This window comes from Streptomyces sp. NPDC093111, from assembly GCF_040683955.1.
Taxonomy (GTDB): domain Bacteria; phylum Actinomycetota; class Actinomycetes; order Streptomycetales; family Streptomycetaceae; genus Streptomyces.
The window spans coordinates 1-226,058 of record NZ_JBFBNW010000001.1; the positions used below are offsets into that span (position 1 = coordinate 1).

Genomic DNA, 226,058 nt, shown 5'->3' on the forward strand with positions numbered 1-226,058 from the left:
CGGATGTGGAAGCCCAGTAATGGGTGGAGCTGACCGGTACTAATAGGCCGAGGGCTTGTCCTCAGTTGCTCGCGTCCACTGTGTTAGTTCTGAAGTAACGAACTCGCCCCCTGAGGGGTGCGGCTTGAGTTCAACTTCATAGTGTTTCGGTGGTCATAGCGTTAGGGAAACGCCCGGTTACATTCCGAACCCGGAAGCTAAGCCTTTCAGCGCCGATGGTACTGCAGGGGGGACCCTGTGGGAGAGTAGGACGCCGCCGAACAATCATTGTGGGAAAGCCCCGCACCTTATGGTGCGGGGCTTTTCTGCGTTTACGGGCTTTTACTGCACCGCTGGTACTGCTGGGCCACGGCCGTGAAGGCGGCCTTGGGTTCCCATTCCATGTCCGGGTAGGTCAGGCCCCGGCGGCCCTCCAGGAGCTTGACGATGCCCAGGCCGGCCCGGTCCAGGTCGTCCCTGGGGTCGCCGTCCGGGCGGTGCGGGTAGCCGGCCAGGGCGAACAGGAACACGAACGCGCTGTCCACGCCCTCCGTCTCGAAGACCTCCAGGAGTTCGCTCAGATACGCGGCCTGGCCGGCCTCGTCGCGCTCGTACACCCCGTCCAGCCGTACGGGCGCCTTGGTCTCCTCGTCGTACTCGACCACCTCCAGGACCCGCCCGCCGCGGGCCCCCGCGCCGCGGTAGGCCGCGGTGCCGAAGCCGGTGACAGCGAGCGGCTTCGGGCCCCTGGCCAGGGTGCGGACCGCTTCCCGGAACACGTCGGCGACCTCGGCCGAGCGGATCAGCTCGTACGTCGTGAAGTCGAAGGGAGTCCAGTCGACCTGCTCGAACTGGATGGCCGCGTACGTGAGGCTGCCCCGGAAGCGTGCGCGGACCGCGGCCGCGGCCTCGCGGAGGAAGGCGTTGATCCGGGTGCCCAGCTCGCGCAGTGCCTCCGCCCGCGGTTCGGGGCGGCCCAACAGCTGCTCGACCCGTTCCTCCGGGCTCCCGCCGGGCAGGAAGCCGCGGTTCATCACGCTCAGCTCGACCCCCGCGACGAACACGACCACGGCGCCCTGCCGCCGCAGCCGTTCCGCCCGCTCGGCGCAGTCGCGGAAGAGCGCGAGGATCCCCTCGGGATCCAGCTCCAGCGGATAGGGCGAGAACCAGACCTCCAGGCCGAGCTCCGCGGCGATGCCGGCGGCCAGCTCCAGCCGGTCCGGGTCGCCGCCGATGATCTGGACCGCGTCGCAGTGCAGGTCGTCGCGGATGACGGTGAGCTCGCGCCGCACCACCGCCGGTTCGAGGCGGGTGCGGGACGGTTGCCCGTGCACGACGAAGCCGGTGTCGTAGGTCATTCCTCTGGCGCGCATGGTGGTGGCCGCCTCTCTGTCGGTCTCGGCCGGTCGGCACCGAGGCTGACAGGAAAAGTGCGTGCGCGCAAGTTTGGGGAGGCAGTAAGTTTGCGTGCGCGCAGTCCTGTGTGGAAGGGTGGCAGCGTGACGACACCACCACCGGGGCTGCGGGAACGGAAGAAGCAGGCCACGCGCGACGCGCTGCGTGAGGCGGCCCTGCGCCTGGCCTTGGAGCGCGGGCCGGACCAGGTGCGCGTCGAGGACATCGCCGAGGCGGCCGGGGTCTCGCCCCGCACCTACAACAACTACTTCGCCAGCCGTGAGCAGGCGATCGTGTCCGCCGTCACCGCCGACCGGGAAGCACGGATCGCGGCGGCGGTTGCGGACCGGCCCGCAGGCGTGCGGCTGGCGGACGCCGTCTTCGACGCGGTCGTCGAGCAGTACACGAACACCGGAGAGCGCGACAGCCGGGCGCTGCTGCTGATCACCACCTCGACCGCACTGCGCGACGCGTTCCTCGACGCCGCCGGCGGCATCGAGCCGCCGCTCGCCGCCGTGCTGGCCGAACGCCTGGGGGAGTCCGGTGGGTACACGGCCCGGGTTCTCGCGGCGAGCGTGGCCGCGGCGGTGCGCATCGCGCTGGAGGGCTGGCTGAGGCCGGCGGACGGGGACACCGGGAGCCCTGGGGGCGCCGCTGGGCTCGTCGTGCCCTCCGGGGGGCTGGACGAGCGGCTTCGAGCCGTGCTGGCGCCGCTCGCGCCCGCGTTCGACGCCGTCGGGTGACGTGGTGGCTCGGGTGACGTGGTCGGGCGGGGGTCGTCAGGCGGGCTTCACCAGGCCCGTGTCGTAGGCCAGGATGACGGCCTGGACGCGGTCGCGGGAGTTCGTCTTCGACAGGATCCGGGTCACGTGGGTCTTCACCGTCGACTCGGAGAGATGCAGACGGGCCGCGATCTCCGTGTTCGTCCAGCCCTGGCCGACGACCGTGAGGACCTCGCGTTCCCGGGCGGTCAGCGCGGCCAGCCGCGGGTCCAACTCCGGCCGCTTGGGCGTCGCCGACGCGGGCAGGTGGTGCAGGTACGCGTCCAGGAGCCGGCGGGTCAGCGACGGGGCCACCACCGCGTCGCCGCTCGCCACCGCACGGACACCGGCGAGGAGTTCCTCGGGCTCGGCGTCCTTCACCAGGAAGCCGCTCGCCCCCGCGCGCAGGCCGTCGTACGCGTACGCGTCCTGATCGAAGGTGGTGACGATCAGGACGCGGCTCCGGGCGCCCGCCGCGATGATGCGGCGGGTGGCCTCGATGCCGTCCAGGCCGGGCATGCGGACGTCCATCAGGACCACGTCCGGGCGGTACCGGTCGGCGAGGCGGACGGCCTCGGTGCCGTTCGTGGCCTCGCCGACCACGGTCATGTCGTCCTGGCTCTCCAGGAGCATCCGGAAGCCGAAGCGCTGCATCGCCTGGTCGTCCGCGATGAGAACGGTCGTCACGACGGGGAGCCCTCCAAGGGAAGTCGAAGCCGAACGTGCCAGCCACCGCCGGTCGGTGGCGGGCCGCATTCGAGTGTGCAGTCGTACAGGGCCGCGCGCTCGCGCATTCCGGTCAGGCCCTGGCCGGTGTGGGTGCGCGTATGGAGGGTGGGGGGTGCGGCTGTTCCGGTGTCCGTCACCGTCGCCACCAGGGCGTCCGGCGTGTAGGTCAGTTCCACCGTCGCCTTCGCCCCCTCGCCCGCGTGCTTGAGCGTGTTGGTCAGGGCCTCCTGCACCACCCGATAGACCGTCAGTTGGGCGCCGGGGGAGAGCGGATGAGGTGCGGGGGGCAGGTCGGCGACGACCGGGAGACCTGCTTCGCGTACGCCTGCGATCAGGGGCTCCAGGTCGGCCAGTGTCGGCTGGGGGTCCCGTACCGGCTCCGGAGGCTTCTCCTCCGTCCGCTGCCCCCTCTCCTGCCTCGTGTCCTGCCTCGTCTCGTCCTCGCGCAGGACGCCCAGGAGGCGACGGAGGTCCGCCAGGGCCTCGCGGCTCGTGGTGCCGATCGCGTCCAGGGCCTGCGCCGCCCGCTCCGGGCGCTTCGCCGCCGCGTACCGGCCGCCGTCCGCCAGGCCCGTGATGACCGTCAGGCTGTGGCCGATGATGTCGTGCATCTCCCGCGCGATCCGGGCCCGTTCGGACGCCGCCGCGAGACGCACCTCGTGGTCGCGGGCGTCCCTGCGGGAGCGGACTGTGAGGCCGAGCAGGGCGACCAGGGCGTAGAACAGGAGGGTCGGGACGATGTGCTGGTCCCAGGAGACCCGGGGGAAGCGGACCGCGCCCACCACCAGCGGCGGGACGAGGAGGGCGGCCGACAGGAACAGGGTGCGCGCCGGGCGGGTGAGGGCGATCAGGAACAGGGGGATCCCCTGGAGGTAGGCGACCTGGAGGAACGCTCCCGTCGCCGCGCCGGCCAGGGCCGCGCCCGCCATCACGGCGAGGACCGCGACGGGGCGACGCCGGCGCCAGAAGAGAGGGAGCGTCGAGGCCAGGGTCATGCCGACCACCAGTCCTGCCGGGACGGTCGGGTCGGCGGCCGTGTTCCGCCAGCCGCCCGACGCGTCCACCAGCGCCGCGCCCGTCCAGAACAGGGTCAGGACCGTGTCCCACACCCGCGGCCGGGCCGCGTCGAAGGCCCGTACCCGGGACGTCAGCCGGTGCAGGGCGCCGCTCAGGTCCGTGGTCATCAGGACATCCTCATACGTCCCGGCGGCGGAGCGACAGCGCCGGGACGACCAGTGCTGCGCCCGCCCACAGCAGCAGGGCGAGCAGCGCCGCGCCGGGCGTCGCCGCGCCGGGCAGCGGGGTGGCCGTGCCGAGGGCGCCGGCCGCCTGGGTGGGGAAGTAGCGCAGGACCGTCTCGACCCAGCCGTACGGGAGCATCCCGATCACCTCCGGCAGGACCATCACCCCGCCGATGAACGCGCCCAGCGCACCCGGCACCGAGCGGAGTGCCGCGCCCAGGCCGAGGGCCAACACGCCCAGCAGGGTGACGCCCGCCGCGTTGCCCGCGAGGGCGCCGAGGACGCCGTCGTCGGTGAGGGAGGCGGCCTGGTCGGTGTCGTCGAGGAAGACCTGCGCCACCTCGAAGGTCAGCAGCGCGGTCGCGAGGGAGACCGTGAAGACGGTCGCCGTGAAGACCGCCGCCTTCGCCCACAGCACGGGCAGGCGGCGCGGGACGGCGGTCAGCGTCGCCCGGACCAGGCCGGTCGCGTACTCGCCCGCCGTGAGCAGGACACCGAGGACCGCGAGGGCGATCGCGCCCAGCTGGGAGCCGTACAAGGTGAGGAGCACCGTGTCCACGTCGGAGTCGCCGCCGTCCGAGGTGTACGTGGCGCCCATCAGGATGCCGACGCCCAGGACCAGGGCCACGGCGGCGAGGAGGGTCGCCCAGGTCGAGCGGACCGTCCACAGCTTGTGCCACTCGGCGTGGAGCACGCGGAGTCCGGTGAGGTGGGGAGGGCGGGTGGTGGCGGTGGCAGTGGCGGTGGTGGGGGGTGCTGTGGTCATGCTGCTGCTCCCTCGTACTCGACCGAGTCCTGGGTCAGGTCCATGAACGCCTGCTCCAGCGAGGCGGTCTGCGGGGTGAGTTCGTACAGCGGTACGCCATGTGCCGCGGCGGCCCGGCCGATCTCCGGGGCGTCGAGGCCCGCCACCTGGAGCGTGTCGGGCGCGGGGGTCGTGATGCCGGCCGCGGCGGGGAGCAGGCCGCGCAGGCGGTCCGCCTCGGGCGTCACGACCTTGACCGTCGTGTCGCCGGCCTGGCGGACGAGGTCCGCGACCGTCGTGTCGGCGAGGAGCCGGCCCTTGCCGATGACGATCAGATGGTCCGCGGTCAGGGCCATCTCGCTCATCAGGTGCGAGGAGACCAGGACCGTGCGGCCCTCCGCCGCCAGCGACGTGAGCAGGGTGCGGATCCAGCGCACGCCCTCCGGGTCGAGGCCGTTGACCGGCTCGTCCAGGATGACGGCGGCCGGGTCGCCGAGGAGCGCGGCGGCGATGCCGAGGCGCTGGCCCATGCCGAGGGAGAAGCCCTTCACCCGGCGGTCGGCGACCTCCGTGAGGCCGGTCACGGCCAGGACGTGGGTGACGCGGGAGCGCGGGATGCCGTGCGTCAGGGCCAGCGCCGTGAGGTGGTGGCGGGCCGAGCGGCCCGGGTGCAGGGAGCGGGCTTCGAGGAGCGCGCCTGCCTGGGTGAGCGGGGCGGGGTGATCGGCGTACGGGCGGCCCCCGATGGTCGCGTGGCCGTGGGTGGGGGCGTCGAGGCCGAGGAGCATGCGGAGCGTCGTCGACTTTCCGGCGCCGTTGGGGCCGAGGAAGCCGGTGACGGAGCCGGGGCGGACCGTGAAGGAGAGGTCCTGGACCACTGTTCTGGCGCCGTAGCGCTTGGTGAGGTTCTCTGCGCGGATCATGCTTCGACGGTAGGGAGCGGGGGGTGGTGGGGCGTCGGACCGTGGGTGGGAGGGCGGGGCGGGGGCGTCGTACCTGGGTACGACGGGGTGGTGGGTGGGGGGGTGTGTTGGTGGTGGGGGGGGCGTTGGTTGGTGGGTGGGTGGGTGGGTTGGTGGGTGGGTGGTGCTTGGTGGCAAAAGGCGTTGTCAGGGGGTGTGTCGGTCGTCAGGATCTTTCGTATGGACTTTTTGATACGTGAGATCCGCGGCGACGAGTGGGAGCGGGCGAGAGAGATCCGGCTCGCCGCCCTCCAGGACCCGGCGGCCCCCATCGCCTTCCTCGACACCTACGAGGCCGCCGTCGAGCGGCCCGACTCCTTCTGGCGGGAGCGCGCGGAGGGCGCTTCGGGTAGCGGGGGCGGCTCGGTGCGCCAGTTCGTGGCCGAGGCGCCGGACGGGCACTGGCTGGGCACCGTGACCGTGCTCGTGGAACGGCCCTCGGACGAGGTGCGGTTCGGCGAGGCCGCGACCGTCGACCAGACGCACATCGTGGGCGTGTACGTGCGGCCCGAGGCGCGCGGGGCCGGTGTGATCGACGGGCTGTTCCGGGCGGCCGTCGAGTGGTCCTGGACGCTGCCCGAGCCGGCCGTCGTCCGCGTACGGCTGTACGTCCACGAGGACAACGCGCGGGCCGCGGCCTTCTACTCGCGCTTCGGGTTCGCCCCGACCGGCGCGAAGGTGCCTGTGCCGGGGGACGGCGGCGCGCAGGAGCTGGAGTACGAGCTCCCGCGTCCGTAGTCAGGCGGTCGGGAGGGGTTCGGGCCAGCGGGCCCGGGCCTGTTCCCGCGAGCGCATCAGGGCGAGCGTCGGGAGGCCCTGCGCGGCGCCGTCGGCGAGGAGCCCGGGCAGGGCCGGGAGCGGGGCCACGGCCGCGATGTCGTCGAGGACCAGGCTCATTGGTGGGTCGAGCCGACCGTCGGATGACCGTGCGGCCATGCGGCGGCCGTGCTCGACCACGCTTGCGACGAGCGCGGTGAGCAAGGGCATCGCGCCCGGGTGGGTGCGCGGGTCCTCGATCGGTTCACCCACCACGTAGAGGGTGCCCTGTTCGGCGACGAAAGATGCGAGCGTCAGGGAGTCCGTCCGGTTCGGGGTGCACGCCTCCCTGATGTGGATCGAGGAGAGGGCCGAGAGGGTACGGGCCGTCAGTTCCTGTGCGGCCTGGCGGCGTTCGGGGTGGGCGGTGAGGGCCGATTCGAGGAGGCCGGCCTGGCCGGAGGTCGCCTTGGGGTGGGTGCGGAGGATCCGGACCGGGTCGTGGGCGTCGGCGCCCTGCGCCCAGCGGTGCACCTTCTTGAACGGGCGCCCGTCGATGGCGGCGGCGTGCAGCCAGCAGCGCAGGAGCGTTTCCGCGGTGTCGGCGAGGGCCTCGTCCAGGCGGGACTGGGGGCGTACGGGGGCGAGCAGCGCGGCGGCCCGTTCCTGGGCCACGGCCGGGTCCTCGCAGCCCTCGGCCGGGTTCCAGTGGAGGCGGGCCGGGGTGTCGCAGAGGTGGCCGGGGTCGTAGACGAGGACGGGGCCCAGCTTGCCCCGGGCGTCCTTCGTCTCCGCCCAGAGGGTGGGGTCGGAGGTGACGACGAGGACGGCGCCTTCCGCGTCGCGTACGGCTTGGGCGGCGGTGGGGCGGCGGGTGGGGGCGGGGGCGTAGACGAGGCGGGTGTCCGTGCGGTGCGGCTCCGCCGGGGTCTCGGGCTCCGGTTCGGGGGTCGGGGGTCGGCGCGGGGGTGGGGGTGTCCGGACTGCGACCTCCACTTCGCTGCGCTCGTTCCGGGCGCCGCCACGTCCGGACACCCCCACCCCCGCGCCGACCCCCTTCTCGCCGTCGCCGTGTGCGGCTGCCGGGGGCTTCCCGTATCCGCCCGCCCTGCGGGTCGCGCGGACCGCCTTCCAGCGGGCCAGGGTGCCGAGGGTGAAGACCGTGAGGACGGCCAGGATCATGGCCTGGCCGATGGTCAGGCCCCAGAAGAGGCCGTAGCCGGGGAGGGCGGTGGGGGGCGTTTCCGGCCAGGCGGCGGGGAGGTCGGTGGGGGCCGTCATGAGGGAGCGGAGGGCCTGGGGGGTGCGGGTGAAGGTGACGCCCGGGGGCCAGCTGCCGTGGGCGAACAGGGCGGAGAGGCCGGTGGCCGTCCAGACGAGGACGGCCAGGCCGAGGAGCAGGGCCAGGAGGCCTACCACCAGGCCGTCGGGGATGCCGCCGGCGGCCTGGTGTCGTTCTCTCTGCATGTCTTCACGCCACCGTCGACTGTGGGTCGTTCATCTGCTGCTCGATGAGGATCGCGCGTTGCTCGGTCTCCCATTCGAGTTCCGGGTCGTTGACGGACGACTCGGTCATCGCGCGGTCCGTGTAGACCAGGGGGCGTTCTCGTTCGGTGATCAGGTGCTTGACCACTTGGACGTTGCCGTTGACGTCCCAGACCGCGATGCCGGGGGTGAGGGTCGGGATGATTTCGACTGCCCAGCGGGGGAGGCCCAGGACGCGGCCGGTGTTGCGGGCCTCGTCCGCCTTTTGGGCGTAGATGGTGCGGGTCGAGGCCATTTTGAGGATGGCTGCTGCTTCTTTCGCCGCTGCTCCGTCCACTACGTCGGAGAGGTGGTGGACGACTGCCACGAAGGACAGGCCGAGGCGGCGGCCGAACTTCAGGAGGCGCTGGAACAGCTGGGCCACGAAGGGGCTGTTGATGATGTGCCAGGCCTCCTCGACGAGGAAGATGCGCTTCTTCCGGTCGGGGCGGATCCAGGTGTGTTCCAGCCACACTCCGACGATCGCCATGAGGATGGGCATGGCGATGGAGTTGCGGTCGATGTGGGAGAGGTCGAAGACGATGAGGGGGGCGTCCAGGTCGATGCCGACCGTCGTGGGGCCGTCGAACATGCCGCGCAGGTCGCCGTCGACCAGGCGGTCGAGGACGAGGGCGACGTCCAGGCCCCAGGCCCGTACATCGTCTATGTCGACGTTCATGGCCTCGGCGGACTCCGCCTCGGGGTGGCGCAGTTGCTCGACGATGTCCGTGAGGAGCGGCTGGCGGTCGGTGATGTGCTCGTTGACGTACGCGTGGGCCACCTTGAGCGCGAAGCCGCTGCGCTCGTCGAGGCCGTGGCCCATCGCCACCTCGATGATGGTGCGGAGCAGGGCGAGCTGACCCGTGGTGGTGATGGACGGGTCGAGCGGGTTGAGGCGGATGCCGTCGTCGTTGGCGACCGTCGGATCCAGGCGGATGGGGGTTATCCCCAGCTCCTGGGCGATGAGGTTCCATTCGCCGACGCCGTCCTCGCCCTGGGCGTCCAGGACCACGACCTGGCGGTCGCGGAAGCGGAGCTGGCGCAGGACGTAGGTCTTCTCCAGGGCCGACTTGCCGTTTCCGGATTCGCCCAGGACGAGCCAGTGGGGGGCCGGGAGCTGCTGGCCGTACAGCTGGAAGGGGTCGTAGATGTACCCCTTGCCGCTGTAGACCTCGCGGCCGATGATCACGCCTGAGTCGCCGAGGCCGGGGGCCGCGGTCGGCAGGTAGACGGCCTGGGCCTGGCCCGTGGAGGTGCGTACGGGCAGGCGGGTCGTCTCGACCTTGCCGAAGAGGAAGGAGGTGAAGGCTTCGGTGAGGACGGACAGCGGATCTCGCATCGGTCTGTGCCCCTTCGGCCCTAGCGGCGGATGCCGGTCGCGAACGGCAAGGTGTTCACAAAGGCCCGGTGGTGCTCGCGGTCGCACCACTCCAGCTTCAGGTACGACTTGCCGGCGGAGGCCCTGATCGTGCGCTTGTCCCGGGCCAGGGCCTCGGGGGAGCGCGACGATACGGTGATGTACCCGACGAGGTTGACGCCCGCCGCGCCACTGGCGAGATCTTCACCCCGCTGGTCGAGCCGGCCGTGGGCGGCGATGTCGCGGGGGTCGACGGTGCGGTTCATCTTGGCCTGCCGGGAGGCCTCCGCCTCGTCGTTGGTCTTCTCGGTGAGCATGCGCTCGATGGCGACCTCGGTGGGTTCCAGGTCCATGGTGACGGCGACCGTGCGGATGACGTCGGGGGTGTGGACCAGGAGCGGGGCGAGGAAGTTGACGCCGACGGGGGTCATCGGCCACTCCTTGACCCAGGCGGTGGCGTGGCACCAGGGGGCGCGGGTGGCGGACTCGCGGGTCTTGGCCTGGAGGTAGGTGGCCTCCATGGCGTCCAGCTCGGCCGGCCAAGCGTTTCGTTTCGTCATGGCCTGGATGTGGTCGATCGGGTGGTCCGGGTCGTACATGGAGTGCACGAGGGACGCGAGGCGGGACTGGCCGAGGGGCTGGCGGACGCGGATGTCGGCCTCGGCGAGGCGGGCGCAGATGTCGGTGAGCTCGCGGGCCATGACGACGGCGAGGCCGGCGTCGCGGTCCAGCTTGCGGGCGCCGGAGGCGTGCCGGGAGGCGCGGGCCATGGCGTTGGCCTCGGCGGCGAGTTCGCGCGTGTAGTGCATGCAGGCCACGAGGTAGGCGCGGTGCTGCTCGCTGGAGGTGGAGACCATCGACTGGAGCTGCTCGTACGACTCCTGGAGCCAGCCGGGGGCCTGGTGGTCGCCGCGCTGGGCGACGTCCTTGGCGTGGGCGTCGGGGTCGGCGGGGAGGGTGCGGGCGAGCATCTGGAGGCGGGTGACGAAGCCGTCCCCGTTGGCGACGTGCTTGAGCAGGGTGCCGAAGCGGTCGACGAGGGCTTCCTGGTCCTCCGAGTCGCGCAGGCCGACGCCGGGGCCCTCGATCTCGATGGCGGCGGTGACGGTGCGCCGGTCGGCGTGCAGCAGGACGGCGATCTCGTCCGGGCCGAAGGGGGCGGCGAGCCAGCCGATGCGGCCGATGCCGGGGGGCGGGCCGATCTCCACCTCGCGGCCGTCGATGCGGGTGCCCGCCTCGACGGTGGCGGAGCGGTAGGCGGTGCCGCGCTTGAGCATCCGCTTGTAGCTGCGGTTGATCTCGAACCACTTGTAGAAGGTGCGGTGCTTGTACGGGACGTAGACCGCGGCCAGCGCGATCATCGGGAAGCCCGTGAGGAGCGCGATCCGCAGGGGCAGGACGGGGACGATCAGTCCGCTCATCATGCCGAGGAAGGCCCCGGCGATGATCAGCGCGATCTCGCCGGTCTCGCGGTTCTTGCCGACGATCGCGTTCGGCCGGGCGCGGCCGATGAGATACGTGCGGCGGGGCGAGACCGGCTGGGACTGGGTCGTCAACGCCCTCCACCTCCTGAGTTCTTGCTGTTGCTGCTACGGCTGGTGTGCGGGGTGCCCGCGGTGGGGCTGCCGCTCCGGGGCGGGGGCGGCGGCGTGGCGGAGCCGCCCGAGGAGCTGCCGCGGCTGCTGTGGGCGGCGACGCCGCCGGAGAGCGGGTTGGCGGGGCGGGCGCCGCCCTGGCCGCCGCCCTGCCCGCCGCCGGCGTCGCGGGTGCTGTGGGTCTTGATGCCCTGGGAGACGAGGGAGGCGGGGGAGGAGATGACGGCGGCGGCCGTGTTCTCGCCGGCGCGGTGGAGGCGGTTGTCGCGGGAGGCGACGATCTCGTCGCCGAAGCCGGGGACGAAGCGGTAGATCATGGCCGAGGCGAAGATCGCCAGCAGGATGATCGCGAGGCCGGACACGACCGCCGAGAAGGCGTTCGGGCCGGTGCCCGAGGACAGGGCGCCGGCGAGTCCGAGGACGATGACGATGACCGGCTTGACCAGGATCACCGCGATCATGATCCCGGCCCAGCGGCGGACGTGGCCCCACATGTTCTTGTCGACGAGCCCGGCGTAGACGACGACGCCGAGCAGGGCGCCGACGTAGAGCAGCACGGCGCGCAGGACGAGTTCGAGGTAGAGCACGCCGGCGGCGAGGACGGTCACCAGCGAGACGATGATCAGCATGATCGGGCCGCCGCCGATGCTGTCGCCCTTCTCCAGGGCCTGTTTGAAGCTGCCGAAGAAGACGTCGGTCTGCTGGCCGGTGCCGGAGGCGATGACCTCGGTGATGGCGTCGGTGGCGTTGACGACCGTGTAGAGGATGAGCGGGGTGAAGGCGGACGCGAGGACGGTCAGCCAGAGGAACCCGATGGCCTCGGAGAGCGCCGTGGTCAGCGGCACGCCGCGGATGGCGCGCTTGGCGACGGCGAGCAGCCAGATGAGCAGCGTGAGGAAGGTGGCCGCGGCGAAGACGACGGCGTAGCGGCCGAGGAACTGGGGGTTGGTGAAGTCGACCTGGGCGGTCTCCTTCACGGCGGTGGAGAGGGTTTCGACTACCCAGGCGGCGGCGCTGGCGCAGCCGCGGGCGAGGGAGCTCAGGGGGTCGAGCGCGGAGGTGGGGTCCGTGACGGAGGGGGAGCCGGTGCCGCCCGGGTTCTGGCCCTTCTCGCACAGGTCGCGGGCCTGACCCACGATGAGCCCGCACGGATTGTTGCTCGCCCCCGGCGAAGGCGTCCCGCTCGGTGTGCCCGTCGGCGTCGGGGTCGGCGTCGGTGCCGCGTACGCGCGGGCGCTGAGGAGGACGAGGGTGGCGGGGACGGTGGCCGCGGCAGCGCCCAGTGCGCGGAGCGTGAAGCGTCGGCTAGCGGGCATAGGTGAAGCCTCCGTAACCCTCGACGGCCTTGGCGATGTCGTCCGCGAGCGAGGCGCGGTTGTCGCCGTTGACGGGTGTGGGGCCCTCGGCCTGCTCCGAGCCGGTGATCTTCCAGTCGTCGCCGACCCAGCGGAGCTTCTCGGTGAGGGTGAACCACGTCGATGTGACCGGCTTGGTGGAGCCCTCGCCGGCGAGTCCCACGAGCCCGGTGGACCAGACCTCGACGGTGGCGGTGTCGCCCGTGAAGTCCTTGACCTTCGTGCCGACCGGGATGGTGCGGGAGACGAACGTCAGCCCGCTGGGGGCGGAGCCGTTGGCGTCGAGGCCGATCTCGGCCAGGAACGCGGTGGAGTACGAGGTGTCGAGGTCGCGCACCAGGGCGTCGGCCACGGCCGGGTCGTGGGTGGCCCGGACGATGCTCTCGCGGGGCCCGCGCTGGAACATGTCGACGGAGCCCAGGGCGACGGCGTAGTTCGCCGCCGCGCTCTGCGCGCCCTGTTCGTCGCGCGCGAAGCCGCCCGGGATGTCGCCGTTGCGGCCGGTCACCGGGCGGACGCCGGTGGCCGCGGTGGGGGCGCCGGAGCGGGCGGGGGCTTCGGGGGAGCCGGACTTGGTGTCCGCCGGGTCGCCGTCGCCGCGGTTGGCGAGGGCGATGGCGGCGATCAGGAGGACCACGACGCCGACGACCGCGACGAGCGAGCGGGAGCTGCGGGCGGGCGGGCGGGGGGCGCCGGTCTCGGGGAGGTGGGTACGGGTCTGGCCGTCGTGTTCGTCGCCGAGGCTCATGCGGGGGACACCCCTTCAGCCGTTCGCGGGTACGACAAGGGCCGGGCTGGCTGCCGCTCGGGCGCGGCGTGGTGACTGGACATCAGGGAACGCGACCTCGGTGGTGAGAAACGGGTTAGACGGCCATCCCGTACACGATGGTGAAGAGCGTCCCCAGAGACCCGATGATGAAGACGCCGGTCAGACCGGCCACGATCAGGCCCTTGCCCTGTTCCGCGCTGAAGGTGTCGCGCAGCGCCGTCGCACCGATGCGCTGCTTGGCGGCTCCCCAGATGGCGATGCCGAGGCAGAGCAGGATGGCCACGGCCATCACGACCTCGATCATCACCTTGGCCTCGGCGCCCAGGCTCCCGAAAGGCCCCCAGTTCGGGGCGATTCCACCGATGATGGTGTTGATGTCGCCCTTCTCGGCCGCCAGGTACATGTAACTCACCGCCCCTGTTGGGTAGTTCGTCGCCCGTGCCGAACGGCAGGGGTCGTCGACCTATCTTCGCTGATGAAACCGCTCGCGTGTGACGGCTTGGCGGCTCTCTTTACCCGATCACCGCACACTTGACCGATCTGACCGTCTTGACCTGCGACGGTGCGGCCGGTTTGTATGCGAAGACGCGTATGGTCACTCTGTGTATCACGGAGGGTGACTCCGGGCAATGATTGTCGTTGTGGCACCTTTGGGGCCGCGTCGGAAGGCTCCGGGGCCGCAGGAGGGGCCGGAGTGAGGGGGTCGCGCCTAGACTGGCGCGGCGGGGCGTACTGCCAGGATCCGAGGGGTGGTTGACGGTGCGTAAGGCGCGCGGAGCGTGGCTGGTGGCCGGGGGGGCGTTCGGTGTCTGCCTCAGCTTTGTCGCCCTGATCGTCGTCGGGACGTACTCGGCCGCCGCCGGGCTCGTCGGCGGCGCGGGGAACGGCAGGAACGGGACCGTCGCCCTCGCCAAGGGGGCCGTGCCGGCCGCGTACCAGGGGCTGGTGCAGAAGTGGGGCAACCTCTGCCCCGCCATCAACCCCGCGCTGCTCGCCGCGCAGCTCTACCAGGAGAGCGGCTGGAATCCGACCATCGTCTCGCCCGCGAACGCCCGGGGCATCGCCCAGTTCATCCCCGGCACGTGGGCCGGTCACGGCATCGACGGGGACGGGGACGGGGACCGGGACGTGTGGGACCCGGCGGACGCGATCCCGTCGGCCGCCTCGTACGACTGCGAGCTCGCCGGGTACGTGAAGGACGTGCCGGGGGACCCCACGAACAACATGCTGGCCGCGTACAACGCCGGCGCCTACCGGGTCATCAGGTCCGGTGGGGTGCCGCGGATCAGCGAGACGCAGAACTACGTGCGGATCATCCGCTCGCTGGAGAAGAGCTTCGCCCGCCCGGTGGGCCGGGTCGACCCCTCGCGGCAGGCGGCCGGGGCGATCTACTACGCGCAGCAGAAGCTGGGCACGCCGTATCTGTGGGGCGGTACGGGCACGGCGGCGCAGAATGGCCGGTTCGACTGCTCGGGGCTGACCCAGGCCGCGTACCAGGAGGTCGGGATCGAGCTGCCGCGGGTGGCGAACGACCAGTACAACGCCGGGCCGCACCCCGGCCGTGACGAACTGCTGCCGGGGGACCTGGTCTTCTTCTCCGACGACCTGACCAATTCGCGTGCCATCAGGCACGTCGGCATCTACGTGGGCGGCGGCTACATGATCGACGCCCCGCGGACCGGGGCGGTGATCCGCTTCGACCGGATCGACACGCCCGACTACTTCGGGGCGACCCGGGTGACGAAGGACGGGGCGGCCGCGCTGCCCACCGGACTTCCGCAGTAGCGCGGGGTGGCCGGGCCTGGCCGGAACTCTCCGTCGGGACGGGGCCCCGGGCTGCGACGACCCGTCACCTTTCGATAACGTCCACGTGATCTTGGGTGGAGAGCGGAACGCTGCCTTCGGGCGGATCGTTCACCGATCCGACCACTCCGATCACGGGGGTTTGGACACCACCCACACACAGCAAGGGGCAGCAGCAGATGGCTGGACTCGCATCGGACGGTTCGAACCCCGATGTCAGCCTGCTCTACGACATCAACGGGCTGGCGAAGGCCGCTCCGCCGTGGTTCGACCGCGTCATGGGCTTCGTGGGCGAGTACGGCATCATGCTCGGCCTCGTCCTCGTCGCGCTCGGCTGCTGGTGGAGCGTCCGCCGCCGGGGCACCCCGGCCGACTCGGTCGCCGGGCTCGCCGCGCTGATCTGGGCCCCGCTCGCGGCCGGCGTCGCGCTGCTGGTGAACATCCCGATCCGCGGGTTCGTCGAACGGCCCCGGCCGTTCAACGACCACCAGGGGCTCGAGGTCCTCGTCGACGGCAAGACCGACTACTCCTTCGTCAGCGACCACGCCACCATGGCGATGGCCGTCGCCGTCGGGATCTTCGTCGCCCACCGCAGGTTCGGCCTCGTCGCCATCGGCCTCGCGCTCACCGAGGCGTTCTGCCGCGTCTACATGGGCGTGCACTACCCGACCGACGTCGTCGGCGGCCTCGCCCTCGGCACCGCCGCCGCGCTGCTCCTCGCGCCGCCCGCGCTCGCCCTGCTCACCCCGGTCGTCTCGGCCGTCGCCCGCTCCCCGCGCGGTGCCCGCCTGGTCCGCTCGCGGCGCGCCGCCGACCGCCTGGCGGTGGCCGAAACGGTGGGTATGCCGGAGTCCCGGCTCGGCTCCGGGGAACGGGACCTCGCCGCCTAGGAGGGTCTCGGGGCCCGTAGGGGGCCTCCAGGGATCCGTGGGGAGGTCTCTTCAGGGCCCGTAGGGAGAAGCCCCTCCGGACCCGTGGGCGAGCCCCTCAGGATTCTGCGGACGCCTGATGTTCCGTCGCGTCCGTACGGGCCCGCTCGCGTGATCTGCGGGCCGGGCCCGTCCATCCGCAACTGCACCGGGCCGTCGCGAACGAGCCGCGTTCCGTGGTCTCCGTGTGATGCACGCTCTCCACCGTACTGCGCGTGACGGGCCGCCCCGACCGTCGTTATCCGGACGGGTGGGACCCGGACGGACAACGGTACGGCGTTGGGGGTTGGCAGGCGATGGTGGTGCGGAACGGACACGCGGGCGGCGCATGGGCCGTCGCCGCGGCCCTGCTCGGAACGGTGGCCGCCGGCGGCTGCGCGGCCCCCCGGGACGACGCCGAGCCGGGCGGCGATCCGGCGCGGGCCGTCCGGGGCGCGGCCGAGGCGCTCGCCCGTGCCGGATCGTCCCGGACCAGCACCTCCATGGAGATGGCCTCCGGCGGCACCCGCGTCACCATCCGCGGCGAGGGCGGCTACGACTTCCGCCGCCGCACCGGCACGCTCCAGGTGATCCTCCCCAAGGACGCCGCGGGCGAGAGCGAGCACCGGCCCATCACGGAGCTCCTGGCGCCCGGCGCGCTCTACATGAAGAACCGGGGCGCGGGCGTCCCCGCCGACAAGTGGGTACGGGTCGACACCACCACCCTCGACGACGGCAACCTCGTCACCGGCGGCGCCACCGACCCGGCCGCCGCCGCCGAGCTGCTGCGCGGCGCCCGCACGGTGGCGTACCTGGGCGAGGTGGATCTCGCGGGGGTGAAGGTGCGCCACTACCGGGGCGTCGCCGACATCGCGGTGGCGGCCCGGCACGCCTCCCCGCAGGTCCGCGGGGCGCTGGCCGCCGCGGCGAAAGGGTTCACCACGGACGCGGTGCCCTTCGACGCGTATCTGGACGGGGAGGGGCTGCTGCGGAAGGTGCGCCACCAGTTCAGTTTCAGCAACCAGGGGCGCACGGTCGCGGTCGCGTCGACCACGCTGCTGTACGGGTTCGGGGCGCGGGTGACGGTGACGCTGCCGGACCACGAGGACATCTACGCCGGGAAGATCAAGGTCTGACCGGCCCCCGGGCCGGGTCCCGCCCTGGCCATCGGCAAATGGTCCGGACGTGTCATGTGCGGTCCGTAGGGCGCTCCCTACGCTGGGAGACCGACGCCGGCAGGAAGAGGTGAATGCGCATGGCTCCGCCGCCCGCCACCGCGACCACGCTCAGCGATCCCGAGCGCATCGCCCTGGCCGAGATCGAACTGTGCGGTGAGCTGATCATCGCGGCCTCGGCCGCCGTCGAGGAGCGGCTGAGCGCCGACCGCATCGACGAGGTGCTCCGGGTCGGCGCCGGGCGGGCGCACTAGCCCGCGTCCGGGTCGGCATGGGGCGGGCGCACTGGCCCGCGCGGCCGGGCGCCCGCGTCGCGGTGCGCCCCGCGCGCGGGTCTCAGGTGCGCATCATGCGGGCGATGGCCTTGGTGGCCTCCTCGACCTTCGCCTCGATCTCGTCGCCGCCCTTGGTGGCCGCGTCCGCGACGCAGTGGCGCAGGTGCTCCTCCAGGAGCTGGAGCGCGAAGGACTGGAGGGCCTTCGTGGAGGCCGAGACCTGGGTGAGGATGTCGATGCAGTAGACGTCCTCGTCGACCATGCGCTGGAGCCCGCGGATCTGCCCCTCGATGCGGCGCAGCCGCTTGAGGTGCTCGTCCTTCTGCTTGTGGTAGCCGTGCACGCCGTGGTCGTGGTCCGTGCCGGCGGCGGCGCCGACCGAGGGGTCGCCCGCCGGGTCGGTGGTGGCGGCCTCGGGGGTGAGCTGGTCCGCCTCGGTGGTCGTCATCGCGTCCTCCCGTTGTCCAGAAAGGGTGGGTATACCCCTCGTGGGTATATGGTACCGATCCCCGCGGAAACCGTGCGGGCCCCGTGCAGATCACTCTGCCTGATGGAGGACACTGAAGGGACGCCGGTTAGCCGTGGCCGGATGATGCGCCTAGCATCAGCCTGACCGAAACCCAGCACCCCGAGGACCCCACGTGCGATTTCGTCTGACCCCCAGGGAGACGAGCTTCTATGACATGTTCGCCGCGTCCGCGGACAACATCGTCACGGGCGCCAAGCTCCTGATGGAACTGCTCGGAGCGGACACCTCCGCCCGGGCCGAGATCGCGGAACGGATGCGGGCAGCGGAGCACGCCGGCGACGACGCGACCCACGCCATCTTCCACCAGCTGAACTCCTCGTTCATCACGCCGTTCGACCGCGAGGACATCTACTCCCTCGCGTCCTCCCTCGACGACATCATGGACTTCATGGAGGAGGCCGTCGACCTGGTCGTCCTCTACAACGTGGAGGAGCTCCCGAAGGGCGTCGAGCAGCAGATCGAGGTGCTGGCCCGGGCCGCCGAGCTCACCGCCGAGGCCATGCCGAACCTGCGGACCATGGCGAACCTCACGGAGTACTGGATCGAGGTCAACCGGCTGGAGAACCAGGCCGACCAGATCCACCGCAAGCTGCTCGCGCACCTCTTCAACGGCAAGTACGACGCCATCGAGGTGCTGAAGCTCAAGCAGATCGTGGATGTGCTGGAAGAGGCGGCCGACGCCTTCGAGCACGTGGCCAACACCGTGGAGACCATCGCGGTCAAGGAGTCCTGAGCTTCGTGGACACCTTCGCTCTGATCGTGACCATCGGTGTCGCGCTCGGCTTCACGTATACGAACGGCTTCCACGACTCCGCCAACGCCATCGCCACCTCGGTGTCGACCCGGGCGCTGACGCCCCGGGCGGCGCTCGCGATGGCCGCGGTCATGAACCTGGCGGGCGCGTTCCTCGGCAGCGGGGTCGCCAAGACCGTCAGCGAGGGCCTGATCGAGACGCCGCACGGCGACAAGGGGATGGGCATCCTCTTCGCCGCGCTGGTCGGCGCGATCATCTGGAACCTCGTCACCTGGTACTTCGGTCTGCCGTCCTCCTCCTCGCACGCCCTGTTCGGCGGCATGGTGGGCGCGGCGCTCGCGGGCGGCACGGAGGTGATCTGGTCGGGCGTGCTCGACAAGGTCGTCATCCCGATGTTCGTCTCGCCGGTGATCGGTCTCCTCGCCGGTTACCTGGTCATGTGCGTGATCCTGTGGCTCTTCCGCAAGGCCAACCCGCACAAGGCCAAGCGTGGCTTCCGCATCGCGCAGACCGTCTCGGCGGCCGGCATGGCCCTCGGCCACGGTCTGCAGGACGCGCAGAAGACCATGGGCATCGTGGTGATGGCGCTGGTCATCGCCGATGTGCAGCAGCAGGGCGACGACATCCCGGTCTGGGTGAAGATCGTCTGCGCCATGATGCTCTCGCTCGGCACCTACGCCGGCGGCTGGCGGATCATGCGGACCCTCGGCCGCAAGATCATCGAGCTGGACCCGCCGCAGGGCTTCGCCGCGGAGACCACCGGCGCCTCGATCATGTTCGGCTCGGCGTTCCTGTTCCACGCGCCGATCTCCACCACCCATGTCATCACCTCGGCGATCATGGGTGTGGGCGCCACCAAGCGCGTCAACGCGGTCCGCTGGGGCGTCGCCAAGAACATCGTCCTCGGCTGGTTCATCACCATGCCGGCCGCGGGTCTGGTGGCCGCGCTGAGCTACTACGTCGTGGCGCTGTTCTTCGGCTAGGAACCGCGCACCACGTGGTTGGGCCCGGCTCCCCTGTGGGGGAGCCGGGCCCTTGTGCGTCATACGGCGGCACCGCCATGCAGCGCCGTACGACGGTCCTTGGGGGGCCGGACGAGTCGTCCGGGCCCGTTCCCGAGGGCTTATCCGAAGCGGCCGGAGATGTAGTCCTCGGTCGCCTGGACGCTCGGGTTGGAGAAGATCCGCTCGGTGTCGTCGAGCTCGATCAGCTTGCCGGGCTGGCCGACGGCCGCCAGGTTGAAGAAGGCCGTGCGGTCCGAGACGCGGGCGGCCTGCTGCATGTTGTGCGTCACGATGACGATCGTGAAGCGCTCCTTGAGCTCGCCGATGAGGTCCTCGATCGCCAGCGTCGAGATCGGGTCGAGCGCCGAGCAGGGCTCGTCCATCAGCAGGACGTCGGGCTCGACGGCGATGGCGCGGGCGATGCACAGGCGCTGCTGCTGGCCGCCGGAGAGGCCGGAGCCCGGCTTGTTGAGGCGGTCCTTGACCTCGTTCCACAGGTTGGCGCCCTTGAGGGAGCGCTCGACGATGTCGGCGAGCTCGGACTTCTTGTAGCTGCCGTTGAGGCGCAGGCCCGCCGCCACGTTGTCGAAGATCGACATGGTGGGGAAGGGGTTGGGGCGCTGGAAGACCATGCCGACCGTGCGGCGCACCGCGACGGGGTCGACGTTGGCGCCGTACAGGTTCTCGTCGTCCAGCATCACCTTGCCCTCGACGCGGCCGCCGGGGGTGACCTCGTGCATGCGGTTCAGGGTGCGCAGGAAGGTGGACTTGCCGCAGCCGGACGGGCCGATGAAGGCCGTCACGGAGCGGGGCTCGACGGTCATGGAGATGTCGTCGATCGCCTTGTGGTTGCCGTAGTAGGCGGAGAGGCCGCTGACGTCGATTCGCTTGGCCATATCAGTTCACTTCCAGGGTGACCGCGTCAGCGGCCGGTCTTGGGGGCCTTCCAGCGGGCGATGCCGCGGGCCACCATGTTGAGGATCATGACGAAGGCGATCAGGACGAGCGCGGCGGCCCAGGCGCGGGCCACGGCGGCGTCGGTGCCGACCGCGTACTGCTCGTACACGTAGAGCGGCAGGGAGGACTGGGCGCCTTCGAAGGGGTTCGGGTTGATGAGCTTCGTACCGAACACGAGGAGCAGCACGGGGGCCGTCTCACCGGTGATGCGGGCGACCGCGAGCATGACGCCCGTGGTGATGCCGCCGATCGCGGTGGGCAGGACCACCTTGAGGATCGTGCGCCACTTGGGGACGCCGAGGGCGAGGGAGGCCTCGCGCAGCTCGTTGGGGACGAGCTTCAGCATCTCTTCGGTGGAGCGGACGACGACCGGCATCATCAGGATCGCGAGGGCCATCGCGCCGGCGAACCCGGAGGGCCCGAAGCCCAGCATCAGGTTCCAGGTGGCGAGGATGAACAGACCCGCGACGATCGAGGGGATGCCCGTCATGACGTCGACGAAGAAGGTGACGGCCTGGGCCAGCTTCCCGCCGCCGTACTCGACGAGGTAGACCGCGGTCAGCAGTCCGATGGGGGCGGCGATCAGCGTCGCGATGGCGACCTGCTCGATGGTGCCGAGCAGGGCGTGGTAGAGACCGCCGCCCGCCTCGGCGTCGAGGACGCCGTTCATCGAGTGGCTGAGGAAGTACGGGTCGAGGACTTCCAGGCCCTTGCTGAGGGTGACCCAGCCGAGGGAGAGCAGCGGGACCACGGCGAGGACGAAGCAGACCCAGACGAGGCTGGTCGCGACGCGGTCCCTGGCCTGGCGGGAGCCCTCGACCTTGGTGGTGATCGCGTAGGTGGCGAGGACGAAGAGCAGTCCGGCGATCAGGCCCCACTGGACCTTGCTGTGCCAGCCGGCGGCGAGGCCGATGCCGCAGCCCGCGGCGATCGAGCCGACGGCGACGGCGGCGGGGGTCCAGCGCGGGAGCCGGGCGTGGGAGAGGGAGCGGCGCGGGCCGACCGAGGCGACCGGACGTTCCTGTATGGCGTGGCTCATGCGTTCGCCCCCGAGTACTCCTTGCGGCGCGCGATGATCATGCGAGCGGCGCCGTTGACCAGCAGGGTGATGACGAAGAGGACGAGGCCCGAGGCGATCAGGGCGTCCCGGCCGAACTCGTTGGCCTCGTTGAACTTCGCGGCGATGTTCTGCGCGAAGGTGCCGCCGCCCGGGTCGAGGAGGTGGCCCGAGAGGACGAAGCTGGGGGAGAGGACGACGGCGACGGCCATCGTCTCGCCGAGGGCGCGGCCGAGGCCGAGCATGGAGGCGGAGATGATGCCGGAGCGGCCGAAGGGCAGCACCGACATGCGGATGACCTCCCAGCGCGTGGCGCCGAGGGCGAGCGCGGCTTCCTCGTGCATGCGCGGGACCTGGAGGAAGACCTCGCGGGTCACGTTGGTGATGATCGGGAGGATCATGATCGCCAGCAGGATGCCGACGGTGAACAGGTTGCGGGCGACGCCGTCGCTGGACTTGTCGAAGATGTACGTCCAGCCCAGGTACTGGTCGAGCCACTGGTTCAGGCCGTCCAGGTACGGGACGAGGAAGATCGCGCCCCAGAGGCCGTAGATGATGCTGGGGACGGCGGCGAGCAGGTCGACCACGTACGCGAGCGGCTTGGCCAGCTTGCGCGGGGCGTAGTGCGAGATGAAGAGCGCGATGCCGATCGCGACGGGCACGGCGATCGCCATGGCGATCACCGAGGACACGACCGTGCCGAAGGCGAGGACCGCGATGCCGAAGACCGGCGGGTTCGCGGCGGGGTTCCACTCGAAGGTCGTGAAGAAGTTGGTGCTGTCCTGCGAGATCGCGAGGACGGCGCGGTACGTGAGGAAGACCGCGATCGCGGCCATGATCACGAGGAGGGTGATGCCGGAGCCGCGGGACAGACCGCTGAAGACGCGGTCCGCGGCGCGGCCCACGCTCTTGGCGCGGCGGCTGCTCCGTATGTCAGGTGTGTCGGGTGATGTCGTAGCCATCTGCTTCTCCGGTCTGCGGGGCCGGTACGGGGGGGCGTACGGGCTCCTGGCGGCGGTGCACCGGATGCCGGGGCCGGCCCCTCCACGGGAGGTGAGGGGCCGGCCCCGGCCGGGGGTCAGGACAGGGTGGGGACGATCTCGCGGACCTTGGCCGCGATCTCGGCCGGAAGCGGGGCGTAGCCGGCGTCGGAGAGGACCTTCTGGCCCTCCTCGCTGGCGGTGTAGTTCAGGAAGGCCTTCAGGGTCGGCAGGGTCTCCGCCTTGTTGCCCTTGTCGCAGGCGATCTCGTACGTGACCAGGGTGATCGGGTAGGCGCCCTCGGCCTTGGTCGTGTAGTCGAGGGAGAGGGCCAGGTCGCTGCCGGTGCCCTTGACCTTGGCGGCGGCGATGGCCTTGGAGGCGTTCTCCGTGGTGGCGGCGACCGGGGCGGCGGCACCGGTGTTGATGCTGACCGTGGAGATCTTGTTGGCGGTGGCGTAGGAGAGCTCGAAGTAGCCGATGGAGCCCTCGGCGTCCTTGACCGCGGTGGCGACACCGGAGGAGCCGTTGGCGGCCTGGCCGCCCGGGGCGGGCCACGACTTCGTCTTCGGGTCGTACTTCCAGTCGGCCTTCGCGGTGGCCGAGAGGTACTTGCCCAGGTTCTGGGTGGTGCCCGACTCGTCCGAGCGGTGGAAGGCCTGGATGGTGGAGTCCGGCAGCTTGGCGCTCGGGTTCAGCTTGGCGATCGCCGGGTCGTTCCACTTGGTGATCTTCGTGTCGAAGATCTTGGCCAGGGTGGGGGCGTCCAGGACGAGGTTGTCCACGCCGTCCAGCTTGTAGCCGATGGCGATGGGGCCGCCGACCATCGGCAGGTTGATGCCCTTGCCGCCCTTGCAGATCTTCTGCGACTCGGCGACCTCTTCGTCCTTGAGGGCGGAGTCGGAGCCGGCGAAGGTGACCTGGCCCTGGTTGAACTTGGTGATGCCACCACCCGAGCCGATGGCCTGGTAGTTGACCTCGACGCCGGAGCAGGCGGCCTGGAAGTTCTTGACCCACAGGTCCATCGCGTTCTTCTGCGCGCTGGAGCCGGCGGCCAGGAGCTGGCCCTTCGCGCCGTCGCACTTGACGTTCGACGCGGCGGCGGAGGTCTTGCCACCGTCCTTGGTGGGCTCGTTGTTGTTGTCCGAACCACACGCCGAGAGGACGAGCGCGCCGGAGACGACGAGGGCACCGATCGCGGAGGCGCGAAGCCCGTTTCGCGAAAGCTTCACTTTCGGGTGTTCCTTCCAGAAGCCGCCTGCCGTGGACCTTGCTGTCCTGGACGTTGTACGGCGGCGCGTGTCGGAGTGGTGGGGTGCGGCACTGTGCTGTGCACCTTGTACGGCCGAAATTAGGCAGAACAGGTGAAGCGGTCGACGGGGGAGGGTGAACGGGAAGTGAACCGTGCCGGAAGGTGAGGTGCGGACCGTTACCTGGTCGTTGTAGCGAGGAGCGCGTCGAGGAGTTCGCGGTCCCGGGGCTGGGTGAGCCGGGCCCGGGCGGCGGCGGGGGCGAGCCAGACGAGGACGTCGACCTCGCGGGAGGGCGCGAAGGCTCCGTCGAGGGCGCGCGCGGCCCAGTAGCTGACCTCCTTGGGCTCCCCGTTCACGGGGTAGCGGAGGGTGGGGAGGCGGGCGCCCAGCTCGCAGGCGTGGCCCGTCTCCTCCCGTACCTCGCGCAGCGCGCAGGCGCGTATCGACTCGCCGCGCTTCAGCTTCCCCTTCGGGTGCGACCAGTCGCCGTATTTCGGGCGGTGGACCAGGGCGATCTCGACCCCCCGCCCCGACGCCGCCGGGCGCCAGAGGACGCAGCCCGCGGCGAGGATCACGGGACGCCCGCCGTGGTGCGGGACCAGGCGCGCTGGAAGGCGAAGCGGGAGGCTTCGACGTCGTGGCGCTGGTCGGCGTGGAGGACGCCGAGGGCGTAGGCGGTGGCCGGGGCGATGCGGGGGGTGCGGGCGGCGGTGGCGGCGGCCGCGGCGGCTTCGGCGGCGTCGCGGTGGCGGTCGAGGGCCCGGCCGGCCTCGTAGAGGACCGGGTCGGGTTCGGCGCCGGCGTGCAGGACCTCGCCGGCGTAGCGGTGCAGGCGGAGCAGGGCGCGGGTGTGGTGCCAGGGCGCGTCCTGGTTCTCGCCGGCGGCGAGGGCGAGGGCCTCGGCGTTGTACGGGTGGGCCGCGCGGGTCAGCGGGAGGGCGGCGACCGCGTCGAGGAGGCGGTGTTCCAGGCCGGCGGCGGGGGCGTCCAGGACGTCGAGGGCGGGGGCGGCGCCGGCCGGGCCGAGGGGGACCTCGGAGGCGAGCAGGGCGACGGAGTCCGCGACGGCGTGGAAGCGGGAGGAGCCGAGGGCCTGGAGGGCGGCGGAGTGGGCCCGGGTGCGGGCGAGGGTGAGCTGGCGTTCGAGGAGGGCGCCGGCCCGGGCGGCGCCGACGGTGAGGCCGGGGCCGGTGCTCTCGGTGCGGCGGGCGGCGGGGACCGTCAGGCCGGGGCCGCCGTTCGACAGGCGGGACAGGGCGTCCACCAGCCGGACCAGGCGGGAGGTGCAGGCGTGCTCCAGGGCGAGGGTGCCGGAGAGCCAGGCGAGCTCGGTGCGGAGCTGGTCGGCCCAGGGGGCGTCGAGGAGCGGCCGGAAGGTGTGGAGGGTCCCGCTGATGCGGCGGGCGGCGGCCCGCAGCGTACGGGTGGCCTCTTCGGCGCCGGCGGTGTCGGCGCCGCTGTCGCCGTGCAGGCGCAGGCCGCGGAGGAAGTCCGCGGCCCGCGCGTGCAGATAGGGGGTGAGCACCTCGCCGGCCGAGACCTCGGAGGTGATGTCAGGGTTGTGCACGCCGGCGCCTCCGCGCGTCGATGAGCATCTCCTGGACGTGCCGCAGCGGCTGGCCTTCGGGGTCGGTCGCGTGGCGCGTCCAGATCCCGTCCGGGCCGAGGTGCCAGGAGGAGGTGGTGTCGGACATCCCGGTCTCCATGAGCCGGGTCAGGGCGGCCCGGTGGGCGGGGTCGGAGACCCGTACGAGGGCCTCGATCCGCCGGTCCAGGTTGCGGTGCATCATGTCGGCGCTGCCGAGCCAGACCTCGGGTTCGCCGCCGTTGGCGAAGGCGAAGACCCGGGAGTGCTCCAGGAAGCGCCCGAGGATCGAGCGGACCCGGATGTTGTCGGAGAGTCCTTCGACGCCGGGGCGTACGGCGCAGATGCCGCGGACCCAGATGTCGACGGGGACGCCGGCCTGGGAGGCCCGGTAGCAGGCGTCGATGATCGCCTCGTCGACGAGCGAGTTGACCTTGATCTTGACGTAGGCGGGCCGCCCGGCGCGGTGGTGGGCGACCTCCTTGTTGATGCGGGAGACCAGGCCGTCGCGGAGCGACTTGGGGGCGGTGAGCAGGCGGCGGTAGGTCTCGCGGCGGGAGTAGCCGGAGAGCCGGTTGAACAGGTCGGAGAGGTCGGCGCCGACCTGCGGGTCCGCGGTGAGCAGGCCGAGGTCCTCGTAGAGCCGGGCGGTCTTGGGGTGGTAGTTGCCGGTGCCGACGTGCGAGTAGCGGCGCAGGACCTCGCCCTCCTGGCGTACCACCAGGGACAGCTTGCAGTGGGTCTTGAGGCCGACCAGGCCGTAGACGACGTGGCAGCCGGCCTCTTCCAGCTTGCGGGCCCACTTGATGTTGGCCTGCTCGTCGAAGCGGGCCTTGATCTCGACGAGGACGAGGACCTGCTTGCCGGATTCGGCGGCGTCTATGAGGGCGTCGACGATCGGGGAGTCGCCGGAGGTGCGGTACAGCGTCTGCTTGATCGCGAGGACGTCGGGGTCGCCCGCCGCCTGCTCCAGGAAGGCCTGGACGGAGGTGGAGAAGGAGTCGTACGGGTGGTGCAGGAGCACGTCCCGTTCGCGGACCGCGGCGAAGATGTCGGGCGCGGAGGCGGACTCGACCTCGGCGAGGTCGCGGTGGGTGCCGGCGACGAACTTGGGGTACTTCAGCTCGGGCCGGTCGAGGGAGGCGATGCCGAAGAGGCCGGTGAGGTCGAGCGGGCCGGGCAGCGGGTAGACCTCGGCGTCGGAGATCTTCAGCTCGCGGACGAGGAGGTCGAGGACGTAGGGGTCGATGGACTCCTCGACCTCCAGGCGCACCGGCGGCCCGAAGCGGCGGCGCATGAGTTCCTTCTCCAGGGCCTGGAGCAGGTTCTCGGCGTCGTCCTCCTCGACCTCCAGGTCCTCGTTGCGGGTCACCCGGAACATGTGGTGCGCGAGCACCTCCATGCCGGGGAAGAGCTCCTCCAGGTGCGCGGCGATGACGTCCTCCAGCGGGACGTACCGCTCGGGGGAGGCCTCCAGGAAGCGGGAGAGCAGCGGCGGGACCTTGACGCGCGCGAAGTGGCGGTGGCCGCTGACGGGGTTGCGGACGACGACCGCGAGGTTGAGGGAGAGCCCGGAGATGTACGGGAAGGGGTGCGCGGGGTCCACGGCCAGCGGGGTGAGGACCGGGAAGATCTGCTGGCGGAACAGGGTGAAGAGGCGGGCCTGCTCCTTCTCGGTGAGCTCGGGCCAGCGGATGAGGTGGATGCCTTCGTCGGCGAGGGCCGGGGCGACGTCCTGCTGGTAGCAGGCGGCGTGCCGGGCCATGAGCTCGCGCGAGCGGGTCCAGATGAGGTCGAGCACCTCGCGGGGCTGGAGGCCGGAGGCGGAGCGGGTGGCGACGCCGGTGGCGATGCGGCGCTTGAGGCCGGCGACGCGGACCATGAAGAACTCGTCGAGGTTCGACGCGAAGATCGCGAGGAAGTTCGCCCGTTCGAGGAGGGGTGTCTGGGGGTCCTCGGCGAGTTCGAGCACCCGCTCGTTGAAGGCGAGCCAGCTGCGCTCCCGGTCGAGGAAGCGGCCCTGGGGGAGTTCCCCTGCGCTGTCGTCGTCCTCGTACGCGTCGAGGTCGGCGTCCAGATCGGGTTCGAGGTCGCTGGTGGCCGCGCCGTTGACGGCGTGCGGCCGGTGAGCGGCTATGGATCCCAGGGACGGCTGGGGGGACTTCGTGGACGCCTTCGCGGACGGCTGGACCGGGACCTCGGCGGGCTGCTGGCTCATGGTCCCATTCTTCCGCGCGAAGGGCTGGTGGGGCGCGTCGGAGCGGGCCGTGGGGGAGGGAAGTCTCCCCTTGGGAAGGGCGGACACGGAGCGCTTCATTGCGTGAGCGTCGCAAGCGCGTCTGAATGGCCGGTAACGGGGACGTGTCGTTCGGGAATCGGGGGCGGGGCCGCATGGACCCCGCCACCTGCGTCTCCGCCGCCGCCGGGGCGCCGGCCGGGGGGCGCGCTACGGGTGCCGGGCGCGCAGGACGCGGAAGGCCGCGAGGAGGGCGAGGGCGGCGAGGGCGAGGAGGATGCCGGTCTCGGCGAGCTGGGTGGGCCAGAAGTGGGACTGCGGGTGGTAGTCGAGGTACTGGCCGGTGACGTTCTTGGAGGCCCAGCAGGCCGGGGGGTTGTTCCCTTCGAGGCAGGACCATTCCGCGATGCGGTGCCCGTCGCGGGTGAGCAGGCCGGTGTCCATCATGAGGCCGCCGTCCGGTACGAGCAGGGGGCCCCGCACCACGTCGACGGGTCCGGTGATCGTCTCGACGCCGAGGAAGCTCCAGCGCAGGCCGCCGAGGACGAACAGGACCAGGCCGGTGACGAGGCCGGTGACCGCCATCGCGAGGAGGGTGCGCCGGACCAGCAGGCCGACGAGGGTGCCGACGGCGACGGCGGCGAGGACGTAGCCGACGAGCACGATCCCGGTGCCCTCGTACGGGCCGCGGTCGCTCCAGGCGAGCTGGTACGTGCCCGCGACGCGGCCCCAGCCGAGCCGGTAGACGCCGATGAGGGCGAGGGTGGCCGCGAGGGCGGTGACCGCGGTGGTGACGACCTTGGCGCGGAGCCAGGCCGTCGGGGTGACCGACTGGGTGAGGCCGAGCCGGTAGGTGCCGGACTCGAACTCGCGGGCGATCAGGGGGCCGGCCACGAAGGCGCCGACGAGCAGCGGCAGGAGGAGCAGGCCGGTGCCCGCGTACTCCATGGCGATGCGCAGGGTCTCGTACCCGCGGCTCTCGTCGGCGGGCGCCCAGGTGCCGTCGGGGAGGCGCACGTCGGGGGTCCGGCCGTCCCAGACGCGCAGGCCGCCGATCACGGCGAGGGACAGCAGGACCAGGCCGGCGGTGGTCCACAGGGTGCGCCGGTACTGGCGGACCGTCACCCAGGACGGGCCCTTGAGGGCGAGGGCGCTCACGCGGCGACTCCTTCGGTGGTGCGGAGGTGGGCGAGGAGGAGGTCCTCCAGGGTGGGGTCGGCGGCTTCCCACGGGCCTTCGACGGGGCCCTCGCGGCGGACCAGGGCGGTGAGCTGACGGCCCGTCGTGCGGGTGTCGACCACGGTGTGCGGGGCGAGGTCGGCGACGGGGCCGGTGAGCAGGGTGTGCGCCGCGAGCAGCTCGTCGACGGAGCCGGCGAGGCGGATCCGGCCGTCGGCGAGGAGCAGGAGGTGGTCGCAGGTGCCCTCCAGCTCGGTGAGGATGTGCGAGGACATGACGACGGTGGTGCCGCGTTCGGCGGCGTCGGCCATGAGCAGGCCCATCAGCTGTCGGCGGGCCAGCGGGTCGAGGTCGGCCATCGGCTCGTCCAGGAGCAGGAGCTCGGGGCGCTTGCCGAGGGCGAGGGCGAGCGCGAGGCGGGTGCGCAGGCCGCCGGAGAGTTCGCGGACCAGGGCGCGCGGGTCGAGCGCGTCGGCGAGGACGGCGCGGGCGGCGGCCTCGTCCCAGCGGCCGGGGTTGAGCTCGCGGCCCATGCGCAGGGTGTCGGCGACGGTGAGTCTGGGGTGCAGCGGCTTGTCCTGGGCGACGTACGCCAGGCGGTCGCGCGGCGGCGCGGTGATCGTGCCCTCGGTCGGCCGGAGCAGGCCCGCGGCGAGGCCCAGGAGGCTGGACTTGCCGGCTCCGTTGGGGCCGACGAGGGCGCAGACGCGGCCGGCGGGGAGGGCGAGGGAGCAGTCGCGCAGGGCCCAGGGCCGGGCGCGTCCCCCGTACCGTATGCCGAGGCCGGCGGCCTCCAGCGCCGTCGTGGTGCTCATGCGTCGTCCCCCTTGTAGAACGTGTCCAGTACGGATGTGAAGAGCGCGGCGACGTCCTCGCGGCCGAGGCCCTCGGCGCGGGCCCGGCGGGTCCAGTCGGCGAGTTCGCCGCGCAGGGGCGAGTCGGCGGGGCCGGTGCCGAGGGTGGCGCGGACGAAGGTGCCGAGGCCGCGGCGGGCCTCGACGAGGCCCTCGCGTTCGAGCTCGCGGTAGGCCTTGAGGACCGTGTTGGGGTTGATGGCCGTGGCCTCGACGACCTCGCGCGCGGTGGGCAGGCGGTCGCCGGGCTCCAGCAGGCCCATGCGCAGGGCCTGCTTGGTCTGCTGGACGATCTGGAGGTACGTGGCGACGCCGCTGCGCCGGTCGATGCGGTAGGCGAGCACGGGCTCTTCCACCACCCTTTCACTAATCAAGTAGTGAAAGGGTGGTGGAAAGAAGGGGGCGGTGTCAACCGCCCCCTTGCCGGGAGGAGTTCAGGACCTCGTGGGTTCAGGACTCCGTGCGGTACATCAGGTCCACCTCGTGGGTCCGGAAGCCGAGGCGCTCGTAGACCGTGACCGCCGCCGTGTTGTCGGCGTCCACGTACAGCATCGCCGTGGGCAGGGTCTGGGCCGCGAGGTGCCGCAGGCCGGTCGCGGTGAGGGCCTTGCCGAGGCCGCCGCCCTGCGCGTCGGGCAGCACGCCGACGACGTACACCTCGCCCAGCTGCTCCTCGGCGTGGACCTTGGTCCAGTGGAAGCCGACCAGTCGCCCGTCCTTCTCCGCGAGGAAGAAGCCCTTCGGGTCGAACCAGGTCTCCGCCATCCGGTCGTCCAGGTCCCGCTGGGTCAGCGAGCCCTGTTCGGGGTGGTGGGCGAAGGCGGCCGCGTTGACCGCGAGCCAGGCCGTGTCGTCCTGGCCGGGCACGAAGGTGCGGACGGTGACGCCCTCGGGCAGCACCGGCTCGGGGATGTCCAGCGGGACCAGCGGGCGGCGCAGTTGGCGCAGTTCGCGGAACAGGGTCAGGCCGAGGACCTGCGCGAGGTGGCGGGCCGCCGACTTGCCGCCGTGCGCCCACACCCGCAGCCGCTTGCCGGAGGCGTCGAGCAGGGCGCTGCCCAGGGCCCGGCCGTGGCCGCGGCCGCGGTGCGAGGGGTGCACGACCAGCTCGGCCGCGGGGGCCTCGACCGGGTCGGTCTCCTCCAGCTGGGCGTACCCGTAGAGGTTCGGACCGACAGTGAGGAGGAGGTGGCGGACGCCTTCGCGGCGCCCGTGGCGCAGATAGAGCCGGCCCTGTTCGGACACGGCGTGCATGCCGTCGGCGCGGTCGGCGGCCTCCAGGAGGTCGAGGACCGCCGTGACCTGCTCGGGGTTCAGTTCTTCGTAACTGGTGATCTGCCGTCCCGGTTCAAGGGCCGGCGCCGCGTCGGAAGTCATGGTGACGAGCCTACGGCGGGTGGGTGCCGGCTCGGGGCAGATCAATGGCAACCAGCTCGTAACCAGCCGACCCCTGTTGCGCTACGCGCGTTGACTCTAGGCTGCCGCTCGCAGGACAGATCGGGATTCAAGGGGAGCGGATGGCAGCGAAGCGGTCGAAGCAGAACAGGGCGGGGCGGCGGATACTCGTCGCCGGGGCGGGACTGGCCACCATCGGTGCGCTCGTCGCCGCGATGCCCGCCGGTGCGTCGCAGGACGACGTGAGCGCCTCGGGCGCGTCGTACGGCACCAACGGCAAGGGCTGGGGGCGGATGGTCGACGTCCAGCTGCTGTCCTTCAACGACCTCCACGGCAACCTGGAGCCCCCGGCCGGTTCCTCCGGCCAGGTCACGCAGACCAACCCGGACGGCACGACCACGAAGATCGACGCAGGTGGTGTCGAGTACCTGGCCACGCACCTGCGCCAGGCCCGTCAGGGGAATCGTTACTCCATCACGGCCGCGGCCGGTGACCTGATCGGCGCCTCGCCGCTGCTCTCGGGCCTCTTCCACGACGAGCCCACCATCGGCGCGCTCAACAAGCTGGACCTGGACGTCACCTCGGTCGGCAACCACGAGTTCGACGAGGGCGCGCGCGAGCTGGCCCGCATGCAGGACGGCGGCTGTCACCCGACCGCCGGCTGTTTCGTCCAGGGCAAGAAGTTCAAGGGCGCCGACTTCCCGTACCTCGCGGCCAACGTGACGAACGAGAAGACCGGCAAGCCGCTGCTCGACCCGTACTTCATCTGGGAGAAGGACGGTGTCCGGATCGGCTTCATCGGCGTGACCCTGGAGGGCACCCCGAACGTCGTCACCGCCGAGGGCGTCAAGGGCCTGAAGTTCGGCGACGAGGTCGAGACGATCAACAAGTACACGAAGATCCTGGAGCGCAAGGGCGTCAAGTCCATCGTCGCCCTGGTCCACGAGGGCGGCATGCCGGCCTCGTCCTCGTACAACTACAACTGCGACGGGGACGGCGACGGTGACGGCGAGGGCGTCTCCGGCGCGATCGTCGACATCGCGAAGAACGTCTCGCCGCAGGTCGACGCGCTGGTCACCGGCCACACCCACCAGGCGTACGTGTGCAGCATCCCCGACCCGTCGGGCAAGCCGCGCCTGGTCACCTCGGCGTCCTCGTTCGGCAAGCTGTACACCGACACGACGCTGACCTACGACCGCCGCACCAAGGACATCGTCCGCACCGCGGTCGCCTCGGCCAACCACGTCGTCTCGCGTGACGTCCCGAAGGCCGCGGACATCACCAAGCTGATCGAGGACTGGAGGACGCTCGCCGCTCCGGTCGCCAACCGCCCGCAGGGCTACATCGCCGCCGACATCAACGGCCGCGGTTCCACGGCGTACGAGAAGCCGCTCGGCGACCTGATCGCCGACGCGCAGCTGGCGGGCCTGGCCCCGGCGGACAAGGGCGGCGCCCAGGTCGCGCTGATGAACCCGGGCGGCATCCGCTCCGACCTCGTCTTCAAGGCGTCCGGCGCCGAGGGCGACGGCGTGGTGACCTACGGCGAGTCGTTCACCGTGCAGCCGTTCACCAACATGATGAACGTGGTCGACCTCTCCGGCGCGAACCTGATCGCCGCGCTGAAGCAGCAGGTCAGCGGTTCGAACCTGAACTCGGTGAAGATCCTCCAGGTCTCCAGGGGCCTGACGTACACGCTCGACATGACCAAGACGGGCGCGGACCGCGTCGTCGACGGCACGATCAAGCTGAACGGTGCGGAGATCGACCCCGCGAAGACCTACCGCGTCGCGATGAACGAGTTCCTCACCGGCGGCGGCGACGGCTTCCCGGCGCTCGCGACCGGCACCAACAAGCTGGTCGGCGCCTCCGACCTGGACGTCTTCAACGCCTACCTGGCGGCGAACTCCTCGGCCTCCGCCCCGCTGGCGGTGCCGGCGGCGGACCGGATCACGGTCGTGAAGTAACCCTCACCGCGAGGGAGTCGTACGGGAGGGGCGGGTCCGCTGCGGCGGGCACCGCCCCTTTCCGATTCCCCCTGAACGCGTTCGAACCCCCTGTTACGCTCGTTCGATTCGAAACTTCTGGGGAGGGGTTCGGACCATGGGAACAGGGTGGGGAGAACGGCGGAGGGGCGCGCTCGCGCTCGCCGCGGCGACGGCGGCGCTGCTCGCGCTGACGCCGGTGGGGGCGGGGGCCGCGTACGCCGCGGACGGTGACGTCCCGGCCGAACTGGTGATCCCGGCGGAGGAGCAGGCCGATCCGCACGCGTCGAGCGTGCGGCCGGGCACGACGGGCTTCCTCCAGGGCGACTCGGCCGGCGGGTTCCGCTGGTACGCCTACGCCGACGGCGCCTCCACGGCCTTCGAGGACGACGGCGCCCAGATCCACGGCAACGGCACGGACACCTTCGCCCGGGTGTACGAGCAGAGGGGCGAGGTCGTCCTCCAGGACGCCGCCGGCGGCGCGGCGGAGACCCTCGCCATCGGGACCGGCCGGCGCGTCCTCGGCCTGGCCGGCCGTACGGTCGTCGCCGTGTCGGCGGCCCCCGGCGGCACGCCGCACGCCTTCTCGCTGGTGAACGGCGTCCCCGTCGACCGCCCGGTCACCGGACTGCCGCCCGGCGCGGGGGAGTTCGTGGTGCAGGGGGCCGCCCCGAGCGGCTTCCTCCTCTCGTACCGGGCAGGCGAGGCGAGCGCCCTCGTGTGGGTCGACCTCACCGGCGACGCCCCGCGGCTGCGCGAGCTCGGCGACGACCCGCGGTCCGCCTTCGTGCGGGGCGACGACCTGCTCACGGTCACCGCCACCGGGAAGCTGCGCGTGCGCGACCTCACGGGCGACTGGTCCGCACCCGTGCGCGAGACCGGCTGGACCGGCGACGACTCGCCCGTGGCCGTCCAGGGCGACCGGGTCCTGAGTGCGCGGAGCGAGGCCGACGGGCGGCTGACGCTGCTCTCCCGCCCCTTCGAGGGCGGCGCCGCGACGACGGTGCTCGCCGGCCTGACCCTCATGCCGAGGAGCGGCGGCGGCCCCCTGCTCGCCGTCGTCGACGACCCGCCTGCCCTCTCGCGCCCGGTCTACCGCGTCGCGCCGGGCGCCGACGGCGAGTTCGCGGCCACGAAGGTGGCCGTCGTCCCCGCCGGGCGCACCCTCACGCACGGCGTCTCCGCCGCCCAGGGCGTCCTGAACGCCGTCGACGAGGTGCCGCGGGGCGGCGGGCTCCGGCTGCGCTCCCTCGCGCTGACGACCGGCGGGCCGCTCGCCGCGGGGGACCGGGCCGACCGGGGGACGGACCCCGAGCGCGACCGGTACTTCGGGACGCCCACGGGCGACGGGCGGACCGTCTTCGGCAGCGGCTTCGGCCTGTACGCCCTGGAGGCCGGGGCGCAGCTGCCGCCCGCCTACACGGGCGCCTGGGACCTGGGCGGCGGCCCCGTCGGCGCCTCCGGCCGCTACGCCTCCTACACCGACGTGGCCGCCGCCCCGCGGGTCTTCGACCTGGACGCCAGGAAGGACGCGACCCCGCGCGGCCTCGTCAAGGGCGCCCCGACCTTCCTGGACGGCGGCACCCTGTGGGCCGCCGGCGCCACCCCCGGCGCGCTCTCCGCGATCGAGGTCCGCACCGGGGCCACCACCCGGAAGCTCACCGTCGCCGACTGCGTCCTGAAGGACGTCCAGGCGGTCGGCGCCGACGTCTACTGGAAGTGCGACGCGAAGTCCGGCGTCCTGAACACCGTGACGCGGGTGAACACCGCCCTGCCCGCGCACACGGCTGCCCGCCTCGGCGACGGCTACGTCACCCACGAGAAGGACGGGCTGCTCTCCCTGACGCCGCTGCGCGGCGGCGGCCCGACCCGCGAGCTCGGCCGGCCGGCCGACGCGCGGCCCGAGCGGGGCTGGAGCGTCGACCGGTTCGGCGGCCACACCGTCTTCGCCGACACCCGGCAGCGCCTGCACGTCGTGCCGAGCGGTGTCCCGGCCGCGGACCTGGCGGTGCTCGACTCCGAGCTGCCCGGCGAGGTCTTCGACGTCGAGGACACCGCCCCCTGGACCGCGAAGTGGTGGCTGTCCAAGCCCGCCGCCTCCTGGACGCTGAGCGTCAAGGACCGGGCCGGGAAGGTCGTCAGGACCCTGCGCGGCGGAGAGACCCGGGGCCTGGTCAGGGCCGTCTGGGACGGGAAGGACGACTCCGGGGCGGGAGCGGTCGACGGGCGGTACGCGTACGAGCTCGCCGTCGTGCCCGCCGACGGGGTCGGGGGCGAGCTGCGCCGCGGCGGCGGGACGCTCCTGACGCACGGCGGGCTCGGGGCGTACGAGCCGGTGACGCCGACCCGGATCCTGGACACCCGCGGCGGGCTCGGCGCGCCGAAGCGCCCGGTGTACGGCGGGGGCACGCTGACCCTCCAGGTCGCGGGCCGGGCCGGGGTCCCGGCGAGCGGGGTCTCGGCCGTCGTGCTGAACGTGACGGCGGTGAACGCCTCGGCGTCGACGTACGTGTCGGTCCACCCGTACGGCACGCAGCGCTCCGACGCGTCGAACCTGAACGTGACGGCCGGCCGGACCGTGTCCAACCTGGTGACCGTGCCCGTCAAGGACGGCAAGGTGACGCTGTACAACTTCCGGGGCTCGGTCGACCTGCTCGCGGACGTGGCCGGCTCGTACACGATGAGCGGCCCGGGCGACCGGTTCGCGCCGGTGACCCCGGCACGGGTCCTCGACACCCGGAGCGGGCTCGGCGCGCCGAAGGCCGCGGTGGGTCCGGCGCGGACGGTGAGCGTGCGGGTCGCGGGCCGCGGCGGGGTGCCGGCGGCCGGGGTGTCGGCGGTCGTCCTGAACGTGACGGCGACCGGGCCGACGGCGGCGGGCTTCGTGTCGGTGTACCCGTACGGCACGGCGCGGACCGGCGCGTCCAGCCTGAACACGGCGCCGGGGCGGACCGTCGCCAACGCGGTGGTCGTCCCCGTGAAGGACGGCAAGGTCACGCTGTACAACCACGCGGGCTCGGTCGACCTGCTGGCCGACGTGTCCGGCTACTTCACCGCCGGTGACCGGGGCGCGCTGTTCCGCCCGCTGGCCCCGGCCCGGCTCGTCGACACCCGGCGGGCCCTGGGCGGCCGGACGCTCGGTCCCGCGCAGAGCCTGACGCTGCCGGTCGCGGGCATCGGCGGGGTGCCGGCGAGCGGGGCCTCGGCGGTGGTCCTGAACGTGACGGGGACGAACGCGACGAAGTCGACGTACCTGGCGGCCACGACGGCGCCGGGGACCCCGAAGGTCTCGCACGTCAACCTGCTGCCGGGGCTGACCGTGCCGAATCTGGTGGTCGTGCCGGTCGTGGACGGGAAGCTGTACCTGTACAACCACGCGGGGTCGACGGACGTGATCGTGGACGTCTTCGGGTACTTCACGGGCTGAGCGGGGGCCGGGGGACCGGGGGCCGGGGGACTGGCTGACCGGAGGACCGGAGGACCGGAGGACCGGGGGACTGGGCGCCGGGCCACCCGGACGCCCGGACGCCCGGCCACCCGGCCACCCGGACATCGGACACGAACGGACTATGGCAGGGGCACGTCAACCCCTGTCATAGTGCCGCCCATGGACCGACGACGCTTTCTCGCGGGCACCGCCGCAGCCTCCGGCGCCCTGCTCCTGGGTGCCCCCTCCGCCCGGGCGGCCACCGCCCTAGGGACGCAGGACTGGATGGCTGCCCACGGCGACCCCACCCCGCTCCAGAGGCTCACGATCCCCGGCACCCACGACTCGGGCGCCCGCTACGGCGGACCGTGGACCGAGTGCCAGGACACCACCATCGCGCGGCAACTGGACAGCGGCATCCGCTTCCTGGACGTACGGTGCCGGGTGACCGGTGGATCGTTCGCGATCCACCACGGGGCCTCCTACCAGGACCTCATGTTCGGCGACGTCCTCGGCGCCTGCTGGGACTTCCTCGCCGCGCACCCCACCGAGACCGTCCTGATGCGGGTCAAGCAGGAGTACTCGTCCGAATCCGACGCCACCTTCCGCGCGGTCTTCGACGACTACCTCGACCACCGCGGCTGGCGGCCCCTCTTCCGGATCGGCGACGGCGTCCCCACCCTCGGCGAGGCCCGCGGCCGGGTCGTGCTCCTCGCCGACAACGGCGGACTGCCCGGCCTGCGGTGGGCCGACGGCACGTACTTCGACGTGCAGGACGACTACCAGGCCGAACCGTTCGGCAAGTGGCCCAAGGTCAGGGACCAGTTCCGCGAGGCCGCCGGACAGCCCGGCCGGTTCTACGTCAACTTCGTCTCCACCGCCGCGGGCCTCCCGCCCCGGTGGAACGCCGACCGGCTCAACCCGCAGGTGCACGCCCTCCTCGACGGCGAGGGCGCGGGCTGGAAGGGGCTCGGGATCGTCCCCCTGGACTTCCCCGACACCCGTTCAGGACTCGTCGAGTCCCTCATCCGGCACAACTGACCCCGCCACCGCGGTGGGCGACGGCGGCGGTGTCGGGGCCCCCGGCAGCCGCACCGTCGCCACCGTGCCGCCGCCCTCCGCCGGGGTGAGCGCGACCGTGCCGCCCGCCTGCCCGACCGTACGGGCCACGATCGACAGGCCGAGACCCGAACCCGGCAGGCTGCGCGCCGACGGCGAGCGCCAGAAGCGGTCGAAGACGTGCGGCAGCTCCTCCGCCGGGATGCCGGGGCCGTGGTCCCGGACCGTCAGCTCGCCCCGCATCAGGGTCACCTCGATGGTCCCGCGCGGCGGCGAGAACTTCACCGCGTTGTCCAGGACGTTCACCAGCGCCCGCTCCAGGGCAGCCTGCTCCGCCCGTACGTACCAGGGCGCCAGGTCCGTCACGAAGGTCAGCTCCGGGCCCCGCAGCCGCGCCCGGTCCAGCGCCGCGCGCAGGATCGTGTGCAGCGCCACCACCTCCAGCGGGCCGCGGGCCGCCGCGTCCGGCCGGGACAGCTCCTGGAGGTCGCCGATCAGCGCCGCCAGCTCCGTCATCTGCGCCTTCACCGAGGCCATCAGGGCCCGCCGGTCCTCCGGCGGCAGCGCCCGGCCGGTCTGCTCGCTGCGGGCCAGCAGCTCGACGTTGGTCCGCAGCGAGGTCAGCGGCGTGCGCAGCTCGTGGCCCGCGTCCGCGATCAGCTGCGCCTGCCGGTCGCGGGAGGTCGCCAGCGCCGCCGTCATCGCGTTGAAGGAGCGGGAGAGCCGGGCGATCTCGTCCTCGCCCTCGACCGGGATGCGGACCGTCAGGTCCTCGGTCGCCGCGACGTGCTCGACCGCCCCGGTCAGCCGGTGCACCGGCTCCAGACCGGTCCGCGCCACCCACAGGCCGGCCGCCCCGGCGCCGACCACCCCGATGCCGGAGACCAGCAGCAGCACCCAGGCCAGCGTGGACATCGAGTTGTCGATCTCGTACGTGGGGCGGGCGACGGAGACCGCGACCGGCTGCGAGATCGGCTGCCGGACGAGGTTCATCGGGTACGTGTAGACCCGCATCTCCGTGCCGTCCTCGGCGTTCGTCGTGTGCAGCGCGGAGGAGACGCGGCCCTGGGCCACCGCCGTGTCCGAGGTCTGCGCCGGGATCACCGAGCGGCCCGTGGAGCAGAGCACCTCGCCGTCCGTCGACACGATCTGCAGGGTCTGCGCGCCGCGCGGCGCCGGCAGCGGCCGGTTCTGCGTGGTCGTCCCGCAGGAGCTCAGCAGCTTCTGGGCGTCCTGCGCGGTGAGCTGCGCCGAGCGCAGCGAGTCGTCCAGTTCCGCCTCCAGCTGGGCCCGGGTCACGAACCAGCAGGCCACCGAGACCGCCGCGACCGCGACCGCCACCGCGAGCGCGGTGAGGAGCGCGAGCCGGGAGCGCAGCGGCCGTGAGCGGAACCAGGTCACCGGGCTGGTCACTCCGCGCCTCCGCCGCGCAGCACGTAGCCGACCCCGCGCACGGTGTGCACCAGGCGCGGCTCGCCGCCCGCCTCGGTCTTGCGGCGCAGGTACATCACGTACACGTCCAGCGAGTTGGAGCTGGGCTCGAAGTCGAAGCCCCACACGGCCTTCAGGATCTGCTCGCGGGTCAGCACCTGCCGGGGGTGCGCGAGGAACAGCTCCAGGAGCGTGAACTCGGTACGGGTCAGCTCCACCGGCCGCCCGCCCCGGCTCACCTCGCGGGTGGCCAGGTCCATCCGCAGGTCCTCGAAGGACAGCACGTCGCCCTCGGACCGCGGCCCGGCCGGCGGCGCCGCGTACGAGCTGCGGCGCAGCAGGGCGCGGATCCGGGCGAACAGCTCGTCCAGCTCGAAGGGCTTCACCAGGTAGTCGTCCGCGCCCGCGTCGAGGCCGGTGACCCGGTCGCCGACGGTGTCGCGGGCGGTGAGCATCAGGATCGGCACGGTCGAGCCGGACGCCCGGATGCGGCGGGCGGCGGTCAGGCCGTCCATGCGGGGCATCTGGACGTCGAGGACGACGAGATCGGGGGCGTACGTCTCCATCCTGGCGAGCGCGTCGAGCCCGTCGACGGCGTCCTCGGTCGCGTACCCCTCGAAGGCGAGGCTGCGGCGCAGCGCCTCCCGCACGGCGGGCTCGTCGTCCACGATGAGGATGCGCTCGGCGCGTTCGGCTTCGTTCTGCTGGCCAGTCATGGACTCAGCGTCCCATGTGTTCAGGCGGCACCGCCCGAGCGCAGGCTGTCCAGGTCGGCCTTGAGGGTGTCGACCGGGATCGCGAATCCGAGGCCGACGCTGCCGGCCGTGGAACCGCCCGAGGAACTGGGCGAATACATGGCCGAATTGATTCCGATGATCTCGCCGTTCATATTGATCAGCGCGCCGCCGGAATTACCGGGATTGAGCGAGGCGTCGGTCTGGAGCGCCTTGTACGTGGTCTTCGAGGAGCCGGTGTCGCCGTTGAACTGCTGCCCGCCGAACTCGAACGGCCACCCCTGGCGCGGGTCCCACTGCCGGCCCTGGCCGCCCTGGTCCTGCCCCTGGCCCTGGTCCTGGCCCTGCCCCTGGCCGCCCTCCTTGGCGACGGTCACGTCGCGGTCGAGGGCGGAGATGATGCCGCTGGTGACGGTGCCGGTCAGGCCCTCGGGGGAGCCGATCGCGACGACCTCGTCGCCGACCCGCACCTTGGACGAGTCGCCGAGCGTCGCCGTCTTCAGGCCGGACGCGCCCTCCAGCTTGATCAGCGCCAGGTCCTTGTCCGGGTCCGTGCCGACGACCTTGGCGTCGTAGCTCTTGCCGTCGGAGGTCTGCACCTTGATGGCGGAGGCGCCGGAGACGACGTGGTTGTTGGTGACGATCTCGCCGTCGCCGGTGATGATCACGCCGGAGCCGGTGGACTTGCCGGAGCCGGAGCTCGCGGAGATCTCCACGATGGACGGGGAGACGGCGGCGGCCACTCCGGCGACCGTGCCCTTGTTGCTCGCCGACACGTTCGTGCCGCTGACCGAGCCGCTCGCGGTGGTGGCGCCGTCGGAGGTCCAGCGCTCGACGAGGGTGGCGGTGCCGCCGCCGACGGCCGCGGCGGCGATGGCCACGGCCGCCAGGAGGCCCACCCCGCGCTTGGCCCGGCGGTGCGGGCCGGGGCCGGGCGCCGGGGCGGCGAACGCCGGCTGCTGCGGGGGCGGCGGCGGGCCGTACCCGCCGGCCGGGGTCTGCCCGCCGGACGGCCAGACGGTGGTGCCCGGCTCGGTGCTGATGGGCTCCGCCGGGTCGTACGGCGGCCGCGGCGGGTGGTACGGCTGCTGGGGCTGCTGGTTGTCCGTCATGGCTACGACTCTCGGATCCGTTCATGAGAACGGCCTGAGGGCGGGCTGAGAAGCCCGACAGAAGTACGTATGCCCGATATAAAGACCCGGCGGGGTGGGGTGAGGACCCGGGGGTCGGGATGAGTTCCCGGGGGTCGGGGTGAGGACCCGGGGGGGCGGGATGAGTTCCCGGGGGTCGGGGTGAGGCCCCCGGGGGGGGCAGGCTGAGGCCCCTGGGGGGTCAGGCCGAGGCCCCGGCGGCGCGGCTGAGGGACCCGGTGGGTCCCGTCGCTACGCCGCGGCTCAGGAGCAGCCGCAGGAGCGGCGCACGATCAGCGCCGACGGGAACTGCTTCACCCGCTCGCGGCGCGAGCCCGAGACCCGGACGGAGTCGTCGAGCACCAGGTCCACCGCGGCCCGGGCCATCGCCGGCCGGTCCGAGTAGACCGTGGTGAGCGGCGGGTCGCTCAGCGCCGCCTCCTTGACGTCGTCGAAGCCCGCCACGGCGAGCTCGCCCGGCACGTCGATGCGCAGCTCGCGGGCGGCCCGCAGCACGCCGAAGGCCTGGTCGTCGGTGGAGCAGAAGATGGCCGGCGGCCGGTCGGGGCCGGCGAGCAGCTTCAGCGCCACCTGGTAGGCGTCGTAGCGGTTGTACGGCGCCTGGAAGAGCCGGCCCTCGACGGAGAGCCCGGCCTCCTGCATGGCGCGCCGCCAGCCCTCCTCGTGGTCGGCGACCGGGTCGCCGACGGCGGGGGTGTTCGGGACGCCGCCCATGCAGGCCACGTACGGGTGCCCGTGCTCCAGGAGGTGCCGGGTGGCGAGCTGGGCGCCGCCGATGTCGTCGGTGACGACGGCGACGTCGTCGATCGCCTCGGGCCGCTCGTGCAGCAGCACCACGCGCGCGTCCCACGCCTCGATCTCGCTCGCGGCCTGCTCGCTCATGCCCTGGCTGACCAGGATCAGACCGGAGACCCGCATGCCGAGGAAGGCCCGCAGGTAGTGGATCTCGCGCTCGGTGCGGTAGTCGGAGTTGCCGACCAGCACCATCTTCCCGCGCTCGGCGGCGGCCTGCTCGACCGCGTGCGCCATCTCCGCGAAGAAGGGCTGGCGGGCGTCCGGGACGACCATGCCTATGAGGTCGGTCCGCCGGGACGCCATCGCCTGGGCCACCCGGTCGGGGCGGTAGCCCAGCTCCTTGATGGCGGCGAGGACACGCTCGCGCGTGGCCGGGGCGACCGGCCGGGGTCCGTTGTTGATGACGTAACTCACGACCGCGGTCGAAGTACCCGCCAGTCGCGCTACGTCATCCCGCGTCACCTTGGCCACGCGCGGCAGTCTACGCGGGGTGACCTACCTACCGGCAGGTCGCGTTGTGGCATACGCCACGTTAACGGTCCTCCACCGGAGTGAGTTCCCGTGCCGCCTCCTTGACGCGGCCCCCGGAACGGGCCGCGCTCCGGGTGTCCTGCCGGCCCCGGGGGTCCTCGGCGGGGCGCTCCGGCTTCTCGGGGGTGACGAAGCGGTAGCCGACGTTGCGGACGGTGCCGATCAGCGACTCGTGCTCGGGGCCGAGCTTCGCCCGCAGACGCCGTACGTGGACGTCCACCGTCCGGGTGCCGCCGAAGTAGTCGTAGCCCCAGACCTCCTGGAGGAGCTGGGCGCGGGTGAAGACCCGGCCCGGGTGCTGGGCCAGGTACTTGAGGAGCTCGAACTCCTTGAAGGTCAGGTCCAGGACCCGGCCCTTCAGCTTGGCGCTGTACGTCGCCTCGTCCACCGACAGGTCGCCGTTGCGGATCTCCATGGGGGAGTCGTCCGCGACGATCTGCCGGCGGCCCGTCGCGAGCCGCAGCCGGGCCTCGACCTCGGCCGGGCCGGCGGTGTCCAGGAGCACGTCGTCGATGCCCCAGTCGGCGGTGACGGCCGCGAGACCGCCCTCGGTCACGACCAGGATCAGCGGACAGCCGAGGCCCGTGGAGCGCAGCAGCTGACACAGGGAGCGGATCTGCGGGAGGTCGCGGCGCCCGTCGACGAGGATCACGTCGGCGCCGGGGGTGTCCACGAGGGCCGGGCCCTCGGCGGGGGCCACGCGCACGTTGTGCAGCAGCAGGCCGAGGGCGGGCAGCACCTCGGTCGACGGCTGGAGGGCATTGGTCAGGAGCAGCAGTGAGCTCATTCCGCCCCACCTGCCCGGGTCGTCGTCTTCCGGTCGTGCTGGCTTAGCTCGTCCATGACGTCGGTTCCTCCTCGGTCCCTGCGAGGACGTCTGCGGCACTGCTTTCTGTTCTCACCGGTGGCTCTCGCGCCCTGAGAGCTTTCGGTAATCCATCCGTAACAACGGTCGGAAAACGCAAAAGGACCCGGGGGCTGCGTTGCCCGGATCCTCTGGCAAGCAGAATAGCCCACATGAGTTCCGAGGCAGAGGGCCGATTTCACATGGTGGATGTTTCCTCGCTCACTTCCGTCCATGACCGTGCCGCCCGCCGCGTGATGCTGCGTACCGATGACGGTGTCCGGATCGAGGCGATTTACGAACCGGCCACGGCAAGTGTCACCGATACGGCCGTCGTCGTCGCGCACGGGTTCACCGGGTCGGTCGACCGTCCCGCGCTCCGGCGCGCCGCCCTCGCCCTGCGGGAGCACGCGAACGTCGTCACGTTCTCCTTCCGAGGCCACGGCGGCTCCGGCGGCCGCTCGACCGTCGGCGACCGCGAGGTCCTCGACCTGGCGGCGGCCGTCCGCTGGGCCCGTGAGCTCGGGCACACCCGGGTGGCGACGCTCGGCTTCTCCATGGGCGGCTCGGTCGTCCTGCGGCACGCCGCCCTGGAGCGCGGCACCGGCGCGCGCACCGACGCCGTCGCCGCCGTCAGCGCCCCGGCCCGCTGGTACTACCGGGGGACGCCCTCGATGCGGCGGGTGCACTGGGTGGTGACCCGGCCGGTGGGCCGGCTGGTCGGGCGCTACGGCCTCGGCACCCGTATCGACAGCCGGGACTGGGACCCCGTCCCGCTCTCCCCGGTCGAGGCCGTGCCGCTGATCGCGCCGACCCCGCTGCTGATCGTGCACGGCGACCGCGACGCGTACTTCCCGCTCGACCACCCCCGCAGCCTCGCCGCCGCGGCCCCCGAGGGCGCGGCCGAACTGTGGCTGGAGCGGGGCATGGGCCACGCGGAGAACGCGGCGGACGAGGAACTGCTCGCCCGGCTCGGCGGCTGGCTCGCCCGGCCATAGCCCATCATGGGGGGCGGCGCGCACACGAACGAAGGGAGTGCCGCTATGGCAGCGGGAACCATCCGCTACTGGGCCGCGGCGAAGGCGGCCGCCGGTGTGGCCGAGGAGCCGTACGCCGCGCAGACCCTGGCCGAGGCGCTCGACGCGGCCCGCGGGAGGCACCCCGGCGAGCTGGTCCGGGTCCTCCAGCGCTGCTCGTTCCTCATCGACGGCGACCCCGTCGGGACTCGCGCCCACGAGACGGTACGGCTGGCGGAGGGCGGCACGGTCGAGGTGCTCCCCCCGTTCGCAGGAGGGTGAACCGCACACCATGAGCAGTGACCAGCACTATCCGTACGAGCCGCAGCCCCAGCCGCAGGGCGGCCAGGGCGGTCAGCCGTACGACCCGCACGTCACCCAGACGTGGGAGGGCCAGACCTGGGACACCCAGTACCAGCCGACGGTCCGGCCGCAGGAGCCCCAGCAGCCCCAGGGCTCCGGCTCCCTCCCGTACGAGTCGCAGTACCCGCCGCCGCAGGGGCAGGCACAGGGCCCGTCGTACGGGTACGAGTACGCGTACGGCACGGGCGGGCACCCGCTGCCGCCCGAGAGCCCGACGGGGTACCAGCCCGGGTACGAGGCGCAGGTGCCGGCGTACGGGGCGCCCGTGCCCGCGTACGCGGCCGCCCCGGTACCGGACGTGGCTCCCGTACCGGGCGTCAACCCCGCCCCCGTTCCCATCCCCACCCCCGTTCCCGTCCCGGACGCGGTGGCCGGCGGGCCGGAGGGTCCCGCCTACTCCACGCCCACGATGGGCGGCAACGCCCGGGTCACCGACGCCCAGCGGGCCCGTGCCGAGGGCCGTTCGCCGGTCATCGAGCCCGGGATGCAGCCCGCCGCGCTGACCGCCGTCCTCGGCGTCCTGCTCGCCGTCGGCGCCTCCGTCGGCTCGTACGCGCTGCTCGTCCCGCTGCTCCTGCTCCAGGCGGTCACGGCGGCCGGCTGGTTCCGGCTCAACGGCATGTGGCCGGCCCGGCAGGGCATCGCCCTCGCCTTCCTCGGCGGTGTCACCGCCGACGTCGCGCTGCTCGCCGCCGGCCGGGAGAACGCCCCCGCCGCGATGCTGGGCACGCTCGGCGTCTGGGTGCTGCTCACGCTCGTGCTCCAGCTGCGCAGCCACGCCGATCCCGACGAGCGGATGTACGGCCTGATGGCGACGGTCGTCTCGGCGGCCCTCGCGGTCCTGGCCACCGGACACCTCGGCGCCGAGCCGGACGCGGTGGTCGTCGGCGGGGTCGCGGTCGCCGCCGCGGTCCTCGCCCGGGCGGTGCCGCTGCCCGGACCGGTCTCCCTGGTCGTGGCGCTGCTCGCGTCGGCCGGCGCCGGCATCGCCGCGGGCGGGCTCACCGACCTCGGCACCTCCGGCGCGCTGCTCGGCCTGGCGGCCGGGGCGAGCGCGCTGATCGGGCTGCGGGTGGCCAGCTACGACTACCCCTCGCGGTTCGTGCACATGACGGCCGGTGTCGCGCTGCCGCTGACCGCCGCCGCGCCCGCCGTCTACCTGCTGGGACGCGCCCTGGCGTAACCGCCGCCACAGCCCCGTGGGGGAACCGCTCGGCCCCTCGACACGTCGATCTTCGTGTCGGGGGGCCGAAGTCGTCCCGGAACGCCTCAGGGGAAGGAACACCATGCGAGCACTGCGGATTGTGCTGATCCTGGCCGTCGTGCTCGGAGGCGTCCTGGTCGGAGTGGACCGCCTGGCCGTGGCGTACGCGGAGTCGGAGGCGGCCGACCGGGTGCGGCTCGGGGCCGTACGGGCGGAGTCCACCGACGTCGACATCAAGGGCTTCCCCTTCCTGACCCAGGCCGCCGACAAGCGCCTCGACGAGGTCGAGGTGCGGCTCACGGGCGTCCGGGCGACCGCCGGGGGCCGTTCGGTGCGCATCGGCGAGCTGACCGCCGACCTGTACGACGTCACGCTGGGCGAGGGCTACACGAGCGCCCGCGCGGCCACAGCCAGCGGCACCGCGCTGATCTCCTACGCGGACCTGGGCGCCGCCTCCGGCCGGGACGTCAAGGTCGCCTACGGCGGCGACGGCAAGCTGAAGGTCACCGGCGGGGTGCACATCCTCGGCCGCACGCTCACCCGCAGCGTGCTGTCCACGGTGACCCTGCTGGACGGCGACACCCTCCGGGTACGGGCCGACGCGGTGCCCGGCGAGGGTATCCCCGGCCTGGAGGACCTGGTGCGCGCCCGGACGGACTTCGACCGCCGGATCGAGGGCCTGCCGCAGGGCATGAAGCTGACGAAGGTGGAGGCCCGGGCGGACGGCCTCGCGGTCTCGGTGACGGGCAAGGACGTCGTCCTGGCGGGCTGAGCCCCCGGGCCACGACCGTCTTGCCGGCCGGGCTGAGCGCCTGGGCTGCTGCCTCCCGCTCGCCGGGCTGAGCCCGAGCCGCCACCACCTTGCGCGTCCTTGCGCGTCGGCCCGATCCGCCCGGCGGCCACCCGAATTGCCCCTGTTTTCCCCGGAATTCTCCCCAATCTCCCCTCGGATCCAGCCCGCCCCCACCCCCGTGATCACATACTGAGACAGCGTTGTCCGATCCGCAGATGATCAACCAGGACACGTCACCCCACACGCGCCCGGGTGTCCCGCCACCCTCTCCCCATCCCACATCCCGGACGATCGTGTCTCAAAATACGACACACCGGTGACACGGCCGCCTGTCCGTCCCTACGATCGAGGGCATGAAGCGACAGGCGGATCTCACGAAGCGGCGGGCAGTAGACCTGTGCCGCGTCGCCGCCATGCTCTGTCGCTCAGTCTGAGCGGGACGCACTGCTCCCGTATTCCTCAGGCCCTACGACGTGACGTCGGGGCCACCCCTGCGCAGCAGCACCACCATCGCCCGCATGCGATGGCGCGTACCCGCACAAACTGCACGAACCGCCGCACACTGCCCCGGAGGAGAACAGCATGGCTCGCAGCGACGTCCTGGTCGACGCCGACTGGGTCGAGGCCCGCCTCGACGACCCGCAGGTCGCTCTCGTGGAGGTCGACGAGGACACCTCGGCCTACGAGAAGAACCACATCCGCAACGCCATCCGGATCGACTGGACGAAGGACCTCCAGGACCCGGTCCGCCGTGACTTCATCGACCAGGAGGGCTTCGAGAAGCTCCTCTCGGCCAAGGGCATCGGCAACGACACCACGGTCGTCCTCTACGGCGGCAACAACAACTGGTTCGCCTCGTACGCCTACTGGTACTTCAAGCTCTACGGCCACCAGGACGTGAAGCTCCTCGACGGCGGCCGCAAGAAGTGGGAGCTCGACTCCCGCGACCTGGTCGACGGCTCCGAGGTCCCGAACCGCCCGGCCACCGAGTACAAGGCCAAGGCCCAGGACTCCTCGATCCGCGCCTTCCGCGACGACGTCGTGGCCGCGATCGGCACCCAGAACCTCGTCGACGTGCGTTCGCCCGACGAGTTCTCCGGCAAGCTGCTCGCCCCGGCCCACCTCCCGCAGGAGCAGTCGCAGCGCCCGGGCCACGTCCCGTCCGCCCGCAACATCCCGTGGTCGAAGAACGCCAACGACGACGGCACCTTCAAGTCGGACGACGACCTGAAGGCCCTGTACGAGGCCGAGCAGGTCGACCTGGCGAAGGACACCGTCGCCTACTGCCGCATCGGCGAGCGCTCCGCGCTCACCTGGTTCGTCCTGCACGAGCTGCTCGAGGTCCCGAACGTCAAGAACTACGACGGCTCGTGGACCGAGTACGGCTCCCTCGTCGGCGTGCCGATCGAGCTCGGCGCCAACAAGTAACCCTCCCCGGTACCCCGGACCCCTCGACCGTAAGGATTCCCACCATGTGTGGAGCGCAGCCCGGCGGCCCCGACGCCTCGACGATCAAGCCCGGTGAGACCACCATCCAGGGCTTCGTGACCAAGGACGGCCAGCCCGTCACCGGTTACGTCCGCCTCCTGGACTCGACCGGCGAGTTCACGGCCGAGGTCCCGACCTCCGCCACCGGCCAGTTCCGCTTCTACGCGGCCGAGGGCACCTGGACCGTCCGCGCCCTGGTCCCCGGCGGCACCGCCGACCGCCAGGTCGTGGCCCAGAAGGGCGGCCTCGCGGAGGTCGCCATCGCGGTCTGATCTTCCGACGCGCCCCTCGCACCGCTCGGCGCCGGGGGCGCCTCTCGGGCTTCGCGCCGCTGCGCCGGCCTCCGGCCACCGGAGTCGGCGCGGCGCGAAGCCCACGCATACCGGCCGGAGGGCCGTGCCTCCTGGGGGGTTGGACGCCATCACCAGGACCTGAGGCACGGCCCTCCGGTCTTTCCCCGGCCTGTGCGGGGGCCGGGCGCGGACGTACGCTGAAGTTGTGTACGCACGGCGTCGGCGCGTCTATTTCTGGATGATGGGTGCCTGCCTGGTCCTGTTCGTGGGCGCCTGGGCAGTCGTGCGCCTGTTCTCGATCCCCGTGGCCATCGGCATGTGCGTGGTCGCGATGCTCATCCCCCCGGTCGCCGCCATGACGGCGAACCGGAGAGGCCCCGAGGACCGCTGGTGGGACGATCCCTCCGGGGACAAGCAGTCCGACGAGTGGTGGGACGAGCTGGACGGGAAGAAGAAGAGGAAGGACCCGGACTAGGGCCTTCTAGGGGCCCTTCTAGTAGACGAGCGCCTGTGTCTCGTCCGCCATCGCTTCCTGGACGAAGACCTGGGCGCCGGCGATGCGGATGCCCTTCAGGACGTCCTCCTCCGTGATGTCGCGGCGGGTCGCGCACTGGGTGCACAGGGTGATGCGGCCGGCCGCCAGGATCGAGTCGATCAGGTCCGGCAGGGGCGCGGCGTGCGGGAGTTCGAACTCGGCCGCGCGGCCCGGCAGGGCGAACCACGAGGACTCGCCGGTCAGCCAGAGCGAGACCTCCACTCCGCTGGCGACGGCGACGGCCGCCACGGTGAAGGCCTGGGAGCAGCGTTCCGGGGCGTCGGCCCCGGCGGTCACCTTGATCACGAGCTTCTTCGCCATATGCCGAACTGTAATGGGAGCTCCTCGGCTGATCGCGGCCACCCGGAAGCCCGAGACCCACCTCACCGAGAGGGCCGGGCCCCCGCCCACTAAGCTGGGGTTCGGCCCGTTCCGCCTTCACCGCTCATTCGAGGAGCACCAAAGTGATCGTTTTCTTCGAAGTCCTGCTGGCGCTCGTCTGCGTTGCGGTCCTCGCCTTCGCCGGGCTGACCGTGAAGAAGCTGTACCAGGGCCAGCGCTAACCACTCCTTCACAGATCGCCTGAGCTGCTCATGATCGAGATTCCGTCCGACCTCAATCCGGACCTCGTCCCCCTCGCGTTCCTCCTCGGCACGTGGGAAGGCGCGGGTGTCTCCGACTTCCCCGGCGCCGAGAAGTGCAACTTCGGTCAGTCCGTGACGTTCAGCCACGACGGCCGTGACTTCCTCGAATACCACTCGCACTCCTGGGTCCTGGACGCGGACGGCAACAAGGTCCGCCCGCTGGAGAGCGAGAGCGGTTACTGGCGCATCGACAAGGACCGCAAGGTCGAGATCGTCATGGTCCGCGACCAGGGCATCGTCGAGGTCTGGTACGGCGAGCTCGCCGACCAGAAGCCGCAGATCGACCTCGCGACCGACGCCGTCGCGCGGACCGCCGCCTCCGGCCCGTACAGCGGTGGCAAGCGGCTGTACGGCTACGTGAAGAGCGACCTCATGTGGGTGGGCGAGAAGGCCACCCCCGAGGTCCCGCTGCGGCCGTACATGTCCGCGCACCTGAAGAAGGTCGTCACCCCCGAGGAGGTCGCCGAGATGGCGCGCAACCTCCCCGACATGCCCGAGGACGGCATCGCCTTCTTCAAGTAGGACGCAAGTCGACCCGACGGGGCCGTGCCGTGGTGCGCCGCGCCCTCCTACACTGGGGGGCGTGGTGAGCACCGACTGGAAGAGCGACCTGAGGCAGCGCGGCTACCGGCTGACGCCTCAGCGCCAGCTTGTCCTGGAGGCCGTGGACGTGCTGGAGCACGCGACCCCGGACGACATCCTCGTCGAGGTCCGCAGGACGGCCTCCGGCGTCAACATCTCCACCGTCTACCGGACCCTGGAGCTCCTGGAGGAGCTCGGGCTGGTCAGCCACGCCCATCTGGGGCACGGCGCGCCGACGTACCACCTCGCCGACCGGCACCACCATCTGCACCTGGTCTGCCGGGACTGCACCGAGGTCATCGAGGCCGACGTCGAGGTGGCCGCCGACTTCACCGCGAAGCTGCGCGACACCTTCGGCTTCAGCACCGACATGAAGCACTTCGCGATCTTCGGGCGGTGCCGGGACTGCACCCGTAAGGCCGCCGACGCCGAGTCGTAGTCTTGGGGGCATGAAGAGCCCCCTGCTGTCCCTGCCCGGCGCCGTCCCCGCCGAGGGCCGTGACGAAGGTGTCGCCGCGCACTACGGCGACCTGTTCCGCGAGCAGCGCACCCTCGCCGACGGCACCGGATTCGTCGACCTCTCCCACCACGGCGTCATCACCGTCACCGGCGACGACCGGCTGAGCTGGCTGCACCTGCTGCTCACCCAGCACGTCAGCGACCTGCCGCCGGGGCAGGCCACCGAGGCGCTGATCCTCTCCGCGAACGGGCACATCGAGCACGCGCTGTACCTCGTCGACGACGGCGAGACGGTCTGGGCGCACGTCGAGCCCGGCACCCGCGCCGAGCTCGTCGCCTACCTGGAGTCGATGAAGTTCTTCTACCGGGTCGAGGTCGCCGACCGCACCGAGGACTTCGCCGTCGTCCACCTCCCGGCCGGCTCCATCGCCCCGCTGCCCGAGGGCGTGGCCGTGCGCGAGACCGCGTACGGGCGGGACGTGTTCCTGCCCCGCGCCGACCTGGAGGGCTTCGCCGGCTCCCACGGCCCGGCCGCCGGCATCCTCGCGTACGAGGCGCTGCGGGTCGAGGCGCACCGGCCTCGGCTCGGCTTCGAGACCGACCACCGGACCATCCCGCACGAGCTGGGCCTGATCGGCAGCGCCGTCCACCTCCAGAAGGGCTGCTACCGAGGCCAGGAGACCGTCGCCCGCGTGCAGAACCTGGGCAAGCCGCCGCGCCGCCTGGTCTTCCTGCACCTGGACGGCAGCGAGGTGCTGCTGCCCGGGCACGGCACCCCGGTCCGGCTCGCCGCGGACGGTGAGGAGGGCCGCCAGCTCGGCTTCGTCACCAGCTCGGCGCGCCACCACGAGCTGGGGCCGATCGCGCTGGCCCTGGTGAAGCGGAACGTGCCGGTGGACGCCGACCTCGTGGTCGGGACGACCGCCGCCGCGCAGGAGACGGTCGTCGAGCCGTAGGCGGGGAAGCCCACGGGGGGCGTCAGACCTCGATCAGCACCGTGAACGGGCCCTGGTTCGTGAGCGACACGCGCATGTCCGCTCCGAACCTGCCCGTCTCCACGTGGGCGCCGAGCTCCCGCAGCCGGGCCACCACCTCGTCGACGAGGGGCTCGGCGACCGGGCCGGGTGCCGCCGCGTTCCAGGTGGGGCGGCGGCCCTTGCGGGCGTCTCCGTACAGGGTGAACTGGGAGATGACGAGCAGCGGCGCGTTCACGTCGGAGCAGGACTTCTCGTCCTCCAGTACCCGGACGGACCAGAGCTTTCTGGCCAATTGCGCCGCCTTCTCGGGGGTGTCGTCATGGGTCACCCCGACCAGGACGCACAGCCCCTCGCCGACGATCTCTCCGACGGTCTCCCCTGCGACGACGACGTTCGCGCCGTCCACCCTCTGCACCACTGCTCGCATGCGTACCAACCTACCGATCGGCTGGGCGGCTGAAGGATCGAGGGCCGAACGGGTGCAGACCGCCTGCGTCGGCCGGGCCCCGAGTGGCACCATGCCTGTCAGGCGGTGCGCTTCCGCACCGGTCGAGGGGACGAATCTCATGAGTGCACCTGGCACCGGGCACACGCCGTCCGGTCCCGTTCCGCTGTTCCGAACCGGCGGCGCCGTCGGGCGACCGCCCGTGCAGCGGAGCGCCGAGCCCGATCTGCCGGAGCGGCCGGACAGCGATCTCGGCGCGCTGCGGCTGCCCGAGCTGCGGGCGCTGCGCCGCGACGCGCAGGGCGACGAGGCCGATCTGAGCTACGTACGGCGGATGCTGCAGGGCCGGATCGACATCCTGCGGGCCGAGCTGGCGCGGCGCAGCGACCCCGAGGCGCCGGTCCTGGACCGGCTCTCGGAGATCCTGGCCGACGCGCCGCCGCGGCGCGGGGCGGTCGCCCGGTCGGCGCGGCACGTGACGCTGTCGACGCCGCGCGGCGAGGAGTACCGGCGGCTCGCGGCGGAGATGCTGTCCGAGGTCGAGCTGTCCGACCTGTCCGCCCGTACGGACGCCGAGCTGCACACCGCGATGGGGCGGCTCGCCGGGCACGAGCAGCAGGTGTCGCGACGCCGGCACGAGCTCCAGCGGACCGCCGACGACTGCAGCGCGGAGATCGCCCGCCGCTACCGCGAGGGCGAGGCGCAGGTCGACGACCTGCTGGCCTGAGCGCGGGAGCGGCGCGGTCCACCGTGCCTTCGAGACCTTCCGGAGGAGGTCGGGGGCCGTAGGGGGCTGTCGGGGGCTTTCGGGGCCGTGGGAAACCCGGGTGCGGGGCGGGCCGGGCGGCGCCTACGTTGTCGGGATGAGTCTTGAGGTGCGCGCGATCGACGAGTCCGAATTCGCCCAGTGGCTGCGGACCCTCCGCACCGGCTTCCTGCGGACGCCCGTCCTGGTGGACGGCGAGGTCGCGGACCGGGTTCCGCACACCGACTTCTCCCGGACCTTCGGCGCCTTCGACCGGGGCCGGATGGTCGCCACCTTCCACTCCTTCGACCAGGAGCTGAGCACCGTCGGCGGGGCGAACCTGGCGGCGGACGCCGTCAGCGCGGTCACCGTCTCCCCGACCCACCGCAGGCGCGGGCTCCTCAGCCGCATGATGAAGGACGACCTGGCGGCGGCGAAGGAGCGCGGCGACGCGTGCGCGACGCTGATCGCCGCCGAGTACCCGATCTACGGACGGTTCGGCTTCGGCCCCGCGTCCTGGACGACCGAGTGGTCCGTCGACGTGACCCGGGCCGGGTTCGACCTGCGGCGGCCCGCCACCGAGGGCGACGGCGGGCGGGTCGATCTGACCGACGGCGCCGAGATCCGCGCGGAGGGCCCCGCCCTGCACCGCCGGCTGGCGGCCGGGCGGGCCGGCGTCACCGCGCGCACGCCCCGCAACTGGGATGTTGGCACCGGCAACAGCGTCCCCCAGCGGCCGTGGACCGAGCCGTTCTACGCGATGTACCGGGCGGAGTCGGGCGAGGTCGAGGGGTACGTGGCGTACACCGCCGACGACAAGTGGACCGACGGCAACCAGCCGGTCCAGACGGCGACCGTGCGGGACCTGGTCGCGGTCACCCCGGCCGCCGAGCGGGCGCTGTGGCGGTTCGTGTGCTCGATCGACTGGATCACCACCGTGCGCTCGGGCAGCCGCGCCCCCGACGACCTGCTGCCGCTGCTGCTGCCCGATCCGCGCGCGGCGGGGGTGGTGACGCACACCGACATGCTGTGGCTGCGGATCCTGGACGTGCCGAAGGTGCTGGAGCCGCGTACGTACGCGGCCGAGGGCACCCTCGTCCTCGACGTGCGGGACGCGGCGGGCCTCGCGGCCGGGCGCTTCCGGCTCGACACCTCGCCGGAGCCGGGCGGTTCGTCCTGTGTGCCGACCGACGCCTCGCCGGACCTGGTCCTGGACGTGGCGGAGCTGGCCCGGCTGGCGCTCGGTGACGAGTCGGTGCAGCGGCTCGTGGCGCTCGGCCGGGTCGAGGAGGCCGCGGCGGGGGCGGCGGTCCGGGCGGACCTGCTGCTGCGGGCCGCGCGGCGGCCGTGGACGATGGACATCTTCTGAGTCGGCCTTCTGGGTCGGCCTTCTGAGTCGGTGTTCGTGACGTCCGTGGGTCGTGTGGGTGAGAGGTGGCGGGTGGCGTGAGTGGGCTGCGTGAGCGGAAGAAGGAGCGGACGCGGCAGGCGCTCTCGGACATCGCCGTCGCGCTCTTCCTGGAGAAGGGCTTCGACGCGGTGTCCGTCGCCGAGATCGCCGCGGCGGCCGAGGTCTCCAAACCGACGCTGTTCCGCTACTTCCCGGCCAAGGAGGACCTGGTCCTGCACCGGTTCGCGGACCACGAGGACGAGCCGGCCCGGGTCGTCGCCGCCGCCCGCGAGGCCGGTGCGGCGCCGCTCGACGCGCTGCGCGACCACGTCCTGGCGGGCCTGGAGCGGCGCGACCCGGTGACCGGCCTCAACGACGACCCGCGGGTCCTCGCCTTCCTGCGCCTCCTGTACGGCACGCCCGCGCTGGTGGCCCGGATGCACGCGTACCAGGGGCGTTCGGAGGAGTTGCTGGCCGGGGCGCTGGGCGGGGACGACCCGCTGGCGGCGCGGCTGGCGGCGGCGCAGGTGGTGGCGGTGCTGCGGGTGCTCGCGGAGGAGAACGTGCGGCGGATCACGGCGGGGGAGCCGGTCGGGGAGGTGCTGCCGGCGGCGGTGGCGGCGACGCGGCTGGCGTTCGGGAGGCTGGCGGCGGGGCTGCCGTATTGACCGGATAAAAAATGTAACCGAGTAACGTTTCTGGGTATCCTGGACCCATGAAGCCGCTCGACCGTGAACTCCTGAACGAACGCGGCCACCACGAGACCTGCCGCGCCGCCCTCGCCCGGATGACCGAGGACGTCGAGGAACAGGTCGTCACCGGTGAGGACACCGCCGCCTCCGGGGCCGACGCCGAAGCCCTCGGCCGCCACCTGCGCAGCCGCGCCAAGGTCTTCCGCCAGCAGCCGCCCGGCCCCCTCTTCTTCGGCCGCCTCGACCGCGAGGACGGCCAGGTGCACCACATCGGCCGCCGCCGCGTCGCCGAGCACCCGGCCGCCCCGCCGCTCGTCGTCGACTGGCGGGCGCCCGTCTCCCGCGCCTACTACCAGGCCGGGCCCCAGGACCCGCAGGGCGTCGTCCGGCGGCGCCGGTTCGGCTGGACGCCGAACAGCCGGGGCGCCTCCGAGGACCTGACCGCCCTGGAGGACGAGCGGCTGACCGCCGGCGAGTCCGGCACCGGCGCGCTCCTCACCGGCGAGATCGAACGCCCCCGCGTCGGCCCCATGCGGGACATCGCCGCCACCCTCCAGCCCGAGCAGGACGACCTCGTACGGTCCGGGCCCGGCGACTCGGTCTGCGTGCAGGGCGCCCCCGGCACCGGCAAGACCGCCGTCGGCCTGCACCGCGCCGCCTACCTCCTCTACAGCCACCCGCAGCGCCTCAAGCGCTCCGGACTCCTCGTCCTCGGCCCCAACCGCACCTTCCTCTCCTACATCTCCGAGGTGCTGCCCGCGCTCGGCGAGACCGGGGTGCGCCAGTCCACCGTCGGCGAGGAGCTCGCCCGCCACGAGGTCCGCGCCGAGGACGGCGGGGCCGCGGCCCGGGTCAAGCACGACGCCCGCATGGCCGAGGTGCTGCGCGCGGCGCTGTACGCGCGCGTCGACCCGGCCGCCGCCGTGGAGCTCGCGGTGCCGGACGGCTCGTACCACTGGCGGCTGCCGGCCGCCGAGACCGCCGCGATCGTCACGGCGGTACGGGAGGAGGCGCCGCCCTACGCCACGGGCCGCGAACGGGTCCGCGCCCGGATCGTCCGGGCCCTCCAGCTGCGGGCGGAACGCCGGGCCGGGGTGCTCGGCGCCGCCTGGGCCCGCCGGATGGAGCGGGCCCGGCCGGTGACCGCGCTCCTCGACGCGTGCTGGCCGAAGGCGAACCCGGAGGAGGTCCTGGCGGCCTTCCTCACGGACCCGGCCGCCGTTCCCGTACCGGTGCCGCTCACGGAGGCGGAACAGGACGCGATTCGCTGGGCGAAGCCCCCGCGTTCGTACCGCAGCGCCCGCTGGAGCGCCGCCGACCTCGTCCTCCTCGACGAGCTGGCCGGCCTGATCGAACGGCCCGAGGGCTACGCGCACATCGTCGTCGACGAGGCGCAGGACCTCTCGCCCATGGAGTGCCGGGCCGTCGGGCGCCGCGCGGACTTCGGCTCCCTCACCGTCCTCGGCGACCTGGCGCAGGGCACCACGCCGTGGGCGGCGCGCGACTGGCGCGAGCAACTGGCCCACCTGGGCAAGCCGGACGCCGAGGTGGTGCCGCTCACCACCGGCTACCGCGTCCCGGCGGCCGTCGTCGAGCTCGCCAACCGGCTCCTGCCGGACCTGGACACGGACGTCCCGCCGGGGCGTTCGCTGCGCGCGGGCGGCACGGTGACGGTCCGTCGGGTGACGGACCTCGGGGAGGGCGTGGCCGAGGCCGTCCGGCTGGCGCTGAAGGAGGAGGGCTCGGTGGGCGTCATCGCGTCGGACGCGCTGGTGGGCGCCTTGCGGGAGTACGCGATGGGGGCGGGGGCGGCGGCTGGGGCTGGGGATGGGATAGAGACAGGGACTGGGACCGGGACGGCGGCTGGGGCTGAGGATGGGACGGGGACCGGGATCTGGTCCGGTGACCGGGTCTCCCTCGTGCCCGCGACGCTCGCCAAGGGCCTGGAGTACGACCATGTCGTGGTCGCCGAGCCCGCCGCGATCGTGGCGGCCGAACCGCGCGGGCTGCACCGGCTGTACGTGGTCCTCACGCGGGCGGTGTCCCGGCTGGACCTGGTGCACCGGGAGCCGCTGCCGGAGTCGCTGGGCCGTAGCGGGCGGTGAGTTCGGCGCCGATGCGGGCGAGGGCGGCGCGGGCCTCGGGGGGTGCGAGGAGTTCGACGCGGGCGCCGAGGCCGGCGAGCTGCGCGGCGACGATCTCGGGCGACGGGCCGTCGACCTCGATGGCGGTCCAGCCGCCGTCCGCCTCGCGCGCCCCGTACCGTATCCGCCCGCCGAAGAGGCCCTCCAGGACGCCCTCGGTGCCGGGGGCCGCGCGGCCCCGTACGGTCGCGGCCAGCATCCGGTCCTCCATGCGGGCGGCGAGGGCGCGCCAGGCGGTGGCGAGGTCGAAGTCCGGTGGGCGTACGGCGGGTTCGCCGGTGGGGGTGGCGGAGGTGATCCGGCTGACCCGGAAGGTGCGCAGCCCGTCCGGGGTGTCGGCGACCAGGTAGGGCACGCCGGCCTTGGCGGCGATGCCGAGCGGGTGGACCAGGCGTTCGCGCGGGGGGCGGCCGGGGCGGGCGTGGGCGATGCGGAGCCGGACGGCGTCGACGACGGCCTGCCGGAGGGTGCCGAGGAGGGCGGGTTCGGCTCCGGCGCCGGTCCAGTCGGTGGTGTCGGTGACGCCGGCGCGGGCGGCGGCCTCGGCGCCGGGGCGGAGCGGGGCGGGCAGGGCGCGGACCAGTTTGCGCAGGGCGGCCCGGGTGCGGGGGCTGGTCGCGGACTCGGGGCCGGTGAGGAGGAAGAGCTCGCGGATCTCGGGGGCGGTGAGGCCGCTCAGGTCGGTACGGGCGCCGCCGACCAGACGCCAGCCGCCGCCCTTGCCCGCCGTCGAGTAGACGGGGACTCCGGCGGCGGCGAGGGCTTCGAGGTCGCGGCGGGCGGTGCGTTCCGAGACCTCCAGTTCGGCGGCGAGCTGGGCGGCGGTGACGAGGTCCCTCGTCTGGAGGTAGAGCAGGGCGGCGACGAGTCGGTCGGCTCTCATGCCGCCATTGTCAGCTCGTTCCGGGCGGACTTGGGCGTACGGAGGAGGGTGAAGGCGAGGGCGAACGCGGCGACGAGCAGTCCGGCGCCGACGGCGAAGGCGAGGTGGTAGCCGCCGGTGAGGGCCTCGGCGGTGGTGCGGCCGGCGGCGGTGAGGGACTCGGTGCGGGCGGCGGCGAGGGTGGAGAGGACGGCGACGCCGAGGGCCATGCCGATCTGCTGGGTGGTGTTGAAGAGGCCGGAGGCGAGGCCGGCGTCGGCCTCCTTGGCCCCGGACATGCCGAGCGCGGTCAGGGCGGGCATGGCGAGCCCGAAGCCGGCGCCGAGGAGCATCACGGGGAGCAGGTCGACGGGGTACGAGGCGTGGACGGGGAGGCGGGCGAGGAGGCCGAGCATCGCGATGAGCAGGACGATGCCGGTGAGCAGGATGGTGCGCTCGCCGAAGCGGGTGATGAGGCGGGCGGAGAGGCCGAGGGAGACGGTGCCGATGACGACGGCGGCGGGGAGCATGCCGAGGCCGGTCTCGGCGGCGCTGTAGCCGAGCACCTTCTGCATGTGGAGGGCGACCAGGACCTGGAAGGAGAAGAGGGCGGCGACCATCAGCATCTGGACGAGGTTGGCGCCGGCGACGCTGCGGGAGCGCAGGACGCGCAGCGGCATCAGGGGGTCGGCGGCGGTGGCCTGGCGGACGAGGAAGCCGGCGAGGAGGGCGAGGGCGAGGGCGCCGAGGCCGAGGGTGTGGGCGGAGCCGGCCCCGTACTCCTCGATCTTGACGACCGCGTAGATGCCGGTCATGAGGCCGGAGGTGACGAGGAGGGCGCCGAGGAGGTCGGCGCGGCCGCGGGTGGCGGCGGGGCGGTCGGCGGGCAGGGCGGGGAGGGCGGCGAGGAGGGCGGCGAGGCCGATGGGGAGGTTGATGAAGAAGATCCAGTTCCAGGCGAGGGCGTCGGTGAGGACGCCGCCGAGGACCTGGCCGATGGAGGCGCCGGCCGCGCCGGTGAAGCTGAACACGGCGAAGGCCTTGGCGCGTTCGCGGGGTTCGGTGAAGAGGGTGACGAGGATGCCGAGGCTGACGGCGGAGGCCATCGCGCTGCCGACGCCCTGGAGGAAGCGGGCGGCGATCAGGACGCCGGGGGAGGCGGCGAAGCCGGCGAGCACGGAGGCGGCGGTGAAGAGGGCGGTTCCGGCGAGGAACATGCGCTTGCGGCCGAGGAGGTCGCCGAGGCGTCCGGCGAGCAGGAGCAGGGCGCCGAAGGCGATCAGGTAGGCGTTGACGATCCAGCTGAGGCCGGCGGGGGAGAAGCCGAGGTCGTTCTGGATGGCGGGCATGGCGACGGTGACGATGCTGCCGTCGAGGATCGTCATCAGCATGCTCGTGGCGAGGATGCCGAGGGCGGTCCAGCGTGAGGTGGGCATGGCGGTGTCTCCCATTTCGGGGCGGTGGGGCGGTGGGGTGGGGCGGCGACAGAAAGAACGCTAGCAGATAGTTCCGTTGCGGACTATCTATCTCGGTCTCGCTCCTGGGTACCCTGGACGCATGACCTCCATGGCGCCCACCCGCACCGAGCCGGACCTCTCCTACCTCCTCGACCACACCAGCCATGTCCTGCGCACACGGATGGCCGCACGGCTCGGCGAGATCGGGCTGACCGCGCGCATGCACTGCGTGCTGGTCCACGCGCTGGAGGAGGAGCGCACCCAGGCCCAGCTCGCCGAGATCGGCGACATGGACAAGACGACGATGGTGGTCACCGTCGACGCCCTGGAGAAGGCCGGCCTCGCCGAACGCCGCCCCTCCAGCACGGACCGGCGCGCCCGCATCATCGCGGTCACCGAGAAGGGCGCGAAGGTCGCCCGCGCGAGCCAGAAGATCGTCGACTCGGTCCACGAGGACGCCCTGACCTCCCTCCCCGCCCAGTCCCGGGAAGCCCTCCTCCACGCCCTGCACCTCCTGGCCACCGACCACCTCGCAACCCCGTCCGAGGGCCCCCACAACGCACGGCGGGCGCGGCAGGCGAAGTGACGGGTGCGGTCGCGGCGGCCCCGCTTCGCTGTGACGGAACTATTGCAAGCGCCTGCTTGCAATAGTTAGCGCGGGCTGGCAGGGTCGGAGCATGGCATCGCTCAACGTCGGCAATCTTGGTGAGTACCTCCGTGAACAGCGGCGCACCGCGCAGCTGTCGCTGCGGCAGCTCGCCGAGGCCGCGGGCGTGTCGAATCCGTATCTGAGTCAGATCGAGCGAGGGCTGCGCAAGCCGAGCGCCGAGGTGTTGCAGCAGGTCGCCAAGGCGCTGCGGATCTCGGCCGAGACGCTGTACGTGCGGGCCGGGATCCTCGACGAGAAGGAGCGGGACGACCTGGAGACGCGCGCCGTCGTCCTGGCCGATCCCTCGATCAACGAGCGGCAGAAGCAGGTGCTGCTGCAGATCTACGACTCCTTCCGCAAGGAGAACGCCGCCGAGGCCGCGCAGGCCGCCGAGCAGCAGGCGCACCGGCCGCCGCAGCCCACCGAGACGTAAACCTCCGGGAGGACCACGACCATGGCCATCATCGACGAACTCCGTACCCCCCTCTACTTCGCCGCCGGCACCGCCGACCTCGCCGTCCAGCAGGCCAGGAAGGTGCCCGGCCTCATCGAGCAGATCGCCGCCGAGGCCCCCTCGCGGATCGAGGCCGTCAAGAAGACGGACCCGAAGGCGGTGCAGGAGAAGGCGCAGGCGAGGTTCGCCGAGTTCGTGGGCGGGTTCGACACCGACCTGAAGAAGCTGGGCGAGCAGGCCCAGGACCTGGCCCTGCGCGGGGTCGGCGTCGCCGCCGAGTACGCGGTCAAGGCGCGCGAGAAGTACGAGGAGCTCGCCGCGCACGGCGAGGAGACCGTGAAGGCCTGGCGCGGTGAGGCCGCCGAGGAGATCGTCGAGATCGCCGTGGTCGTCGAGCCCGACCCCGAGCCGGCGAAGGCGGAGGCGGAGGCCGAGGCCGTCGAGGAGCCCGCCGCGCCCAAGCCCGCCCGCAAGACCACGGCCCGCAAGGCCCCCGCGAAGAAGGCCGTGGCCACCGAAGGGGCCGAGTAGCGGCGGGGGCGGGCACCAATCCCGGTGTCCCGCGCGTTGTAGCGGGTACCTTGGCCGCGAGGCGCTCTTTCCACTCACCTAGGCGGTGCACAGCATGTTGCGCGACGGATTCGACTCGATCCTGTGGCTGGTGGTGGGGCTGGTCTTCCTCGGCTTCGCCGTCGCCGCCTTCGTGTTCGCCGCCATGGCGCGCGAGGACGCCTACCGCGCGGCGGAGAAGCAGACCAAGAAGTTCTGGCTGATCCTGCTGGGCATCAACCTCGTCGTGAACCTGCTGCTGCCGATGCTCTTCCTGCAGATCGCCGGGCTCATCGCCGCCATCGTCTTCATGGTCGACGTACGCCCCGCGCTCCGCGCGATCTCCGGCGGCGGTGGCGGTGGCAGGCGTGGCGGCGGTTCCAGCAGCGACGGGCCGTACGGGCCCTACAACGGCGGGCGCTGATCCCCCCCCAGCGGGTCCCGAGCGGGTCCTCAGCGGGTCCCGAGCGAGCCCCCAGTGGGTCCCGAGCGGGTCCTCAGCGGGTCCCGAGCGGGTCCCGAGCGAGCCCCCAGTGGGTCCCGAGCAGGTCCTCAGCGGGTCCCGAGCGGGTCCCGAGCGGGTCCCCAGCGGGTCCTCAGCGGGTCCCGAGCGGGCCCCCAGTGGGTCCCGAGCGGGTCCCCAGCGGGTCCGCCGCGGGTCCCGAGCGGGTCCCCAGCGGGATCGGCTAAGCGATCCGCGGCGGAATCCCCCGCGGGATCCGCTACGCGATCCGCCGGGGGACGCAAGAAACCCGCGCCCCCCGCCCCACGTCCGAGACAGCAGGCCCCGGGCTCAGCCCCGGGGCCTGTCCCGTTCCAGGGCCAGGACGGCCACGTCGTCCGTCAGCTCGCCGCCGTTCAGCGTGCGCACCTCCGTGACGGCCGCCGCCAGCAGTTCCTCGCCCCGCAGGCCCGCCGCCAGCTGCCGGTTGATCATCTCGACCATCCCGTCCTGGCCGAGCCGTGGCGAACCGGGCCCCGCCGAGCGGCCCTCGATCAGCCCGTCGGTGTACATGAGCAGGCTCCACGACGCGCCCAGCTCGACCTGCCGGCGCGGCCAGCGGGCGCGCGGCAGCAGGCCGAGGGCCGGGCCGCCGTCCTCGTACGGCAGCAGTCGCGCCATGCTCCCGTGCCGGGCGATCAGCGGCGCGGGGTGGCCGGCCAGGCACAGGCCGGCCCGGCGCCCGTCGGGCGCGATGTCGACGGTGCACAGGGTCGCGAAGATCTCCTCGCTCTCCCGCTCGTGCTCCAGGACCTGCTGCATCGTGGAGAGCAGCTCGTCCCCGCACAGCCCGGCGAAGGTCAGCGCCCGCCAGGCGATCCGCAGCTCCACGCCGAGCGCCGCCTCGTCGGGGCCGTGCCCGCAGACGTCGCCGATCATCGCGTGGACGGTCCCGTCGGGCGTGCGCACGGTGTCGTAGAAGTCGCCGCCGAGCAGCGCCCGGGACCGGCCGGGCCGGTAGCGCGCGGCGAACCGCAGGTCGGAGCCCTCCAGGAGCGGCGTCGGGAGCAGCCCGCGCTCCAGCCGGGCGTTCTCCTGGGCGCGCAGCCGCGACTCGGCGAGCTTCACCTGGACGGCGTCGGCCCGCTTGCGCTCGACGGCGTAGCGGATGGCGCGGCTCAGCAGCCGCCCGTCCAGCTCCTCGCGGAAGAGGTGGTCCTGGGCCCCGACCCGTACCGCCTCGGCCGCGAGCCCGGCGTCCGCGGAGGCGGCGAGGGCGAGGACGGCGTGGCGCGGGGCGAGCCGCAGGATGTGCCGGAGCGGCGCGAGCGGGTCGTCTTCGGCCGTGCGCGGGACGGGCAGCGCGAGGTCGACGAGCACGCAGTGCACGTCGTCGGTGAGGAGCCGCTCGGCCTCGGTGAGGTTGCGGGCGGTCCGGATCCGCAGCCGGGTGCCGGTCGCGTCGAGCAGTTCGGGTACGGCGAGGGCGCCCGCCGGGTCGTCCTCGACGACCAGCAGCGTGAGATCGGTGGCGGTGCCGGGTGCCGGGAGAGAATCGATTCTCTGCCGCGGTACGGGTACGGGCATCGGTCTGGTTTTCCTTCCCTCCCCCCGAGGGCCGGGGACCGACCATAGCGGTACCTCCGGGCGTCGCGGAACGGCGATCACGCGGTGGATCGGAGATCAGCGCTGGCATATGCCGCGGATGGGGAGGTAGCCGCCTGCGGGCCGATGAGAGCCGATGAGAAACGTCACTCGGGGGCTGGGGAGGGCCCGGGGGACGGGCGGTGGCGCCCGTCACTCCCGGCGTACGCTCCCGGCGGCACGGTTACGGGCGGACCACGCCCAGGATCTCCATGGAGCCGGCGCCCGTGATCGTCACGTTCCGCCCGGGGCGCGGCGCGTGCACGATCGCCCCGTTCCCGACGTACATGCCGATGTGGCTCGCGTCCTTGAAGTAGACGATCAGGTCGCCGGGCCGCATGTCCTTGATGTCTACGTGCGGCAGCAGCCGCCACTGCTCCTGCGAGGTGCGCGGGATCGGGCGGCCCGCGCTGCCCCAGGCGCTCTGGGTGAGTCCCGAGCAGTCGTACGAGCGCGGGCCCTCGGCCCCCCACACGTACGGCTTGCCGATCTGGGCCGTCGCGAACTCCACCGCCCGCTTGCCCTCGGGCGTGGTCGCGTCGCTCAGGCCCTTGAGGACGCCGGTGCCGACCCAGGCGGTCTGCGCCCGGTACTGCTCCTGCTGCTCCAGGCGCAGCAGCCGCTCCCGCTCCTCGGCGGCGAGGTCGGACTCCAGCTTCTTGGCGGCGGCGATCTTGTCGTTGATCTCCTTCTTCGCCTTGGCCTGCTTGACCCGGTTGGCTTCCAGCTTGGTCCAGTTGACGCTGGCGTCCTTGGCGTACGTGGTGAGTTCGCCCTGCGTCCTGGTCATCTCGCCGAGCAGGTCCCGGGTGGCCTTCTGGCCCTCCTTGAGACGGCCCGCGGTGTCGAGGAAGAGCTGGGGGTCGTCGGTCAGCACGAACTGCGCGCCGTCCGGGAGCCCGCCGTTGCGGTACTGGGCGCGGGCCGCGGCGCCCGCCCTCGCCTTGAGGTCGTCGATCTTCTCGTTGCCGGCGACGATCATGCGGGCCAGCTTCACGATCTCGTCGGACTGCTCGTCCGCCTTCTCCTCGGCCAGGTTGTAGGCGTCGGTGGCGGCGGCGGCCTGGCGGTAGAGACCGTCGATCTCCTTGCGGACCTCTTCGAGCGTCTTCTTCGGCTGGCTCGGCGCCGGCGGGGCCGGGGCCGCTGCGGCCTGCAGGGTGAGGACGGGTGAGGCCAGCACCGTCAGGGCGCAGACCACGGTGACCGTGGTGATGGCGTGGCGGCGTCGGTTCACAGGCTCCCCCTCAAGTGACCCATTTCAAGCTGTCTGGTCTGGCTGAATCTGATTTACCGTCAGTAACTTGGTCGTGACCTTGGTGATGGTGCCACGCGAAACCCGAAAGCGACAGGGGAAAGCGGGGCCTGTCGGGTCACTTCCCCCCAGGAGGGACGAGTGTTCCGCCCGGTGCGTTCCTCGCGCGGGGGAAATTCAGGGGGAGTTCGGCGGACGTTCGGCGGGAGCGTCGCTCGGCCGCGCGGTGCCGGCGTCGCTCGGCCGCGCGGTGCCGGCGTCGCTCAGCCGCGCGGCGCCAGCGCCTCCCACCGCACCGTCACCTCGCCCTGCCGCCACCGGCGCGGACCGTCCGTCAGCGGCCAGTCCGCCGCCAGGTCGCGGACCGAGCGGATCCAGCGCTGCCGCGCCCCGAGCGAGGCGTACGGGGCCGCCGCCGCCCACGCCCGGTCGAAGTCCCGCAGGAAGGCGTGCACCGGCTCACCCGGCACGTTCCGGTGGATCAGCGCCTTCGGCAGCCGCTCCGCCAGGTCGGAGGGCCGGTCCAGCGAACCGAGCCGGGTCGCGAAGGTCACCGTCCGCGGCCCGCCCCGGCCCAGCGCCACCCACACGTGCCGCCGCCCGATCTCGTCGCAGGTCCCCTCGACCAGCAGCCCCTCGGGCCCGAGCCGCGCGCACAGGCGCTGCCAGACCGCCGCGACCTCGGCCTCGTCGTACTGGCGCAGCACGTTCGCCGCCCGGATCAGCGACACCTCGCCGGCCACCGGCACCTCGAAGCCGCCGTGCCGGAAGGCGAGCCCCTCCCGCTCGTACGGCTTCGCGGCGGCGACCCGCGCGGGCTCGATCTCGACCCCGACGACGGTGACGCGCGGGTCGGCGGTGCGCAGCCGGTCCAGCAGCTCGACGGGCGTCCACGGCGCGGCGCCGTAGCCGAGGTCGACGGCGACGGGGGGCGGGCCGGAGCGGCGCAGGGCCGGTCCGTGCGTGGCGGCGATCCAGCGGTCCTGGCGGCGCAGCCGGTTGGGGTTGGTGGTCCCGCGGGTGATCGTGCCGACGGGTCGGGTGGTGCGGGGGGCCATGGAACGAGCGTACGGGGTGGTGGGGGCCCTCCCCGTCGGGTGCGGGCCCCGGGGAGGGCGCCCGGTGGCCCGCCCGGTGCGGGCCCGGGAGCCGGCCCCCGGAGGCCGGCTCGGACGGGTGTTCCCGTCGCCGTGCCCGTAATGAATTGGCAAAGCGGGTGGCGCGGCGGAAATGAAACCCCGCATTCCGGTGTTGTCGCGGTGCGGAGGGTGCCCCACGCCTCCCTCAGAACCATGCCCGATGCCATGCCCCACAGCGGAAGGACCGCCGACGTGAGCCAGTACGTGTCCCGGTTCGCCGGCACCCTGGCGGCGCCGCCCCGGCTCCGGCTTCCCGGCCGGCACCGGACCCCGCGCCGCGTGGCCATGCTCAGTGTCCACACCTCCCCCCTGCATCAGCCGGGCACCGGCGACGCGGGCGGCATGAACGTCTACATCGTGGAGCTCGCCAAGCGGCTGGCCGCGATCAACATCGAGGTCGAGATCTTCACCCGCGCCACCACCGGCGGCCTCGCCCCGGTCGTCGAGCTCGCCCCCGGCGTGCTCGTCCGGCACGTGGACGCGGGACCGTACGAGGGGCTGGCCAAGGAAGAGCTGCCGGCCCAGCTGTGCGCCTTCACGCACGGCGTCATGCAGGCCTGGGCGGGCCACCGGCCCGGCCACTACGACCTCGTCCACTCCCACTACTGGCTCTCCGGCCACGTCGGCTGGCTCGCCGCCGAACGCTGGGGCGTCCCGCTCGTCCACGCCATGCACACCATGGCCAAGGTCAAGAACGCGGCGCTCGCCGAGGGCGACACCCCCGAGCCCGCGGCCCGCGTGATCGGCGAGACCCAGATCGTCGAGGCGGCCGACCGGCTGATCGCCAACACGGCCGAGGAGGCGGACGAGCTCGCCCGCTTCTACGAGGCCGACCCGGCCAAGATCGCCGTCGTCCACCCGGGCGTGAACCTGGACCGCTTCCGGCCCGCCGACGGGCGCGCCGCCGCCCGCGCGCGGCTCGGGCTGCCCGCCGACGCCTTCATCCCCGTCTTCGCCGGCCGCATCCAGCCGCTGAAGGCCCCGGACATCCTGCTGCGCGCCGCGGCCCTGCTCCTGGAGCGGGACCCGTCGCTGCGCTCGCGCATGGTGGTGCCGGTCGTCGGCGGCCCGAGCGGCAGCGGTCTGGCCAAGCCCGAGGGGCTGCAGAAGCTGGCCGCCAAGCTGGGCATCGGCGACGTCGTCCGCTTCCACCCGCCGGTCGGCCAGGAGCGGCTCGCGGACTGGTTCCGTGCGGCCAGCGTGCTGGTGATGCCCTCGTACAGCGAGTCCTTCGGCCTGGTCGCCATCGAGGCGCAGGCGGCCGGCACCCCGGTCGTCGCGGCCGCCGTCGGCGGTCTGCCCGTGGCCGTACGGGACGACGTGACCGGATTCCTCGTGCCGGGGCACGACCCGGCCGACTACGCCCGCGCGCTCGGGCGGTTCGCCGACGACCCGGCGCTGACCGCCACGATGGGCGCGGCGGCGGCCCGGCACGCCGGCTCGTTCGGCTGGGACACGGCGGCCTCCGGGACGGCGGACGTCTACACGGCCGCCATGCACGACCACCGGCTCCGGGAGCAGCGGCGTCGCGTACGCTCGCACCATGGCTGAGGCTCAGGCGGCGGAAGTCCGGCGGATCGCCGAGATCATGGTGGACACGTTCAAGGACGCGGAACTGGAGTGGGAGTCCCCCGAGGAGGGCTCCTACGTCGTCAAGCTGCCCGGCACCAAGAAGCTGTTCACGACCCTGTCGCTGCGGATCGGCCGCCACTCCCTCTCGCTCAACGCCTTCGTCGTCCGGCACCCGGACGAGAACGAGGCGGGCGTCCACCGCTGGCTCCTGGAGCGCAACCTCAAGCTGTACGGGGTGGGGTACGCGATCGACGCCCTCGGCGACATCTACCTGGCCGGCAAACTGCCGCTGGCCGCCGTCACGCCCCAGGAGCTGGACCGACTGCTCGGTTCGGTCCTGGAGGCGGCGGACGGCGACTTCAACACGCTGCTGGAGCTGGGCTTCGCGACGGCGATCCGGCGGGAGTACGCGTGGCGGGTGTCGCGCGGCGAGTCGACGCGCAACCTCGACGCGTTCAGGAACCTGACACGGAAGCCGGCGAACTGACCTTCTCCGGCGCGGGGTTCCCGGCTTCCGGGGCGGGGATCCGGGTCTCCGGAGCGGGCTTCCGGGCCTCCGGGGCGGACCCTGCGACGACGGACTTCTCGGCCGGGGGAGCCGCGTCGGCCTCGGCGTCGGCGAGGGCCGACCGCAGCCGGGTCTGGTAGCCGAGCGCGGCGGCGGCGCCGATCACGGCGCAGGCGATCCACAGCACGTTCGGACCGGGCCCGTCGACGATCGCGCCGGCCATGATCGGCGCGACGAAACCGGCGACCGCCCAGGACATGCCCATCACGCCCTGGTAGCGGCCACGGGCGTGCTCCGGGGCGAGCCGGGCGGTGGCGGCGGCGTTGGTGGGGACGTGGATCATCTCGCCGATCGTCCAGACGACGACCGTGGCGGCGAAGGCGACGGACGAGCCGGCGAGCGCGGTGGCGCCGGTGCCGAGCGCGAAGAGCAGCGAGGAGACCGACAGCAGCATCGCGGGGGAGCGCTTGTCCGTCAGCTTGTTGACGAGGAGCTGGAAGGCCACGATGACGACGCCGTTGACGGCGATGACCACACCGTAGGCGGACGGGGCGAGGCCCTCGCCGGCCATGGTCAGCGGCAGACCGATCCACGGCGCCGTGAAGACCAGGCAGACGAACAGGTTGAGCAGCACCAGGGTGCGGAACGGCGCGTCGCGCAGGACGGTGAGGACGCCGACCTTCTGCTCGGCGACGGCCTCGCCGGTCACCGCGTCGAGCTCGGCCTCGGGCCGGGTCTCGGGCAGCCGCAGGAAGACGATCAGGGCGCACAGCGCGGTGGCGGCGGCGTCGACCACGAACAGGGTGCGGTAGCCGAGGACGATCGCGGCACCGCCGCCGATGGCGGCGATGGCGAAGCCGAGGTTGAGGGCCCAGTAGTTGAGGGCGTAGGCGCGGCGGACCTCGTGGGCGGGCACCATGTCGGCGATGGTCGCGTTGATGGAGGGCCGCACGCCCTGCATGGCGATGCCCATCAGGAGGACGACGGTGGCGATGCCCCAGGTGCTGGTGACGAACGCGAGCAGCAGGGCGCAGGAGGCGGCCGCCAGGTGCATGGTCACCATGGTGGGGCGGCGGCCCCAGCGGTCGGTGAGGAAGCCGCCGAGCGGGGAGCCGGCGACGCCGCCGAGGCCGTGGAGGGCGACGACGAGTCCGGCGAACCAGGCGGAGTACCCGAGCTCCTGGGTGAGATAGAGGGAGAGGAAAGTCAGGACGAAAGCCCCGGTCCTGTTGACCAAGGTCGACAGCCAGAGCCACCAGAAGCCCCCCGGAAGTCCCGAGACCGTGGCGCGCGCCGATCGTCTGAGCGAATCGATGGACATGTGAGGCCGCCCCCTGGTGCTGTGTAAGTCCCGCTTTCCGGTAGCGAAACTTACGCATCTCATACGCCGGACGCCACTGAATTGACGGTGCGCGTCAATCGTCGGGCGTCGTTTAGGCTCGGAGACATGGCCGACGCACCGTACAAGTTGATCCTCCTCCGCCACGGCGAGAGCGAGTGGAACGAGAAGAACCTGTTCACCGGCTGGGTGGACGTGAACCTCACCGCGAAGGGCGAGAAGGAGGCGGCGCGCGGCGGAGAGCTGCTGCAGTTCGCCGGCCTGCTGCCCGACGTGCTCCACACCTCCCTCCAGAAGCGCGCCATCCGCACCGCCCAGCTCGCCCTGGAGTCCGCGGACCGCCACTGGATCCCGGTCCACCGCTCGTGGCGCCTGAACGAGCGCCACTACGGCGCCCTTCAGGGCAAGGACAAGGCGCAGACGCTCGCCGAGTACGGCGAGGAGCAGTTCATGCTGTGGCGCCGCTCGTACGACACCCCGCCGCCGCCGCTCGCGATCGACGACGACTACTCGCAGGCCCACGACGCCCGTTACGCGTCGATCCCGCCGGAGCTGCGCCCGCAGACCGAGTGCCTGAAGGACGTCGTGGAGCGCATGCTCCCGTACTGGTACGACAACATCGTCCCGGACCTGCTGGCCGGCCGCACGGTCCTGATCGCCGCGCACGGCAACAGCCTGCGCGCCCTGGTCAAGCACCTCGACGGCATCTCGGACGCCGACATCGCGGGCCTGAACATCCCGACCGGCATCCCGCTGGCCTACGAGCTGGACGAGAACTTCAAGCCGGTGAAGCCGGGCGGCACCTACCTCGACCCCGAGGCCGCCGCCGCGGCGATCGAGGCCGTGAAGAACCAGGGCAAGAAGTAACCCTGACCGACGAAAGAGCCCCCTGCCTGCGGTTTCTCCGCGAGCGGGGGGCTTCTTCGTGCCCGGGGGCCGGCTGCGGGCCGTACGGGTGAGGGGGAAACCTTTCGGCTGTGGGGGCGCGTATGCGGGGCGGACGAGGCGCGCAAGGGTGCAGAGGGCCTCGGTCGACCGCCCGAGGCCCTCTCCCCCTCACGAAAGAGAACCCCTGTGCGTCTCCGGCACTCCCTCGCCGCCGCTTGCGGTGCCCTCGCCCTGACCGCTGTCCTCGCCACGCCCGCCCACGCCGCCACGGGCGACTTCGGCTACAAGGTCGTCGGCCAGAACGGGGCGCCGATCCTCGTCACGCTGCACGACCCGGAGAGCGGGGAGTGCATCACCCTGCCCGAGGTCGCGGACCCGAACTCCTCCGAGCCGGCCTTCGCCCCGCACAACGACACCGACGCCTGGGCGCTCGTCTTCACCGGACCCGAGTGCACCGGCGACGAGTGGCGGCTCCGCCCGCACGGCCGTCCCGCCTCGGACCGACTGAAGCTGCGCTCGGTGGTCTTCCTACCCGGCGACTGACCGTGCGCCAGGGCCCCCGCCCGCGGGGGCCCTTATTCGTTTGCCTCGGGGGCGGGCGGTTCGGTTAGCGTCCGGGCCATGAGCACGTCACTCCGCCTTGAGCCGATCACCCCCGCCAACGTCGACGCCGCCCTTGAGCTGCGGGTCCACCCCCATCAGGTCAAGAACGTCGCCCCCGTCGAGCGCTCGCTCGCCGAGGCGTACGCGCACGGGGAGACGGCCTGGCCGCGGCTGGTGTTCGACGGGGAGGAGCTCGTCGGGTTCCTGATGGCCTTCGTCGACATCCAGTGGAACCCGGAGAAGGACCCGGCCGACCGGCGCAGCGGCCTGTGGCGGCTGAACATCGGGGCCGGGCACCAGGGCAAGGGGTACGGGCGGTTCGCCGTCGACGCGGTGCGCGAGGAGCTCGTGCGGCGCGGGGCGCGGGAGCTGTACGTGTGCTGGGAGCCGGGCGAGCACGGGCCGGCGGAGTTCTACCGGCGGCTCGGGTTCCGGGAGACCGGGGAGCGCTCCGGGGGGCAGACCGTCGGCGTGCTGGAGATCGGCGCCGAGGAGCGGTGAGCCGTGTGAGGGAGCCCCGCCGGGGCGGGGCCCCCTCACACGGTCAGCCGGAACAGCCCCCGCACTGGCACGGTCCGCCGGACTGGCAGCCGCAGCCGCAGCCCGAGCCGCAGCCGCAGGCGCCGAGGACGGGCAGGAACTCCGCGGCGCGCGGGGTCTCCTGCTGGGGGTCGGTGGTCGGAGCGGATTCGGCCATGGGGTCCCTCCCTGGAAGGCGTACCTCGCCTCCTCCCATTGGATGCCCACCCACCAGGGCGCATCAACGGCGCACTGTTGTGCGAGCTCCCGCTCCGCAGGGCTTACGCGCCCTCGACCGGCGCCTCCGACTGCTGGAGCTCGTCCGCGTGCTCACCCGTCACCAGGTACACCACGCGCTTCGCCACCGACACCGCGTGGTCCGCGAACCGCTCGTAGTAGCGGCCCAGCAGCGTCACGTCGACGGCCGTCTCGATGCCGTGGCTCCAGCGGTCGTCCATCAGGTGCTGGAACAGCGTCCGGTGCAGCAGGTCCATCTCGTCGTCGTCCTGCTCCAGCTGGAGCGCCAGGTCGACGTCCTTGGTGATGATGACCTCCGCCGCCTTCGCCATCAGGCGCTGCGCCAGCTGCCCCATCTGCAGGATCGTCGCGTGCAGGTCGTTCGGCACCGCGCGGTCGGGGAAGCGCAGCCGGGCCAGCTTCGCCACGTGCTGGGCCAGGTCGCCGGAGCGCTCCAGGTCCGCGCTCATGCGCAGCGAGGTGACCACGATCCGCAGATCGGTCGCCACCGGCTGCTGCCGGGCGAGCAGCGCTATCGCGCGCGCCTCCAGGTCGTGCTGGAGGTCGTCGACCCGCTGGTCCGCGGCGATCACGTTCTCCGCCAGCTTCAGATCCGCGTCCAGCATCGCCGTCGTGGCGCGCCCGATCGCCGACCCGACGAGTCGGGCCATCTCGACCAGGCCCTCGCCGATCGAGTCAAGTTCCTCGTGGTACGCGTCACGCATGGGATGTCCCTCTCTACCTCTACGACCGGAATCGGGTGGGCTCGGACTCCCACGTTTCCACGTTCGGCCCTGTACGCGTCCGGATCCACCCCCTCACATGAATCAGCCCTTGCTCTCAGGTGAACTCTGGGCGACGTACGGCGCAGTGTCCCCCGGATCAAATGAACCAGCACCGTCCCCGTGGTGAACTCTGGGCGACGACTGTTCGAGCAGCCACTCGGACGGCTGGGAGAGTGTCGGCGGACCCGCATAACCTTGTTGCCATGGACGTGAACGCGGCGGTTGCCGCATTGGCCGCGATCGCCGGAGTGTGCACCGGCGTGATCGCCATGCTGGCGTTCCGCTGGAGCGAGCGCGACCAGGCGAGACCCACCCGTACCTCTCTGCACACCGACGCCGTGCTCCCGCCCGGCGTCGACACCGTGCTGTCCGTGCTGCGCTCCTCCGCGGTCGTCCTCGACGAGAGCGACTCGGTGGTCAAGGCCAGCTCGGCGGCGTACGCCCTCGGCCTGGTCCGGGGCGGGAAGCTGGCCGTCGAGCCCATGCTCAACATGGCCCGCGACACCCGCAGGGACGGCGAGATACGCCAGGTCGAGCTCGATCTGCCGCGGCGCGGTACGGGACGCGGCGAGGCCCTCGCGGTCTCCGCCCGGGTCGCTCCGCTGGGGTCCCGCCTGGTCCTGCTGCTGGTCGAGGACCTGACCGAGGCACGCCGCATCGAAGCGGTGCGGCGCGACTTCGTCGCCAACGTGAGCCATGAGCTCAAGACTCCCGTGGGTGCGCTCTCCCTGCTCTCCGAGGCCGTCATGGACGCCTCGGACGACCCCGAGGCGGTCACCCGCTTCGCCGGCCGGATGCAGATCGAGGCCACCCGCCTCACCAACCTCGTACAGGAGCTCATCGACCTGTCCAGGGTGCAGAACGACGACCCGCTGGAGGACTCCGAGCCGGTGCGGGTGGACGAGCTGGTCGCGGAGGCGATCGACCGTTCCCGCCACACCGCGTCCACCAAGCAGATCACCATGGCCTCCGGCGGCACCGCCGACCTGCACGTCTGGGGCAGCCGCGGCCAGCTCGCCGCCGCCCTGGGCAACCTCGTCGAGAACGCCGTCAACTACTCGCCGGCCCGTACGCGGGTCGGGATCGCCGCCCGCCGCGTCGCGGCACCCGGCGGCGACCTGATCGAGATAGCCGTGACCGACCAGGGCATCGGCATCTCGGAGAAGGACCGCGAGCGCGTCTTCGAGCGCTTCTACCGCGTCGACCCGGCCCGCTCCCGTGCCACGGGAGGTACGGGGCTGGGGCTGGCCATCGTCAAGCACGTGGCCGCCTCGCACGGCGGGGAGGTCACCGTCTGGAGCACCGAGGGCCAGGGTTCCACCTTCACCCTGCGGCTGCCCGAGGCGGGCGCCGCGCGGCGGAACCGGGGGTCGGGCGCCGAGACCGGGCTCGACCCCGACTTCGACCTCGACCCCGGCATGGACTCCGATTTCGACCCGGACTTCGACTCGGAGTTCGGCGGGGAGTTCGACGCCGCGCCCGGCACCGCCGCCTCCGCCTCTCCCACACCCCCGATCTCATGACCGAACCGCTCCCCGCCCCGGAGGTCCTTCCGTGACCCGAGTGCTTGTCGTCGAGGATGAGGAATCCTTCAGCGACGCCCTGTCCTACATGCTCCGCAAGGAGGGTTTCGAGGTCGCCGTGGCGGCGACCGGGCCCGACGGCCTCGACGAGTTCGAGCGCAACGGGGCGGACCTCGTCCTGCTCGACCTGATGCTGCCGGGGCTGCCCGGCACCGAGGTCTGCCGCCAGCTGCGCGGCCGCTCGAACGTCCCGGTCATCATGGTGACCGCCAAGGACAGCGAGATCGACAAGGTCGTCGGCCTGGAAATAGGAGCCGACGACTACGTCACCAAGCCCTTCTCCTCGCGGGAGCTGGTCGCCCGCATCCGCGCGGTCCTGCGCCGCCGCGGCGAGCCGGAGGAGGTCACCCCGGCGGCCCTGGAGGCCGGCCCGGTCCGCATGGACGTCGACCGCCACGTGGTCACCGTCGGCGGCGGCAAGGTCGACCTGCCGCTGAAGGAGTTCGACCTCCTGGAGATGCTGCTGCGCAACGCGGGCCGCGTGCTGACCCGCATGCAGCTCATCGACCGGGTCTGGGGCGCCGACTACGTGGGCGACACCAAGACCCTCGACGTCCACGTGAAGCGCCTCCGCGCCAAGATCGAGCCCGACCCGGGCGCGCCGCGGTATCTGGTGACGGTGCGCGGCCTGGGCTACAAGTTCGAGCCGTAGAGGGACCGGCGGTCCCGCACCGCACACGAAAGGGGCGCCCCCTCCGGTGAGGAGGGGGCGCCCCTTTTCGTACAGCCGGACGGTCAGTGACCGGCCGCGTGGCTCGCCTCGCCCGTCGGCGTGGCGGTGCCCGTCGGGCTCGTGGTGGCGGTGCCCGTCGGCGCGGTGGCAGGCGGGGCCGGGACCTCGGACGGGCCGAAGTCCTTGAAGTAGCTGTGGGCCGGGACGACGAAGGCGCTCAGGCCGACGTCACCGGTCTTGCTCAGCTTGAAGACGACCTTCTGGGCGTCGCCGTTCTTGGCTTCGCGCAGACCGCCCTCGATGACGGCGGAGGCGTTGCCCTTGCCGCCGATGACGACGGAGCCGCCGGCGGGGACGACGATCGGGCCGTCGCCCTCGGCCGCCTTGAGCTTCACGGTGCCGAGGGCGCCCGGCAGGGTGATGGAGTCGAGGGTCTGGCGGGTGAGGCCGTTGTTGAAGACCGTCGCGGAGACGACGGCGGGACCGATCGCACCCGGGTCGGGCTGGGTGATCACGAGCGCGTTCTGGACCTTGACGTCGTCCACCGTGACGGCGGCGTTGTCCGGCCGGACGCCGAGCGTCTGGGCGTCGTTGCCCGCGCCACAGGCGGACAGCGCGGCGATCGAGATCACGATGGCGGTGGCGGCGAGGGCGCCGCGTCGAAGGCTGCGGCTCACGGCGGCGGCATCTCCTAAGGCGAACGGACAGGCTAAGGACGAGCTAAAGGTGTGTCAGCGGGCTTAGGTTACCGAGCCGCACTCTCCGTCCCGCACCCGACCCGCCCCCTATGCGTCGGCGGGCTGTCCGAGCCGGGCGCGTCACCGCGCGGACACGCCCCGTTCCGCATGGTCATGAACACGCCGACATGGCTGGATCACGCCCCATTGACCTGGCGTTCACATAACCATGGTGATCAATTCGGCCGCCGCCCCCGCATTCCGTCCGCCCGCTCTCGGAAACCCGCTCCCCGTAAAACCCGACCGCGTCCCGGTGATCAATTCGGGATTCGGTCGGTTGGGTACGCTGGATGCATCCGTACGGGTGGTCGATCCTCGAACGGAGTATGTGAAGAGGGCCACGCCGAACCGGGCAAACCGGGGCAACGGCCCTCTGTCGAGGCCCCCCGGACGGGTGTAGCGTGCCCCTTTCTCTCCGTCCGCGCAGCCGCTCCGACCTGCGAATACCGCCTTCCGGAAGCCCGTCGCAGCACGATCGCCGCGCTGTTGTCAAGCCCCGAGATATGCCCTGACCTGCGAAAACGCCATTCAGAAGAAGCCGTATCCGTGTTACCCTGGATAGCCACGGAAGGGGTACCTGTCACATGACGTTCAAGGTTGGCGACACCGTGGTCTATCCCCATCACGGGGCCGCGCTGATCGAGGCCATCGAAACTCGCCAGATCAAAGGCGTGGACAAGACCTACTTGGTGCTCAAGGTCGCGCAGGGCGACCTGACGGTTCGTGTCCCGGCTGACAATGCGGAGTTCGTCGGAGTTCGCGACGTGGTCGGTCAGGATGGGCTGGACCGGGTCTTCGAGGTGCTGCGCGCGCCGTACGCCGAGGAGCCGACGAACTGGTCTCGTCGTTACAAGGCAAATCTGGAGAAGCTCGCCTCCGGCGACGTCATCAAGGTCGCCGAAGTGGTGCGCGACCTGTGGCGCCGCGAGCGGGAGCGGGGCCTCTCCGCAGGTGAGAAGCGGATGCTCGCCAAGGCTCGCCAGATCCTGGTGAGCGAGCTCGCTCTCGCCGAGAACACCAACGAGGACAAGGCTGAGGCACTCCTCGACGAGGTGCTCGCGTCCTGACGCCTGAGCACTGACGCTTGGCGTCCAGCCATGCTCATCACCCATGCCGCGGTGCCTGTCGGCGCGCTGTGAATCCCATCGATGAACCCATCGGTGCCACAGTGCCGTCGCCGGGCACCGCGGCATGTTCGTCTCTCTTCTCCCGACCCCCCGCGCCTACCGCACCTAGCCGTGCACCTGCACCTGTCCGTGCCGCTTTCGCAAGGCGACGCCCCGACCGTCGTCACGGAAAGGGCCCGGTCGAGGCGTCGCAACAAGCTCGTTGACGCCATACCCACGTCGCCCGCGGAAACAAACCTGCCGGAGTGCAACCGATGTCAGACGAAGCGCGTCCCACACGTACCGCCGTGGTGATTCCGGCGGCCGGCCGGGGCGTACGCCTCGGCCCGGGCGCCCCCAAAGCGCTCCGCGCGCTGAACGGCACCCCCATGCTCATCCACGCCGTCCGGGCCATGGCCGCCTCCCGCGCCGTCTCCCTCGTCGTGGTCGTGGCCCCCTCCGACGGGGCCGCCGAAGTGAAGAACCTCCTCGACACCCACGCCCTGCCCGAGCGGACCGACTACGTCGTCGTCCCCGGCGGCGACACCCGCCAGGAGTCGGTGCGCCTCGGCCTGGACGCCGTCCCCGAAGAGGTCACCACCGTCCTCGTGCACGACGCCGCCCGCCCGCTGGTCCCCGTCGACACCGTCGACACCGTGATCGAGGCGGTACGGGACGGGGCCGTGGCCGTCGTCCCCGCGCTGCCCGTCGCCGACACCGTCAAGGAGGTCGAGCCGGCCGAGCGCCCCGGCGGCCCCGAGCAGGTCGTCGCCACCCCGGTCCGCGCCCGCCTGCGCGCCGTACAGACCCCGCAGGGCTTCGACCGGGCCACGCTCGTCGACGCCCACGCCACCGTCGCCCTCAGCGGCGAGGGCGCCACCGACGACGCCGGCATGGTCGAGAAGCTGGGCGCGCCCGTCGTCGTCGTGCCCGGCCACGAAGAGGCCTTCAAGGTGACCCGTCCGCTCGACCTCGTCCTCGCCGAGGCCGTACTCGCCCGCAGGAGGGCCAACGATGGCTTCTGACCCCAGCACCTCCCACCCTTCTCACGCCTCCCTCCCGTCCCGCCCGCTGCCCCGCACGGGCATCGGCACCGACGTGCACGCCTTCGAGAAGGGCCGCGAGCTGTGGTGCGCCGGTCTGCTCTGGGACGAGGCCGCGAGCGACGGCTACGGGCTCGCCGGGCACTCCGACGGTGACGTCGCCGCCCACGCCGCCTGCGACGCGCTGTTCTCCGCCGCCGGCGTCGGCGACCTCGGCGCCCACTTCGGCACCTCCCGCCCCGAGTGGTCCGGCGCCTCCGGGGTCACCCTGCTCGCCGAGGCCGCCCGGATCGTCCGCGCCGCCGGATTCGAGATCGGCAACATCGCCGTGCAGGTCGTCGGCGTCCGCCCCAAGGTCGGCAAGCGCCGCGACGAGGCACAGAAGGCGCTGAGCGCGGCGGCGGGCGCGCCCGTCTCCGTCTCGGGCACCACCACCGACGGTCTCGGCCTCACCGGGCGGGCCGAGGGCCTGGCCGCCCTCGCGACCGCCCTCGTCTATCCCGTATCGCCCGCACCGGCCCCGTAAACGGCCCCACAGGCGGAAAAAAGGCGCCCCGCGACCGGGAAACGGGCGCGGGGCACTACCGCCTGCCCACTACCCTGGGGTGGTGACCATTCGCCTGTACGACACCAGCGCCCGGCAGATCCGTGACTTCACCCCGCTCACGCCGGGCTGCGTCTCGATCTACCTCTGTGGCGCGACGGTGCAGGCCGCTCCGCACATCGGGCACATCCGCTCGGGGCTGAACTTCGACATCATGCGCCGCTGGTTCGCGTACCGCGGCTACGACGTCACGTTCATCCGCAACGTCACCGACATCGACGACAAGATCATCAACAAGGGTGCCGAACAGGGCCGCCCCTGGTGGTCCATCGGCTACGAGAACGAGCGCGCGTTCAACTCCGGCTACGAGGCGCTCGGCTGCCTCCCGCCGAGCTACGAGCCCCGCGCCACCGGCCACGTGCCCGAGATGATCGAGATGATGCGCGGCCTGATCGAGCGCGGTCACGCCTACGAGGCCGACGGCAGCGTCTACTTCGACGTGCGCTCCTTCCCCGGCTACCTGTCGCTGTCCAACCAGGACATCGACGACCTGCGCCAGCCCTCCGAGGACGGCATCACGGGCAAGCGCGACCCGCGCGACTTCGCCATGTGGAAGGCGACCAAGCCGGGCGAGCCCGACTGGGAGACCCCGTGGGGCCGCGGGCGTCCCGGCTGGCACCTGGAGTGCTCGGCCATGGCCCACAAGTACCTGGGCGCCGCCTTCGACATCCACGGCGGCGGCCTCGACCTGATCTTCCCGCACCACGAGAACGAGATCGCCCAGGCCAAGGCCTTCGGCGACGAGTTCGCGCGGTACTGGGTGCACAACGCCTGGGTCACCATGAGCGGCGAGAAGATGTCGAAGTCGCTCGGCAACTCGGTGCTCGTCTCCGAGATGGTGAAGAACTGGCGCCCGATCGTCCTGCGCTACTACCTGGGCACCCCGCACTACCGCTCGATGATCGAGTACAGCGAGGAGTCCCTGCGCGAGGCCGAGGCGGCGTTCGCCCGCATCGAGGGCTTCGTCCAGCGCGCCACCGAGAAGGCCGGGGCGCCCGTCGCCCCCGCCGCCGAGGTGCCGCCCGCCTTCGCCGAGGCGATGGACGACGACCTGGGCGTGCCGCACGCGCTGGCGATCATCCACACCACCGTCCGCCAGGGCAACAGCGCGCTGGCCGCCGACGACAAGGAAGAGGCGGTCGCCCGCCTCGCCGAGGTGCGCGCCATGCTGGGCGTCCTGGGCCTCGACCCGCTCGACCCGCACTGGGCCGAGGAGTCCGGTGGCGGCGAGGAACTCCACGGCGTCGTCGACACCCTCGTACGCCTCGTGCTCCAGCAGCGCGAGTCGGCGCGGGAGCGCAAGGACTGGGCGACCGCGGACGCCATCCGCGACCAGCTGGGCCAGTCCGGCCTCGCCATCGAGGACGGGGCCGACGGCCCCCGCTGGACGCTCGGGAACCGCTAGTACGCCGATGATGTGCCGTCCGGGCCCCCGGGCGGCACACTTCAGTTAGCGGACACGTCTTCATACGGATCACGAAGACGCGCGCCGCACACCGAGACTCACGTCTCACCCAGAGACCCACGTCTCACACCGAGACCCACGTCTTGCACAGAGACCCACGTCTTACCCACAGAGACTTACGCACAGAGTTACGCGCAGACTTCACGCACGTACGCAGCAGGCAGAGGAAACAGGTAGTCATGGCCGGGAACAGCCAGCGCAGGAACCGTCGCACGTCCAACAAGAAGGGCGCGACGGTCGGCAGCGGTGGCCAGCGGCGCAAGGGCCTGGAGGGCAAGGGCCCGACGCCCAAGGCCGAGGACCGCAAGGGCCACAAGGCCTTCCGCGTCTCCAACGCGATGGCCCGCCAGGCCGCCAAGCGCCGCCCCGCCCCCCGCCGCGGCGGCCCCAAGGGCGCCAGCGAGATGGTCGTCGGCCGCAACCCGGTCTTCGAGGCGCTGCGCGACGGCGTGCCCGCCACCACCCTGTACGTGCAGCAGTTCATCGACAACGACGAGCGGGTGCGCGAGGCGCTCCAGCTCGCCGGCGCGCGCGGCAACATCAACCTGATGGAAGCCCCGCGCCCCGAGCTCGACCGCATGACCAACGGGCTGAACCACCAGGGTCTCGTCCTCCAGGTCCCGCCGTACGAGTACGCGCACCCCGAGGACCTCACCGCCGCCGCCTACGACGACGGCGAGGACCCGCTGATCGTCGCCCTCGACGGCGTCACCGACCCGCGCAACCTCGGTGCGATCGTCCGCTCCGTCTCCGCCTTCGGCGGCCACGGCGTGGTCATCCCCGAGCGCCGCGCCGCCGGCATGACCGCCGGTGCCTGGAAGACCTCCGCCGGTACCGCCGCGCGCACCCCGGTCGCCCGGGTCACCAACCTGACCCGCGCCCTCCAGGAGTACAAGAAGGCCGGCATCGCGATCGTCGGCCTCGCCGCCGAGGGCACGCACGAGGTGCAGGACCTGGAGGCGCTGGCCGGCCCGGTCGTCATCGTCGTCGGCTCCGAGGGCAAGGGCCTCGGCCGCCTCGTCGGCGAGAACTGCGACTACCTCGTCCGCATCCCGATGCCGGGCGGCGCCGAGTCGCTGAACGCCGGTGTCGCCGCGGGCGTCGTGCTGTACGAGGCGGCCCGCCGCCGCACGCGCTGAACCGTCTCCACCGGGTCGGCTCCGGCCTGACCCGCGTCCCCCGTACGGGCTGACCCGAACGGGGGACGCACCCCGGCCGTGATCTTGACGGGCCTCGGACATTTGCGAGCCGTCAAGGCAGTGTCCTAACCGCACATCACTCGGTTAGATGAGTGTGGACACCAGAACGCCCCGGCCGGGGTTCGACGATCAGCCCGCACTGAGCATGGTCAAAGTGGCCTCCGATCCCGCCCAGGTGATCGTGAACCACGCCAGCTTCCGTGTGCGGCTCGCGCCGGCCCACCCGCCGAGGTTCGCCGCGAACCCGCGCATCGCCGCCCTCGCGGGAGCGGCAGTCGCCGGAGCCGCTGTCGGAGCCGGGGCGGGCGCCGCGCGCCGCCGGCCCGTCGTGTGGACCGGGAAGTCCGCGCCCGGCGCGACCGGCCTCCTGCAGGCCGTGCGCGAGTCGTCCGCGGCCTCGGTCTCCACCCTGGAGCCGTCGACGCAGAGCATCCCGCGCATCGACGACACGATGCCCACCCCCGTGGTCCCCGCCGGACCCGCCGCCCCGCTGCTGCCTCCGATGCGGCGCGCCGAGGGGGCGTACGACGGGGGCGCGTACGACGGGGGCGCGTACGACGGGGGCGCGTACGACGACGTCTACGCGATCGAACCCGACGCCTACGACCAGGACGCGGGACCCGACACCCGGGCCGCGCACCGGCACGGCGCGGACGCGGTGCGGCACGCCTACTACCCGGGCCGCCGGATGAACCTCGGCGTGGTGCTGCTGCCGCTGCGGGTCTTCCTCGGCTTCATCTCCATCTACGCCGGCATGGGCAAGCTGTGCGACCCCGTCTACTTCGACGGCGGCGAGCGCGGCTCCATGGTCAAGTGGCTCAACTCGCTGCACCCGTGGGCCCTCGCCGAGCCGCTGCGCGCCTTCGCCCTGGAGCACCCGGTGGGCGCCGGGCTCACCGTCGCGTTCCTCCAGGTCGTCGTCGGCGTCCTGACCGTCCTCGGCCTCTGGCAGCGGGTCGCCGCCGTGGTCGGCGCGCTGCTGTCGGCGGCGCTGATCCTGACGGTCAGCTGGAAGACGGTCCCCGTCTACGACGCGCCCGACATCATCTTCCTGGCCGCCTGGTCGCCGCTGATCATCGCGGGCGCCCCGGTCTACTCGATCGACGGACGCCTCGCCGGCGAGGCCTGGCGCACCCTCGGGCCGCGCTCCGAGCTGTGGGACCTGCGCCACCGGGTGCTGCGCCGCGGCACGGTCGTCGCGGCCGTCGTCGTCGGACTCACGCTGCTGGTCGGCTCGATGCTGGGCGGGGCCGTGCGGTCCACCCAGATGGTCACGGTGCCGGGTCCGAACGACGACCCGATCAACCACCTGCCCGGCGAGCCGCTCCCGAAGGAGCCCGGCGCCACCGGCCCGTCCCGCAAGCAGCCGAAGAGCCCCGAGCCCTCGGCGACGACCGGGGCGAGCGGCGAGCGGGAGAAGGACGAGAAGACGGCCGAGCCGTCCCGGACCAAGGAGCCCCGCCGCGGCGAGCGCACCAGCCCGGCGGCCTCGCAGGGCGGCGGCACCCGCACCCCGAGCCAGTCCCGCACGGCCGCCCCGCCGACCTCCACGGGCTCCGGCTCGGGCTCCGGCGGCTCGGGCGGCACCAGCGGCACGCCGAGCAGCGGCAGCAGCGGCGGAAGCGGCGGCGGCTCCTCGGACGGCGGCGCGTCGACGTCGGGCCCGCAGAACCCGATCGGCGGACTGCTGGGGTGAGGTAGGGGGCCCCGTACGGGACCCGCGAGCAGGTACGCGAAGGGCCGCGCCACTGTCTGGTGGCGCGGCCTTCGCGTACCCGCTCGCGGGTCCGTGCGTCCGTGCGTCCGCCTGCGTCCTCGCGGCTAGGGCTGTGCGGCCAGCTCCTTCGCGGCCTCGGTGAGGTCCTTGGCGGTGTCGATGGCGCGCCAGTAGGCCCCCTGGGGCAGCGGGAAGCCCGCCAGGCGCCGCTCGCGGGCCAGGCGGGGGAAGGTGGTGCGCTCGTGGTCGCCGAGGTCCGGCAGCAGGTCGGTGAAGGCGGCGGAGAAGACGTACACGCCGGCGTTGATGAGGTACGGGGACGGCGGCGACTCGATGAAGTCGGTGATGTGGCCGAACGCGTCGGTCTCGACGGCGCCCCAGGGGATGCGGGGGCGGGCCAGGGCGAGGGTCGCGGTGGCGTCGCGCTCCTGGTGGAAGTCGGCCATCTCGCGCAGCGAGAAGCGGGTCCAGATGTCGCCGTTGGTGGCGTACCAGGGCTTGTCGGGGTCGGGCAGGTGGGCGGCGGCGTACTTCAGGCCGCCGCCGCGGCCCAGCGGCTCCGACTCGACGACCGTCGTCACCTTCAGCGGCAGGACGGCGCTGCTCAGCCACTCCTGGAGCACCTCGGCGAGGTGTCCGCAGGAGACGACGACGTCCGTCACTCCCTCGGCGGCGAGCCAGGAAAGCTGATGGCCGATGATCGGGGTCCCGGTGCCCGGGATCTCGACCATCGGCTTGGGGCGGTCGTCGGTGTACGGGCGCAGCCGCGAGCCCTGGCCGCCCGCCAGGACCACCGCCTGCGTCGGGGAGGTATGCATACCGGGAACGATAGGCGTACCGGCGATCCCGGGCCGCCTTCAGCTCGCGTGCATGACGCCGGTCGCGAAGGAGGTGTCGCAGACCGGGCGGGAGAACGACTGGGCGCGGGTCGGGCCGTAGTGGCGGACGGCGGCGGCGCCGAGGGAGCGGGCGATGGACATGCAGTGCTTGGCGAGCGACGGGCGGTCCTCCACCTCGCGCTGGAGGTGGGTGAGGGCCGTTCCGGGGTCCTTCTCCTGAAGCTCTGCGAGCAGCTGGTCGCGCAGAATATCCTGCGGGGCACGGGCCTTGGCCCGGGTCGAGACGTCCGTGGACGACGCCAGCAGCTGGGTCCCGGAGCCGTGGCCGGCCCACGGAACGGCGGACACCGCGAGCGTTCCGGAGAGCACCAGGACGACGGGCAGGACGAGGGCGAGAGAGCGGCCGATTCGGCGGGCAGTGTGCGTCACGCAGGCGAGCGTAGCGGCCGGTAGTGATATGGCGACATTTAGTCACCCTTGCGGGGGATGGTTCGAGGCGACTTTTCGAATCCGGTGTTGACGTCGGGGGGTCGGCGGGGACCTGGTTGCCCAGTTCTGCCGGGGTTTTCGCCGAGTCGGGAATTCATGCCTCCCGTACGCGAACGGCCCCGCCCCCGCAAGCGGGGACGAGGCCGTGAGGGCCGCGTGAGGCGTCGCGCTGGGCGAGCCGGGCGCCGGGTCAGGCGCGCTGGGCGTCGCGCGGGGCGCGCACCGGGCGCGCTGGGCGAAGCACCGGGCGAGCCGGGCGACGCGTCAGGCGCGCTTGGGGGCGTCGCGTCAGTCGGAGAGGCGCTCGCCGGTCGACGTCGAGAAGACGTGCAGCTCGGCGGAGCGGGGCACGACCTGGAGGGTGGAGCCCTTCGACGGGACGTCACGGCCGCCGACGCGGACCACCACGTCCTTGTCCTCGCCGCCGACGCGGGTGGAGCCGTAGACGAAGCCGTCGGAGCCGAGCTCCTCGACCACGTTCACGGTCACGGCCAGGCCGTCCTTGCTGGTCGCGCTCTGCACGTCGAAGTGCTCGGGGCGGACGCCGACGGTGACCGTGGTGTCGCCCTTGGCGGAGGCGGCGGCGATGGCGTCACGGGAGACCGGGACGACGCTGTTGCCGAACTTCACACCGCCGTCGGCGATCGGGACCTCGATCAGGTTCATGGCGGGGGAGCCGATGAAGCCGGCGACGAAGAGGTTGGAGGGCTTGTCGTACATGTTGCGCGGGGTGTCGACCTGCTGGAGCAGCCCGTCCTTGAGGACCGCGACGCGGTCGCCCATGGTGAGCGCCTCGGTCTGGTCGTGCGTCACGTACACGGTGGTGATGCCGAGGCGGCGCTGCAGGCTGGCGATCTGCGTACGGGTCGAGACGCGCAGCTTGGCGTCGAGGTTCGACAGCGGCTCGTCCATGAGGAAGACCTGCGGCTCACGCACGATGGCGCGCCCCATGGCCACACGCTGGCGCTGACCGCCGGAGAGCGCCTTCGGCTTGCGGTCGAGGTACTCGGTGAGGTCGAGGATCTTCGCGGCCTCTTCGACCTTGGTGCGGATCTCGCTCTTGTTGACGCCGGCGATCTTCAGGGCGAAGCCCATGTTGTCGGCGACGGTCATGTGCGGGTAGAGCGCGTAGTTCTGGAACACCATGGCGATGTCCCGGTCCTTCGGCGGCAGGTGCGTGACGTCGCGGTCACCGATGCGGATGGCACCGGTGGTGACGTCCTCCAGGCCGGCCAGCATGCGCAGCGAGGTCGACTTGCCACAGCCGGAGGGGCCGACGAGAACGAGGAACTCGCCGTCGGCGATCTCGATCTCCAGCTCGTTGACGGAGGGCTTTTCGGCGCCGGGGTAGACCAGGGTCGCCTTGTCGTAGGTGACGGAAGCCATGGTGATGTGTCCCTTCACCGGCAGGAACGTGCCGGACGATCCGTGTAAAGGAAGGATTGAGGTCTAGTCCACCTGGGTGAACCGCAAGTGACGCTACCCGCCCCCACCGGATCTGTCAGCCCTCCAAGCCCGTGAGATTCCCGCCCCCACCCCGGCGACCGTTCGTTACACTGCTCAGACTGCCTCCTTAGCTCAGCTGGCCAGAGCACCGCTCTTGTAAAGCGGGGGTCGTCGGTTCGAACCCGACAGGGGGCTCGTCGGCGGAGGGCCGGCCCGGGAGAGTGTCTCCCCGGTGCCGGCCCTTGCGCATGATCAGGGGCGAGTCATCGGCGTGCCACTCGTCCAGCGCCCGAAGCACGTAGGGGCTTCCGATGCAGAGACCTCCGAGCTCTCGGCCAATCCCCGAAGAGGTCTGCTCTAGGACGGATCGCTCTCTGGGCGCGGCGCGGTAAGACTTTCTCTACTTCATCAAGGCACCCGCCGCGCACAGCGCGGCGCGCGCGGCCCGTCGCCCGGGCCTGCGCTCCTGTCTACGCCCCGTTCCAGCCCGGCCGCCGTCCGCCCGCCTGACAGTCCGGGTTGATGGATGGTGAACCCCTCTGTGGCTGGGGCGGTCGGCTCCGCGGCTTTAGGCAGCCACTTTGGGGCGAGCCTCTAAGATCATGGCCCCAACGTCGTGCTTTACCGGGCAGGTCCACAGACTGCCCGACGCGCCATCAGCTTACGGGGCCATGATCACTCGCCCCAAAGCAGCTCCAGCCCAAAGCCGCTCCACCGGCCTCGTTGCATTCGGTCGGGACGTCCCCCGCTCTCGCTTCTCTGAGCTAACCGGGTTGGAACGCTCACGCCAGTAGGCAAGCCGAAGCTAGACTGCGAGGGATCATGCTAGGGGGGCGGTAGCTTGCTAGACGACGCGGCACGAGCGCGCCAACGAGAGTCAAAGCTTCTGCAAGACCACAACCACATGTGTGGCGCTGTCTACTTGGTTGGATACGTGGTCGAATGCAAACTAAAGACACTGCTGAATAGAATGGGCAAGCCGTTTCCTCGGTCAGGGGCTTCCGGGCATGACCTCCGAGGCTTGTGGGATACCGCAGGGCTACGAAGTCAGGATCTGAGCGGCCACAAGAAGGCATTTATGGATACCTGGACGACAAGCCTTCGATATAGTGCCGAATTGCCTGAAGGGGCCACGGCAGAGGAGCTCCTAACGGGAGCACAGCAGCTCGCTTCTTACGTGACCACTCGAATTAGGCATGCTCGCCCGCACAAGGGAGGAAGGCGATGACTGGCGAAGCTCCAACTAGCCAAACGATCCGTATGCAGCTCGAGGAAAACGTTCGCTCCGCAGGTTTGGACGGCGCCCGTATCCACGTAGCTGAAGACGGGTTCGGTTCATACCTAGTTCGCATCGTTCACGAGTCACTCGAAGAGCTCAGTGAGTCTGAACGGCGAAGCTTGCTCCTAACGGGCACGGCGGACGCTATCTCAACTGCAGAACTGATCACCCCCAGCGAGGAAGCCTGGTATGGAGCTCCGTTCACGGACTCAGCTGGTCAGATGCCGCTTTGGCATGAAGTCCTCGCCCGTCCGAATGCAATTGACGAACTGACCTTCGCAACGGATCTCGATCAAGATATCGAACTTCCTGCCGTCATCACATTCTATTCCCTTCGAGGAGGTGTAGGTCGGACAACAGCTTTGGCTGCAGCGGCGCGAATCCTGTCGGAGCGAGGCCGAAGGATTCTATGTATCGACATGGACCTCGAAGCGCCCGGCCTAGCGACCGTTCTGGGCTGTCCTGAGCCGCAGGATGATCAGGGGGTGCTTCCACTCCTCCTCGCATTGGAACGAGGGAATGAGGAGGTGGACATTCGCGATCACGTTCTACGCGTTTCGGAAGGAGAGGAGCTCTACTGTCTGCCGGCTGGACGATTGAGCAGCGACTATGCGGATCGCCTGCGCTTGCTTGATCCAGAAATTTGGTATCGGGAGGCAGACAATCCCCTGCATAAACTCCTTAAGCTCGCCAAGGACTCCCCCCTTAACCCGGACCTGATTCTTCTAGATTCACGGACGGGGATTTCTCCCGTTGCCGCTCCACTGCTGTTCGATGTATCGGACCTGGCTGTCATTTGCTTCTATCCTCATCCGCAGGCAGAAAGAGGTACTGAGCTTCTGGTAAAGGCACTGATGTCCGCGAAATCGCGCCGCGCTACACCAGATGCTGTGTTGACTCCTGAGCCGCGCTTCGTAATTTCTCCAGTTCCTCCCGGCCCGTCTGCAGATGCTGTCCGTGAACGAGCAATCGGCTGGGTGGACGGTTGGATCAGCGAAGCACAGAGGCGCCGACCGGCGGGGTTCGATGCGCTTCGAGCCGAAGAGATCACGCACACTATCCACTATTCTCCCGAGACAGCCTTTCGAGACAAGGTGGCTACGGGAGCAGCCGCGCGCGAGGCATACGGAGCAGTCGCCGATTGGTTGGAGCATCTGTTGCCTCAGCCGGAATCCCTTACTGAATTTAGCAGGAGCCGGAAGGGCGACGTCCTCGATCAGCTCGACTTCTCCACTGGCACAGCTGAGAGCCAGGCCAGCCTACTTGACGACTTCGTGCACACTCGGGTAGCCCAGCAGGCATTGGGAACGCGAGCCCCTCTAGTCATCGGACGAAAGGGTACGGGGAAAACCGCCGTATTTAGGTGGCTTCTGGAGAGTCACCCCGAGAACCAGACGCCGGTGACCGTTTTCTCGCCTCACGCATTCCGACATAAGTTCAAATGGAGCCTTGGCTCAGAGGCAATGGAGCAGATCGAGTCGGACGCTCCTGGAGACACGGCATGGTCTAGTTTCTGGCCTTGCTATACGGCTCTCGCCGCATACTTCACACTCTCCCCAAGCGAGCGCGTAGAGCCGCCAGAGCGGTTCGAGCTCGATCTGGGCGCCCTTGACGAAGTTTACGATGAGCTGTCCACACTCGACGTCGTTAAGCAAATGGTGAGCCGCCCTATGGCCGGCCTCCTTGGCGCGCGCTGGCTGAGAGATATCAATGCCAGCGTCAAGAATCCGCACATTCTACTCTTCGATGGCCTGGATACTGGGTTTGGAAATGATGCGGAGAGCAGGAAGCGTAGAATTCGTGCCGTCACGGGCCTTATGACGTTCTTGACGGAATCCGAGGCGCAACTTCCGTCGCTTCCGTTCAAGGTAATGCTCCGAGTGGACATTTGGCAGCAATTGCGTTTCGAAAATAAGAGTCATTTGTACGGGCGTTCTGTGCAACTTATGTGGCGCGACCAAAACGACTACTTCAAGACCGTCTTGAAGCAGGCGATTCGCAGCGAGGCCTATCGGGAGATGCTGACGGACATTCGGGTGGGTCACTCGGTTGACGATTGGCGTGACGATGAGGTGCGGCGCGCATGGAACCTTCTCGTGGGCGAGCGGATGAAGGGCGGCAAGACGACTTTCACTCGCAACTGGGTATGGAATCGCCTGGCTGATGGTCAGGGAGATCACGGACCCCGCTCCTTGTCGCAACTTTTCCATGAAGCCGTTCAATGGGAGAAGCGTGAGGAAGTGCGCAGTAGCTACGACCGAAGCGTTATGAGGCCGCGCGCTCTTGTCCCAAGCCTGGATAAAGTCAGCGCAGAAGCATTGCAAGCCCTACAGGAGGAATTTCCCGAACTGGATGGAGTGGTTGAGGCGCTGAGGAGCCTCCGGCGGACTCCTATCGAGCCCGGGGAGATTGCTGATGTCGATGCCCAGGCAGCCGAGCGAGTTGATTTGGCTCTGGAAGTGGGTCTCCTGGAGATTTACGAAGGCACTCAAGATGATGTGAGGCGATACAGAGTCCCAGACCTGTACCGGCTGGCATTGGGTTTGACTCGTCGAGGGCAAGCCTAGATTTCGGGAGCGCACCAAGGCCGGAATACTGCCCAAATGCTGAGCATGTCCGCGGAGCGCATCTGCGTGGCAGCCACCGGTCGTCGGTATGACCGTAGTGGTGGCTGGTACGGGTGAGAGGGGCGCCGCTGCACAGTAGCGTCCCCTCAATCTGGGCCGAGCACCCACGGTCGAGGTTCGGGACGTGGCCTATTCGTGGACTGGGCCCTTGCTAGACCGGTGGTGGGCTGTCTGACCTGCAGCGATTCTCGGAGCTCACAGGGCCTCCGGAGCCGTGTGAGGAGAAGCCCCGGGCGTTGACCCGGGGCTTCGTGTCGTTTGGTGCGTGGCTGCTATCCGAAGGCCGCCGCCGGAAGGTGTGGACCCTCGTCCTCTCTGGGAACGGAGGGATCGGGCGTCGGCAAGCGGTGACCTCGGCTCATCGCGACGCGGAGCACGTGCCGCAACGTGTCCGTGAGGTCCGCGGCCAGGAGGCGGAGGTCGTCGGGTTCCGTTTGGTCGTCGGTGAGAACCTCCGTGGCGTGCTCCAGGAGGTCGGCGCCGGCGTCGAGTTGGGCGGCTTCGGCGCGGTCGGCGAGGCGGGATAGGGGACCGCCGTTTTCGTCGGTGCTCAGGAAGCAGGGTTTGCCGTCGGGGGTTGACCAGGGGAGGAGGCGGAGCTCGTTCAGGCGTCATCCTTCCTGTCTCCTCTCTGTGGTTGTGTGCTCGGTGGTGAAGACGGCTTCGGCGCGGTCGCCGGGGAGGGCAAGGAGGGCCACCTCGACGACGCGGCCGGTGATGTCCGTCGCCACGCGGGTGATCGCGAGAACTGCGAGGGTCGAGCTGATTCGGAGGGTTGCCGCTTCTGAAGGAGTCGGGAGGCGGACGTGGACGTTCTCCTGGACCTTGGTCAGCTGGGGGAGCGGACCCGCTAGCAGGCTGGCGACCTCCTGGGGCCAAGGCGAGGCGTCGGGTGCGGCGGCCGGCGCCAGGTCTCGGGGGACGTAGATGCGGGCCAGGCTGTGGGGCGACTTCCCGTCGTGGCTGACGCAGAAGAACTCGGTCACGGGGCTGCCAGGCGGCACCCCCAGCAGGGCGTTCAGGTGGCCGCGGGCCCGGAGCCAGGTGGTGCGGATGCTGACGGGCAGAGGTGTCCGGGCCGGGGTACGTCCGCCGCCGACATACGTGGTTCTGCGGAGCGGCTGGCGGGCGAAGTTGCCCTTGCCGTGGATCTTCTCCACGAGACCTTCGGCCTGGAGCAGGGCGAGGGCGTTGCGGAGCGGTGGTGTGCTCACCGCGTAGTGGGCGGCGAGTTGGGCTTCCGAGGGGAGGCGCCCGCCGGGCTTGATGCGGCCGTCTGCGATCCGGCTGCGGAGGTCATCGGCGATGGCGTGACGCCGAGAAGCCACGGTGTCGATCACCCACTCTCCGCATGCGCAGAGCGATGAGTCTGGTGCGGGTGTGCATGGTCAGCAGTTCGCCCGTCTCGAAGCGGAGCTGCTTCGCCCCGCCGGGGAGTTGGGAGAGGTCGACCACGCGGTGAGGCAGGCCGCCGATCAGGATGACGTCGCCGATCTGGACGTTGGTCGAGGTGATCTCGATGTTGGAAGTCACCGAGCTGCCGGGGGTGGTGATCCTCATCGGGGCACCTTCCGCGACGGACTCTTGCCGATCGGTGGGTGGCAGGGGCAGCTGCATGCCTCGTAGACGACGGGCACGCCGACCGGGGCCGACGCGGGGGAGGAGTGCGCGCACTCGTCGTGCGTGCCGATGCCGCACGCGCTCGATCGGTACGGGGCGGCGGCTGCGTGTGCCGCGCGGGGCTGCGGGCGGGGACTCATCAGTGCGCCTCCGCGGCCATGCGCCAGGTGGAAGCGGCAGGCACCCGCCATGACGCACGTTCCTCGGCGGTCAGTACGTACGGGCGGACCAAGGCCGTTTCCTCACCGGCGAGGAGGCACTCGTGGATGCGTCGACCACGAGGCGCAGGGGACCGCCGATCGAGCGTCCAGGGGTGGCAGGAGACAGGCTTCGGGGCGTGACGCTCTCTGGTGCGCGTGATGGCGCGACGGATACGGTTGAGCACGCTGATCAGCTCCTATCGCTGATGGCCGGGTCCCCGGACATCGCCCGTCGCGGGGACCACCTTGCGTACGGCGGCCCATAGGGTGCGGCCGCCAAGGCTGGTGGCGAGGAGCCCGAACCGGTCTGCCTGCGCCACCACTTCCAGGACCTCCCGCCATGTCTCTGCGGGGAGGGCTTCCGGCACCTCCGCTTCGATCGACGTGTGTCTGGCGTGCTGCTCCACGCGTGTGGTGAGTCCGATGGCGGACAGCCGGGCGGCGATGGCTGCCGCGCCTACTTCTGGAGCAGGCGCAGGGCAGCCTCCGTCACCGGAGATCACTTTCAGTGAAGCTAATTAACTAGATTAGAGCTAGTGGACTAGATTTTCCATATGCCTGAGCAGCCGCCTTACCTGCGCATCGCCGACGAACTCCGCAGGCGGATCGCGGAGCGCGAGTGGACGCCGGGAGACCGGCTTCCATCTCGTGCTCAGATCGCCCAGGAGTACGGGGTTGGCGAGAATGTTGTCCGCCGCGCGCAGGAGCTCTTGATCTCCCAAGGCGTGCTGGAGGGGCGGGCCGGGTCGGGGACGTACGTGGCCGAGCCGCGGCAGCGGGTGCGGATGGTTCGGTCGGCGGCTCGCGAGCAGCCCGACGGGTCGCCGTTCCGGGCGGACATGAAGGCCCTGGGTAAGCGGAGTGGCTGGGAGAGTCGGACCGACGCCAAGGTGCCCGCGCCGGCTGAGATCGCCGCGCGGCTCGGGATCGGCGAGGGTGACTTGTGCGTCCGGACCGCTTACGAGTTCCTTGCCGACGGGCGGCCGGTTCAGCTGTCGACGAGCTGGGAGCCGTACGACCTGACTGCCGGCACCCTGATCGTGCTTCCCGAGGGTGGGCCGCACGCGGGGGCTGGCGTCGTGAACCGGATGGCCGCGATTGGTGTCACGATCAGCCACGCCGTCGAGCAGCCGGAGCCCCGGCAGGCGACCGCCGAGGAGGCATCGCTGCTCGGGATCCAGAAGGCTGCTCTCGTCACGCACATCCGGCGGACCTACTACAGCGACGAGGGTCGGCCTGTGGAGACGGCCGACATCGTCGTGCCGGCAGCGTTGTGCGAGATCGTTTACGAGGTCCCTGTCGGCCGGTAGAGGACCTGTGTGAGGGGGAGCGATGGAGTCTCTAGGGGATGCAGTCAGCGCTGTGATGTGGGGTGCACCGGTGGTTGTGCTGCTGGTGGGAACGCTCATCGCGGTGGCGGTCGTTCGGTGGCGACGGAGGGCGATCGAGGCTCTGGAGCGAGCCGAGCGGGAAAGCTGATCAAGGGACGAAGAGGGGGCGTGTCATGGCGATCTGCTTCGAGCTGGTTGTGAACTTCGGCGACGACATAGAGGCCGCGCGGGCGGCCGTTCTTGCGGATCCTCGGCCGCGGGTCCTGCGGGCAGGTGATCACCGCATCCCGCTCCATCGGCCGCTGTTGACGACCAACGGCTCGTACGTCGAGCTTTCCGTCCTGCCGGTGGCTGTCGGCTGGGGCGTCGCCCTGGACGGCACGCTTCCCGCGATCCGACTCACGGCAGCCGAGCTCACTGAGCTGGGGCACCAGCTGTACGAGTTGCTCGCCACGCTCGACGGGTACGTCACCGCACGCGTCGGATGGGACCCCGAGGCCCTGCTGGATCCCGTCGAGCTCAAGGCCGAGTGGTTGGCGGAACTGGCCGACGGCAGCCTCCATGGGCTCGTGCTCAGCGAGAGTCTCCATGGTGAGCTCGGCCTCGGTGACGAGTACGTCTCCTTCCGGCCCGGATACCGATGGATGCCGTACCGGGGCGAAGAGCCGAGCGGCCTGACCGCCGACTAGCGCGGCCGACACGGAAGGCGTGCCACGCCTGTGCCACATCTGTGCCAGATCGGGCGGGGACTCGCGGGGAACGAGAGGTATCGGCGGGGTTCGCGCCCAAGCTCAGCGACCTATGCTGGTGCGCAGGTTGGCCCCGTTGTAGGCCTCCCGCTCTTGTAAAGCGGGGGTCGTCGGTTCGAACCCGACAGGGGGCTCGTCGGCGGAGGGCCGGCCCGGGGAGCACTCGGACCGGCCCTTTCGCGGATCAGTACGTCCCGTCGGCGGTTACTCCACCTGAATTCCGAAGTCGCCCACCAGCTCCTCGAGGCCGCCCCGGTAGCCCTTGCCGCCGAGGACGAAGTCCCAGTTGCCGCTGGTGCGGCGTCGGAAGGAGCCGAGGACGAGGGCGGTCTCGCCGGGCTGTCCGTCGGAGACTTCGAGGCGGTCGAGTTCGTTGCCGGCGTCGTCGCGGAGGCGGATGCCCGCGTCGGTGAAGCCGCCTAGGTCCGCGTGCGGGTTCACCTCGGGGTCCACCGCGGCCACGAGGACGAGCCGGTCGGCGTGGGTGGGCAGGGCGTCGAAGCCGACTCGGACGGCGGCGCGGTCGCCGGGGGCGGCGGCGACCATGACGACGGAACCGTCGGGCGTGGAGTGGTTGTTGAAGAAGACGAACCACTCGTCGCCGAGGACCTGGCTGCCCGAGCAGACGAGCGCGCAGACGTCGAGGGCGACCGAGCCGGACCAGACCATGCCGAGCAGGTTGAAGTCCTCGGCTGCCTCGGGCGGCGCGGTCACGGCGGCCTCGACGGGGGCGGGGGTCGTCCCGAGGCCCAGGCGCCCGCGCAGGCCGTGCTGGTGGAGGAGGTCGACGAGCTCGGTCCCCGAGATCAGGGTGAGGGGCTTGCCGTTGGCGAAGGCGTAGGAGCCGGGACCGAACTTCGAGGTGGTGACGAGCACGCCCTTGTTGGCGCCGGCGTCCTGCACGGTGCCGTACAGGTCGCGGACGGCGGTCGGCGGCACGGTGTTCCGGTAGCGCTTCACCTGGACGACGATCGACCCGCCGCTGATCGGGTCGGAGTCGAGCGCCTCGACGTCGACCCCGCCGTCGTTGGAACGGCGCGTGGTCACGGCCTGGAGCCCACGGGCCCGGAACAGCTCCGCCACCAGGCCCTCGAACGCGATCGGATCCATGGCGAGCAGATCGGGCTCCTCGCCGTCGCCCTGCACGACGACCTCGGAACCCACCTGGTCGGGCGTGCGGAGCGGCGCCACGGCGACGCGCTCCTCGGGCTTGGCCGACAGCCGGCCGGCGAGGGCCCCGGTCAGGCACTCCACCGCCCCGACGAGCTCCAGGTTCAAGCGGTCGAAGTCCCGCCGCCCGACGACCACGGACGCGACGCACACCCGCCCGACGAGCCCGGTGGTGGGATCGACCCCGCCCACGTACCCGTTGAGGGCGACGCTCTCCAGGGTGCCGGCGCGGTCCGCGGCGAACAGCTCCCGCACGGCGAGGAGCACGCTCTGGGAGAGGACGTCCCGGTAGAGGGCCCGCCGCTGTGTGACGGGCCGCGGGACCTCCTTGTCCTGGTCGGTGCTGGGCAGGTACTTGACGCCCTTGGCGGCGGGGACGACCTCGTACGGGGGCAGGTCCCAGTCGAGGACGAACGTCCGGCCGGCGCGGTCGTAGGCGGCGGCGACCTCCCGGGGGAAGCCCTCGGGCCAGGCGGTTGAGGCGAAGAGCACGGCCGAGAAGTAGTCGACGACGGTGTCCGGCTCGCCCGACCGCAGGGCGTCGGCGGTCCCGGCGAGCCCGTCGTTGTGGCGTCGTATCTCGGCGAGCCGGGCCGAGGCCCACGCGTCGTACTCACGCCGGTACGCGGCCAGCTGCTCAAGGCGCCGGGCGTCTGCGGCCTGCGCCGCGTACCAGTCCCGCTCGAACCGCGCCCGCCCTCCGTGCTCCTGGTAGTGCCGTTGGTCGGGCATGGCCACGGGAACCGCCAGGGGCCCGGGCGCGAACGGCTCGACCTGCTCGGTCTGCCGCAGGGCCTCGATGTCGAAGGCCGGTGCCCGGCATCCCGCGACGAGCAGTCCTTCGAGCGCGGCGACCCGCGCGTCCAGCTCCCGGGTCCGCCGCAAGGCGTCCTCGTCCCGGTGCCGCCGATAGGCGGCCTTCTGTTCCTTCTGCATGCGGGCGACATCCCGCTCGTACGCGCGCTGCGCCCCCTCGGCGTCCCGCTGCTGCCGCAGAACCGCTTGTTGCTGCCCCTCCCGCTGCCGCTGCGCGACCCGCTGCTGCTCGGCCCAGATCCCGATCAGCCCACCGGAACGCCGCCCCATCCGCACACCCCTCCCCGAACACCACCTGTACGCCCCCGCGACCCCCAAGTGTCCCGGACAAACCCCCTCCAGGACACCTGATCGCAAGACCGAGCACGGTACGCACGGCAGGACTCACTCCGCCGCGTCACGCCTCTGTGTCGGGGTGGGTCTCGATGTGGGTGACCAGGTCCGTGAGGGTGGCGGTGAAGAGGTCCATCACCGTCAGGGGGGTGCCGAAGCGGGATTTCAGGCGGGCTGCGGTCTTCATGGCCTGGAGGGAGTCGCCGCCCAGGTCGAAGAAGTTCTCGTCCAGGTCCGGGGCGTCGATGTTCAGGAGGGTGGCGACTACTTCTGATACTTCCGCCGCTACCTGGGAGGTGTGGGTGGTGTGGGTGGTGGGGGTGTGGGTGGGGGGAGTGGGGAGGGCTGGTTTGTCGATTTTTCCGCTGGGGGTGCGGGGGAGGGACTTCAGGGGGGCCCAGCGGGTGGGGATCAGGTGGGTGGGGAGGTGGGTGGTCAGGGTGGCGCGGATTGCCGTGACGTTGGTGTGGGGTGGGGTGATGTAGGCCGTCAGGTGCTCGTCGCGGACCACCACCACCGCCTCGTCCACGTCCGGGTGCGCCACGATCGCCGCCTCCACCTCGTGCGGTTCGATGCGGTAGCCGTGGAGCTTCAGCTGGCTGTCCGAGCGGCCCGCGTACTCCAGGATGCCGTCGGTGCGGAAGCGGGCCACGTCGCCGGTGCGGTACATGCGGGCGCCCGGCTCCGACGCGTACGGGTCGGGGAGGAAGCGTTCCGCCGTCTGGCGCGGCGCGGCGCGGTAGCCGCGGGTCACCTGGGTGCCGCCGATCCACAGGTCGCCGAACACGCCGACCGGGACCGGGGTCAGGGTCGCGTCCAGGACGCGCGCGGTCGTGTTCGCCACGGGGGTGCCGACGGGGATCACCTCGTCGGGGACGTCGCCGGCCCGGACGGCGTGCCAGGTGCAGCCCACGGTCGTCTCCGTCGGGCCGTACTCGTTGATGACCTGCGTCGACGGGGCGTGGTTCCTCCAGCGGGTGAGCATGTGGCCGTGGAGTTGTTCGCCGCCGATCACCAGGTTGTCCGTCGACTCGGTGATCTCCCGCGGGGTCAGCGTCTGGTCCAGGAGGGCCAGGTGGGACGGGGTCAGTTTGACGAGGCCGAAGCCGCCTTCCGCCGTCATCGTCACCAGGTTCTCCGCGCCGCGTTCCTTCGCCCCGCACGTCACCGGCTCGCCCGCCGCCCACACCGGGAACACCGACGTCACCGGCAGGTCGAACGCCATCGCCGAGTACAGCGGTGCGCCCCGGCCGCGCGTCGAGCGGTAGGTGTCCCGCGCCCACGTCACGTAGTTGACGATGTTGCGGTGCTCCACCTGCACGCCCTTCGGCGCACCCGTCGAGCCCGAGGTGAAGATGACGTAGGCCAGGGCGGTGGGCGGGAGGGGCAGGCTTGGGTTGGTGGAGGGGAGTTCTGCCAGGGCCTCTGTGGGTGGGGGCGGGGGGAGTGTGGGGGTGGTCGGGAGGGGGTGGTCGGCGATGGCCAGCTTCGCTCCTGCTGCCTTCAGCAGGGCCTCGTGGCGGGCCGTCGGGTCCGCCGGGTCCAGGGGGAGGTAGGCCGCGCCCGCCTTCAGGATCCCCAGGAGGGTGGTCAGCAGGGGCGGGCCGCTGCGGAGGGCCACGCCGACCACGTCCTCCGGGCGGACGCCCTGGGTGATCAGGTGGTGGGCCAGGCGGTTCGCGTCGGCGTTGAGTTCGGTGAAGGTGAGGGTGTCGCCGTCCGCGTCCACCACCGCCGTTGCGTCCGGGCGGGTACGGGCCACTCGTTCGATCAGCTCGTGGAGCAGCTTGTCCTCGGGGGGCGTGGTCGTCCGGCCCGTCGCGTACGCCGCCAGGTCCTTCCGCTCCGTGGCGGGGAGGAGGGGGAGGGCCGGTAGGGGGGTTCCGGGGGTGCGGGCCGCCGCGGTCAGGAGGGTGCGGAAGCGGGTGGTGAGGCGGGTCGCCGTCGCCCGGTCGTACAGCGCCGTCGCGTACTCCAGCTCGCCCGTCACCGTCCCGTCCGGCCGGCGCACCAGGTCCAGCGTCAGGTCGAACTTCGCGGTACGGCGCGGTACGGGGAAGGGTTCGGCCGTCGCCCCCGCGACCCGGAACGGCGTGCGCGGTGCCGGGGTGTACGTGAACGAGGTGTCGAACAGGGGGGTTTCCGTCAGCGAGCGGGTGGGGGACAGGCGGTCCACCACGCGGTCGAACGGCACGTCCTGGTGGTCCATCGCGTCGAGGACGGCCGCCCGGGTCCGCGCCAGGAACTCCGTGAAGGGGGGATTCCCCACCGTGCTCGTACGGATGGGGAGTTGGTTCGCGAAGTAGCCGATCGTGTCCGCCAGGGCGGGGGACGGGCGGGCCGCCGCCGGTGTGCCCACGACGACGTCGGCGCCGGGCGCGTGGCGTGACAACAGGGCCTGGAACGCCGCCAGGTAGATCGTGAACGGCGTCGCGCCCTGCGCCGCGCCCAGCTCCTCCAGGCTCGTCACCAGGTCGGCGGGGAGGGTGAAGGGGACGGCGTCGCCGTCGGTGCTTCGGGTTCTCGGGCGCGGGCGGTCCGTGGGGAGGCGGGAGCGGTCCAGGCCGGTCAGTGTCCGCTGCCAGTGGTCCAGCTGGGCCCCGCCCTCGGGGGAGGCCAGCCACGTGTGCTGCCACGAGGTGAACGCGCTGTAGGGGGTGGGGAGTTCGGTGGGCGGGGTCGGGGCCGCCAGTTCGCTCGCCAGGATGTCCAGGGACAGGCCGTCGCACGCCAGGTGGTGGATGGATATCACCAGGGCGTGGTCGTCCTCCGCCAGGCGGACGAGCCGCGCACGGAAGGGGGGCTCGTCCGCCAGCGCGAACGGGCGCTTCGGTTCCGCCGCCAGCAGCTCCGCGAGCGCTTCGGGCGAGTCCGCCGTGGACCTCGTGAACGGGGCGTCCGGGACCGGGTCCAGGACCGGGGACGGTGCGCCGTCGACCGTGGGGAAGCGGGTCCGCAGCGGTTCGTGGCGGTCCAGGACGGCGCGCAGCCGGTCCCGCAGCGCCGCCACGTCGAGCGGGCCGCGCAGGCGGACCGCCCACGGTTCCACGTACGCGTCCTGTTCCGGCGCCAGTTGGTGCAGGAACCACAGGGCCCGCTGGCCGAAGGTCGGGGGAGGGGGAGTCGAGGGGGAGGGGGCGGGAGGAGAGGGAGGTGTGGCGGTGTGGCGGGGGAGGGCCGCCACCGCCGCCACCGTACGGGCGCGCAGCACGTCCGCCGTGGACGGGGCCGCCCCCGTCGCCTCCCGCAGCGCCGACACCAGCCGGGCCGCGGTCAGCGAGTCCACTCCCAGGGCCACCAGGTCGTCGCCGGTGCCCAGGTCGCGCAGGCCGAGGGCCTCCTCGCAGACGCGGACCAGGAGGGCCTCGTCCTCCGTCGCCGGGGCCACGTAGCGGGCCCGGGTGGTGGTGGACGGGGCCGGGAGCGCGGCGCGGTCCACCTTGCCGTTGCTGTTGAGCGGGAACGTGTCCAGGAGGACGTAGTCCGACGGCAGCATGTAGTCGGGGAGGGCCGTGCGCAGGTGGGCGGTCAGGGTGGCGGCCGGGGTCGCCTCGCCCGTCAGGTACGCGACCAGGTGGGTGCCGCCCGCGGGGGTCGTCCGGGGGTGCACGACCGCCGCACGGACCCGGGGGTGCGCCGCGAGCCGCGCCTCGATCTCGCCCAGCTCCACCCGGTGTCCGTTGATCTTCACCTGGTGGTCGGCCCGGCCCAGGATCTCCACCCGGCCGTCCGGCAGCACCCGGCCCAGGTCCCCGGTGCGGTAGCGGCGCGCGCCGCCCGGGGCCGGGACGAACGCGGCCGCCGTGAGGGCGGCCCGGCCCACGTACCCGTCCGCGAGGCCGCCGCCCTCGATGTACACCTCCCCGGCCTGGCCCGGCGCGGCCGGCGCCGCCGTGGCGTCGAGGACGGTCACGCGCTCGCCCGCGAGCGGGGCCCAGTCGGTCAGCCGCCCGTCCGGGCCGAGCCGCGACACCGCCGACCAGATGGCCGTCTCCGTCGGGCCGTACAGGTCCCACACGGGTACGCCCGTACGGGCCAGCCGTGCGGCCAGGTCCGGCGGCAGGCCCTCGCCGCCGCACCAGACACGGAAGCCGGCGGGCGGCGCCCAGCCCGAGTCGAGGAGCAGGCGCCAGGTCGCCGGGGTCGCCTGCATGAGCGTGGCGCCCTCGGCGAGGAGCGCGGCGAGGCGGCCGGGGTCGCGCACGTCGGCGCGGCCGGCGACCACGACCGTGCCGCCGGCGAGCAGCGGCAGGAACAGTTCGACCACCGAGATGTCGAACGCCGCCGTCGTCACCGCCACCAGCACGTCGTCCGCGCCGAGTCCGGGCCGGGCGGCCAGCGCCGTGAGGGTCGCCGCGACCGCCGCGTGGCGGACGGCGACGCCCTTGGGGCGGCCCGTCGAGCCGGACGTGTACATCAGGTAGGCCAGGCCGGAGGCCGAGGCCCGCGAGGGGGCCGGGGGTGGGGCCGGGACCGGGGTGGGGGCCGCCAGTGTGGCGAGGGGCGCGGTGGTGGTCCCGGACGGGGCCGTGGCCGCCTCGCCCGTCGCGTCGGTCACCACGAGGGCGGCGCCGGAGTCGGCGAGGACGTACGCGATGCGGTCCGCCGGGTGGGCCGGGTCCAGCGGCAGGTAGCCGGCGCCCGTCCGCCACACCGCCAGCAGCGCGACGACCAGGTCCGCCCCGCGTTCGACGCACACGCCGACCACGTCGCCGGGGCCGACCCCGCGCGCCGCCAGGCCCGCGGCGACCCGGGCCACCCGCTCGTCCAGCGCGGCGTACGTCAGCGCCCGCGCGTGGTCGCGTACGGCGACGGCGTCCGGGCGCCGGGCGGCCATGGCGGCGATCCGGTCGGGTACGGGGCGGGTGTCGGTGTCGCTGTCGCTGTCGCTGTCGCGCCGGACCTCGCGGGCGCCCGTCCCGCCGTCCCCCGGGACCTCGTGGCTGTCCGTCCCGCCGTCCCGCCCTCCCGTCGCGGCGTGTGTGCCGTGGGCGTTCATGTCGTCCTCCCGCCGTGCCGCGTGGGCGTCCATGCCGTCTCCTCGGCTCACGTCACTGCGCGGGCGTCGTCGTGGCGGGGGTCCAGGTGGGTGGTTCGACGACTTCGAGTACGGCGCAGCCGTAGCTGAAGCCGACGCCGCTGCCGCACAGGGCGATCAGGTCGCCGGGGCGGACCGCGCCGGTCTCCAGGAGGTGGGTCAGGCCGCCGAACTGGTTCGTCGTGCCCATGTGGCCGACCGTGCGGCCCCAGTCCCAGGTGGTCCGCTCGGTGCCGATGCCCAGGCTCTTGCGGAACTCCTGGTCGACCATGTTGGCGCCGATGTTGGGGAACACCCAGCGGGTCACGTCGTCGGCTGTGGCGCCCGCGTCGGCGAGGGCCTGGGTGAGGGTGTCCCGTTCGGTCTCCGCCATCGAGCGGAGCATCGGGAGCAGGCGTTTGCGGTGCGCCATCAGGAAGGCGCGCCGGTCGGGGAAGTCCTTCGGGTCGGGCGGGGGCGTCGCGGTGAAGCGGCCGTCGCCCTGGACGGCCGTCGCCAGGAGGCGCAGCGGGCCGGGGCCGTGGTGCAGGACGAGCGCCGAGGCGCCGTCGGCGTCCACGCTGCCGGGGTCGAGGCGGTAGCGGTTCACGCCGGGGCCGCCGTGCCGGTCGGCGGTGGTGAGGAGCGCGGCCGTGCCGGGGCCGGCCGCGGTCAGGTAGGCGGCGGACAGTTGCAGGGCGGCGAGGGCGCCGTTGCAGGACTGGCGCACGTCGACGGTGAACGCGCCGCGGGCGAGGGTCCTGCCCTGTACGTAGGAGGCGGGGACCACGTCGTCGGGGCCCTGCGGGGTGCTGCCCGCGTGGGCGTGCAGCACGATGGCCGCCTCGTCGACGGCGGCCCGGTCCAGGGCGGCGGTCCCGGCCCGTGCGGCCAGGTCGACGGGGTCCGTGTCCTCGGCGGAGGAGACCGACACGTAGTCGTGCGCCTCGGCGAGTTCGGGGTCGTAGCGTCCGTCGGCGATCGCCGTCGTGACGTCCTCGGTGCGGCCTGTCGCGAGCGCGCAGGACAGCACATGGATACCGGTCCACCGCATGCTCAACCCCCAGTCTTGGCACCACGGTTGTGGACAGCGGCGCCGACTATAACCCGGCCTCCGGTGGTCGGGGGAAGAGTGTCGATCTTCGGGGAGGTGAGTGAGTGTGTGGTCAACTGGGGCTCTGATATGGCCATTTGGATGCAATGAGGGTCGATCGACGGCTGAAATACAGGGGAGTTGACCTGTTGCCTGCCGTGAGCGGGCGTCGTTACGATCTTCAGCGCTGTGCTCATGACATCTTGCAGGGGAAGGGCGCGCGTGTGCGCTGGGACGAACCGTTCAAGGGGAGCATGTGATGGATGACCAGTCGAAGGACCGGTCCGGAGCACGGCAGACCCTGAGGCAGTCGTTCGCGCCACTCTCGTTGCGCCCGTTCCGGATCCTGTGGACCGGCAACGCGATCTCCGCCATCGGCAGCAGCATGACCCGCATCGCGCTGGTCTTCTCGGTCCTGTCGATCGGCGGCTCCGCCACCGACATCGGCATGGTGATGGCCGGGCAGGTGGGCGCGCAGGTCGTCTTCACCCTCGCGGGCGGCGTGTGGGCGGACCGCCTCCAGCGCCAGTTCGTGATGCTGACCTCCGACCTGATCCGCGCCGGGGCGCAGGCCGTGCTCGCGGTGCTCCTGTTCAGCGGGAACGCGCAGGTCTGGCACCTGGTCGTCGGCGGTGTCGTCTTCGGCTCCGCCCAGGCCTTCTTCGGGCCGGCCTCCAGCGGACTGATCGCCGAGATCGTCCCGCCGCAGCAGCTCCAGCGCGCCAACGCGCTGATGACCTCCTGCTTCAGCTTCTTCAGCGTCGTCAGCCCGGCCCTCGCCGGTGTCGCCATCGCGCTGGTCGGCCCGGGGCTCGTCCTCGCGATCGACGCCGTCACCTTCGTCGTGAACGCGGTCTCGCTCGCGATGCTGAAGCTGGCCCCGCGCAAGGTCGAGGTGTCCGGCTCCTTCTGGGCCGACCTGGGGGAGGGCTGGAAGGAGCTCATCTCCCGCCGCTGGCTCTTCCTCAACATGATCGCGCACGGCTTCCAGAACCTGGCCATCGTCGCGTACTTCGTGCTCGGACCGACCATCGCCGACACGTCGCTGGGCGGCGCCTCCTCCTGGGGTCTGATCGCCGCCGCGTACGCCGCGGGCTCCATCTCCGGCGGGGTCGTGGCGCTGCGCCTCGACCCGAAGCGCCCGCTGATCGCCGGCAACCTGGCGTTCGCGCTGACCGCGCTGCCGCTGCTCGCGCTCGCCGTGCCGATGCCGGTGTGGGCCGTGATGGGCGCCGCGTTCGTCGGCGGCACCGGCGGCATGTTCCTCGACGCCGTCTGGCGCGCCTCGCTCCAGCAGCTGATCCCCGACGAGGTGCTGTCCCGGGTCGACTCGTACGACTGGATGATCTCCACGGTGGCGGCGCCGGTCGGCCTCGCGCTCGTCGGCCCGCTGGCCGCCACCACCAGCAACACCTCGACCCTGCTGATCGCCGCCGTGGCGATCGTCCTCCCGCTCTCCGCCACCGTGCTGATCCCGGGTGTCCGCGCGGTGCGCCGGCTGCCCGACGGCCGGACCGTCGGCCCGCGGCCGCGGGGCGCGGTGCCCGAGCCGCGTACCGAGCCCGCGCCCGAGCCCGCGGCGGACCGACCGTAAGGAACGAGGAACCATGGCCGACGCGCCGAGCAGATGGATTCGCCGTTACCGGACCGCGCCCGACGCGCCGGTGCAGCTGGTGTGCCTCCCGCACGCTGGCGGGGCCGCGAGCTACTACCGGCCGCTGGCCCTGCCGCTGTTCCCCGAGGTCGAGGTGCTCGCGGTGCAGTACCCGGGCCGCCAGGACCGCTACAACGACCCGTGCATCGACGACTTCGAGGAGCTGACCGAGCGCACCCTCGACGCGATACGGCCCGCGATCGACCGGCCGGTGGCGCTGTTCGGGCACAGCATGGGCTCGCTGCTGGCCTTCGAGGTGGCCCGGCGGCTCGAAGCCGAGGGGACCGAGCCGCTCGCGCTGTTCGCCTCGGCCAAGCGGCCGCCGTCCCGGCACCACATCGAGCTGCCGCGGCAGGCGACCGACGAGGAGCTGATCTCGGAGATCGCCGCGCTGGACGGCACGGAGGAGCGGCTGCTCGTCAGCGAGGACATGCGGCTGCTGTTCCTGCCGGCGCTGCGCGCGGACTACACGGCGCTCGCCGTCTACCGGCCCACCGACGCCCGGCTCGCCTGCCCGGTCGTGGCCCTGGTCGGCGACGACGACGAGCGGGTCTCGGTGGACGACGCCGCCGCCTGGGAGCACCACACCACGGGCCCGTTCGACCTGAACGTCTTCTCCGGCGGGCACTTCTACCTCAACGACCAGTGGGAGGACGTCGCCGCCGTCATCAAGCGGCGCGCGGCCGACCTGGTGCCGCAGAAGGGCTGAGCGGGGCGGGTACGGGAGCGATCACCGTACGGGCAGGGGGCGCGGGCCCGAGTGGTCGCCGCGCCCCCTCCCCGTACCGCCCGCTCAGTCCGCCCGGCCGAGCACCACCCGTACCGACTCCTCCAGGATTCCCAGGCCCTCGGCCAGTTCCGCGTCGGTGACGGTCAGCGGGGGCAGCAGCTTCACGACCTCGTCGTACGGGCCCGCGGTCTCCACCAGGAGGCCGCGCGCGCTCGCCTCGTCGGAGACCGCGTCGGCGAGGCCCGCGCCGAGGACGAGGCCGTGGATGAGGCCGCGGCCCCGGGTGGCGAGGCCCGCGCCGGGGTGGGCGGCGACGATGGCGCCGAGGGCGTGCGCGACCCACTCGCCCTTGGCGCGGGTGGACTTCTCCAGGACGTCGTCGCGCCAGTAGACCCGCAGCGCCTCGGTCGCGGTGACGAAGGCCGGGTTCACGCCGCGGAAGGTGCCGCTGTGCGCGCCGGGCCGCCACACGTCGAGCTCGGGGCGGAGCAGGAGGAGGGTGAGGGGGAGCCCGTACCCGCCGATGGACTTCGACAGGCAGACCAGGTCGGGGACGACGCCCGCGTCCTCGAAGCTGAAGAAGGCGCCGGTGCGGCCGCAGCCGGCCTGGATGTCGTCGACGATCAGCAGGACGCCGTGCTCCCGGCACAGCTCCGCGAGGGCCCGCAGCCACTCGGCGCTCGCCACGTTCACGCCGCCCTCGGCCTGCACGGTCTCGACGACGACCGCGGCCGGCCGGTCGAGGCCGCTGGCGGGGCCGGCGAGCATGCGGGCCAGGTGCTCGGGGCGCGGGTGTCCGTCGTAGCCGTCGAAGGGCACCGCGGTGGTGCCGGTGAGGGGCAGTCCGGCGGAGCGGCGGTGCAGGGGGTTGCCGGTGACGGTGAGCGCGCCGAGCGTGGCGCCGTGGAAGGAGTTGGTGAAGTGCACGATCTCGGTGCGGCCGGTGACCGTGCGGGCCAGTTTCATGGCGGCCTCGACGGCGTTGGCGCCGCCCGGGCCCGGGAAGAGGACCTTGTGGTCCAGGCCGCGGGGGCGCAGCACCAGTTCGTGGAGGGTCTCCAGGAGCTCGCGCCGGGCGCTGGTGAACATGTCGAGGGCCTGGGTGACGCCGTCGTGCTCGATGTAGTCGAGCAACGCCCGCTTCAGGACGGGGTTGTTGTGGCCGTAGTTGAGGGAGCCGGCGCCGGCGAAGAAGTCGAGCCAGCCGCGCCCGTCCTCGTCGTACAGGCGGCTTCCGGTGGCGCGGGAGAAGACGACCGGCCAGCGCCTGCTGTAGGACCGCACGCCGGATTCGCGCTGCTCGAAGATGTTCAAGGAAGTCCTTCCCCCGTGAAGAGAGTTCCCCGTGACGCGGGTTCTTCCCCGTGGGCGGGGACCCTCGCTAGGAGATGTACGAGTAGTACGAGCGCAGTCCCGGCATCACCAGGCCGCGCGGCAGGCCGGCGACGACGCCGAGCGCGAACAGCAGGTTGTAGCGGAGGTTGGTGAGCGGCATGCCGTCGCGGACCGCCGTGATGCCGCGCAGGGCGCTGGCCCGGTCGTGCCAGTCGATGTTGAAGGAGATCGACGCGCTGGACGAGGTGACCTTGTGGAGGGTGCCGGGCGGCATGTAGAACATGTCGCCCGCCTCGACGTCGCAGGTCAGCACGGTCGCGTCGCGGAAGCGCGGGTGCTTGTCCAGGTCGGGGGCCTCCGGGTCGACGGCGGCCCAGCGCCAGTTGTACGGGTAGCACTTGTCGCGCTCGGCGTCGGCGACCATGACGAAGCGCTTCGACCCCTGGATCTGGAAGAACAGGTTGTGCGTGAGCAGGGTGTCGAAGTGTAGCGGGGTCTGCGCGCGCGAGGGGCCGACGAAGAACTGGGTGAACTGCCACCACCGGTCGCGGAAGAACGGCGGGAAGAACCCGACGGGGAACGGCCCCAGGTCGCGGCGGAGCGCCGGGATCATCGAGAGCAGCGGCACGTCGTGCAGATAGCCGGGCGGCTCGGCGTCGAGGGTGGGGTCCTCGGCGAGCCGGGCCTCCCACTCGGCGAGCTCCTTGGCGTAGTCGGCGAGCCGGACGACCGAGGTGCGGCCGGCGGAGACGGTGCCGACCTTGAGCTGCACCCGCTGGTCGGGCGCGATCCCGGCGAGGTGGTCGGCGGACCAGGTGGAGACCGCGGGCATGCCGGCGACCGCGCCGCGGACCACCACCGGCCTGCGGCCCTGGTACTCGGCGCGGAACTCGGCGGGACTCAGCGTGGTCCGCACGTCGACGGAGACGGGTCGGGCCGTTGTCGTCACTGACATCTCCTACTCGTCTGACGCGGGGCGCGGGCGTACGCGGGCAGGGACGACCGGAGGGCGGCCGCGCGCGTGTCGTGGTCGTGACGGGTGCTCACCGGGCGGGCGCGGTGTCCGGCGGAGGCGGGTCGCGGCGGGCCGGTCGGCGTCGTGGTCGCGTGCCCCCTCGCTCCACTCCGGCACCGTCGGACACTACCCGGTGATCGGCGGGTTGGCGAGAGGTGATCATCGGGAACAGGCTCGGGTGGGGGCTCGGGAAGGGGCTTTGCGGAGGTCGTCCAACAGAGCCTGTATATAGGGGAGTTCGGTGGCTTTCGGAGATGGCCGTTTGTTCGTGGAACGGTCAAGATCCAGCAGGGTTGGGCCTGTTGCTCCGGATCCGCATGCTGGTGCGCTGACCTGCGCCGATGGTGGAGTCGTCAAGTCCCTTGAACTGCTTGCGTGTTGGGTCCGTGAGGGCTCGAAAGTCTTGACAGTGTCAGAAGCAGCGATCTAGCTTGAGGCCCGTTGAGCTGCGGGGGAGGCGGTTCGCCGGGGAGTCCCCGGGGACGTGTCCGAATGGCTCCCGCGGCGAGACGCGTCAGTGGCGCATCCTGCACCGCTCCGGTCGGCAACGACTGTATGGGGGATTTCAGATCTGATGTTCGACGACGAGAACGCCGAATACCTGGTCGTGATCAACGAAGAGGAGCAGTACTCGATCTGGCCCGCGGCCCGCGAACTGCCGGCCGGCTGGGCGGCGGAGGGCGGACCCCGCTCCCGTACCGAGTGCCTCGATCACATCGAACTGGTCTGGACCGACATGCGCCCGAAGAGCGTGCGCGAGGCCCTGGAAAATGCCGGATCTCTTAGCGGACAGGGGAGTCGAATGGTTCTCTCACAGCTTGTGGACGCCGATGAACTGAAGGCCATGTCGCCGGAGGAGCTGCGCGAGATGCTGGCCAGCCTCGACGACGACGTGATCTACGGCGAGGACGGCGACGTCATCGAGCCCAACCCCGGTGGCGAAACGGTCTAGCGCATCGTGCGGGACCGGGCGGGCCACCCGTCCGGTCCACCCGCCCGGTCCGCTCGCCCTGCTCGGTTGACCTGAACGAAACGCCATTTGTCGCCCCCCAGGTGCGGCACTACGGGGAGTGGCAATGACGTCTGGTGCCCTGAGTTCTGTTTCCGCTGTCGTCGATCACGTCTTCGACCGCTATCCGCAGGTCGCCAGACGGGCGGGCCGGCACGACTTCGACGGCCGGCTGCCCGAGGTCGTACCCGACTCGCCCGCCGTCCTCGACGGCCTGCTGGCCACCGTGACCGGGCACCTCGACGCCCTGCCCCGGGACGCCGACCCGGAGCTCCGGGCCGACCTCGGCACGGCGGCGCGGGTGCTCACCGACGAGCGGTTCCGGATCACCGGCGCGGGCCGGGCCCACCGCGGGCCGGAAGGCTGGCTGGCCGAGACCGACCTCCACGTCTACCTGCGCGGCGACTACGCGCCGCTCGACGAGCGGATCGGCGCGCTCTCCCGCCACCTCGGCGCGCTGCCGGACTTCCTCGCGGCCGCCGCGGGGACGCTCGGCCGCACCCTGCCGGCCGGCGAGCGCGTCGGCGGCGTCGAGAACGCCCGCGCCCGGGCGGTGTCGGTACGGAACCTGGTCGACCGACTCGTCACCGCACGGCCCGAGTGGGCGGACGGGCCGCTGCGAGAGCAGGCCGGCCGGGCGAGCGCGGCGTTCACCGGCTTCGCGGACGCCGTCGCGGCCACCCGGCCGGTCCGGGCGGTCCTCGGGCCCGAGCTGCTCGCCGCCTACCTGGAGGCCGCCGAAGGCGTCGACACCCCGGTGGACGAGCTGCTCGCCGAGGCGGCGGCCGAGGTCCGCAACCTCACCGCCCGCCTCGACGCGCTCGCCGCCCGCCTGGGGGCGAGCAGCCGCCAGGAGCTGTACGGCCTGCTGAGCGCCCGTCTCCCGGAGGGCTCGGTGACCGGCACGCTGGCGCGGATCATCGACCGGCTCCACGGGTTCTGGGCCGAGCAGGACGTCGTGACCCTGACCGGCACCCAGCGGCTCGACATCCGCCCCGTACGCGATCTGTCGACCTCCGCCGTGGTCGTCTTCGACCCGGGCGGCCCGCTGGAGAAGGTGCCGCAGCCGCACGTGCTGCACGTCCCGGAGCCGCGCGATCCCGCCGCGCTCCGCGACTACCTGAACGAGCCGATGCTCGAGATCATCGCGGTGCACGAGGTCCTGCCCGGCCACTTCCTGCACCACGAGGCGACCCCCGGGCGCGCGGGCCTCATCCGCCGCTGCGTGCCCTGGTTCCCCGGGGCCACCGAGGGCTGGGCGCACTACACCGAGGAGCTGGCGATCGAGCGCGGCCTCGCCGAGGACCGTCCGCTCGTCGAGGTGGCCGCGCTGCGGTTCGCCCTGGAGGCCGCCACCCGCCTGCTCGTCTTCCTCTCCGTCCACGCCGGGCGGAGCAAGTTCGGTGCCGCCGCCGCCGAGGCCGCCACGCTCTGCGCGTGGTCGCCGGAGCGCGCCGGCCGCGAGGTGCTGGCCACGGCGGCGCAGCCGGCCCGCGCCATGTACACGCTCGGAAAACTGCACATCAGGCGGTGGCGGGAGCTCTCCGGCGCGACGGCCCCGGCCGCCGGTCCGAAGGGCTTCCACGACCGCCTGGTACGGGCCGGCAGCGCGCCGCTCTCCGTCGTCCGGCAGTACTGCCTCGACGACCGGGCCGCCGGGCCCGACGGGAGCGACCCCCGCTCCGGCCGCGACAGCAACGACAGCAGCGTCTCTCACGCAACCGCATCCTGACCTACTGAAGGAGAACCTGTGACCGAGGTGACGGCCGAAGTCATGCCCGCCGAGGCATTCCCCGCGGACTACTGGGTCACCATCCCCGGCGGACCCTTCATCATGGGTTCCGACGAGCTCAGGGAGGACGGCAAGCCCCGCGCCGCCGCGCCCGAACACCGCGTCGACGTACCGGAGTTCCGGATCGCCAAGCGCCCGGTGACGGTCGCGGACTTCCGGCGGTTCGTCGAGGCGACCGGCCATGTGACCGACGCCGAGAAGGCCGGCAAGAGCTGGGTGTGGATCGGCGACCCGGCCGTCATCATCCCGGACCAGGACTACCTGTGGAAGGCGATCGACGGCGCGACCTGGCGCACCCCGCGCGGCGAGGGCTCCACCGTGGAGGGCAAGGACGACCACCCCGTCACCCACGTCAGCTACGCGGACTGCGTCGCGTACACGGAGTGGACCGGCACCCGGCTGCCCAACGAGGCCGAGTGGGAGAAGTGCGCGCGCGGCACCGACGGGCGCCGCTTCCCGTGGGGCGACGAGGAGCCGACCGCCGAGCACTGCAACCACACGATGGTCGTCGCCGACACCAGCCCCGTCGGCGCGTTCCCGAAGGCGGCCGGCCCGTACGGCGTCGAGGACATCACGGGCAACGTGTGGGAGATCATGTCCAACGGTTTCCACCACTACCCGTTCGACGAGAACAAGCCCCGCCGGGTCATCAAGACGCGGGCCGGCACCATCCCGCTGGGCGTGATCCGCGGCGGCTCCTTCTACAACAACCACGACCCGCGCGGCTGCCTGGCCTGGGTGCGTATCTACAACCTGCCGGACTACAGCTGCTACGACATGGGGTTCCGTGTCGCCGCCCGCTGAGTCCGGCGGCCCGGGACACCCGGGGCACCCGGGCGCCCCGCGGCGGGCGGCCCGGGTCGACCGGCCGCTGCTCGACCGGGTGGACGCGCTGCTGCGGGACCTGCCGAGGACCCGGGTGGTGCGGCTGCCGCACCCCGGGATCCGGCTCTACGCCAAGATGGAGTCGGAGAACCGCACCGGCAGCGCCAAGGACCGGGCCGCGATCTGGATCCTGCGCGAGGCGGTACGGCGCGGGGACATCACCCGGGACACCACGGTGGTCGAGTCCTCCTCCGGCAACTTCGCGCTCTCCCTGGCCTCGTTCCTGAACGAGCTGGACGTGCCGTTCGTGCCGGTCCTCGACCCGAACGTCAACGCGGCCACCGAGCGGACCCTGCGCCGCCAGTGCGCGCGGGTCGAGAAGGTCACCGAACCGGACGGCACGGGCGGCTACCTCCTCAGCCGGCTCGGCCGGGTGGCGCAGCTGCGCGCCGAACTGCCCGACGTGTACTGGCCCGACCAGTACGCCAACCCGGACGGGGCGCGCGGCCACTACGAGCTGACCGCCGGCGAACTCCTCGCCGACCTCGGCCCGATCGACTACCTGTTCGTGGGCGTCGGCACCGGCGCGACGGTCAACGGCCTGTCGCACCGGCTCGGCAAGGAGCAGCCGGACGCCCTGGTGATCGCCGTCGACGTCGAGGGCTCGGCGATCTTCGGCGCCCCGCCGGCCCGCCGGCTCATCCCGGGCATCGGATCCAGCATCCGCCCGCCGCTGGTCGACGCGGCGTGGATCGGGAAGGTCGTCGTGCTGTCCGAGCGGGACGAGGTGGCCGGCTGCCGGGCGCTGCTGCACGACCACGGCATCTACGCGGGCGGCTCGACCGGCTGCGTGTACGCCGCGATCACCCGCCACTTCGAGGGGTACGGCGGCCCGGAGCCCGTGGTGGCGTTCCTGTGCGCCGACAACGGCGAGCCGTACGCCGACACGGTCTACGCGGACGACTGGGTCGCCGAACACCTGACACCGGTCGCAACCAAGGGAGCATGAGCGTGACGACGAGCGTCTGGACGCCCCCGCCCGCCGACGAGGCGGCACTGGCCGACTGGCTGCGGGCCCGCGAGCCGGTCGAGCAGGCCCCCGGCGGCGGGGGCTGGCACGTCTTCGGCCACCAGGAGGTCAAGGACGTCCTCGCCGACCACGGCGCGTTCTCCAACGCCGTGGTGCGGCCGGTGTCCGACGACTCGCCGATGCGCCTGTACCGCAAGGGCAACCTGACCTGGATGGACCCGCCCCGGCACCGCAACCTGCGGGCCCTGGTCAGCCAGGCCTTCACCCCGCGGTACGTCGCCGAGCTGGAGCCGATGGTCCACGAGACCGTCGACACCATCCTGGACGGCCTGCGGGGCCGGGAAGAGGTGTCGTTCGTCCGGGAGTTCGCCTCGCCGGTCGTGGCCACCGTCATCGCCCGGATGCTCGGCATCCCCGGCAACGGGCTGCGGCTCTTCCAGGAGTGGTCGCAGGCGCTGCTCGCGCTCGCCGACCCGGGCGCCGAGCAGAACGGTCTGCAGACGGTCCTCACCAAGACGCAGATCGCCGAGGCGTTCCTGCACCGCTTCGTCGCCCGGCGGCGGGCCGCCCCGGCCGACGACCTGACCAGCGCACTCATCGCGGCGGAGGTGGACGGCGAGCGGCTCGGCGACGAGGAGATCGCCGGACTGATCGCCCTGCTCATGTCCACCGGGCAGGCCGCCACCCTCACCCTCGTCAACTCGATGATCGTGCTGGCCCGGCACCCGGAGGCGCAGGCCCTGCTGCGGACCCGGCCCGACCTGCTGCACCGGACCATCGACGAGGTCATGCGCTACCGCTCCGAGACCACCCGGGTCGATCGCAAGACCACCCGGGCCGTGGTGGTCGGCGGGCACGAGATCCCGGCCGGGCAGACGGTGTCGGTGTGGATCGCGGCGGCCAACCGCGACCCGCGGGTCTTCGACCGGCCCGCCGTCTTCGACATCGAACGCACGCCCAACCCGCACATCGCCTTCGGCCACGGCATCCACTACTGCCTGGGCGCGCCGCTCGCGCGGGTGGAGATCCGGATCGCGCTGGCGAAGCTGCTCGACGCCACCACCGGGTTCACGATCGACCCGGCGGGCACCCGGCTGCTCGACCCCCGGCTCATGTTCGGGGCGAGCGAGGCGGCCGTACGGTTCGACTGGAAGGAAGCGCGATGACCGGGGCGAGCGGGTCGAGCGGGTGGACGGGGTTCGGTCCCGGCGGGCTGGTGGCCCGGCTCGCCGAGCACGCCCTGAGCACCCCCGACAAGGTGGCGCTGTCGGTCGCGCCGGTCGGCGGCGGAGACCGGGTCGACCTGTCGTACGCGGAGCTCACGGCACGGTCCCGCGCCGTCGCCCGCGCGCTGCTGGCGAAGGTGCGGCCCGGCGCGCGGGTGCTGCTGCTGTTCCCGACGGCGCCGGAGTTCGCGCCCGCGTTCCTCGGCTGCCTCGCCGCCGGTGTGGTCGCCGTGCCGGTGCCGCTGCCGCTGGACGGGGCGGCGCAGCGGCGCGTCCTGAACGTGGCGCGGGACTGCGAGGTCTCGCTGGTCGTGTCGCTGTCCTTCGTACGGGACTTCGTCCTGGCCGGCGAGGACCCGGAGCTGCGCGCCTTCGCGCAGGCGCACGACTGGCTGCTCGCCGACCGGGTCGGCGCGGACGCCGGGGCCGCGGGGGCCGCGGTGGACCACGGGTTCGACGACGGGGCCGGGCTGCCCGTCGCGGGCGCCGACGACCTCGCCTTCCTCCAGTACACGTCCGGCTCGACCAGCACCCCGCGCGGGGTCGTCGTGACGCACGGCGCGCTCATGCACAACGAGGCCGCCATCCAGCGCTCGTTCGGCGTGCGGCAGGACTCCACGATCGTCAGCTGGCTGCCGCTCCACCACGACATGGGCCTCATCGGCGCGATGCTCCAGCCGCTGTACGCCGGGGCCCGGGGCGTCGTCCTCGACCCGCTGTCGTTCCTGCGGAGCCCCGCGAGCTGGCTGCGGACCATCAGCGAGGAGGGCGCCGACATCAGCGGCGGGCCCAACTTCGCGTACGAGCTGTGCGTCCGCAAGGTCACCGAGGAGGAGAAGGCCGGGCTCGACCTGTCCCGCTGGCGGGTGGCGTTCAACGGCGCCGCCCAGGTCTACCCGCGCACCCTGCGGGCCTTCTCGGCGGCCTTCCGCGACACCGGCTTCCGCTCCGGGGCGCACCTGCCCTGCTACGGCCTCGCCGAGTCCACGCTGCTCGTGACCACCGTCGCCCCCACCGTCTCCCGCACCTTCGACGACGGCCGGGAGCTCACCGCGTACCGGCTGCCCGACCACGCCGACGTACGGGTCGTCGACCGCGCGTCCGGCGCCGAGCTGGCCGCCGGGCAGGTCGGCGAGATCACCGTCGCGGGCGGCAGCAACGGCACCGGCTACTGGGGACAGGAGCCCTTCGGGGAGTTCCTGCGCACCGGCGACCTCGGCTTCCGCGACGGCGACGAACTGTTCGTCGTGGGGCGCGGCAAGGACCTGATCGTCCAGCGCGGGCGCAACATCTACCCCGAGGACCTGGAGGCCGACGCGGGCGTCTGCGACCCCGACGTCCGGCCGGGCCGCACCGCCGTCTTCGGCGTGGCGAACGCGCCCACCGAGGACGCCCCGGGCCCGGACGGCTTCGACGGGGACGAGTCGGTCGTCGTCTGCCAGGAGGTGCAGCCGCGGACCGCGCCCGCCCGGTACGGCGAGATCGCCGCCCGGGTACGGGCCACGCTGTCCCGGATCCACGGCGTCACCGCGCGCACGGTCCTGCTCGTGCCGCCCGGCACCATCACCAAGACGTCCAGCGGCAAGGTCCAGCGGTACGCGGCACGGGAGCGGCACCTCGCCGGCGACCTGCCCGTGCTGCTGGCCGACACCCTGACCGGCCGCGGCTCCTCGCTCACCGAGCGGCTGGCCGGCGCCCCGCTGACGGCCGCGCTCTGCGCCCACATCGGCGAACTGCTGGGCCTGCCCGAGGCCCCGGCGCCCGAGACGTCCCTCGCCGACCTGGGCGCCGACTCGCTGACCGCCGTGCGGATCCGGCAGGACCTCGCGGACGCGCTCGGCGTCGAACTGGCGCCGACCGTCGCGCTGCGCGCCGGCTCGATCGGCGAACTCGCCGCGCTCGCCGAAGCGGCCGGCCCGGGCACCTCGCCCGCCGCCACGGAGCAGCCGGGCGGCTACGAACTCAACGCCTCCCAGCGCGCGTTGTGGTTCCTGCACCGCGCCGCGCCCGGCGGCGACTACAACGTGACCCGCGCGTTCCGCGTCACCGGCACCGTCGAACCCGCGGCCTTCCGCGCCGCGCTCGCCGCTGTCGCCGACCGACACCCGAGCCTGCGCCTGGCACTCACCACCCGCGACGGCGCGCCGCACGCCGAGGTCCGCGAACGGTCCGGGGCCGGGGCGGGGACCTCCGAGGCGGAGACCCCCAAGTCGGGGACCCCCCAGCCCGGGACCGTCCCCGTGGAGACCGTCGACGCCCGTGCCTGGGACGCGGTCCAAGAAGGCGACTGGTATCGGGAGTTCGCGACCCGGCCGTTCGACCTGGCCGCCGGCGTCCCGTTGCGGGCCGCGCTGCTGCGCCGCGACGGCGACTGGCTGTTCGCGCTGTCGCTGCACCACCTCGTGTGCGACGTGTCGTCCTTCGCGCTGGTCGTCGCCGACCTGGCCGCCGCGCTCGACGGGGAGACCCTGGCCCCCGCCGCGGTGCCCGCGCCGGCGCCGGAGCCCGACCACGGCGCCTTCTGGCGCGCCGAGCTCGACGGCGAACTCCCCACCCTGACCCTGCCGAACCTCGGCACCCCCGCGCCCGGCGCGGCCCGCGAGTCGCTCGCGTTCTCCGTGCCCGCCGCGCCGCTCGCCGCGTACGCCCGCGCGCACGGCCTGACCCTGCACAACCTGCTGCTCGCCGCCTACCAGGTGCTGCTGCACCGCCTGTCCGGCCAGGCCGACCTGCTCGTGGGCGTCCCGTACGCGGGGCGCACCGACCGGGCCCGCGCCGACTGGGTGGGGTACCTGGTCAACGTGGTGCCGGTCCGCTCGGCGTACCGCGCGCTGACGCCGTTCGACGCGTTCGCCGCCGCCACCCACCGGCACGTCCTCGATGTCCTCGACCACGCGGACCAGCCGCTGTCGGAGATCGTGCGGGCGGTCAACCCCGACCGCGACTCGGCGACGGCCACCGTCTTCCAGGCCATGTTCACCTGCTACACCGGCTCCCTGCCCGGCGCGGCGGCCGTGGTGACGGGCGACGAGCGGGCCGCGCTGCCCGCCGGCGCCGCGACCCTGCACGGTCACCGGGTCCCCGACCACACCACGCAGTCCGACCTCGGGCTCAACGTGGCGGTCCGCGAGGACGTGCTGGACTTCCAGCTCCAGTACGACGACGCCCGGGTCAGCCGCGAACAGGCCGAGCTGGTCGCCCGTACCCTGCCGACGCTGCTCGCCGGGATCGGCGCGGACGGCGACGGGCAGCTGCCGCTGCTCACCCCGGACGAGGCCGCGGTGCTCCTCGCGCGGGCCGTCGGCCCCGACGTACCGAGGCCCGAGAACTACCTCGACTCCTTCGAGCGCTGGGCCGACCGCACCCCGGACGCCGTCGCCGTCGACGACGGCACGGTCACGCTGACCTACGCCGAGCTCGACGCCCGCGCCAACCACGCGGCCGAGCGGCTGAGGGCGGCCGGGGTGGCCACCGACCGTACCGTCGTGATGAGCGCGGACCGCTCCGCGGACTACCTGGTCGCGCTGGTCGCCCTGCACAAGGCCGACGGCGCCTACGTGCCGATCAGCCCGCGCGAGGCGCCGCTGCGCGCCGAGGCGATGGTCGAGGCGGTCCGCCCGGCCGCGATCATCGCCACCCCGTCCGGACGTCATCTCTTCGGCGACCGGCCGGTGTTCGACCTGGCCGAGCTGGCCTCCGGCCACAGCACCACGCGCCCGCCGCGGCTCTGCCACGAGCACGCCACCTCGACGATCATCCACACCTCCGGCTCCACCGGGGTGCCGAAGGCGGCCGTCTCCACGAACTACGGCGTCACCAACCACATGTGGCAGATGGCGGAGCACTTCGCGCTCACCGAGCACGACTGCGTCGCCCAGACCGCCCCGGTGTCCTTCGACATCTCGGTGTGGCAGCTGCTCACCCCGATCATGATCGGCGGCCGGGTGCGGATCGTGCCCGAGCCGGACTCGCAGTCGCCCGCGAGCCTGCTGGAGGCCGTCGTGGACGGCGGCGTCACCATGCTGGAACTGGTGCCGTCCAACATCGTGGCCCTCCTCGACGCCGGGCTCGCCGCCCGCCCGGGCGCGCTGCGCGTGATGCTGTCCACGGGCGAGTCGCTGACCCAGGACGTGCTGCGGCGCTGGGTGCGCGAGCTGCCCGCGATCCCCGTGCACAACGCGTACGGGCCGGCCGAGTGCACCGACGACGTCACCGCCGGGCTGTGCGGCTCCGGCCCGGACGGGCCGCTGACCACCGCCGTCGGCCTGCCGCTCGCCAACACCACCGTGCACGTCCTCGACGAGCACCTGCGGCCCGTGCCGGCCGGTGTGGTCGGACTGCTGTACGTCGGCGGCGGGGCGGTCGGGCGCGGCTACCGAGGCAACCCGCGGCGCACCGCCGAGATGTTCGTGCCCGACCCGTACGCGGCAGGGCCCGGCGGGCGCCTGTACCGGACCGGTGACCTGGGGCGGGTCGACGCCGACGGGAACCTGGAGTTCCTGGGCCGGGCCGACACCCAGATCAAGATCCGCGGCCAGCGGATCGAGGTCGGCGAGGTCGAGTCCGCGCTGCGCCGCTGCCCCGGCGTCGTCGAGGCCGCGGTGAAGGTGCACACCGGACCGGCGGGCGCCTCGCTCGTCGGCTACGTGTCCCGGCCCGGCGGCCCCGAGGGCCCGGCGGCCGTCCTCGGCGTCGACGAGGACGAGCGGTTCCGCGCCGTGCTCGCCGAACGCCTGCCCCGGCACATGATCCCCACGATCATCGCCGAGCTCGGCCGGCTGCCCCGCTCCAAGAACGGCAAGGTCGACTACCGGTCGCTGGAGTTCACGGCGCCGGAGACGAGCCGGACCGGGGCCGGCCTCGACGACCCGCTCGCCGCGACCGTCCGCTCCCTGTGGGCGGAGCTCCTCGAACGGGACGAGGTCGGCTGGGACGACAGCTTCTTCCAGCTCGGCGGCCACTCGCTGCTCGCGCTCACGATGATCGACCGGGTCGCCGCCCTGCTCGGCGTGCGGCTCCAGGTCGACGCCGTGTTCGCCCGGCCGCGGCTGCGGGACTTCGTCGCCGCCGTCCGCGAGGCCGACCCGGCGACCGCCCGGCACACCGCCGGGCGGGCCCCCGCCGACCCGGCCGCGCCGGTGCCGGCGAGCGCCGCGCAGCAGCGCTTCTGGTTCCTGCGCGAGATGGACCCCGACTCGCCGACGTACAACATGCCCGGCGTGCTGCGGCTGCGCGGCGACCTGGACGAGGACGCGCTGGAGACGGCGCTGCGCGACACGCTGGCCGCGCACCCCGTGCTGCTCGCCCGGTTCGCCACCGACGGCGGCGAGCTGACCTGGACGGCGCGCCCGGCGGAGGAGTTCGCGCTCGACCGCCTGGACCTGCGCGGCCCGGTCGCCGAACTCGGCGACGAGGTCTTCGACCGGCTCGTCGCCGACGAGGCGGCGGTCGTCGCGGACCTGCGGCGCGAGCCGCCGTTCCGGGCGCTGCTCGCGCGGCTCGGCGAGCGCGACTGGGGCCTCTTCGTGAACATCGACCACATCGCCTGCGACGGCTGGTCCCTCACCGTGTTCCTGAACGGTCTCGCCGACCGCTACAACGGGCTGGAGCCGCCGGCGGCGGGGTACGGCTTCGCGGACTACTGCCACGACGAACGCTCCTGGTGGGAGACCCGCGACCGGGCCGGACTCGCCGCGCTCTGGCAGGACGTGACGGGCCGTCGGGCCGTCCTCGCGCCGCTGCCGGACCGGGCGGCGCCGCCCGCCCCGGACGAGGAGGAGGCCGGCGGGCACGCCGACGTCCTCGACGCCGGGCTCGGCGCGGCCGTGCGCGAACTCGCCGGACGCGCCGGGGTCACCCCGTACATGGTGTTCGCGACCGCGCTGGCCGCGCTCGCCCACAGCGGGTCGGACGAGCGGGAGCTGGTCGTGCTGGGCACGCTCATCGCCCAGCGCGACCGGGCCGAGTGGCGGCAGGTCGTCGGCCCGCTCCTCAACGTGTCGGTGCTGGCCGTGGAGCTGTCCCCGGCCGACCCGGCGGCCGACGCCCTCGCCGCCGTGCGCGCCGGGGCGCTGCGGGCCTACCGGTGCGCCCACGTGCCCTTCCAGGAACTGGTGCCGCTGCTGACCCCGGCACCCGACGGGGACGGCTCCCCGTTCGACGTGATGCTCGTGATGCAGCCGCCCGGCACCCCCGTCGAGCTGGCCGGCCTGGAGGTCGAGCCGACCGACCTGGACGCCGCGTCGGCCCCGTACCCGCTGCTCGTCGACATCGAGGAGCGGGACGGCGGCTACCGGGTGTCCTACCGCTACCGGACGAGCCGGTTCGACGCGGCCGGCGTCGCCGCGTTCGCCGACCGGCTGCGCGCCACGGTCCAGGCGCTGGTCACGGCCGGTGCCGCCCCCCTCGCCGAACTGGTTCCCGCGGGCACCGCGGCCGAAAGGAGCTGAACATGACCGAGCCGGTCGTGCGTCCCCTGCTGTCGCGGTTCGCCGCCGCCCTCGAACGGGACCCCGGCGCGCCCGCCGTGGTGGCCGACGGGGTCACCACCAGTTACGCCGCGCTCGACGCCACCGCCCGCGGTCACGCGGCGGCGCTGCGGGCCGCCGGTGCCGGGCCCGAGACGATGGTCGCGCTGGTCGCCGACCGGGGGCCCGGCTATGTCGCGATGATGCTCGGCACGCTGCTCGCCGGTGCCGCGTTCGTCCCCGTGGAACCGAGCGTCCCGATCGGGCGCGCCCACCAGATGTGCGCCGGCGCCGACGTACGGATCCTGCTCGCCGCCCCGGGACACGAGGAGTTCGCCGCGGCGATCGCCGAGGGCCTCGATCCGGCACCGGCGGTGCTGGTTGCGGGGGAGCCGGGGGAGCTCGGGGTGCCGGGAGTGCCTGGGGTGCCGGGGGTGCCTGGCGCCCGGGAGCCGGTCGCCGGACAGCCGGGCGGCGCGGCGGACGCGGCGGGTGCGGCCGGCTCGGCCGGTGTCGTGGCCGGGCGGGCGCGGGACGGGCTCGCGTACGTGATCTTCACGTCCGGGTCGACCGGTACGCCCAAGGGCGCGATGGTCCAGGACGGCGGCATGGACAACCACATCGCCGCCAAGATCGTCGACCTGGACCTGGGCCCGGCCGACTCCATCGGCCTCACCGCCCCGCTCTCCTTCGACATCTCGGTCTGGCAGACGCTCACCTCGCTCACCGTCGGCGCCCGCGTCGCCGTCGCCTCGCCGCGGAACATCGCCGAACCCGCCGAGCTCGTCGCCTGGGTGCGGCGGCACGGCGTCACCGTCCTGGAGATCGTCCCGTCCTTCCTCGCCGTGCTCACCGCGCAGCTCGACGACGAGACGCGCGCCGGACTCTCCTCGCTGCGCTACCTCGTCGCCACCGGCGAGGCGCTGCCCGGCGCCGTCGCCACCCGCTGGTACGAGCACTGCCCGGACATCCCGATCGTCAACGCCTACGGCCCCACCGAGTGCTCCGACGACGTCACCCACCACCTCGTGACCGCCGAGGAGAGCGCCGCCCGCGCCTGGCCGTCGATCGGCCGCGAGGTCCTCAACACGCGCCTGTACGTGGTCGACGCCGAGGGCCACGAGCTGCCCGGCGACGCCGAGGGCGAGCTCCTCGTCGGCGGCGACGGCGTCGGCCGCGGCTACATCGGCGACCCGGTGCGCACCGCGCTCACCTTCGTCCCCGACCACCTGTCCGGCACGCCCGGCGCCCGCCTGTACCGCACCGCCGACCGCGCGAGCCGCGCCGCCGACGGCACGATCGACTTCCACGGGCGCCGCGACCGCCAGGTGAAGATCCGCGGCCACCGGGTCGAACTCGGCGATGTGGAAGCCCAGTTGCTCCGCGTTCCCGAGGTGCAGTCCGCCGCCTGCGTGTACACCGGCGGACGGCTGCGGGCCTTCGTGACGCTGAACGCCGCCGCCGACGTCCTCACCGCCGTGCGCGCCGTCGCCCCCGCCTACCTCGTCCCGCACGAGGTGACCGTCCTCGACCGGCTCCCGGTCAACACCTCCGGGAAGATCGCCTACCGGGCGTTGGAGGACCTGCCGTCCGCCGAGGCCGGGACCGAGGCCGGGGCCGAGGCCGGGGCAGGGGCAGGGACCGCCACGGCCGCCGGGCCGGGCACGCCCGTGGCCGCCACCCTGGACACCGTGTCCGCCCTGATCGCCGAGACCCTGCGCGTCCCGGCCGTCGGCCCGGACGACGACTTCTTCATCTCCGGCGGCGACTCGCTGACGGCGATGACCCTCGTCTCCACCGCCCGCACCCGCTTCGACGCCGAGGGCACCTCCCTGCGCGCCTTCCTGTCCCGGCCGACCGCCCGCGGCCTGCTCGCGGCGGTCGAGGCGGCGGAACCCGTCGCCCCGCACGAGGACACCGGCCCGGCCGGCACCCTCTCCTCCGGGCAGGAACGCCTCTGGTTCTTCGAGCAGCTGCACCGCAAGAAGGCGCCCAACCTGCTGATCCTCTCGCTCGACCTGCGCGGACGGCTCGACCGCGACGCGCTGCGGCACGCGCTCGCCGCGCTCGTCGCCCGGCACGAGCCGCTGCGGACCGTCTTCACCCAGGAACGCGGCATCCCCAAGGCCGTCGTGCGTCCCACCGCCGAGATCGTCCTGGAGGAGGGCACGACAGGCGACTTCGCGATCTCCGCCCGCACGCCCGAACCGCCCCTGGCCACCGCCCGCCTCGAACGGGTCACGGACGCCCACCACGTGCTCACCTTCGCGATGCACCACCTCGTCGCCGACGGCTGGTCCCTCGACGTGCTCAAGCGGGACATCGCCGAGTACTACGAGCGCCACCTCGCCGGCGACACCGAAGTGCCCCTGCCCCGCACCTCGTTCTCCCGCTACGTGGAGGCCGAACGGAGCTGGCTGGCCGGCCCCGAGGCCGAGGAGTGCACCCGGTACTGGACCGGGCAGCTCGCCGGCGCGCCGCCCGCGATCGACCTGCCGCTGGACCGCCCGCGCCCCGCCAAGCCGGCCTTCGTCACCGACCACGTCGTCACCCACCTCACGGCCGAGGAGACCGCCGCGCTCGCCGCGACGGCCCGCGCCCACGGCGCCACCCCGTTCATGGCGGTGCTGGCCGCCTCGTACGTCGTGCTCCGGGACGCCACCGCCGCCACCGACCTGGTCCTCGGCATCGACGCGGTCAACCGCTCGTGGCCCGGCAGCGAGGAGCTCATGGGCACCTTCGTGAACCAGCTCCCGGTCCGCTTCTCGCCCGGCACCGCCCCCACCTTCGGCGAACTCCTCGACCTGGCGCGGACGCGGGTGCTCGGCGCGCAGGAGAACGACCGGCTGCCCTTCCACAAGCTCGTCGCGGCCGTGAACCCGCCGCGGCAGGCGGGCCGCTTCCCGCTGTTCCAGGTGAAGGTCACCCACCAGGGCGCCTGGCGCACCGGGCTGGCCCTGAAGGACCTGGAGGTCGTGCCGCGCGAACTGGCCGACCCCGTCATGGACCTGGACCTGATGATCGACGTCTCCGGCGAGAACGACCGGCTGCGCCTGGAGGTCCTGTTCTGGCCGGAGGTGCTCGACGCGCCCACGGTCGGCGGCTGGACGACGGCGCTGGCCGAGGTGCTGCGGACCGGCGCGGCCAACCCCCACGCGGTACCGGCACTCGGTGAGAGGTGAGGACGATGTCCACTCAGGATCAGGTCGCCGCGGTCTGGCGTGAAGTGCTGGAGCTGGAGACGGTCCCCGTCGACGAGGACTTCTTCGAGCTGGGCGGCCACTCCATGCTCGCCGTGCAGGCGCTGTACCGGCTCTCCGAACTCACCGGCGTGGAGCTGGAGCTGGCGGACTTCTTCGAGCTCGGCACGATCGAGGAGATCGCCGTCGAGCTGGACCGGCTGATCGCCGAACGGCCCGCCGCCGAACCGGTCTTCGAGGGAGAGCTGTGACCGCACGGGACCTGCTGCGCCGCCTGGACGACCTCGGCGTGACGCTCACCCTCGCCGACGACCGGCTGCGCTACCGGGGCCGGGGCGAGACGCCGCCGCCCGAGCTGCTCGCCGAGATGAAGCGGCACCGGGACGAACTGGCCGAGCTGGTCGGCCGCCGCGAGCGGCTGACCTGGCCCCCGGTGTCCGCGGGGGACACCGGGCCGCTGACCGCCGCCCAGCGTTCGCTCTGGGCCACCACCTACTTCGCCGAGGACGGCACGTACAACCTGTGCGCGGCCCTGCGGCTGCGCGGCCCCCTCGACCGCGAGGCGTTCACCGCCGCGCTCCGCGACCTCCACGACCGGCACCCCTCGCTGCGCACCCGCTTCCCGGTCACCGGCGGCGAGCCCCGGCAGCAGGTCCTGCCCTCCGTGGAACCCCCGCTCCTGGTCACCGACGCACCCGACCTCGACGCCTGCGCGGCCGAATGCGCCCGACTGGCCGACGAGCCACTCGCCCTGGACACGGCACCGCCGGTGGTGATGCGACTGTTCCGGATCGGGGGGACGGGTGCCGGGCCGGATCCCGTTCGTGGCACCGGGAGCGCTCCTGTTCGCGGCACCGGACCCGATCCCTTTCGTGGCACCGGGCCGGATCCCGTCAGCGGCGCCGGGCCCGACACCGCTCGCGGCGCCGGGCCCGATCCCGTGCACCGCGCCGACGACCACGTCTTCTTCTTCGTCCTCCACCACGTCATCGCCGACGGCTCCTCCTTCGACCCGCTCCTCGACGACCTGGCGCGCTGCTACGCGAGCCGGGTCGTGGGCGAGGAGCCGCCGCCCGCCGCCGCCTCCGTCGGGATGGTCGACTACGCCCGCTGGGAGGCCGACCGGCTCGCCTACGCCGACCTGGCCGACGCCCGCAGGTACTGGCGCGAGCGGCTCGACGACGCCTCGCTGGGCGCGCTGCCGCTGCCGCCGCCGCGCGACGGGGCCGCGCCGGAGCGCGGGCGGGCGCACCGGGCCGTCGTCCCGGCCGACACCACCGCCGCGCTGCGGCGGCTCGCCGAGCGGAGCAGGGCGAGCCTGTTCACCGTCGTCTCCACCGGCGTGGCCGTCGCACTGTCCCGGTCCACCGGCCGCGAGGACCTCGTGGTCGGCATGCCGACCTCCCGCCGCGACCGCACCGGCCTGGAGCGGGTCGTGGGCCTGCTGCTCGACATGGTGCCGGTGCGCCTGGACGCGACCGCCACCGCGCCGTTCACCGAGCTCGTCCGCCGCACCAGGACCGCCGTCCTCGGGGCCGTACGCCACGCGCCCGTGCCGGACGGCGTGGCGGGCTCGGGCGCCACGTTCAACGTCATCGTCACCGACCTCGGCGCCGCCCCGCCCGCGCCCGTCTTCCCCGGGCTCGCGATCGAGGCCGTCGAGGTCGAGCAGGTCGGCGCCAAGTACGACCTGAACTTCCTGGTCCGCGACGACGGCGACACCCTCACCGTCGAGATCGAGGCGGACCGGCGGGCCGTCGCCGACGCGGACGCCGCCGCGATCGGCGCGACCGTCGTCGCCGTGCTCACCGCCGCCGTGGCCGACCCGTCCGCCCCGGCGGCGACGCTGGCCGCCGGCGCCTTCGGGGTGGCCGCGCCCGGGGCCGTCGCCGCGCCCGACCGGGTGCCGGGCGCCGACGAGTCGCTGACCGGGCGCCTCGTGGAGCAGGCCCGTGCGCGCGGGGAGGCGATCGCCGTCACCGCGCCCGAGGGCGCCCTGTCGTACGCGGAGCTCCTGGCCCGGGTCGAGGCGACGGCGGGCGGGCTGCGGGCCCGGGGCGTCGGCGCCGGGCAGGTCGTCGCGGTCGCGCTGCCGCGCGGCCTGGACCTGGTGGTCGCGATCCTCGGGGTGATGGCCTCCGGCGCCGCCTCGCTCGTCCTCCACGAGTCCTGGCCCACCGCCCGGGTGGCCGACGTCCTCGACGACTCGGGCGCCCGCCTCACGATCACCGAGGACGCCACCGTCCCGGGCGTCCGCGCCACCCTCGCCGAACTGGCCCGCGAACAGGCCCCGTTGGCTCCGGTGCCGGCGCACGCCGCCGCGTACGTGATCTACACCTCCGGGTCCACCGGCCGCCCCAAGGGCGTCCGGGTCACCCATCGCAACGTGCTCAGCCTCCTCGACGCCACCGCCGGCGGCTACGGCCTCGGCCCGGACGACGTGTGGACCCTCTTCCACGCCTGCTCGTTCGACGTGTCGATGTACGAGCTGTTCGGCTGCCTGCTGCACGGCGGGCGGCTCGTCGTGGTGCCGCGCCTGACGACCTGGGAGCCGGAGGAGTTCGCCGAACTCTGCGCCCGCGAGCGGGTGACGGTGCTCAGCCAGACGCCGTCCGCGCTCACCGTGATGCTCCCCGCGCTCGCCGCCCGCCCCGACTCCACCGCGCACCTCCGCTACGTGCTGTTCGCCGGCGAGGCCCTCGACCGGCGGCTCGTCGAGCGCTGGTACGAGGAGGTCGGCGACCGGACCCAGCTCGTCAACATGTACGGGATCACCGAGACGACCGTGCACGCCTCCTGGCGCCTGCTGCGCCCCGAGGACGTACGGACCGCCGAGTCGGACATCGGCACCCCGCTGCCCGGCACCGCGCTGCACGTCCTGCACGACGACGGCGTGCCGGTCGCGGACCGCTGCGTCGGCGAGATCTACGTCGGCGGCCCGCAGGTCAGCGACGGCTATCTCGGCCGGCCCCGGGAGACCGCCCTGCGGTTCCTGCCGGACCCCTTCACCGACGTGCCCGGCGCCCGCATGTACCGCTCCGGCGACCTCGCCCGGCGCGACGGCGCCACCCTCGCCTACCTCGGCCGCCGCGACCGGCAGGTGCAGGTCAACGGCTTCAGGGTGGAGCTCGCCGAGATCGAGGCGGCGCTCTCCGCCCGGCCCGGCGTCGACGCCGCCGGAGCGGCCGTCACCACCGACGACAGCGGCGCCCACCTGGTGGCCGTCGTCGTCCCCGCCGCCGGTGCCGCGCCCGAACCGGCGGAACTCCTCGCCGCCGTGCGTACCACACTGCCCCGCTACATGGTGCCGCGCACCGTCGCCGTCGTGGCCGCGCTGCCGCTGACCACCAACGGCAAGCTGGACCGCGCGGCCGTGGTCGCCGCCGCCTCCGCCGCCCCGTCCGGTACGCCGACGGCCCCCGGGCCCGGCGCCCGGCCCGTCGGGGCCCGCGAGACCGTGCTGCTCGACCTGTTCCGCGAGGTCCTCGGCGACCCCTCCGTGGGCACCGGGACCGACTTCTTCGACGCGGGCGGCGACTCCATGCGCGCCATCCGCCTGGTCGGCCTCGCGAAGGACCGGGGACTCGGCCTGACCGTCCAGGACGTGTACGCCGCGCCGACCGTCGCCGCCCTCGCGCCACTGGCCACCGAGGACGCCGAACCACCCGCCGTACGCGAGCCGTTCGCCTTGCTTCCGACGCCTGCCGAGGTCCCGTCGGCGGCTCCGGCGGCCTTCCCGCCCGACGTCGTCGACGCGTTCCCGATGACCGCCCTTCAGTCCGGGATGATCTACCACCAGGAGATGGCGCCCGGCGCCCGCGTCTACCACATCATGCTCAGCTACCGGGTGCGCGGAACGATGGACCCGGCCGCCTTCCGCGCCGCCGCGCAGGCCGTCACCGACGCGCACCCGATCCTGCGCACCGGCTTCGACCTGGCCCACCCGCTCGGCCCCGTGCAGCGCGTGCACACCGGCGTCACCGTGCCGGTCGACTTCGAGGACCTGACCCGGCTCGACGACGAAGCGCAGCGGGAACGGATCCGGCAGGTCGTGGCGCGCGAGACCGCCACCGACTTCGACCTGTCCGCGCCGCCGCTGCTCCGGCTCGTCGTGCTCACCACCTCGCCCGACGCCTACCAGCTGATCTTCACCCACCACCACGCCATCCTCGACGGCTGGTCGGTGAACATCTTCTTCGAGGACCTCCAGGCCCAGTACCAGGCCCTGCTCGCCACCGGCACGGCCCCGCCGCTGCCCCGCCCGCGCACCGCGTTCGGCGACTACGTGGCCCTGGAACAGCGGGCCGTGGCCGACGCCGGGCACCGGGAGTTCTGGGCCGGCCGCACCGCCGGCAGGACCCGGCTGGTCGCCCCGGACCGGGCGGGCGCGCCCGTCATGCGCCAGCACCACGCGCACTTCACCGGACAGCTCGACGCGCTGCGCGCCACCGCGGCGCGGCTCGGCGTGCCGCTCAAGGCGCTGCTCGCCGCCTCGCACCTGCGGGTCGTGTCCTGGCTGACCGGCGCCGACTCCGTGGGCACCAGCATGGTCGTCGCCTGCCGCCCCGAGACCCAGGACGCCGACCGGGTCCTCGGCCTCTTCCTCAACCAGCTCCCGCTGCGGGTCGCGCTCGCGGGACAGACCTGGGCGGAACTCGCGGCCCGCGCGCACGAGGAGGAGCAGGAGGTCATCCGGCACCGCTGGTACCCGAACGCCGCGATCCAGAGCGCGTACGGGCCGGAGCCGATGTTCGACTCCAGCTTCAACTTCACCGACTACCACAACACCCGGCGGATGGTCCGGGACGGCGCCCTCCAGCTGCTCGACGCGGACGAGCTGGAGTCCACCCACTACGCGTACAGCTCGGCCTTCACCGTCGACGTCCGCACCCAGGAGCTGCGGCTCCTGATGGAGTACGACGCGGCGGCCCTGCCCGAGAGCACCCTGGTCCTCGCGGCCGAGGTGCACCGCCGGGCGCTCGCCGCGATCGTCGCCGACCCCGACCGCCCCTTCCGCGACACGGAGCTGCCGGGAATCGCGGACCTGGCACGGCTGATGACCTCGGGAACGGCACCGGTGCCGGCCACGACGCCGGTCACGGCACCCGGCGCCGCCGTGGCTCCCGTCGCCGCCGTGGCCCCCGGCGCCCCGGCCGCGACGGCACCCGTGACGCCGACGGCCCCGACCGGCTCCGCCCTGGAGGCGGACGTCCGGGCCGTCTGGACCGAGGTCCTGGGCGTCCGGGAGCTCGACGCCACGACCTCGTTCTTCGACGCGGGCGGCGACTCGCTCGCCGCGATGCAGGTGGTCAGCAGGCTCCGTGCCCGCCACGGCGCCTTGTCCATGCGGGCGTTCATGGCGGCGCCCACCGTGGCGGGCGTCGCCGCCGCCCTCGCCTCGGGCCCGGAACCGAAGCAGACCCCGACCCCGACCCCGGCCACGACCCCGGCCCCGGCCCCGGGCTCCGCCCCCGCCGGGCCGCCCGCCGTCCGCCACCCGCTCTCCCTCGCGCAACGCCAGATGTGGGAGATCGCGGGTCAGTTGCCCGGCGTCGGCCTGTTCGGGATGGCGGGCGCGCTGAGCGCCGACGGGCCGCTCGAACTCCCGCTCCTGGAGCGCACCTTCGCCGAGCTCGCCGCCCGGCACGAGGCGCTGCGCACCCGGATCGAGGACACTCACGACGGTCCGGTGCAGGTGGTCGAGGAGAAGGTCGCGGTCGCCGTCGAGGTGACCGACCTGAGCGGCGAGGCGCACCCGGCGCGGGCCTGCGAGAAGCTGATGGCCGCCGCCGCGCGCGAGCCGCTGCCGCTGGACCGGGCGCCGCTCATGCGGGTGGCCGTGCACCGGCTGGCCGCCGACCGGCACGTGGTCTTCCTGAACATCCACCACATCGTCTGCGACGGCTGGTCGCTCACCCTGCTGTTGTCGGACGCGGCCCGGATCTACCGCGAGCTGGCCACCGACGGCACGCTCACGCCCCGGCCGGTCCCGCGCGGCAGCGGCGGGCTGGCCCGGGACCGGGCCGACTGGCTCGGCACCGAGGAGGCGGCGCGCCAGCGCGCGTTCTGGCGGGACCGGCTGGCCCCGCCGTGGGGCGCGCTCGCCGACGGACCCGGCAGCCGCTTCGCCGAGCTGGGAACGGCCTCGTTCGTGCAGCGCCTGCGGTCGGCGACGGCCCGGGCGACCCTGTCGGCCGAGGACATGACCGCCGTGCGGGCCGCCGCGCGCCGGCACGGCCTGACCGACTTCATGCTCGTGCTCGGCGCGTACGCGGCGACGCTGCGGGCGTGGAGCGGTCAGCGGGACGTCCGGATCGCCACCATGCTCGCCAACCGGGTCGAGCCCGGTCTGGACGAGGTGGTGGGTCTGGTCGCCAACACGGTGGTGCTGCGCCTGCTGCTCGACGACCCCGATCCGGTGGCGGTCGGCCGGCAGGCCCGCGAGGTCTGCGTCGCCGCGCTCGACCACCAGGAGCTGCCGTTCGAGGAGGTGCTCGCCGGGATCCGCGAGCGGCACCCGGAGCCGGGCCCGGTCTTCGAGGCGATGCTCGTCGCGCAGGAGGAGACCCGGTCCGCCGCGCCCGGCGAGGGCCTGGTCTTCGCCCCGTACCGCTCCGAGCGCGATGTGCTCGGCGCCCGGGTGGTGGCCACCGCCTCGGACTTCGTGCTGGGGATCGCGCCGATCGGCGGCGAGCTGCTGTTCGAGCTGCGCTACAAGCCGGCGACCACGCCGGACGCGCTGGCCGCCGAGCTGCTGACCGCGATCACGACGGCCGTACGGGACACGGCGGCGGCCCTCCTGGCGGCCCCCGCCGGGACTCCCGCCGAGGCGGCCCCCGCCGCGGAGGCCCCGTGACGGCGTGCCCCGCCCACCGTCCGCGCCTGCGCCGCCTGTGGCTGCTGCCCACGGCGCGGGTGGCGGGGGCCGGGGGAGCGGCGGGCCTGGTGCTCGCCGCGGCGCTGCTCGCCGTGCCGTGGGCGTCGGCGGGCGTGCTGGTGGCGGCCGTCGCGGCCGTCGCCGGGTACGCGTACCGCAACCGGGCCCGGCTCGCGGTCGAGCGGCGGCTGCTGCGGGCCCTGCGCGAGTCGGCGCCGTGCTGCCCCGGGGACGTCGAACTGCCGGGTCTGGAGGGCCCGGTGGAGGCGGAGAGCGGCGGTGACGGCGTCACCCGGATCACGGCGGGGAGCGAGCACGACGCGGTCCGCGCCCTCGGGTACGCGATGGGCCGGGACCGGGGTTTCCAGCTGGACCTGATCCGGCGCAGCGGCGCGGGGCGGCTCGCGGAGGTGTGGGGGCGGGCCGCGGTGCCCGCCGACACCGCGTACCGCGGGCTCGGGCTCGCGGGGGCCGCGCGGGCCGCGACCGAGCGGCTCGACGGGCCCGAGCGGGAGCTGCTCGAAGCGTTCGCCGAGGGGGTCAACGCCGCCTACGCGGCGCACACCCCGTTCGAGTGCCGCTTCCTCGCCTACCGGCCGCGGCCGTGGCGGGTGGAGGACAGCGTGCTCACCTCGCTCGTGCTGTTCCACGCGCTGTCCTTCAACGAGCAGGCCAAGCGGGCCGAGGCGGTCGTGCGCCGGGCGCTGCCGGGGCCGGTCGCCGACTTCCTGCTGGCCGACGCCGAGGACCCGGACCTGCCCGAGGGCCTGGCCCGGCACCGCGCCGACGCGGGCGAGGCCGACCTGGTCGCCCTCGACCGGGCCGTGGCGGGCTCCAACTGCTGGATCGCCCCGGGCGACGGGCAGCCGCTGCTCGCCTGCGACCTGCACCTGGCGCTGGGTCTGCCGAACGTGCTCTACGAGGTCGACCTGGCCTGGCCGGGCACCCGGCTGCGCGGGCTCGCGAGCCCCGGGCTGCCGGTCGTCCTCACGGGCACCAACGGGCGGATCGCCTGGGGCGTCACCAACCTCACCGCCGACGTGCTCGACCTCGTCCCGGCCGGACAGGACCTGCGGACCCGGACGGAACGTATCCGGGTGCGGGGCGGGAAGCCGGTCGACGTGGACGTCACCACCGACGGCACCATGCCCGTGTCCCGGACGCCGCTGCTGGGCGGGAAGGTCGCCGTCCGGTGGACCGGCCACGACCCGCGGGCCGCCGACCTCCGCTTCGCGCGCCTCGCCCGCGCGCGGGACCTGGACGAGGCCGTCGCCGTCCTCGACGGCGCCCACGGCGTCGCCCTCAACGTCCTCGTCACCGACCGGCGGCGCGGCGCGCACCTGGCGACCGGCCTGCTGCCGCGCCGCCCGGCCGGCACCCCGCGCACCGACCCGGCCGAGGGACACCTCACCGGTCCCGAACGCCCCAGGATCACGGACCCCGCCGACGGCGTCCTGGTGTCCGCGAACGACGCCGGGCTGCCCGAGGACGCCTTCCGGATCGGCCTCGACCTGGACCCCGGCCACCGGGCCCGCCGCATCCGTACGGTCCTGGGCGCGTCGCCCCGGCACGACGCGGCCGGGATGCGCGCCCTCCAGCACGACGTCGCCGCCGGGCTGTACGCGGCCTACCGGGACCTCGCGGTGGCGGCGCTGCCGTCCGGGGACCCGCTGCGCGCGCTGCTCGCCGGGTGGGACGGCACCGCGTCGACCGGGTCCCGCGCCTTCGGGGTGCTGGTGCGGCTGCGCGAGACCCTCGCGGGGCGGGTGCTTGCGCCGTACCTCGCCGTCTGCCGGGAGCACGATCCCGCGTTCCGTTTCCCGTTCCGCACGCTCGACCGGCCGCTGCTCGCGATCCTGCGGGCCCGCGACCCGGCGCTGCTGCCCGCCGGGACGCGCGACGCCGACGGCTTCCTCGCCGCCTGCGCACGGGCGGCGGCGGGGGAGCGCCCGCAGCGGTGGGGCCGGCTCAACCGGGTCGGTCTGGGGCATCCGTTCGCCTCGCTGGTGCCGTGGGCGAACCCGGTGCTCGGCATCCGTCCGCGCCCGCAGGCGGGGATGCTGCACACCGTCCGTACGGCCGTCCCGGGCTTCGGCGCGGCCGGCCGGGTGGTGGTGACCCCGGACGGAGCGCTCTCCGTGGAGCTGCCCGCCGGGCAGTCCGGGCATCCGCTCAGCCCGCACTACGCGGACCGGCACGGGCGCTGGGCGGACCTGCCCCCGTCCCGGTCGCGGGCGGGGCGTCCCGGCTGCGGGTACGCGCTCCGCCCGCCGGGGACGTGAGGGCGCGCCCGCGGCCGCCGGGGGCGGCCGCCCGGGCGCTACGCCGGGGGTTCGGGCAGGTCGCCGAAGTCGCGGCGGATCTCGGCGAGCAGGGCCTCCGGTGCGGAGAGGAACTCGAAGTGTCCGCCGGGGAGTTCGACGAACCGGTGGTCCGCCGTGGTGTCCGGCCAGCCGCCCATGAGCTTCGGGGGGATCTCGGGGTCCTCGGTCCAGCCGATCGAGGTGATCCCGGCCGGGAGGGTGAACAGGCCCGGCGCGTACTGCTTGTTGGCGTCGATGTCGTTCACGAGGACTTCGAGGCCGGTCTCCAGGAGCGGTCCGCTGGGCTCGCCGCCGAGGTTCACGATGATGTGCTCGAGTTCGGTGCGCAGTCCGTCCCGGTCGAGCTCCAGCAGGCGCCCGTACGGGCCGTCCTGCGGGGCGACCTGCGAGGAGACGAAGATCCGGGTGGGCAGCGGGAGGCCGGCGGCGGCGAGCTGCCGGGTCACCTCGATGCCGGGGAGCGCCCCGCCGCAGTGCCCGAAGAACGCGAACGGGCGGTCCAGGTGGGGCGTCAGGTACTCGATCAGCCCCTCCGCCATGGTCTCGTACGTGCCGTAGTGCGGTTCGGCGATCCGGTTCTGCCGCGCGGGCGGCTGGATCAGGCAGACGTCGATGGCGCCGATCCGGCGCGGCCAGGCCTGGTACATCGAGGCGCCGCAGCCCGAGTAGGGGAACAGGAAGAGGCGGGCCGCGGCCTCCGGGTCCGGGCGGCGCAGCAGCCAGCGCGGCGGCTTCTTGGGGCGGGGCGCTCTCTCAGTCATGCGGACGACCGTAAGCGAAGTCGGCTGGACGCTTCAAGGACTCAACTGCCGTGCCCTGTACGGAGATTGACCGAGAAAGGACGAATGTCATGCAGGATCCGAACACCCCGCTGCGCTACCTCGACGGGGCGACCGTCGCCGAACTGTGCGAGCGGATCGACCCGCTCGAAGTCGTCACCGAGGCATTCCTCGGCGTGCGCGCGGGACGCTCCGGGGTGGCCCCCGAGGCGGCGCTGCGCTGGACCGCCCCGGATGGGACCGCGGCCCGCAGCCTCATCCTGCCCGCCCGGCACGAGGGCCACTACGGCAGCAAGATCATCAACGCCTGCATCGGCAACCTGGACCGCGGTCTGCCCCGCGCGGCCGGCCTGATCGTGCTGTACGACCCGGAGACCGCCGCCCCGGTCTGCCTCATGGAGGGCGCCCGGATCAGCGCCCTGCGCACCGCCGCGGTCTCCCTGGCCGCGCTGCGGGCCGTCCGCCCGCTGTCCACGGTGGACCGGGTGGCCCTGCTCGGCTGCGGACGCCAGGGGCGCACCCACCTCGACCTGCTGGCCGCCCGCGGCGCGGTGAAGTCGGTGGTCGCCTACGACCTGGCGCCCGGCCGCGCCGAGGCGTTCGCCGAGGAGCTGCGGGCGGAGCTGCCCCAGATCGAGGTCGAGACCGTCACCGACCCGGAGGCGGCCGTCCGCTCCGCGCCGGTCACCGTCGCCGCCACGACGACCACCACCTCGTACGTGCCCCTCGCCTGGCTGCCGGAGGGCTCGGTCTTCGTCAACGTGTCCCTGGACGACGCCGCCGAGGACGTCCTGCTCGGCGCGGAGCACCTGTTCGTCGACGACTGGCACCTGGTGAGCGAGGACGACACCAGGCTGCTGGGGCGCCTCGCGCAGGCCGGCCGCGTCACGGCCCCCGGCGTCACGGCCCCGGGCGCCCGTCGGGTCGACGCGGATCTCGCCACCCTGCTGTCCGGCGGCTACTCCCGGCCGATCGGCGCCGCCGACCGCACGGTGATCAACCCGTTCGGCATGGGCGTCCACGACGTGGCCCTCGCGGCGCGGGTCCACGCGGCGGCCCGCGAGGCGGGCACCGGAGTGCTCCTGCCCCGCTGAGCGGGGCCGCCGCGGCCGGTCGGGGCGCTCACCGGAAGATCGGTGAATGTCCCGTAAAACCAAGACAGTTGGGGCTCCGACCGGCCTCGGCGACGGCCACGTGACGATTGACGGGGTCGTGCCCTTCGCGCCATGATCCGTTGGTCGGCAGGTGAGCGCGCACCGTTCCCGCCTGCCGCGGCCGGGGGGTCCGCCGCACGACTTCGAGGTGAGACACCGCGTCCCGAACAGGCCGGTGACCGACCGACGCAAGGTGAGGTGGGGACGATGGACAACGAGACGCCGACCGGGCCGCGCGCCGTGCGCGAGGTGGCCGACGCGTACGTCGACGGGCTCGCCCGCCTGGACCCGGACACCGCCGCCTTCCTCGGCGTCCCGGCCGGCCGCGGCGAGATGCCCGACCTGTCGCCGGACGGGCGCGCCGCGCTGGACGGGCTGTCCCGCACGACCCTCCGCGAGCTCGACCGGGCCGAGCGCTCCGCCGGCCCCCTCAGCGACGTGGAACGCCGCTGCGGGCGCCTGCTGCGCGAGCGCCTCGAAGCCGACCTGGCCCTCGGCGCCGACGACGAGTACCTGCGCGAGGTCGTCAACGTCTACGGCCTCCAGCAGCGCGTCCAGGGCATCTTCCAGATGATGCCGACCGACGGCGCGGACGACTGGGCCCACGTCGCCGAGCGCATGGACCGGGTGCCCGACACGCTCGCCGGCTTCCGCGAGTCCCTCACCAGGAACCTGGAGAAGGACCGTTTCGTCGCCGCCCCGGCCCAGGTCCACGTGGTCGCCGACCAGCTCGACGCCTGGGTCCGCGACGCCGACGGCCGCGGCTGGTACGCCGGCTTCTGCGCCGACGCCCCCGCCCCGGTGCGCTCCGCCCTGGACGGCGCGGCGACCCGGGCCGTCGCCGCCACCGCCGAGCTGCGCGACTGGCTCCGGGACGGCTACCTCCCCCGGACCGAGGGCCGCCCGGACGGCGTCGGCGCCGACCGCTACCGCACCTGGGCCCGCTTCTGGACCGGCGCCGAACTCGACCTGGACGAGACCTACGCCTGGGGCTGGGCCGAGTACCTCAGGATCCGCGAGGAGATGCGCGCCGAGGCCGAGCGGGTACGCCCCGGGGCCGGGGTGCGCGAGGCGATGCGCCACCTCGACGCGCACGGCGAGGCCGAGGAGGGCACCGAGGCGATCCGGCTGCGGCTCCAGGGCTGGATGGACCAGGCCCTCGCCGACCTCGACGGCACCCACTTCGACCTGGCGCCGCCGGTCCGGGTGGTGGAGGCCGCCCTCGCCCCGGCCGGCAGCGGCTCCGCCGCCTACTACACCGCGCCCAGCGTCGACTTCTCCCGCCCCGGCCGGACCTGGCTGCCGACCCAGGGGCGCACCCGCTTCCCGCTGTGGAGCCTGCGCAGCGTCTGGTACCACGAGGGCGTCCCCGGCCACCATCTCCAGCTCGCCCAGTGGCGGTACCTCGCCGACGGCCTCTCGACGTACCAGACCACCGTCGGCGGCATCGACGCCTGCACCGAGGGCTGGGCTATGTACGCGGAGCGCCTGATGGACGAGCTCGGCCACCTGCCCACCGCGGGCGACCGGCTCGGCTTCCTCGACTGGCAGATGCTGCGCGCGATCCGCGTCGTCCTCGACATCGGCGCGCACCTCGCGCTCCGCGTCCCCGAGGACTCCCCGGTCGGCGCCGGCCGGACCTGGACCCCCGCGCTGGCCAGGGAGTTCCTGGCCCTGCACAGCGGGCAGACGCCCGGTTTCGTGGACAGCGAGATCGCGCGCTACCTCGGCCTGCCCGGACAGGCCGTCTCGTACAAGCTGGGCGAGCGGGCCTGGCTGGACGGCCGGGCCGCGGCCGAGGCCGCCCACGCGGCGCGCGGGGAGCGGCTCGACCTGAAGACCTGGCACATGTCCGCGCTGTCGCTGGGCCCGCTGGGCCTCCGGGACCTCCAGGAGGAACTGGCCGGTCTGTGAGGGTGTGAGTCGGTGTGAGTCGGGGTCCGGCGGTGTCCGGGGGTGTCCCGAACGGTTCGTGGAAAGGACGTACGCATGCGCACGGGGGCGATTCATGCGGAAGGCAGAGCACGGTGAGGACGGGGGCGTGTGCCACGGCTCCCGTCGTCCGCGGGGACTATGATCACCCGGCATCGCTCTCCACGGCGAAGGAGTCCCATGGCTGACATGACCTCGTTCCGTGAGGCGGTCACGGCCTGGGCGGGCGGTGGCCCCGGCGACGAGCGGGCGCGCGACCTCGCGGCCGAGCTGGCCGAGGAGCTGCCGGTCAGGACCGCGGTCCTGCTCGAAGGCCCGAGCGACGTCAACGCCGTCAACACGCTGGCCGAGAAGCTGGGCCGGGACCTGGTGGGCGAGGGGATCTGCGTCCTGCCGATGGGCGGGGCGATGGGCGTGGGCCAGTACGCCCGCTTCCTCGGCCCCTCCGGGCTGCGGCTGCACCTGACCGGACTCTGCGACGAGCGGGAGCGCGACTTCTACGAGCGCGGCTGGGCGCGGGCCGGGGCCGACCCCCGGGACTACTTCGTGTGCGCGGCGGACCTGGAGGACGAGCTGATCCGCGCGCTCGGCGTGGACCTGGTCAAGGAGCTCATCCGGGAGCAGGGCGACCAGCGCCCCCTGGAGACCTTCCTCCAGCAGCCCGCGCAGCGGGACCGCACCGCGCAGCAGCAGTTGCGGCGCTTCTTCGGCACGAAGAAGGGACGCAAGATCCACTACGGCCGTGTGCTCGTCCAGGCCCTCACCCCCGACCGCGTACCTGCTCCACTCGCCGGCCTCTTCGACATCCTCTGAGCGCCGGGCGACGCCCCTCACCGGACCGGCGGCGGCCGTCTCGACGGAACGCCCCGGATCTCCGGCGGATTTGTCACGGTCCCGCGCGGGACCGCGGGCCGGTGCTCACAGGCGCCCGGCCCCAGGACCACTGAGAAAGTGCGCGCGCAGTTGCCCGCAGTTGCCCGCAGAGAGACTTCCAGAGGACGGACAATGAGCAACCTGACCGAAGAGCAGGACGTCACGTACCGCGTGGTCGTCAACGCCGAGAACCAGCACGCGCTGTGGCCCGGGTTCGCCGAGGTGCCGGACGGCTGGGACGCCACGTTCGGCCCCGCGGGACGCGCCGAGTGCCTGGACCACGTCGAGGGCAACTGGGCGGACATCAGGCCGAGTTCACTGTCCGCGCAGATGGAGCGGGTGGGCGCGGAAGCGGCCGTCGCGGTCGCGGCCGACGCGGCGGCGCGGGACTTCGGCACGGTCACCGAGCGCTTCGCGGACCAGGTCAGGCTCCGCCCCGGCGCGGTCGCCCTCCGCTTCCTCGGCGAGGACCTCACGTACGCCGAACTCGACGCCAGGGCAGATGAGTTGGCGCGGCGGCTGCGGAGCGTCGGGGTCGGCGAGGAGAGCGTCGTCGGCGTCTGCTTCGAGCGCTCCTTCGAGATGGTGATCGCGCTCGTCGGCATCCTCAAGGCCGGCGGCGCCTATCTGCCGGTGCACCCGGACGAGCCGCAGGAGCGTTTCGCCTACATGCTGGACCGGGCCGGCGCCCGCGTCCTGCTCACCCACGGCCCGCTGGCCGGCCGGATACCCGAGCTCGACGCCACGGTGGTGCGCGTGGACGAACCCGCCGAGCCCGCCGAGCCGGGCGCCTCCGCCGCGCCGGGCGCCTCCGCCGCGCCGGGCGCCTCCGCCACGCCGGGTGCCTCAGTCTCCGCCCCGTCCGGCGACGTCGAGCCGCCCGCCGCGCGCAACGCGCCCGACAGCCTCGCGTACGTCTGCTACACCTCCGGCTCGACCGGGCAGCCCAAGGGCGTCAGCGTCACCCACCAGGGCGTCTCCCGGCTCGTCCGGGACGGCGACTACGCCGACTTCGGCCCCGGCGAGACCTTCCTGCAGCTGTGCGCGCTCACCTTCGACCCGGCCGCCTTCGAGATCTGGGGCGCGCTCCTCAACGGCGGCCGGCTCGTCATCCACGAGCCCGGCACGCTGTCCCTGCCCGACCTCGCCGCGTGCGTCAAGCGCGAGGGCGTCACCACCCTCTGGCTCACCACCGGCCTCTTCCACCGCATGGTCGACGGACACCTCGACGACCTCGCCGGAGTGCGCCAGCTGCTGGCCGGCGGCGACGTCCTGTCGCCCGCCCACATCAACCGGGTCCGCGCCACCCACCCGCACATCCGCCTGGTCAACGGCTACGGACCCACCGAGAACACCTGCTTCACCACCTGCCACATCGTGAAGGAGCCGGTCGGCGAGACCGTCCCGATCGGCCGCGCCGTCGCCGGCACCGGCGTCCTCGTCCTCGACGAGCGGCTGCGGCCCGTCCCCGAAGGCGAGTGGGGGCAGCTCTACACCACCGGCGAGGGCCTCGCCCGCGGCTACCTCGGCGACGTCCGCAAGACCGCCGAGACCTTCCTGCCCGACCCGAACGGCTCCGGCGAGCGTATGTACAGCATCGGCGACGTCGTCCGCGTCGGCCCCGACGGCGCCCTGGAGTTCCGCGGCCGCTCCGACGACCAGGTCAAGGTCGGCGGCTACCGGGTCGAACTCGGCGAGATCGTCGCCGCCCTGTCCGGACAGCCCGGCGTCAAGGAAGCCGTCGTGATCGTCCGCGAGGACGGCCCGCAGGGCGGCAAGACCCTCGTCGCCTACGTCGTCCCCGAGGGCGACGACGAGACCCTGGTGCTCGACCTGCGGGTCGCCCTCCGGGCGCGGCTGCCCCGCCACATGAACCCGACCTCGATCGTGGTCATGGGCCGCCTCCCGCTCACCCGCAACGGCAAGATCGACCGCCGCTCGCTGCCCGCGCCCGACCTCAACCCGCGCGAGGTCGAGGACGAGTACGAGCCGCCCCGCACCCCCGTCGAGGGCCTGCTCGCCGACCTCGTCGCCGACGTCCTCGGCGTCGAACTCGTCGGCGTCCACGACGACTTCTTCGAGCTCGGCGGCAACTCGCTGATCGCCACCGACCTGCTCAGCCAGATCCGCAAGGCGCTCTCCGTCGACGTCCCGGCGACCCGCCTCTTCTACGAGAACCCCACCGTGGCCGGACTCGCCGAGCTCGTCGAGTCCGCCCCGTCGACGGCGCCCGCCGACGCCGGACCGGCGGCCGGATGAGCCCCGCGGCCACCCCTGTCATCGCACGGCACCGCACGCCCGACGCAGGACCCCGTTCAGGAAGGGAAGACCGATGAAACTGACCCGGCCGGCCGAACAGAAGCCCGTCGACCTGAAGGACTTCGACCTCGTCGACCCCCACGAGCACGGCGTGGGCGACCCGCACGCCATCTGGCACGCCATGCGCGAGCGCGAGCCCGTGTGCTGGCAGCAGGTCGACGAACGCCTGGGCTACTGGTCGGCGACCACCTTCGAGGACGTCACGAAGGTCCTGAAGGACCACCGCGTCTTCACCTCCGAGCACGGCACCCTGCTCAACCTGCTCGGCAAGAAGGACCCCGCGAGCCGCAAGCAGCTCCCGGCGACCGACCCGCCACGCCACACCAAGATGCGCTCCCCGGTCCAGCGCGCCCTCAACAGCAAGGTCCTGGAGCGCCACCGCGCCCAGATCCGCGAAGAGGCGAACCGCCTCCTCGCCGGCATCCCGGAGGGCGAGGAGTTCGACTTCGCCGAGGTCGTCGGACAGCTCCCGATGGCGGTCACCGGCACCCTCATGGGCCTCGACCGCGAGGACTGGCCGCAGCTGACCTTCCTCACCAGCCAGGCCATCGCCCCCGACGACCCCGAGTTCGTCATGCCCGAGGGCGGCGAGGTCACTCTCCAGCGCGCCCACCGCGAACTCTTCGCCGCCTTCGAGCAGTCGATGAGCCGGCGCAAGGGCGAGGGCAACGGCGACCTCATCGACGTGCTGCGCACCATGGAGATGGAGGACGGCCGCAAGCTGCGCCCCGGCGAGATCGTCTCCAACTGCTACAGCCTGCTCCTCGGCGCCAACGTCACCACCCCGCACGTCCCGAACGCCGCCATGGTCGAGCTCGCCAAGGACGGCAAGTACGCCGACTGGGCCGCCCACCCCGAGCTCTTCGACAGCGGCATCAACGAGGCGCTGCGCTGGTCCTCCCCGGCCAGCCACTTCATCCGCTACGCCAAGACGGACGTCGAACTGAGCGGGGTCACCATCCGCCAGGGCGAGCCCGTCGCCGCCTGGATCGGCTCGGCCAACCGGGACGCGGACGTCTTCCCCGACCCGTACGCCTTCGACATCCGCCGCGACCCCCGCAACCACCTGGCCTTCGGCGTCGGCCCGCACTACTGCGTCGGCCACGCCGTCGCCCGGATCGCGCTGCACGAGCTGTTCGAGGAACTCCTCGACCAGTTCGCCGGGTTCGAGGTCGTCGGCGAGCCGCAGCACCTGCACTCCAACTTCATCGCGGGCATGAAGCACCTCCCGCTCGTGGCGACCCGGCGCGCGGAGAGGCTGTCGGCGATATGACCCAGCTGACCGTCGCAGGATCGGCCTCGCCCGCCGAAGCCGCCGGCCCGGCCTTCGACCGGATCCCGCACCCCGCCCCGGCCACCCCCGAACGGGTCGCCGAGATCCTCGCCGACCCGGGCTTCGGCAAGCACGTCACCGACCACATGGTGACCATCGAGCACACCCCGGAACGAGGCTGGCACCACGCCGCCCTCCGCCCCTACGAAGCCCTCTCCCTCGCCCCGACCGCCTCCGTCCTGCACTACGGGCAGGCCGTCTTCGAGGGCCTCAAGGTGTACCGGCAGCCCGACGGCTCCGTGGCGGCCTTCCGCCCGGACGCCAACGCGCGCCGCTTCCAGGCGTCCGCCCGGCGCCTGGCGATGCCGGAACTGCCCGAGGAGCTGTTCCTGGAGTCGCTGCGGGAGCTGCTCGCCCGGGACGCGCGCTGGGTGCCCGACGGCACCGGACGCTCGCTCTACCTGCGCCCGCTGATGATCGCCACCTCCACCGAGCTGACCGTGGCGGCGGCCACCGCGTACCTCTACGTCCTCATGGCGATGCCCGCCGGCTCGTACTTCACCGGCGGCGTCAAGCCGGTCAGCGTCTGGCTGTCCGAGGACCACGTCCGCGCCGCCGCCGGCGGCACCGGTGCGGTGAAGGCCGCCGCCAACTACGCCGGGACGCTCGCCCCGCAGCGCCTGGCCGCCGAGCACGGCTGCGACCAGGTCGTCTGGCTGGACGCGGTGGAGCGGCGCTGGGTGGAGGAGATGGGGGCGATGAACCTCTTCTTCGTCTTCGGCTCCGGCCCCACCGCCCGCCTGGTGACCCCGCGGCTCAGCGGCTCCCTGCTGCCCGGCGTCACCCGCGACTCGATCCTCACGCTCGCCCGGGACCTCGGGTACGGGGTGGAGGAGCGGCGGGTCTCCGTCGAGGAGTGGGAGAAGGCGGCCGAGTCCGGCGAACTCACCGAGGTCTTCGCCTGCGGCACCGCCGCGACGATCACCCCGGTGGGCACGGTCCGACACGCGGCCGGCGAGTTCCTCGTCAACGGCGGCGCGCCCGGCCCGGTCGCCCAGCGGCTGCGCGAGCACCTGGTGGCGCTCCACGAGGGCGCGGTGGAGGACCGGCACGGCTGGCTGTACCCGCTGACCTGAGGGAACGCGCGTCCTCAGCGCCCGCTGACCCGGTTGGCGAAGGTGGCCACCGGGTCGGTGGCGGCGCTGCGCCCGACGGCCTCGCGCCGGTCGGCGCCCCGGAAGGCCGCGTACATCGTCTGCACGCCGAGCCAGCGCAGCGGCTCGGGCTCCCACTTGCGCACCTTGTGGTTCACCCAGGGCAGCTCGGTCAGCTCGGTGGGGCCCGACTGGCCGGAGTCCTGCTGGATGAGGTCGCGCAGGGTGCGGGCGGCGAGGTTGGTGGTGGCGACGCCGGAGCCGACGTAGCCGCCGGCCCAGCCCAGGCCGGTGGAACGGTCGAGGGTGACGGTGGCGCACCAGTCGCGCGGGACGCCGAGGACGCCGGACCAGGCGTGCTCGATCCCGAGCCCGGCGAGCTGCGGGAAGAAGCGCACCAGGATCTCGCGCAGCGCCTCGATCGTCTGCGGCTGGGTGCGCCCGTCGTTGTCGGTCCGCGACCCGAAGCGGTACGGGACGCCCCGGCCGCCGAGCGCGATCCGCCCGTCGGCGGTGCGCTGCGCGTACATGTAGGCGTGCGCCATGTCGCCGAGGGTCTCCAGGCCGTCCCAGCCGATGGACTCCCACTGGGCGTCGCTCAGCGGCTCGGTGGCGATCATGGAGGAGTTCATCGGGAGCCAGGTGCGGCGCTGCCCGGCGAGGGAGGCGGTGAAGCCCTCGGTACAGCGCAGCACGTACGGGGCGCGGACCGTGCCGTACGGGGTGACGGCGTGCTTCGGGCGGATCTCGGTGACCGGGGTGGACTCGTGGATCGTGACGCCCAGCGCCGCCACGGCGTCGGCGAGCCCCTTGACCAGCTTGACCGGGTGGAGCCGGGCGCCGTGCGGCGTCCAGCTGGACCCGACGGCCCCGGCGATCCGGATCCGCTCGGCGGTCTCGCGCGCCCCGTACAGCTCCCGGTCCTTCTCGCCGAAGGCGAGCTCACCGGTGTGGAAGTCCTTGAGGCGGGCGAGCTGGGCGGGGGAGTGGGCGACCTCCAGGACGCCGCCGCGGTGCAGGTCGGCGTCGATGCCCTCGGCGGCGCAGACGTCGATGACCTCGGTGACGGTGGCGTTCATGGCGTGCTGCAGGCGGACGGCGGCGTCGTGGCCGTGCAGCTTGGCGTAGCGGTCGCGGCCGGCGATCCCGTTGTAGAGCCAGCCGCCGTTGCGGCCGGAGGCGCCGTAGCCGCAGAACTTGGCCTCCAGGACCGTGATGTTCAGGAAGGGGACGGCCTTCTTGAGGTAGTACGCGGTCCACAGGCCGGTGTATCCGCCGCCGACGATGCAGACGTCGGCGGTGGCGTCGCCGGGCAGCGGCTCACGGGGCGCGGGGGCGCCCTCCTGGGCGTACCAGAACGAGATCCCGCCGTTGATCGTGCTCATTGTCCATCCCTGCTTCCGGGTCCGTGCGCGGGAGGCTACAGGGCCTTTGGTCCCGTGAACACGGGCCTTTCGCGGCGGCTCGGCCACCGGGGCGGCGCCTACGTTCGAGGGTACGGATTTCGTCGCCCGAAGCCCTTCACGGAAGGACCTTGCCATGCGTGTACGCGGGACCCGGCGGGCGGTGGCGGCGGTGCTGGCGGTCGCCGCCATCGGCCTTGCGGGAACGGCCTGTTCGCAGGGGTCGGACGAGGCGCCGGCCGCCATGGCGGTGAAGTCGCCGGAACGGACGGAGGCCATGTCGGCGCTCCCGTCGTCCGTCGAGGGCCCCCGCATCGTCGTCGGACAGCCGAAGGCGCCCCACACCGTGACGGTTTTCGTCGATCCGCGCTGCAGCTACTGCGCGAAGTTCGAGGAGGCCGCCGGGACGGTCCTCGCGGACAGGGCGGCGGCGGGGAAGGTGCGTGTCGAGTACGTGCTCGCGTCGTTCCTCGACGCGCGGACGGGCGGGACGGCGTCGGCACGGGCGGCGAACGCGCTGCGGGCGGCGGCGGAGGCGGGCCCGGGCAAGTTCGCCACCTACCAGGCGGCCCTGTTCGCGAACCAGCCCTCGGAGACCTCGAAGGACGCCTACTCCACCGACCACCTCCTCAAGATCGCCGACCAGGTGCCGGGGCTGCGGGGCGCGGCCTTCGACAAGGCGGTCCGGGAGAACACGTACAAGGACTGGGTGGCCTCCGCGGAGCGGGCCTTCGAGGACGCGGGCGTCGGCGGCACCCCCACCGTCCTGGTCGACGGCACGCCGCTCGCCGCGGGCAACGGCCTCTACGACGCCCACCGGTTCGCGGAGGCGCTGCGCGACGCCGGTGTCTAGGGCCGTGTCTAGGGCTGGTGTCTAGGGCCGGTGTCCGGGGCCGGTGTGACGTCGGCGCGAGCGTGCGTGCCGGGCGCCGCGAGCCCGGCAAGATCCGGAAGAGACGGTCTAGGCTCGGAGCGTGATCCACGTACCCGAGGAACTGGCCGCGTCGCAGGCGAAGTACAACGGGGCGGCGGGCCGGGCGTTCGTCGCCGCGCTGCCGGCCCTGACGGAGACCTTCCTGGACCGCTGGGACCTGCGCGTGACGGGCGAGCCGATGCACGGCGTGGCGTCCCTCGTCCTCCCCGTCCGGCAGGCCGACGCGCACGCCGTCCTCAAGCTCCAGATCCTGGACGAGGAGAGCGAGGGCGAGCCGGCGGCCCTGCGGGTGTGGAACGGCGACGGCTCGGTCCGCCTCCTGGACCACGACCCGGAGACGGGCACGATGCTCCTGGAACGCGCGGGCCCGCCGACCGCCCCGCCCACCCACCTGTCGACCCACCCGGACCCCCGGGAAGCGGTCCGGGTCCTGGCCGAGCTCCTGGCCACCCTCACCTCCCCCCAGGCCCCACCGGGCCTCCGCACCCTCTCCTCGGTGGCGACCCGCATGCTGGCGGACACGCCCGGCGCGGCGGCGCGGCTGCCCGCCGCCGACGCGGCCCTCCTCACCACCTGCGCGGCGGCCGTACGCGAAGTCCTCCCGGAACCGGGCGACCGCCTCCTCCACTGGGACCTGCACTACGACAACATCCTGGCCGCCGAACGCACCCCCTGGCTGTCCATCGACCCGAAGCCCCTCGCCGGCGACCCCGGCTTCGACCTGCTCCCCGCCCTCACGGACCTGTGGAACCCGGACCCGTCGGAAACCCTGTGGCGCTTCGACCTGCTCACCGAGCGCCTCGACCTGGACCGGTCGAGAGCCCGCGCCTGGACCCTCGGCCGGGTCCTGCAGAACGGCCTGTGGGACGTGGAGGACGGCGAACCGGCCCTCGACCGGAACCAGGTGTCCATCGCCCGGACGCTCCTGTCGCGCACCCCCTGACCCGGTGCACCCTGGACCCATGATCCGCACCGCGACCCCCGCCGACGTCCCCGTCATCCACCGCCTGATCCGCGAGCTCGCGGAGTACGAGAAGGCCCTCGACGAAGCCCGCGCCACCGAGGCCCAACTCCACGAGGCCCTCTTCGGCGACCGCCCCGCCGCCTACGCCCACATCGCCGAGACCGACGAGGGCGAAACCGCCGGCTTCGCCATCTGGTTCCTCAACTTCTCCACCTGGCGCGGCGTCCACGGCATCTACCTGGAAGACCTCTACGTCCGCCCCGACCTGAGAGGCGGCGGCCACGGCAAGGCCCTCCTCACCGAACTGGCCCGCATCTGCGTGGAACGCGGCTACGAACGCCTCGAATGGTCCGTCCTGAACTGGAACGCCCCGTCCATCGCCTTCTACGAGTCCCTCGGCGCCCGCCCCCAGGACGAATGGACCGTCTACCGCCTGACCGACGCGGCGCTGGCGGAACTGGGCACGAACGCCTGAGACCGGCCGACGGCGGGCACGGGGAGGGGGCGGTCCGGGGTGTCGAGCCACGCCCGGGTCACCCCGTCGGCTCCCACACTGAGCCCGAACCGCCCGAACCCCGGTCGGTCCTGCCCTCGCCACCAGAGGAACGCGCCCCGGACCTCGTCCCACAGCCTCCTGGGACCCGACTGCCGGACCTCGAACGTCCGCGCACCGGGCTCGTGGTCGACGGTGGCCCAGGAGGTCACCTCGGTGTCCCGCAGCCACAGGGTGTACGACCCGTCGCCGTACTCCTCCGCCCAGGGAAACACCCCGGTGGTCCGAAGCCCGACGGCGAACATGGCGAGCCAGCCGCCCAGCTCCTCCGGAGAGATCGTCGTGGCCGACCTGACCCCGTCCGCCGGCCACGCCCTCCCGCCCAGGTACTCCCGGACATGTACCCGGCTGCTCCGCTGCTGCCGCAGCCGCATGAAGGCGGAGGAACCGACGAACGGTCCGCAGGCGGACCCGTCCTCCCCGACGGTCAGGCGGACCACGCCCTCCCCGCCGTACTCGGTCGCGTACGGGGCGACGACGACCCCGCCGGGCCGGGTCTGCCGCACGATGTCCGCCGGGATCTCCCGGAGGGAGGCCGTGATCAGAACCCGGTCGTAAGGGGCGCCCGCGGGCCAGCCCTCGGAGCCGTCCCCGACGACGGCGACCGGGTCGTAGCCGGCGGCGTCCAGGCGGGCTCGGGCCGTGGACGCGTTCTCGGCGTCGAACTCGACGGTGGTCACGTTCTCCGAACCGACCCGTTCGGACAGCAGCGCCGCGTTCCAGCCGGTGCCGGTGCCTACTTCCAGGACCTTGGAGCCCGGCTGGACGTCCAAGGCCGCCAGCATGGAGAACACCATGACGGGCTGGGAGTTGCTGCACGTCGGGATGTTGCCCCGGTCGGGTCCGGTGTGGTCGCCGTCGTCCCACTGCGTGGTCAGGGAGGTATCCGAGTAGACCGCGCGGAACCATCCCTCCGGGTCGGTCCGGCGGTCGATGCTCGCCACCGGTCCGCCGTCGGCCGGTCCGACGCCGGGCCAGATCACATCCGGGACGAACGACTCCCGAAGCACGGCCTGATAGGCGGGGAGCCAGTCGGAGGTCAGGGCCCCGGATTCCATGAGCCGGGAGGCCAACCCCTGGGGGCCAGCCTCCGTCGTGGCGCGTTCGGTCACTTGGTGCCGCTGCCCTTCGTGTCGCTGTGACCGGAGTCCTGGCCCTCCGAGCCGCTTCCGCCGTGACCGGCGCCCGACTGGCCGTCGTCCTGCTGGCTTCCGCCTTGGCCCGAGCCGCTGCCTCCGCCGTGCTGTCCGCCCATGAACGTGCTCCTTCTCGTGAGGATGAAGTGGTGCGGTGGGCCGCCCCGTCGGCCGGGGACTGCCGTTCGACGCAGGGCCGCCCGGCGTCCTGAACTCGACAACTCGACGCTAGGAGCGGAGGAGTGCTCAGCGATACGTTGTTTTCTCGAATGTGCTCGGGAGGCCGCACGAATTGCTCGTGTTTTCTCCTGGAACCCGGCCGAACGTGTGGGGCGACGCCGGGCCACCGACCAAGCTGTGGGATCGACATCCCTGGAAGGGAGAGCACCCATGGCCCGTCAGTTGCGCTTCACCGGTACCGACAGCAAGATCGACGGTTGTCCCGCCCTGCACATGGACGAGGTGACCGGCGAGATCATCGTTCAGGGCACACCGGTCACCGATCCGGAAGACCTCGCGCAGCTCCGGCACTTGGGGCCGGACGAGGCGGCGGTCGCGGTGCCGCGCGAACTGCTCGTGAACTGGGGACCGAAAGGGAGGGAACGAGTGCCGGAGCTGGTCGACCGGGCTACCTTCCGGCGTCTCTTCGAGACCTTCGAGCACACCGCCTGGCGCCTGGAGACACGGCGCGGCTACGCGTCGGACCGGCAGGACCCCGACTATCAGGCGTTCCTGGCCACCGGATCGGCGCCGTGCGACCTCGACGATCCTTGGTTCGTGAACATCCGCGCGCAGGTGGACGCGGGCAAGACGGTGGGCCGGGTGCGCATCGCCGACCGGCCGCCGACCACGGGGCAGCTGTTCCTGCTCGACTACGCCCGGCACAACGCGGCGACCGGCGAGGACATCCGCTACGTGTGGCGCGAGGACGCGACCGGGCTGCCCGCGGAGGACTTCTGGATCTTCGACTCGCGGATCGTCGCCCTGCTCCGCTTCGACGGTGAGGACAACCTGCTCGACATCGAGCTGATCACCGAACCGGCGGAGGTCGTGCGCTACTGCGCCGCCCGTGACGCCGCGATGCACGGCGCCCTCCCGTACGACCGGTTCGCCGCGCAGGTGGCTGCGGCACGGTGACGGGTCACCGGTGAGCACGGACTACCAGCAGGCACGGGAGGCACTGGGGGCGCGGCTTCGCGAGCTTCGCTCCACCTGTCCTGCCGGCCGGCTCACGGGTCAACAGCTCGCCCGGCTGCTCGGCTGGCCGGGGTCCAAGGTCAGCAAACTGGAGAACGGGAGACAGACGGCCTCGCCCGAGGACCTGCGGGCGTGGGCCGAAGCGACCGGACAGCCGGACGTGTACCCCGAGCTGGCTGCCCGCCTGGCCGGGTTCGAGTCCCACATCAGGTCGTGGCGCAGGTCGCTGGCTAACGGTTTCAAGCCGATGAACGAGGGCCTGACCGCCGAGATCGAACGCAGTTCGGAGATCTGGGTGTGGGAGGAGGCGGTGGTCCCCGGGCTGATGCAGACGCCCGAGTACGCGCGCCACGTCATCCAGCGGTACGCGGAGCTGCTGGGTGTGACCAAGGGCGTCGAGGACGCCGTACGGACTCGGGCCCGGCGTCAGGAATGGCTGTACCGGCCCGGCCGGAAGGCGCGTGTGCTGGTGTGGGAGGCCGCGCTGCGTTCGCTGATCTGCCCGCCCTCCGTACTGGACGCCCAGCTCGACCGACTCACCGGCATGCTCGGCATGGACACGGTCGACCTGGGCATCGTGCCGTTCGCGGCGCCGGTGAAGATCGTGCCCGCCAACGGCTTCTGGGTCCTGGGGGACCGCCTGGTCGTCGCGGAGGACTGGCACGCCGAGCTGTGGCTGGACGACGCCGACAACATCGCCCTGTACAAGAAGGTCTGGAAGACCCTCCGGGAGTCGGCGGTCCACGGGTCCGACGCCCACCACGTCATCAACTCGGCGCGCCGCGCACTCGGAACGCGCTGACCGGCCGGGCGGGGGCCGGGGCGGTGGCCGGGTCGGAGGCGGGCGCGGTGTAGGAAAGGGGCATGGACACGGATATGGACATGGGTATTCAGCAGCGGTTCGCGCGGATCACCGGATTCATCGAGGCGCGGCTCACCCCGCTCTTCGACCCCGCGAACGGGAGCGATCACGGGTTCGGGATGGACGACACCTCGCGTGCGCTGCGGGCGCTGCGGTACAGCGTGCAGGCGGCTTCGGCCGTGAACGGGCTGGTGGAGAAGCGGGAGGCGGAGCCGGAGTTGCGGCAGGTGGTGGACCAGGCGCTGGAGCACAACTGGGACGTGCTGCGCTCCATCGCCCGGATGTGGGAGGACCACCCCGACTTCCTGAAGGAGTTCAAGGGGCACTCCTGGGACGTGATCGGGGTCTGATCCGGGTCTGGGTCTGGGCGGGGTCTGTGTGATCCCGGGCCGGCAGGGCTAGGGGATCAGGACCACCTTGCCCGTGGTGCCCCGGGTCTCCAGGGCGTGGTGTGCACGCGCCGCCTCCGCGAGGGGGAAGCGGTGGACGGCGGGGCGCAGGGTGCCGGTCGTGGCGGCTCGGAGGGCGGCGAGTTCGAGGTTGCGGATGTCGCCGCCCGCCTTCTGGAGCATGACCGGGCCCAGGACGCTCTCGGACGTGATGCCGCGGGCCGCGAGCTCCTCGGCCGTGAACGTGAGGGGCTCCCCGTCGTGGACGCCCTGCCCGGACCAGCCGAAGACCACGTGCCGGCCGCCCTTGCCCAGCAGGTCCACCGCCGCGCGGCCGGTGGCGCCGCCGACCGAGTCGTAGACGACCGTCGCGGGGCGTCCGTCCAGGTACGCGCGGACCTTCTCCGGCCAGTCCGCCCGCTTGTAGTCGACCGCCAGGTCCGCCCCGTTCGCCCGGACCAGCGCCACCTTCTCCGGGCCGCCCGCGAGCCCGACGACGGTCGCGCCCGCGTTCTTCGCGTACTGCACGAGCAGCGTGCCGATGCCGCCCGCCGCGGCCGGGACGATCGCCACGGACTCGGGGCCGAGCTCCGTGAACTGCAGGATCCCCAGCGCCGTACGACCCGTGCCGATCATGGCCACGGCCTCCGCCTCGCCCAGGTGGTCGGCGAGTTCGTGCAGCCGGGTCGCCTCGGTGACGGTCAGTTCGGCGTATCCGCCGGGCGCCATCCCGATGTGGGCCACGACCCGCTTGCCCAGCCAGGCCGGGTCCGTGCCCTCGCCGAGCGCGTCCACGGTGCCGGCCACCTCGCGGCCGGGGACCGTGGGGAGTGCGACGGGCGCGGGGAACGGGCCCGGCATGCCCTCGCGCAGGGCCGTGTCGAGGAGGTGCACGCCGGCCGCCGCGACCTTGATCCGGACCTGGCCGGGGCCGGGGACGGGGTCGGGGGTCTGCTCGTACGTCAGGTTCTCGGCGGGGCCGTAGGCGTGGAGGCGGATGGCGTGCATGGGGGCTCCCCTGGTGGCGGGCGGACGGTGGAGGGTGGAGACGGGTGGAGACGGGTGGAGACGGGCGTGCTGCCGAGGGGGGCGCGGGACGTCGTACGTGTACGGCGGCCCGCGTTTCCCCGGCAGCCCCCACCCTCCGACCTCAACCGCGCTTGAGGTCAAGTGTCCGTGTCCCACGTGATGCCCGCAGCGCCAGCGACACCGCCTCGACCGCGCTCGTGAACGACACCTCCGCCAGCACCCCCGGCGCCGCCACCTGGTCGCCCGCCAGGTACACGCCGTCGCCCCGGTCGATCGCCGGCCGGTCGCGCCAGGTGGTTCCGGGGCGGTCGACGGCGCCCGTACGTCCGTGGGAGACGGCCTCGCGGCGCCATACCGTCCGCTCGCGCCAGCCGGCGAAGCCCAGGTCGAGGAGGCGCTCCGCGTGCGCGACGCCGGCCGCCTTCGGCTCGTCGGGGGCGATCGGCAGCTGGGCCTGGATCAGCTGCTCGCCGGCCGGGGCGAGGGTCGGGTCCTGGGTGGTGAAGCGTTCCAGCCAGCCGGGCGCGTCCAGGTCGGAGATCGCGAACGGGTCGCCCCGGCGGGTGCGCAGCGCCAGGTCGCACAGGACCGTGCGTCCCGATTCCCAGGTCAGCGTCGGGTCGTCCAGGAGGCGGGCGGCGGAGGTGAGGGCGGTCGCGACGACGACCGGGCCGTCGTCCGTCGGCGGGGTGTCGACGCGGGACGAGGTCTCGATCCGTACGCCGAGTTCGCGGGCGCGGTCCGCCATCCGGTCGATCAGCCGCCCCCAGCCGCCCTTGACGAAGTGGGCCTCCGGCGGCAGCGCCGCCGCCCGGTGCAGCCGCTCCTGCACGAAGCGGGCGGACAGGGCGCCCGGGTCGTGGTGGAAGAGCGCGACCCCGCTGTACGAGGCGGCGGCGCGGGCGGCCGGTTCGCCGACGAGCCCGGTCGCCCAGGTGAGGAAGTCGACGTCCACGGGCGCCCGCTCGCCCTTGCGGAAGGACTGGCGCAGGAGCCCGAACGGCGGTGTCCGGCGCAGTCCGCCCCGGTGGTGGAAGCGGATCCTCGCGGCGTCGAGCGCCGGCAGCGGGGCGAGTTCGCCGATCAGTCCGCGCTGCTTCAGCCAGGTCCAGTGCGGGCCGCCGTCGTAGAGGGCGTGCGGGCCTTCGTTGGTGCGGTACGGGCCGTCCGCGGTGCGGGCCCGGCCGCCGAGGGTGTGGTGCGCCTCGTGCAGGGTGACCTCGGCGCCCGCCTCCGCGGCCGTGACGGCCGCGGTGAGTCCGGCGAAGCCTCCGCCGATGATGGTGATCTTCCGAGTCCGTCGCATCGCTCGCTCCCTGTGTCGCCTGTGTCGCCTGTGTCGCCCGGGTCGTCCGGGCCGCCGGTGGGTCCGTGGCGCCCGTGTCCTTACGGCCCGGTGCCGGGTCTCACGGAGGGGACGGGTGGCGGGGGCGCGTCCGTGACATCGGCGGCGGGGCGTTGTCAGTGGCGTGCGTCACGATGGGTCCATGAAGCGGAAGACGGTGCCGAAGGTGGCGAAGGCGAGGCGGCCGGAGCTGCGGCTGCCTCCCCTGGAGGAGTTCCGGGAGGACGGCCTGGAGCCGGACGGGGACTACGACGGGGTGGCGTTCGAGGGCCTGGACCTGACGGGGCAGGACGGCGCGGGGGCGCGGTTCCTGGACAGCGCGCTGCGCGGCTGCGTGCTCGACGAGGCGCGGCTGACCTCGGCCCGCTTCCTCGACTCGGTCCTCGAAGGGATACGGGGTGTGGGCACCGACCTCGCCGGGGCGCAGCTGCGGGACGTGGAGCTGGTGGACGCCCGGCTCGGCGGCACGCAGTTGCACGGGGCGGTCCTGGAGCGGGTGTGGGTGCGGGGCGGCAAGGCCGACTATCTGAACCTGCGGTCGGCGAAGCTGAAGGACGTCGTCTTCGAGGGGTGCGTGCTCAGCGAGCCCGACTTCGGGGGCGCGGTCCTGGAGCGGGTCGAGTTCGTCGACTGCGTCCTGCTGGGGGCGGACTTCGGCGGGGCGCGGATGAAGGACGTCGACCTGCGGGCGGTGCAGCGCCTGGAGATCGCCCGCGGGGTGGAGGCCCTGTCGGGTGCGGTGATCTCCCCGGTGCAGCTCCTCGACCTGGCGCCGGTGTTCGCGGCGCACCTGGGGGTGCGGGTGGTGGAGTGAGCCGGGCGGGGCGGGCCCGGGCGGGCCCGGCGCGGCTAGCCGACCCGCGGGAAGCGGGCCTGGAGGGCCCACACCGCCGGGTTGTCGGCCAGGCCCTCGTGCATGTCCGTGAGGTCGGCGATCAGGTCGTGGAGGAAGTCGCGGGCCTCGCGGCGCAGGTCCGTGTGGTTGAAGGTGAGCGGCGGTTCGTCGCCCGGCATCCAGTCGGCTTCGACGTCCACCCAGCCGAAGCGGCGCTCGAACAGCATCCGCTCCGAGGACTCGGTGAAGTCGAGCTCCGCGTACTGCGGCTGGGCGGCGCGGCTGCCGCGCGGGTCCTGGTCGATCTGCTCGACGATGTCGCACAGCGCCCACGCGAAGTCGAGCACCGGCACCCATCCCCAGGCTGTGGACACCTCCTGATCCTTCACCGTGTCCGCGAGGTAGACGTCACCGCAGAACAGGTCGTGCCGCAGCGCGTGGACGTCCGCGTGGCGGTAGTCCGTCTGCGGCGGGTCGGGGAAGCGACGGGAGAGCGAGTAGCCGATGTCGAGCACGGGGAGATGGTGTCATGCCCGCGCGGACCGGTGCACCGCCCGTGCCACCCGGGGGCCCAGCCAGCGCTTGAGGCGGCGCAGCGGCTCCAGCTGTTCGGCGGCGCGGTCGAGGCGGTAGTAGAGCTGCGGCGGGACGTGCGGCAGCAGCGGGGAGTGCCGCTGGCCGAGCAGGGCGAACATCCGGGCCGGCTCCAGCCGCATGTAGCGCGGCAGGTTCTCGTACCACTGCGCGCTGTAGCGGGCCGCGCTCTGCGCCGAGACGAGCTCCGCGCGGCGCCGCTTGCCGTACGTGGTGAGGGCGGCGTCCAGGTCGCCCGCCGGGCGCAGGGCGTCGGCGAGCGCGAGGGCGTCCTCCAGGGCCAGGGTGGTGCCCGCGCCGATCGAGTAGTGGGTGGTGTGGGCCGCGTCGCCGAGCAGGACCAGCCTGTCGTGGTGCCAGGTCCGGGTGGTCAGCGTGCGGAAGGTCAGCCACTGGGCGCTGCCGTCCGCGTGCTCGCGCCCGATCAGGGGTTCGCCGTCGAGGAGGTCGGCGAACAGCTTCTCCAGCAGGTTCAGGCTGTCCGCCTCGTTCATCCGGTCCAGCGCGAGGCCGCGCCAGGTGGCGGGGGAGCACTCGACGACGCAGGTGGACCGCTCACCGCTGAAGCCGTACGCGTAGCACCAGATCCAGCCGTGCTCGGTCTCCTTGAAGGCGAAGCTGAACGAGTCGAAGACCTTGGTCGTGCCGAGCCAGATGTACTGGTTCCGGCCGCTGGTCAGCTCGGCGCCGAAGCGGTCGGCGTGCGCCTCGCGGAGCGCGCTGTGCACGCCGTCGGCGGCGACGACCAGGTCGGAGCCGACGAGCTCGGGGGCGTCCGGGCCGCCGACGCCGTGCTCGAACTCGACGCGCACGCCGAGCTCCCGGGCCCGGTCGGCGAGGAGCGTCAGCATCCGGCGGCGCCCGATGCCGAAGCCGGCGTCGCCGTGGTGCGTGGTCCGCTCGTCGCGGACGATCGCGACGCCGTCGGTCCAGGTGACCGAGGCGGCGGAGATCGCCTCGGCGGAGGCCGGGTCGCCCGCCCGCAGCTTGTCGAGCAGCCCCGCCCAGTAGGTGACGCCCCAGCCGTACGTGGAGCCGGCCGGGTTCCGCTCGTACACGGTGATCTCGTGGGACGGGTCCTGGCGCTTCATCAGGATCGAGAAGTACAGACCGGCGGGCCCGCCGCCGACGACGGTGATCTTCACGTGCTCTCCCACGAGGACATGACGCTCTGCGCTGGAATGGCAACGCAGGGTAGCAGTGCGACACCGGGAGGACGCCGAAAGCCGCGCGAGGGACACGCCTCGCACGTACCCGCCCGCCCCGCCCCCCACGTACCCGCCCCTACGGCAGCAGCCGCTGTTCCTTCGCCACCGCCACCGCGCCCGCGCGCGTGTCGACGCCGAGCTTCGCGTAGATGCGGCCCAGGTGGGTCTTGACCGTCGCCTCGCTGATGAACAGCGCCCGCGCGATCTCGCGGTTGCCCAGGCCGTGCGCCAGCTGCCCGAGGATGTCGCGCTCCCGGTCGGTGAGCGTGGGGCCCGCCGCGCCCCGCATCCGGTCCATCACCCGGCTGGCGACCGGCGGCGACAGCGTCGTGCGGCCCTGGGCGGCGGAGTGGATCGCCGCGAACAGCTCCTCGGGGCGCTCGGCCTTCAGGAGGTAGCCGGTGGCGCCCGCCTCGATCGCCCGGGTGATGTCGGCGTCCGTGTCGTACGTGGTGAGCACCAGGACGTGGGCGCCGGAGCCCGAGCCGGCGATCCGCCGGGTCGCCTCGACGCCGTCGATGCCGGGCCCGAGCTGGAGGTCCATCAGGACGACGTCCGGCCGCAGGTGGCCGGCCATCGCGACGGCCTCCTCGCCGCTGCCGGCCTCCCCGACGACCTCGATGTCGGGGGTGCTGCCCAGCAGGGCCAGCAGTCCGGCGCGGACGACGGCGTGGTCGTCGCAGAGCAGGATGCGTACGGTCACTCGCCTGCCTCCAGGGAGAGGGGGATCGCGGCGGAGAGCACGGTGCCCTCGCCGGGGGCGGACTCGATCGTCAGGGTGCCGCCCAGCTGCCGCGCCCGCACCCGCATCGCGGGCAGGCCGTGGCCGCGCACGCCCCCGTCGGGGCGGTCGAGCGACGGGTCGAAGCCGCGGCCGTCGTCGGCGACGTCCAGGACCACCTGGTCGTCCAGGTACGTGAGGGTCAGCGCCGCCGAGGCGGCCGACGCGTGCTCGCGGATGTTGGCGAGCGCGCCCTGCGCGATCCGCAGCAGCGCCGACTGCACCCGGTCGGGCAGCGCGACCGCCGTCCCGTCCACCCGGAACGCGGCCGACTCGCGCGTCGCGAGCCCGCGCAGCGCCTCCTCCAGGCCGCCGCCCTCGGCGAGGTCGGCGGGGGCCAGGTCGTGCACGAAGCGGCGGGCCTCGGCGAGGTTGCGCTCGGCGATCGACTCGGCCGTACGGACGTGCCGGCGGGCGGTCGACGGGTCGCTGTCCCAGGTGCGGTCGGCGGCCTGGAGCAGCATCTGCTGGCTCGACAGGCCCTGCGCGAGCGTGTCGTGGATCTCCATGGAGAGCCGCTGCCGCTCCGCGAGGGTGCCCTCGCGGCGCTCGGTCGCGGCCAGCTCCCTGCGGGTGCGGATCAGGTCGTCGATCAGGGCCCGCTGCCGGTCCGCCTGCCGTTCGGCGTGCACGAACACGGCGGTCGCGATGGCGGCGACGGCCGGCGGGGCGATCACCAGGTTGGGGTCGAAGCCGCCGGACGAGAGTTCCACCTGCGCCGTCACCACGAACACGGTGAGCAGCGTGACCAGGCCGAACGCGGCCCGCGACGGCAGGGTCCGCAGGCCCGTGTAGAAGAGGGGCACCGCGCACCAGGCGAAGCTGGGCGCCAGCACCACCAGGACCATCCACACGGCGACGACCGTGCCGAGCCAGGCGATCCGCCGGGGCGTGGCGCGGGTCCCGAGGACGGGCCCGAGGAGGTACAGGGAGGCGAGCGCGCCGGACAGGGCGATGATCCAGGGGCTGCGCTCCTCCCAGGGGTGGCGCAGCAGGAAGCGGGCGAGCGAGGCGCCGAGGAGGAGGAAGAAGGCGACGTGCATGACCCGTGCCAGCCAGCGTGCGTCCGGGTCGCGCTCCATCGTCCACCTCTCGCCGCGTCGCCGGGTCGCCCGGCCGCTCCGTCGATCGAGCCCATGCCCGGGCCCAGACCCAAGCCCATGCCCAAGCCCAGACCCCTGTCCAGACCCATGTCCAGGCCCCTGTCCAGGCCCCTGCCCAGGCCGTTGACCTGGGAATACGTATACATCCTGGCCCAGGAGGACCAGAGCGGCATCAACCGATCGGCTGACACCCCCGTCATCCACTATGCGCGCCGGGGCGAGCCGGAACGTGGACCGGACGGCCCGGATTCCGGGCGGAGGATCGATACCAGAGCGAACGGAACACCGACACCGGCCGCCGTACCCGACTCCCAGGAGCCCGCCATGAAGAAGAAGATCCTCCTCGGCACCACCGCCGCCGCCGTTCTCGCCGCCGGCACCTTCGGCGCCGTCGCCGCCAACGCCTCCGCCCCGCAGGCCGCGCCCGCCGCCGTCACCGCGAAGAAGGCCGACGCCGACCGCGACAACCTGCGCCAGGACACCCACCTGACGATCGAGGCCGCCACCAAGGCCGCGCAGGCCACGCTGAAGGCCGCCGAGAAGGAGAACCAGCGGGTCTCCGTCGCGGTCGTCGACCGCAACGGCAACACCATCGTCACCCTCCGCGGCGACGGCGCCGGCCCGCAGTCCTACGAGTCGGCCGAGCGCAAGGCGTACACCGCGGTCTCCTGGAACGCCCCGACCTCCGTCCTCGCGGGCCGCCTGGCCCAGGCCCCGAACCTGAAGGACATCCCGGGCACCCTCTTCCTCGCCGGTGGCGCCCCGGTCGCCGCGAACGGTGCCCCGATCGCCGGCATCGGCGTGGCCGGCGCCCCCTCGGGCGACCTGGACGAGAAGTTCGCCCAGGCGGGCGTCGCCTCCCTGAACGACTGACCCCCTCCCCGGAGGGCCACCTGACCGGCCCTCCCCGTGGGACACCCCCGCACGTCAGCGGCGCCCGGACCCCCCGCCGGGCGCCGCTGACCCGTGTCCGGGGGCGGCCGGTCCCCGCCCGCGCGGCGGCCGGTTCGTACCCCGGTGCATTCGTACGTCTGTTTAGGATCGGTTCGTGAACGCGCGCAGCCGAACCGGAGCCCTGGCCCTCACCGCCGCCCTCGCCCTGCTCGCCGCCGGCTGCACCGGCGGTTCCGGCGGGGTCACCGGCACGCCCGGCGCCGCGGGGCTGCGCGACCCGTACTTCCCCCGGCTCGGCAACGGCGGCTACGACGTCGGCCACTACGCCCTCACCCTCGCCTACGACCCGGCCACCGGCCGCCTCGACGGGCGCGCCGAGATCACCGCGAAGGCCACCCAGGACCTCAGCGCCTTCAACCTGGACCTCGCCGGACTCACCGTCCGCGACGCCACCGTCGACGGGGCGCCCGCCGCCGTCAGCCGCGCCGGGAACGAGCTGACGCTGCGTCCGCGCGAGGACATCGACGACGGCGCGGAGTTCCGTACCGTCGTCACGTACGACGGCGTCCCGGAGACCATCACGGACTCGGACGGCTCCGAGGAGGGCTGGCTGAAGACCGCGGACGGGGCCCTCGCGGTCGGCGAACCGACCGGCTCGATGGCCTGGTTCCCCGGCAACCACCACCCCTCCGACAAGGCCGCCTACGACGTCACCGTCACCGTCCCCGCCGGGCTGAAGGCCATCTCCAACGGCGTCATGACCTCCGCGAGGACGACCGCCGACGGGCACACCACCTCCGTCTGGCACTCTCCCGAACCCATGGCGAGCTATCTGGCGACCCTCGCGATCGGGAAGTACGACACGACGACCGCGACCGCCCTCGGCAAGGTCCCCGTCCTCACCGCCGCCGACCCGGTGGTCGCCGCCAAGAGCGCCGCGCTGCGGGCCAGGGTGCCGGAGATCCTGAAGTGGCAGACGGAGAACTTCGGCCCCTACCCCTTCGCCGCGGCCGGGGCGATCGTCGAGCGGGACGGCGACGTCGGCTACGCCCTGGAGACCCAGAGCCGCCCGGTCTTCCCGCTCGGCTCCTTCGACACCTCGACCCTCGTCCACGAGCTGGCCCACCAGTGGTACGGCGACTCCGTCACGCCCGCGTCCTGGAAGGACATCTGGCTGAACGAGAGCTTCGCGACCTACTCGGAGTGGCTGTACGCGGAGGACTTCGGGAACACGCCCGCGCAGAAGAGCTTCGAGCGGGCCTTCGCCGACGAGGACGCCTGGGCCTTCCCACCGGCCGAACCGCCCACCGCCGAGGACCTGTTCGGCGCGCCGGTGTACCAGCGGGGCGCCATGGTGCTGCACAAGATCCGGCAGGCGGTCGGCGACGACGCGTTCTTCGAGATCCTGGCGGGCTGGCCGGCGAAGTACCGGCACTCCACCGCCACCACCGAGGACTTCACGCGGTACGTGGAGTCGGTGGCCGGCCGTGACCTGGGGGACCTGTGGGACGTGTGGCTGTACGGCGACGGGAAGCCGGCCAAGCCGTAGGGCCCGCGGGGCGTTCGGCGCGGCCGGTCCTAGAGCTGCTTGCGCAGGACCAGGCACGGGCGGCCGTGCGCCAGGTCCGGGCGGCGGGCGATCTCCTCGTAGCCGAGGGAGGTCCAGAAGGCGAGCGCCCGGGGGTTGTTCTCCAGGACGGCGAGCCGCAGGCCCGTACGGCCCCGGGAGCGGAAGCCCTCCTCGACGTGCCCGGCGAGGCGGCGGCCGAAGCCCGCGCGGTGCGCGTCGGCGTGGACCATCAGCAGGCCGAGCCACGGATCGGGGTCGGCCGGGTCGGGGTGGCGGCCGAGGGTGACGGCGATCGCGACCAGGCGCCCCTCCGAACGGGCGAGCAGCACCTCGGCGGTCGGCTGGGCCAGTTCGTCGGCGAGGGCGGCGGCGACCTGCTCGGGCAGGATCCGGCCCGGGTCCGGGAAGTCACCGCTGAGCTGCTGGAACTCCTCGTTCGAGGCGTACAGCCCGGTGAGTTCGGTGAGCAGCGGCCCGGGGAGGCCGTACGGGTCCCCGGCGGTCAGCGGTTCGACGATCACCGGGCAAGCGTAGAGCCCCGGCGCTCGGGCGCCGGGGCTCCGGGTCACGCGGGGCGCTCGGGTCAGATGTTGACGCCGAAGTCGCGGGCGATGCCCTCCAGGCCGGAGGCGTAGCCCTGGCCGACCGCGCGGAACTTCCACTCGGCACCGTTGCGGTACAGCTCGCCGAAGACCATGGCGGTCTCGACGGCGGCGTCCTCCGACAGGTCGTAGCGGGCGATCTCGGCGCCGCCGGCCTGGTTCACGATGCGGATGTACGCGTTGCGGACCTGGCCGAAGTTCTGCGAGCGGTTGACCGCGTCGTAGATGGAGACCGGGAAGACGATCTTGTCGACGTCGGCCGGGAGACCCGCCAGGTTGACGTTGATCTGCTCGTCGTCGCCGCCGCCCTCGCCGGTGCGGTTGTCACCGGTGTGGACGATGGTCTGGTCCGGGGTGGACTTGTTGTTGAAGAAGACGAAGTGCCCGTCGGAGACGACCTTGCCGGTGCCGTTGACACCGATCGCGGAGGCGTCGAGGTCGAAGTCCGTGCCGGTGGTGGTGCGGACGTCCCAGCCGAGGCCCACGGTGACGGCGGTGAGGCCGGGGGCCTCCTTGGTCAGGGAGACGTTGCCGCCCTTGGAGAGGCTTACAGCCATGGGAAGTCCCTTTCATCGCGGTGTGTTCACAGCGGATAACGCGCGACGGGTCGCGGCGGTTCCAGCGGGCGGGAGTCCACCCGTACGGCCCACCGTGAAATCGGGGTGACGCCGGGGGCCCCGGGCGGGGAACATGGAGGACATGTCCGGTCCGTATGTCATCCGCGGCTCCGTCTCGCTCCCCGAGGCCGAGCTCCAGTGGCGTTTCTCGCGGTCGTCCGGTCCGGGCGGGCAGCACGTCAACACCAGCGACTCGCAGGTGGAGCTGCGCTTCGACCTGGCGGCGACGGAAGCGCTCCCCGAGGTCTGGAAGGCCCGCGCCCTCGAACGGCTCGCGAGCCGCCTGGTGAACGGGGTCGTCACGGTCCGCGCCTCGGAGCACCGCTCCCAGTGGCGCAACCGGGAGACCGCCGCCGTCCGCCTCGCCGCGCTCCTGGCCGAGGCGACCGCCCCGCCGCCGAAGCCGCGCCGCGCGACGAAGATCCCGCGCGGCATCAACGAGCGCCGGCTGCGGGAGAAGAAGCAGCGCTCCGACACCAAGCGCGGCCGGCAGGGGCACGGCTGGTAGGGCCGCGGCGGGTGGGTCCGGTGGGCCCGGTGGAGCCTGCGGTTCTAGCCCAGCGTCCGGTACTTCCCCCGGAAGTACGTCAGCGGGCCGCCCTCCGCGGACGGCAGGGTCGTCGCCAGCACGCGTCCGACGACCAGGGTGTGGTCACCGGCGACGACGCGGCTCTCCGTACGGCACTCCAGGGTCGCGAGCGCGCCGCCGATCAGCGGGGCGCCGCTGTGCGGGCCGCGGGTCCAGGGGAGGTCGGCGAAGAGCAGCCGGTCGCTCACCCGGCCCTTCATCGCGAACCGGCCGGCCACGTGCCGCTGGCTCTCGGCGAGCAGCGACACCCCCCAGACGGGCACCTCGGCGAGCAGGTCGTCCATGCGGGAGTCGTTGCGCAGGCTGACCAGCACCAGCGGCGGGTCGAGCGAGACCGACAGGAAGGCGGTCGCCGTCATGCCGACGTCCTCGCCGGACGGACCGTCGTCGGGGTCGTGCGCCGTCACCAGGACCACGCCCGCCGCGAGGCGGGCCATCGCCGCCTTGAACTCCTCGTTGCTCACCCCCTCAGCATGAGGGATGCCCAGGTCGCGGACCGGGGCGGCATCCGGAGCGGCGGCCGGGTCGGCGACGGGGGACGGGACGCGGGGCGGGGCGGGGGTCTTCTGCAGCACCCTCGCACGCTAGTCCGGGTCGCGGTCCCCTTACATCGGGCCGTGGGACCAGTCCGGCTTCCCCCGCCGGTCCTAGGACCCCTTTCGCCCACCCGCCGTACCCCGTTCACCGCCCCTTCGGAACACCACCGGGCACCTTGTGACTTGAGTCACAGAGTGCAGTATTTGTTGACCCTGTGTACCGGGTGCACAGCTCGCTGTGATTCAGTGGCTGGGACAGTGCAGTACGAAGCCGATGAGAACCCTGGAGTTAGCTGTCGAGGTCTCGGGGAGAGCGAGCAATGGAGACCGAGTCGGAGCCGTACGTCCGTCTTGCGACCCTGCGGCAGCTGCATCAGGTCGTGGCGGACCTCAACACCGCCCGCAGCCTGGCGGACACCCTGCAGGCCGTCGCCGACGGCATCGTCGCCGGGCTCAACTATGAACTGGCCTGCGTCAATCTCGTACGCCCCGACGGCGACCTGGTCGTCGCCGCCTTCGCCGGCAGCCCCGCCGCCGAAGCGCTGATCACCGGCCGGGTCGGCTCCCGCGCCTCCTGGGACCGCCGCCTCACCATGGGCGAGTCCTGGGGCGACCTGCGGTTCATCCCGCACACCGAGGGCTGGGTGCTCATCGAGGACGACGTCCCGCAGTGGCACACCGAGGGCCCCGCCCCCCGCTTCGAGGACGAGTGGCACCCCCACGACCGCCTCTACGCCCCCATGTACGCCTCCGGCTCCGGCCGCGAACTGCTCGGCGTGATCTCCGTCGACCGCCCGCGCAACGGACGCCACCCCGGCCCCTGGGGCCGCGAAGCCCTCCAGATGTACGCCTCCCAGTCCGGCATCGCGATCAGCAACGCCCGGCTGCGCTCCAACATGCAGCGCGCCCTCGTCCGCCTGGAACGCGAACAGCAGGCCCTGCGCGCCAGCGAGGAGTCCTTCCGGCAGGCCTTCGAATACGCCCCCTCCGGCATGGCCATCGCCGAGATGGGCGGCGACCAGCACGGACGCCTGCTGCGCACCAACGACGCCCTGTGCCGGCTGCTCGGCCGCCCCGCCTCCGTCATGCGCCGCTACTCCTTCGCCGACCTCGTCCACCCCGAGGACATAGGCACCCTGCTGCGCACCTCCGCCGAAGGCGGCCGCGCGGAGCTGCGCCTCGGCCGCCGGGACGGCACCTACGTCTGGGTCTCCCTGCGCAACTCCGTCGTCGCCGACACCGCCGACGGCCCCCGCTTCCTCCTCACCCACGTCGAGGACATCGAGGAGCGCAAGCGGCACGAGCTCCAGCTCGCCCACCGCGCCTCGCACGACGCCCTCACCGGCCTGCCGAACAGCGCCGAACTGCGCTCCCGGCTCTCCGCCCGCCTCTGCGAGCGCCCCTTCGCCGGCTCCGGCGCCCCCGCCGACGCGTACGAGCCGCCGTACGAGTACGACCACGGGCACGGACACGGCTTCGACTTCTCCCCGGTCGGCGCCGTCGCCGGCGCGTACGACGGGCACGTGCACTCCGTCGCCCCCACCGGCGGCGAGGTCGACGACGGGACGAAGGGGCTCGCCGTCCTCTTCTGCGACCTCGACGGCTTCAAGTCGATCAACGACCGCTTCGGGCACCACACCGGCGACGCCGTCCTCATAGAGGTCGCCCGCCGGCTCACCACGGGCGTACGGGACGGGGACACGGTCGCCCGGCTCGGCGGCGACGAGTTCGTGGTCCTCGCCGACGGCCTGGGCTCGGCCGACGCCGCCGACCTCGCGGTGCGGCTGCGGAACGCGATCATTCCGCCGATCCGGGTCGACGGGCGGGCGGTCCGCGTCGGGGCCAGCTTCGGCATCGGCTGGGCCGAGTGCGGCATGACCGTGGAAGAGGTCCTGAACAGCGCGGACCAGCGGATGTACATCGAGAAGCGGTCCCGTTCGAAGATGCACCGCCGCGCCGGATAGGCGCCGGAGGCGGGTTCCCGTTCACGGGACGTACACGGAGCGCGGAATTCCCCGCAGGGCCGTTCGAGGTAGGCTCGGCCGGTCGGCGACGGCTGGCGAGCAGGGAAAGGGAGTGACCCGGATGGCTGCGGGCAACGACGGTGCGAAGACGCCCGAGGACGACGATCCGTTCGGCTACCTGTACGAGGACGGCCAGGCGGCAGGCGCCCAGCCACCCCAGGGCGGCGGCTACGGATACCCCGGCCCCTCGTCCCAGCCGGGCGTCCCCCGCACCTCGTACAACCAGGTCCGCACGGTCGGCGAGCGCCAGTACGGCGGCCGCCCCCCGGCCCAGGTCCCGCAGCAGCAGGCGTACGGCCAGCCGCACCCGCAGTACGCGGCCCCCGAGACCTACCCGGGCGGCCCCCAGACCCGCCCGATCCAGCAGCAGCCCCCCGCCGGGCGCGGCGGCGGCCCCAACACCAAGGGCCTCCTGATGGGCGCCGTCGCGGTCGTCGCGGTCGTCGTCGTCGGCATCGCGGTCGCCGTGATCACCAACAGCGGCGGCGAGTCCGACAACGCGGGCAGCGCGGGCGGCAAGACCAACGCCCCCACCCAGGTCGAGGAGTCCCCCTCCACCGACTCCAGCCCCTCCTCCGAGCCCCCGGCCGAACTGCCCCAGCAGGACGCGGCGACGCTGAAGCTGGGCGGGTCGGCGGTGCTGGCGAAGGACATCAAGGGCGCGGAGGGCGCGGACGGCGCCTACGTGACCGGGTTCAACGCGGTCGGCTCGTCGGTGACCTGGCAGGCGGACGTGCCGCAGGCCGGCAAGTACTACCTGTACGTGCGGTACGCGATCCCGGCGACGGACGCGAACGCGACGCTGACCGTCAACGACAAGGCGAACAGCAACCCGATAGGCCTGAAGAACTTCGTCGGCTCCTCGGACCCGAACCTGGAGAAGAACTGGCAGACCACCTGGGCGCCGGTCACCCTGAAGCAGGGCCAGAACTCGATCAAGCTCTCCTGCGAGCAGGGCAACCAGTGCGACGCGCTCTTCGACTGGCTGAAGATCAGCAAGACCAAGCTGAAGGGCTGAGTGGTTCGGCGGCCGGGTGACGGCCGCCACGGCGGGGCTCCTTCGGGGGCCCCTTCGTCGTTCCGGGCGCAGGCCGCAGGTCACCCGGTCCGGGGCAGGCGGCCGTCGGTCGGTGTCAGGCCGCCGTGGCCGGGACGCGGACCGTGATGCGGGGGAGCATCGTCTCGTACGCCGTCTCGTCGAACTCGCCGGCCACCGGGGACAGGACGGTCGCCGCGGAGAGGGCGACGGCGTGGGCGAGGCGGGTGGGCCAGTCGGTGCCGTCGACCAGGCCGGCGAGGAGGGCGGCGACGGCCGAGTCGCCGGCTCCGGTCGGGTTGCCCTGGACGGGGGCGGGCGGGGTCGCCTGCCACAGGCCCTCCGGGGTGGCGGCGAGCAGGCCCTCGGGGCCGAGCGAGGTGACGACCGCGTGGGCGCCGCGGCGGCGGGCGTCGCGGGTGGCGCGGTGGGGTTCGCGGGAGCCGGTGAGCATCGCCAGCTCGTCGGCGTTGGGCTTGACGAGGTCGGGGCGGGCGGCGATGCCGCGGCGCAGCGGTTCGCCGCTGGTGTCGAGGAGGACCGGGACGCCGGCGCCCCGGGCGAGCCGGACGAGTTCGGCGTACGCGCCGACGTGGATGCCCGGCGGGAGGCTGCCGCAGAGCGCCACCGCCCGTGCCCCGTCGAGGAGTTCGGTGTAGCGGGCGGTGAACGCGGCCCATTCGGCGGGGGCGATGGCCGGGCCGGGCTCGTTGAGCTGGGTGGTGTCGCCGCTGGCGGCGTCGACGACGGCGACCGTGCGCCGGGTGGCGCCCTCGACGGGGACCAGCGCGTCGTGGACCCGCTGTCCCCGCGTGGTCCGGGCGAGGAGTTCGCGCAGGGTCGCGCCGGTGGCGCCGCCGGCGAAGCCGGTGACGACGGCCTCGTGGCCGAGGGCGCCGAGCACCCGGGCGACGTTGAGGCCCTTGCCGCCGGGGCGTTCGATGACCTGGGTGACGCGGTGCGAGGCGTGCGGGACGAGGGCGGGCACCCGATAGGTCAGGTCCACGGCCGTGTTGAGGGTGACCGTGAGGATCACCGGCGCCACCCCTGTCGTCTCGTGTCAGCGCTGCTGGCGCCCTGATCATGCCAAACAGTTGGCGGTTGGCCCAGACCCTGGACCAACCGCCGTGACGTGATTTCAGGTACGTCGTCGGTGCTCAGCCCAGCTGGGGCTCGACCACCCAGGCGCCCTTGCGCATGACGCCCTTGAGTTCGAAGTCCGCGTCGAGGACGACGAGGTCGGCGTCCTTGCCGGGCTCCAGGGAGCCGACGCGGTCGTAGACGCCGAGCAGCTTGGCCGGGTTGGCGGAGATGGCCTGGACGACCGACTCCACCGGCAGCCGGTCGATGGTGGCCGCCCGCTTGAACGCGCGGTCCAGCGTCAGCGTCGACCCGGCGATGGAGCCGCCCTCGACGAGCCGCGCCACGCTGTCCTTCACCTCGACCTCCAGCGGGCCGAGCATGTAGCGCCCGTCGCCGAAGCCGGCGGCGTCCATCGCGTCGGTGATGAACGCGACCCGGTCGGCCCCGGCGTGGTGGAAGGCGAGCTCCAGGGCGGCCGGGTGCAGGTGGGTGCCGTCGTTGATGAGCTCGACGGTGATCCGCTCGTCCTCCAGGAGGGCGGCGATCGGGCCGGGCGCGCGGTGCCCGAGGCCGGGCATCGCGTTGAAGAGGTGGGTGGCGACGGTGGCGCCCGCGTCGATCGCGGCCTGCGTCTGCTCGTACGAGGCGTCCGTGTGCCCGATCGCGGCGATCACGCCGTGCTCGGCGAGCAGCCGTACGGAGTCGATGCCGCCGGGCAGCTCGGTGGCGAGGGTGACCATGCGGGCCTGACCGCGGCCCGCGTCGATCAGCTTGCGCACGTCGGCCGGGTCGGGGTCGCGCAGCAGGGTCTCGTCGTGGGCGCCCTTGCGGCACGGGGAGATGAACGGGCCCTCGAAGTGGAGCCCGGCGATCTCGCCCTGCTCGGCCAGCTCGGAGAGCAGGCCGGCGCGCTCGGTGAGGAAGTCCATCTCGCCGGTGACGAAGGAGGCGACGACGGTGGTGGTGCCGTGCAGCCGGTGGGTGTGGACGCCGGTGAGCACCTCGTCCACGGTGCCGGAGGTGAAGGAGGCGCCGCCGCCGCCGTGGTTGTGCATGTCCACGAACCCGGGCACGAGCCAGTGGCCGGTGAGGTCGAGGGCCGGTGCGTCCTCCCGGGTGGCGCCCGCGATGCGGCCGTCCTCGACGATCACTCGTCCGTTCTCGACGATCCCGGTCGGCAGCACCACGCGGGCCCCGGTGAGAACTGTGGAAACGGCCATCAGGCGGATACCTCCGAGTCGGTGGGGTGCTGGTCGGCGAGCAGGTCCCAGGCGAGGAGGCCCGCGCCGAGGCATCCGGCGGTGTCCCCGAGGGCCGCCGGGACGATGGCGGGCAGCTTCTGGAAGGTGACGCGCTCCTCCACCGCGGCCCGTAGGGGTGTGAACAAGGTTTCCCCGGCCTCGGCCAGACCGCCACCGATGATGAGCGTGCGGGGGTCCAGCAGGGTGAGTGCGGTGACCAGACCGTCGGCCAGGGCGTCGACGGCGTCCTGCCAGACCCGTACGGCGTCGGGGTCGCCGGACTCGACGGCCTTGGCGCAGTCGGCGGCGTCGGCGTCGGGGTCGCCGGAGGCGGTGGCCCAGGCCTGCGAGACGGCGGCGGCGGAGGCGTACCGCTCCAGGCAGCCGCGCTGGCCGCAGGCGCACTCGCCGCCGCCGGGGCGGACCACGATGTGGCCGATCTCGCCCGCGTAGCCGTGGGCGCCGGCCTCGATCCCGCCGCCGATGCCGATGGCCCCGGCGATGCCGGTGCCCAGCGGCACGAAGAGGAAGCGGTCGGCGCCGTTCCCGGCGCCGATGCGGCCCTCGGCGAGGCCGCCGGTGCGCACGTCGTGGCCGAGGGCGACGGGGATGGCGCCCAGGCGCTCGCTGAGCAGGGCGCGCAGGGGGACGTCGCGCCAGCCGAGGTTGGCGGCGTAGACGGCGATGCCGTTCTCGGCGTCGATGATGCCGGGGACGGCGACCCCGGCGGCCGCGGCGGGCTCTCCGTACCGCTCCTGGCCCAGGGCGCGCAGCTCCTCGGCGAAGCCGAGGATCGTCTCGACGACGGCCTCCGGTCCGCGCTCGCGGCCGGTCGCGCGACGGGCCTCGTGGAGCAGGGTGCCGTCGGTCCCGACCAGGGCGGCCTTCATGCCTGTGCCGCCCACATCGAGGGCGATGACGTGTCTCACGAGGACAGTCTCGCGCGTAAGGACCCGAAAGGTCTAGTCCACTGTGGAGGATTGTTGCGCACGGATACAAATTCGACAGGGTGACGGGCCGCGATGCGTTGCAGAAGCGATATGCGAGTGGTGTAGACCTCCCTTGCCCCAGCGGGGGAAACTTGCCGCTCACGGCGGTTCGACGGCGAGCAGACGATGAGCAGAGGGCGGGTTACAGCTGTGCAGCGGCGACGATTTCTTGGACTGGCCGCGGCGGCCTCCGCACTCGGCCTGACCGGCGCGCTCTCCGGCTGCGGCACCCTGAGCGGCGAGACCGGCGACGTCACCCTCAAGCTGGTGGCGGCCGACTACGACCTCGCCGGCGGCGACTCCACCAAGAAGTACTGGGCCGGTGTCGTCTCCGCCTTCGAGGCGAAGAACCCCGGTGTGAAGGTCCAGGTCCAGATCGAGTCCTGGAACGACGTCGACCGCAAGGTCGCCGAGCTGGTCAAGGCGGGCCAGGCCCCCGACATCGCCCAGATCGGCGCCTACGCCGACTACGCGGCCGCCGGGCAGCTCTACTCCGCCGACGAGCTCCTCTCCATCCGGGTCCAGGCCAACTTCCTCGCCCCGCTCGTCGCGGCCGGCGAGAACAAGCGCACCCAGTTCGGGCTGCCCTTCGTCGCCTCCACCCGGCTGCTCTTCTTCAACGAGGGCCTCTTCGAGGAGGCCGGCGTCACCGCCCCGCCCACCACCTGGGACGAGCTCGCCGCCGCCGCGCGCAAGCTGGAGAAGAAGGGCGTGAAGTACCCCTTCGCGCTGCCGCTCGGGCCCGAGGAGGCCCAGGCCGAGACGATGATGTGGCTGCTCAGCGGTGGCGACGGCTACACCGACGCCACCGACCACTACAAGATCGACTCGGACGCGAACATCCGCACCTTCGAGTGGCTGCGCACCCACCTCGTCGCCGAGGGCCTCACCGGCCCCGTCGCCCCCGGCAAGCTCAACCGCAAGGAGGCCTTCGCGGCCTTCGCCCGCGGCGAGGTCGGCATGCTCAACGGGCACCCGTCCCTGATGCAGGAGGCCGCGAAGAAGGGCGTCCGGGTCGGCAAGGTCGCCCTGCCCGGCGCGTCCGGCAAGGCCAGGGCCACCATGGGCGTCGCCGACTGGATCATGGGCTTCAAGGAGAACGGGCACCGCAAGGAGATCGGCGCCTTCCTCGACTTCGCCTTCAACGACGAGAACGTCCTGAAGTTCGCCGGCGACAACGGCCTCCTGCCCGCCACCATCACGGCCTCCGCGAGCATGGAGTCCGACCCGGCCCACGCCGACCTCCGCGAGTTCCTCCAGGCCCTCCCCGACTCCCAGCTGCCCCCGGTCGGCAAGACCTCCTGGGCCCGGGTCAGCGGCGCCGTCAAGGAGAACATCGGCAAGGCCGTCGCCCCCGACGCCAAGCCGGCCGAGGTCCTGGGCCGGATCGCCCGCGAGGCGACGGCGGCGGAGAACGCGGAGTGAGCACGCGGGGCGCGTACGCGGAGTGAGCACGCGGAGTGAGCACGCGGAGTGAGCCGCGGAGTGCGTACGCCATGAGCCCCGCCGTCACCGTGAACGGCTAGGTTGACCCGTATGACCACCGAACAGCCCGGCGGGCTGGGCGAGCGGGAACAGGCGGTCCTCGCCATGGAACGGCGCTCCTGGCCCGGCCCCGGCGCCAAGGAACGGGCGGTGCGCGAACGGCTCGGCCTCTCCGCGACCCGCTACTACCAGCTGCTCAACGCCCTCCTCGACGACCCGCGCGCCCTCGCCCACGACCCGGTCACGGTCAACCGGCTGCGCCGGGTCCGCGAAGAGCGGGAATCGCGCCGCTGACGGGACGCCCCCGCGTGGGTAGGGTCGTGAGCATGGTCAGCAGCCTTCCGCACCCGACCACCGCCGCCGGCCGCGACGGCCTCGCCGCGCTCCTCGCGCGCCCCGAGAAGGCCGTCGTCGCCCTCGACTTCGACGGGACGCTCGCCGAGATCGTCCCCGACCCCGAGCGGGCCCGCGCCCACCCCGGCGCCGTCACCGCCCTGGCCGCCCTGGCCCCCAGGGTCGCCGCCGTCGCCGTGGTCACCGGCCGCCCCGCGGGCGTCGCCGTCCGCTACGGCGGCTTCGCCGGCGTCCCGGGCCTGGAGCGCCTCGTCGTCCTCGGCCACTACGGCGCCGAACGCTGGGACGCCGTCACCGGCACCGTCCACGCCGCCGCCCCGCACCCGGGCGTCGCCTCGGTCCGCGCCGAGCTCCCCGGCTTCCTCGACCGGATCGGCGCCTGGCCCGGCACCTGGATCGAGGAGAAGGGCCGCGCGGTCGCCGTCCACACCCGCCGCGCCGAAGACCCGCAGGGCGCCTTCGAGGCCCTCAAGGGCCCCCTGGGCGACCTGGCCACCCACCACGGCCTGGTCCTCGAACCCGGCCGCATGGTCCTGGAGCTCCGCCCCCCGGGCATGGACAAGGGCGTCGCCCTCGCCGACTACGTCCACGAGCTGGGCGCCGAGTCCGTCCTGTACGCGGGCGACGACCTGGGCGACCTCCCGGCGTACACGGCCGTCGAGAAGCTCCGCTCCGAGGGCACCCACGGCCTCCTCGTCTGCTCCGCCTCGGCCTCCGAGTCCGTCCCCGACCTCGCCGAACGCGCGGACCTCACGGTCCGCGGGCCGGCGGGGGTGGTGGAGCTGCTCGCGGGGCTGGCGGCGGCGATCCGGCAGGCGTGACGGCAGCACCGGCCCCAACTCGCTTTCGGCCAGGGCTGGTTGCTTTCGGCCTTCTTCGCCGCCCGGTGGTCCGGGTGAGAAGGGCCGGTGGCACCCTCGGACGGGACGGCAGTGATGCGACGGGGTGGGGGTTGCCTTGGCTGACGAATGGCTCGATCTGGCCGACGCCGTAGGGCTGCTACGGGAACAACTCGCGGCGGCACAGCGCGCCGCCGACGGTTCGGACGTGCGGTTCCGGGTCGGCGAGGTGACCATCGAGCTGGCCGTCCAGCTGACCCGCACCACCGGGGGCGGCGGCTCGCTGCGGTTCGGGGTCCTCGGCGCCGACGGCAAGCGCGAGCACGCCGACGCCACCACCCACCGCCTGAACATCACCCTCCACCCGCGCGGCCGCACCGGGGGAGACCTGGAGATCGGCGACTTCGGCTAGCGCCCGGCGGGGGGAGCGGAGTGAGGCTGGAACGGGTCGTACGTCTCCGGATACGGGACCCCGACGGGTACACCGGCGTCGGCACCGGGTGCCTCGTCGCGCCCGGGCTCGTGCTCACCGCCGCGCATCTCCTCCGTACCCGCGACGGACGCGCGCGCACCGCCACCGTCGACCGGCACCCGGCCACGGTGCGCTGGCTGCGCCACGACGAGACCGTCGACGCCGCCCTCCTGCACGTCCCCGCGCTCGCCGACGCGCCCGGGGCGGGCCCGCAGCGCTGGGGCGACCTCGTCACCTCCCGCCCCGGGCATCCCGTCGAGGCCTACGGCTTCCCCCGCTTCCAGCTCCCTCCCGACGGCAGTGAGCGGGCGGACGAGCACCTGGCCGGCCGGATCAGCCCCGGCACCGGCGCGTTCGCGCGCCGCTGGGAAGTACTCAGCGGCGACCCGCTGCCCGCGCCCGACCCGGACGAGGACAGCGGCTGGGCCGGGATGTCCGGCGCCCCCGTCTTCAGCGGCGAGCTCCTGCTCGGCGTGGTCAGCCGCGACCGGCGCGCCGTCGGCGGCAGCCGGCTCGCCGTGACCCGGGCGAGCGAACTCCTCGCCGACGACGCCTTCCGGGCCGCGCTGCACGAGCGGCAGGGCGGGCACCGGCCCGTCGCCGAACCCGCCGACCTGGCCGCCCTGCTCGAACCCGCCGGCCCCGAACGGGACCTGCGCTCCCCCGCGATGCTGCTGCGCGCCGACGTCGCCGCCACCCCCTTCCGGGGCCGGGCCGCGGAGTGGCGGCAGCTCTCCGACTGGTGCCTGGGCGAGCGGCGCGGCGGCCTCTCCGCGCGGCCCCCGGCCGAGCCGGGCGGCCTCTCCGTACGGGTGCTGACCGGGCCCGGCGGGCAGGGCAAGAGCCGGCTGGCGCGCGAGCTCGTGGACACGGTGGCGCTGACTCCCGGCTGGGTGAGCGGGCTGCTGCGCTCCGACCTCGCCGCCGACGGCTGGCAGGGCGGCGGACCGTCCGGCGCTGCCGAGGCGCTCGAAGGGCTCGCGGACTGCGCCCGCGACCTGCTGCTCGTCGTCGACTACGCCGAGTCCCGGCCCCACTGGATCCGCCGGCTCGTCGAACGGCTGCGCCCGGCCGCCGCCGCGGGCCGCACCGTGCGCCTGCTGCTCGTCGCCCGGTCCTCCGGCGGCTGGCAGCTCGACCCGTACGACGTGTCGGCGGCCACCCACGAGATCCTGGCCTCCGCGCTCACCTCCGAACTCGGGCCGCTCGACGTCACCGCGGCGGACCGGCGCGACGCCTTCCGGGACGCCCTGCGCGGGCTCGCGGAACTGCTGGGCCGCACCGTCGGGGCCGAGGGCTACGACTGGGTCGCCCTCGCCGACCGCCTCACCCCGCCCGCCGACCTGACCGGCCGCCGCTACGCCACCGCGCTCAACGTGCAGATGGAGGCGCTCGCCACCCTCCTCCAGGCCGGCCCCGAGCCGATTGACGCGGTCCCCGGCGAGGCCGTCGAGGCCACCCTGCTGCTCCACGAGGAGCGCTACTGGGCGCGCGCCCTCGCCGGGTCCGGGCCGCCGCTGCCGATGCCGCTGGTCCGCCGGATGGTCGCCGCCGCCACCCTGTGCGGGGCGGCCGACGAGGACGAGGCGGTCGCCGTCCTCGCCCGCGTCCCGGGCCTCGGCGGCCCGACGGCCCGGGCGCACGCCTGGGAGTACGCCGAGGCGCTGCGCCGGCTCTACCCGGGCGCCCACGAGGCGTACTGGGGCACCCTCCAGCCCGACCGGGTGGCCGAGTTCCAGGCATCCCGCCAGGTCACCGAGGTGCCGGGACTGCTGACCGCACTCGTCGGCCCGGCCACCCCGGCCCAGCAGATCCAGGCCATGACCGTGCTGACCCGCTCGGTGGTCGCCCACGCCAACGGCGGGCGCACCGACCGGCGCGACGCGGTCCTCGCCCGGCTCGACGCCCTCGTCGACGGCTCCGACCTGGGCACGGAGGTGCTGCGCTCCAGCGCGGCGGCCCTGCCGCCGTCCTCGGACGCCCTCACTCGCTTCACCGGCCGTCTCACCGGCCGACTCGTCGAGCGGTACCGCGAGGAGGGCGGGGACCGGGCGGCGCTGGCCTGGGCACTGGAGCAGTCGGCCGGGGCCGCGAGCAGGTTGGGCGACTGGCGTACCGCCCTCGCGGCGAGTGAGGAGTCGGTCGCGATCCGCCGTGCCCTGCCCCGTACCCCGCCCACGGAGTACGAACGGCGGCTCGCCGCAGGGGTCATGCAACTCGCCAACCTGCGCCGGTGGGCGGGCCGCGAACAGGAGGCCCTGCCGCTGGCCGAGGAGGCGGTGGCGCTGTGTCGGAGCGTCGTCCGCACCGAACCGGACACGGGGCGCCCGGCGCTGGGCAAGGCGCTGACGGCGCTCGTGTGGGTGTACGAGGGCCTTGCCCGGGCGGTCGACGCCAGGCCGGTGGCCGAGGAGGCGGTGGCGATCCGACGAGCCCTCGCGGACGAGGATCCGGTGTACGAGGCGGCCTGGGTGGTGTCGCTGAGTGCCCTCGCCGTCTGTCAGACGAAGGACGGGGCGCTGGAGGAAGGGGCCAGGACGGCGGAGGCCGCGCTCGCCGTCCAGCGCAGGCTGACCCGGGAGAACCCGGACGCGCACGTCCAGGGCCTCGTCAGCTCGTTGAAGGACGTCTCCTGGCACTACTGGCAGACCGGTGGCGACGCGAGCAGGAGCCATGACGCCTCGGCGGAGGCGGTCGTCCTGCTTCGTCGGCTCGCCGTCGCCAACCCGGACTCGTACGACGACAGCCTGGCACACGCCCTGGTCAACCTGGCCGCTTCCCAGCGGGGTGAGCAGGCACTGGCCACGCTCGACGAGGCACTCGCCATCGACAAGGCCCTGTTCCGGCGCCTGCCGTGGCATGACGGGAATCGGAGGCTGCTGCACTCCAACCGTTCCGTCGAATTGTGGGAGCTGTCCCGTGCGGCCGAGGCGATCGAGGCGTTGACCCTCGCGGTGGGCATCTCCCGGAAGCTCTGCGCAGACAACGCCGTGAAGTACGGGATACCGCACGCCCTGAGCCTGGAACGGCTGGCCGGCTACCGCCAGGACGCGTTCGAGCACACCGCGGAGGCGCTCGCCGAGGTCGAGGAGGCCGCAGACGTCCGCCGCTTCCTTGCCGGGCACCATCCCGACCCTCTCCCGTACGAGAGGGGCCGCGCCTTCTCCTGCTACCTGGTCTCCTGGTACCTGTGGGCGAGCGGCCGCTCCGACGAGGCCGAACGGGCATCCGCGGAGGGGATCGCGCTGTACGACCGGCTGTCGGCGAACGGGAACGAAGTCGACCCGCTCGACCTCGCCATCTGCCTCGACCACGCCGCGACGCTCAAGAGCGAGGCGGGACAGGTCGCGGAGGCGCTCGCCGATCGGTTCAAGATCGTCAGAACGGTTCGCCCGCTCGCCGCAGTGGGGTCCGAGGGCAGGCGGCAGCTCGCCACCCACCTGCGGCGGACCGCCTCCCTCGCCGAGCGGACCGGCGGCTTCCGCGACTGGCTGGCGGTGCTGCCCCTGATTCGGGAGGCCGCCGAGCTCCACATCGGCCTGCGCACCAAGTGGGCGGGTGAATGGGACCCGGACCTGGCGGACGCCGTCGCGATCTGGATCCGGCTGCTGGAACGGACCGGGCGGCTCGCCGAGGCGGATGGCTTACGCCATAGATACGGACTTCACGACGTCCACTGACCAAGAGGAGCGCCTCAGAGATGACCGATCCGCAGCAGACGCCGGACGAGGAGAACGACGGGCTCGTCTTCGACTCCCTCGAACGGTTCGTGGCCGAGTACGTGACGGAGATCGTCCGGCGCCCGGTGGACGGGCGGTACCTCGCCTGGTGCGACGAGTGGTGGCGGCACCCCGAGGCGATCGTCCGGTTCTCCGGGATGTGGCGTGCCTTCGAGTACCTGAGGCGGGACCCCGCCCTGGGGATGTCCAACTGGTGGCTGCACCATGCCGATCCGCATCTCGCGATGCTCATGGACACGGTCAAGGGGCCGTTCGCGCTGTGCACGGGCCCGGACGGTCACAGCGAGTTCCTGGGGCCGCTGCCCCATCAGCCCGCCGAACCGGGAATGCTGGACCATCCGGCCTTCTCCGTGGCGGCGGAGGACGCCCCCGCCGCCGCTCAGGACTGACGCAACGCCCCCAGCTGCGCCAGGAACCACTCCCGCGGCGGCAGCGCCGTCGCCGCCGTGGCGAGGCGCTCGGTGCGTTCGGCGCGTTCGGGGGCGGTCATCGCGAGGGCGGTGTGGAGGGCCTCGGCGGTGGCCGTCACGTCGTACGGGTTGACCGTGAGGGCGTCCTCGTGGAGCTCCTCGTACGCGCCGGCCTCGCGGGACAGGACCAGGGCGCAGCCCTCGTCGGAGACGACCGGGATCTCCTTGGCGACCAGGTTCATGCCGTCGCGGACCGGGTTGACCAGGGCCACGTCGGCCAGCCGGTAGGCGGCGAGGGAGCGGGTGAAGTCGTCCTGGACGGAGAGCAGGACGGGCTGCCAGGCGTCGGTGCCGTACTCGGCGTTGATCGCCTCGGCGAGCTCGGTCACCGAGGCCGTGTACGCGCGGTAGACCTCCAGGTCCTGCCGGGAGGGGTACGCGGAGGCCAGGTGGACGATCCGGCCGCGCCACTCGGGGCGGGTGGCGAGGAGCTCGCGGTAGGCGAGCAGGCCGCGCGGGATGTTCTTGGAGAGTTCCGTGCGGTCGACGCGGACGATCGTCCGCAGGCCGCCGGTCTCGGCGCGCAGCTCGGCGAGTCGGGCGTCGACCTCGGGGCGGTGGGCGAGGGCGCGCAGGTCGTCGCCGTCGACGCCCAGCGGGTACGCGGCGACCCGGGTGCCGTCGTCGACGAGCGGGTCGGCCAGGAAGGCGGCGGCCCAGGCGCGGGTGTGGAAGCCGCGCTCGTCGGCGCCGAGCATGCCCTCGATCAGCTCGCGGTGGATGTCGTCGGGCAGCATCGCCAGGTAGCCGGGCGCCGCCCACGGGGTGTGCGTGAAGTGCCCGATCCGCAGGTCCGGGCGGAGCGCGCGGAGCATGCCGGGGACGAGCGCCAGGTGGTAGTCCTGCACGAGGACCGCCGCGCCGGGGTCCGCGGCCTCGGCGAGCGCCTCGGCGAAGGCCCGGTTGTAGGCGCGGTAGGAGCCCCAGCGGCGCCGGAAGTCCGCGTCGAAGACGGGCTCGCGCGGGATGTCGTACAGGTGGTGGTGGAGGAACCAGAGCACCGAGTTCGCGATGCCGTTGTACGCGTCGGCGTACACCTCCGGGTCGATGTCCAGCATGCGCACGCCCGGCTCGGCGACCCCGCGGCGCACGGCCTCGCGGTCGCCGTCGCCGAGGGCGGCGCAGACCCACAGGCCGCCCTCGGAGGCGACGGCGCCGAGGCCGGAGACGAGTCCGCCGCCGCCGCGCCGGGTGTCCAGGGAGCCGTCGTCACGCACGGTGTACGAGACCGGGCCGCGGTTCGATGCCACGAGGACGGTAGCCATGTGGCGAACCTAGCCCGTCCGGTACACGCTCAAACGTGCGGATATCAGACAGGTGGGTGTGCGGTGTCAGGCCACGCGGCGCCGCGCGTACTCCGCGATCTCCGCCATCGGCGGGCGCTCCTCCGTGTCCACCGGGTACGTGTGCGGCTCGAAGCCCCGCTCGCCCCGCTCGAACTGGGTCAGCCACGGGCGCACCAGATGCCCCCGGGACAGGCGCAGCTGCGCCGTCCGGTAGATCGCGGCGGCCATCCGGCCCAGCGCCCGCCCGTCCTGGTGCCGGTGCTTGCGCACGCCCACGTCCACCTGCGCGAGGGCGTCCAGGCCCACCGTGTGCAGGGCGTCGACGAGCAGGCCCAGCTCCACTCCGTAACCGACCGGGAACGGCAGGCGTTCGAGCAGCGAGCGGCGGGCCGCGTACTCGCCGCCCAGCGGCTGGACGAAACCGGCCAGCTGCGGCCAGTGCAGGTTGAGCAGCGGGCGGGCCACCAGCTCTGTCACGCGACCGCCCTGACCTGGGGTGTCGCCGAGCGGGCGGTCGTACATCGCCTTCACGAAGTCGACGTCCGGATCGGTGAGCAGCGGGCCCACGATGCCGGTGACGAAGTCCGCGGAGAAGTCCCTGAGGTCCGCGTCCACGAAGCAGACCACGTCCCCGGTCGTCACCATCAGTGACCGCCAGAGGACCTCGCCCTTGCCGGGCACCGCCGGTATCCGGGGCAGGATCGCGTCCCGCGCCACCACCCGCGCGCCGGCCGCCGCGGCCACCTCCGCCGTACGGTCCGTGGAGCCCGAGTCGATCACCACGAGCTCGTCCACCAGCGGGACCGCGTCGGTCATCAGCTCGCGGCGGATCACGGAGACGATCGTGCCGACCGTCGCCTCCTCGTTCAGCGCGGGCAGCACCACGCTGACCCGCGTCCCCCGCTTGGCGGCGAGGACGCGCTCCAGCGGGCGGTCGGCAACGGACCAGGACCGCCGGGCCAGCCAGCGCTCCACCTCTTCCAGCAACGTGATCTCCATCTCGCGGATCGGACGACCGTCTCCACCTTCGTAGCCTTCGGTTACAGTCTTGAACAACGCGGATCCCCGATGCATGTCGGGGTGCCGACCGCGTCTCACAATCGAATACCGCTCATCCAGAGGGGCAGAGGGAAACGGCCCGTTGAAGCCCCGGCAACCCTCCAGTCGGTTACTCGTCCTCCAGCGAGGCTCCCGACTAGGGAAGGTGCCAAATCCGTCTCATGGCGAAAAATTCGTCATGGGAAAGATGAGGAGAAAGGGCCTCGCCTCCATGGCTGTACAGACCGTCGCATCCGGAACCACCGTCGACCTCGGTCCCGCTTCCGGACTCTCCTGCCGCGAATGCGGCGAATCCTTCCCGCTCGGCCCGATCTTCGCCTGCGAGCTCTGTTTCGGCCCGCTCGAAGTCGCGTACGACCTGCCCTTCGGTGACCCGGAGGAGCTGCGCAAGCGCATCGAGGCCGGCCCCGCGAACATCTGGCGCTACGCCCCGCTGCTGCCCGTCCCGGCCGACGTCGCCGAGAAGCCGAACCTGAACCCCGGCTGGACCCCGCTCGTCAAGGCCGACAACCTGGCCCGCGAACTGGGCGTCGAGCCCGGCAGGCTGTTCGTCAAGGACGACTCCGGCAACCCGACCCACTCCTTCAAGGACCGGGTCGTCGCCCAGGCCATCGAGGCCGCCCGCGCCTTCGGCTTCACCACCCTCTCCTGCTCCTCCACCGGCAACCTGGCCGGCGCCGTCGGCGCCGCCGCCGCCCGGGCCGGCTTCCGCTCCTGCGTGTTCATCCCGCACGACCTGGAGCAGGGCAAGGTCGTCATGGCCGGCGTCTACGGCGGTGACCTCGTCGCCATCGAGGGCAACTACGACGACGTCAACCGCTTCTGCTCGGAGCTCATCGGCGACCCGCTCGGCGAGGGCTGGGGCTTCGTCAACGTCAACCTGCGCCCGTACTACGGCGAGGGCTCCAAGACGCTCGCGTACGAGATCTGCGAGCAGCTCGGCTGGGTCATCCCCGACCAGCTGGTCATCCCGATCGCCTCCGGCTCGCAGCTCACCAAGATCGACAAGGGCCTCCAGGAGCTCATCAAGCTGGGCCTGGTCGAGGACAAGCCGTACAAGATCTTCGGCGCCCAGGCCGAGGGCTGCTCCCCGGTCTCGGTCGCCTTCAAGGCCGGCCACGACGTGGTGAAGCCCCAGAAGCCGAACACCATCGCCAAGTCCCTCGCCATCGGCAACCCGGCGGACGGCCCGTACGTGCTCGACATCGCCCGCCGCACCGGCGGCGCCGTGGAGGACGTGAACGACGAGCAGGTCGTCGACGCGATCAAGCTGCTCGCCCGTACCGAGGGCATCTTCGCCGAGACCGCGGGCGGCGTGACCGTCGGCGTGACGCGCAAGCTGGTCGAGGCCGGTCTCATCGACCCGACGCTGACGACGGTGGTCCTCAACACCGGCGACGGACTCAAGACCCTGGACGCCGTTGCCGACAGCTCTCAGGCGACCGCCACCATCCGCCCGAGCCTGGACGCGTTCCGCGACGCGGGCCTGGCCCACTGAAAGGTACGTGAACCCCATGGCCGTCAACGTCCGCATCCCCACCATCCTCCGCACCTACACGGGCGGCCAGTCCGAGGTGAAGGCCGAGGGCGGGACCCTCGCCGAGGTCATCGCCGACCTGGAGAAGAACCACGCGGGCATCGCCGCCCGCGTCCTGGACGACCAGGGCAAGCTGCGCCGCTTCGTCAACGTGTACGTCAACGACGACGACGTGCGCTTCGAGCAGGGCCTGGAGACCGTGACGCCGGACGGCGCCGGCGTCTCCATCATCCCGGCCGTCGCCGGCGGCTGCTGAACCGTCCGGATCGGCCGGTCTTACCCGCGCTTACCCGCGGTACCCGTCTTACCTGAATTGCCCCTTCCGCGAGAAGAAGCGGAGGGGGCAATTCTGCATGGTTGAGCGGGGTAGAGTTGGGGAAGTCCCCTCCGCTGCCCATGCCAGGCGCATATGAGAATGCGCCCGTGCACGACAAGAAGCAGCCAAAGCGCCCGTGTCTTGTGCACCTTCTGCGCGCTTTGCCCGGCCCGACTTGACCCGGAATTCAAGGGAATCTCCCCAATTCGCCTTTCACGGCTGCCCAGAATTCTCGTCCGATTGACCTGTTGCAGAGGGCAGTTGGGCAGATACATTCAGCGGCGGTCGACGCGTTCCGGCGCAGGGTCTGACCCGGGTCCGCGAAGTGCGGCCCCGCGCAAGGGCCAGTAATAGGGGAGTTAGGCATGGCTCAGGGCACCGTCAAGTGGTTCAACGCGGAGAAGGGCTACGGCTTCATCGCGGTCGACGGTGGTGCGGATGTTTTCGTCCACTACAGCGCGATCCAGATGGACGGCTACCGCACCCTTGAAGAAGGACAGCGGGTCGAGTTCGAGATCTCGCAGGGTCAGAAGGGCCCGCAGGCGGACATGGTCAAGCTCGCCGCCTCTGCCTGAGCGCGGCGCGATCGGCCACCGACGCACTTCCGTCGAGGGGCCCGCATCCAGACCGGATGCGGGCCCCTCGTCATGTCCGGCGCCCTGTCGGGCGCGGTGCGCGGCGCCGGTCGGGGCGCCGTGGGGCGTCATGTGCGCCCGGCGTGTGCGCCCGGCTCGTGCTCCCAGGGGTGACCGATCCTCGGTAGTCGCTTGCACTCGCATGGGGCGAGTGCTAATCATTGGCGTTAGCACTCTGAAGGTGAGAGTGCTTAATCGAGGATCGGGCAGACGAGGCCCGCGGCCAGGTGGGGCAAGGAACCACAGGGCTCGCAGGCCGTCCGTCGCGGGCGTCGGCGCGGTCCAGGAGCGTTATCCACCCCATGTCCGGGAGGACCACTTCACATGGCCAAGATCATCGCGTTCGACGAGGAGGCCCGGCGCGGTCTCGAGCGCGGCATGAACCAGCTCGCTGACGCCGTCAAGGTCACCCTCGGCCCCAAGGGCCGCAACGTCGTCCTCGAGAAGAAGTGGGGCGCCCCCACGATCACCAACGATGGTGTCTCCATCGCCAAGGAGATCGAGCTCGAGGACCCGTACGAGAAGATCGGCGCCGAGCTGGTCAAGGAAGTCGCCAAGAAGACGGACGACGTCGCCGGCGACGGTACGACCACCGCCACCGTCCTCGCCCAGGCGCTCGTCCGCGAGGGCCTGCGCAACGTGGCCGCCGGTGCCAACCCGATGGCCCTCAAGCGCGGCATCGAGAAGGCCGTCGAGGCCGTCTCCGGCGCCCTCCTCGAGCAGGCGAAGGATGTCGAGACCAAGGAGCAGATCGCTTCCACGGCCTCCATCTCCGCCGCCGACACCCAGATCGGCGAGCTCATCGCCGAGGCGATGGACAAGGTCGGCAAGGAAGGCGTCATCACCGTCGAGGAGTCGCAGACCTTCGGGCTCGAGCTCGAGCTCACCGAGGGCATGCGCTTCGACAAGGGCTACATCTCGGCGTACTTCGCGACCGACATGGAGCGCATGGAGGCGGCCCTGGATGACCCGTACATCCTGATCGTCAACTCCAAGATCTCCTCCGTGAAGGACCTGCTCCCGCTCCTGGAGAAGGTCATGCAGTCGGGCAAGCCGCTGCTGATCATCGCCGAGGACGTCGAGGGCGAGGCCCTGTCGACGCTGGTCGTCAACAAGATCCGCGGCACCTTCAAGTCCGTCGCCGTCAAGGCCCCGGGCTTCGGCGACCGTCGCAAGGCCATGCTGAACGACATCGCCATCCTCACCGGCGGCACGGTCATCTCCGAGGAGGTCGGCCTCAAGCTGGAGAACGCGGGCCTCGACCTGCTGGGCCGCGCCCGCAAGGTCGTCATCACCAAGGACGAGACCACCATCGTCGACGGTGCCGGTGACAGCGAGCAGGTCGCCGGTCGCGTGAACCAGATCCGCGCCGAGATCGAGAACAGCGACTCGGACTACGACCGCGAGAAGCTCCAGGAGCGCCTCGCGAAGCTGGCCGGCGGCGTGGCCGTCATCAAGGCCGGTGCCGCGACCGAGGTCGAGCTCAAGGAGCGCAAGCACCGCATCGAGGACGCCGTTCGCAACGCGAAGGCGGCCGTCGAGGAGGGCATCGTCGCCGGTGGCGGCGTCGCCCTGCTGCAGGCCTCCGCGGTCTTCGAGAAGCTGGAGCTGGACGGCGACGAGGCCACCGGTGCCAACGCCGTCAAGCTGGCCCTGGAGGCCCCGCTCAAGCAGATCGCCGTCAACGGTGGTCTCGAGGGTGGCGTCGTCGTCGAGAAGGTGCGCAACCTCCCCGTCGGCCACGGCCTGAACGCCGCGACCGGTGAGTACGTCGACATGATCGCCGAGGGCATCATCGACCCGGCGAAGGTCACCCGCTCCGCGCTGCAGAACGCGGCGTCCATCGCGGCCCTGTTCCTCACCACCGAGGCCGTCATCGCCGACAAGCCGGAGAAGTCGTCCGCGCCGGCCGGCGGCGGCATGCCGGGCGGTGACATGGACTTCTGAGTCTGATCCTCTCGACGCGCCCCTCGCACTGACCGGCCGCAGGCGGCCGGTCAGGCTTCGGGACGCTGCACCGGACTCCGTCCGGTGATCGGGATCGACCTCAGTTCCACGCCGAAGGGCGGCACCCCCCAGGGGGTGCCGCCCTTCAGTCGTGTCCGGTTCCGCCGGTCAGCGGACGTCGACGAAGTCGCCCTTGCCGGCCGAGTCGAAGTGCGAGGCGTCACCGACGTAGACGAGGGTGTACGTGCCGTCCACCGAGGTCCGCGCCTTCAGGGCCGTCTGGCCCGCGGCGTTGGTGCGGCCCCAGGCGACGGTCTTCCACGTCTTCGAGCCCCACGCGGCGAACCGCAGCTGCACCGGCTGGTTGGCCAGCGGCTTCCAGCCGCCCTGGTCGTGCTGCACCGTGCCGCGCACCGTGACCACGCCGCCCTTGCGGATCGGCTCCGGCGTCGCGTCCACCGCCAGGACGCGGGTGGAGGTGCGGGTCACGTGGAAGGTGCGGCTGACGGACTCGGCGTGCTCCTGCGTGCCGACGGAGCGGAGCCGGAACCAGCCGCCCCTGGTGGCGACGCCGATGCCGAAGGACTTGCGGACCTCGGCGGTGAAGGCGGTCGAGGCGACCTTCTTCCACCCGGTCTGCCCGTTCGGGGACTGCTCCAGGAGCACCGTCTGCGTCGTGTACGTCGTCATGGTCTGGTACGGGACACGGAACTGGCCGTACGCGGTGAGCCGTCCGTCGCCGCCGAGCCGGTAGGCCGTGAGCGTCGTGCGGGTGTCCGCCGGCATGGCGAGCGGGCCGTTCGCGTACAGGCCGGTCTGGAACAGGCTCGTACCGGAGACGGTCCAGCCGGCGGAGCCCCAGCCCGAGTCCGTGGGGGCGCCGGGGGCGGCGACGAGCCGTACGGTGAACCGGCCGTCGGCGTCGGAGCGAACGGTCTTGTGGAAACCGCCGTTCAGGAACGCCTCCAGCGGCTCGTCGGCGACCGGCGTGCCGTCCACCGGGTCGGTGACCCGGCCGGTGAGGGTGACGGTCTCGCCGTTCACCGCGCGCGTCTTGTCGGCGGTGACGGAGAGCGCCATCGTCCGGACCCGCACGTCGGAGGAGTCGATGCTCGACGTGGAGCCGTGCACCTCGTCGCTGTTCTCGCTGAACTCGGCCGCGTACCAGGTGGTGCGCACGGCGGGGACCGGGTCGGCGGCGAAGGCGCCGGAGGAGTCCGTGACGGCGGATCCGGTCGGGGTGCCGACGCTCCAGCCGGGGCCGAAGGAGACCGTGCGGCGGGGCAGCGGGACCCGGTCGCCGGAGCCGGGCTGGACGCCGAGCAGGGTGCCCTTGGCGTGGATGTTCGGGTCGGCCCAGGTGGAGACGCCGACGTCGAAGCCGGTCAGCAGCGGGCGCAGGGTGAAGTCGAGCGTGCCCGCGCCGGTCCGGGTGACGGTGTTGCCGAGCGAGTCGGTGGCCGTCACGTCGATCGCGTACCTGCCGAGCGCCGGGAGGGTGCCGCCGTCCTCGGTGAGCTTGAGCGTGGACTCCACGGGCAGCGCGAACACGTTCGTGTCCGAGGGGTCCCGGACGAGCGAGGGCAGTTCGGCGAGGACGGTGTCGCCCTGCCGGATCCTCGCGGACACCGCGGTGACGGTGGCCTGCGGCGCGTCGGTCCAGGTGGTCACCCGGAAGGTGCCGCGCTGGGCGTCGACGGTCGTGGCGCGGCCGACGCCCACGGTGGCGGGGGCGGGCTCGTCGGCGAGGGCGGGGGCCGCCCCGGCGCCCAGGGCGAGCGCCGTGACGAGGGAGACGGCGGAGAGCCGGCGGAGGTCAGCGCGCATCGACATAGAAGTTCCTCGACTCGCTGTAGAAGTAGCCGGCCTTGGACTGGAGTCCCAGGCCCCAGGTGCCGTCGCCGTAGGTGGTGGTGGTGACGGTGAACGCGCCGGTGGAGCTGGTGGCGATGTTCTTGGTCGCCCAGTACCAGTTCGGGTCGCCCTTCGGCTTGACGTACAGGGTCAGCCGCGCGCCGGGCATGGCCTTCCAGACGCCGTTGACCTGCTGCTGCACGACACCCTTGACCGTGAGCTTGCCGTTGACCGTGGGCCGGGTGGGGCCGTAGGTGACGTTGACGATCCGGGTGGGGATGCGGGACAGGCGGACGTTCAGGGTGTTCTTGGGGACGTAGCGGTCGCTCTCCGGGTGGTAGATCCGGTAGACCGCGTTGACGTAGCCCCAGGTGCCGAAGTCGTACCAGCAACCGGTGTCGACGTAGCCGGACTTCAGGGTGCGGAAGGTGCGTCCGTTGTCCAGGGAGACCTGGAGGGCGACCCAGTCGGGCTTGATGTCGCAGTACCCGGATCCGGAGCCGAGCCGTCCGCGGGCCTTCACCCAGCCGTACTCGTCCAGCGTCATGGTGGCGTTGGTGTACGTGAACTGCTGCGGCACCGCGATGTCGGCGGTGTCGTACAGGTAGGTGGTCTGCGTGGCGTAGTACACCGACGGCTTCGGCATCGTGTACAGCCGGGGGCCGGTCGAGTACTGGGCGCGCAGGGAGTACGAGAAGGAGCCGTCGGCGGTCGTGGTGCCGCTGCCGAGCGCGGTGACCGGCTTGGTGTACGGGTACGGCTCGGAGCCGCCGGTGACCACCGGGATGCCGCCGAAGCTCTTCCAGCCGCCCTCGGTCAGGCGCTCCACCCGGCCCGTGACCTTGACGTCCGTGCCGGCGGCGACGCGGAACCGGTCGGTGTCCGAGGTGACCCGGTACTTCAGCTTGTCCACGCCCACGGCGGGCAGCCTGCTCGCCTCCACCGGGTCGACGTCGCCGGACGCGGCCACGACCTCGGCCGTGCCGCCGGCGATCTCCTCGTCCGCGACGAAGGGCATCGTGAAGGTGCCGTCCGCCGTGGTGGTGACCGTGACGCTCTTGGACAGGGGCCGGGAGTAGGCGTCCCGCAGGTTCAGCGTGACCTTGACCGGGGTGCCCTCGGCGGCCGGGCCGGTGGTGTCCGTGGCCGGGTTCCAGGTGGTGGCCTTGCCGGACAGGACGACGTTCCGGCTGTCGAAGCTGGTGGTCGCGCGGTCGAAGGAGGCGGTCGAGACGCCGGTGTGCAGCCGGTAGCCGAAGGAGCCGCCGGTCCAGCGCTGCACGGTGCCGCCGGGCAGCCGGTACTCGACGGCGAGCGGGTAGTCCCCGAAGGCGGTGCCCTCGGGGAGCCGGATCGGCGCGTCGGTGGTCCAGGAGTAGTAGGTCCTCGGCGAGAGCTCGTCCGTCGAGGCGAGGACGGCGGCGTCCGGGGCGCCGGAGGCGAGCACGCTCACCTTGATCCAGAGCGCGTTGTTCGGCAGACCGCCGATGGTCAGCCGGCCGTCGTCCAGGGTCGTCGTCTGGCTGACGGTCTCCGCGTACGCGGCCGGGGCCGTGACGACGGCGGGCAGTGCCACCCCCGCCGACAGGGCGAAAACGGTCGCCGCACGCACCAGGGCATGCGGCAGGGTGCGCTTCGAGCGCATGAAAGACCCCCCACAGGTCAGAAAAGACGCGGCGCTTGCTCACGCGTGACCATCGTGATGACGGTGATGATCGCGGGCCGCGTGCAAGCACCATAGCGCCTGCCCGTTGAACGCGTTCACCGGATTACCTGTTCGCCGCCGGAGTCCGGCCGGGGCATCCTGAGAGGAGAGCCCGGCGCCCTCAGGCAGTGGCCCCCGGGCGCGGTCGGACGGGAGAGCGCGATGATCACGCTGCTGACGACACCGGCGGAACGCGAGCTGGTCATCACCCGCACCTTCGAGGCGCCCGTGAGCCGGGTGTGGGAGGCCTGGACGCGGACCGAGCACGTACGGGCCTGGTACGGGGTGGCGGGGCTGACCATGTCCGTCTGCGACATCGACCTGCGGCCGGGCGGCGCGTGGCGCTGGGGCCAGCGGACCCCGGACGGCCAGGAGATCGTCTTCTCGGGCGCGTACGAGGAGATCGTCCCGGCCGAGCGGCTCGTCTACTCGGAGCGTTTCGAGCAGATGCCGGACGCCGAGCCGGTCCGCGTCGTCCTCGCCTTCGACGCCACCCCCGACGGCGGCACCGCGCTGACCAGTACGTCCTTCTGGCCGTCCACGGAGATCAGGGACCAGGCGCTGGCCGCGGGCATGGAGGCGGGGGTGAGGGAGCAGTACGACCGGCTCGCCGACCACCTCCGCAGGATGTGACCGCCCTGGAGGTCCCGAGGCTGACGGCGGACGGGCTGCTGCTGCGCCCCTGGGAGCTCGCGGACCTGCCGCTGGTCCGCGAGGCGTCGGACGACCCGTACATCCCGCTGATCACGACCGTCCCGCCGGTCTGGTCGCGCGCGGCGGGCGAGTCCTTCGTGCGCCGCCAGTGGGCCCGCGCGCACACCGGCGCCGGCTACCCCTTCGTCATCGTCCGCACCGCCGACGCCCGCCCCCTCGGCACCATCGGCCTCTGGCTCCGCGACCTCCCCGAAGGCCGCGCGACCCTCGGCTACTGGCTGGCCCCCCACGCCCGGGGCAACGGCACCGCCACCCACGCCCTCACCACCCTCACCACCTGGGCCACCACCGAACTCCACGTCCCCCGCCTCCAACTCCTCGTCGAACCCTGGAACACCCCCTCGGCCCGCACGGCCGAACGGGCCGGGTTCGTACGGGAGGGCGTGCTGCGCGGGTGGCAGGAGGTGGGCGGGGTGCGGCGGGACATGGTGATGTACGGGCGGGTGGCCGGGGGGCGGGCGGGTGGCGGCGCGGGGCCTCAGGGCGCGGGCAGCTCGTAACGCAGCAGGGCACGGGCCATGGGCTCACCGGTGCGCCGGGCGTACCCGGCGCGCGCCTTCACCTCGCGAAGCGTGCGGGGGCGCCAACCGGGGCCGCCGCAGCAGCTCTTGTGGAAACCGATGCCCGCGTTGAGCAGGACCGACAGCACCCGCCACGCCGCCGCGTCATGCCGCCGGGGCGGCGCGAACGCGGAGCCGGCGTGGATCATCACCCGCGCGCAGCGCGGACAGAGCCGCTCCCGGGTGATGTCGAGGTACGCCTGCTTGTACGACGCCCGGCACGGCAGACAGACGAACGAGGTCTTGGCATGGCCCATGGGCGCAGCGTAGGAGGCGCCGCGACCGGCCCGCCATCGGATTAGACCGCCCTTAGCCCGCCTCAGCCCGCCTCCGGGCCCGCCAGCAGCCCCGTGTCCTGGCCCGCGCGCTTCAGGGACGCCGTCACGAAGCCGTTCGTCTTCAGTTCCTCGACGGTGGCGCGGAGGAACGCGACCGTCTCGGCGGAGCGGGTGACCGGGGTGCCCACGGCCTGGCGGATCCGCATGAAGCGGGGGTCGAGGAGGCGGACCTCGGGGTGGGCCGCCGCGTACGCGGTCATCGGCTGGCGGATGCCCGCGCCCGCTTCCAGGCCCTGCGCCGCGAAGGTGTCGACGCCCTCCTCGCCGCGCACCAGTTCCGCGTGGCGCAGGGTGCGGGTGAGGTAGAGGTCGTACGCGGAGCCCGTTTTCACGCCGATGCGGACGCCCGGGGCGTCCACCTCCTCGGGGCTCGTCAGGGCGGAGTCGCGCGGCACCGCGTACACGCCCTCGATGACGACGTACGGGGCCGTGAACGCGACCTCCGCCTCCCGCGCCGGCTCGACGGCGAGGAAGCAGAGGTCGGCGCGGCCGGTCGCCATCGCCTCGTACGACTTGCGCGCCGCGTCGAAGCAGAGCAGCTCCACCGGTACGCCGAGCCGGGCGCCGATCTCGCGGGCCAGGTCCACGGTGATGCCGGCGGGGGCGTCCGGGGTGCCCTGGGCCAGGACCGGGTTGCCGAGGTTGATGGAGGCGCGCAGGGTGCCGGTCGGTGCCAGGTCGGAGACGAGGGCGGGCGTGGTCGTCGCAGAGGTCATGGGGCCGGAGTGTAGGGCCCGGGGGGTGGGTTTCGGCCGGTCAGGGGGTGGGGGGCGGGGAGGCGTACGGGTACGGGGGCGCCGTCACGGGCCGGTCGGGGCGTGCGCCTTCGCCAGGCGGGTCAGGTCCTCGTCCGTCAGCCGCAGCGCGCCCGCCGCCACGTTGGCCGTCAGGTGGCCGAGGTCGCCGGTGCCGGGGATGGCGAGCAGGTGGGGGCCCTGGTGGAGGGTCCAGGCGAGGCGGATCTGGGCCGGGGTCGCGTCGTGCTCGCGGGCCACGGCGAGGATCTCCGCCGGCTCCGGCGCGGCCGTCGTGCCGCCTTCGCGGCCGGCCGCGGCGATCGAGTAGAACGGCACGAACGCGATGCCCTGCTCGCCGCAGTGGCGCACGAACTCCGCGTACTCCGGGCGTACCCCGATCCCGTACATGTTCTGCACGCACACCACGGGCGCTATCCCCCGCGCCTCTTCGAGCTGCTCGGGCGTGACGTTCGAGACGCCGAGGTGGCGGATGAGGCCGGCCTCGCGCAGGTCGGCGAGGGCGCCGAAGCGTTCGGCGACGGAGTCGGTGCCGAGGACCCGGAGGTTGACCACGTCGAGGTGGTCGCGGCCGAGCTGGCGCAGGTTCTCCTCGACCTGGGCGCGCAGGGCCGCCGGGGTGCGGGCGGGCTCGGTCCAGGCGCCGGACGCGTCGCGCGCGGGGCCGACCTTCGTCGCGATGACGAGGTCGTCGGGGTAGCGGCCGGACGGCCCGGCGAGCGCCCTGTTGAGGAGCTCGTTCGCGGAGCGCAGGCGCGAGAAGTAGAACGCGGCGGTATCCATGTGGTTGACCCCGAGGTCGACCGCCTTGCGCAGCACCGCGATCGCCTGCGCCCGGTCACGGGGCACGGTGTCCTCGACGAGCGCGGCACCGGTCTGCGGCAGCCGCATGGTGCCGAAGCCGATGCGGCGGACGGGCAGGTCACCGAGCGTCCACGTGCCCGAGGCGGCGGCGTCGACGGACGGGGTGGGGGAAGGAGTGGGGGCGGTGGCGGTGGTGGTGGTCCGGTCTGAGGTCATGGCGGGGATGATCTCCCGCCGGACCCGTCCTGGCCACCCGCTTTCCCCCTGCGGACCTCCCGCCTCCCGCCCCCCGTGGGCCGGGGGCTACCCCCACCCCGCACCCGCGTGCCTGCCGGATGGGGAGCTGACGCGTGGTCAACGAAGCTTCCTGCATGACCACTTCCGCAGGAATCGCCCTCGCTCTCGCCCTCGCCTCCGCCGCCCTCACCGCCCCCGCGGCGGGTGCGGCCGGCTCCTCCGCCCCTGCTCTCGACTGGCAGAAGTGCGGCCCCGCCGGTCTCCGGCAGGAGTGCGCCACGCTGTCCGTACCGCTCGACTACGCCGAGCCCGACGGGCGCCGGGTCCCGCTCGCCGTGTCCCGGATCCTCAGCGACCGGCCCGAGGCGCGCCGCGGCGTCCTGCTGGTGGTGCCCGGCGGGCCCGGCGGGTCGGGGGTGCAGCGCCTGTCGGCGAAGGGGGAGGCGCTCGGGAAGGAGCTGGGCGGCGCGTACGACCTGGTGGCGTTCGACCCGCGCGGGGTCGGCGGCAGCATGAAGGCGGACTGCGGGCTCGCGGACGACGACCGGCGGCTGGTGAACCTGCGCAGCTGGCCCGCCGCCGACGGCTCCATCGACGCGTCGGTCGAGCGCTCCCGCCGTACCGCGGAGGCATGCGCCCGCAACGGCGGCGCCGAGCTGCGCAGCCTCACCACCGCCAACCAGGTGCGGGACCTGGACCGGCTGCGGGCGGCGCTCGGCGAGGAGAAGGTGTCGGTGTGGGGGGTCTCGTACGGCACGTACGTCACCGCGCAGTACGCGCAGAAGTTCCCGCACCGCACCGACCGGCTGGTCCTCGACAGCAGCGCCGACCCGAACCCGCGCACCGTCGCCCAGGGCTGGCTGCGGGGGATGGCGCGCGGCGCCGAGGACCGGTTCCCCGACTTCGCCGCGTGGGCCGCGCACCCGGACCGGGCGAAGGACGGGCTGCGGCTCGCCGACCGCGCCGAGGACGTCCGCCCGCTGGTCCTGGATCTCGCGGCCCGGCTGGACCGGGAGCCGAAGCCGTCGACGACGGCGGGCGTGCCGCTCACGGGCAACCTGCTGCGGCAGGCGCTCCAGATGGCGCTGTACTCGGACTCCCAGTTCGAGGGCCTGGCCCGACTGATCCAGCAGGCCGCCGCACCGGCCGGGACGCCGGCCGGGACGCCGGTGCTCCCGCCCGCCCTGTCCGGCCCGATGCCCGGCTCCGACGCGGCCGTCACGGTCGGCGTGATCTGCAACGACGTGAAGTGGCGGGGTTCCGTCCGCTCGTACGAGCGGGCCGTCGTCGCCGACCGGGCCGCGTACCCCCTGACGGCGGGCATGCCGGCCAACATCACGCCCTGCTCCTTCTGGAAGGGCGGCCCCGTCGAGAAGCCCACCCGCATCACCGACGAGGGCCCCTCCAACATCCTCATGATCCAGAGCCTGCGCGACCCGGCCACCCCGCACTCGGCCGGCCTCAAGATGCGCGAGGCACTGGGCGCGAAGGCCCGGCTGGTCTCCGTCGACCACGGCGGCCACGGCATGTACCTCGGCAACGGCAACGCCTGCGGCGACCGCACGGTGACCCGCTTCCTGCTGACGGGCGAGCGACCGGCGACGGACGTCGACTGCTGACGCGCCGCTGTTAGAGTCGGGCCACTTGTCGAGGGGATCAAGGACGAGGGGCGGGGCCGGGGGGCCCGGTACCGAAGAGCGTCCGCCCCTCGTGCTCATCTTCCGGGGAGGGCCCTTCGTGGCGCGTCTTGTCTCATCGTGGTTCGGGCCGCCCAGGGCCGCCGTCGCCTTCGGGCTCGCGGCGGCCCTGGGCGTCTCGGGCGTGCTGTCCGGCGGGCGGGCGGCGGCGGCCGAACCGCCACCACCGCCCGCTTCGGCAGCCCAGGCCGCTCCGGCCGCTCCGGCCGCGTCCGTGGTCGCCGAGGAGCTGACCATCCCGGCGTCCCCGCACGTGACGCCGCCCGACACCAAGGTGCTCGGCGCGGGTACGGGCGTGCAGTGGTGGTCCGAGCGCGGCGGCCGGCAGTGGTGGAACCCCGCGTCCGGCACCTCGGTCGCCGCCCCCGACTGCCCGTGGGCGACCGCTCCGTTCGCCAACGGCGACAGTGACGGCTGCGGCGCCGCGTCGCTGTACGTGATCCGCGACCTGGCCACCGGTGCGGTGCGCGAACGGGATCTCCCCGAGGGGCACACGACGTTCGGCGCGCACACCGCGGACCGGGTTCTGACCGCCGTACCGGACGCCGACGGTTCGGCGGTGCGCCTGCACCTCCTCGGGGTCGGCGCCGGAGCCCCGGCCGACACCGAGGTCGCCGTGCCGGTCCGGATGGTCCGGCAGCCCGCCCTGCTCGGGCAGGACGCGAACAGCGCCTTCCTGCGGTACTGGGACGGCACCCGGTACGCCTACGGTCTGGTCGACTTCGCCGCGTCCGCGTTCCGCCCCACGGCCGGTCCCGCCACCGAGCCGTCCTATCCGCTGCACGCGCTGACACCGGACTGGCTCGTCCACTTCGAGGCGGACTGGCGCAGTCCGGTCCGTCTCGTGTCCCGCGCGGACGGCACGACCATCCGCGAGGTGCCCACCTCGTGCTCGGAGAACCCGCGGGCGGTCCAGACGCTCGGCGACTGGCTGGTCGTCGCGTGCGCCGGAATCCGCGCCGTGCACCTGACGAGCGGTGAGACGACGCCCGTGCTGCCGCGCGCGGCGGCGACCCTGGCCACCGGGACCGACGGCGGCGTCTACGCGACCGGCGGCGCCGACTCCGCGCACTGGGGCCTCCAGCGGATCGAGCTCGGCCCGGACGGCCGGCCGCGCGCGCGGCTCGTCCACGGCATCGCGCCGGTTCCGGCGAAGCGGAGCCACGTGGCGATCCACCAGCGGGAGGTGGCGTACGTGGAGAACGCCGGCACCGGCGGCACGTCCATCGCGCGCCGGCTCTCGCCGACGGCACCGCTCACGATGGACGAGGAGCCGCTGTGGTCCTGCAAGGTGCCGGACGGCTCCACTCGGTGCCCGGAGGGCGGTCACTACCTCGGCGACGACCGGAGGGTCACGGTCGAGACCGAGGACTCCGTGGGCTGCCGCGGCTGCGTCATGGTGGTCCGGGTGGCGGACCCGCGCACCGGCGCCGCCCCGAAGGTGTGGCGGCTCGGCCCGAGGGACCTGCGGCCGGACGAGTGGCTGGGCAGCTCGGGCCGTTACCTCCTCGCCAAGACGAAGGGGGGCACCCGCTTCGTCTTCGACTTCGAGACGGGCCGGACGGTGTGGACGTGGGCGGATTCCGGGCTCACCGCGGCCGCCTTGCGGGGTGACACGCTGTGGATGCTGAAGGGCTCCCGGATCACGTCGCTCGACCTGGTCTCGGGCGCGGTGTCCGAGCCGGTGGACACGGGAACCACCTGCACCGTCGAACGGTTCCAGGTGGCCGACGGCTGGGCGATGGTCCACTGCCGCTACGGCATGCCCGGGAGCGTCGTCGTCGACCTCGCGACCAAGCGGCGAGTCTCCCTGACCGGGCTGATCGGAGCGAACGCGTACAGCACCTACCTGGGCCGGGGGTTCGTCGTCGTGGACGTCGACACCGCCGCGTGGGAGGCGAGCGAGCTGCGCGTCGTCGACGTGCGCTCCGGCACCGCCGTCGTCGAGACCCTGAGCACACGGCTCGCGGCGCTCTCGCCGTTGGCCCTGGACATCGACGAGTCGTCCGACTCCCTCGCCTACCTCGACACCGGGCAGAACCTCCACGTCGTCGCCCTGCGGGGCCCGGCGGACCGCGCGCCGGAGATCATCGACCGGTTCACGGAGCCGGGCTGGCACAGCGACCGGCGCACGCCCTGGCAAGGTGCCTGGTGGGTGTCCGCGCCCGCCGTGTCGTGGCGGGTCGAGCTGGCCGAGAAGGCGACGGGGAAGGCCGTCCGGGTGCTCACGGGCGACGACGCCCGGGGCAGCGTCGCCGTCGGGTGGGACGGCCGGGACGAGGCCGGGGTGCGCGTGCCGAACGGCACCTACACCTGGACCTTCACTGCCACGCCCGTCGGCGCCGGGGGCCCGGCGGCGCGGGAGTCCGGCGAGCTGGAGGTGACGGGCGCGGCCGGCGCGTACCGGCCGCTGACGCCGGCCCGGGTGATGGACACCCGGTCGGGGCTCGGCGTCCCGAAGGCGCGGGTCGGGCCGGACGGAACGGTGACGTTGCAGGTCGCGGGGCAGGGCGGGGTGCCCGCGACCGGGGTGTCCGCGGTCGTGCTCAACGTGACGGCGGTCAACGCGACCAGGTCGACCTTCGTGTCCGTGCACCCGGCCACCGCGGCCCGCACCAGCGCCTCGAACCTGAACGTCGTGCCCGGCCGGGCCGTCTCCAACCTGGTGGTGGTGCCGGTCGGCGCCGGGCGGATCGGCTTCTACAACAAGGGCGGTGACGTCGATCTGCTCGCCGACGTGGCCGGCTACTACACCGACGACGCCGAGGGCGCCCGCTACAAGCCGCTGGCACCCGCGCGGGCGATGGACACCCGGAGCGGGACCGGTGTCCGCAAGGCCAAGGTCGGCGCGGCGGGCACGGTGACGCTCCAGGTCACCGGGCGCAACGGGGTGCCCGCGTCCGGGGTCGCGGCGGTCGTGATGAACGTGACGGCGACCAACGTGACGGCCTCGACGTTCGTCTCGGCCTACCCGTCGGGGACGGTCCGGACCAGCGCGTCCAACCTGAACGCGACGGCCGGCCGGACGGTGCCCAACCTGGTGACGGTGCCCGTCGTCGACGGCAAGGTGACGTTCTACAACCACGCGGGCACGGTCGACCTGCTGGCCGACGTGGCCGGCTACTACTCGACCGCCGGGGACGGGGCGCTGTTCCAGCCGCTGACGCCGACGCGCCTGTTCGACACCCGGGCCGGTACGGTCGGCGACCCGCCGAGGCGGTTGGGGCCGGGCGAGCAGTTCGGGCTGGGCGTCACGGGCCACGCGGGGGTCCCGGCGGGAGCGTCGGCCGTCGTCGTGAACCTGACGGCGACGAACGCGTCGGCCGCCACCTTCGTGTCCGCGTATCCGAACGGCACGGCCCGCCCCGACGTGTCGAACGTGAACGTGGTGCCCGGGCAGACGGTGCCGAACCTCGCGGTCGTCCCGACGGGCTCGTCCGGTGCCGTGACGCTGTACAACCGGGCGGGGTACGTGGACGTGGTGGCCGACGTCGCCGGGTACTTCGTCGGCTGACCTCCGGTGCGCGAACCGCATACGGAAGGGCTCCCGGTACGCACGTACCGGGAGCCCTTCCGCGTATGCCGTCGGGCGGGTGTCAGACCTTCGCCGGTTCCGGCGCAGGGCCCTCGGTGGTGGCCGCGGCTCCGGCGGGGGTGGTGGTGGCGGCCGGTGCCGCGGCGGCCGGGGTCTCCTCCGTGTCCACGTTGAACTCCTCGATCAGCTCCTTGCTGAAGCCGAAGAAGTACGTGGCCAGGAAGCCCACGACGTAGCCGACGAGCAGGCCGCCCGCGTAGATCGCGATCGTTCCGCCGAGGCCCTTGTTGCCGTCGAGGAGGGGGAAGAGGGCCCAGCCCGAGGGGCCGATGGCGGTGGAGCCGACCTGGTCGCCCAGCATGTTGAAGAGGCCGATGAAGCCGCCGCCGAAGGCGCCGCCGATGGAGGCGGTGATGAAGGGGCGGCCGAGGGGCAGCGAGACGCCGTAGATCAGGGGCTCGCCGACGCCGAGGAAGCCGGCCGGGAGGGCGGACTTGATGGTGCGGCGGATCGAGGTGTTGCGGGGCAGCTTGCGGTAGACGGCCATGGCCGCGCCGACCTGGCCCGCGCCCGCCATCGCCAGGATCGGCAGCAGGACGGTGAAGCCCTGCTGTTCGATCAGGGTGGTGTGGATGGGGATGAGCGCCTGGTGCAGGCCGAGCATCACCAGCGGGAGGAAGAGGCCGCCGAGGAGGAAGCCCGCGCCGGCGCCCGCGTGGGCGAGCAGCCAGGTGGCGAAGTCGCCGATGCCCTGCGAGATCTCACCGGCGACGTACATCAGGCCGAAGATCGTGACCAGGCCGGAGACGAGGACCGTGAGGGTCGGGGTGACCAGGACGTCCAGGGCTTCGGGCACCCAGCGGCGGCACCACTTCTCCACGTACACGGCGAGGACCGCCGCGCCGAGCGCGCCGAGGACGCCGCCCTGGCCGGGGGAGAGGGCCTGGCCGAAGACCTCGATCTTGGCGACGCCCGCGAAGACGATGATGGAGGCGACCGCGCCGCCGAGGATGGGCGTGCCGCCGAACTCCTTGGCCGTGTTGTAGCCGACGAAGACCGCGATCAGGGCCATGAAGCCGCTCGCGATGGCGGCGAGCGCCGGGGTGACGCCGGGCAGCCAGCCGAGGTTGATGAGCAGACCGTTGAGACCGGCGATGATGCCGCAGCCGATGAGCGCGGGGATCAGCGGGACGAAGATGTTCGCGATCTTGCGCAGGAAGAGCTTGAACGGGGTGGAGTTCTTCGCCTTCTGCGCCGCCTTGATCGCGGCGCCCTGCGCGGCCAGGTCGTCCGCCGAGTGGGCGGGCGCGGGGGCCTCGGCGATCAGGGCCTCGAGCTCGGGGGTCACGCGGGCGACCGTGCCCGGGCCGAGGACGATCTGGTACGTGTCGTCCTCCACCACGCCCATCACGGACGGCAGGGCCTTGAGGGCGTCGTCCTGGACGAGCGAGCGGTCCCGCAGACCCAGCCGCAGGCGGGTCATGCAGTGGGCCACGGAGCTGATGTTCCCGGCGCCGCCGACGAGGGGGAGGATCGCGGCGGCGATGGCGCGGTTCTTGTCGTCTGTGCTCATGGTGCGGTCGTGCCTTGCTGTGAGGGGGTGCCCGGCGGGGCGTTACGGGGTGGTGGCGGGGTCCGACGCGTGCAGCGCTGCGCGCAGGTGGCCCCGGGAATCGTGCAGGCGCTGGTCGGCGGCCTTGGCGTCGATGTCGGCGAGGAGCATCAGGATCGCGGTCTTCACCTCCCCGTCGGCGGCGGCGAGGGCGGTCTCGATCTGCTCGTCCGGCGCGCCGGTGGCGAGGGCCACGATGCGGCGCGAGCGGGCCTGCAGCTTCTCGTTGGAGGCGCGGACGTCGACCATGAGGTTCCCGTACGTCTTGCCCAGCCGGATCATGGTGATCGTCGAGATCATGTTGAGCACCAGCTTCTGCGCGGTGCCCGCCTTCAGCCGGGTGGAGCCGGTGAGGAGCTCGGGGCCGGTGACGACCTCGATGCCGTGCTCGGCGGCGGCGGCGAGCGCGCTGTCCGCGTTGCAGGACAGGCCGATGGTCAGCGCGCCCTGGGCGCGGGCGTACTCGACGGCGCCGATGGCGTACGGGGTGCGGCCGGAGGCGGAGATGCCGATCACGGTGTCGTCGGGGGTGAGCCCGAGCGCGTTGAGGTCCTGGACCGCCAGCTCCTTGGAGTCCTCGGCGCCCTCGACGGCCTTCACCATGGCGGAGGGGCCGCCCGCGATGAGGCCGACGACCTCGGAGGGGTCGGTGTTGAAGGTGGGCGGGCACTCGCTGGCGTCGAGGACGCCGAGCCGGCCGGCCGTGCCGGCGCCCAGGTAGAGGAGCCGGCCGCCGCGCGCCATGCGGGCGGCGGTGGCGTCGATGGCGGCGGCGATGACGGGCAGCTGCTTGGCGACGGCGGTGGGGACGGACTGGTCCTCGCCGTTCATCAGCGCGGCGAGCTCGGCGGTCGGCAGCTGGTCGATCTCGGCGAGCTCGGGCCGGAACGCCTCGGTGGTGAGGGCGGCGAGCTGGGCGCGCAGTGCGGAGTACGTGGATGCGGTGGGTGCGGTGGACACGGGGCGGCTCTCTCGTGATTCAGCGGGTACGGGGGGCGTGGCGGTGGGCGAGGGCTTCGTACGAGGCCGCGAGGGCAGGGGCCGCCGTCTCGTACGTACGTTGGGTGACACAGGTGAACAGACAGTCCACGACCAGCAGTTGGCTGGTGCGGGACGACATGGCCGCGGGGCGCAGTTCGCTCTCGCGGGCGGTGGAGGTGGTCAGCACGTGGTCGGCGTACTGCGTGACCGGGCCGTCCGGGCGGCCGGTGATCGCGACCGTGGTGGCGCCGTGGTCGAAGGCGACCCGCAGCGGTTCTATGACGTCGCCGGTCGAGCCGGAGTGCGTGATGGCGATGGCGACGTCGCCGGAGCGGAGCTGGACGGCGTTGGTGACGGCGAGGTGCGGGTCGCTGTGGGCGTGCGCGATCAGGCCGATGCGCAGCAGCTTCTGCCCGAGGTCCTGGGCGACGAGGCCGGAGGCGCCGACGCCGTAGATGTCGACGCGGCGGGCGGTGGCGAGGGCGGCGACGGAGGCGCCGAGCTGGACGGTGTCGAGTCCGGCGGCGGTGTCGGCGAGGGTCTGCTGCTCGTCGTAGGCCAGCTTCGCGACGACGTCGGCGACCGGGTCGTCGACGGCGATGTCGGCGGTGACCGCGGGGGCCCGGCCGGACTGCTGCTGGGCGGCGAGACCGGCCAGCGCGAGGCGCAGGTCGCGGTAGCCGGGGTAGCCGAGCAGGCGGGCGGTGCGCACGACGGTCGCCTCGCTGGTGCCGGTGAGCTCGGCGAGGCCGGTGACGGTGAGGGCGGCGCAGCCGGCGGGGTCCCCGGCGACGGCCTCGGCGACGCGCTGCATGGAGCGGGTCATGGAGGGGGCGAGGGTGCGCACCTTCGCCGCGAGGGCGGCGGGGGCGGGCGGGGCCGCGAGGGCGGGCCCGGCGGGCGGCCCGGAGAGGGGCCCGGCGGGTGTCCCGGCGGGCGTCCCGGAGGCGCCGGTGAAACTTTCCTTCACGTCATTGGTCACGTAATGAAAGATATTTTCGGACCCTGGGGACCGTCAATACCCCGTTGGACCCGTATCCGGGCAGGACGTTGGTCCCATGTGTCCGGGTTTCGTCGGTCCGCGGCATGGGTGCGTCACGGCATTGGTCCGGCGAGGGCCCTTGGGGCGAGAATGTGAGCATGGACGACATCGACCCCGTGGAACAGGCACTCCATGCCGCCCGCGCCCTGGTTCTCGCCGACCTGGTGGCCCGCGAGGTCGCCATGGCCGAAGTCGTCTCGATGGTCGAGGACGCCGTCGCCCACCGCCGCTGGTGGGTCGAGCAGTGGCCCGAGGGCGCGCCCTTCGTGGCCGGACTCGTCGCCCAGGACGTCCAGGACGCCCTGCTCGAACGGTACGGCCGCTGGCCGCTCTGCCCGGTCTGCTCCTCGGGCGACCCGCACGCCCTCGACGTCGAACCCGAGATGGGCCCCGACCCGCACTGGGTCTGCGGCAAGCAGGGTGTCGTGGTCGCCCCCGTGGGCGGCCTGACGTGACCCTGTACATCGACCCGCCGTCGTGGCCGGGCCATGGCCGCATGTGGTCCCACCTGGTCAGCGACGTCTCCTTCGAGGAGCTCCACGCCTTCGCCGCCTCGATCGGCGCGCCCGCCCGCGGCTTCGACGGCGACCACTACGACATCCCCTCCGACTACTACGCGGGCGCGGTGGCGGCGGGCGCGGTCGAGGTCGGCTCGAAGGAGCTCCTCCACCGCCTCACGGACGCGGGCCTGCGCCGGCCGAAGGGACGCCCGGCGCAGGGTGAGGCGTGAGGCCACGCCCGGCGTGAGGCCGCGCCCGGAGTGAGGGCACGGCCGGGGCGGGCGGCGCCTCACACGCTGTAGCTGATCCCGGCGCCGTGGGTGGCCGCGACGGTGCCGGAGGCGTAGCCGTCGTGGATCTTGACGGGGTTGCCGTCGACGTTGCGCACCTTCAGGGTCGTACGGACCTGGGCGCAGCCGCCGAGCTGGGCGCGGGTGAGGTGGAGGGTGTTGGCGGCCGTCTGGTGGTGCTTGGCGTCGGTGATGTTCCAGCGCGAGACGGGGCCGGTGAGGGCGGGGCCGCACAGGGAGCCGTCGGCGTTGCGGGGCTGGGCCTCGACCCAGGTCTCGACGGTCGTGCCCCGATGGGCGGTGGTGCCGCCGGAGCAGATGGGGGAGCCGGCGGCGCAGGTGGACAGGGCGGCGTCCTGGTAGAGGACGAGGTCCGTGTCGCTCGCGGACGGGGTGTACGTGTAGCCGAGCGTGGTCGCGGTGGTGGCGCGGGCGACGGTGGTGCCGCTGCCCGCGAGGAGCGTCCAGCGGGCGGTGGCCGGGTAGGTCTTGCGGGCCAGTTCGGCGCCGGCCGGGACGCGCATGGTGACGGTGCGGCCGTTCACGATGACCGAGGAGTACGAGACGACGGACAGGCCGCAGGTGTAGCTGCCGTCGGCGGGGGCGACGAACACCCAGCGCAGGGCGCCGGTCAGCGAGGTCTCGCCCGGGGGGACCAGGTTGGCGGCCCAGTAGGAGCCCGCCTCGGTGCCGGCGGGCAGGGCGGTGTCGTCGGCGTTCCGGCAGCGGATGGCGAGGGTGTTGCCTATGTTGTCACCGGCGGCGAGGGCGTCGACCGGCTCGGTGGCGAAGTACCGGGACCAGAGGAACGAGCGCTCGCCGGCCACCGCGTCGAACGTGACGGCGGTGCCGGGCACGTCGAGGTAGGTGCCGGCGTTCCGCGTCACCTCGTACGGGAAGTCGGCCGAGACGGCGCTCGCGGGCGCGGCGGTGGACACCGCGCCCGCGAGGGCGAGTACGAGCGCACCGGCCGTGGCGGCGGCGGTCCGGAAGGTCGTGCTGAGACGCACTGGAGGTCCTGCTCTCTCGTCGGAGGCGGATCGGGATCCCTCCGGCGGGAGGGTCAGCGGGACGATACGACCTTCCGCTCCCGCGGCGCACCCGAGGCCACGACCCGGGAGGCGCCCTGGTGGAGCCGGAGCGAGACGGTGACGGTGGCGAGTGCGAGGAGGGTCATGGCGGCGCCGGCCCAGGCGGGGGAGGCGTAGCCGTACCCGGCGTCGATGACGGTGCCGCCGAGCCAGGGGCCGCCGGTGTTGCCGAGGTTGAAGGCGGCGGTGGTGGTGGCGCCGGCCAGGGTGGGGGCGGCGCCGGCGACGTTGAACATCCGGGCGTTGAGCGCGGGCGCCGTGTAGAAGCAGGAGACGCCGAGCAGGAAGGTCAGCGCGATGGTGGCGACCGGGCTGGAGGCGAACAGGGCGAGCGCGGTGAGGAAGACGGTGGAGGCGGTGACGCCGCTGAGCAGCACGCCGAAGAGGTGGGCGTCGGCGACCCGGCCGCCGATGTACGTACCGATGAGGGCGCCGATGCCGAAGAGGCCGAGGACGCCGGAGACCCAGCCGGCGTCGAGGCCGGAGACGTCGGTGAGCAGCGGGGCCAGGTAGGAGAAGGCGCAGAAGACGCCGCCGGCGGCGAGGGCGGTGAGCAGGACGGAGAGGAGCACCTGCCGGTCGCGGTAGATGACGAGCTCGGCGCGGAGCCGGGGCCGGGTCTCCGGCAGCGGAATGTTCGGGATCTTGGTCAGCACGCCCACCAGGGCGATGGCGGAGGCGGCGCCGACGGCCCAGAAGGCGGACCGCCAGCCGAGGTGCTCGCCGAGGAACGCCCCGGCGGGGACGCCCAGCACGTTGGCGATGGACAGCCCGCCGATCATGACGGCCATGGCCCGGGCCCGCACCCCCACGGGCACCATGGCGATGGCGACGGCGGCCCCCACCGCCCAGAACCCGGCACAGGCCAGCGCGCTCACGACCCGCGAGGCGAACAGCACCGCGTAGTTCGGCGCGAGCGCCCCGGCGACCTGCCCGAGCCCGAAGACGCTGATCAGCGCGACGAGCGTGGTCTTCCGCGGCAGCCGCAGGGTGGCGACGGCGAGCAGCGGGGCACCGACGACCATCCCGATGGCGAAGGCCGAGATGAGCAGCCCGGCGGTCGGTATGGAGACGTCCATGTCCTCCGCGATGGGCGGCAGCAGCCCGGACAGCATGAACTCGCTCGTACCGAGCGCGAAGACGGAGAGACCGAGGATGTAGACGGCGAGGGGCATGCGGGCGGGGGCGGCCGCGGGGGCAGCCGCGGGGGCTTCGGGCGGCGTGGGGGCGTCGGCGGCGGACCCGGACGAGGAAGACGGCATGACATGCGCAACCTGGGGTTGATTCCTGTCATTCCTCCCCCGGGGACCGTCTCGGGATACGGGACGGGGTCGCCCTCAGCCCCGCAGTTCCCTCAGCTCCCGCTCCAGGTTGGCCCGTGCCCGCTCCTCCCAGACCGCCGCCCCGTAGGGGGTGCGGAAGAGGCGGGGGAGGGAGAGGAGGTGGGTGAGGATGGTGGCGCGGCCTTCGCGGAAGGCGGGGTCGGGGACGAAGGCGTATTCCTCGCGGACCGCGCTCGTATACCCCGTATAGGTATCCGGGCCGCTGGCCAGGATCGCCAGGTCCGCGTCGCACAGGGTCTCGCCGTTGAGGTCGCCGGGGGCCGGGTCGTGGGTGGTGGTGAGGCGGACCAGGCGGGCCACTTCGGCGACCTCGTGGGCGGTGAGGCCCGCTTCGGGGAGGGCTCTTTCGGCCAGGTTCGCCGAGCGCTCCTCGTTCTCCGAGCGGTCCGGCCGGTAGACCGCGTCGTGGAACCAGGCGGCCAGTCGTACGAGCTCCAACTCGCCGCCCTCGCCGCCCTGATCGGCCAGTTCGTCGATGCGGTCGAGGACCGCCGCCAGGTGGTCGACGGTGTGGTACCTGCGCTGCGGCTCGGCCCAGCGGGACAGCAGGTTCCGGCCGTACGGCAGGGGGTCCGGGCCTCCGCGGCCGGCGCGGGCGGCGAGCAGGGTCGAGGTCCAGCGGCGGAGCAGTTCGCGCTCCCGGTCTGTCTCCTGATCCGTGGTCATGGGGGCATTCTGCCGTGCCCGGGGGCGGGTTCGCGGGTGCCGTAGGCGCGTCGGGCGGGGGCCGGGGGCGCCTCGGGCAGGGGTCGGATTCCCGTGCTCCGCGCGGAGGGGGGCCCTCCTTTTCGTGGCCTGACTTGCCTTCACCTCACTCTTACATACCCCCCATGGGTATGCTACGGTGCAGCGCACAGGTACCCCCCAGGGGTATGTCTCGGATGGTCTCGGACCGTTTCCGGGCTCCCCCGGGGGTCGGAACGCGAGCGAAGGGTCAGGGCAATGTCAACCGTCAATCCCCGGCGCTGGTGGGCACTTGTCGTGCTCGCCGCCGCACAGTTCATGGTCATCATGGACACCTCGATCATCGGGGTGGCGCTCCCCGAGATGCAGAAGGACCTGGGCTTCTCCCAGGGTGAGCTCCAGTGGGTGTTCAACGCCTACGTGATCGTCTTCGGCGGGCTGCTGCTGCTCGGCGGCCGGCTCTCCGACCTCATCGGCGCCCGCAAGATCTTCGTCGCCGGCTGGGTCGTCATGATCGCCGGATCCGTCCTCGCGGCCGTCGCGCAGACCGCCTGGGTCGAGATCCTCGGCCGCGCCGTCCAGGGTGTCGGCGGCGCGCTCATCGCGCCCTCCGCCATGACCCTGCTCATGATGCTCTTCATGCACGACCCGAGGGAGCTCGGCAAGGCGATGGCCCTCTACGGTGCCGCCGCCCCCGCCGGCGGTACCGCGGGCGTCTTCCTCGGCGGTGTCTTCACCGAGTGGGCCGCCTGGCAGTGGTGCTTCATCATCTACGTGCCCATCGGCATCGCGACCCTCGCCGCGACCAAGATCCTCCCGAGCGTCGAGTCCCGCCGCGGCTCCGTCGACGTCCTCGGCGCCGTCGCCGTCACCGCCGGTCTCGCGCTCGCCGTCTTCGCGGTCGTCCGCGCCCCCGAGGTCGGCTGGGGCTCCACCGGCACGATCCTCCAGCTGGCCGGCGCCGTCGTCCTGCTGATCCTCTTCTTCGTGATCCAGAAGGCCATCCGCGAGCCCCTGATGCCGCTCAGCGTGTGGCGGGTGCCGCGCCTCGGCTCGGCCAACCTGGCGATGACGCTGCTCGGCGCCGCCTGGATCCCGATGTGGTACTTCCTCAACCTCTACCTCCAGCAGGTCCTCGGCTACGGCGCCTTCGCCTCCGGTGCCGCGCTGCTCCCGATGACCGTGCTGCTGATGATCTTCATGACGGCCATCACCGCCCGCCTGATGGCGAAGTTCGGCGCCAAGCCGCTCATCGGTATCGGTCTGCTCGTCCTCGCCGCCGGCCTGGTCTGGCTGGCCGCCGTCGAGCCCACCGGCACCTTCCTCGTCGACGTCCTGCCGGCCTCGCTGGTCGCCGCGCTCGGCATGTCCCTCGCCTACATCCCGGCCATGATCGCCGCGATGTCCGGCGCCCCGCAGGAGCAGGCCGGTCTCGCCTCCGGCATCGTCAACACCACCTACAACGTCGGCTCCGCGCTCGGCCTCGCCGCCCTCACCGCGGTCGCCATGTCCCAGGGCGCCGACCAGCTCGGCAACCTGCCGAAGCTGACGGACGGCTTCTCGTCCGCCTTCATCGGCGCCGCGATCATCGCCGCGGTCGGCGGTGTGATCACCCTCCTCGTCATGAAGGGCGACAAGGCGCTGGCCGCCGAGGCCGCCGTCCCCGCGCAGCAGAGCGGCGACAAGGTCTCCGCCTGACGCAGCCCCGCCCCACAGGGGGCCGCCCGATGTCCGTCACAGCGGCGGATGTCGGGCGGCCCTCTTTTTCGCGCCCCAGCCCGCATCGCGATTCCCGTTCCCGTACTCCGTTTCCCGCTTCCCGCACCCCGTTCCCGTACCCCATACCCGAGCATCCTGAGAGGTCTGTCGTGGATCTGAACACCCGGGCCGTTCACGTCGTCAATCAGCCATTCTCGCAAGGAAGTTGGCCGCTCTCCGTCCCTCTCGTCCAGTCCTCCGCCTTCGCCTTCTCCTCCGCCGACGAGCTCGCCGGGGCCATGGCCGGGCCCGACGGGCAGTACGTCTACAGCCGGCGCGGCAACCCGACCGTACGGGCCCTGGAGCAGACGCTCGCCGGGCTCGAAGGGGGTGCCGGGGCCATCGCCTTCGCCTCCGGGATGGGGGCGATCAGCGGGGTGCTGCTCGCGCTGCTCAAGCCGGGGGACCGGGTGGTGGCGCAGCGGTGCCTGTACGGGGGGACCTTCGCCGTCCTGTCGGACCTGGCGCGGCGGTACGGGATCGAGGTCGTGTACGTCTCAGGGGACGAGGTCGCCGAGTTCGAGGAGGCGGCCGTGCACCCGGCCACCCGGCTGCTCGTCCTGGAGACCGTCGCGAACCCCACCGGCCAGGTCGCCGACCTGCCGGGGCTGCTGGCGGCGGCCCGGCGGGCGGGGGTGACCAGCGTCGTCGACAACTCGCTCGCCTCGCCGGTGCTGTGCCGCCCGATCGAGCTGGGCGCGGACGTGGTCGTGCACTCCACCACCAAGTACCTCTCCGGGCACTCGGACGTGCTGGGCGGCGCCGCCGTCTTCGCCGACGACGGGCTGCGCCGGAAGGTGTGGCCGCGCACGGTCGAACTGGGCGCCTGCGCCGACCCGTTCGCGGCCTGGCTGACGCTGCGCGGGATACCGACGCTGCCGCTGCGGATGCGCGAGCACTGCGCCAACGCGGCGATCCTCGCCGAGCGGCTCGCGGGCCGCCGTGACGTGACCGCGGTGCACTATCCGTGGCTGGCCGGCCATCCCTCGTACGACACGGCCCGCAAGGTGCTGTCCGGTGGCGGCGGGCTGCTCTCCTTCGAGCTGGCCGGCGGCCGGGAGGCGGGGCGGGCCTTCATCGAGCGCGTGCGGGTGGCGAAGCTGGCGCTGTCGCTGGGCGGGGTGGAGAGCCTGGTGACCCATCCGGCCTCCACCTCGCACCGCGAACTGGACGCCGAGGCCCTCGCCGCGGCCGGGATCGCGCCCGGTCTGGTGCGCATGTCGGTCGGCATCGAGGGGGTCGAGGACCTGTGGAGCGACATCGAGCGGGCGCTCGCCCGTGAGGGCGGTGAAGACCCGGGCGGATGGGGCCATTTGAGCCTTCTTTTGGGTTGACAAAATAAATGAGGAATTCGTAGATTGGGTAGTGCCAAGGAACAAAGGAACGAACGACCACTCCTAGGTCAGGGGGGCGCGTGATGCGCTACTTCGAGGACTTCCGGCCCGGCGACATCCACGAGCTGGGCACCGTCACCGTCACGGCGGAGGAGGTGCTGGAGTTCGGCAGGCGCTTCGATCCGCAGCCCTTCCACACAAGCCCCGAGCTCGCCGCGGAATCGCAGTTCGGCGGCCTGATCGCCAGCGGCTTCCACACCCAGTCGATGTTCATGCGGCGCTACGTCGACGGCCTGCTCGCCTACAGCTTCTGTATGGGCTCGCCCGGGATCGACGAGGTCCGCTACCTGCGGCCCGTCCGCCCGGGGGACGTCCTCACGGCCCGGATGGAGGTCCTCGCCGCCACTCCGTCGCCGTTCAACCCCACCAGCGGCACCGTCAAGCCGCGCTGCACGCTGGTGGCCGCCGACGGGACGGCCGTGTTCAGCATGATCCTGCACAGCATCTTCCGGCGCCGCCCCGCCGGGACCGAGGTCGGACATCTGTCGTCGATGCCCGCGGCCCAGGACCCGATCGGGTGCTGCGCGCGCCCGCGCACGCACGCGCGCGCCGAGGAGACCGCCCCCGCAGTGGCCATGAGCGCCTGACCTGAACAGGTACGCGACTGAGCACGGCCGTCCGTTCATCCGCAACCCAACGTGAAGGGGGACCTCCTGTGGAGGCCGTATCCCGCACCGCCCAGTGGACCGCCGCGGCGCGCGCCCTGGAGACCGAGCGCGAGGACCGGCTGTTCGCCGATCCGTACGCGCGCACCGTCGCCGACCAGATCGGCTTCGAACTGCTCGAGCGCTACGACGGGGGCGGCATCGTGCCGTTCCTCGCCATCCGCACCACCTACCTGGACCGCGCCATCGTCGCGGCGGTGCAGGAGCGCGGCATCCGCCAGGTGGTCTTCCTCGCCGCCGGCATGGACACCCGGTTCTTCCGGCTGCCCTGGCCCGACGGCGTCACCGTCTACGAGCTGGACCGCCCGGCCCTCCTGGAGGCCAAGGCCGGGATGCTGAAGGACGAGCCGCAGCCGGCCGGCCGCACCCGCGTCCCGATCCCGGTCGACCTCACCGAGGACTGGACCGGCCCCCTGAAGGAGGCCGGATGGAAGAGCGACGAGCCCGTGCTGTGGGTCGTCGAGGGCCTGCTCTTCTTCCTGCCGGAGGAGGCCGTACGGACCCTCATCTCGACGCTCTCCGCGCACGCGGCGCCCGGCTCCGTGCTGCTCGGCGACGTCATCTCCAGGGCCGCCCTGGAGAACCCGCTCGCCCGCACCTTCATGAACGCGCTGAAGGAGGACGGCAACCCGTGGCTCTTCGGCACCGAGGAGCCCGAGGCGCTGCTCGACGCCTGCGGCTGGGCCGTGCGCGAGGTCAGGCAGCCGGGTGAGCCCGGCGCCGACTTCGACCGCTGGCCCTACCCGGTCCCGGCCCGCAACGTGCCCCGCGTGCCCCGCTCCTTCCTGTTCACCTGCGACCTGCCCGGATACGAGGAGGAGACGGCCGCATGAGCGCACACGACTTCCACCAGAGAGTCATCAGCGACGCCGGCGCGGCCGTGCGCGGCCTCACCGTCGCCCTCGGCGAGCGGCTCGGCCTGTACAAGGCGCTCGCCGAGCACGGCCCGCTGACCGCCGGCGAGCTCGCCGGCAAGACCGGCACCGACGAGCGGTACATCGAGGAGTGGCTGCACGCCCAGCTCTCCGCCGGGTACGTCGAACGGCACCCCAGCTCGCTCACGTACACGCTGCCCGCCGACCACGTCGAGGTGCTGGCCGACCCCACCGCCGTCACCTTCGCCGCCGGCTTCTTCACCGCCCTCAAGGCGCTGTACGCCACCGAGGACCTGCTCGCCGAGGCGTACCGGACCGGCGACGGCGTCGGCTGGGCCGAGCACGACGCGGCCCTCGACACCGGCATGGGCTCCTTCTTCCAGCCGACCTACGAGCACAAGCTGGTCCCGGACTGGCTGCCCGCCCTGCACGAGGTCACCGGCAAGCTGGACGCCGGCGGCACCGTCGTGGACGTCGGCTGCGGCGTCGGCCACACCACGCTGCTCATCGCCAGGGCCTTCCCGAACGCCACCGTGCACGGCTTCGACTACTCCGAAGAGGCCATCAGCATCGCCCGGCAGCTCGCCGAGGAGGCCGGCCTGTCCGACCGCGTCGTCTTCGAGGTCGCCTCCGCCGACGACTACCCGGGCACCGGCTACGACCTGGTCTGCTTCTTCAACGCCCTGCACGACATGGGCGACCCGGTCGCCGCCGCCCAGCACGTGCTCAAGTCGCTGGACGCGGACGGCACCTGGATGCTCGTCGAGTCGAACGTGTCGCCCGCCGACATCGACACCCAGACCCCCGCCGCCCGCATGTTCATGGCCCTGTCCGCCGTGATGTGCCTGCCCGTCGCCGTCGCCCAGCGCGGCCCGCACGCGCTCGGCAACCACTCCGGCGAGAAGGCCTTCCGCGCCATCGCCGAGGAGGCGGGCTTCACCCGCTGGCGGCGCGCCACCGAGACCCCGGTCAACGCGGTCTACGAGGTCCGTCCCTGAGGGACCCCACCGACAGTCCGGCCCTGAGGGTTTCCACCCCGACAGTCCGGCCCTGTGGCTCCCCGGGTCCCGTCCGGCCCCCCGAGCCCATCGCCCCACGAGTCCCGAGGAGTCACACCATGGGCGTCACCGCCCCGCTGCCCGTCACCGACCGGTTCATGGAGGTCCTCGAACGCCTCAGCGAGCGTTCCGTCGAGGACTACTACAACCCGTACCAGACCTTCCAGTGGCCCGAGACGCTGGAGGAGAACCGCTACTGGATGACGCCGGAGCTGCTCACCGTCTACGGCACCGAGCACTTCGACACCCTCGGTGAGGAAACGCTTCAGCGCCTGTCGAAGTGGGAGTCCATCAACTTCTACAGCCTCAACGTGCACGGCATCCGCGAGCTCCTCATCGAGGTCGTCGGCCGGATCCACATGCCGGGCTTCGAGGTCCCCTCGGACTTCTTCCACCACTTCATCGGTGAGGAGAACGAACACATGTGGTTCTTCTCCGAGTTCTGCCGCCGCTACGGCAACAAGATCTACGGCTCCACCGGCATGCGCGCCGACGCCGCCTGGGAGCCCGAGGTCGAGAACTTCCTGGTCTTCACCCGCATCCTGTTCTTCGAGGAGCTGGTCGACCACTACAACTCCCGGATGGCCAAGGACGCCTCCCTGTGCCACACCATCCGCGAGGTCAACCGCATCCACCACCAGGACGAGTCCCGGCACATCGCCTTCGGCCGCGAGCTGGTCTCGCTGCTGTTCCAGCGCATGTGCCAGGCCGTGAGCGCGGACCGGGTCCGCGAGGTGGAGGCGTACCTCAAGCGGTACGTCGTCTACAGCATCAACTCGCTCTACAACCCCCACGTGTACCGGGACGCCGGCATCCCCGACCCGCTCGCGCTGCGCAACTCGCTCGTCGCCGACGAGCGCCGCCGCGCGCACGAGCGCAAGTCGGTCCGCAAGCCGCTGTCCTTCTTCCTGAAGACCGGGATCTTCACCGACGACACGCTGCCCGTCGTCTGAACCCGCCCAGGAGACCTCCCCGGAGACCCGGAGCTCCCCGGAGTCCCGGCCTTCCCGGAGGCCTCCCACCCGAGAGGTGACGAGACCATGACCTTGACGAGCCCCGAGACCGTCGGGGAGACCAGGGGCCTGCCCACGATGGGCCCCGAGGGGACCCGCCTGCTGCGGCTCCTCGACGACACCTTCGAAGGCTGGGGAGTGGCCGCGGGCGCCCGCCCGATGACGATGCCCCCGCTGCTGCCGGCCGCCGAGCTGGCGAAGCTCGACTACTACGACAACTTCCCCCACCAGGCGGTCGTCGCCACCTCGCTCGACCTGGAGCGACGTGCGAGCGACCCCCTCTCCGCCGACACCGGCCGCTTTCCGACCGCCGCGCTCGAACCGGCCGCGCTCGGACTGCCCTCGGCGTCCTGCTACGCCGTCTACCTGACGCACCAGGGCCACCGGGTCGCCGACGACACCCTCGTCACGATCTGCTCCTGGTGCTACCGCAAGGAGACGCATTACGAGGGCATGCGGCGCCAACTCGGCTTCCGCATGCGGGAGATCGTGGCGATCGGCGCGCAGCAGCACGCCGAGCACCACCTGGCCGACTTCACCGCCCGTATCCACGCCTTCGCCGCGGCGCTCGACCTGCCGCTGCGCAAGGAGGCCGCCTGCGACCCCTTCTTCGACAAGGGGACGTCGAAGGCCGTGCTCCAGCGGCTCACGCCGGTGAAGTACGAGTTCCTGTACGAGGACCTGGCCATCGCCTCGGTCAACACGCACCGGAACTTCTTCGGCGACCGCTGCGACATCACCCTGGAGTCGACCGGGGGGCCGGCCTTCACCAGCTGCGTCGCCTTCGGTCTGGAGCGCTGGCTGTCGGCCTTGACCCGGCGCCACGGCAGCTGGGAGTCCGCCACCCAGGCGGTGCTCGACGCGAACGCCCGTCTGCGGGCCGATGCGAGTCTCGCGGCCGGGCCGGTGATCTGACGTGACGGCCCGTCCCGTGGCACCGCCGGCGGGCGGCCTGGGCTGGGCGAACCTCGGCATGGACATCGTGTCCGTCAACCGTGTCCGCAGGCTTCTCTCGCAGTACGGGGAGAAGTTCTTCGAGCGGATGCTCACCCCCGGTGAACTCGACGACTGCCGCACCTCCGGCGGGCTCGACGTGCTGAGCCTGTGCGGGCGGATCGCGGCCAAGGAAGCGGCGTTCAAGACGTTACGGGTCCGCGGCAGGTTCCTGCCCTGGCCGGACATCGTCGTACGCCGCTCCGAGGGCGGCTGGCCGCTGGTGGAGCTGTACGGGCCCGCGGCCGACATGGCCGCCGAGTCCGGCATCTCCGAGATCACCGTGTCCATCAGCCACGACGTGGACTACGCGGTCGCGGTCGCCGCGCCGATCATCGCCCCCACTCCTTCCGCCCCCATCCCTTCCGTAATCAGCAGTAGCTAAAAGGAGAGCAATCATGGCCGACGGCCTGCAGACGGTGAAGAGCTGGATCCTCGAGCGCCACCCCGAGCGCGAGGACATCGCGTCCGACCTCGACCTGATCGAGAACCGGCTCATCGACTCGCTGTCCTTCGTCGAGTTCGTCTTCCTGCTGGAGCAGGAGAGCGGCACCGCGATCCAGATGGAGACCCTGGAGGTCGACTCCATCCGGACCCTCGCCGCCATCGAGCAGCACTTCTTCAAGACCCCGGCGGAGGTCCAGGCATGAGCCGCCGCCTGTTCACCTCGGAGTCCGTCACCGAGGGCCACCCCGACAAGATCGCCGACCGGATCAGCGACACCATCCTGGACGCGCTCCTCGCCCAGGACCCGTCCTCCCGCGTCGCCGTCGAGACCCTGATCACCACCGGCCAGGTCCACATCGCCGGCGAGGTCACCACCGCGGCGTACGCGCCGATCGCGCAGCTGGTCCGCGACGCCGTCCTCGACATCGGCTACGACTCCTCCGCGAAGGGCTTCGACGGCGCCTCCTGCGGCGTGTCGGTGTCCATCGGCGCCCAGTCGCCGGACATCGCGCAGGGCGTCGACACCGCCCACGAGGCCCGCGTCGAAGGCGCGGAGGACGAGCTCGCCGGGCAGGGCGCCGGCGACCAGGGCCTCATGTTCGGCTACGCCTGCGACGACACCGCCGAGCTGATGCCGCTGCCGATCGCGCTGGCCCACCGCCTGTCGCGCCGGCTGACCGAGGTCCGCAAGAACGGCACCGTCCCCTACCTGCGGCCCGACGGCAAGACCCAGGTCACCATCGAGTACGACGGCGACAAGCCGGTCCGCCTCGACACGGTGGTCGTCTCCTCGCAGCACGCCGCCGACATCTCCGTCGAGGGCCTGCTCACCCCGGACGTGCGCGAGTACGTCGTCGAGCACGTCCTCAAGGAACTCGTCGAGGAGGGCGTGACGCTGGAGTCCGACGGCTACCGGCTGCTCGTCAATCCGACCGGGCGCTTCGAGGTCGGCGGCCCGATGGGCGACGCCGGACTCACCGGCCGGAAGATCATCATCGACACGTACGGCGGCATGGCCCGGCACGGCGGCGGCGCCTTCTCCGGCAAGGACCCGTCGAAGGTGGACCGTTCGGCCGCCTACGCGATGCGCTGGGTCGCCAAGAACGTCGTCGCCGCCGGGCTGGCCAGGCGCTGCGAGGTGCAGGTCGCGTACGCGATCGGCAAGGCCGAGCCGGTCGGTCTCTTCGTCGAGACCTTCGGCACCGGGACCCTCCCGGACGAGCGCATCCAGGAGGCCGTGTCCGAGGTCTTCGACCTCCGGCCGGCCGCGATCATCCGCGACCTGGACCTGAAGCGGCCCATCTACGCGGCGACCGCCGCGTACGGGCACTTCGGCCGGGAGCTGCCGGAGTTCACCTGGGAGCGCACCGACCGGGTGGAGCGGCTGAAGCAGGCCGCGGGGATCTGAGGGGAGCTGGAATGCGTATCGCTGTCACCGGATCCATCGCGACCGACCATCTGATGACCTTCCCCGGCTGGTTCAGCGAGCAGCTGCTCGCCGACCGGCTCGACCGGGTCTCCCTGTCGTTCCTCGCCGACAACCTGGAGGTCAGGCGCGGCGGAGTGGCAGCGAACATCGCCTTCGGACTCGGCGTGCTCGGCCTGCGTCCCGTTCTCGTGGGCGCGGTCGGCGCCGACTTCGAGCCGTACCGGATCTGGCTCAAGGACCACGGTGTGGACACCGACTCGGTGCGCGTCAGCGAGTCGCTCCACACCGCCCGGTTCGTCTGTACCACCGACCGGGCGCAGAACCAGATCGCCACCTTCTACGCCGGAGCGATGGCCGAGGCCCGCGAGATCGACCTGCGGGAGGTCGTCGCCCGGACCGGGCGCCTGGAGCTGGTCCTGGTCTCCCCGGACGACCCCGAGGCGATGCTGCGGCACTCCCGTACCTGCCGCGAGCTGGGCGTCCCCTTCGCCGCCGACCCGTCCCAGCAGCTGGCGCGGCTCGACGGCGGCCAGGTGCGGGAACTGGTGGACGGGGCGCGGTTCCTGTTCACCAACGAGTACGAGACCGCCCTGCTGCACGAGAAGACCGGCTGGGCCGAGGCGGACGTGCTGCGCCGCGTCGGCACCTGGATCACCACCCACGGCGAGGCCGGGGTGCGGATCAGGGGCGAGGGCCGGGCCCCGCTGGCGGTGCCGGCGGTGCCGGTGGCGGGCGTGGTCGACCCGACGGGCGTCGGCGACGCCTTCCGGGCCGGCTTCCTCGCCGGAACGCTGTGGGGCGTGCCCGAGCGGTGCGCTGCCCAGCTGGGCTGCGCGGTCGCCTCGACGGTCCTCGACTACGTGGGGACGCAGGAGTACCGGCTGCACCGGGATCCGCTGCTGGACCGGATCAGGACGACGTACGGAGTGGGCTGCACGGCCTCGCTCCTCACCCACCTGAGGGGACTGTCATGAGGGGGCTGACATGAGTACCGGAAGACGTTCCCTGAGGGAGGAGTTCGCCACGCGGGTCGTGGTGGCCGACGGGGCGATGGGCACCATGCTCCAGGCCGCCGACCCCACGATGGACGACTTCCAGCAGCTGGAGGGCTGCAACGAGATCCTCAACGTCACCCGGCCCGACATCGTGGCCTCCGTGCACGACGCCTACTTCTCGGTCGGCGTGGACTGCGTGGAGACCAACACCTTCGGCGCCAACCTGGCGGCGCTTGCCGAGTACGGCATCGAGGACCGGGTGTACGAGCTGTCCGAGGCCGGCGCCCGGATCGCCCGCAACACCGCCGACGCCCACACGGCCGCCGACGGGCGCCCCCGCTGGGTCCTCGGCTCCATGGGCCCCGGCACCAAGCTGCCGACCCTCGGGCACATCACGTACGAGCCGCTGCGCGAGGCGTACCGGCAGAACGCCGAGGGCCTGATCCGCGGCGGCGCGGACGCCCTGCTCATCGAGACCTCGCAGGACCTGCTCCAGACCAAGGCGGCCGTCATCGGCGCCCGCCAGGCCCTGGACTGGGCCGGGCTCGACCTGCCGCTGATCGTGCAGGTGACCGTCGAGACGACGGGCACCATGCTGCTGGGCTCCGAGATCGGGGCGGCGCTGACCGCCCTGGAGCCGCTGGGCATCGACATGATCGGCCTCAACTGCGCCACCGGCCCGGCGGAGATGGCCGAGCACCTGCGGCACCTGTCCCGGCACGCCCGGATCCCCGTCTCCGTCATGCCCAACGCGGGCCTGCCGGTGCTCACCTCGGACGGCGCGCACTACCCCCTGACGCCGTCCGAACTCGCCGACGCCCAGGAGGCGTTCGTACGGGACTACGGCCCGGCGCTGGTCGGCGGCTGCTGCGGCACCACGCCCGAGCACCTGCGGGAGATCGTCGAGCGGGTGCGGGGCGCGGCCGTGAAGCCGCGGACCCCGGTCGTCGAGCCGGGCGCCTCCTCCCTGTACAGCCACGTGCCGTTCCGCCAGGACACCTCGTACCTGGCGATCGGGGAGCGGACCAACGCCAACGGGTCGAAGAAGTTCCGCGAGGCCATGCTGGCGGGCCGCTGGGACGACTGCGTCGAGATGGCGCGGGACCAGATCCGCGAGGGCGCGCACATGCTCGACCTGTGCGTGGACTACGTGGGCCGGGACGGTGCCGCGGACATGGCGGAGCTGGCCGGCCGCTTCGCGACCGCGTCCACGCTGCCGATCGTGCTGGACTCCACCGAGGTGAACGTCCTGCGGGCGGGCCTGGAGAAGCTGGGCGGCCGGGCGGTGCTCAACTCGGTCAACTACGAGGACGGTGACGGGCCCGAGTCGCGGTTCGCGCAGGTCACGACGTTGGCGCGGGAGCACGGGGCGGCGCTGATGGCGCTGACCATCGACGAGGAGGGCCAGGCCCGCACCGTCGAGCACAAGGTCGCCATCGCGGAGCGGCTGATCGCGGACCTGACGGGGAACTGGGGGATCAGGGAGTCGGACATCCTGATCGACACCCTCACGTTCACCATCTGCACCGGTCAGGAGGAGTCCCGCAAGGACGGCATCGCGACGATCGGGGCGATCCGCGAGCTGAAGCGGCGCCACCCGGACGTGCAGACCACGCTCGGCCTGTCGAACATCTCCTTCGGTCTGAACGCGGCCGCCCGGCTGGTGCTGAACTCGGTCTTCCTCGACGAGTGCGTCAAGGCCGGCCTGGACTCGGCGATCGTGCACGCGTCGAAGATCCTGCCGATCGCCCGCCTGGAGCCGGAGCAGGTCGAGGTCGCGCTCGACCTGATCTACGACCGGCGGCGGGAGGGCTACGACCCGCTCCAGCGGCTCCTGGAGCTCTTCGAGGGCGCCACGGCGCAGTCCCTCAAGGCCGGCAAGGCCGAGGAGCTGCTGGCGCTGCCGCTGGAGGAGCGCCTGAAGCGGCGCATCATCGACGGCGAGAAGAACGGCCTGGAGGCCGACCTGGAGGCGGCGCTCGCGGAGCGCCCCGCCCTGGAGATCGTCAACGACATCCTCCTGGACGGCATGAAGACGGTCGGCGAGCTGTTCGGCTCCGGCCAGATGCAGCTGCCGTTCGTGCTCCAGTCCGCCGAGGTCATGAAGATCGCGGTGGCCTATCTCGAACCCCACATGGAGAAGACCGACGCCGACGGGAAGGGCACCATCGTGCTCGCCACCGTCCGCGGCGACGTCCACGACATCGGCAAGAACCTCGTCGACATCATCCTCTCCAACAACGGCTACAACGTCGTCAACATCGGCATCAAGCAGCCGGTCTCCGCGATCCTGGAGGCCGCCGAAGAGCACCGCGCCGACGTGATCGGCATGTCGGGCCTCCTCGTGAAGTCCACCGTCATCATGAAGGAGAACCTGGAGGAGCTGAACGGCCGCGGGCTGGCCGAACGCTTCCCCGTGATCCTCGGCGGAGCCGCCCTGACCAGGGCGTACGTCGAGCAGGACCTGCACGAGCTGTACGGCGGCGAGGTCCGCTACGCCCGTGACGCCTTCGAGGGGCTGCGTCTGATGGACGCCCTCATGGCGGTCAAGCGGGGCGTGCCGGGCGCGACCCTGCCGGAGCTGAAGCAGCGCCGGGTGTCGAAGCGGGAGACCCCCGTCCTGGAGGTGCGGGAGCCCGAGCCGGCCGGGCGGTCCGACGTGGCCGCCGACAACCCCGTACCGGAGCCGCCGTTCCTCGGCACGCGGGTCGTCAAGGGCATCCAGCTGGCCGAGTACGCCTCCTGGCTCGACGAGGGCGCCCTGTTCAAGGGCCAGTGGGGGCTCAAGGACGCGGCCACGACCGAGTCGGAGGGCCGGCCGCGGCTGCGCGGCTGGCTGGACCGGCTGCAGACGGACCACCTCCTCGAAGCGGCCGTCGTGTACGGCTACTTCCCCTGTGTGTCCAAGGGCGACGACCTGATCGTCCTGGACGAGGACGGAGGCGAGCGGACCCGCTTCTCCTTCCCCCGCCAACAGCGGGGCCGCCGCCTCTGCCTGGCCGACTTCTTCCGCGCGGAGGACTCCGGCGAGGTCGACGTCCTCGCCCTCCAGGTCGTCACCGTCGGCTCGCGGATCGGGGAGGAGACGGCGAAGCTGTTCGCCGCCGACGCCTACCGCGACTACCTCGAACTGCACGGCCTGTCCGTCCAGTTGGCCGAAGCCCTGGCCGAGTGCTGGCACGGCCGGGTGCGCGCCGAGTGGGGCATCGGCGGCGCCGACCCGGCCGGCATCGAGGGGATGCTGCGCACCGAGTACCAGGGCTGCCGCTACTCGCTGGGCTACCCGGCCTGCCCGGACCTGGAGGACCGGGCGAAGATCGCCGAGCTGCTGCGGCCCGAGCGGATCGGGGTCGAGCTGTCGGAGGAGTACCAGCTGCACCCCGAGCAGTCCACGGACGCCTTCGTCGTGCACCACCCGGAGGCGAGCTACTTCAACGCGGGAGGCAGACGCCTGTGAACCCGAATCCCGGGGGCCCGGCCGCCGGCGCCCCGACCTTCTCCTTCGAGTTCTTCCCGCCGAAGACCGACAAGGGCGAGCAGACCCTGTGGGACGCGATCCGGCGGGTGGAGGCCCTCGCGCCGGACTTCGTCTCCGTGACGTACGGCGCGGGCGGCTCGTCCCGCGACCGCACCATCGAGGTCACCAAGCGGATCGTCACCGAGACCACCCTGCGGCCGGTCGCCCATCTGACGGCCGTCGGGCACTCGGTCGCCGAGCTGCGGGCGATCATCGGCGCCTACGCGGACGCCGGGGTGCGGGACGTGCTGGTGCTGCGCGGCGACCCGCCGGGCGATCCGCGGGCCGCCTGGACCCCCCACCCGGACGGCTTCCTGTACGCGTACGAACTCGTCGAACTCGTCCGGTCCCTGGGCGAGTTCCGGATCGGCGTGGCGGCCTTCCCCGAGGGTCATCCGCGCTCGCCCGACGGGGCCGGCGATCTGGCGCACTTCGTCGCCAAGTGCCGGGCGGGCGCCGACTACGCGATCACCCAGATGTTCTTCGACCCCGAGGACTACCTGCGGCTGCGCGACCGGGTGGCCGCCGCCGGCTGCGACACCCCGATCATCCCGGAGATCATGCCCGCCACCGACGTGCGGCAGATCCGCCGCTTCGCCGAACTGTCGGACGCGGCCTTCCCCGAGGACCTGGCGCACCGCCTGGAGGCGGCGAAGGACGACCCGGCCGCCGCCTACCGGATCGGCGTCGAGCACGCCACCGCCATGGGCCTGCGGCTGCTCGACGAGGGCGCGCCGGGCCTGCACTACATCACGCTCAACAAGTCCACCGCGGCCCTCGAAATCCACCGATCCATCCACGCCTCAAGGAGCCTCGCACGTGTCTGAGTCCACCGGTGCTGTGTTTTCCGACTACAAGGTCGCCGACATCGGTCTCGCGGAGTTCGGCCGCAAGGAGATCACCCTCGCCGAGCACGAGATGCCCGGCCTGATGTCGATCCGCCGCGAGTACGCCGCCGACCAGCCGCTCGCCGGAGCCCGGATCACCGGCTCCCTGCACATGACGGTGCAGACCGCGGTGCTGATCGAGACGCTCGTCGCGCTGGGCGCCGAGGTCCGCTGGGTGTCCTGCAACATCTACTCCACCCAGGACCACGCGGCGGCCGCCGTCGCCGCCGCCGGGATCCCCGTCTTCGCCTGGAAGGGCGAGACGCTGGAGGAGTACTGGTGGTGCACCGAGCAGGCGCTGACCTGGCCGGGCGCGGACGGCCCCAACATGATCCTGGACGACGGCGGCGACGCCACGCTCCTCGTCCACAAGGGTGTGGAGTACCGCAAGACCGGTGCGCTGCCGGAAGCCTCCAACGAGGAACTGGCCGTCGTGCGGAGCCTGCTGGAGAACAGCCCGCTCGACTGGGCGACGATCGCCGTCGGCATCCGCGGCGTGACGGAGGAGACCACCACCGGTGTCCACCGCCTGTACGAGATGCACCGCGAGGGCGAGCTGCTGTTCCCCGCGATCAACGTGAACGACGCCGTGACGAAGTCGAAGTTCGACAACAAGTACGGCTGCCGGCACTCCCTGATCGACGGCATCAACCGGGCCACCGACGTCCTCATCGGCGGCAAGACCGCCGTCGTCTTCGGCTACGGCGACGTCGGCAAGGGCTCGGCGGAGTCGCTGCGCGGCCAGGGCGCCCGGGTCATCGTCACCGAGATCGACCCGATCTGCGCGCTCCAGGCGGCGATGGACGGCTACCAGGTCGCGACCCTGGAGGACGTCGTCGAGACGGCCGACATCTTCGTCACCACCACGGGCAACAAGGACATCATCATGGCGTCCGACATCGCCCGCATGAAGCACCAGGCGATCGTCGGCAACATCGGCCACTTCGACAACGAGATCGACATGGCCGGCCTCGCGCAGATCCCCGGCATCGTCAAGGACGAGGTCAAGCCGCAGGTCCACACCTGGACCTTCCCCGACGGCAAGGTCGTCATCGTCCTGTCGGAGGGCCGGCTGCTCAACCTGGGCAACGCCACCGGCCACCCGTCCTTCGTGATGTCGAACTCCTTCGCGGACCAGACCCTGGCCCAGATCGAGCTCTTCACGAAGACCGCCGAGTACCCCACCGGCGTGTACACGCTGCCGAAGCACCTGGACGAGAAGGTCGCCCGCCTCCACCTGGCCGCCCTCGGCGTCCGGCTCACGACCCTCCGCCCGGAGCAGGCCACGTACATCGGCGTCCCGGTGGAGGGCCCGTACAAGCCGGACCACTACCGCTACTGATGTGTACCGACGAGGTGCACGACAGACGTGATCCCTGGCTCCCGGACCATCTCCTGAAGACGGAGCGGGACCTGCTGATGCCGCTGCTGCGCCGGACGCCCGCCGAGGCGTTCGAGCTCCGCACGGCCTGTCCGGGCTGGACCGCCCGGCAGGTGCTCGCGCACTGCGGGGCGGCACTCGTCAGGATCGTCGAGGGGCGCCTGGAGGAGGGCGTGTTCCTGCCCGACGCCAACGCCTGCGACGTGGCCGAACGGGAGGACTGGCCGCTCGACCGGATCCTCGACGAGCTGGAGCGGGGCCTCACCGAGGCCGGTCCGGTCATCGCCGAGCGGGAGGACGGCCGGCTCGACGCCGTCGCGCTCGGTGAGTGGGTCCACGCCGGGGACGTACGGGAGGCCTTCGGCGAACCCGGCGCCTACTGCGGGGACGCCCTGGAACTCGCCCTGCCCCTGCTCTCCGTCACCAGCCGCAAGCGGGAGACCCCCCGCCTGGTCGGGGTCCTGGCGGACCGGGGCGGCGGCGAGGTGGACCTCGGCAACGCGATCGAGGGCCGGCCGCCCGCCCGCTTCCACGGGGACGCGGCGACCTTGATCCGCATCTACTCGGGACGCCCGCTGGTGAGGACCCGCTACGAACTGACGGGCGCGACGGAGCAGGAACTACTCATCTACCGCTGAGGGCGGTGGGCCCCGGTCCGAAAGGACCGGGGCCCACCCCTTTCACTCACGAAGAGGACCTTCATGCCCAGCACGGTGAACACCTGGGAGACGCTCGACGGGCTCCTGCACGACCAGGCGGCACAGCGCCCCGACGACCCCGCCGTGGTCTTCGGCGAGGAGACGCTGTCGTTCCGCGAGCTCCACGAGGGCGCCGCCGTCCTCGCCACGTACCTCCGTACGTTAGGGGTGACGGCCGACGCCCGGGTCGGCGTCCACGTCGAACCCTCACTCGAACTGGTGATCGGTACCTGGGGCGTGCTGTTCTCCGGCGGCGCCTACGTCCCGCTCTCCCCGGAGTACCCCGAGGAGCGCCTCCGCTACATGATCGAGGACAGCGGCGCCCGCGTCGTCTTCACCCAGGAACGCTTCCGCGCCCGCGTCAGCGAACTCGCCCCGCCCGGCACCACCGTCGTCACCCTCAAGGACGCCGTCCAGCACGCCTGGCGCACCGCCGGCGAGGAACACCCCCTCGCCGAGCCGGAACTGGACCCCTCCCAGCTCGCGTACGTCATCTACACCTCGGGCTCCACCGGCAAGCCCAAGGGCGTCATGGTCGAGCACCGCTCCATCGCCGCCCAGATGCGCTGGATGGCCGACGCGCACGCACTCGGCCCGGACGCCGTCGTCGTCCAGAAGACCCCGATGTCCTTCGACGCCGCCCAGTGGGAGATCCTCGCCTCCGCCGTCGGCGCCCGCGTCGCCATGGGCCCGCCCGGCGTCTACCGCGACCCCGAGGGCCTGATCGACACCGTCCGGCGGCACGGCGCCACCATGCTCCAGGGCGTCCCGACCCTCCTCCAGGCCCTCGTCGACACCGAGCGCCTCGGCACGTGCACCAGCCTGCGCCGGGTCTACTCCGGCGGCGAGATCCTCTCCCGCAACCTCGCCGTCCAGCTCCTCGCCGAGCTGCCCGAAGCCGAGCTGATCAACCTGTACGGGCCGACCGAGTGCACCATCAACGCCTCCTCGCACACCGTGGACCGCGCCACCGTCGCCGACGGACCCCCGGCGATCCCCATCGGTAGACCGGCGTACGAGACGACCTTCCACATACGCGACGGCGAACTGTGCATCGGCGGGGTCCAGGTGGCGCGGGGGTACCTGGACCGGCCCGAGCTCACCGCCGAACGCTTCGTCACCGCCGAGGACGGCGAACGCCTCTACCGCACCGGCGACCTCGCCACCTGGAACGAGGACGGCACCGTCCAGTTCGCCGGCCGCGCCGACAACCAGATCAAGCTCCGCGGCTTCCGCGTCGAGCTCGACGAGATCGCGCTCGCCATCGAGAACCACGACTGGGTGAAGTCCGCCGCCGTCATCGTGAAGAACGAGCCCCGCACCGGCTTCCAGAACCTGGTCGCCTGCGTCGAGCTCTCCCCGAAGGAAGCCGCCCTGATGGACCAGGGCAACCACGGCGCCCACCACCAGTCCAAGGAGTCCAAGCTCCAGGTCAAGGCGCAGCTGTCCAACGCGGGCACCCTCGACGCCGCCGCCCTCGCCGGCCGCCCCGTCGTCGGCCTGCCCGGCCGCACCCCCACCGAGCGGATGCGCCGCACCGTCTTCGCCCGCAAGACCTACCGCTTCTACGAGGGCGGCCCGGTCACCCGCGCCGACGTCCTCGCCGCGCTGGCCCGCCGCCCCGAGGGCATCGGCTCCCGCCAGATCGGCACCCTGACCGCCGCCGACCTCGGCGAGATCCTGCGCTGGTTCGGACAGTTCCCCAGCGACGAGCGCCTCCTCCCGAAGTACGGCTACGCCTCGCCGGGCGCGCTGTACGCGACCCAGCTGTACGTGGAGGTGCGCGGCCTCGCGGGCCTGGAGCCCGGCACGTACTACTACCACCCGGTCCACCACCGGCTGCACCTGATGGAGCCGGGCACCGCCGAGGGGGCACCCCTGGTCCGCTTCCGCTTCCGCGGCAAGTGGGCGGCGATCGAGCCGGTCTACCGGAACAACATCCGCGAGGTCCTGGAGATCGAGACCGGCCACATGGTCGGCCTCTTCGAGGAGATCCTGCCGGGCCTGGGCCTCGCCGTCCGCCCGGTGCGCGGCGGGGAGCCCGGGGACGCCGAGGACCTGGGCGTCTTCGCGCTCGTCCCGTACGACGAGGAGTCGGCCGCGGCCGGGGAGGCGGAGGTCGACCTGTACGTGCAGTCCCACCCGGACCGGATCGCGGACCTCCCGGGCGGCCAGTACGCCTACGAGAACGCCGGGCTGACGCCGCTGACCTCCGGCTCCGCCGGCCTGGTGGAGAAGAAGCACGTCATCGCGATCAACCAGGCCGTGTACGAGCGGGCCGGCCTCGGCATCACGGCGATCAGCCGCGGCACCGAGCCGTGGCGCGCCTACATCGACCTGGGCCGCGCCCTCCAGCGCCTCCAACTCGGCGACCACGGCCTCGGGTTCATGTCCGCCGGCTACAGCTCCATGTCCGGCAACCCGCTGCCCGCCGCCCGCCGCATGGACGAGGTCCTGGCGGCGGCCGGCCGCCCGAGCGGCCCCTCGTACTTCTTCGTCGGCGGCCGGATCAGCGAGGAACAGCGGCTCAGCGAGGGCATGTACGAGGACACCGTCCACATGAAGGGCCCCGCGGAGATGATCCGCGACGACCTGGTCAACCACCTGCCCGACTACATGATCCCCAACCGGGTCGTCGTCCTCGACCGGCTGCCGCACTCCGCGAACGGCAAGGTCGACACCAAGGCCCTCGGCGAACTGGCCGTGATCAACGCGGGCCTCCACGGCCGCCCGCACATCCCGCCGCGCACCCGCACCGAGACCCGGCTCACCGAGATCTGGGCGGCGGCCCTCAAGTACGAGGAGGTCGAGGCGGTCTCCGTGCAGGACGACTTCTTCGAGTCGGGCGGCAACTCGCTGATCGCGGTCGCGCTCATCACGAAGATCAACCGCGAGTTCACGGAGGCGTCCCTCCCGCTCCAGATCCTCTTCGAGGCCCCCACCATCGAGAAGCTGGCCCACCGCGTGGACGGCGCAGCGGCCACCCCCGCGTCCCGGCTGGTCCGGCTGCACGCCGACGGCGCCCAGTCGCCCGTCTTCTGCTGGCCCGGACTCGGCGGCTACACGATGAACCTGCGCTTCCTCGCCGAGGAGCTGGGCATCGACCGCCCGTTCTACGGAGTGCAGGCGCACGGCATCAACCGCGGCGAGACCCCGTACGCGACGATCCGCGAGATGGCCGAGGCCGACGTCACCGCGATCCGCCGCCGCCAGCCCACCGGCCCGTACACCCTGTGGGGCTACTCCTTCGGCGCCCGCGTCGCCTTCGAGTCGGCCCACCTCCTCGAAGCGGCCGGCGAACAGGTCGAGAACCTCTTCCTGATCGCCCCCGGCTCCCCGAAGATCCGCGCCGAATCCGCGGCGGGCGGCGCCTCGTACGCCAACCCCGGCTTCACCCAGATCCTGTACTCGGTCTTCGCGGGCACCTTGGCAGAGGTCCCGGCGAAGGACGCGGCGACCTTCGCCACGTATGTGTCGGAACGCTTCCCGTCCCTCGACCCGGAACTGATCGCCCGGATCATCGCGATCGTGGAGCAGACCTTCGACTTCACGTACACCTTCCGCGAACTCACCGAACGCAAGGTCTCCTGCCCGGTGACGATCTTCAAGGCCCAGGGCGACGACTACTCCTTCCTCGAAGGCACCACCGGCTGGTCCACCCGCCCCCCGACGGTGATCGAACTCGCCGCCGACCACTACAGCCTGCTGCGGGCCCCGGACCTGAAGGAACTGGTGAAGAAGATCCACTACCGGCTGGGGCGGTAGCCGGAGGGCGGGCGAGAGGAGGGCAACGCGCCGACGAGGGCGCGGGCTCGCCCCCATCTCGCCCGCCCGCCCTAGGCCGTATAGACCGTGGCCTTGGGGGCCACCATGCCCGGCGTGGTCCCCTCCACGGCCAGATTCCCGGTCCACAGCTCGTACCGGTTGCAGTAGAGACCGCCGAACGGGATCCGCCGCCCACCGGGTTCGAGCTTCCAGTCCGCTTGCTCCCACCGGGCGAGGAGATCACCACAGACCAGGGCCCGATGGGCTTGCAGCATGATCCACCGGCCCTGGTCGGTCTCGGTGGCGGTGTCCTTGTTCATGGCGGCGGCCATCTGCCACAGCCGGGAGGGACCGACCCCGGGCGTCAGCGGCCCGACGATCCCGACCTCCCCGAGCTTCCGCTCGTCCAAGTGGTGCGTGGCGTACCCGAAGACGGTCCCGAACAGGTGAAAGACACAGGTCCGGCCACGGCCTTCGGCGCCGTTGACGTCGTGCATGTTCTCGGCTCTGATGGCAGCGCGGCCCGGACGTCTTTCCCACGCCCGGGCCGCGCCTCGTCCAGTGGGTCGGCGTCAGCAGCAGGGGCCGTCGGCGCAGCAGGCGGGCTCGTTGCAGTCCGCGGCGAAGCCCCACAGCGACCGATCCACCTCGAACCCGGCGTCGCGGATCAGATCCATCACGTCGAGCATCAGACCGCCGGTACGGGTCTTGGAGTTCGGCGCGTGATGAAGGAACCGCCCGAAGTGCAGGCCGCACCAGGCGGCGTACTCCTGACTGTGCAGCATGAACGTGTGCCACGCGGGGTCCACGTCCCTGCTGGGCGCCATGACATCGCCCTTCCCCGACGTCCCCACGACCCACAGGAACGCCAGCCCCTCACTCATGACCCGGCCGGCGACGTCCACGCCGAGCCCGTACTCCTCGGCGCAGAACGCCGTCAGCTTCTCGAACAACTCGGGGGACACGAGGTCCCGGCCCCGTCGCAGAGCGACGGGCTTCTCGGGTGCGACCGTCATGACGAAGTCCCTTCTTCGGCCTGCAAGGCAGGCCATCGCTTCACCGTTGCCTGCCTGAGAGCGTGGCCTCGGCGCCGGGTGCGATCTAGGGGCTTTCCTGTTGCCGCAAGAGTTCGTCGCGGACATGCTCGACCAGTCCGCGCATGGGGTCGCCGTAGAGCGCCACTTCGGAGAACCGGTCGAAGGTGTCGGCGTAAAGCCGCACGTCCTTCGGGTCGGTCGTCGTGACTTCCGAGTGGAACGTTTCCACGATCACGAGTCGGTCGTCATGGAGGCTGAAACACGTCATGGGGAAGTCCGGCATCCGTGGGCCGGCCGGCACAACTCCCAAGGAGACGTGGGGAAGACGGGAGACGGAGACGAGTCGATCGAGCTGTAGTGCCATGACCTGCGGCTCGCTGACGAGCCACCGCAGGACGTGTTCGCAGATCAGGAACCGGAAAGACCGGTCGGTGTCGTACAGGGCGGCCTGCCGCTCGATGCGAGCGGCCACGGTGCGTGCCCTCGTCTCCTCGGGAAGTGCCGGGGGCAGGCGGAACACGGCGGTCATGTACTCGGGCGTCTGGAGCAGGCCCGGGATGAGCTGTCCCTGGAACAGCCTGAGGACGCGGGTGCCGGCCTCGATGGCCTTGATCGTGTTCTGGTGTTTCCACGGCCCCATCCGGCGCAGAAGGCGCCACGCCGTGGCTTCGGTCGCCTCCGCGCGGGCCGTCGCTATGAACTCCTCTTTCACGGCCTCGGAGATGCCGAGAGCGGTCAGGACGAGGTCCACGTCCTGGACGGAAGGGCGCACCTTCTCGTTCTCGATCTTCGACAGCTTGCCCGCGGACATGGAAGCCCTGCGGGCCACGGTGTCGCCGGTCATTCCCGACGCCTCCCGCAACGCCCGCAGGGCTCTTCCCAGGGACCGCGTACTCAGTGGTGCCGCTCCCAGTAGGCGGTGAACGGCACAGCGGTGGACAGGGCCGTGTCGCGGTAGGCGCGGTACTCGGCCGACCGGTCGGCGCCCAGCAGCTCGCCTCCGACGAACGCACCGCCCTGCGTGTAGTGCATGCGGTACACGTCCCGGTCGTCGAACAGCCAGAAGTCGTGATCCGGCAGCCCCGTCACGGTCTGCTCGGCGCGGTCGACGATGCCGATGGACTCACCGGCTGTGATGTTGCCCGGGTAGGCCGCGAGCTCGTAGCGCAGGTAGTCGGTGAGCGGCGAGGTGAGGACGTGGACGCGGGACACCCGCTTGCCCTTGTCCGTCATGGAGCGCACCCACGGGTTGTCGTGCCACTCGGGGCCCATGTCCTCGCCCGCGAAGTAGCGGGCCATCTCTTCCCGCTCGTCCTCCACGTCGTACATGGCCAGGGTTTCGAGGCGGAACGCCGTCCGCTCGAAGGTGTCGAAGAGCCTGCCGAACGCCTCGCCGGTCACGAGGTCAGGAGCGGCCACGGAAGTACTCCTCAAGCATGGCGGCGGGGATGCGTACGGCCGTCTCCCCGGTCGGCAGGTCGAGCTGCGCGAGTTCGGCGGGATCGGTGATCACAAAGCCCTGTACGACGTAGTCACCCGTCGCCGTCCTGGCCCACAGGGTCGGGCAGGTGCCGTTCTTGCAGTCCGGGTCCCCGGTCAGCTTGTGCAGCGGTTCGGCTGCCATGGCGTCCTCCACGTGTCGTCGCGAGTGCCCTCCTCGATGCTTCCGCCACCCAGTGATCAAGGTCAAGACGCCCGGCTTTCCAAGACAGGAAAGAGCCCTGCGCGGTACGGGCGGCGGCCCGGGGTCAGGTGGGCCGGTACTCCGCGTGGGGCGTGGCCCGGTCCCAGACGGCCTCGAACGCGCCGGTGCACAGCTTGTGGACGACGGGGTCCTGGGTCAGCTCCATCCAGCCTTCGGGGGTGCTCTCGCCGTTGCCGTCGAAGTGGAGTACGAGCACGGTTTCGTTGTCGAACACCCAGAAGTCGTTGCCGGGGAAGGCGATGTCCGTCGCCTGGCGGCGGGGGAGCCAGCGGATGTCCTCGCCGGCCGTCACGTTGGCGTCGGACACGTGGTGCTCGAACCGGATGTAGTCGGACTCCGGGACGGAGAAGACCCGGGCCCGCCGGATGCTCACACCACGGCCGGTGGCCTCACGGACCCAGCGCAGCCAGTGGCGGATCCCCGGGTCGTTGTCCTCGGGGAGGTCCCTCAGTCCCTGCTGCCACGCGATGAAGCTGGGGTCGGATTCCATGTACCCGTCCCGCATCTCCAGATGGATGGCGCTGTGCTCGGCCGCGGCGAGCAGTTCCTCAAACGACGGGACCGTCGTCACCGTTCACCTCCAGAAAGAGCACAACCGTAAGGGGGAGCCGGAAGAGGCGTCCATGCGGGAACGGGACTCTGCGCGTGTTCGCATGAACGGACCCGCAGGGCTGTTCCACCGGCCCATTCGGGTGCCGTCGTGGTGCGGGGCGGGGGGCCGGCTGGTGTGCTGGTCGGGACCCCGCACCTGCCCGCGTATGGGAGCAGCACCATGGCCGTCATCGTCACCGTCGAGATCCCCGGCGGCACCCAGCAGCAGTACGAGCGCACCAACGACCGGATCACCACCGAGTCCTGGTTCCCGCCCCCGGGCTTCATCGCCCACGCGGCGGGCCCGGACGGGACGGGCGGTTGGCGGGTGGTCGACCTGTGGGAGTCGGAGGAGGCGTTCCGGTCCTTCCTGGAGAGGGCGACGCCGATCTTCCAGGAGACGGGGATGCCGCCGGTGATCCCGAGGATCGACCCGCTGGTGAACGTGGTGGTGAGGTAGGCCGGTGACGTGGGTCGGTGAGGTAGGCCCGTGAGGTGGACCGGTGGCGTCGGCCGGTGATGTGGGCCGGTGGAGGGGACGGAGGGGGCCGCCAGGACCCGTCAGGGCCCGCCAGGGTCCTGTCTCCCGTGGGCCCGGCGGTGTAATCCCGTTGCGGGTGGCAGGGTTCCGGAGGGACCCTGCAGCGCATGACCACCTCCGATCTCTTCGCCGCCGACGGTCGCCTGAAGGCGATCCCCCGCAAGCCCGCCCGTAGAGCGGCGCTCCTCGACCACCTCGCCGCGACGCTCTTCGAGCCGGGTCGCGTGTACGCCGAGCGTGAGGTCAACGAGGCGCTGAAGGCGGTGCACGCGGACTTTCCGGCGTTGCGTCGCTATCTGGTGATCGGTGGGCAGCTGTCCCGGACCAAGGACGGTTCGGCCTACCAGCGACAGCTCGGCGTCCCCGTAGGAGCGACCACCGCCGTCGCGTGACGGCCGCGGTCCTGGCCGGCCTGCTCGCCGGCTACGGCATCGCGATCCCGGTCGGCGCGGTCGGCGCGTACCTCGTCGCCGTCACCGCCCGCACCGGCTGGCGCACCGGCGCCGCCGCGGCGCTCGGCGTCGCCACCGCCGACGGTCTCTACGCCCTCCTCGCGGTGGCCGGCGGTTCGGCCCTCGTCCCGTACCTGACCCCGGTGACGACCCCTCTGCGCCGGGTCTCCGCGCTGGTCCTGGTGGTGCTGGCCGTCCGCGCGGCGTGGACGGCGGTACGTACCCACCGTTCCGGCGCCCTGGCCTCCCGCGACGACGGCGCGACGGCCCTGACCCCGGCCCGCGCGTACGCGAGCTTCCTGGGCATCACGGTCCTCAATCCCATGACGGTGGTCTACTTCGTCGCCCTGATCCTGGCGACCGGCCCGCACGCCCCGTCGTCCGCCGCCGCACGCACCGCCTTCGTCCTGGCCGCCCTCGTCGCCTCCGCGAGCTGGCAACTCCTCCTGGCCACCGGCGGCACCCTCCTGGGCCGTATCCTCACCGGCCCTCGGGGCCGCCTGGCGACGGCCCTGGCGTCGAGCACGCTGATCGTGGTGCTGGCGGTGCGGCTGCTGGTGGGGTGACCGGGCCCGGCTCCGGCGACGCATTCCCGCCATCACGATTCGATGTCCTGACGGCTTCTCAACTTCCCTCGACTCAGGCCCACTTGTAGGTTGCGGGCGCGCGGCTGATCGTCGCGCGACCGACGGGGAGGCGGGGCTGCCATGGCGGTGAACGATCCCGATCTGCGTGTGCCCGAGGACGACGGGCTGAGCAAACTGGCCGGTGACCTGGAGTTCATGCAGCGGCACCTCGACGACCAGGTCCGCCGGATGGACGGGATCGTGGACCGGATCCAGGCCCGCTGGCACGGGGCCACGGGGGACGCCTACCGGACCCATCACGTCGAGGCCGCGCAGGACGCCGTACGCATCCGGGAGCACCTGCGGCTCCTGGAGGAGGCGGTCCGGTTCAGCCGGGACGGGTTCAGCGAGCGGGAGCTGGAGGTGCTGTCCCGGCTGCGGAAGGCCCAGAGCCAGGTCGACGTGGCCCGGGAGGCGAACGCCCTCCAGGCGCCGCCGCCGGGCGCTCCGGCCGCCGGGTCCGAGTCCGCACCCGTCCCCCGCAGCCGTATCGAAGACGTGTAGGGGGAGGAGCGGACATGGCGGGAGACGACCGGATAGCCGTGGACATCGCCGCGTTACAGGCGATGTCCGGGGAGCTGGAGGAGATCCTCCGGAAGCTGAACGAGCAGCTGGCCCAGTTGTACGAGCGCACCGAACGGGTGGTGCTCGGCTGGCAGGGCGAGGCCCGCGAGGAGTTCGTGATCACCCTGGACCGGTGGGCCAGGGACATGGCGGACCTGAAGGCCACGCAGGCCTGGCTGCACACCTCGGTGACCACCGCCCACGCGAACTACTCGGCCGCCCACCAGGCGGTCCTGCGCGGCTGGGGGGCCGCCTGATGGCCACTCCGGCGCCGCCCACGGGGGGAAGCGGGAACGGGAACGGGAACGGCGGCGGGAACGGGCAGCCGAACTCGCCCGCGCTCCCCTCCCCGGTCCCCGGCAAGCTCACCGACCCCCAGGGCAAAGACATCTCCCAGGGGCAGACGAAGCCGAAACCCGACCCGAACAA

General features: G+C 72.6%; 200 protein-coding genes, 2 tRNA genes, 1 rRNA gene and 1 riboswitch (1 of these 204 running past the window's edge). Of the genes, 117 read left to right on the forward strand and 86 right to left on the reverse strand.

Translation table 11 applies throughout. The features are described 5' to 3' along the window. Positions 1–145 precede the first annotated feature (145 nt). A 5S ribosomal RNA gene (gene rrf / locus AB0Q96_RS00005) occupies positions 146–262 on the forward strand. Between the two features lie 49 nt (positions 263–311). Here the strand turns inward: rrf and AB0Q96_RS00010 are convergent. After that, positions 312–1,352 (reverse strand): hypothetical protein, encoded by a 1,041-nt coding sequence (locus tag AB0Q96_RS00010; RefSeq protein ID WP_365320725.1) that lies wholly within the window; start codon positions 1,350–1,352, stop codon positions 312–314. Positions 1,353–1,478: 126 nt separating this feature from the next. Between AB0Q96_RS00010 and AB0Q96_RS00015 the strand changes: the two genes are divergently transcribed. Beyond that, positions 1,479–2,117, forward strand: coding sequence for a TetR/AcrR family transcriptional regulator (locus AB0Q96_RS00015; protein WP_365320726.1), 639 nt, complete (start codon positions 1,479–1,481; stop codon positions 2,115–2,117). A gap of 36 nt (positions 2,118–2,153) precedes the next feature. Here the strand turns inward: AB0Q96_RS00015 and AB0Q96_RS00020 are convergent, their stop codons facing one another. The 4 genes from AB0Q96_RS00020 to AB0Q96_RS00035 are packed head-to-tail and all read right to left on the reverse strand — an operon-like array spanning position 2,154 to position 5,773. Further along, positions 2,154–2,822: a response regulator transcription factor gene (locus AB0Q96_RS00020; RefSeq protein WP_365320727.1), complete on the reverse strand. Its 669-nt coding sequence runs from the start codon at positions 2,820–2,822 to the stop codon at positions 2,154–2,156. After that, positions 2,819–4,048, reverse strand: a complete 1,230-nt coding sequence (locus AB0Q96_RS00025) for a histidine kinase (protein ID WP_365320728.1) — start codon at positions 4,046–4,048, stop codon at positions 2,819–2,821. Before AB0Q96_RS00025 ends, AB0Q96_RS00020 begins: the two co-directional genes overlap by 4 nt. Before the next feature lie 10 nt (positions 4,049–4,058). Then, positions 4,059–4,871, reverse strand: coding sequence for an ABC transporter permease (locus AB0Q96_RS00030; protein ID WP_365320729.1), 813 nt, complete (start codon positions 4,869–4,871; stop codon positions 4,059–4,061). Further along, positions 4,868–5,773, reverse strand: coding sequence for an ABC transporter ATP-binding protein (locus tag AB0Q96_RS00035; protein ID WP_365320730.1), 906 nt, complete (start codon positions 5,771–5,773; stop codon positions 4,868–4,870). Before AB0Q96_RS00035 ends, AB0Q96_RS00030 begins: the two co-directional genes overlap by 4 nt. A 219-nt stretch (positions 5,774–5,992) precedes the next feature. Between AB0Q96_RS00035 and AB0Q96_RS00040 the strand changes: the two genes are divergently transcribed. Further along, entirely contained in the window at positions 5,993–6,550 is a 558-nt protein-coding gene (locus AB0Q96_RS00040; RefSeq protein ID WP_365320731.1) for a GNAT family N-acetyltransferase, read from the forward strand. Here the strand turns inward: AB0Q96_RS00040 and AB0Q96_RS00045 are convergent, their stop codons facing one another. The 6 genes from AB0Q96_RS00045 to AB0Q96_RS00070 form a co-directional block, all read right to left on the reverse strand. Beyond that, entirely contained in the window at positions 6,551–8,035 is a 1,485-nt protein-coding gene (locus AB0Q96_RS00045; protein ID WP_365320732.1) for a type VI secretion protein, read from the reverse strand. Between the two features lie 4 nt (positions 8,036–8,039). Then, on the reverse strand, positions 8,040–9,431 hold the full coding sequence (locus AB0Q96_RS00050; RefSeq protein ID WP_365320733.1) for an ATP-binding protein: 1,392 nt from the start codon (positions 9,429–9,431) through the stop codon (positions 8,040–8,042). A 20-nt stretch (positions 9,432–9,451) separates the two neighbouring features. After that, positions 9,452–11,005 (reverse strand): SCO6880 family protein, encoded by a 1,554-nt coding sequence (locus AB0Q96_RS00055; protein WP_365320734.1) that lies wholly within the window; start codon positions 11,003–11,005, stop codon positions 9,452–9,454. Beyond that, a complete protein-coding gene (locus AB0Q96_RS00060) occupies positions 11,002–12,360 on the reverse strand; it encodes a hypothetical protein (protein WP_365320735.1) in 1,359 nt (452 codons plus the stop codon). The genes AB0Q96_RS00055 and AB0Q96_RS00060 overlap by 4 nt, the downstream gene beginning before the upstream one ends. After that, complete coding sequence (locus AB0Q96_RS00065; protein ID WP_365320736.1) at positions 12,350–13,147, reverse strand: hypothetical protein; 798 nt, start codon at positions 13,145–13,147, stop codon at positions 12,350–12,352. The genes AB0Q96_RS00060 and AB0Q96_RS00065 overlap by 11 nt, the downstream gene beginning before the upstream one ends. Positions 13,148–13,262: 115 nt before the next feature. Continuing rightward, positions 13,263–13,571: a hypothetical protein gene (locus AB0Q96_RS00070; protein ID WP_093874928.1), complete on the reverse strand. Its 309-nt coding sequence runs from the start codon at positions 13,569–13,571 to the stop codon at positions 13,263–13,265. 350 nt (positions 13,572–13,921) lie between these two features. On the opposite strand from AB0Q96_RS00070, the gene AB0Q96_RS00075 reads away from it, so the two are divergent. The 4 genes from AB0Q96_RS00075 to AB0Q96_RS00090 all read left to right on the forward strand — a co-directional run bounded on the left by AB0Q96_RS00075 (position 13,922) and on the right by AB0Q96_RS00090 (position 17,308). Continuing rightward, positions 13,922–14,953 carry a bifunctional lytic transglycosylase/C40 family peptidase gene (locus tag AB0Q96_RS00075; RefSeq protein ID WP_365320737.1) on the forward strand — a complete coding sequence of 344 codons (1,032 nt, stop codon included), beginning with the start codon at positions 13,922–13,924 and terminating at the stop codon, positions 14,951–14,953. A gap of 197 nt (positions 14,954–15,150) precedes the next feature. Continuing rightward, on the forward strand, positions 15,151–15,861 hold the full coding sequence (locus AB0Q96_RS00080) for a phosphatase PAP2 family protein (protein WP_365320738.1): 711 nt from the start codon (positions 15,151–15,153) through the stop codon (positions 15,859–15,861). A gap of 335 nt (positions 15,862–16,196) precedes the next feature. Continuing rightward, positions 16,197–17,015 carry a hypothetical protein gene (locus AB0Q96_RS00085; RefSeq protein ID WP_365320739.1) on the forward strand — a complete coding sequence of 273 codons (819 nt, stop codon included), beginning with the start codon at positions 16,197–16,199 and terminating at the stop codon, positions 17,013–17,015. Between the two features lie 113 nt (positions 17,016–17,128). Then, a complete protein-coding gene (locus AB0Q96_RS00090; RefSeq protein ID WP_365320740.1) occupies positions 17,129–17,308 on the forward strand; it encodes a hypothetical protein in 180 nt (59 codons plus the stop codon). A gap of 82 nt (positions 17,309–17,390) precedes the next feature. On the opposite strand, the gene AB0Q96_RS00095 is transcribed toward AB0Q96_RS00090, so the two are convergent. Continuing rightward, the gene (locus AB0Q96_RS00095) at positions 17,391–17,777 is read right to left on the reverse strand and encodes a metal-sensitive transcriptional regulator (protein WP_329422562.1); all 387 of its coding nucleotides are present in this window, start codon (positions 17,775–17,777) and stop codon (positions 17,391–17,393) included. A 193-nt stretch (positions 17,778–17,970) separates the two neighbouring features. Here AB0Q96_RS00095 and AB0Q96_RS00100 point away from each other — a divergent pair, with 193 nt between their 5' ends. Together AB0Q96_RS00100 and AB0Q96_RS00105 are read left to right on the forward strand one after the other, a co-directional pair. Next, entirely contained in the window at positions 17,971–18,591 is a 621-nt protein-coding gene (locus AB0Q96_RS00100) for a DUF47 family protein (protein ID WP_365320741.1), read from the forward strand. A gap of 5 nt (positions 18,592–18,596) precedes the next feature. Then, on the forward strand, positions 18,597–19,595 hold the full coding sequence (locus tag AB0Q96_RS00105; protein ID WP_365320742.1) for an inorganic phosphate transporter: 999 nt from the start codon (positions 18,597–18,599) through the stop codon (positions 19,593–19,595). A gap of 140 nt (positions 19,596–19,735) precedes the next feature. Here the strand turns inward: AB0Q96_RS00105 and pstB are convergent, their stop codons facing one another. The 11 genes from pstB to mshD form a co-directional block, all read right to left on the reverse strand. After that, complete coding sequence (gene pstB, locus AB0Q96_RS00110; RefSeq protein WP_365320743.1) at positions 19,736–20,512, reverse strand: phosphate ABC transporter ATP-binding protein PstB; 777 nt, start codon at positions 20,510–20,512, stop codon at positions 19,736–19,738. Between the two features lie 26 nt (positions 20,513–20,538). After that, positions 20,539–21,612 (reverse strand): phosphate ABC transporter permease PstA, encoded by a 1,074-nt coding sequence (gene pstA, locus AB0Q96_RS00115; RefSeq protein WP_365320744.1) that lies wholly within the window; start codon positions 21,610–21,612, stop codon positions 20,539–20,541. Further along, the gene (pstC, locus tag AB0Q96_RS00120; protein WP_365320745.1) at positions 21,609–22,592 is read right to left on the reverse strand and encodes a phosphate ABC transporter permease subunit PstC; all 984 of its coding nucleotides are present in this window, start codon (positions 22,590–22,592) and stop codon (positions 21,609–21,611) included. Before pstC ends, pstA begins: the two co-directional genes overlap by 4 nt. Before the next feature lie 116 nt (positions 22,593–22,708). Continuing rightward, the gene (pstS, locus tag AB0Q96_RS00125; RefSeq protein WP_365320746.1) at positions 22,709–23,842 is read right to left on the reverse strand and encodes a phosphate ABC transporter substrate-binding protein PstS; all 1,134 of its coding nucleotides are present in this window, start codon (positions 23,840–23,842) and stop codon (positions 22,709–22,711) included. 197 nt (positions 23,843–24,039) lie between these two features. Further along, on the reverse strand, positions 24,040–24,438 hold the full coding sequence (locus AB0Q96_RS00130) for an NUDIX hydrolase (RefSeq protein WP_365320747.1): 399 nt from the start codon (positions 24,436–24,438) through the stop codon (positions 24,040–24,042). Beyond that, positions 24,435–25,430, reverse strand: coding sequence for a CHAD domain-containing protein (locus AB0Q96_RS00135; protein WP_365320748.1), 996 nt, complete (start codon positions 25,428–25,430; stop codon positions 24,435–24,437). Before AB0Q96_RS00135 ends, AB0Q96_RS00130 begins: the two co-directional genes overlap by 4 nt. After that, a complete protein-coding gene (locus tag AB0Q96_RS00140; RefSeq protein WP_365320749.1) occupies positions 25,417–27,666 on the reverse strand; it encodes an RNA degradosome polyphosphate kinase in 2,250 nt (749 codons plus the stop codon). Before AB0Q96_RS00140 ends, AB0Q96_RS00135 begins: the two co-directional genes overlap by 14 nt. 228 nt (positions 27,667–27,894) lie before the next feature. Further along, positions 27,895–28,842: an ABC transporter permease gene (locus AB0Q96_RS00145; RefSeq protein ID WP_365320750.1), complete on the reverse strand. Its 948-nt coding sequence runs from the start codon at positions 28,840–28,842 to the stop codon at positions 27,895–27,897. Further along, positions 28,839–29,678, reverse strand: a complete 840-nt coding sequence (locus tag AB0Q96_RS00150; RefSeq protein ID WP_365320751.1) for an ABC transporter ATP-binding protein — start codon at positions 29,676–29,678, stop codon at positions 28,839–28,841. The genes AB0Q96_RS00145 and AB0Q96_RS00150 overlap by 4 nt, the downstream gene beginning before the upstream one ends. Next, on the reverse strand, positions 29,675–30,073 hold the full coding sequence (locus AB0Q96_RS00155) for a GntR family transcriptional regulator (RefSeq protein ID WP_329422580.1): 399 nt from the start codon (positions 30,071–30,073) through the stop codon (positions 29,675–29,677). Before AB0Q96_RS00155 ends, AB0Q96_RS00150 begins: the two co-directional genes overlap by 4 nt. A 94-nt stretch (positions 30,074–30,167) precedes the next feature. Next, on the reverse strand, positions 30,168–31,094 hold the full coding sequence (mshD, locus tag AB0Q96_RS00160; protein ID WP_365320752.1) for a mycothiol synthase: 927 nt from the start codon (positions 31,092–31,094) through the stop codon (positions 30,168–30,170). Between the two features lie 140 nt (positions 31,095–31,234). Here mshD and AB0Q96_RS00165 point away from each other — a divergent pair, with 140 nt between their 5' ends. The 3 genes from AB0Q96_RS00165 (at position 31,235) to AB0Q96_RS00175 (ending at position 37,562) form a co-directional block, all read left to right on the forward strand. Then, positions 31,235–33,076 (forward strand): bifunctional metallophosphatase/5'-nucleotidase, encoded by a 1,842-nt coding sequence (locus AB0Q96_RS00165; RefSeq protein ID WP_365320753.1) that lies wholly within the window; start codon positions 31,235–31,237, stop codon positions 33,074–33,076. 136 nt (positions 33,077–33,212) lie between these two features. Next, positions 33,213–36,521 carry a FlgD immunoglobulin-like domain containing protein gene (locus AB0Q96_RS00170; protein ID WP_365320754.1) on the forward strand — a complete coding sequence of 1,103 codons (3,309 nt, stop codon included), beginning with the start codon at positions 33,213–33,215 and terminating at the stop codon, positions 36,519–36,521. A gap of 180 nt (positions 36,522–36,701) precedes the next feature. Next, positions 36,702–37,562 carry a phosphatidylinositol-specific phospholipase C domain-containing protein gene (locus AB0Q96_RS00175; protein ID WP_365320755.1) on the forward strand — a complete coding sequence of 287 codons (861 nt, stop codon included), beginning with the start codon at positions 36,702–36,704 and terminating at the stop codon, positions 37,560–37,562. On the opposite strand, the gene AB0Q96_RS00180 is transcribed toward AB0Q96_RS00175, so the two are convergent. The 5 genes from AB0Q96_RS00180 to AB0Q96_RS00200 all read right to left on the reverse strand — a co-directional run bounded on the left by AB0Q96_RS00180 (position 37,527) and on the right by AB0Q96_RS00200 (position 43,009). Continuing rightward, entirely contained in the window at positions 37,527–38,993 is a 1,467-nt protein-coding gene (locus AB0Q96_RS00180; RefSeq protein WP_365320756.1) for a HAMP domain-containing sensor histidine kinase, read from the reverse strand. The genes AB0Q96_RS00175 and AB0Q96_RS00180 overlap by 36 nt on opposite strands. Then, positions 38,990–39,727, reverse strand: coding sequence for a response regulator transcription factor (locus AB0Q96_RS00185; RefSeq protein ID WP_365320757.1), 738 nt, complete (start codon positions 39,725–39,727; stop codon positions 38,990–38,992). Before AB0Q96_RS00185 ends, AB0Q96_RS00180 begins: the two co-directional genes overlap by 4 nt. Positions 39,728–39,747: 20 nt before the next feature. Continuing rightward, the gene (locus AB0Q96_RS00190; protein ID WP_365320758.1) at positions 39,748–40,857 is read right to left on the reverse strand and encodes a trypsin-like peptidase domain-containing protein; all 1,110 of its coding nucleotides are present in this window, start codon (positions 40,855–40,857) and stop codon (positions 39,748–39,750) included. A 282-nt stretch (positions 40,858–41,139) separates the two neighbouring features. Then, the gene (locus AB0Q96_RS00195; RefSeq protein ID WP_365320759.1) at positions 41,140–42,162 is read right to left on the reverse strand and encodes a LacI family DNA-binding transcriptional regulator; all 1,023 of its coding nucleotides are present in this window, start codon (positions 42,160–42,162) and stop codon (positions 41,140–41,142) included. Between the two features lie 61 nt (positions 42,163–42,223). Beyond that, on the reverse strand, positions 42,224–43,009 hold the full coding sequence (locus AB0Q96_RS00200; RefSeq protein WP_365320760.1) for a response regulator transcription factor: 786 nt from the start codon (positions 43,007–43,009) through the stop codon (positions 42,224–42,226). A gap of 230 nt (positions 43,010–43,239) precedes the next feature. Between AB0Q96_RS00200 and AB0Q96_RS00205 the strand changes: the two genes are divergently transcribed. The 8 genes from AB0Q96_RS00205 (at position 43,240) to AB0Q96_RS00240 (ending at position 48,698) form a co-directional block, all read left to right on the forward strand. Continuing rightward, positions 43,240–44,064, forward strand: coding sequence for an alpha/beta fold hydrolase (locus AB0Q96_RS00205; protein ID WP_365320761.1), 825 nt, complete (start codon positions 43,240–43,242; stop codon positions 44,062–44,064). 45 nt (positions 44,065–44,109) lie between these two features. Beyond that, positions 44,110–44,364 (forward strand): MoaD/ThiS family protein, encoded by a 255-nt coding sequence (locus tag AB0Q96_RS00210; RefSeq protein WP_365320762.1) that lies wholly within the window; start codon positions 44,110–44,112, stop codon positions 44,362–44,364. Between the two features lie 10 nt (positions 44,365–44,374). Continuing rightward, positions 44,375–45,628, forward strand: coding sequence for a hypothetical protein (locus tag AB0Q96_RS00215; protein ID WP_365320763.1), 1,254 nt, complete (start codon positions 44,375–44,377; stop codon positions 45,626–45,628). A gap of 103 nt (positions 45,629–45,731) precedes the next feature. Beyond that, complete coding sequence (locus tag AB0Q96_RS00220) at positions 45,732–46,421, forward strand: DUF2993 domain-containing protein (RefSeq protein ID WP_365320764.1); 690 nt, start codon at positions 45,732–45,734, stop codon at positions 46,419–46,421. 374 nt (positions 46,422–46,795) lie between these two features. Next, positions 46,796–46,876 carry a putative leader peptide gene (locus AB0Q96_RS00225; RefSeq protein ID WP_350497993.1) on the forward strand — a complete coding sequence of 27 codons (81 nt, stop codon included), beginning with the start codon at positions 46,796–46,798 and terminating at the stop codon, positions 46,874–46,876. 148 nt (positions 46,877–47,024) lie between these two features. After that, on the forward strand, positions 47,025–47,870 hold the full coding sequence (locus tag AB0Q96_RS00230; protein ID WP_365320765.1) for a sulfurtransferase: 846 nt from the start codon (positions 47,025–47,027) through the stop codon (positions 47,868–47,870). A 44-nt stretch (positions 47,871–47,914) separates the two neighbouring features. Continuing rightward, a complete protein-coding gene (locus tag AB0Q96_RS00235; protein ID WP_046908577.1) occupies positions 47,915–48,202 on the forward strand; it encodes a DUF1416 domain-containing protein in 288 nt (95 codons plus the stop codon). Between the two features lie 226 nt (positions 48,203–48,428). Next, positions 48,429–48,698, forward strand: coding sequence for a DUF3099 domain-containing protein (locus AB0Q96_RS00240; RefSeq protein ID WP_365320766.1), 270 nt, complete (start codon positions 48,429–48,431; stop codon positions 48,696–48,698). Between the two features lie 18 nt (positions 48,699–48,716). On the opposite strand, the gene AB0Q96_RS00245 is transcribed toward AB0Q96_RS00240, so the two are convergent. After that, positions 48,717–49,079, reverse strand: a complete 363-nt coding sequence (locus tag AB0Q96_RS00245; RefSeq protein ID WP_365320767.1) for a DsrE family protein — start codon at positions 49,077–49,079, stop codon at positions 48,717–48,719. 272 nt (positions 49,080–49,351) lie between these two features. On the opposite strand from AB0Q96_RS00245, the gene AB0Q96_RS00250 reads away from it, so the two are divergent. The 3 genes from AB0Q96_RS00250 to AB0Q96_RS00260 all read left to right on the forward strand — a co-directional run bounded on the left by AB0Q96_RS00250 (position 49,352) and on the right by AB0Q96_RS00260 (position 51,399). Next, positions 49,352–49,924 (forward strand): FABP family protein, encoded by a 573-nt coding sequence (locus tag AB0Q96_RS00250; protein WP_365320768.1) that lies wholly within the window; start codon positions 49,352–49,354, stop codon positions 49,922–49,924. A gap of 61 nt (positions 49,925–49,985) precedes the next feature. Beyond that, positions 49,986–50,423, forward strand: coding sequence for a transcriptional repressor (locus AB0Q96_RS00255; protein ID WP_365320769.1), 438 nt, complete (start codon positions 49,986–49,988; stop codon positions 50,421–50,423). Between the two features lie 10 nt (positions 50,424–50,433). Continuing rightward, on the forward strand, positions 50,434–51,399 hold the full coding sequence (locus AB0Q96_RS00260) for a glycine cleavage T C-terminal barrel domain-containing protein (RefSeq protein ID WP_365320770.1): 966 nt from the start codon (positions 50,434–50,436) through the stop codon (positions 51,397–51,399). A 22-nt stretch (positions 51,400–51,421) separates the two neighbouring features. Here the strand turns inward: AB0Q96_RS00260 and dtd are convergent, their stop codons facing one another. Beyond that, positions 51,422–51,847: a D-aminoacyl-tRNA deacylase gene (dtd, locus tag AB0Q96_RS00265; protein WP_361164885.1), complete on the reverse strand. Its 426-nt coding sequence runs from the start codon at positions 51,845–51,847 to the stop codon at positions 51,422–51,424. A 139-nt stretch (positions 51,848–51,986) separates the two neighbouring features. Here dtd and AB0Q96_RS00270 point away from each other — a divergent pair, with 139 nt between their 5' ends. The 4 genes from AB0Q96_RS00270 to AB0Q96_RS00285 all read left to right on the forward strand — a co-directional run bounded on the left by AB0Q96_RS00270 (position 51,987) and on the right by AB0Q96_RS00285 (position 56,797). After that, positions 51,987–52,592, forward strand: coding sequence for an ABC transporter substrate-binding protein (locus AB0Q96_RS00270; RefSeq protein ID WP_365320771.1), 606 nt, complete (start codon positions 51,987–51,989; stop codon positions 52,590–52,592). Positions 52,593–52,728: 136 nt separating this feature from the next. After that, positions 52,729–53,979, forward strand: coding sequence for a GNAT family N-acetyltransferase (locus AB0Q96_RS00275; protein WP_365320772.1), 1,251 nt, complete (start codon positions 52,729–52,731; stop codon positions 53,977–53,979). 77 nt (positions 53,980–54,056) lie between these two features. Beyond that, positions 54,057–54,668, forward strand: a complete 612-nt coding sequence (locus tag AB0Q96_RS00280; RefSeq protein WP_365320773.1) for a TetR family transcriptional regulator — start codon at positions 54,057–54,059, stop codon at positions 54,666–54,668. Positions 54,669–54,715: 47 nt separating this feature from the next. Continuing rightward, a complete protein-coding gene (locus AB0Q96_RS00285; RefSeq protein WP_365320774.1) occupies positions 54,716–56,797 on the forward strand; it encodes an AAA family ATPase in 2,082 nt (693 codons plus the stop codon). Here AB0Q96_RS00285 and AB0Q96_RS00290 read toward each other — a convergent pair. Both AB0Q96_RS00290 and AB0Q96_RS00295 read right to left on the reverse strand, forming a co-directional pair. After that, positions 56,721–57,719 carry a WYL domain-containing protein gene (locus AB0Q96_RS00290; RefSeq protein ID WP_365320775.1) on the reverse strand — a complete coding sequence of 333 codons (999 nt, stop codon included), beginning with the start codon at positions 57,717–57,719 and terminating at the stop codon, positions 56,721–56,723. The two genes, AB0Q96_RS00285 and AB0Q96_RS00290, sit on opposite strands and share 77 nt — an antisense overlap. Further along, positions 57,716–59,134, reverse strand: a complete 1,419-nt coding sequence (locus AB0Q96_RS00295) for an MFS transporter (RefSeq protein ID WP_365320776.1) — start codon at positions 59,132–59,134, stop codon at positions 57,716–57,718. Before AB0Q96_RS00295 ends, AB0Q96_RS00290 begins: the two co-directional genes overlap by 4 nt. Before the next feature lie 121 nt (positions 59,135–59,255). On the opposite strand from AB0Q96_RS00295, the gene AB0Q96_RS00300 reads away from it, so the two are divergent. The 4 genes from AB0Q96_RS00300 (at position 59,256) to AB0Q96_RS00315 (ending at position 61,231) form a co-directional block, all read left to right on the forward strand. After that, positions 59,256–59,741 (forward strand): MarR family winged helix-turn-helix transcriptional regulator, encoded by a 486-nt coding sequence (locus tag AB0Q96_RS00300; RefSeq protein ID WP_365320777.1) that lies wholly within the window; start codon positions 59,256–59,258, stop codon positions 59,739–59,741. A 91-nt stretch (positions 59,742–59,832) separates the two neighbouring features. After that, positions 59,833–60,237, forward strand: a complete 405-nt coding sequence (locus tag AB0Q96_RS00305; RefSeq protein WP_365320778.1) for a helix-turn-helix transcriptional regulator — start codon at positions 59,833–59,835, stop codon at positions 60,235–60,237. 21 nt (positions 60,238–60,258) lie between these two features. Beyond that, entirely contained in the window at positions 60,259–60,789 is a 531-nt protein-coding gene (locus AB0Q96_RS00310) for a hypothetical protein (protein WP_365320779.1), read from the forward strand. A 94-nt stretch (positions 60,790–60,883) separates the two neighbouring features. Further along, positions 60,884–61,231: a DUF2516 family protein gene (locus tag AB0Q96_RS00315; RefSeq protein WP_365320780.1), complete on the forward strand. Its 348-nt coding sequence runs from the start codon at positions 60,884–60,886 to the stop codon at positions 61,229–61,231. 369 nt (positions 61,232–61,600) lie between these two features. Here AB0Q96_RS00315 and AB0Q96_RS00320 read toward each other — a convergent pair whose 3' ends face one another. The 3 genes from AB0Q96_RS00320 to AB0Q96_RS00330 all read right to left on the reverse strand — a co-directional run bounded on the left by AB0Q96_RS00320 (position 61,601) and on the right by AB0Q96_RS00330 (position 65,206). Further along, positions 61,601–62,836, reverse strand: coding sequence for a fused response regulator/phosphatase (locus AB0Q96_RS00320; RefSeq protein WP_365320781.1), 1,236 nt, complete (start codon positions 62,834–62,836; stop codon positions 61,601–61,603). Positions 62,837–63,077: 241 nt separating this feature from the next. Next, complete coding sequence (locus AB0Q96_RS00325; RefSeq protein ID WP_365320782.1) at positions 63,078–64,130, reverse strand: NlpC/P60 family protein; 1,053 nt, start codon at positions 64,128–64,130, stop codon at positions 63,078–63,080. Between the two features lie 281 nt (positions 64,131–64,411). Continuing rightward, positions 64,412–65,206 carry a class I SAM-dependent methyltransferase gene (locus AB0Q96_RS00330; protein WP_365320783.1) on the reverse strand — a complete coding sequence of 265 codons (795 nt, stop codon included), beginning with the start codon at positions 65,204–65,206 and terminating at the stop codon, positions 64,412–64,414. A gap of 273 nt (positions 65,207–65,479) precedes the next feature. Between AB0Q96_RS00330 and mshA the strand changes: the two genes are divergently transcribed. After that, positions 65,480–66,838: a D-inositol-3-phosphate glycosyltransferase gene (mshA, locus tag AB0Q96_RS00335; protein ID WP_365320784.1), complete on the forward strand. Its 1,359-nt coding sequence runs from the start codon at positions 65,480–65,482 to the stop codon at positions 66,836–66,838. Beyond that, positions 66,831–67,346 carry a YbjN domain-containing protein gene (locus tag AB0Q96_RS00340; RefSeq protein ID WP_365320785.1) on the forward strand — a complete coding sequence of 172 codons (516 nt, stop codon included), beginning with the start codon at positions 66,831–66,833 and terminating at the stop codon, positions 67,344–67,346. Before mshA ends, AB0Q96_RS00340 begins: the two co-directional genes overlap by 8 nt. Here the strand turns inward: AB0Q96_RS00340 and AB0Q96_RS00345 are convergent. After that, complete coding sequence (locus AB0Q96_RS00345) at positions 67,315–68,688, reverse strand: MFS transporter (RefSeq protein WP_365320786.1); 1,374 nt, start codon at positions 68,686–68,688, stop codon at positions 67,315–67,317. The two genes, AB0Q96_RS00340 and AB0Q96_RS00345, sit on opposite strands and share 32 nt — an antisense overlap. A gap of 126 nt (positions 68,689–68,814) precedes the next feature. Here AB0Q96_RS00345 and AB0Q96_RS00350 point away from each other — a divergent pair, with 126 nt between their 5' ends. The 3 genes from AB0Q96_RS00350 to AB0Q96_RS00360 all read left to right on the forward strand — a co-directional run bounded on the left by AB0Q96_RS00350 (position 68,815) and on the right by AB0Q96_RS00360 (position 70,698). Next, the gene (locus tag AB0Q96_RS00350; protein ID WP_365320787.1) at positions 68,815–69,573 is read left to right on the forward strand and encodes a phosphoglyceromutase; all 759 of its coding nucleotides are present in this window, start codon (positions 68,815–68,817) and stop codon (positions 69,571–69,573) included. 207 nt (positions 69,574–69,780) lie between these two features. After that, the gene (locus AB0Q96_RS00355) at positions 69,781–70,137 is read left to right on the forward strand and encodes a hypothetical protein (RefSeq protein WP_365320788.1); all 357 of its coding nucleotides are present in this window, start codon (positions 69,781–69,783) and stop codon (positions 70,135–70,137) included. A gap of 78 nt (positions 70,138–70,215) precedes the next feature. Then, positions 70,216–70,698 carry a GNAT family N-acetyltransferase gene (locus AB0Q96_RS00360; protein ID WP_365320789.1) on the forward strand — a complete coding sequence of 161 codons (483 nt, stop codon included), beginning with the start codon at positions 70,216–70,218 and terminating at the stop codon, positions 70,696–70,698. A 43-nt stretch (positions 70,699–70,741) separates the two neighbouring features. Here the strand turns inward: AB0Q96_RS00360 and AB0Q96_RS00365 are convergent, their stop codons facing one another. Next, a complete protein-coding gene (locus AB0Q96_RS00365; protein ID WP_365320790.1) occupies positions 70,742–70,894 on the reverse strand; it encodes a hypothetical protein in 153 nt (50 codons plus the stop codon). A 103-nt stretch (positions 70,895–70,997) separates the two neighbouring features. After that, the gene (gene phoU / locus AB0Q96_RS00370; RefSeq protein ID WP_361164942.1) at positions 70,998–71,678 is read right to left on the reverse strand and encodes a phosphate signaling complex protein PhoU; all 681 of its coding nucleotides are present in this window, start codon (positions 71,676–71,678) and stop codon (positions 70,998–71,000) included. A 263-nt stretch (positions 71,679–71,941) separates the two neighbouring features. On the opposite strand from phoU, the gene AB0Q96_RS00375 reads away from it, so the two are divergent. Together AB0Q96_RS00375 and AB0Q96_RS00380 are read left to right on the forward strand one after the other, a co-directional pair. Then, complete coding sequence (locus tag AB0Q96_RS00375) at positions 71,942–73,261, forward strand: ATP-binding protein (protein ID WP_365320791.1); 1,320 nt, start codon at positions 71,942–71,944, stop codon at positions 73,259–73,261. Between the two features lie 31 nt (positions 73,262–73,292). After that, a complete protein-coding gene (locus tag AB0Q96_RS00380; protein ID WP_188271409.1) occupies positions 73,293–73,973 on the forward strand; it encodes a response regulator transcription factor in 681 nt (226 codons plus the stop codon). Positions 73,974–74,056: 83 nt separating this feature from the next. On the opposite strand, the gene AB0Q96_RS00385 is transcribed toward AB0Q96_RS00380, so the two are convergent. Next, positions 74,057–74,671 carry a DUF461 domain-containing protein gene (locus AB0Q96_RS00385; protein WP_365320792.1) on the reverse strand — a complete coding sequence of 205 codons (615 nt, stop codon included), beginning with the start codon at positions 74,669–74,671 and terminating at the stop codon, positions 74,057–74,059. A gap of 644 nt (positions 74,672–75,315) precedes the next feature. Here AB0Q96_RS00385 and AB0Q96_RS00390 point away from each other — a divergent pair. The 6 genes from AB0Q96_RS00390 to AB0Q96_RS00415 all read left to right on the forward strand — a co-directional run bounded on the left by AB0Q96_RS00390 (position 75,316) and on the right by AB0Q96_RS00415 (position 81,844). Next, complete coding sequence (locus AB0Q96_RS00390) at positions 75,316–75,798, forward strand: CarD family transcriptional regulator (protein ID WP_003953493.1); 483 nt, start codon at positions 75,316–75,318, stop codon at positions 75,796–75,798. 314 nt (positions 75,799–76,112) lie between these two features. Further along, the gene (gene ispD, locus AB0Q96_RS00395) at positions 76,113–76,862 is read left to right on the forward strand and encodes a 2-C-methyl-D-erythritol 4-phosphate cytidylyltransferase (RefSeq protein ID WP_365320793.1); all 750 of its coding nucleotides are present in this window, start codon (positions 76,113–76,115) and stop codon (positions 76,860–76,862) included. Then, positions 76,852–77,406, forward strand: a complete 555-nt coding sequence (gene ispF / locus AB0Q96_RS00400; RefSeq protein WP_365320794.1) for a 2-C-methyl-D-erythritol 2,4-cyclodiphosphate synthase — start codon at positions 76,852–76,854, stop codon at positions 77,404–77,406. The genes ispD and ispF overlap by 11 nt, the downstream gene beginning before the upstream one ends. A gap of 82 nt (positions 77,407–77,488) precedes the next feature. Further along, the gene (gene cysS, locus AB0Q96_RS00405; protein ID WP_365320795.1) at positions 77,489–78,889 is read left to right on the forward strand and encodes a cysteine--tRNA ligase; all 1,401 of its coding nucleotides are present in this window, start codon (positions 77,489–77,491) and stop codon (positions 78,887–78,889) included. Between the two features lie 239 nt (positions 78,890–79,128). Next, a complete protein-coding gene (gene rlmB, locus AB0Q96_RS00410) occupies positions 79,129–80,088 on the forward strand; it encodes a 23S rRNA (guanosine(2251)-2'-O)-methyltransferase RlmB (protein WP_361164955.1) in 960 nt (319 codons plus the stop codon). A 148-nt stretch (positions 80,089–80,236) separates the two neighbouring features. Continuing rightward, positions 80,237–81,844, forward strand: a complete 1,608-nt coding sequence (locus tag AB0Q96_RS00415; RefSeq protein WP_365320796.1) for a DoxX family membrane protein — start codon at positions 80,237–80,239, stop codon at positions 81,842–81,844. Between the two features lie 125 nt (positions 81,845–81,969). On the opposite strand, the gene AB0Q96_RS00420 is transcribed toward AB0Q96_RS00415, so the two are convergent. The 3 genes from AB0Q96_RS00420 to ugpC all read right to left on the reverse strand — a co-directional run bounded on the left by AB0Q96_RS00420 (position 81,970) and on the right by ugpC (position 84,579). After that, the gene (locus tag AB0Q96_RS00420) at positions 81,970–82,683 is read right to left on the reverse strand and encodes a nucleotidyltransferase family protein (protein ID WP_365320797.1); all 714 of its coding nucleotides are present in this window, start codon (positions 82,681–82,683) and stop codon (positions 81,970–81,972) included. A gap of 39 nt (positions 82,684–82,722) precedes the next feature. After that, positions 82,723–83,133: a hypothetical protein gene (locus AB0Q96_RS00425; RefSeq protein ID WP_365320798.1), complete on the reverse strand. Its 411-nt coding sequence runs from the start codon at positions 83,131–83,133 to the stop codon at positions 82,723–82,725. A 348-nt stretch (positions 83,134–83,481) separates the two neighbouring features. Further along, entirely contained in the window at positions 83,482–84,579 is a 1,098-nt protein-coding gene (ugpC, locus tag AB0Q96_RS00430) for a sn-glycerol-3-phosphate ABC transporter ATP-binding protein UgpC (protein ID WP_365320799.1), read from the reverse strand. 181 nt (positions 84,580–84,760) lie between these two features. Here ugpC and AB0Q96_RS00435 point away from each other — a divergent pair. Together AB0Q96_RS00435 and AB0Q96_RS00440 are read left to right on the forward strand one after the other, a co-directional pair. Continuing rightward, positions 84,761–84,834: transfer RNA gene (locus AB0Q96_RS00435), tRNA-Thr, on the forward strand. Positions 84,835–85,863: 1,029 nt separating this feature from the next. After that, positions 85,864–88,485, forward strand: coding sequence for a ParA family protein (locus tag AB0Q96_RS00440; RefSeq protein ID WP_365320800.1), 2,622 nt, complete (start codon positions 85,864–85,866; stop codon positions 88,483–88,485). A gap of 332 nt (positions 88,486–88,817) precedes the next feature. Here the strand turns inward: AB0Q96_RS00440 and AB0Q96_RS00445 are convergent, their stop codons facing one another. The 4 genes from AB0Q96_RS00445 to AB0Q96_RS00460 all read right to left on the reverse strand — a co-directional run bounded on the left by AB0Q96_RS00445 (position 88,818) and on the right by AB0Q96_RS00460 (position 90,865). Beyond that, positions 88,818–89,153, reverse strand: coding sequence for a hypothetical protein (locus AB0Q96_RS00445; protein WP_365321170.1), 336 nt, complete (start codon positions 89,151–89,153; stop codon positions 88,818–88,820). Positions 89,154–89,156: 3 nt separating this feature from the next. Continuing rightward, positions 89,157–89,873 carry a GntR family transcriptional regulator gene (locus AB0Q96_RS00450; protein WP_365320801.1) on the reverse strand — a complete coding sequence of 239 codons (717 nt, stop codon included), beginning with the start codon at positions 89,871–89,873 and terminating at the stop codon, positions 89,157–89,159. Continuing rightward, positions 89,842–90,105 (reverse strand): hypothetical protein, encoded by a 264-nt coding sequence (locus AB0Q96_RS00455; protein WP_365320802.1) that lies wholly within the window; start codon positions 90,103–90,105, stop codon positions 89,842–89,844. The genes AB0Q96_RS00450 and AB0Q96_RS00455 overlap by 32 nt, the downstream gene beginning before the upstream one ends. A gap of 457 nt (positions 90,106–90,562) precedes the next feature. Then, positions 90,563–90,865: a hypothetical protein gene (locus AB0Q96_RS00460; RefSeq protein ID WP_365321171.1), complete on the reverse strand. Its 303-nt coding sequence runs from the start codon at positions 90,863–90,865 to the stop codon at positions 90,563–90,565. 54 nt (positions 90,866–90,919) lie between these two features. Between AB0Q96_RS00460 and AB0Q96_RS00465 the strand changes: the two genes are divergently transcribed. From AB0Q96_RS00465 to AB0Q96_RS00475, 3 genes are all read left to right on the forward strand, one after another. Beyond that, positions 90,920–91,675, forward strand: coding sequence for a GntR family transcriptional regulator (locus AB0Q96_RS00465; protein ID WP_365320803.1), 756 nt, complete (start codon positions 90,920–90,922; stop codon positions 91,673–91,675). A gap of 194 nt (positions 91,676–91,869) precedes the next feature. Beyond that, positions 91,870–92,385 (forward strand): hypothetical protein, encoded by a 516-nt coding sequence (locus AB0Q96_RS00470; protein WP_365320804.1) that lies wholly within the window; start codon positions 91,870–91,872, stop codon positions 92,383–92,385. A 130-nt stretch (positions 92,386–92,515) separates the two neighbouring features. Further along, a tRNA-Ser gene (locus tag AB0Q96_RS00475) sits at positions 92,516–92,579 on the forward strand. A gap of 70 nt (positions 92,580–92,649) precedes the next feature. Here AB0Q96_RS00475 and AB0Q96_RS00480 read toward each other — a convergent pair. The 3 genes from AB0Q96_RS00480 to AB0Q96_RS00490 form a co-directional block, all read right to left on the reverse strand. Next, positions 92,650–94,701 carry a restriction endonuclease gene (locus tag AB0Q96_RS00480; RefSeq protein WP_365320805.1) on the reverse strand — a complete coding sequence of 684 codons (2,052 nt, stop codon included), beginning with the start codon at positions 94,699–94,701 and terminating at the stop codon, positions 92,650–92,652. Positions 94,702–94,828: 127 nt separating this feature from the next. Beyond that, positions 94,829–99,796: an amino acid adenylation domain-containing protein gene (locus AB0Q96_RS00485; RefSeq protein ID WP_365320806.1), complete on the reverse strand. Its 4,968-nt coding sequence runs from the start codon at positions 99,794–99,796 to the stop codon at positions 94,829–94,831. Positions 99,797–99,815: 19 nt separating this feature from the next. Beyond that, entirely contained in the window at positions 99,816–100,835 is a 1,020-nt protein-coding gene (locus tag AB0Q96_RS00490; protein ID WP_365320807.1) for a ketoacyl-ACP synthase III family protein, read from the reverse strand. 298 nt (positions 100,836–101,133) lie between these two features. Here AB0Q96_RS00490 and AB0Q96_RS00495 point away from each other — a divergent pair, with 298 nt between their 5' ends. Further along, a complete protein-coding gene (locus AB0Q96_RS00495; protein WP_365320808.1) occupies positions 101,134–102,468 on the forward strand; it encodes an MFS transporter in 1,335 nt (444 codons plus the stop codon). Positions 102,469–102,481: 13 nt separating this feature from the next. Beyond that, entirely contained in the window at positions 102,482–103,237 is a 756-nt protein-coding gene (locus AB0Q96_RS00500) for an alpha/beta fold hydrolase (protein ID WP_365320809.1), read from the forward strand. A gap of 84 nt (positions 103,238–103,321) precedes the next feature. Here AB0Q96_RS00500 and ectB read toward each other — a convergent pair whose 3' ends face one another. Together ectB and AB0Q96_RS00510 are read right to left on the reverse strand one after the other, a co-directional pair. Continuing rightward, positions 103,322–104,572, reverse strand: coding sequence for a diaminobutyrate--2-oxoglutarate transaminase (ectB, locus tag AB0Q96_RS00505; RefSeq protein WP_365320810.1), 1,251 nt, complete (start codon positions 104,570–104,572; stop codon positions 103,322–103,324). A gap of 67 nt (positions 104,573–104,639) precedes the next feature. Beyond that, positions 104,640–105,542, reverse strand: a complete 903-nt coding sequence (locus AB0Q96_RS00510) for a cupin-like domain-containing protein (protein WP_365320811.1) — start codon at positions 105,540–105,542, stop codon at positions 104,640–104,642. 640 nt (positions 105,543–106,182) lie between these two features. On the opposite strand from AB0Q96_RS00510, the gene AB0Q96_RS00515 reads away from it, so the two are divergent. The 10 genes from AB0Q96_RS00515 (at position 106,183) to AB0Q96_RS00560 (ending at position 130,316) form a co-directional block, all read left to right on the forward strand. Further along, the gene (locus AB0Q96_RS00515) at positions 106,183–106,560 is read left to right on the forward strand and encodes an MbtH family protein (RefSeq protein ID WP_365320812.1); all 378 of its coding nucleotides are present in this window, start codon (positions 106,183–106,185) and stop codon (positions 106,558–106,560) included. 124 nt (positions 106,561–106,684) lie between these two features. Then, positions 106,685–108,349, forward strand: coding sequence for a DUF885 family protein (locus AB0Q96_RS00520; RefSeq protein ID WP_365320813.1), 1,665 nt, complete (start codon positions 106,685–106,687; stop codon positions 108,347–108,349). Between the two features lie 18 nt (positions 108,350–108,367). Next, on the forward strand, positions 108,368–109,213 hold the full coding sequence (locus AB0Q96_RS00525) for an SUMF1/EgtB/PvdO family nonheme iron enzyme (RefSeq protein ID WP_365320814.1): 846 nt from the start codon (positions 108,368–108,370) through the stop codon (positions 109,211–109,213). Beyond that, positions 109,197–110,243, forward strand: a complete 1,047-nt coding sequence (locus AB0Q96_RS00530) for a pyridoxal-phosphate dependent enzyme (RefSeq protein ID WP_365320815.1) — start codon at positions 109,197–109,199, stop codon at positions 110,241–110,243. The genes AB0Q96_RS00525 and AB0Q96_RS00530 overlap by 17 nt, the downstream gene beginning before the upstream one ends. Then, positions 110,240–111,430: a cytochrome P450 gene (locus AB0Q96_RS00535; RefSeq protein ID WP_365320816.1), complete on the forward strand. Its 1,191-nt coding sequence runs from the start codon at positions 110,240–110,242 to the stop codon at positions 111,428–111,430. Before AB0Q96_RS00530 ends, AB0Q96_RS00535 begins: the two co-directional genes overlap by 4 nt. Next, a complete protein-coding gene (locus AB0Q96_RS00540; protein ID WP_365320817.1) occupies positions 111,427–117,939 on the forward strand; it encodes an amino acid adenylation domain-containing protein in 6,513 nt (2,170 codons plus the stop codon). Before AB0Q96_RS00535 ends, AB0Q96_RS00540 begins: the two co-directional genes overlap by 4 nt. Positions 117,940–117,941: 2 nt before the next feature. Next, positions 117,942–121,139 carry an amino acid adenylation domain-containing protein gene (locus AB0Q96_RS00545; protein WP_365320818.1) on the forward strand — a complete coding sequence of 1,066 codons (3,198 nt, stop codon included), beginning with the start codon at positions 117,942–117,944 and terminating at the stop codon, positions 121,137–121,139. A gap of 5 nt (positions 121,140–121,144) precedes the next feature. Then, the gene (locus AB0Q96_RS00550) at positions 121,145–121,408 is read left to right on the forward strand and encodes a phosphopantetheine-binding protein (RefSeq protein ID WP_329422683.1); all 264 of its coding nucleotides are present in this window, start codon (positions 121,145–121,147) and stop codon (positions 121,406–121,408) included. Continuing rightward, the gene (locus AB0Q96_RS00555) at positions 121,405–128,013 is read left to right on the forward strand and encodes an amino acid adenylation domain-containing protein (RefSeq protein WP_365320819.1); all 6,609 of its coding nucleotides are present in this window, start codon (positions 121,405–121,407) and stop codon (positions 128,011–128,013) included. The genes AB0Q96_RS00550 and AB0Q96_RS00555 overlap by 4 nt, the downstream gene beginning before the upstream one ends. Then, on the forward strand, positions 128,010–130,316 hold the full coding sequence (locus AB0Q96_RS00560) for a penicillin acylase family protein (protein WP_365320820.1): 2,307 nt from the start codon (positions 128,010–128,012) through the stop codon (positions 130,314–130,316). The genes AB0Q96_RS00555 and AB0Q96_RS00560 overlap by 4 nt, the downstream gene beginning before the upstream one ends. A 38-nt stretch (positions 130,317–130,354) precedes the next feature. Here AB0Q96_RS00560 and AB0Q96_RS00565 read toward each other — a convergent pair whose 3' ends face one another. Then, positions 130,355–131,119: a thioesterase domain-containing protein gene (locus tag AB0Q96_RS00565; RefSeq protein WP_365320821.1), complete on the reverse strand. Its 765-nt coding sequence runs from the start codon at positions 131,117–131,119 to the stop codon at positions 130,355–130,357. 89 nt (positions 131,120–131,208) lie between these two features. On the opposite strand from AB0Q96_RS00565, the gene AB0Q96_RS00570 reads away from it, so the two are divergent. The 6 genes from AB0Q96_RS00570 (at position 131,209) to AB0Q96_RS00595 (ending at position 139,824) form a co-directional block, all read left to right on the forward strand. Continuing rightward, the gene (locus tag AB0Q96_RS00570) at positions 131,209–132,231 is read left to right on the forward strand and encodes an NAD(P)-binding domain-containing protein (protein ID WP_365320822.1); all 1,023 of its coding nucleotides are present in this window, start codon (positions 131,209–131,211) and stop codon (positions 132,229–132,231) included. A gap of 267 nt (positions 132,232–132,498) precedes the next feature. After that, a complete protein-coding gene (locus tag AB0Q96_RS00575) occupies positions 132,499–134,205 on the forward strand; it encodes a DUF885 domain-containing protein (protein WP_365320823.1) in 1,707 nt (568 codons plus the stop codon). A 198-nt stretch (positions 134,206–134,403) separates the two neighbouring features. Further along, complete coding sequence (locus AB0Q96_RS00580; RefSeq protein WP_365320824.1) at positions 134,404–135,036, forward strand: TOPRIM nucleotidyl transferase/hydrolase domain-containing protein; 633 nt, start codon at positions 134,404–134,406, stop codon at positions 135,034–135,036. 192 nt (positions 135,037–135,228) lie between these two features. Beyond that, the gene (locus AB0Q96_RS00585; RefSeq protein WP_365320825.1) at positions 135,229–137,355 is read left to right on the forward strand and encodes an amino acid adenylation domain-containing protein; all 2,127 of its coding nucleotides are present in this window, start codon (positions 135,229–135,231) and stop codon (positions 137,353–137,355) included. A 73-nt stretch (positions 137,356–137,428) separates the two neighbouring features. Beyond that, on the forward strand, positions 137,429–138,688 hold the full coding sequence (locus AB0Q96_RS00590; protein WP_365320826.1) for a cytochrome P450: 1,260 nt from the start codon (positions 137,429–137,431) through the stop codon (positions 138,686–138,688). Continuing rightward, positions 138,685–139,824: a branched-chain amino acid aminotransferase gene (locus AB0Q96_RS00595; RefSeq protein ID WP_365320827.1), complete on the forward strand. Its 1,140-nt coding sequence runs from the start codon at positions 138,685–138,687 to the stop codon at positions 139,822–139,824. The genes AB0Q96_RS00590 and AB0Q96_RS00595 overlap by 4 nt, the downstream gene beginning before the upstream one ends. 14 nt (positions 139,825–139,838) lie before the next feature. Here AB0Q96_RS00595 and AB0Q96_RS00600 read toward each other — a convergent pair whose 3' ends face one another. Next, on the reverse strand, positions 139,839–141,227 hold the full coding sequence (locus tag AB0Q96_RS00600; RefSeq protein ID WP_365320828.1) for an FAD-binding oxidoreductase: 1,389 nt from the start codon (positions 141,225–141,227) through the stop codon (positions 139,839–139,841). Positions 141,228–141,381: 154 nt separating this feature from the next. Here AB0Q96_RS00600 and AB0Q96_RS00605 point away from each other — a divergent pair, with 154 nt between their 5' ends. The 3 genes from AB0Q96_RS00605 to AB0Q96_RS00615 all read left to right on the forward strand — a co-directional run bounded on the left by AB0Q96_RS00605 (position 141,382) and on the right by AB0Q96_RS00615 (position 143,618). Then, positions 141,382–142,098, forward strand: a complete 717-nt coding sequence (locus AB0Q96_RS00605) for a thioredoxin domain-containing protein (RefSeq protein WP_365320829.1) — start codon at positions 141,382–141,384, stop codon at positions 142,096–142,098. A gap of 121 nt (positions 142,099–142,219) precedes the next feature. Next, positions 142,220–143,122: an aminoglycoside phosphotransferase family protein gene (locus AB0Q96_RS00610; protein WP_365320830.1), complete on the forward strand. Its 903-nt coding sequence runs from the start codon at positions 142,220–142,222 to the stop codon at positions 143,120–143,122. A 19-nt stretch (positions 143,123–143,141) separates the two neighbouring features. Continuing rightward, the gene (locus tag AB0Q96_RS00615) at positions 143,142–143,618 is read left to right on the forward strand and encodes a GNAT family N-acetyltransferase (RefSeq protein WP_365320831.1); all 477 of its coding nucleotides are present in this window, start codon (positions 143,142–143,144) and stop codon (positions 143,616–143,618) included. On the opposite strand, the gene AB0Q96_RS00620 is transcribed toward AB0Q96_RS00615, so the two are convergent. Then, the gene (locus AB0Q96_RS00620) at positions 143,570–144,754 is read right to left on the reverse strand and encodes a methyltransferase domain-containing protein (RefSeq protein WP_365320832.1); all 1,185 of its coding nucleotides are present in this window, start codon (positions 144,752–144,754) and stop codon (positions 143,570–143,572) included. The two genes, AB0Q96_RS00615 and AB0Q96_RS00620, sit on opposite strands and share 49 nt — an antisense overlap. Positions 144,755–144,804: 50 nt before the next feature. After that, entirely contained in the window at positions 144,805–144,951 is a 147-nt protein-coding gene (locus AB0Q96_RS00625; protein ID WP_167536822.1) for a hypothetical protein, read from the reverse strand. 271 nt (positions 144,952–145,222) lie between these two features. Here AB0Q96_RS00625 and AB0Q96_RS00630 point away from each other — a divergent pair, with 271 nt between their 5' ends. From AB0Q96_RS00630 to AB0Q96_RS00640, 3 genes are all read left to right on the forward strand, one after another. Beyond that, positions 145,223–145,969 (forward strand): DUF6879 family protein, encoded by a 747-nt coding sequence (locus AB0Q96_RS00630; protein WP_365320833.1) that lies wholly within the window; start codon positions 145,223–145,225, stop codon positions 145,967–145,969. A 10-nt stretch (positions 145,970–145,979) separates the two neighbouring features. Further along, positions 145,980–146,831: a helix-turn-helix transcriptional regulator gene (locus tag AB0Q96_RS00635; protein WP_365320834.1), complete on the forward strand. Its 852-nt coding sequence runs from the start codon at positions 145,980–145,982 to the stop codon at positions 146,829–146,831. Positions 146,832–146,893: 62 nt separating this feature from the next. Beyond that, positions 146,894–147,241 (forward strand): hypothetical protein, encoded by a 348-nt coding sequence (locus AB0Q96_RS00640; protein ID WP_365320835.1) that lies wholly within the window; start codon positions 146,894–146,896, stop codon positions 147,239–147,241. A gap of 48 nt (positions 147,242–147,289) precedes the next feature. Here the strand turns inward: AB0Q96_RS00640 and AB0Q96_RS00645 are convergent, their stop codons facing one another. Together AB0Q96_RS00645 and AB0Q96_RS00650 are read right to left on the reverse strand one after the other, a co-directional pair. Further along, the gene (locus tag AB0Q96_RS00645) at positions 147,290–148,288 is read right to left on the reverse strand and encodes a zinc-binding dehydrogenase (protein ID WP_365320836.1); all 999 of its coding nucleotides are present in this window, start codon (positions 148,286–148,288) and stop codon (positions 147,290–147,292) included. Positions 148,289–148,430: 142 nt separating this feature from the next. Beyond that, positions 148,431–149,615 (reverse strand): NAD(P)-binding protein, encoded by a 1,185-nt coding sequence (locus AB0Q96_RS00650; protein WP_365320837.1) that lies wholly within the window; start codon positions 149,613–149,615, stop codon positions 148,431–148,433. Between the two features lie 181 nt (positions 149,616–149,796). Here AB0Q96_RS00650 and AB0Q96_RS00655 point away from each other — a divergent pair, with 181 nt between their 5' ends. Next, on the forward strand, positions 149,797–150,468 hold the full coding sequence (locus AB0Q96_RS00655) for a pentapeptide repeat-containing protein (RefSeq protein WP_365320838.1): 672 nt from the start codon (positions 149,797–149,799) through the stop codon (positions 150,466–150,468). A 35-nt stretch (positions 150,469–150,503) separates the two neighbouring features. Here AB0Q96_RS00655 and AB0Q96_RS00660 read toward each other — a convergent pair whose 3' ends face one another. The 4 genes from AB0Q96_RS00660 to AB0Q96_RS00675 all read right to left on the reverse strand — a co-directional run bounded on the left by AB0Q96_RS00660 (position 150,504) and on the right by AB0Q96_RS00675 (position 154,154). Then, on the reverse strand, positions 150,504–151,004 hold the full coding sequence (locus AB0Q96_RS00660) for a hypothetical protein (RefSeq protein WP_365320839.1): 501 nt from the start codon (positions 151,002–151,004) through the stop codon (positions 150,504–150,506). Positions 151,005–151,016: 12 nt separating this feature from the next. After that, entirely contained in the window at positions 151,017–152,228 is a 1,212-nt protein-coding gene (locus AB0Q96_RS00665) for an FAD-dependent monooxygenase (protein WP_365320840.1), read from the reverse strand. Between the two features lie 139 nt (positions 152,229–152,367). Next, entirely contained in the window at positions 152,368–152,994 is a 627-nt protein-coding gene (locus tag AB0Q96_RS00670; protein ID WP_365320841.1) for a response regulator transcription factor, read from the reverse strand. Further along, entirely contained in the window at positions 152,991–154,154 is a 1,164-nt protein-coding gene (locus AB0Q96_RS00675) for a sensor histidine kinase (RefSeq protein WP_365320842.1), read from the reverse strand. Before AB0Q96_RS00675 ends, AB0Q96_RS00670 begins: the two co-directional genes overlap by 4 nt. Before the next feature lie 345 nt (positions 154,155–154,499). Here AB0Q96_RS00675 and AB0Q96_RS00680 point away from each other — a divergent pair, with 345 nt between their 5' ends. Further along, the gene (locus AB0Q96_RS00680; RefSeq protein WP_365320843.1) at positions 154,500–155,048 is read left to right on the forward strand and encodes a heme-binding protein; all 549 of its coding nucleotides are present in this window, start codon (positions 154,500–154,502) and stop codon (positions 155,046–155,048) included. Positions 155,049–155,223: 175 nt separating this feature from the next. Further along, positions 155,224–156,618 carry a M1 family metallopeptidase gene (locus tag AB0Q96_RS00685; RefSeq protein WP_365320844.1) on the forward strand — a complete coding sequence of 465 codons (1,395 nt, stop codon included), beginning with the start codon at positions 155,224–155,226 and terminating at the stop codon, positions 156,616–156,618. A 29-nt stretch (positions 156,619–156,647) separates the two neighbouring features. On the opposite strand, the gene AB0Q96_RS00690 is transcribed toward AB0Q96_RS00685, so the two are convergent. After that, positions 156,648–157,160: a GNAT family N-acetyltransferase gene (locus AB0Q96_RS00690; RefSeq protein WP_365320845.1), complete on the reverse strand. Its 513-nt coding sequence runs from the start codon at positions 157,158–157,160 to the stop codon at positions 156,648–156,650. A 62-nt stretch (positions 157,161–157,222) separates the two neighbouring features. Next, complete coding sequence (locus AB0Q96_RS00695) at positions 157,223–157,798, reverse strand: TerD family protein (protein WP_329422735.1); 576 nt, start codon at positions 157,796–157,798, stop codon at positions 157,223–157,225. Between the two features lie 133 nt (positions 157,799–157,931). On the opposite strand from AB0Q96_RS00695, the gene arfB reads away from it, so the two are divergent. Then, entirely contained in the window at positions 157,932–158,366 is a 435-nt protein-coding gene (arfB, locus tag AB0Q96_RS00700; protein ID WP_365320846.1) for an alternative ribosome rescue aminoacyl-tRNA hydrolase ArfB, read from the forward strand. Positions 158,367–158,410: 44 nt separating this feature from the next. Here the strand turns inward: arfB and AB0Q96_RS00705 are convergent, their stop codons facing one another. After that, on the reverse strand, positions 158,411–158,935 hold the full coding sequence (locus tag AB0Q96_RS00705) for a flavin reductase family protein (protein WP_365321172.1): 525 nt from the start codon (positions 158,933–158,935) through the stop codon (positions 158,411–158,413). Positions 158,936–159,303: 368 nt separating this feature from the next. On the opposite strand from AB0Q96_RS00705, the gene cdgB reads away from it, so the two are divergent. Together cdgB and AB0Q96_RS00715 are read left to right on the forward strand one after the other, a co-directional pair. Then, positions 159,304–160,947: a diguanylate cyclase CdgB gene (cdgB, locus tag AB0Q96_RS00710; RefSeq protein WP_365320847.1), complete on the forward strand. Its 1,644-nt coding sequence runs from the start codon at positions 159,304–159,306 to the stop codon at positions 160,945–160,947. Between the two features lie 121 nt (positions 160,948–161,068). Beyond that, entirely contained in the window at positions 161,069–162,025 is a 957-nt protein-coding gene (locus tag AB0Q96_RS00715) for a CBM35 domain-containing protein (RefSeq protein WP_365320848.1), read from the forward strand. A gap of 115 nt (positions 162,026–162,140) precedes the next feature. Here the strand turns inward: AB0Q96_RS00715 and AB0Q96_RS00720 are convergent, their stop codons facing one another. From AB0Q96_RS00720 to AB0Q96_RS00730, 3 genes are all read right to left on the reverse strand, one after another. Next, positions 162,141–163,079, reverse strand: coding sequence for a 1-phosphofructokinase family hexose kinase (locus AB0Q96_RS00720; protein ID WP_365320849.1), 939 nt, complete (start codon positions 163,077–163,079; stop codon positions 162,141–162,143). A 121-nt stretch (positions 163,080–163,200) separates the two neighbouring features. Beyond that, a complete protein-coding gene (gene nagA / locus AB0Q96_RS00725; RefSeq protein WP_365320850.1) occupies positions 163,201–164,346 on the reverse strand; it encodes an N-acetylglucosamine-6-phosphate deacetylase in 1,146 nt (381 codons plus the stop codon). Next, entirely contained in the window at positions 164,346–165,296 is a 951-nt protein-coding gene (locus AB0Q96_RS00730; protein ID WP_365320851.1) for an ROK family protein, read from the reverse strand. Before AB0Q96_RS00730 ends, nagA begins: the two co-directional genes overlap by 1 nt. Positions 165,297–165,482: 186 nt before the next feature. Here AB0Q96_RS00730 and AB0Q96_RS00735 point away from each other — a divergent pair, with 186 nt between their 5' ends. The 6 genes from AB0Q96_RS00735 to AB0Q96_RS00760 all read left to right on the forward strand — a co-directional run bounded on the left by AB0Q96_RS00735 (position 165,483) and on the right by AB0Q96_RS00760 (position 172,635). Further along, positions 165,483–166,781 (forward strand): extracellular solute-binding protein, encoded by a 1,299-nt coding sequence (locus AB0Q96_RS00735; protein ID WP_365320852.1) that lies wholly within the window; start codon positions 165,483–165,485, stop codon positions 166,779–166,781. Positions 166,782–166,892: 111 nt separating this feature from the next. Beyond that, positions 166,893–167,135, forward strand: a complete 243-nt coding sequence (locus AB0Q96_RS00740) for a DUF3263 domain-containing protein (RefSeq protein ID WP_365320853.1) — start codon at positions 166,893–166,895, stop codon at positions 167,133–167,135. 32 nt (positions 167,136–167,167) lie between these two features. After that, a complete protein-coding gene (gene otsB / locus AB0Q96_RS00745; protein ID WP_365320854.1) occupies positions 167,168–168,016 on the forward strand; it encodes a trehalose-phosphatase in 849 nt (282 codons plus the stop codon). Positions 168,017–168,152: 136 nt separating this feature from the next. After that, positions 168,153–168,446, forward strand: coding sequence for a trypco2 family protein (locus AB0Q96_RS00750; protein ID WP_365320855.1), 294 nt, complete (start codon positions 168,153–168,155; stop codon positions 168,444–168,446). 20 nt (positions 168,447–168,466) lie between these two features. Then, positions 168,467–172,186, forward strand: coding sequence for a trypsin-like peptidase domain-containing protein (locus tag AB0Q96_RS00755; RefSeq protein ID WP_365320856.1), 3,720 nt, complete (start codon positions 168,467–168,469; stop codon positions 172,184–172,186). 20 nt (positions 172,187–172,206) lie between these two features. Beyond that, positions 172,207–172,635 (forward strand): DUF4913 domain-containing protein, encoded by a 429-nt coding sequence (locus AB0Q96_RS00760; RefSeq protein WP_365320857.1) that lies wholly within the window; start codon positions 172,207–172,209, stop codon positions 172,633–172,635. On the opposite strand, the gene AB0Q96_RS00765 is transcribed toward AB0Q96_RS00760, so the two are convergent. Together AB0Q96_RS00765 and AB0Q96_RS00770 are read right to left on the reverse strand one after the other, a co-directional pair. Continuing rightward, positions 172,626–173,981 carry a trehalose-6-phosphate synthase gene (locus AB0Q96_RS00765; protein ID WP_365320858.1) on the reverse strand — a complete coding sequence of 452 codons (1,356 nt, stop codon included), beginning with the start codon at positions 173,979–173,981 and terminating at the stop codon, positions 172,626–172,628. The genes AB0Q96_RS00760 and AB0Q96_RS00765 overlap by 10 nt on opposite strands. Before the next feature lie 66 nt (positions 173,982–174,047). Continuing rightward, complete coding sequence (locus AB0Q96_RS00770) at positions 174,048–174,989, reverse strand: glucosyl-3-phosphoglycerate synthase (protein WP_365321173.1); 942 nt, start codon at positions 174,987–174,989, stop codon at positions 174,048–174,050. Positions 174,990–175,110: 121 nt separating this feature from the next. After that, a riboswitch (SAM riboswitch) is annotated at positions 175,111–175,255 on the forward strand. Positions 175,256–175,272: 17 nt separating this feature from the next. Here AB0Q96_RS00770 and thrC point away from each other — a divergent pair. From thrC to groL, 4 genes are all read left to right on the forward strand, one after another. After that, entirely contained in the window at positions 175,273–176,559 is a 1,287-nt protein-coding gene (gene thrC / locus AB0Q96_RS00775) for a threonine synthase (RefSeq protein ID WP_365320859.1), read from the forward strand. A gap of 16 nt (positions 176,560–176,575) precedes the next feature. Beyond that, complete coding sequence (locus AB0Q96_RS00780; protein ID WP_365320860.1) at positions 176,576–176,854, forward strand: MoaD/ThiS family protein; 279 nt, start codon at positions 176,576–176,578, stop codon at positions 176,852–176,854. Positions 176,855–177,279: 425 nt separating this feature from the next. Continuing rightward, on the forward strand, positions 177,280–177,489 hold the full coding sequence (locus tag AB0Q96_RS00785; protein WP_265867325.1) for a cold-shock protein: 210 nt from the start codon (positions 177,280–177,282) through the stop codon (positions 177,487–177,489). Positions 177,490–177,873: 384 nt separating this feature from the next. Then, complete coding sequence (groL, locus tag AB0Q96_RS00790; protein WP_365320861.1) at positions 177,874–179,496, forward strand: chaperonin GroEL; 1,623 nt, start codon at positions 177,874–177,876, stop codon at positions 179,494–179,496. A gap of 168 nt (positions 179,497–179,664) precedes the next feature. On the opposite strand, the gene AB0Q96_RS00795 is transcribed toward groL, so the two are convergent. Then, a complete protein-coding gene (locus AB0Q96_RS00795; RefSeq protein WP_365320862.1) occupies positions 179,665–181,323 on the reverse strand; it encodes a hypothetical protein in 1,659 nt (552 codons plus the stop codon). Beyond that, on the reverse strand, positions 181,313–182,995 hold the full coding sequence (locus AB0Q96_RS00800) for a hypothetical protein (protein ID WP_365320863.1): 1,683 nt from the start codon (positions 182,993–182,995) through the stop codon (positions 181,313–181,315). The genes AB0Q96_RS00795 and AB0Q96_RS00800 overlap by 11 nt, the downstream gene beginning before the upstream one ends. Before the next feature lie 222 nt (positions 182,996–183,217). Here AB0Q96_RS00800 and AB0Q96_RS00805 point away from each other — a divergent pair, with 222 nt between their 5' ends. Together AB0Q96_RS00805 and AB0Q96_RS00810 are read left to right on the forward strand one after the other, a co-directional pair. Beyond that, complete coding sequence (locus AB0Q96_RS00805) at positions 183,218–183,688, forward strand: SRPBCC domain-containing protein (protein WP_365320864.1); 471 nt, start codon at positions 183,218–183,220, stop codon at positions 183,686–183,688. Beyond that, a complete protein-coding gene (locus tag AB0Q96_RS00810; protein ID WP_365320865.1) occupies positions 183,685–184,269 on the forward strand; it encodes a GNAT family protein in 585 nt (194 codons plus the stop codon). Before AB0Q96_RS00805 ends, AB0Q96_RS00810 begins: the two co-directional genes overlap by 4 nt. Here AB0Q96_RS00810 and AB0Q96_RS00815 read toward each other — a convergent pair. The 3 genes from AB0Q96_RS00815 to AB0Q96_RS00825 all read right to left on the reverse strand — a co-directional run bounded on the left by AB0Q96_RS00815 (position 184,248) and on the right by AB0Q96_RS00825 (position 186,442). Further along, the gene (locus AB0Q96_RS00815; protein ID WP_365320866.1) at positions 184,248–184,586 is read right to left on the reverse strand and encodes a deoxyxylulose-5-phosphate synthase; all 339 of its coding nucleotides are present in this window, start codon (positions 184,584–184,586) and stop codon (positions 184,248–184,250) included. The genes AB0Q96_RS00810 and AB0Q96_RS00815 overlap by 22 nt on opposite strands. 62 nt (positions 184,587–184,648) lie before the next feature. Continuing rightward, positions 184,649–185,383, reverse strand: coding sequence for a transporter substrate-binding domain-containing protein (locus AB0Q96_RS00820; protein ID WP_365320867.1), 735 nt, complete (start codon positions 185,381–185,383; stop codon positions 184,649–184,651). A gap of 84 nt (positions 185,384–185,467) precedes the next feature. Further along, positions 185,468–186,442: an aldo/keto reductase gene (locus AB0Q96_RS00825; protein WP_365320868.1), complete on the reverse strand. Its 975-nt coding sequence runs from the start codon at positions 186,440–186,442 to the stop codon at positions 185,468–185,470. A gap of 155 nt (positions 186,443–186,597) precedes the next feature. Between AB0Q96_RS00825 and AB0Q96_RS00830 the strand changes: the two genes are divergently transcribed. Both AB0Q96_RS00830 and AB0Q96_RS00835 read left to right on the forward strand, forming a co-directional pair. After that, positions 186,598–188,082 carry an alpha/beta hydrolase gene (locus AB0Q96_RS00830; RefSeq protein WP_365320869.1) on the forward strand — a complete coding sequence of 495 codons (1,485 nt, stop codon included), beginning with the start codon at positions 186,598–186,600 and terminating at the stop codon, positions 188,080–188,082. A 118-nt stretch (positions 188,083–188,200) separates the two neighbouring features. Further along, a complete protein-coding gene (locus AB0Q96_RS00835; protein ID WP_365320870.1) occupies positions 188,201–191,674 on the forward strand; it encodes a FlgD immunoglobulin-like domain containing protein in 3,474 nt (1,157 codons plus the stop codon). An 82-nt stretch (positions 191,675–191,756) separates the two neighbouring features. On the opposite strand, the gene AB0Q96_RS00840 is transcribed toward AB0Q96_RS00835, so the two are convergent. From AB0Q96_RS00840 to AB0Q96_RS00850, 3 genes are read right to left on the reverse strand one after another with little or no spacing between them, the layout of a single operon-like run. After that, the gene (locus AB0Q96_RS00840) at positions 191,757–193,268 is read right to left on the reverse strand and encodes a PTS transporter subunit EIIC (RefSeq protein WP_365320871.1); all 1,512 of its coding nucleotides are present in this window, start codon (positions 193,266–193,268) and stop codon (positions 191,757–191,759) included. Between the two features lie 42 nt (positions 193,269–193,310). Beyond that, positions 193,311–194,267, reverse strand: a complete 957-nt coding sequence (gene murQ, locus AB0Q96_RS00845; RefSeq protein WP_365320872.1) for an N-acetylmuramic acid 6-phosphate etherase — start codon at positions 194,265–194,267, stop codon at positions 193,311–193,313. Between the two features lie 19 nt (positions 194,268–194,286). After that, positions 194,287–195,270: a MurR/RpiR family transcriptional regulator gene (locus tag AB0Q96_RS00850; RefSeq protein WP_365320873.1), complete on the reverse strand. Its 984-nt coding sequence runs from the start codon at positions 195,268–195,270 to the stop codon at positions 194,287–194,289. Between the two features lie 158 nt (positions 195,271–195,428). On the opposite strand from AB0Q96_RS00850, the gene AB0Q96_RS00855 reads away from it, so the two are divergent. Beyond that, complete coding sequence (locus AB0Q96_RS00855) at positions 195,429–195,785, forward strand: hypothetical protein (RefSeq protein WP_361165165.1); 357 nt, start codon at positions 195,429–195,431, stop codon at positions 195,783–195,785. Further along, on the forward strand, positions 195,782–196,060 hold the full coding sequence (locus tag AB0Q96_RS00860; RefSeq protein ID WP_365320874.1) for a DUF4031 domain-containing protein: 279 nt from the start codon (positions 195,782–195,784) through the stop codon (positions 196,058–196,060). The genes AB0Q96_RS00855 and AB0Q96_RS00860 overlap by 4 nt, the downstream gene beginning before the upstream one ends. A 59-nt stretch (positions 196,061–196,119) precedes the next feature. Here the strand turns inward: AB0Q96_RS00860 and AB0Q96_RS00865 are convergent, their stop codons facing one another. From AB0Q96_RS00865 to AB0Q96_RS00875, 3 genes are all read right to left on the reverse strand, one after another. After that, positions 196,120–197,130, reverse strand: coding sequence for a hypothetical protein (locus AB0Q96_RS00865; RefSeq protein WP_365320875.1), 1,011 nt, complete (start codon positions 197,128–197,130; stop codon positions 196,120–196,122). A gap of 53 nt (positions 197,131–197,183) precedes the next feature. Next, the gene (locus AB0Q96_RS00870) at positions 197,184–198,386 is read right to left on the reverse strand and encodes a Cmx/CmrA family chloramphenicol efflux MFS transporter (protein ID WP_365321174.1); all 1,203 of its coding nucleotides are present in this window, start codon (positions 198,384–198,386) and stop codon (positions 197,184–197,186) included. 162 nt (positions 198,387–198,548) lie between these two features. Beyond that, positions 198,549–199,220 carry a hypothetical protein gene (locus AB0Q96_RS00875; RefSeq protein ID WP_365320876.1) on the reverse strand — a complete coding sequence of 224 codons (672 nt, stop codon included), beginning with the start codon at positions 199,218–199,220 and terminating at the stop codon, positions 198,549–198,551. 276 nt (positions 199,221–199,496) lie between these two features. Between AB0Q96_RS00875 and AB0Q96_RS00880 the strand changes: the two genes are divergently transcribed. The 16 genes from AB0Q96_RS00880 (at position 199,497) to AB0Q96_RS00955 (ending at position 220,113) form a co-directional block, all read left to right on the forward strand. Then, on the forward strand, positions 199,497–200,936 hold the full coding sequence (locus AB0Q96_RS00880; protein WP_365320877.1) for an MFS transporter: 1,440 nt from the start codon (positions 199,497–199,499) through the stop codon (positions 200,934–200,936). 170 nt (positions 200,937–201,106) lie between these two features. After that, positions 201,107–202,330: a PLP-dependent aspartate aminotransferase family protein gene (locus AB0Q96_RS00885; RefSeq protein ID WP_365320878.1), complete on the forward strand. Its 1,224-nt coding sequence runs from the start codon at positions 201,107–201,109 to the stop codon at positions 202,328–202,330. 83 nt (positions 202,331–202,413) lie between these two features. Beyond that, positions 202,414–202,977, forward strand: coding sequence for a MaoC family dehydratase (locus AB0Q96_RS00890; protein ID WP_365320879.1), 564 nt, complete (start codon positions 202,414–202,416; stop codon positions 202,975–202,977). Positions 202,978–203,045: 68 nt separating this feature from the next. Next, on the forward strand, positions 203,046–203,888 hold the full coding sequence (locus AB0Q96_RS00895) for an SAM-dependent methyltransferase (protein ID WP_365320880.1): 843 nt from the start codon (positions 203,046–203,048) through the stop codon (positions 203,886–203,888). Further along, positions 203,885–204,928: a class I SAM-dependent methyltransferase gene (locus AB0Q96_RS00900; protein WP_365320881.1), complete on the forward strand. Its 1,044-nt coding sequence runs from the start codon at positions 203,885–203,887 to the stop codon at positions 204,926–204,928. The genes AB0Q96_RS00895 and AB0Q96_RS00900 overlap by 4 nt, the downstream gene beginning before the upstream one ends. A 119-nt stretch (positions 204,929–205,047) precedes the next feature. After that, complete coding sequence (locus AB0Q96_RS00905) at positions 205,048–205,941, forward strand: diiron oxygenase (protein WP_365320882.1); 894 nt, start codon at positions 205,048–205,050, stop codon at positions 205,939–205,941. Between the two features lie 87 nt (positions 205,942–206,028). Continuing rightward, the gene (locus AB0Q96_RS00910) at positions 206,029–206,916 is read left to right on the forward strand and encodes a hypothetical protein (RefSeq protein WP_365320883.1); all 888 of its coding nucleotides are present in this window, start codon (positions 206,029–206,031) and stop codon (positions 206,914–206,916) included. Position 206,917: 1 nt separating this feature from the next. Next, positions 206,918–207,379: a holo-ACP synthase gene (acpS, locus tag AB0Q96_RS00915; protein ID WP_365320884.1), complete on the forward strand. Its 462-nt coding sequence runs from the start codon at positions 206,918–206,920 to the stop codon at positions 207,377–207,379. Positions 207,380–207,392: 13 nt separating this feature from the next. After that, positions 207,393–207,644, forward strand: coding sequence for an acyl carrier protein (locus AB0Q96_RS00920; RefSeq protein ID WP_365320885.1), 252 nt, complete (start codon positions 207,393–207,395; stop codon positions 207,642–207,644). Continuing rightward, positions 207,641–208,849 (forward strand): methionine adenosyltransferase, encoded by a 1,209-nt coding sequence (gene metK, locus AB0Q96_RS00925; protein WP_365320886.1) that lies wholly within the window; start codon positions 207,641–207,643, stop codon positions 208,847–208,849. The genes AB0Q96_RS00920 and metK overlap by 4 nt, the downstream gene beginning before the upstream one ends. An 11-nt stretch (positions 208,850–208,860) precedes the next feature. Beyond that, on the forward strand, positions 208,861–209,844 hold the full coding sequence (locus AB0Q96_RS00930) for a carbohydrate kinase family protein (protein ID WP_365320887.1): 984 nt from the start codon (positions 208,861–208,863) through the stop codon (positions 209,842–209,844). Between the two features lie 10 nt (positions 209,845–209,854). Next, complete coding sequence (metH, locus tag AB0Q96_RS00935) at positions 209,855–213,322, forward strand: methionine synthase (protein ID WP_365320888.1); 3,468 nt, start codon at positions 209,855–209,857, stop codon at positions 213,320–213,322. Beyond that, positions 213,319–214,209: a methylenetetrahydrofolate reductase [NAD(P)H] gene (metF, locus tag AB0Q96_RS00940; RefSeq protein WP_365320889.1), complete on the forward strand. Its 891-nt coding sequence runs from the start codon at positions 213,319–213,321 to the stop codon at positions 214,207–214,209. Before metH ends, metF begins: the two co-directional genes overlap by 4 nt. 13 nt (positions 214,210–214,222) lie before the next feature. Next, positions 214,223–215,611: an adenosylhomocysteinase gene (ahcY, locus tag AB0Q96_RS00945; protein WP_365320890.1), complete on the forward strand. Its 1,389-nt coding sequence runs from the start codon at positions 214,223–214,225 to the stop codon at positions 215,609–215,611. Continuing rightward, complete coding sequence (locus tag AB0Q96_RS00950) at positions 215,611–216,288, forward strand: maleylpyruvate isomerase family mycothiol-dependent enzyme (RefSeq protein WP_365320891.1); 678 nt, start codon at positions 215,611–215,613, stop codon at positions 216,286–216,288. The genes ahcY and AB0Q96_RS00950 overlap by 1 nt, the downstream gene beginning before the upstream one ends. A 63-nt stretch (positions 216,289–216,351) precedes the next feature. After that, on the forward strand, positions 216,352–220,113 hold the full coding sequence (locus AB0Q96_RS00955) for an amino acid adenylation domain-containing protein (protein WP_365320892.1): 3,762 nt from the start codon (positions 216,352–216,354) through the stop codon (positions 220,111–220,113). Positions 220,114–220,184: 71 nt separating this feature from the next. Here the strand turns inward: AB0Q96_RS00955 and AB0Q96_RS00960 are convergent, their stop codons facing one another. From AB0Q96_RS00960 to AB0Q96_RS00985, 6 genes are all read right to left on the reverse strand, one after another. Then, entirely contained in the window at positions 220,185–220,610 is a 426-nt protein-coding gene (locus tag AB0Q96_RS00960) for a hypothetical protein (protein ID WP_365320893.1), read from the reverse strand. Positions 220,611–220,685: 75 nt separating this feature from the next. Beyond that, positions 220,686–221,129, reverse strand: coding sequence for a hypothetical protein (locus AB0Q96_RS00965; protein WP_365320894.1), 444 nt, complete (start codon positions 221,127–221,129; stop codon positions 220,686–220,688). Between the two features lie 85 nt (positions 221,130–221,214). Next, on the reverse strand, positions 221,215–222,063 hold the full coding sequence (locus tag AB0Q96_RS00970; RefSeq protein ID WP_365321175.1) for a helix-turn-helix transcriptional regulator: 849 nt from the start codon (positions 222,061–222,063) through the stop codon (positions 221,215–221,217). Further along, positions 222,045–222,569 (reverse strand): DUF6879 family protein, encoded by a 525-nt coding sequence (locus tag AB0Q96_RS00975; protein ID WP_365320895.1) that lies wholly within the window; start codon positions 222,567–222,569, stop codon positions 222,045–222,047. Before AB0Q96_RS00975 ends, AB0Q96_RS00970 begins: the two co-directional genes overlap by 19 nt. After that, a complete protein-coding gene (locus AB0Q96_RS00980; RefSeq protein WP_365320896.1) occupies positions 222,556–222,774 on the reverse strand; it encodes a hypothetical protein in 219 nt (72 codons plus the stop codon). The genes AB0Q96_RS00975 and AB0Q96_RS00980 overlap by 14 nt, the downstream gene beginning before the upstream one ends. 124 nt (positions 222,775–222,898) lie before the next feature. Continuing rightward, positions 222,899–223,426: a DUF6879 family protein gene (locus AB0Q96_RS00985; RefSeq protein ID WP_365320897.1), complete on the reverse strand. Its 528-nt coding sequence runs from the start codon at positions 223,424–223,426 to the stop codon at positions 222,899–222,901. A 201-nt stretch (positions 223,427–223,627) separates the two neighbouring features. Between AB0Q96_RS00985 and AB0Q96_RS00990 the strand changes: the two genes are divergently transcribed. The 6 genes from AB0Q96_RS00990 to AB0Q96_RS01015 all read left to right on the forward strand — a co-directional run. Next, a complete protein-coding gene (locus AB0Q96_RS00990) occupies positions 223,628–223,906 on the forward strand; it encodes a hypothetical protein (protein ID WP_365320898.1) in 279 nt (92 codons plus the stop codon). A gap of 188 nt (positions 223,907–224,094) precedes the next feature. Next, positions 224,095–224,379, forward strand: a complete 285-nt coding sequence (locus AB0Q96_RS00995) for a DUF2087 domain-containing protein (RefSeq protein WP_365320899.1) — start codon at positions 224,095–224,097, stop codon at positions 224,377–224,379. Next, the gene (locus AB0Q96_RS01000) at positions 224,376–225,005 is read left to right on the forward strand and encodes a LysE family transporter (RefSeq protein ID WP_365320900.1); all 630 of its coding nucleotides are present in this window, start codon (positions 224,376–224,378) and stop codon (positions 225,003–225,005) included. Before AB0Q96_RS00995 ends, AB0Q96_RS01000 begins: the two co-directional genes overlap by 4 nt. 141 nt (positions 225,006–225,146) lie before the next feature. Further along, on the forward strand, positions 225,147–225,569 hold the full coding sequence (locus AB0Q96_RS01005; RefSeq protein ID WP_365320901.1) for a WXG100 family type VII secretion target: 423 nt from the start codon (positions 225,147–225,149) through the stop codon (positions 225,567–225,569). 14 nt (positions 225,570–225,583) lie between these two features. Then, entirely contained in the window at positions 225,584–225,886 is a 303-nt protein-coding gene (locus tag AB0Q96_RS01010; RefSeq protein ID WP_365320902.1) for a WXG100 family type VII secretion target, read from the forward strand. Continuing rightward, positions 225,886–226,058, forward strand: partial view of an RNase A-like domain-containing protein gene (locus tag AB0Q96_RS01015; protein ID WP_365320903.1) — the beginning only. 1,672 nt of this gene lie beyond the right edge of the window; 173 of the gene's 1,845 nt are visible here — the first part of the coding sequence; its start codon is at positions 225,886–225,888; its stop codon lies beyond the right edge, outside the window. The genes AB0Q96_RS01010 and AB0Q96_RS01015 overlap by 1 nt, the downstream gene beginning before the upstream one ends.

Excerpts from the sequence above, each read along its gene's own strand:
- AB0Q96_RS00305 (WP_365320778.1), top strand. The coding sequence starts at position 59,833 with ATGGCATCGCTCAACGTCGGCAATCTTGGTGAGTACCTCCGTGAACAG.
- AB0Q96_RS00200 (WP_365320760.1), bottom strand. The coding sequence starts at position 43,009 with ATGAGCTCACTGCTGCTCCTGACCAATGCCCTCCAGCCGTCGACCGAG.
- AB0Q96_RS00470 (WP_365320804.1), top strand. The coding sequence starts at position 91,870 with ATGGCGATCTGCTTCGAGCTGGTTGTGAACTTCGGCGACGACATAGAG.
- AB0Q96_RS00875 (WP_365320876.1), bottom strand. The coding sequence starts at position 199,220 with ATGACCACGGATCAGGAGACAGACCGGGAGCGCGAACTGCTCCGCCGC.
- AB0Q96_RS00595 (WP_365320827.1), top strand. The coding sequence starts at position 138,685 with ATGACCCAGCTGACCGTCGCAGGATCGGCCTCGCCCGCCGAAGCCGCC.
- AB0Q96_RS00575 (WP_365320823.1), top strand. The coding sequence starts at position 132,499 with ATGGACAACGAGACGCCGACCGGGCCGCGCGCCGTGCGCGAGGTGGCC.
- AB0Q96_RS00245 (WP_365320767.1), bottom strand. The coding sequence starts at position 49,079 with ATGGCGAAGAAGCTCGTGATCAAGGTGACCGCCGGGGCCGACGCCCCG.
- AB0Q96_RS00080 (WP_365320738.1), top strand. The coding sequence starts at position 15,151 with ATGGCTGGACTCGCATCGGACGGTTCGAACCCCGATGTCAGCCTGCTC.
- AB0Q96_RS00220 (WP_365320764.1), top strand. The coding sequence starts at position 45,732 with ATGCGAGCACTGCGGATTGTGCTGATCCTGGCCGTCGTGCTCGGAGGC.
- AB0Q96_RS00820 (WP_365320867.1), bottom strand. The coding sequence starts at position 185,383 with ATGACCTCTGCGACGACCACGCCCGCCCTCGTCTCCGACCTGGCACCG.
- AB0Q96_RS00350 (WP_365320787.1), top strand. The coding sequence starts at position 68,815 with ATGGCCGACGCACCGTACAAGTTGATCCTCCTCCGCCACGGCGAGAGC.
- AB0Q96_RS00880 (WP_365320877.1), top strand. The coding sequence starts at position 199,497 with ATGTCAACCGTCAATCCCCGGCGCTGGTGGGCACTTGTCGTGCTCGCC.
- AB0Q96_RS00495 (WP_365320808.1), top strand. The coding sequence starts at position 101,134 with ATGGATGACCAGTCGAAGGACCGGTCCGGAGCACGGCAGACCCTGAGG.
- AB0Q96_RS00190 (WP_365320758.1), bottom strand. The coding sequence starts at position 40,857 with ATGACGGACAACCAGCAGCCCCAGCAGCCGTACCACCCGCCGCGGCCG.
- AB0Q96_RS00260 (WP_365320770.1), top strand. The coding sequence starts at position 50,434 with ATGAAGAGCCCCCTGCTGTCCCTGCCCGGCGCCGTCCCCGCCGAGGGC.
- AB0Q96_RS00590 (WP_365320826.1), top strand. The coding sequence starts at position 137,429 with ATGAAACTGACCCGGCCGGCCGAACAGAAGCCCGTCGACCTGAAGGAC.
- AB0Q96_RS00480 (WP_365320805.1), bottom strand. The coding sequence starts at position 94,701 with ATGGGGCGGCGTTCCGGTGGGCTGATCGGGATCTGGGCCGAGCAGCAG.
- AB0Q96_RS00360 (WP_365320789.1), top strand. The coding sequence starts at position 70,216 with ATGAGCACGTCACTCCGCCTTGAGCCGATCACCCCCGCCAACGTCGAC.
- cdgB (WP_365320847.1), top strand. The coding sequence starts at position 159,304 with ATGGAGACCGAGTCGGAGCCGTACGTCCGTCTTGCGACCCTGCGGCAG.
- AB0Q96_RS00655 (WP_365320838.1), top strand. The coding sequence starts at position 149,797 with ATGAAGCGGAAGACGGTGCCGAAGGTGGCGAAGGCGAGGCGGCCGGAG.
- AB0Q96_RS00890 (WP_365320879.1), top strand. The coding sequence starts at position 202,414 with ATGCGCTACTTCGAGGACTTCCGGCCCGGCGACATCCACGAGCTGGGC.
- AB0Q96_RS00840 (WP_365320871.1), bottom strand. The coding sequence starts at position 193,268 with ATGAGCACAGACGACAAGAACCGCGCCATCGCCGCCGCGATCCTCCCC.
- AB0Q96_RS00795 (WP_365320862.1), bottom strand. The coding sequence starts at position 181,323 with ATGCGCGCTGACCTCCGCCGGCTCTCCGCCGTCTCCCTCGTCACGGCG.
- AB0Q96_RS00340 (WP_365320785.1), top strand. The coding sequence starts at position 66,831 with ATGGCTGAGGCTCAGGCGGCGGAAGTCCGGCGGATCGCCGAGATCATG.
- AB0Q96_RS00830 (WP_365320869.1), top strand. The coding sequence starts at position 186,598 with ATGACCACTTCCGCAGGAATCGCCCTCGCTCTCGCCCTCGCCTCCGCC.
- arfB (WP_365320846.1), top strand. The coding sequence starts at position 157,932 with ATGGAGGACATGTCCGGTCCGTATGTCATCCGCGGCTCCGTCTCGCTC.
- nagA (WP_365320850.1), bottom strand. The coding sequence starts at position 164,346 with ATGGCCGTTTCCACAGTTCTCACCGGGGCCCGCGTGGTGCTGCCGACC.
- AB0Q96_RS00300 (WP_365320777.1), top strand. The coding sequence starts at position 59,256 with ATGACCTCCATGGCGCCCACCCGCACCGAGCCGGACCTCTCCTACCTC.
- AB0Q96_RS00330 (WP_365320783.1), bottom strand. The coding sequence starts at position 65,206 with ATGGCCCCCCGCACCACCCGACCCGTCGGCACGATCACCCGCGGGACC.
- AB0Q96_RS00640 (WP_365320835.1), top strand. The coding sequence starts at position 146,894 with ATGGACACGGATATGGACATGGGTATTCAGCAGCGGTTCGCGCGGATC.
- pstA (WP_365320744.1), bottom strand. The coding sequence starts at position 21,612 with ATGAGCCACGCCATACAGGAACGTCCGGTCGCCTCGGTCGGCCCGCGC.
- AB0Q96_RS00585 (WP_365320825.1), top strand. The coding sequence starts at position 135,229 with ATGAGCAACCTGACCGAAGAGCAGGACGTCACGTACCGCGTGGTCGTC.
- AB0Q96_RS00040 (WP_365320731.1), top strand. The coding sequence starts at position 5,993 with ATGGACTTTTTGATACGTGAGATCCGCGGCGACGAGTGGGAGCGGGCG.
- AB0Q96_RS00420 (WP_365320797.1), bottom strand. The coding sequence starts at position 82,683 with ATGCATACCTCCCCGACGCAGGCGGTGGTCCTGGCGGGCGGCCAGGGC.
- AB0Q96_RS00455 (WP_365320802.1), bottom strand. The coding sequence starts at position 90,105 with ATGAGGATCACCACCCCCGGCAGCTCGGTGACTTCCAACATCGAGATC.
- AB0Q96_RS00695 (WP_329422735.1), bottom strand. The coding sequence starts at position 157,798 with ATGGCTGTAAGCCTCTCCAAGGGCGGCAACGTCTCCCTGACCAAGGAG.
- AB0Q96_RS00550 (WP_329422683.1), top strand. The coding sequence starts at position 121,145 with ATGTCCACTCAGGATCAGGTCGCCGCGGTCTGGCGTGAAGTGCTGGAG.
- AB0Q96_RS00645 (WP_365320836.1), bottom strand. The coding sequence starts at position 148,288 with ATGCACGCCATCCGCCTCCACGCCTACGGCCCCGCCGAGAACCTGACG.
- AB0Q96_RS00365 (WP_365320790.1), bottom strand. The coding sequence starts at position 70,894 with ATGGCCGAATCCGCTCCGACCACCGACCCCCAGCAGGAGACCCCGCGC.
- AB0Q96_RS00060 (WP_365320735.1), bottom strand. The coding sequence starts at position 12,360 with ATGCCCGCTAGCCGACGCTTCACGCTCCGCGCACTGGGCGCTGCCGCG.
- AB0Q96_RS00715 (WP_365320848.1), top strand. The coding sequence starts at position 161,069 with ATGGCTGCGGGCAACGACGGTGCGAAGACGCCCGAGGACGACGATCCG.
- dtd (WP_361164885.1), bottom strand. The coding sequence starts at position 51,847 with ATGCGAGCAGTGGTGCAGAGGGTGGACGGCGCGAACGTCGTCGTCGCA.
- AB0Q96_RS00035 (WP_365320730.1), bottom strand. The coding sequence starts at position 5,773 with ATGATCCGCGCAGAGAACCTCACCAAGCGCTACGGCGCCAGAACAGTG.
- AB0Q96_RS00625 (WP_167536822.1), bottom strand. The coding sequence starts at position 144,951 with ATGGGCGGACAGCACGGCGGAGGCAGCGGCTCGGGCCAAGGCGGAAGC.
- AB0Q96_RS00490 (WP_365320807.1), bottom strand. The coding sequence starts at position 100,835 with ATGCGGTGGACCGGTATCCATGTGCTGTCCTGCGCGCTCGCGACAGGC.
- AB0Q96_RS00785 (WP_265867325.1), top strand. The coding sequence starts at position 177,280 with ATGGCTCAGGGCACCGTCAAGTGGTTCAACGCGGAGAAGGGCTACGGC.
- AB0Q96_RS00805 (WP_365320864.1), top strand. The coding sequence starts at position 183,218 with ATGATCACGCTGCTGACGACACCGGCGGAACGCGAGCTGGTCATCACC.
- AB0Q96_RS00630 (WP_365320833.1), top strand. The coding sequence starts at position 145,223 with ATGGCCCGTCAGTTGCGCTTCACCGGTACCGACAGCAAGATCGACGGT.
- AB0Q96_RS00270 (WP_365320771.1), top strand. The coding sequence starts at position 51,987 with ATGAGTGCACCTGGCACCGGGCACACGCCGTCCGGTCCCGTTCCGCTG.
- pstB (WP_365320743.1), bottom strand. The coding sequence starts at position 20,512 with ATGGCCAAGCGAATCGACGTCAGCGGCCTCTCCGCCTACTACGGCAAC.
- AB0Q96_RS00650 (WP_365320837.1), bottom strand. The coding sequence starts at position 149,615 with ATGCGACGGACTCGGAAGATCACCATCATCGGCGGAGGCTTCGCCGGA.
- AB0Q96_RS00185 (WP_365320757.1), bottom strand. The coding sequence starts at position 39,727 with ATGACTGGCCAGCAGAACGAAGCCGAACGCGCCGAGCGCATCCTCATC.
- AB0Q96_RS00170 (WP_365320754.1), top strand. The coding sequence starts at position 33,213 with ATGGGAACAGGGTGGGGAGAACGGCGGAGGGGCGCGCTCGCGCTCGCC.
- metH (WP_365320888.1), top strand. The coding sequence starts at position 209,855 with ATGAGTACCGGAAGACGTTCCCTGAGGGAGGAGTTCGCCACGCGGGTC.
- AB0Q96_RS00930 (WP_365320887.1), top strand. The coding sequence starts at position 208,861 with ATGCGTATCGCTGTCACCGGATCCATCGCGACCGACCATCTGATGACC.
- phoU (WP_361164942.1), bottom strand. The coding sequence starts at position 71,678 with ATGCGTGACGCGTACCACGAGGAACTTGACTCGATCGGCGAGGGCCTG.
- AB0Q96_RS00905 (WP_365320882.1), top strand. The coding sequence starts at position 205,048 with ATGGGCGTCACCGCCCCGCTGCCCGTCACCGACCGGTTCATGGAGGTC.
- AB0Q96_RS00235 (WP_046908577.1), top strand. The coding sequence starts at position 47,915 with ATGTGTGGAGCGCAGCCCGGCGGCCCCGACGCCTCGACGATCAAGCCC.
- AB0Q96_RS00995 (WP_365320899.1), top strand. The coding sequence starts at position 224,095 with ATGACCACCTCCGATCTCTTCGCCGCCGACGGTCGCCTGAAGGCGATC.
- AB0Q96_RS00545 (WP_365320818.1), top strand. The coding sequence starts at position 117,942 with ATGACCGAGCCGGTCGTGCGTCCCCTGCTGTCGCGGTTCGCCGCCGCC.
- AB0Q96_RS00675 (WP_365320842.1), bottom strand. The coding sequence starts at position 154,154 with ATGGAGCGCGACCCGGACGCACGCTGGCTGGCACGGGTCATGCACGTC.
- AB0Q96_RS01005 (WP_365320901.1), top strand. The coding sequence starts at position 225,147 with ATGGCGGTGAACGATCCCGATCTGCGTGTGCCCGAGGACGACGGGCTG.
- mshD (WP_365320752.1), bottom strand. The coding sequence starts at position 31,094 with ATGACTTCCGACGCGGCGCCGGCCCTTGAACCGGGACGGCAGATCACC.
- AB0Q96_RS00465 (WP_365320803.1), top strand. The coding sequence starts at position 90,920 with ATGCCTGAGCAGCCGCCTTACCTGCGCATCGCCGACGAACTCCGCAGG.
- AB0Q96_RS00515 (WP_365320812.1), top strand. The coding sequence starts at position 106,183 with ATGTTCGACGACGAGAACGCCGAATACCTGGTCGTGATCAACGAAGAG.
- AB0Q96_RS00910 (WP_365320883.1), top strand. The coding sequence starts at position 206,029 with ATGACCTTGACGAGCCCCGAGACCGTCGGGGAGACCAGGGGCCTGCCC.
- AB0Q96_RS00955 (WP_365320892.1), top strand. The coding sequence starts at position 216,352 with ATGCCCAGCACGGTGAACACCTGGGAGACGCTCGACGGGCTCCTGCAC.
- metK (WP_365320886.1), top strand. The coding sequence starts at position 207,641 with ATGAGCCGCCGCCTGTTCACCTCGGAGTCCGTCACCGAGGGCCACCCC.
- AB0Q96_RS00565 (WP_365320821.1), bottom strand. The coding sequence starts at position 131,119 with ATGACTGAGAGAGCGCCCCGCCCCAAGAAGCCGCCGCGCTGGCTGCTG.
- AB0Q96_RS00225 (WP_350497993.1), top strand. The coding sequence starts at position 46,796 with ATGAAGCGACAGGCGGATCTCACGAAGCGGCGGGCAGTAGACCTGTGC.
- AB0Q96_RS00230 (WP_365320765.1), top strand. The coding sequence starts at position 47,025 with ATGGCTCGCAGCGACGTCCTGGTCGACGCCGACTGGGTCGAGGCCCGC.
- AB0Q96_RS00620 (WP_365320832.1), bottom strand. The coding sequence starts at position 144,754 with ATGGAATCCGGGGCCCTGACCTCCGACTGGCTCCCCGCCTATCAGGCC.
- AB0Q96_RS00605 (WP_365320829.1), top strand. The coding sequence starts at position 141,382 with ATGCGTGTACGCGGGACCCGGCGGGCGGTGGCGGCGGTGCTGGCGGTC.
- AB0Q96_RS00165 (WP_365320753.1), top strand. The coding sequence starts at position 31,235 with ATGGCAGCGAAGCGGTCGAAGCAGAACAGGGCGGGGCGGCGGATACTC.
- AB0Q96_RS00025 (WP_365320728.1), bottom strand. The coding sequence starts at position 4,048 with ATGACCACGGACCTGAGCGGCGCCCTGCACCGGCTGACGTCCCGGGTA.
- AB0Q96_RS00010 (WP_365320725.1), bottom strand. The coding sequence starts at position 1,352 with ATGCGCGCCAGAGGAATGACCTACGACACCGGCTTCGTCGTGCACGGG.
- AB0Q96_RS00050 (WP_365320733.1), bottom strand. The coding sequence starts at position 9,431 with ATGCGAGATCCGCTGTCCGTCCTCACCGAAGCCTTCACCTCCTTCCTC.
- AB0Q96_RS00740 (WP_365320853.1), top strand. The coding sequence starts at position 166,893 with ATGACCACCGAACAGCCCGGCGGGCTGGGCGAGCGGGAACAGGCGGTC.
- AB0Q96_RS00290 (WP_365320775.1), bottom strand. The coding sequence starts at position 57,719 with ATGAGAGCCGACCGACTCGTCGCCGCCCTGCTCTACCTCCAGACGAGG.
- AB0Q96_RS01010 (WP_365320902.1), top strand. The coding sequence starts at position 225,584 with ATGGCGGGAGACGACCGGATAGCCGTGGACATCGCCGCGTTACAGGCG.
- thrC (WP_365320859.1), top strand. The coding sequence starts at position 175,273 with ATGGCTGTACAGACCGTCGCATCCGGAACCACCGTCGACCTCGGTCCC.
- rlmB (WP_361164955.1), top strand. The coding sequence starts at position 79,129 with ATGGCCGGGAACAGCCAGCGCAGGAACCGTCGCACGTCCAACAAGAAG.
- AB0Q96_RS00315 (WP_365320780.1), top strand. The coding sequence starts at position 60,884 with ATGTTGCGCGACGGATTCGACTCGATCCTGTGGCTGGTGGTGGGGCTG.
- AB0Q96_RS00615 (WP_365320831.1), top strand. The coding sequence starts at position 143,142 with ATGATCCGCACCGCGACCCCCGCCGACGTCCCCGTCATCCACCGCCTG.
- AB0Q96_RS00030 (WP_365320729.1), bottom strand. The coding sequence starts at position 4,871 with ATGACCACAGCACCCCCCACCACCGCCACTGCCACCGCCACCACCCGC.
- AB0Q96_RS00390 (WP_003953493.1), top strand. The coding sequence starts at position 75,316 with ATGACGTTCAAGGTTGGCGACACCGTGGTCTATCCCCATCACGGGGCC.
- AB0Q96_RS00825 (WP_365320868.1), bottom strand. The coding sequence starts at position 186,442 with ATGACCTCAGACCGGACCACCACCACCGCCACCGCCCCCACTCCTTCC.
- AB0Q96_RS00965 (WP_365320894.1), bottom strand. The coding sequence starts at position 221,129 with ATGACGGTCGCACCCGAGAAGCCCGTCGCTCTGCGACGGGGCCGGGAC.
- AB0Q96_RS00990 (WP_365320898.1), top strand. The coding sequence starts at position 223,628 with ATGGCCGTCATCGTCACCGTCGAGATCCCCGGCGGCACCCAGCAGCAG.
- AB0Q96_RS00345 (WP_365320786.1), bottom strand. The coding sequence starts at position 68,688 with ATGTCCATCGATTCGCTCAGACGATCGGCGCGCGCCACGGTCTCGGGA.
- AB0Q96_RS00870 (WP_365321174.1), bottom strand. The coding sequence starts at position 198,386 with ATGCCCCTCGCCGTCTACATCCTCGGTCTCTCCGTCTTCGCGCTCGGT.
- AB0Q96_RS00175 (WP_365320755.1), top strand. The coding sequence starts at position 36,702 with ATGGACCGACGACGCTTTCTCGCGGGCACCGCCGCAGCCTCCGGCGCC.
- AB0Q96_RS00500 (WP_365320809.1), top strand. The coding sequence starts at position 102,482 with ATGGCCGACGCGCCGAGCAGATGGATTCGCCGTTACCGGACCGCGCCC.
- AB0Q96_RS00215 (WP_365320763.1), top strand. The coding sequence starts at position 44,375 with ATGAGCAGTGACCAGCACTATCCGTACGAGCCGCAGCCCCAGCCGCAG.
- ispD (WP_365320793.1), top strand. The coding sequence starts at position 76,113 with ATGTCAGACGAAGCGCGTCCCACACGTACCGCCGTGGTGATTCCGGCG.
- AB0Q96_RS00085 (WP_365320739.1), top strand. The coding sequence starts at position 16,197 with ATGGTGGTGCGGAACGGACACGCGGGCGGCGCATGGGCCGTCGCCGCG.
- AB0Q96_RS00765 (WP_365320858.1), bottom strand. The coding sequence starts at position 173,981 with ATGGCTACCGTCCTCGTGGCATCGAACCGCGGCCCGGTCTCGTACACC.
- AB0Q96_RS00295 (WP_365320776.1), bottom strand. The coding sequence starts at position 59,134 with ATGCCCACCTCACGCTGGACCGCCCTCGGCATCCTCGCCACGAGCATG.
- AB0Q96_RS00680 (WP_365320843.1), top strand. The coding sequence starts at position 154,500 with ATGAAGAAGAAGATCCTCCTCGGCACCACCGCCGCCGCCGTTCTCGCC.
- AB0Q96_RS00065 (WP_365320736.1), bottom strand. The coding sequence starts at position 13,147 with ATGAGCCTCGGCGACGAACACGACGGCCAGACCCGTACCCACCTCCCC.
- AB0Q96_RS00580 (WP_365320824.1), top strand. The coding sequence starts at position 134,404 with ATGGCTGACATGACCTCGTTCCGTGAGGCGGTCACGGCCTGGGCGGGC.
- AB0Q96_RS00485 (WP_365320806.1), bottom strand. The coding sequence starts at position 99,796 with ATGGACGCCCACGCGGCACGGCGGGAGGACGACATGAACGCCCACGGC.
- AB0Q96_RS00570 (WP_365320822.1), top strand. The coding sequence starts at position 131,209 with ATGCAGGATCCGAACACCCCGCTGCGCTACCTCGACGGGGCGACCGTC.
- AB0Q96_RS00090 (WP_365320740.1), top strand. The coding sequence starts at position 17,129 with ATGCGCATGGCTCCGCCGCCCGCCACCGCGACCACGCTCAGCGATCCC.
- AB0Q96_RS00375 (WP_365320791.1), top strand. The coding sequence starts at position 71,942 with ATGGACGTGAACGCGGCGGTTGCCGCATTGGCCGCGATCGCCGGAGTG.
- AB0Q96_RS00950 (WP_365320891.1), top strand. The coding sequence starts at position 215,611 with ATGTGTACCGACGAGGTGCACGACAGACGTGATCCCTGGCTCCCGGAC.
- AB0Q96_RS00415 (WP_365320796.1), top strand. The coding sequence starts at position 80,237 with ATGAGTGTGGACACCAGAACGCCCCGGCCGGGGTTCGACGATCAGCCC.
- AB0Q96_RS00855 (WP_361165165.1), top strand. The coding sequence starts at position 195,429 with ATGGACGACATCGACCCCGTGGAACAGGCACTCCATGCCGCCCGCGCC.
- AB0Q96_RS00140 (WP_365320749.1), bottom strand. The coding sequence starts at position 27,666 with ATGAGCCAGCAGCCCGCCGAGGTCCCGGTCCAGCCGTCCGCGAAGGCG.
- AB0Q96_RS00310 (WP_365320779.1), top strand. The coding sequence starts at position 60,259 with ATGGCCATCATCGACGAACTCCGTACCCCCCTCTACTTCGCCGCCGGC.
- AB0Q96_RS00600 (WP_365320828.1), bottom strand. The coding sequence starts at position 141,227 with ATGAGCACGATCAACGGCGGGATCTCGTTCTGGTACGCCCAGGAGGGC.
- AB0Q96_RS00440 (WP_365320800.1), top strand. The coding sequence starts at position 85,864 with ATGACTGGCGAAGCTCCAACTAGCCAAACGATCCGTATGCAGCTCGAG.
- AB0Q96_RS00540 (WP_365320817.1), top strand. The coding sequence starts at position 111,427 with ATGACCGGGGCGAGCGGGTCGAGCGGGTGGACGGGGTTCGGTCCCGGC.
- AB0Q96_RS00815 (WP_365320866.1), bottom strand. The coding sequence starts at position 184,586 with ATGGGCCATGCCAAGACCTCGTTCGTCTGTCTGCCGTGCCGGGCGTCG.
- AB0Q96_RS00520 (WP_365320813.1), top strand. The coding sequence starts at position 106,685 with ATGACGTCTGGTGCCCTGAGTTCTGTTTCCGCTGTCGTCGATCACGTC.
- AB0Q96_RS00070 (WP_093874928.1), bottom strand. The coding sequence starts at position 13,571 with ATGTACCTGGCGGCCGAGAAGGGCGACATCAACACCATCATCGGTGGA.
- AB0Q96_RS00210 (WP_365320762.1), top strand. The coding sequence starts at position 44,110 with ATGGCAGCGGGAACCATCCGCTACTGGGCCGCGGCGAAGGCGGCCGCC.
- AB0Q96_RS00735 (WP_365320852.1), top strand. The coding sequence starts at position 165,483 with ATGAGCAGAGGGCGGGTTACAGCTGTGCAGCGGCGACGATTTCTTGGA.
- AB0Q96_RS00900 (WP_365320881.1), top strand. The coding sequence starts at position 203,885 with ATGAGCGCACACGACTTCCACCAGAGAGTCATCAGCGACGCCGGCGCG.
- groL (WP_365320861.1), top strand. The coding sequence starts at position 177,874 with ATGGCCAAGATCATCGCGTTCGACGAGGAGGCCCGGCGCGGTCTCGAG.
- AB0Q96_RS00250 (WP_365320768.1), top strand. The coding sequence starts at position 49,352 with ATGATCGAGATTCCGTCCGACCTCAATCCGGACCTCGTCCCCCTCGCG.
- AB0Q96_RS00920 (WP_365320885.1), top strand. The coding sequence starts at position 207,393 with ATGGCCGACGGCCTGCAGACGGTGAAGAGCTGGATCCTCGAGCGCCAC.
- AB0Q96_RS00320 (WP_365320781.1), bottom strand. The coding sequence starts at position 62,836 with ATGCCCGTACCCGTACCGCGGCAGAGAATCGATTCTCTCCCGGCACCC.
- AB0Q96_RS00275 (WP_365320772.1), top strand. The coding sequence starts at position 52,729 with ATGAGTCTTGAGGTGCGCGCGATCGACGAGTCCGAATTCGCCCAGTGG.
- AB0Q96_RS00150 (WP_365320751.1), bottom strand. The coding sequence starts at position 29,678 with ATGAGCACCACGACGGCGCTGGAGGCCGCCGGCCTCGGCATACGGTAC.
- AB0Q96_RS00535 (WP_365320816.1), top strand. The coding sequence starts at position 110,240 with ATGAGCGTGACGACGAGCGTCTGGACGCCCCCGCCCGCCGACGAGGCG.
- AB0Q96_RS00780 (WP_365320860.1), top strand. The coding sequence starts at position 176,576 with ATGGCCGTCAACGTCCGCATCCCCACCATCCTCCGCACCTACACGGGC.
- ugpC (WP_365320799.1), bottom strand. The coding sequence starts at position 84,579 with ATGGCTTCCGTCACCTACGACAAGGCGACCCTGGTCTACCCCGGCGCC.
- AB0Q96_RS00285 (WP_365320774.1), top strand. The coding sequence starts at position 54,716 with ATGAAGCCGCTCGACCGTGAACTCCTGAACGAACGCGGCCACCACGAG.
- AB0Q96_RS00205 (WP_365320761.1), top strand. The coding sequence starts at position 43,240 with ATGAGTTCCGAGGCAGAGGGCCGATTTCACATGGTGGATGTTTCCTCG.
- AB0Q96_RS00095 (WP_329422562.1), bottom strand. The coding sequence starts at position 17,777 with ATGACGACCACCGAGGCGGACCAGCTCACCCCCGAGGCCGCCACCACC.
- pstC (WP_365320745.1), bottom strand. The coding sequence starts at position 22,592 with ATGGCTACGACATCACCCGACACACCTGACATACGGAGCAGCCGCCGC.
- otsB (WP_365320854.1), top strand. The coding sequence starts at position 167,168 with ATGGTCAGCAGCCTTCCGCACCCGACCACCGCCGCCGGCCGCGACGGC.
- ispF (WP_365320794.1), top strand. The coding sequence starts at position 76,852 with ATGGCTTCTGACCCCAGCACCTCCCACCCTTCTCACGCCTCCCTCCCG.
- AB0Q96_RS00980 (WP_365320896.1), bottom strand. The coding sequence starts at position 222,774 with ATGGCAGCCGAACCGCTGCACAAGCTGACCGGGGACCCGGACTGCAAG.
- AB0Q96_RS00045 (WP_365320732.1), bottom strand. The coding sequence starts at position 8,035 with ATGCAGAGAGAACGACACCAGGCCGCCGGCGGCATCCCCGACGGCCTG.
- AB0Q96_RS00960 (WP_365320893.1), bottom strand. The coding sequence starts at position 220,610 with ATGCACGACGTCAACGGCGCCGAAGGCCGTGGCCGGACCTGTGTCTTT.
- AB0Q96_RS00760 (WP_365320857.1), top strand. The coding sequence starts at position 172,207 with ATGACCGATCCGCAGCAGACGCCGGACGAGGAGAACGACGGGCTCGTC.
- AB0Q96_RS00800 (WP_365320863.1), bottom strand. The coding sequence starts at position 182,995 with ATGCGCTCGAAGCGCACCCTGCCGCATGCCCTGGTGCGTGCGGCGACC.